This window comes from Bacillus sp. MMSF_3353, from assembly GCF_030733445.1.
GTDB lineage: Bacteria > Bacillota > Bacilli > Bacillales > Bacillaceae_G > Bacillus_A > Bacillus_A wiedmannii.
Genome location: NZ_JASHJA010000001.1, coordinates 634,387 through 865,072, shown reverse-complemented (window position 1 = coordinate 865,072; position 230,686 = coordinate 634,387). Strand labels below are relative to the sequence as shown.

General features: G+C 36.4%; 251 protein-coding genes, 3 pseudogenes and 1 other annotated feature (2 of these 255 running past the window's edge). Of the genes and pseudogenes, 33 read left to right on the top strand and 221 right to left on the bottom strand.

Going from position 1 to position 230,686, the window contains the following annotated elements; translation table 11 throughout:
* The 51 genes from pnp to RBB48_RS04470 all read right to left on the bottom strand — a co-directional run.
* Positions 1 to 1,012: the 5' end (the start) of a polyribonucleotide nucleotidyltransferase gene (gene pnp, locus RBB48_RS04720; RefSeq protein WP_046957398.1), read on the bottom strand. Its footprint begins 1,127 nt before the window's first position; the window shows 1,012 of its 2,139 coding nt (coding positions 1–1,012); its start codon is at positions 1,010 to 1,012; its stop codon lies beyond the left edge, outside the window.
* A gap of 160 nt (positions 1,013 to 1,172) precedes the next feature.
* The gene (gene rpsO / locus RBB48_RS04715; RefSeq protein WP_001229392.1) at positions 1,173 to 1,442 is read right to left on the bottom strand and encodes a 30S ribosomal protein S15; all 270 of its coding nucleotides are present in this window, start codon (positions 1,440 to 1,442) and stop codon (positions 1,173 to 1,175) included.
* A 100-nt stretch (positions 1,443 to 1,542) separates the two neighbouring features.
* Positions 1,543 to 2,514 (bottom strand): bifunctional riboflavin kinase/FAD synthetase, encoded by a 972-nt coding sequence (ribF, locus tag RBB48_RS04710; protein ID WP_098856881.1) that lies wholly within the window; start codon positions 2,512 to 2,514, stop codon positions 1,543 to 1,545.
* 43 nt (positions 2,515 to 2,557) lie between these two features.
* The gene (truB, locus tag RBB48_RS04705) at positions 2,558 to 3,481 is read right to left on the bottom strand and encodes a tRNA pseudouridine(55) synthase TruB (protein ID WP_097906548.1); all 924 of its coding nucleotides are present in this window, start codon (positions 3,479 to 3,481) and stop codon (positions 2,558 to 2,560) included.
* Between the two features lie 86 nt (positions 3,482 to 3,567).
* Positions 3,568 to 3,924 (bottom strand): 30S ribosome-binding factor RbfA, encoded by a 357-nt coding sequence (rbfA, locus tag RBB48_RS04700; RefSeq protein WP_000776445.1) that lies wholly within the window; start codon positions 3,922 to 3,924, stop codon positions 3,568 to 3,570.
* Between the two features lie 15 nt (positions 3,925 to 3,939).
* Positions 3,940 to 4,221 (bottom strand): DUF503 domain-containing protein, encoded by a 282-nt coding sequence (locus RBB48_RS04695; RefSeq protein ID WP_000582364.1) that lies wholly within the window; start codon positions 4,219 to 4,221, stop codon positions 3,940 to 3,942.
* On the bottom strand, positions 4,218 to 6,278 hold the full coding sequence (gene infB / locus RBB48_RS04690; protein ID WP_000036353.1) for a translation initiation factor IF-2: 2,061 nt from the start codon (positions 6,276 to 6,278) through the stop codon (positions 4,218 to 4,220). The genes RBB48_RS04695 and infB overlap by 4 nt, the downstream gene beginning before the upstream one ends.
* Positions 6,279 to 6,282: 4 nt before the next feature.
* A complete protein-coding gene (locus tag RBB48_RS04685; RefSeq protein ID WP_001286521.1) occupies positions 6,283 to 6,594 on the bottom strand; it encodes a YlxQ family RNA-binding protein in 312 nt (103 codons plus the stop codon).
* Positions 6,595 to 6,867, bottom strand: a complete 273-nt coding sequence (gene rnpM, locus RBB48_RS04680; protein ID WP_000071127.1) for an RNase P modulator RnpM — start codon at positions 6,865 to 6,867, stop codon at positions 6,595 to 6,597.
* An 11-nt stretch (positions 6,868 to 6,878) separates the two neighbouring features.
* Positions 6,879 to 7,985 carry a transcription termination factor NusA gene (nusA, locus tag RBB48_RS04675; protein WP_000102596.1) on the bottom strand — a complete coding sequence of 369 codons (1,107 nt, stop codon included), beginning with the start codon at positions 7,983 to 7,985 and terminating at the stop codon, positions 6,879 to 6,881.
* 17 nt (positions 7,986 to 8,002) lie between these two features.
* Positions 8,003 to 8,473 (bottom strand): ribosome maturation factor RimP, encoded by a 471-nt coding sequence (gene rimP, locus RBB48_RS04670; RefSeq protein WP_000359099.1) that lies wholly within the window; start codon positions 8,471 to 8,473, stop codon positions 8,003 to 8,005.
* Between the two features lie 333 nt (positions 8,474 to 8,806).
* Complete coding sequence (locus RBB48_RS04665) at positions 8,807 to 13,108, bottom strand: PolC-type DNA polymerase III (RefSeq protein ID WP_306007429.1); 4,302 nt, start codon at positions 13,106 to 13,108, stop codon at positions 8,807 to 8,809.
* A gap of 124 nt (positions 13,109 to 13,232) precedes the next feature.
* On the bottom strand, positions 13,233 to 14,933 hold the full coding sequence (locus tag RBB48_RS04660; RefSeq protein WP_060488432.1) for a proline--tRNA ligase: 1,701 nt from the start codon (positions 14,931 to 14,933) through the stop codon (positions 13,233 to 13,235).
* 109 nt (positions 14,934 to 15,042) lie between these two features.
* Positions 15,043 to 16,299 (bottom strand): RIP metalloprotease RseP, encoded by a 1,257-nt coding sequence (gene rseP, locus RBB48_RS04655; protein WP_060488431.1) that lies wholly within the window; start codon positions 16,297 to 16,299, stop codon positions 15,043 to 15,045.
* Between the two features lie 16 nt (positions 16,300 to 16,315).
* Positions 16,316 to 17,458 carry a 1-deoxy-D-xylulose-5-phosphate reductoisomerase gene (dxr, locus tag RBB48_RS04650; RefSeq protein ID WP_000790363.1) on the bottom strand — a complete coding sequence of 381 codons (1,143 nt, stop codon included), beginning with the start codon at positions 17,456 to 17,458 and terminating at the stop codon, positions 16,316 to 16,318.
* Between the two features lie 23 nt (positions 17,459 to 17,481).
* Positions 17,482 to 18,273: a phosphatidate cytidylyltransferase gene (cdsA, locus tag RBB48_RS04645; RefSeq protein ID WP_048545995.1), complete on the bottom strand. Its 792-nt coding sequence runs from the start codon at positions 18,271 to 18,273 to the stop codon at positions 17,482 to 17,484.
* 17 nt (positions 18,274 to 18,290) lie between these two features.
* Complete coding sequence (uppS, locus tag RBB48_RS04640; protein ID WP_000971311.1) at positions 18,291 to 19,067, bottom strand: undecaprenyl pyrophosphate synthase; 777 nt, start codon at positions 19,065 to 19,067, stop codon at positions 18,291 to 18,293.
* Between the two features lie 85 nt (positions 19,068 to 19,152).
* Entirely contained in the window at positions 19,153 to 19,710 is a 558-nt protein-coding gene (frr, locus tag RBB48_RS04635; RefSeq protein ID WP_000531506.1) for a ribosome recycling factor, read from the bottom strand.
* Positions 19,711 to 19,712: 2 nt separating this feature from the next.
* Positions 19,713 to 20,435, bottom strand: coding sequence for a UMP kinase (pyrH, locus tag RBB48_RS04630; RefSeq protein ID WP_000042666.1), 723 nt, complete (start codon positions 20,433 to 20,435; stop codon positions 19,713 to 19,715).
* Between the two features lie 66 nt (positions 20,436 to 20,501).
* A complete protein-coding gene (gene tsf / locus RBB48_RS04625; RefSeq protein WP_048545999.1) occupies positions 20,502 to 21,389 on the bottom strand; it encodes a translation elongation factor Ts in 888 nt (295 codons plus the stop codon).
* Positions 21,390 to 21,492: 103 nt separating this feature from the next.
* Positions 21,493 to 22,194 carry a 30S ribosomal protein S2 gene (rpsB, locus tag RBB48_RS04620; RefSeq protein WP_048546000.1) on the bottom strand — a complete coding sequence of 234 codons (702 nt, stop codon included), beginning with the start codon at positions 22,192 to 22,194 and terminating at the stop codon, positions 21,493 to 21,495.
* 350 nt (positions 22,195 to 22,544) lie between these two features.
* The gene (codY, locus tag RBB48_RS04615; protein WP_000421290.1) at positions 22,545 to 23,324 is read right to left on the bottom strand and encodes a GTP-sensing pleiotropic transcriptional regulator CodY; all 780 of its coding nucleotides are present in this window, start codon (positions 23,322 to 23,324) and stop codon (positions 22,545 to 22,547) included.
* Positions 23,325 to 23,401: 77 nt separating this feature from the next.
* Positions 23,402 to 24,793, bottom strand: a complete 1,392-nt coding sequence (gene hslU / locus RBB48_RS04610; protein ID WP_060488429.1) for an ATP-dependent protease ATPase subunit HslU — start codon at positions 24,791 to 24,793, stop codon at positions 23,402 to 23,404.
* A 22-nt stretch (positions 24,794 to 24,815) separates the two neighbouring features.
* Entirely contained in the window at positions 24,816 to 25,358 is a 543-nt protein-coding gene (gene hslV, locus RBB48_RS04605; RefSeq protein ID WP_000526271.1) for an ATP-dependent protease proteolytic subunit HslV, read from the bottom strand.
* 42 nt (positions 25,359 to 25,400) lie between these two features.
* Positions 25,401 to 26,300, bottom strand: a complete 900-nt coding sequence (gene xerC / locus RBB48_RS04600; RefSeq protein ID WP_001101235.1) for a tyrosine recombinase XerC — start codon at positions 26,298 to 26,300, stop codon at positions 25,401 to 25,403.
* 65 nt (positions 26,301 to 26,365) lie between these two features.
* Entirely contained in the window at positions 26,366 to 27,670 is a 1,305-nt protein-coding gene (gene trmFO / locus RBB48_RS04595; RefSeq protein ID WP_060488428.1) for an FADH(2)-oxidizing methylenetetrahydrofolate--tRNA-(uracil(54)-C(5))-methyltransferase TrmFO, read from the bottom strand.
* Between the two features lie 48 nt (positions 27,671 to 27,718).
* On the bottom strand, positions 27,719 to 29,797 hold the full coding sequence (gene topA / locus RBB48_RS04590; RefSeq protein WP_001286953.1) for a type I DNA topoisomerase: 2,079 nt from the start codon (positions 29,795 to 29,797) through the stop codon (positions 27,719 to 27,721).
* Between the two features lie 144 nt (positions 29,798 to 29,941).
* Positions 29,942 to 30,811: a DNA-processing protein DprA gene (gene dprA, locus RBB48_RS04585; RefSeq protein ID WP_088064286.1), complete on the bottom strand. Its 870-nt coding sequence runs from the start codon at positions 30,809 to 30,811 to the stop codon at positions 29,942 to 29,944.
* Positions 30,812 to 30,898: 87 nt separating this feature from the next.
* On the bottom strand, positions 30,899 to 31,801 hold the full coding sequence (gene sucD, locus RBB48_RS04580) for a succinate--CoA ligase subunit alpha (protein ID WP_000115178.1): 903 nt from the start codon (positions 31,799 to 31,801) through the stop codon (positions 30,899 to 30,901).
* Positions 31,802 to 31,820: 19 nt separating this feature from the next.
* Positions 31,821 to 32,981 carry an ADP-forming succinate--CoA ligase subunit beta gene (sucC, locus tag RBB48_RS04575; protein ID WP_098109630.1) on the bottom strand — a complete coding sequence of 387 codons (1,161 nt, stop codon included), beginning with the start codon at positions 32,979 to 32,981 and terminating at the stop codon, positions 31,821 to 31,823.
* A 194-nt stretch (positions 32,982 to 33,175) separates the two neighbouring features.
* Positions 33,176 to 33,949, bottom strand: a complete 774-nt coding sequence (locus tag RBB48_RS04570; protein ID WP_088064287.1) for a ribonuclease HII — start codon at positions 33,947 to 33,949, stop codon at positions 33,176 to 33,178.
* 52 nt (positions 33,950 to 34,001) lie between these two features.
* Positions 34,002 to 34,892 (bottom strand): ribosome biogenesis GTPase YlqF, encoded by an 891-nt coding sequence (gene ylqF, locus RBB48_RS04565; protein ID WP_048546006.1) that lies wholly within the window; start codon positions 34,890 to 34,892, stop codon positions 34,002 to 34,004.
* 20 nt (positions 34,893 to 34,912) lie between these two features.
* A complete protein-coding gene (gene lepB / locus RBB48_RS04560; RefSeq protein ID WP_087981660.1) occupies positions 34,913 to 35,464 on the bottom strand; it encodes a signal peptidase I in 552 nt (183 codons plus the stop codon).
* 101 nt (positions 35,465 to 35,565) lie between these two features.
* On the bottom strand, positions 35,566 to 35,910 hold the full coding sequence (gene rplS, locus RBB48_RS04555; protein ID WP_001186518.1) for a 50S ribosomal protein L19: 345 nt from the start codon (positions 35,908 to 35,910) through the stop codon (positions 35,566 to 35,568).
* Positions 35,911 to 36,056: 146 nt separating this feature from the next.
* Positions 36,057 to 36,791: a tRNA (guanosine(37)-N1)-methyltransferase TrmD gene (gene trmD / locus RBB48_RS04550; protein WP_097889673.1), complete on the bottom strand. Its 735-nt coding sequence runs from the start codon at positions 36,789 to 36,791 to the stop codon at positions 36,057 to 36,059.
* Entirely contained in the window at positions 36,791 to 37,306 is a 516-nt protein-coding gene (gene rimM, locus RBB48_RS04545; RefSeq protein ID WP_000170282.1) for a ribosome maturation factor RimM, read from the bottom strand. Before rimM ends, trmD begins: the two co-directional genes overlap by 1 nt.
* A gap of 121 nt (positions 37,307 to 37,427) precedes the next feature.
* The gene (locus RBB48_RS04540) at positions 37,428 to 37,655 is read right to left on the bottom strand and encodes a KH domain-containing protein (RefSeq protein ID WP_000737397.1); all 228 of its coding nucleotides are present in this window, start codon (positions 37,653 to 37,655) and stop codon (positions 37,428 to 37,430) included.
* Between the two features lie 14 nt (positions 37,656 to 37,669).
* A complete protein-coding gene (rpsP, locus tag RBB48_RS04535) occupies positions 37,670 to 37,942 on the bottom strand; it encodes a 30S ribosomal protein S16 (RefSeq protein WP_000268750.1) in 273 nt (90 codons plus the stop codon).
* A gap of 100 nt (positions 37,943 to 38,042) precedes the next feature.
* Complete coding sequence (ffh, locus tag RBB48_RS04530) at positions 38,043 to 39,392, bottom strand: signal recognition particle protein (RefSeq protein WP_000863466.1); 1,350 nt, start codon at positions 39,390 to 39,392, stop codon at positions 38,043 to 38,045.
* A gap of 12 nt (positions 39,393 to 39,404) precedes the next feature.
* Entirely contained in the window at positions 39,405 to 39,737 is a 333-nt protein-coding gene (locus RBB48_RS04525; protein WP_000891061.1) for a putative DNA-binding protein, read from the bottom strand.
* 133 nt (positions 39,738 to 39,870) lie between these two features.
* Complete coding sequence (gene ftsY / locus RBB48_RS04520; RefSeq protein WP_000007644.1) at positions 39,871 to 40,860, bottom strand: signal recognition particle-docking protein FtsY; 990 nt, start codon at positions 40,858 to 40,860, stop codon at positions 39,871 to 39,873.
* A 15-nt stretch (positions 40,861 to 40,875) separates the two neighbouring features.
* Positions 40,876 to 44,445 carry a chromosome segregation protein SMC gene (gene smc / locus RBB48_RS04515; protein ID WP_097889672.1) on the bottom strand — a complete coding sequence of 1,190 codons (3,570 nt, stop codon included), beginning with the start codon at positions 44,443 to 44,445 and terminating at the stop codon, positions 40,876 to 40,878.
* A 147-nt stretch (positions 44,446 to 44,592) separates the two neighbouring features.
* Positions 44,593 to 45,330 carry a ribonuclease III gene (gene rncS, locus RBB48_RS04510; RefSeq protein WP_001146867.1) on the bottom strand — a complete coding sequence of 246 codons (738 nt, stop codon included), beginning with the start codon at positions 45,328 to 45,330 and terminating at the stop codon, positions 44,593 to 44,595.
* Between the two features lie 58 nt (positions 45,331 to 45,388).
* The gene (acpP, locus tag RBB48_RS04505; protein ID WP_000786062.1) at positions 45,389 to 45,622 is read right to left on the bottom strand and encodes an acyl carrier protein; all 234 of its coding nucleotides are present in this window, start codon (positions 45,620 to 45,622) and stop codon (positions 45,389 to 45,391) included.
* 69 nt (positions 45,623 to 45,691) lie between these two features.
* Complete coding sequence (gene fabG, locus RBB48_RS04500) at positions 45,692 to 46,432, bottom strand: 3-oxoacyl-[acyl-carrier-protein] reductase (protein ID WP_097889671.1); 741 nt, start codon at positions 46,430 to 46,432, stop codon at positions 45,692 to 45,694.
* Entirely contained in the window at positions 46,432 to 47,376 is a 945-nt protein-coding gene (fabD, locus tag RBB48_RS04495) for an ACP S-malonyltransferase (RefSeq protein ID WP_048546019.1), read from the bottom strand. Before fabD ends, fabG begins: the two co-directional genes overlap by 1 nt.
* Positions 47,377 to 47,390: 14 nt before the next feature.
* Positions 47,391 to 48,383, bottom strand: coding sequence for a phosphate acyltransferase PlsX (plsX, locus tag RBB48_RS04490; protein ID WP_000684108.1), 993 nt, complete (start codon positions 48,381 to 48,383; stop codon positions 47,391 to 47,393).
* Positions 48,380 to 48,973: a transcription factor FapR gene (gene fapR / locus RBB48_RS04485; RefSeq protein WP_048546022.1), complete on the bottom strand. Its 594-nt coding sequence runs from the start codon at positions 48,971 to 48,973 to the stop codon at positions 48,380 to 48,382. The genes plsX and fapR overlap by 4 nt, the downstream gene beginning before the upstream one ends.
* Before the next feature lie 88 nt (positions 48,974 to 49,061).
* On the bottom strand, positions 49,062 to 51,110 hold the full coding sequence (gene recG, locus RBB48_RS04480; protein ID WP_097889670.1) for an ATP-dependent DNA helicase RecG: 2,049 nt from the start codon (positions 51,108 to 51,110) through the stop codon (positions 49,062 to 49,064).
* Positions 51,111 to 51,393: 283 nt separating this feature from the next.
* Positions 51,394 to 53,070: a DAK2 domain-containing protein gene (locus tag RBB48_RS04475; protein WP_000027123.1), complete on the bottom strand. Its 1,677-nt coding sequence runs from the start codon at positions 53,068 to 53,070 to the stop codon at positions 51,394 to 51,396.
* Between the two features lie 22 nt (positions 53,071 to 53,092).
* Positions 53,093 to 53,455, bottom strand: a complete 363-nt coding sequence (locus tag RBB48_RS04470) for an Asp23/Gls24 family envelope stress response protein (RefSeq protein ID WP_000021109.1) — start codon at positions 53,453 to 53,455, stop codon at positions 53,093 to 53,095.
* Positions 53,456 to 53,830: 375 nt separating this feature from the next.
* Between RBB48_RS04470 and rpmB the strand changes: the two genes are divergently transcribed.
* Complete coding sequence (gene rpmB / locus RBB48_RS04465) at positions 53,831 to 54,019, top strand: 50S ribosomal protein L28 (protein ID WP_000124776.1); 189 nt, start codon at positions 53,831 to 53,833, stop codon at positions 54,017 to 54,019.
* A gap of 73 nt (positions 54,020 to 54,092) precedes the next feature.
* Here the strand turns inward: rpmB and spoVM are convergent, their stop codons facing one another.
* The 17 genes from spoVM to RBB48_RS04380 all read right to left on the bottom strand — a co-directional run bounded on the left by spoVM (position 54,093) and on the right by RBB48_RS04380 (position 72,084).
* Complete coding sequence (spoVM, locus tag RBB48_RS04460) at positions 54,093 to 54,173, bottom strand: stage V sporulation protein SpoVM (protein ID WP_001213599.1); 81 nt, start codon at positions 54,171 to 54,173, stop codon at positions 54,093 to 54,095.
* Between the two features lie 66 nt (positions 54,174 to 54,239).
* Positions 54,240 to 54,920: a thiamine diphosphokinase gene (locus tag RBB48_RS04455; protein ID WP_060488423.1), complete on the bottom strand. Its 681-nt coding sequence runs from the start codon at positions 54,918 to 54,920 to the stop codon at positions 54,240 to 54,242.
* Positions 54,921 to 55,019: 99 nt separating this feature from the next.
* The gene (gene rpe, locus RBB48_RS04450; protein WP_097889669.1) at positions 55,020 to 55,664 is read right to left on the bottom strand and encodes a ribulose-phosphate 3-epimerase; all 645 of its coding nucleotides are present in this window, start codon (positions 55,662 to 55,664) and stop codon (positions 55,020 to 55,022) included.
* A gap of 2 nt (positions 55,665 to 55,666) precedes the next feature.
* A complete protein-coding gene (gene rsgA, locus RBB48_RS04445) occupies positions 55,667 to 56,548 on the bottom strand; it encodes a ribosome small subunit-dependent GTPase A (protein ID WP_001113945.1) in 882 nt (293 codons plus the stop codon).
* 268 nt (positions 56,549 to 56,816) lie between these two features.
* On the bottom strand, positions 56,817 to 58,790 hold the full coding sequence (gene prkC / locus RBB48_RS04440) for a serine/threonine protein kinase PrkC (protein WP_088064291.1): 1,974 nt from the start codon (positions 58,788 to 58,790) through the stop codon (positions 56,817 to 56,819).
* A 7-nt stretch (positions 58,791 to 58,797) separates the two neighbouring features.
* On the bottom strand, positions 58,798 to 59,550 hold the full coding sequence (locus tag RBB48_RS04435; protein ID WP_000648694.1) for a Stp1/IreP family PP2C-type Ser/Thr phosphatase: 753 nt from the start codon (positions 59,548 to 59,550) through the stop codon (positions 58,798 to 58,800).
* 4 nt (positions 59,551 to 59,554) lie between these two features.
* Positions 59,555 to 60,643: a dual-specificity RNA methyltransferase RlmN gene (rlmN, locus tag RBB48_RS04430; protein WP_000450539.1), complete on the bottom strand. Its 1,089-nt coding sequence runs from the start codon at positions 60,641 to 60,643 to the stop codon at positions 59,555 to 59,557.
* Positions 60,644 to 60,647: 4 nt separating this feature from the next.
* On the bottom strand, positions 60,648 to 61,982 hold the full coding sequence (rsmB, locus tag RBB48_RS04425; protein ID WP_001249653.1) for a 16S rRNA (cytosine(967)-C(5))-methyltransferase RsmB: 1,335 nt from the start codon (positions 61,980 to 61,982) through the stop codon (positions 60,648 to 60,650).
* Complete coding sequence (gene fmt / locus RBB48_RS04420) at positions 61,979 to 62,923, bottom strand: methionyl-tRNA formyltransferase (protein ID WP_000598793.1); 945 nt, start codon at positions 62,921 to 62,923, stop codon at positions 61,979 to 61,981. Before fmt ends, rsmB begins: the two co-directional genes overlap by 4 nt.
* A 23-nt stretch (positions 62,924 to 62,946) precedes the next feature.
* Complete coding sequence (gene def / locus RBB48_RS04415) at positions 62,947 to 63,417, bottom strand: peptide deformylase (RefSeq protein ID WP_000279468.1); 471 nt, start codon at positions 63,415 to 63,417, stop codon at positions 62,947 to 62,949.
* Positions 63,418 to 63,428: 11 nt separating this feature from the next.
* On the bottom strand, positions 63,429 to 65,834 hold the full coding sequence (gene priA / locus RBB48_RS04410) for a primosomal protein N' (RefSeq protein ID WP_088064293.1): 2,406 nt from the start codon (positions 65,832 to 65,834) through the stop codon (positions 63,429 to 63,431).
* Positions 65,831 to 67,036, bottom strand: coding sequence for a bifunctional phosphopantothenoylcysteine decarboxylase/phosphopantothenate--cysteine ligase CoaBC (coaBC, locus tag RBB48_RS04405; RefSeq protein WP_097889667.1), 1,206 nt, complete (start codon positions 67,034 to 67,036; stop codon positions 65,831 to 65,833). Before coaBC ends, priA begins: the two co-directional genes overlap by 4 nt.
* 172 nt (positions 67,037 to 67,208) lie before the next feature.
* A complete protein-coding gene (gene rpoZ, locus RBB48_RS04400) occupies positions 67,209 to 67,421 on the bottom strand; it encodes a DNA-directed RNA polymerase subunit omega (RefSeq protein WP_000933965.1) in 213 nt (70 codons plus the stop codon).
* Positions 67,422 to 67,423: 2 nt separating this feature from the next.
* Positions 67,424 to 68,041: a guanylate kinase gene (gmk, locus tag RBB48_RS04395; protein WP_001257740.1), complete on the bottom strand. Its 618-nt coding sequence runs from the start codon at positions 68,039 to 68,041 to the stop codon at positions 67,424 to 67,426.
* A gap of 13 nt (positions 68,042 to 68,054) precedes the next feature.
* A complete protein-coding gene (gene remA, locus RBB48_RS04390; protein WP_001251456.1) occupies positions 68,055 to 68,318 on the bottom strand; it encodes an extracellular matrix/biofilm regulator RemA in 264 nt (87 codons plus the stop codon).
* Positions 68,319 to 68,385: 67 nt separating this feature from the next.
* Positions 68,386 to 69,261 (bottom strand): YicC/YloC family endoribonuclease, encoded by an 876-nt coding sequence (locus tag RBB48_RS04385; RefSeq protein WP_306007428.1) that lies wholly within the window; start codon positions 69,259 to 69,261, stop codon positions 68,386 to 68,388.
* Between the two features lie 99 nt (positions 69,262 to 69,360).
* Positions 69,361 to 72,084, bottom strand: a complete 2,724-nt coding sequence (locus RBB48_RS04380) for a calcium-translocating P-type ATPase, SERCA-type (protein ID WP_097889666.1) — start codon at positions 72,082 to 72,084, stop codon at positions 69,361 to 69,363.
* 105 nt (positions 72,085 to 72,189) lie between these two features.
* On the opposite strand from RBB48_RS04380, the gene RBB48_RS04375 reads away from it, so the two are divergent.
* The gene (locus RBB48_RS04375) at positions 72,190 to 73,899 is read left to right on the top strand and encodes an Rqc2 family fibronectin-binding protein (RefSeq protein ID WP_087985060.1); all 1,710 of its coding nucleotides are present in this window, start codon (positions 72,190 to 72,192) and stop codon (positions 73,897 to 73,899) included.
* Between the two features lie 49 nt (positions 73,900 to 73,948).
* On the opposite strand, the gene RBB48_RS04370 is transcribed toward RBB48_RS04375, so the two are convergent.
* The gene (locus RBB48_RS04370) at positions 73,949 to 75,112 is read right to left on the bottom strand and encodes a lysozyme inhibitor LprI family protein (RefSeq protein WP_097889665.1); all 1,164 of its coding nucleotides are present in this window, start codon (positions 75,110 to 75,112) and stop codon (positions 73,949 to 73,951) included.
* Between the two features lie 543 nt (positions 75,113 to 75,655).
* On the opposite strand from RBB48_RS04370, the gene RBB48_RS04365 reads away from it, so the two are divergent.
* Complete coding sequence (locus RBB48_RS04365; protein WP_088064298.1) at positions 75,656 to 76,726, top strand: M24 family metallopeptidase; 1,071 nt, start codon at positions 75,656 to 75,658, stop codon at positions 76,724 to 76,726.
* Positions 76,727 to 76,768: 42 nt separating this feature from the next.
* Here the strand turns inward: RBB48_RS04365 and RBB48_RS04360 are convergent.
* Both RBB48_RS04360 and RBB48_RS04355 read right to left on the bottom strand, forming a co-directional pair.
* Positions 76,769 to 77,105: pseudogene (locus RBB48_RS04360) on the bottom strand (YoqO family protein).
* 15 nt (positions 77,106 to 77,120) lie between these two features.
* Positions 77,121 to 77,486, bottom strand: coding sequence for a YoqO family protein (locus RBB48_RS04355; protein WP_088064299.1), 366 nt, complete (start codon positions 77,484 to 77,486; stop codon positions 77,121 to 77,123).
* Positions 77,487 to 77,652: 166 nt separating this feature from the next.
* Here RBB48_RS04355 and RBB48_RS04350 point away from each other — a divergent pair, with 166 nt between their 5' ends.
* The 3 genes from RBB48_RS04350 (at position 77,653) to RBB48_RS04340 (ending at position 80,160) form a co-directional block, all read left to right on the top strand.
* Positions 77,653 to 79,038: a hypothetical protein gene (locus RBB48_RS04350; protein WP_088064300.1), complete on the top strand. Its 1,386-nt coding sequence runs from the start codon at positions 77,653 to 77,655 to the stop codon at positions 79,036 to 79,038.
* A 167-nt stretch (positions 79,039 to 79,205) separates the two neighbouring features.
* On the top strand, positions 79,206 to 79,460 hold the full coding sequence (locus tag RBB48_RS04345; protein WP_001003934.1) for a YbeF family protein: 255 nt from the start codon (positions 79,206 to 79,208) through the stop codon (positions 79,458 to 79,460).
* Between the two features lie 22 nt (positions 79,461 to 79,482).
* Positions 79,483 to 80,160 (top strand): HAD family hydrolase, encoded by a 678-nt coding sequence (locus tag RBB48_RS04340; protein ID WP_097889664.1) that lies wholly within the window; start codon positions 79,483 to 79,485, stop codon positions 80,158 to 80,160.
* A gap of 39 nt (positions 80,161 to 80,199) precedes the next feature.
* Here RBB48_RS04340 and pyrE read toward each other — a convergent pair whose 3' ends face one another.
* The 39 genes from pyrE to panE all read right to left on the bottom strand — a co-directional run bounded on the left by pyrE (position 80,200) and on the right by panE (position 123,822).
* A complete protein-coding gene (gene pyrE, locus RBB48_RS04335; RefSeq protein WP_097889663.1) occupies positions 80,200 to 80,832 on the bottom strand; it encodes an orotate phosphoribosyltransferase in 633 nt (210 codons plus the stop codon).
* Positions 80,829 to 81,545, bottom strand: coding sequence for an orotidine-5'-phosphate decarboxylase (pyrF, locus tag RBB48_RS04330; protein WP_097889662.1), 717 nt, complete (start codon positions 81,543 to 81,545; stop codon positions 80,829 to 80,831). The genes pyrE and pyrF overlap by 4 nt, the downstream gene beginning before the upstream one ends.
* Positions 81,530 to 82,459 carry a dihydroorotate oxidase B catalytic subunit gene (gene pyrD / locus RBB48_RS04325; protein ID WP_001081053.1) on the bottom strand — a complete coding sequence of 310 codons (930 nt, stop codon included), beginning with the start codon at positions 82,457 to 82,459 and terminating at the stop codon, positions 81,530 to 81,532. Before pyrD ends, pyrF begins: the two co-directional genes overlap by 16 nt.
* Positions 82,456 to 83,235: a dihydroorotate oxidase B electron transfer subunit gene (pyrK, locus tag RBB48_RS04320; protein ID WP_000983346.1), complete on the bottom strand. Its 780-nt coding sequence runs from the start codon at positions 83,233 to 83,235 to the stop codon at positions 82,456 to 82,458. Before pyrK ends, pyrD begins: the two co-directional genes overlap by 4 nt.
* The gene (gene carB / locus RBB48_RS04315) at positions 83,232 to 86,450 is read right to left on the bottom strand and encodes a carbamoyl-phosphate synthase large subunit (protein WP_097889661.1); all 3,219 of its coding nucleotides are present in this window, start codon (positions 86,448 to 86,450) and stop codon (positions 83,232 to 83,234) included. Before carB ends, pyrK begins: the two co-directional genes overlap by 4 nt.
* The gene (locus RBB48_RS04310) at positions 86,435 to 87,532 is read right to left on the bottom strand and encodes a carbamoyl phosphate synthase small subunit (RefSeq protein WP_097889660.1); all 1,098 of its coding nucleotides are present in this window, start codon (positions 87,530 to 87,532) and stop codon (positions 86,435 to 86,437) included. The genes carB and RBB48_RS04310 overlap by 16 nt, the downstream gene beginning before the upstream one ends.
* The gene (gene pyrC, locus RBB48_RS04305) at positions 87,529 to 88,815 is read right to left on the bottom strand and encodes a dihydroorotase (RefSeq protein ID WP_001108374.1); all 1,287 of its coding nucleotides are present in this window, start codon (positions 88,813 to 88,815) and stop codon (positions 87,529 to 87,531) included. Before pyrC ends, RBB48_RS04310 begins: the two co-directional genes overlap by 4 nt.
* Positions 88,799 to 89,713 (bottom strand): aspartate carbamoyltransferase, encoded by a 915-nt coding sequence (gene pyrB, locus RBB48_RS04300; protein ID WP_048546070.1) that lies wholly within the window; start codon positions 89,711 to 89,713, stop codon positions 88,799 to 88,801. Before pyrB ends, pyrC begins: the two co-directional genes overlap by 17 nt.
* 148 nt (positions 89,714 to 89,861) lie before the next feature.
* Positions 89,862 to 91,145: a uracil permease gene (gene uraA, locus RBB48_RS04295; RefSeq protein ID WP_000435919.1), complete on the bottom strand. Its 1,284-nt coding sequence runs from the start codon at positions 91,143 to 91,145 to the stop codon at positions 89,862 to 89,864.
* A gap of 146 nt (positions 91,146 to 91,291) precedes the next feature.
* Positions 91,292 to 91,834: a bifunctional pyrimidine operon transcriptional regulator/uracil phosphoribosyltransferase gene (gene pyrR / locus RBB48_RS04290; protein ID WP_001156490.1), complete on the bottom strand. Its 543-nt coding sequence runs from the start codon at positions 91,832 to 91,834 to the stop codon at positions 91,292 to 91,294.
* Positions 91,835 to 92,037: 203 nt separating this feature from the next.
* Positions 92,038 to 92,946 carry an RluA family pseudouridine synthase gene (locus tag RBB48_RS04285; protein ID WP_000005846.1) on the bottom strand — a complete coding sequence of 303 codons (909 nt, stop codon included), beginning with the start codon at positions 92,944 to 92,946 and terminating at the stop codon, positions 92,038 to 92,040.
* Between the two features lie 4 nt (positions 92,947 to 92,950).
* The gene (gene lspA, locus RBB48_RS04280; RefSeq protein WP_000642186.1) at positions 92,951 to 93,409 is read right to left on the bottom strand and encodes a lipoprotein signal peptidase LspA; all 459 of its coding nucleotides are present in this window, start codon (positions 93,407 to 93,409) and stop codon (positions 92,951 to 92,953) included.
* 124 nt (positions 93,410 to 93,533) lie between these two features.
* Entirely contained in the window at positions 93,534 to 93,863 is a 330-nt protein-coding gene (locus tag RBB48_RS04275) for a TraR/DksA C4-type zinc finger protein (protein ID WP_001004658.1), read from the bottom strand.
* Between the two features lie 157 nt (positions 93,864 to 94,020).
* Entirely contained in the window at positions 94,021 to 96,786 is a 2,766-nt protein-coding gene (gene ileS2 / locus RBB48_RS04270) for an isoleucine--tRNA ligase (protein WP_097889659.1), read from the bottom strand.
* Between the two features lie 71 nt (positions 96,787 to 96,857).
* Positions 96,858 to 97,082: a binding site (T-box leader), on the bottom strand.
* Between the two features lie 51 nt (positions 97,083 to 97,133).
* Complete coding sequence (divIVA, locus tag RBB48_RS04265) at positions 97,134 to 97,640, bottom strand: septum site-determining protein DivIVA (protein ID WP_001131609.1); 507 nt, start codon at positions 97,638 to 97,640, stop codon at positions 97,134 to 97,136.
* A gap of 89 nt (positions 97,641 to 97,729) precedes the next feature.
* The gene (locus RBB48_RS04260; protein WP_097889658.1) at positions 97,730 to 98,497 is read right to left on the bottom strand and encodes a YlmH family RNA-binding protein; all 768 of its coding nucleotides are present in this window, start codon (positions 98,495 to 98,497) and stop codon (positions 97,730 to 97,732) included.
* A gap of 15 nt (positions 98,498 to 98,512) precedes the next feature.
* Positions 98,513 to 98,776: a YggT family protein gene (locus tag RBB48_RS04255; protein WP_000259082.1), complete on the bottom strand. Its 264-nt coding sequence runs from the start codon at positions 98,774 to 98,776 to the stop codon at positions 98,513 to 98,515.
* A gap of 6 nt (positions 98,777 to 98,782) precedes the next feature.
* Positions 98,783 to 99,253 carry a cell division protein SepF gene (locus RBB48_RS04250; protein WP_000119131.1) on the bottom strand — a complete coding sequence of 157 codons (471 nt, stop codon included), beginning with the start codon at positions 99,251 to 99,253 and terminating at the stop codon, positions 98,783 to 98,785.
* 19 nt (positions 99,254 to 99,272) lie between these two features.
* Entirely contained in the window at positions 99,273 to 99,947 is a 675-nt protein-coding gene (locus tag RBB48_RS04245) for a YggS family pyridoxal phosphate-dependent enzyme (protein WP_097889657.1), read from the bottom strand.
* Positions 99,944 to 100,762 carry a peptidoglycan editing factor PgeF gene (gene pgeF / locus RBB48_RS04240; RefSeq protein ID WP_306007427.1) on the bottom strand — a complete coding sequence of 273 codons (819 nt, stop codon included), beginning with the start codon at positions 100,760 to 100,762 and terminating at the stop codon, positions 99,944 to 99,946. The genes RBB48_RS04245 and pgeF overlap by 4 nt, the downstream gene beginning before the upstream one ends.
* Before the next feature lie 117 nt (positions 100,763 to 100,879).
* Positions 100,880 to 101,158: a YlmC/YmxH family sporulation protein gene (locus tag RBB48_RS04235; protein ID WP_000619414.1), complete on the bottom strand. Its 279-nt coding sequence runs from the start codon at positions 101,156 to 101,158 to the stop codon at positions 100,880 to 100,882.
* A gap of 172 nt (positions 101,159 to 101,330) precedes the next feature.
* Positions 101,331 to 102,110, bottom strand: a complete 780-nt coding sequence (gene sigG, locus RBB48_RS04230; protein ID WP_000197753.1) for an RNA polymerase sporulation sigma factor SigG — start codon at positions 102,108 to 102,110, stop codon at positions 101,331 to 101,333.
* A 157-nt stretch (positions 102,111 to 102,267) separates the two neighbouring features.
* Positions 102,268 to 102,987: an RNA polymerase sporulation sigma factor SigE gene (gene sigE / locus RBB48_RS04225; protein ID WP_000976947.1), complete on the bottom strand. Its 720-nt coding sequence runs from the start codon at positions 102,985 to 102,987 to the stop codon at positions 102,268 to 102,270.
* Positions 102,988 to 103,006: 19 nt separating this feature from the next.
* Positions 103,007 to 103,924 carry a sigma-E processing peptidase SpoIIGA gene (gene spoIIGA, locus RBB48_RS04220; protein ID WP_000261976.1) on the bottom strand — a complete coding sequence of 306 codons (918 nt, stop codon included), beginning with the start codon at positions 103,922 to 103,924 and terminating at the stop codon, positions 103,007 to 103,009.
* 313 nt (positions 103,925 to 104,237) lie between these two features.
* Positions 104,238 to 105,392, bottom strand: a complete 1,155-nt coding sequence (gene ftsZ / locus RBB48_RS04215; RefSeq protein ID WP_306007426.1) for a cell division protein FtsZ — start codon at positions 105,390 to 105,392, stop codon at positions 104,238 to 104,240.
* Positions 105,393 to 105,431: 39 nt separating this feature from the next.
* Entirely contained in the window at positions 105,432 to 106,739 is a 1,308-nt protein-coding gene (gene ftsA / locus RBB48_RS04210) for a cell division protein FtsA (protein ID WP_048546087.1), read from the bottom strand.
* Positions 106,740 to 107,139: 400 nt separating this feature from the next.
* Complete coding sequence (gene divIB, locus RBB48_RS04205; protein ID WP_000798232.1) at positions 107,140 to 107,910, bottom strand: cell division protein DivIB; 771 nt, start codon at positions 107,908 to 107,910, stop codon at positions 107,140 to 107,142.
* Positions 107,911 to 108,008: 98 nt separating this feature from the next.
* Positions 108,009 to 108,914: a UDP-N-acetylmuramate dehydrogenase gene (gene murB / locus RBB48_RS04200; protein ID WP_088064306.1), complete on the bottom strand. Its 906-nt coding sequence runs from the start codon at positions 108,912 to 108,914 to the stop codon at positions 108,009 to 108,011.
* A gap of 61 nt (positions 108,915 to 108,975) precedes the next feature.
* A complete protein-coding gene (murG, locus tag RBB48_RS04195) occupies positions 108,976 to 110,070 on the bottom strand; it encodes an undecaprenyldiphospho-muramoylpentapeptide beta-N-acetylglucosaminyltransferase (RefSeq protein WP_001265424.1) in 1,095 nt (364 codons plus the stop codon).
* A gap of 104 nt (positions 110,071 to 110,174) precedes the next feature.
* Positions 110,175 to 111,266, bottom strand: coding sequence for a stage V sporulation protein E (spoVE, locus tag RBB48_RS04190; protein WP_000753516.1), 1,092 nt, complete (start codon positions 111,264 to 111,266; stop codon positions 110,175 to 110,177).
* Between the two features lie 90 nt (positions 111,267 to 111,356).
* The gene (gene murD, locus RBB48_RS04185; protein ID WP_097889655.1) at positions 111,357 to 112,709 is read right to left on the bottom strand and encodes a UDP-N-acetylmuramoyl-L-alanine--D-glutamate ligase; all 1,353 of its coding nucleotides are present in this window, start codon (positions 112,707 to 112,709) and stop codon (positions 111,357 to 111,359) included.
* On the bottom strand, positions 112,710 to 113,684 hold the full coding sequence (gene mraY, locus RBB48_RS04180) for a phospho-N-acetylmuramoyl-pentapeptide-transferase (RefSeq protein ID WP_088064308.1): 975 nt from the start codon (positions 113,682 to 113,684) through the stop codon (positions 112,710 to 112,712).
* 22 nt (positions 113,685 to 113,706) lie between these two features.
* Complete coding sequence (gene murE / locus RBB48_RS04175; protein WP_048546093.1) at positions 113,707 to 115,182, bottom strand: UDP-N-acetylmuramoyl-L-alanyl-D-glutamate--2,6-diaminopimelate ligase; 1,476 nt, start codon at positions 115,180 to 115,182, stop codon at positions 113,707 to 113,709.
* A 207-nt stretch (positions 115,183 to 115,389) separates the two neighbouring features.
* The gene (locus tag RBB48_RS04170) at positions 115,390 to 117,306 is read right to left on the bottom strand and encodes a stage V sporulation protein D (protein ID WP_001266227.1); all 1,917 of its coding nucleotides are present in this window, start codon (positions 117,304 to 117,306) and stop codon (positions 115,390 to 115,392) included.
* Positions 117,307 to 117,387: 81 nt separating this feature from the next.
* On the bottom strand, positions 117,388 to 119,535 hold the full coding sequence (locus RBB48_RS04165; protein WP_079998456.1) for a penicillin-binding protein: 2,148 nt from the start codon (positions 119,533 to 119,535) through the stop codon (positions 117,388 to 117,390).
* 21 nt (positions 119,536 to 119,556) lie between these two features.
* The gene (gene ftsL, locus RBB48_RS04160; protein ID WP_000067078.1) at positions 119,557 to 119,919 is read right to left on the bottom strand and encodes a cell division protein FtsL; all 363 of its coding nucleotides are present in this window, start codon (positions 119,917 to 119,919) and stop codon (positions 119,557 to 119,559) included.
* A gap of 15 nt (positions 119,920 to 119,934) precedes the next feature.
* Positions 119,935 to 120,867: a 16S rRNA (cytosine(1402)-N(4))-methyltransferase RsmH gene (rsmH, locus tag RBB48_RS04155; protein ID WP_000472512.1), complete on the bottom strand. Its 933-nt coding sequence runs from the start codon at positions 120,865 to 120,867 to the stop codon at positions 119,935 to 119,937.
* Positions 120,868 to 121,235: 368 nt separating this feature from the next.
* Positions 121,236 to 122,852, bottom strand: a complete 1,617-nt coding sequence (gene bshC / locus RBB48_RS04150; protein ID WP_088064311.1) for a bacillithiol biosynthesis cysteine-adding enzyme BshC — start codon at positions 122,850 to 122,852, stop codon at positions 121,236 to 121,238.
* Between the two features lie 79 nt (positions 122,853 to 122,931).
* On the bottom strand, positions 122,932 to 123,822 hold the full coding sequence (gene panE, locus RBB48_RS04145) for a 2-dehydropantoate 2-reductase (RefSeq protein ID WP_088064312.1): 891 nt from the start codon (positions 123,820 to 123,822) through the stop codon (positions 122,932 to 122,934).
* A 375-nt stretch (positions 123,823 to 124,197) separates the two neighbouring features.
* Here panE and RBB48_RS04140 point away from each other — a divergent pair, with 375 nt between their 5' ends.
* Entirely contained in the window at positions 124,198 to 124,671 is a 474-nt protein-coding gene (locus RBB48_RS04140; RefSeq protein WP_000506704.1) for an N-acetyltransferase, read from the top strand.
* A 34-nt stretch (positions 124,672 to 124,705) separates the two neighbouring features.
* On the opposite strand, the gene RBB48_RS04135 is transcribed toward RBB48_RS04140, so the two are convergent.
* The 7 genes from RBB48_RS04135 to RBB48_RS04105 form a co-directional block, all read right to left on the bottom strand.
* Positions 124,706 to 125,212, bottom strand: coding sequence for an RsfA family transcriptional regulator (locus RBB48_RS04135; protein WP_000246481.1), 507 nt, complete (start codon positions 125,210 to 125,212; stop codon positions 124,706 to 124,708).
* Positions 125,213 to 125,341: 129 nt separating this feature from the next.
* On the bottom strand, positions 125,342 to 125,515 hold the full coding sequence (gene rpmF / locus RBB48_RS04130; RefSeq protein ID WP_001984764.1) for a 50S ribosomal protein L32: 174 nt from the start codon (positions 125,513 to 125,515) through the stop codon (positions 125,342 to 125,344).
* Positions 125,516 to 125,576: 61 nt separating this feature from the next.
* Complete coding sequence (locus tag RBB48_RS04125; RefSeq protein WP_000872150.1) at positions 125,577 to 126,077, bottom strand: YceD family protein; 501 nt, start codon at positions 126,075 to 126,077, stop codon at positions 125,577 to 125,579.
* A gap of 284 nt (positions 126,078 to 126,361) precedes the next feature.
* Positions 126,362 to 126,979 carry a replication-relaxation family protein gene (locus tag RBB48_RS04120; protein ID WP_306007425.1) on the bottom strand — a complete coding sequence of 206 codons (618 nt, stop codon included), beginning with the start codon at positions 126,977 to 126,979 and terminating at the stop codon, positions 126,362 to 126,364.
* On the bottom strand, positions 126,921 to 128,102 hold the full coding sequence (locus tag RBB48_RS04115; RefSeq protein ID WP_306007424.1) for an FtsK/SpoIIIE domain-containing protein: 1,182 nt from the start codon (positions 128,100 to 128,102) through the stop codon (positions 126,921 to 126,923). The genes RBB48_RS04120 and RBB48_RS04115 overlap by 59 nt, the downstream gene beginning before the upstream one ends.
* A 117-nt stretch (positions 128,103 to 128,219) precedes the next feature.
* Entirely contained in the window at positions 128,220 to 128,402 is a 183-nt protein-coding gene (locus RBB48_RS04110; protein WP_306007423.1) for a hypothetical protein, read from the bottom strand.
* A gap of 2 nt (positions 128,403 to 128,404) precedes the next feature.
* Positions 128,405 to 128,707, bottom strand: coding sequence for a hypothetical protein (locus tag RBB48_RS04105; RefSeq protein WP_306007422.1), 303 nt, complete (start codon positions 128,705 to 128,707; stop codon positions 128,405 to 128,407).
* A gap of 183 nt (positions 128,708 to 128,890) precedes the next feature.
* Between RBB48_RS04105 and RBB48_RS04100 the strand changes: the two genes are divergently transcribed.
* Both RBB48_RS04100 and RBB48_RS04095 read left to right on the top strand, forming a co-directional pair.
* Positions 128,891 to 129,112, top strand: a complete 222-nt coding sequence (locus tag RBB48_RS04100) for a helix-turn-helix transcriptional regulator (protein ID WP_306007421.1) — start codon at positions 128,891 to 128,893, stop codon at positions 129,110 to 129,112.
* Positions 129,105 to 129,596 (top strand): hypothetical protein, encoded by a 492-nt coding sequence (locus RBB48_RS04095; protein WP_306007420.1) that lies wholly within the window; start codon positions 129,105 to 129,107, stop codon positions 129,594 to 129,596. Before RBB48_RS04100 ends, RBB48_RS04095 begins: the two co-directional genes overlap by 8 nt.
* Positions 129,597 to 129,650: 54 nt before the next feature.
* Here the strand turns inward: RBB48_RS04095 and RBB48_RS04090 are convergent, their stop codons facing one another.
* From RBB48_RS04090 to RBB48_RS03860, 47 genes are all read right to left on the bottom strand, one after another.
* Positions 129,651 to 130,403 (bottom strand): N-acetylmuramoyl-L-alanine amidase, encoded by a 753-nt coding sequence (locus RBB48_RS04090; protein ID WP_306007419.1) that lies wholly within the window; start codon positions 130,401 to 130,403, stop codon positions 129,651 to 129,653.
* Entirely contained in the window at positions 130,403 to 130,828 is a 426-nt protein-coding gene (locus RBB48_RS04085) for a phage holin family protein (RefSeq protein ID WP_306007418.1), read from the bottom strand. The genes RBB48_RS04090 and RBB48_RS04085 overlap by 1 nt, the downstream gene beginning before the upstream one ends.
* 14 nt (positions 130,829 to 130,842) lie before the next feature.
* On the bottom strand, positions 130,843 to 131,802 hold the full coding sequence (locus RBB48_RS04080; protein WP_306007417.1) for a tyrosine-type recombinase/integrase: 960 nt from the start codon (positions 131,800 to 131,802) through the stop codon (positions 130,843 to 130,845).
* Between the two features lie 104 nt (positions 131,803 to 131,906).
* A complete protein-coding gene (locus tag RBB48_RS04075; RefSeq protein ID WP_306007416.1) occupies positions 131,907 to 135,830 on the bottom strand; it encodes a phage tail spike protein in 3,924 nt (1,307 codons plus the stop codon).
* Positions 135,827 to 137,317 (bottom strand): distal tail protein Dit, encoded by a 1,491-nt coding sequence (locus RBB48_RS04070; protein ID WP_306007415.1) that lies wholly within the window; start codon positions 137,315 to 137,317, stop codon positions 135,827 to 135,829. The genes RBB48_RS04075 and RBB48_RS04070 overlap by 4 nt, the downstream gene beginning before the upstream one ends.
* Positions 137,318 to 137,331: 14 nt before the next feature.
* Positions 137,332 to 141,183, bottom strand: a complete 3,852-nt coding sequence (locus RBB48_RS04065) for a phage tail tape measure protein (RefSeq protein ID WP_306007414.1) — start codon at positions 141,181 to 141,183, stop codon at positions 137,332 to 137,334.
* 15 nt (positions 141,184 to 141,198) lie between these two features.
* On the bottom strand, positions 141,199 to 141,375 hold the full coding sequence (locus RBB48_RS04060) for a hypothetical protein (RefSeq protein ID WP_306007413.1): 177 nt from the start codon (positions 141,373 to 141,375) through the stop codon (positions 141,199 to 141,201).
* A 29-nt stretch (positions 141,376 to 141,404) separates the two neighbouring features.
* On the bottom strand, positions 141,405 to 141,722 hold the full coding sequence (gpG, locus tag RBB48_RS04055; protein ID WP_306007412.1) for a phage tail assembly chaperone G: 318 nt from the start codon (positions 141,720 to 141,722) through the stop codon (positions 141,405 to 141,407).
* Between the two features lie 49 nt (positions 141,723 to 141,771).
* Positions 141,772 to 142,377: a major tail protein gene (locus RBB48_RS04050; RefSeq protein ID WP_306007411.1), complete on the bottom strand. Its 606-nt coding sequence runs from the start codon at positions 142,375 to 142,377 to the stop codon at positions 141,772 to 141,774.
* Entirely contained in the window at positions 142,378 to 142,737 is a 360-nt protein-coding gene (gene gp17 / locus RBB48_RS04045; protein WP_306007410.1) for a tail completion protein gp17, read from the bottom strand. It lies immediately after the preceding gene.
* Positions 142,734 to 143,168, bottom strand: a complete 435-nt coding sequence (locus RBB48_RS04040; RefSeq protein ID WP_306007409.1) for an HK97-gp10 family putative phage morphogenesis protein — start codon at positions 143,166 to 143,168, stop codon at positions 142,734 to 142,736. The genes gp17 and RBB48_RS04040 overlap by 4 nt, the downstream gene beginning before the upstream one ends.
* Positions 143,161 to 143,484, bottom strand: coding sequence for a phage head closure protein (locus RBB48_RS04035; protein WP_306007408.1), 324 nt, complete (start codon positions 143,482 to 143,484; stop codon positions 143,161 to 143,163). Before RBB48_RS04035 ends, RBB48_RS04040 begins: the two co-directional genes overlap by 8 nt.
* Entirely contained in the window at positions 143,481 to 143,759 is a 279-nt protein-coding gene (locus RBB48_RS04030) for a head-tail connector protein (RefSeq protein WP_193672998.1), read from the bottom strand. The genes RBB48_RS04035 and RBB48_RS04030 overlap by 4 nt, the downstream gene beginning before the upstream one ends.
* Before the next feature lie 20 nt (positions 143,760 to 143,779).
* Positions 143,780 to 144,952, bottom strand: a complete 1,173-nt coding sequence (locus RBB48_RS04025) for a phage major capsid protein (RefSeq protein ID WP_306007407.1) — start codon at positions 144,950 to 144,952, stop codon at positions 143,780 to 143,782.
* A 37-nt stretch (positions 144,953 to 144,989) separates the two neighbouring features.
* Positions 144,990 to 145,709 carry a head maturation protease, ClpP-related gene (locus RBB48_RS04020; protein WP_306007406.1) on the bottom strand — a complete coding sequence of 240 codons (720 nt, stop codon included), beginning with the start codon at positions 145,707 to 145,709 and terminating at the stop codon, positions 144,990 to 144,992.
* Complete coding sequence (locus tag RBB48_RS04015) at positions 145,696 to 146,949, bottom strand: phage portal protein (RefSeq protein WP_306007405.1); 1,254 nt, start codon at positions 146,947 to 146,949, stop codon at positions 145,696 to 145,698. Before RBB48_RS04015 ends, RBB48_RS04020 begins: the two co-directional genes overlap by 14 nt.
* Positions 146,950 to 147,137: 188 nt before the next feature.
* Entirely contained in the window at positions 147,138 to 148,832 is a 1,695-nt protein-coding gene (locus RBB48_RS04010; RefSeq protein ID WP_306007404.1) for a terminase large subunit, read from the bottom strand.
* Between the two features lies 1 nt (position 148,833).
* On the bottom strand, positions 148,834 to 149,337 hold the full coding sequence (locus tag RBB48_RS04005; protein WP_080990785.1) for a phage terminase small subunit P27 family: 504 nt from the start codon (positions 149,335 to 149,337) through the stop codon (positions 148,834 to 148,836).
* A 129-nt stretch (positions 149,338 to 149,466) separates the two neighbouring features.
* Positions 149,467 to 149,844: an HNH endonuclease gene (locus RBB48_RS04000; RefSeq protein ID WP_306007403.1), complete on the bottom strand. Its 378-nt coding sequence runs from the start codon at positions 149,842 to 149,844 to the stop codon at positions 149,467 to 149,469.
* A complete protein-coding gene (locus RBB48_RS03995) occupies positions 149,834 to 150,187 on the bottom strand; it encodes a hypothetical protein (RefSeq protein WP_306007402.1) in 354 nt (117 codons plus the stop codon). The genes RBB48_RS04000 and RBB48_RS03995 overlap by 11 nt, the downstream gene beginning before the upstream one ends.
* Complete coding sequence (locus RBB48_RS03990; protein ID WP_306007401.1) at positions 150,184 to 150,438, bottom strand: hypothetical protein; 255 nt, start codon at positions 150,436 to 150,438, stop codon at positions 150,184 to 150,186. The genes RBB48_RS03995 and RBB48_RS03990 overlap by 4 nt, the downstream gene beginning before the upstream one ends.
* Positions 150,439 to 150,444: 6 nt before the next feature.
* Complete coding sequence (locus tag RBB48_RS03985; protein ID WP_306007400.1) at positions 150,445 to 150,663, bottom strand: hypothetical protein; 219 nt, start codon at positions 150,661 to 150,663, stop codon at positions 150,445 to 150,447.
* A 458-nt stretch (positions 150,664 to 151,121) separates the two neighbouring features.
* Positions 151,122 to 151,436 carry a hypothetical protein gene (locus tag RBB48_RS03980; protein WP_306007399.1) on the bottom strand — a complete coding sequence of 105 codons (315 nt, stop codon included), beginning with the start codon at positions 151,434 to 151,436 and terminating at the stop codon, positions 151,122 to 151,124.
* 1 nt (position 151,437) lies between these two features.
* The gene (locus tag RBB48_RS03975; RefSeq protein ID WP_306007398.1) at positions 151,438 to 153,312 is read right to left on the bottom strand and encodes a DEAD/DEAH box helicase; all 1,875 of its coding nucleotides are present in this window, start codon (positions 153,310 to 153,312) and stop codon (positions 151,438 to 151,440) included.
* 240 nt (positions 153,313 to 153,552) lie between these two features.
* A complete protein-coding gene (locus RBB48_RS03970; RefSeq protein WP_306007397.1) occupies positions 153,553 to 154,095 on the bottom strand; it encodes a site-specific integrase in 543 nt (180 codons plus the stop codon).
* Positions 154,095 to 154,577, bottom strand: coding sequence for an ArpU family phage packaging/lysis transcriptional regulator (locus RBB48_RS03965; RefSeq protein WP_306007396.1), 483 nt, complete (start codon positions 154,575 to 154,577; stop codon positions 154,095 to 154,097). The genes RBB48_RS03970 and RBB48_RS03965 overlap by 1 nt, the downstream gene beginning before the upstream one ends.
* A gap of 26 nt (positions 154,578 to 154,603) precedes the next feature.
* On the bottom strand, positions 154,604 to 154,774 hold the full coding sequence (locus tag RBB48_RS03960) for a hypothetical protein (protein WP_306007395.1): 171 nt from the start codon (positions 154,772 to 154,774) through the stop codon (positions 154,604 to 154,606).
* Positions 154,775 to 154,889: 115 nt separating this feature from the next.
* A complete protein-coding gene (locus tag RBB48_RS03955; RefSeq protein WP_306007394.1) occupies positions 154,890 to 155,012 on the bottom strand; it encodes a DUF3983 domain-containing protein in 123 nt (40 codons plus the stop codon).
* A gap of 27 nt (positions 155,013 to 155,039) precedes the next feature.
* The gene (locus RBB48_RS03950) at positions 155,040 to 155,435 is read right to left on the bottom strand and encodes a hypothetical protein (RefSeq protein WP_242808174.1); all 396 of its coding nucleotides are present in this window, start codon (positions 155,433 to 155,435) and stop codon (positions 155,040 to 155,042) included.
* 53 nt (positions 155,436 to 155,488) lie between these two features.
* Positions 155,489 to 155,656: a hypothetical protein gene (locus RBB48_RS03945; RefSeq protein WP_306007393.1), complete on the bottom strand. Its 168-nt coding sequence runs from the start codon at positions 155,654 to 155,656 to the stop codon at positions 155,489 to 155,491.
* Positions 155,649 to 155,804 carry a hypothetical protein gene (locus RBB48_RS03940; protein ID WP_306007392.1) on the bottom strand — a complete coding sequence of 52 codons (156 nt, stop codon included), beginning with the start codon at positions 155,802 to 155,804 and terminating at the stop codon, positions 155,649 to 155,651. Before RBB48_RS03940 ends, RBB48_RS03945 begins: the two co-directional genes overlap by 8 nt.
* 526 nt (positions 155,805 to 156,330) lie before the next feature.
* Positions 156,331 to 156,525, bottom strand: a complete 195-nt coding sequence (locus RBB48_RS03935; protein WP_306007391.1) for a hypothetical protein — start codon at positions 156,523 to 156,525, stop codon at positions 156,331 to 156,333.
* 630 nt (positions 156,526 to 157,155) lie between these two features.
* Positions 157,156 to 157,344 carry a hypothetical protein gene (locus RBB48_RS03930; protein ID WP_306007390.1) on the bottom strand — a complete coding sequence of 63 codons (189 nt, stop codon included), beginning with the start codon at positions 157,342 to 157,344 and terminating at the stop codon, positions 157,156 to 157,158.
* Positions 157,345 to 157,363: 19 nt separating this feature from the next.
* Positions 157,364 to 157,555, bottom strand: a complete 192-nt coding sequence (locus tag RBB48_RS03925) for a hypothetical protein (protein ID WP_000283199.1) — start codon at positions 157,553 to 157,555, stop codon at positions 157,364 to 157,366.
* Positions 157,556 to 157,597: 42 nt separating this feature from the next.
* Positions 157,598 to 157,858 carry a hypothetical protein gene (locus tag RBB48_RS03920; protein ID WP_306007389.1) on the bottom strand — a complete coding sequence of 87 codons (261 nt, stop codon included), beginning with the start codon at positions 157,856 to 157,858 and terminating at the stop codon, positions 157,598 to 157,600.
* A gap of 37 nt (positions 157,859 to 157,895) precedes the next feature.
* Positions 157,896 to 158,378, bottom strand: coding sequence for a nucleoside triphosphate pyrophosphohydrolase family protein (locus RBB48_RS03915; RefSeq protein WP_306007388.1), 483 nt, complete (start codon positions 158,376 to 158,378; stop codon positions 157,896 to 157,898).
* A 19-nt stretch (positions 158,379 to 158,397) separates the two neighbouring features.
* The gene (locus RBB48_RS03910) at positions 158,398 to 158,649 is read right to left on the bottom strand and encodes a helix-turn-helix domain containing protein (protein ID WP_306007387.1); all 252 of its coding nucleotides are present in this window, start codon (positions 158,647 to 158,649) and stop codon (positions 158,398 to 158,400) included.
* A gap of 25 nt (positions 158,650 to 158,674) precedes the next feature.
* Positions 158,675 to 158,839, bottom strand: coding sequence for a DUF3954 domain-containing protein (locus RBB48_RS03905; RefSeq protein WP_081085896.1), 165 nt, complete (start codon positions 158,837 to 158,839; stop codon positions 158,675 to 158,677).
* 18 nt (positions 158,840 to 158,857) lie between these two features.
* Positions 158,858 to 159,217 (bottom strand): cell division protein SepF, encoded by a 360-nt coding sequence (locus tag RBB48_RS03900; RefSeq protein WP_306007386.1) that lies wholly within the window; start codon positions 159,215 to 159,217, stop codon positions 158,858 to 158,860.
* Positions 159,210 to 159,488, bottom strand: coding sequence for an AbrB/MazE/SpoVT family DNA-binding domain-containing protein (locus RBB48_RS03895; protein ID WP_306007385.1), 279 nt, complete (start codon positions 159,486 to 159,488; stop codon positions 159,210 to 159,212). The genes RBB48_RS03900 and RBB48_RS03895 overlap by 8 nt, the downstream gene beginning before the upstream one ends.
* Positions 159,489 to 159,504: 16 nt before the next feature.
* Positions 159,505 to 159,699 carry a hypothetical protein gene (locus RBB48_RS03890; protein WP_306007384.1) on the bottom strand — a complete coding sequence of 65 codons (195 nt, stop codon included), beginning with the start codon at positions 159,697 to 159,699 and terminating at the stop codon, positions 159,505 to 159,507.
* Positions 159,700 to 159,701: 2 nt separating this feature from the next.
* Positions 159,702 to 160,565 (bottom strand): ATP-binding protein, encoded by an 864-nt coding sequence (locus RBB48_RS03885; RefSeq protein WP_306007383.1) that lies wholly within the window; start codon positions 160,563 to 160,565, stop codon positions 159,702 to 159,704.
* Positions 160,507 to 161,394 carry a phage replisome organizer N-terminal domain-containing protein gene (locus RBB48_RS03880; RefSeq protein ID WP_306007382.1) on the bottom strand — a complete coding sequence of 296 codons (888 nt, stop codon included), beginning with the start codon at positions 161,392 to 161,394 and terminating at the stop codon, positions 160,507 to 160,509. The genes RBB48_RS03885 and RBB48_RS03880 overlap by 59 nt, the downstream gene beginning before the upstream one ends.
* A gap of 5 nt (positions 161,395 to 161,399) precedes the next feature.
* Complete coding sequence (locus RBB48_RS03875; RefSeq protein WP_098082037.1) at positions 161,400 to 161,576, bottom strand: hypothetical protein; 177 nt, start codon at positions 161,574 to 161,576, stop codon at positions 161,400 to 161,402.
* Between the two features lie 29 nt (positions 161,577 to 161,605).
* On the bottom strand, positions 161,606 to 161,770 hold the full coding sequence (locus RBB48_RS03870; protein WP_098082036.1) for a hypothetical protein: 165 nt from the start codon (positions 161,768 to 161,770) through the stop codon (positions 161,606 to 161,608).
* A 56-nt stretch (positions 161,771 to 161,826) separates the two neighbouring features.
* Positions 161,827 to 162,027, bottom strand: a complete 201-nt coding sequence (locus RBB48_RS03865) for a helix-turn-helix domain-containing protein (RefSeq protein WP_023522906.1) — start codon at positions 162,025 to 162,027, stop codon at positions 161,827 to 161,829.
* 58 nt (positions 162,028 to 162,085) lie between these two features.
* Positions 162,086 to 162,307, bottom strand: a complete 222-nt coding sequence (locus tag RBB48_RS03860; RefSeq protein ID WP_306007381.1) for a helix-turn-helix transcriptional regulator — start codon at positions 162,305 to 162,307, stop codon at positions 162,086 to 162,088.
* 220 nt (positions 162,308 to 162,527) lie between these two features.
* Between RBB48_RS03860 and RBB48_RS03855 the strand changes: the two genes are divergently transcribed.
* The gene (locus RBB48_RS03855; protein ID WP_023522908.1) at positions 162,528 to 162,896 is read left to right on the top strand and encodes a helix-turn-helix domain-containing protein; all 369 of its coding nucleotides are present in this window, start codon (positions 162,528 to 162,530) and stop codon (positions 162,894 to 162,896) included.
* 15 nt (positions 162,897 to 162,911) lie between these two features.
* Here RBB48_RS03855 and RBB48_RS03850 read toward each other — a convergent pair whose 3' ends face one another.
* The 3 genes from RBB48_RS03850 to RBB48_RS03840 form a co-directional block, all read right to left on the bottom strand.
* The gene (locus tag RBB48_RS03850; protein ID WP_255300911.1) at positions 162,912 to 163,043 is read right to left on the bottom strand and encodes a hypothetical protein; all 132 of its coding nucleotides are present in this window, start codon (positions 163,041 to 163,043) and stop codon (positions 162,912 to 162,914) included.
* 120 nt (positions 163,044 to 163,163) lie between these two features.
* The gene (locus tag RBB48_RS03845; protein WP_000719898.1) at positions 163,164 to 163,313 is read right to left on the bottom strand and encodes a hypothetical protein; all 150 of its coding nucleotides are present in this window, start codon (positions 163,311 to 163,313) and stop codon (positions 163,164 to 163,166) included.
* 12 nt (positions 163,314 to 163,325) lie between these two features.
* Positions 163,326 to 164,423: an AimR family lysis-lysogeny pheromone receptor gene (locus tag RBB48_RS03840; RefSeq protein WP_306007380.1), complete on the bottom strand. Its 1,098-nt coding sequence runs from the start codon at positions 164,421 to 164,423 to the stop codon at positions 163,326 to 163,328.
* Between the two features lie 438 nt (positions 164,424 to 164,861).
* Here RBB48_RS03840 and RBB48_RS03835 point away from each other — a divergent pair, with 438 nt between their 5' ends.
* Entirely contained in the window at positions 164,862 to 165,206 is a 345-nt protein-coding gene (locus RBB48_RS03835) for a helix-turn-helix domain-containing protein (protein WP_023522912.1), read from the top strand.
* A gap of 89 nt (positions 165,207 to 165,295) precedes the next feature.
* On the opposite strand, the gene RBB48_RS03830 is transcribed toward RBB48_RS03835, so the two are convergent.
* Both RBB48_RS03830 and RBB48_RS03825 read right to left on the bottom strand, forming a co-directional pair.
* Positions 165,296 to 165,457 (bottom strand): hypothetical protein, encoded by a 162-nt coding sequence (locus RBB48_RS03830; RefSeq protein WP_306007379.1) that lies wholly within the window; start codon positions 165,455 to 165,457, stop codon positions 165,296 to 165,298.
* A gap of 95 nt (positions 165,458 to 165,552) precedes the next feature.
* Positions 165,553 to 166,113 carry a hypothetical protein gene (locus RBB48_RS03825; RefSeq protein WP_306007378.1) on the bottom strand — a complete coding sequence of 187 codons (561 nt, stop codon included), beginning with the start codon at positions 166,111 to 166,113 and terminating at the stop codon, positions 165,553 to 165,555.
* A gap of 211 nt (positions 166,114 to 166,324) precedes the next feature.
* On the opposite strand from RBB48_RS03825, the gene RBB48_RS03820 reads away from it, so the two are divergent.
* Together RBB48_RS03820 and RBB48_RS03815 are read left to right on the top strand one after the other, a co-directional pair.
* On the top strand, positions 166,325 to 167,455 hold the full coding sequence (locus RBB48_RS03820) for a site-specific integrase (RefSeq protein ID WP_306007377.1): 1,131 nt from the start codon (positions 166,325 to 166,327) through the stop codon (positions 167,453 to 167,455).
* Positions 167,456 to 167,589: 134 nt separating this feature from the next.
* Positions 167,590 to 168,831, top strand: coding sequence for a nucleotidyltransferase (locus tag RBB48_RS03815; RefSeq protein WP_176546123.1), 1,242 nt, complete (start codon positions 167,590 to 167,592; stop codon positions 168,829 to 168,831).
* 24 nt (positions 168,832 to 168,855) lie between these two features.
* On the opposite strand, the gene RBB48_RS03810 is transcribed toward RBB48_RS03815, so the two are convergent.
* On the bottom strand, positions 168,856 to 169,881 hold the full coding sequence (locus RBB48_RS03810) for a SepM family pheromone-processing serine protease (RefSeq protein ID WP_000476311.1): 1,026 nt from the start codon (positions 169,879 to 169,881) through the stop codon (positions 168,856 to 168,858).
* Positions 169,874 to 170,665, bottom strand: coding sequence for a patatin-like phospholipase family protein (locus RBB48_RS03805; RefSeq protein ID WP_000662602.1), 792 nt, complete (start codon positions 170,663 to 170,665; stop codon positions 169,874 to 169,876). Before RBB48_RS03805 ends, RBB48_RS03810 begins: the two co-directional genes overlap by 8 nt.
* A gap of 113 nt (positions 170,666 to 170,778) precedes the next feature.
* On the opposite strand from RBB48_RS03805, the gene ylbJ reads away from it, so the two are divergent.
* Positions 170,779 to 172,008 (top strand): sporulation integral membrane protein YlbJ, encoded by a 1,230-nt coding sequence (ylbJ, locus tag RBB48_RS03800; RefSeq protein WP_088064314.1) that lies wholly within the window; start codon positions 170,779 to 170,781, stop codon positions 172,006 to 172,008.
* On the opposite strand, the gene coaD is transcribed toward ylbJ, so the two are convergent.
* Together coaD and rsmD are read right to left on the bottom strand one after the other, a co-directional pair.
* Positions 172,000 to 172,491, bottom strand: coding sequence for a pantetheine-phosphate adenylyltransferase (gene coaD / locus RBB48_RS03795; RefSeq protein WP_000200598.1), 492 nt, complete (start codon positions 172,489 to 172,491; stop codon positions 172,000 to 172,002). The two genes, ylbJ and coaD, sit on opposite strands and share 9 nt — an antisense overlap.
* Positions 172,488 to 173,054: a 16S rRNA (guanine(966)-N(2))-methyltransferase RsmD gene (gene rsmD / locus RBB48_RS03790; protein ID WP_001266975.1), complete on the bottom strand. Its 567-nt coding sequence runs from the start codon at positions 173,052 to 173,054 to the stop codon at positions 172,488 to 172,490. The genes coaD and rsmD overlap by 4 nt, the downstream gene beginning before the upstream one ends.
* 530 nt (positions 173,055 to 173,584) lie before the next feature.
* On the opposite strand from rsmD, the gene RBB48_RS03785 reads away from it, so the two are divergent.
* Positions 173,585 to 173,974: a DUF7147 family protein gene (locus tag RBB48_RS03785; RefSeq protein WP_000616012.1), complete on the top strand. Its 390-nt coding sequence runs from the start codon at positions 173,585 to 173,587 to the stop codon at positions 173,972 to 173,974.
* 55 nt (positions 173,975 to 174,029) lie between these two features.
* Here RBB48_RS03785 and RBB48_RS03780 read toward each other — a convergent pair whose 3' ends face one another.
* The 6 genes from RBB48_RS03780 to RBB48_RS03755 all read right to left on the bottom strand — a co-directional run bounded on the left by RBB48_RS03780 (position 174,030) and on the right by RBB48_RS03755 (position 177,571).
* Positions 174,030 to 174,296: a YlbG family protein gene (locus RBB48_RS03780; RefSeq protein WP_002080814.1), complete on the bottom strand. Its 267-nt coding sequence runs from the start codon at positions 174,294 to 174,296 to the stop codon at positions 174,030 to 174,032.
* A gap of 126 nt (positions 174,297 to 174,422) precedes the next feature.
* Entirely contained in the window at positions 174,423 to 174,872 is a 450-nt protein-coding gene (locus RBB48_RS03775; protein WP_000634355.1) for a YlbF/YmcA family competence regulator, read from the bottom strand.
* 116 nt (positions 174,873 to 174,988) lie between these two features.
* A complete protein-coding gene (locus tag RBB48_RS03770) occupies positions 174,989 to 175,561 on the bottom strand; it encodes a histidine phosphatase family protein (protein ID WP_033657734.1) in 573 nt (190 codons plus the stop codon).
* Positions 175,562 to 175,643: 82 nt separating this feature from the next.
* Positions 175,644 to 175,889, bottom strand: a complete 246-nt coding sequence (locus RBB48_RS03765; RefSeq protein ID WP_001200991.1) for a YlbE-like family protein — start codon at positions 175,887 to 175,889, stop codon at positions 175,644 to 175,646.
* Positions 175,890 to 175,900: 11 nt separating this feature from the next.
* Complete coding sequence (gene ylbD / locus RBB48_RS03760) at positions 175,901 to 176,350, bottom strand: YlbD family protein (protein ID WP_001143337.1); 450 nt, start codon at positions 176,348 to 176,350, stop codon at positions 175,901 to 175,903.
* A gap of 186 nt (positions 176,351 to 176,536) precedes the next feature.
* Positions 176,537 to 177,571, bottom strand: a complete 1,035-nt coding sequence (locus tag RBB48_RS03755) for a CAP domain-containing protein (RefSeq protein ID WP_097889654.1) — start codon at positions 177,569 to 177,571, stop codon at positions 176,537 to 176,539.
* A gap of 206 nt (positions 177,572 to 177,777) precedes the next feature.
* Here RBB48_RS03755 and RBB48_RS03750 point away from each other — a divergent pair, with 206 nt between their 5' ends.
* Positions 177,778 to 178,143: a YugN family protein gene (locus RBB48_RS03750; protein ID WP_001160938.1), complete on the top strand. Its 366-nt coding sequence runs from the start codon at positions 177,778 to 177,780 to the stop codon at positions 178,141 to 178,143.
* Between the two features lie 46 nt (positions 178,144 to 178,189).
* On the opposite strand, the gene RBB48_RS03745 is transcribed toward RBB48_RS03750, so the two are convergent.
* The 7 genes from RBB48_RS03745 to ctaB all read right to left on the bottom strand — a co-directional run bounded on the left by RBB48_RS03745 (position 178,190) and on the right by ctaB (position 185,328).
* The gene (locus RBB48_RS03745) at positions 178,190 to 179,188 is read right to left on the bottom strand and encodes a formamidase (RefSeq protein ID WP_000535797.1); all 999 of its coding nucleotides are present in this window, start codon (positions 179,186 to 179,188) and stop codon (positions 178,190 to 178,192) included.
* 227 nt (positions 179,189 to 179,415) lie between these two features.
* Positions 179,416 to 180,321, bottom strand: coding sequence for a cytochrome c oxidase assembly factor CtaG (gene ctaG / locus RBB48_RS03740; RefSeq protein WP_000069010.1), 906 nt, complete (start codon positions 180,319 to 180,321; stop codon positions 179,416 to 179,418).
* A gap of 85 nt (positions 180,322 to 180,406) precedes the next feature.
* Positions 180,407 to 180,739 carry a cytochrome c oxidase subunit IVB gene (gene ctaF / locus RBB48_RS03735; protein WP_000985692.1) on the bottom strand — a complete coding sequence of 111 codons (333 nt, stop codon included), beginning with the start codon at positions 180,737 to 180,739 and terminating at the stop codon, positions 180,407 to 180,409.
* 3 nt (positions 180,740 to 180,742) lie between these two features.
* Positions 180,743 to 181,366, bottom strand: coding sequence for a cytochrome c oxidase subunit III (ctaE, locus tag RBB48_RS03730; protein ID WP_000557858.1), 624 nt, complete (start codon positions 181,364 to 181,366; stop codon positions 180,743 to 180,745).
* Entirely contained in the window at positions 181,366 to 183,201 is a 1,836-nt protein-coding gene (gene ctaD / locus RBB48_RS03725) for a cytochrome c oxidase subunit I (protein ID WP_170956742.1), read from the bottom strand. The genes ctaE and ctaD overlap by 1 nt, the downstream gene beginning before the upstream one ends.
* 60 nt (positions 183,202 to 183,261) lie before the next feature.
* On the bottom strand, positions 183,262 to 184,311 hold the full coding sequence (gene coxB, locus RBB48_RS03720; RefSeq protein ID WP_000745278.1) for a cytochrome c oxidase subunit II: 1,050 nt from the start codon (positions 184,309 to 184,311) through the stop codon (positions 183,262 to 183,264).
* 93 nt (positions 184,312 to 184,404) lie between these two features.
* The gene (gene ctaB / locus RBB48_RS03715) at positions 184,405 to 185,328 is read right to left on the bottom strand and encodes a protoheme IX farnesyltransferase (protein WP_000017546.1); all 924 of its coding nucleotides are present in this window, start codon (positions 185,326 to 185,328) and stop codon (positions 184,405 to 184,407) included.
* Positions 185,329 to 185,824: 496 nt separating this feature from the next.
* On the opposite strand from ctaB, the gene ctaA reads away from it, so the two are divergent.
* A complete protein-coding gene (gene ctaA, locus RBB48_RS03710; RefSeq protein WP_001188735.1) occupies positions 185,825 to 186,760 on the top strand; it encodes a heme A synthase in 936 nt (311 codons plus the stop codon).
* Between the two features lie 238 nt (positions 186,761 to 186,998).
* Here ctaA and pyc read toward each other — a convergent pair whose 3' ends face one another.
* The 3 genes from pyc to RBB48_RS03695 all read right to left on the bottom strand — a co-directional run bounded on the left by pyc (position 186,999) and on the right by RBB48_RS03695 (position 192,374).
* Complete coding sequence (gene pyc / locus RBB48_RS03705) at positions 186,999 to 190,445, bottom strand: pyruvate carboxylase (protein WP_097889653.1); 3,447 nt, start codon at positions 190,443 to 190,445, stop codon at positions 186,999 to 187,001.
* A 334-nt stretch (positions 190,446 to 190,779) separates the two neighbouring features.
* Positions 190,780 to 191,961 carry a putative lipid II flippase FtsW gene (gene ftsW, locus RBB48_RS03700; protein WP_098649124.1) on the bottom strand — a complete coding sequence of 394 codons (1,182 nt, stop codon included), beginning with the start codon at positions 191,959 to 191,961 and terminating at the stop codon, positions 190,780 to 190,782.
* A 125-nt stretch (positions 191,962 to 192,086) separates the two neighbouring features.
* On the bottom strand, positions 192,087 to 192,374 hold the full coding sequence (locus tag RBB48_RS03695) for an Fpa/YlaN family protein (protein WP_000135698.1): 288 nt from the start codon (positions 192,372 to 192,374) through the stop codon (positions 192,087 to 192,089).
* A gap of 150 nt (positions 192,375 to 192,524) precedes the next feature.
* Here RBB48_RS03695 and RBB48_RS03690 point away from each other — a divergent pair, with 150 nt between their 5' ends.
* Positions 192,525 to 193,022: a molybdopterin-binding protein gene (locus RBB48_RS03690; protein ID WP_088123318.1), complete on the top strand. Its 498-nt coding sequence runs from the start codon at positions 192,525 to 192,527 to the stop codon at positions 193,020 to 193,022.
* Positions 193,023 to 193,067: 45 nt separating this feature from the next.
* On the opposite strand, the gene RBB48_RS03685 is transcribed toward RBB48_RS03690, so the two are convergent.
* Positions 193,068 to 194,396: a PhoH family protein gene (locus tag RBB48_RS03685; RefSeq protein WP_000358079.1), complete on the bottom strand. Its 1,329-nt coding sequence runs from the start codon at positions 194,394 to 194,396 to the stop codon at positions 193,068 to 193,070.
* 246 nt (positions 194,397 to 194,642) lie between these two features.
* On the bottom strand, positions 194,643 to 195,098 hold the full coding sequence (locus RBB48_RS03680) for a PNPOx family protein (protein ID WP_000024571.1): 456 nt from the start codon (positions 195,096 to 195,098) through the stop codon (positions 194,643 to 194,645).
* 145 nt (positions 195,099 to 195,243) lie between these two features.
* On the opposite strand from RBB48_RS03680, the gene RBB48_RS03675 reads away from it, so the two are divergent.
* The gene (locus tag RBB48_RS03675) at positions 195,244 to 195,444 is read left to right on the top strand and encodes a YlaI family protein (protein WP_001995040.1); all 201 of its coding nucleotides are present in this window, start codon (positions 195,244 to 195,246) and stop codon (positions 195,442 to 195,444) included.
* 35 nt (positions 195,445 to 195,479) lie between these two features.
* On the opposite strand, the gene RBB48_RS03670 is transcribed toward RBB48_RS03675, so the two are convergent.
* From RBB48_RS03670 to typA, 3 genes are all read right to left on the bottom strand, one after another.
* The gene (locus tag RBB48_RS03670) at positions 195,480 to 195,755 is read right to left on the bottom strand and encodes a hypothetical protein (RefSeq protein ID WP_046956451.1); all 276 of its coding nucleotides are present in this window, start codon (positions 195,753 to 195,755) and stop codon (positions 195,480 to 195,482) included.
* Between the two features lie 14 nt (positions 195,756 to 195,769).
* On the bottom strand, positions 195,770 to 196,072 hold the full coding sequence (locus tag RBB48_RS03665; RefSeq protein ID WP_000893656.1) for a YlaH-like family protein: 303 nt from the start codon (positions 196,070 to 196,072) through the stop codon (positions 195,770 to 195,772).
* 155 nt (positions 196,073 to 196,227) lie between these two features.
* Positions 196,228 to 198,072 carry a translational GTPase TypA gene (gene typA / locus RBB48_RS03660; RefSeq protein WP_000914755.1) on the bottom strand — a complete coding sequence of 615 codons (1,845 nt, stop codon included), beginning with the start codon at positions 198,070 to 198,072 and terminating at the stop codon, positions 196,228 to 196,230.
* Positions 198,073 to 198,212: 140 nt separating this feature from the next.
* Here typA and RBB48_RS03655 point away from each other — a divergent pair, with 140 nt between their 5' ends.
* Positions 198,213 to 198,392, top strand: a complete 180-nt coding sequence (locus RBB48_RS03655; protein ID WP_000400128.1) for a DUF5325 family protein — start codon at positions 198,213 to 198,215, stop codon at positions 198,390 to 198,392.
* 44 nt (positions 198,393 to 198,436) lie between these two features.
* Here RBB48_RS03655 and RBB48_RS03650 read toward each other — a convergent pair whose 3' ends face one another.
* A complete protein-coding gene (locus RBB48_RS03650; protein WP_098230329.1) occupies positions 198,437 to 199,228 on the bottom strand; it encodes an inositol monophosphatase family protein in 792 nt (263 codons plus the stop codon).
* An 88-nt stretch (positions 199,229 to 199,316) separates the two neighbouring features.
* A complete protein-coding gene (locus RBB48_RS03645) occupies positions 199,317 to 199,505 on the bottom strand; it encodes a hypothetical protein (protein ID WP_001250166.1) in 189 nt (62 codons plus the stop codon).
* A gap of 206 nt (positions 199,506 to 199,711) precedes the next feature.
* Here RBB48_RS03645 and RBB48_RS03640 point away from each other — a divergent pair, with 206 nt between their 5' ends.
* The gene (locus RBB48_RS03640) at positions 199,712 to 200,338 is read left to right on the top strand and encodes a YktB family protein (protein WP_000175087.1); all 627 of its coding nucleotides are present in this window, start codon (positions 199,712 to 199,714) and stop codon (positions 200,336 to 200,338) included.
* Positions 200,339 to 200,418: 80 nt separating this feature from the next.
* Here the strand turns inward: RBB48_RS03640 and RBB48_RS03635 are convergent, their stop codons facing one another.
* A complete protein-coding gene (locus RBB48_RS03635; RefSeq protein ID WP_000456567.1) occupies positions 200,419 to 200,688 on the bottom strand; it encodes a UPF0223 family protein in 270 nt (89 codons plus the stop codon).
* Positions 200,689 to 201,055: 367 nt separating this feature from the next.
* On the opposite strand from RBB48_RS03635, the gene speA reads away from it, so the two are divergent.
* Together speA and RBB48_RS03625 are read left to right on the top strand one after the other, a co-directional pair.
* Entirely contained in the window at positions 201,056 to 202,528 is a 1,473-nt protein-coding gene (gene speA / locus RBB48_RS03630) for an arginine decarboxylase (protein ID WP_000084901.1), read from the top strand.
* 75 nt (positions 202,529 to 202,603) lie between these two features.
* Positions 202,604 to 203,434: a protein-glutamine gamma-glutamyltransferase gene (locus RBB48_RS03625; protein WP_000635322.1), complete on the top strand. Its 831-nt coding sequence runs from the start codon at positions 202,604 to 202,606 to the stop codon at positions 203,432 to 203,434.
* A gap of 35 nt (positions 203,435 to 203,469) precedes the next feature.
* On the opposite strand, the gene RBB48_RS03620 is transcribed toward RBB48_RS03625, so the two are convergent.
* The 4 genes from RBB48_RS03620 to RBB48_RS03605 all read right to left on the bottom strand — a co-directional run bounded on the left by RBB48_RS03620 (position 203,470) and on the right by RBB48_RS03605 (position 204,451).
* A complete protein-coding gene (locus RBB48_RS03620) occupies positions 203,470 to 203,598 on the bottom strand; it encodes a GapA-binding peptide SR1P (protein WP_306007376.1) in 129 nt (42 codons plus the stop codon).
* A gap of 45 nt (positions 203,599 to 203,643) precedes the next feature.
* Positions 203,644 to 203,772 (bottom strand): GapA-binding peptide SR1P, encoded by a 129-nt coding sequence (locus RBB48_RS03615; protein WP_000536801.1) that lies wholly within the window; start codon positions 203,770 to 203,772, stop codon positions 203,644 to 203,646.
* A 59-nt stretch (positions 203,773 to 203,831) separates the two neighbouring features.
* Positions 203,832 to 203,960 carry a GapA-binding peptide SR1P gene (locus RBB48_RS03610; protein WP_000536778.1) on the bottom strand — a complete coding sequence of 43 codons (129 nt, stop codon included), beginning with the start codon at positions 203,958 to 203,960 and terminating at the stop codon, positions 203,832 to 203,834.
* Between the two features lie 194 nt (positions 203,961 to 204,154).
* The gene (locus RBB48_RS03605) at positions 204,155 to 204,451 is read right to left on the bottom strand and encodes a DUF3055 domain-containing protein (RefSeq protein WP_088064496.1); all 297 of its coding nucleotides are present in this window, start codon (positions 204,449 to 204,451) and stop codon (positions 204,155 to 204,157) included.
* Between the two features lie 127 nt (positions 204,452 to 204,578).
* Between RBB48_RS03605 and RBB48_RS03600 the strand changes: the two genes are divergently transcribed.
* Complete coding sequence (locus tag RBB48_RS03600) at positions 204,579 to 204,971, top strand: DUF1885 family protein (RefSeq protein WP_001163318.1); 393 nt, start codon at positions 204,579 to 204,581, stop codon at positions 204,969 to 204,971.
* A gap of 1 nt (position 204,972) precedes the next feature.
* On the opposite strand, the gene RBB48_RS03595 is transcribed toward RBB48_RS03600, so the two are convergent.
* Entirely contained in the window at positions 204,973 to 205,200 is a 228-nt protein-coding gene (locus tag RBB48_RS03595; protein ID WP_048546134.1) for a hypothetical protein, read from the bottom strand.
* Positions 205,201 to 205,446: 246 nt separating this feature from the next.
* Here RBB48_RS03595 and RBB48_RS03590 point away from each other — a divergent pair.
* Both RBB48_RS03590 and RBB48_RS03585 read left to right on the top strand, forming a co-directional pair.
* Positions 205,447 to 206,610: pseudogene (locus RBB48_RS03590) on the top strand (MBOAT family O-acyltransferase).
* 29 nt (positions 206,611 to 206,639) lie between these two features.
* Positions 206,640 to 207,295, top strand: a pseudogene (locus tag RBB48_RS03585) (DHHW family protein); the annotation flags it as partial.
* 39 nt (positions 207,296 to 207,334) lie between these two features.
* Here RBB48_RS03585 and lpdA read toward each other — a convergent pair.
* The 4 genes from lpdA to pdhA all read right to left on the bottom strand — a co-directional run bounded on the left by lpdA (position 207,335) and on the right by pdhA (position 212,232).
* The gene (lpdA, locus tag RBB48_RS03580) at positions 207,335 to 208,747 is read right to left on the bottom strand and encodes a dihydrolipoyl dehydrogenase (RefSeq protein WP_000260106.1); all 1,413 of its coding nucleotides are present in this window, start codon (positions 208,745 to 208,747) and stop codon (positions 207,335 to 207,337) included.
* 5 nt (positions 208,748 to 208,752) lie between these two features.
* Positions 208,753 to 210,042, bottom strand: a complete 1,290-nt coding sequence (pdhC, locus tag RBB48_RS03575) for a pyruvate dehydrogenase complex dihydrolipoyllysine-residue acetyltransferase (RefSeq protein WP_000863412.1) — start codon at positions 210,040 to 210,042, stop codon at positions 208,753 to 208,755.
* Positions 210,043 to 210,135: 93 nt separating this feature from the next.
* Positions 210,136 to 211,113 (bottom strand): pyruvate dehydrogenase complex E1 component subunit beta, encoded by a 978-nt coding sequence (pdhB, locus tag RBB48_RS03570; RefSeq protein WP_000068162.1) that lies wholly within the window; start codon positions 211,111 to 211,113, stop codon positions 210,136 to 210,138.
* Between the two features lie 3 nt (positions 211,114 to 211,116).
* Positions 211,117 to 212,232 (bottom strand): pyruvate dehydrogenase E1 component subunit alpha, encoded by a 1,116-nt coding sequence (pdhA, locus tag RBB48_RS03565; RefSeq protein WP_000536893.1) that lies wholly within the window; start codon positions 212,230 to 212,232, stop codon positions 211,117 to 211,119.
* A 513-nt stretch (positions 212,233 to 212,745) separates the two neighbouring features.
* On the opposite strand from pdhA, the gene RBB48_RS03560 reads away from it, so the two are divergent.
* Both RBB48_RS03560 and def (RBB48_RS03555) read left to right on the top strand, forming a co-directional pair.
* Positions 212,746 to 212,892: a YjcZ family sporulation protein gene (locus tag RBB48_RS03560; RefSeq protein ID WP_000274561.1), complete on the top strand. Its 147-nt coding sequence runs from the start codon at positions 212,746 to 212,748 to the stop codon at positions 212,890 to 212,892.
* Positions 212,893 to 213,057: 165 nt separating this feature from the next.
* Positions 213,058 to 213,612 carry a peptide deformylase gene (def, locus tag RBB48_RS03555; RefSeq protein ID WP_076539891.1) on the top strand — a complete coding sequence of 185 codons (555 nt, stop codon included), beginning with the start codon at positions 213,058 to 213,060 and terminating at the stop codon, positions 213,610 to 213,612.
* A gap of 60 nt (positions 213,613 to 213,672) precedes the next feature.
* Here the strand turns inward: def (RBB48_RS03555) and RBB48_RS03550 are convergent, their stop codons facing one another.
* Positions 213,673 to 214,446, bottom strand: a complete 774-nt coding sequence (locus RBB48_RS03550; RefSeq protein WP_000998280.1) for a Cof-type HAD-IIB family hydrolase — start codon at positions 214,444 to 214,446, stop codon at positions 213,673 to 213,675.
* A 547-nt stretch (positions 214,447 to 214,993) separates the two neighbouring features.
* On the opposite strand from RBB48_RS03550, the gene RBB48_RS03545 reads away from it, so the two are divergent.
* Together RBB48_RS03545 and rnjA are read left to right on the top strand one after the other, a co-directional pair.
* Positions 214,994 to 215,206 carry a DNA-dependent RNA polymerase subunit epsilon gene (locus RBB48_RS03545; RefSeq protein WP_048546139.1) on the top strand — a complete coding sequence of 71 codons (213 nt, stop codon included), beginning with the start codon at positions 214,994 to 214,996 and terminating at the stop codon, positions 215,204 to 215,206.
* A gap of 4 nt (positions 215,207 to 215,210) precedes the next feature.
* Positions 215,211 to 216,878 (top strand): ribonuclease J1, encoded by a 1,668-nt coding sequence (gene rnjA, locus RBB48_RS03540; protein WP_000670370.1) that lies wholly within the window; start codon positions 215,211 to 215,213, stop codon positions 216,876 to 216,878.
* Positions 216,879 to 216,916: 38 nt separating this feature from the next.
* Here rnjA and RBB48_RS03535 read toward each other — a convergent pair whose 3' ends face one another.
* The 10 genes from RBB48_RS03535 to RBB48_RS03490 all read right to left on the bottom strand — a co-directional run bounded on the left by RBB48_RS03535 (position 216,917) and on the right by RBB48_RS03490 (position 223,899).
* Complete coding sequence (locus RBB48_RS03535; protein WP_000504032.1) at positions 216,917 to 217,582, bottom strand: potassium channel family protein; 666 nt, start codon at positions 217,580 to 217,582, stop codon at positions 216,917 to 216,919.
* Between the two features lie 83 nt (positions 217,583 to 217,665).
* Complete coding sequence (locus RBB48_RS03530; protein ID WP_046956446.1) at positions 217,666 to 218,532, bottom strand: hypothetical protein; 867 nt, start codon at positions 218,530 to 218,532, stop codon at positions 217,666 to 217,668.
* A gap of 254 nt (positions 218,533 to 218,786) precedes the next feature.
* Complete coding sequence (locus tag RBB48_RS03525; RefSeq protein ID WP_000301171.1) at positions 218,787 to 219,917, bottom strand: N-acetyldiaminopimelate deacetylase; 1,131 nt, start codon at positions 219,915 to 219,917, stop codon at positions 218,787 to 218,789.
* A 61-nt stretch (positions 219,918 to 219,978) separates the two neighbouring features.
* Positions 219,979 to 220,701 (bottom strand): 2,3,4,5-tetrahydropyridine-2,6-dicarboxylate N-acetyltransferase, encoded by a 723-nt coding sequence (gene dapD / locus RBB48_RS03520; RefSeq protein ID WP_000783245.1) that lies wholly within the window; start codon positions 220,699 to 220,701, stop codon positions 219,979 to 219,981.
* A 71-nt stretch (positions 220,702 to 220,772) separates the two neighbouring features.
* A complete protein-coding gene (locus RBB48_RS03515) occupies positions 220,773 to 221,657 on the bottom strand; it encodes a transcriptional regulator CcpC (RefSeq protein WP_002008407.1) in 885 nt (294 codons plus the stop codon).
* Positions 221,658 to 221,799: 142 nt separating this feature from the next.
* A complete protein-coding gene (cbpB, locus tag RBB48_RS03510; RefSeq protein WP_000623572.1) occupies positions 221,800 to 222,243 on the bottom strand; it encodes a cyclic-di-AMP-binding protein CbpB in 444 nt (147 codons plus the stop codon).
* Between the two features lie 161 nt (positions 222,244 to 222,404).
* Complete coding sequence (gene abbA, locus RBB48_RS03505; protein ID WP_048546142.1) at positions 222,405 to 222,596, bottom strand: antirepressor AbbA; 192 nt, start codon at positions 222,594 to 222,596, stop codon at positions 222,405 to 222,407.
* Positions 222,597 to 222,704: 108 nt separating this feature from the next.
* Entirely contained in the window at positions 222,705 to 223,223 is a 519-nt protein-coding gene (locus RBB48_RS03500) for a ribonuclease H-like YkuK family protein (RefSeq protein WP_097889651.1), read from the bottom strand.
* 74 nt (positions 223,224 to 223,297) lie between these two features.
* Complete coding sequence (locus tag RBB48_RS03495) at positions 223,298 to 223,447, bottom strand: hypothetical protein (RefSeq protein ID WP_087985092.1); 150 nt, start codon at positions 223,445 to 223,447, stop codon at positions 223,298 to 223,300.
* A 215-nt stretch (positions 223,448 to 223,662) separates the two neighbouring features.
* Entirely contained in the window at positions 223,663 to 223,899 is a 237-nt protein-coding gene (locus RBB48_RS03490) for a YkuJ family protein (RefSeq protein WP_000055151.1), read from the bottom strand.
* A 233-nt stretch (positions 223,900 to 224,132) separates the two neighbouring features.
* Here RBB48_RS03490 and RBB48_RS03485 point away from each other — a divergent pair, with 233 nt between their 5' ends.
* Entirely contained in the window at positions 224,133 to 224,369 is a 237-nt protein-coding gene (locus RBB48_RS03485) for a glutaredoxin family protein (RefSeq protein WP_001225788.1), read from the top strand.
* Positions 224,370 to 224,486: 117 nt separating this feature from the next.
* On the opposite strand, the gene RBB48_RS03480 is transcribed toward RBB48_RS03485, so the two are convergent.
* The 3 genes from RBB48_RS03480 to fadH all read right to left on the bottom strand — a co-directional run bounded on the left by RBB48_RS03480 (position 224,487) and on the right by fadH (position 227,395).
* A complete protein-coding gene (locus RBB48_RS03480; protein ID WP_001233813.1) occupies positions 224,487 to 224,975 on the bottom strand; it encodes a DUF3993 domain-containing protein in 489 nt (162 codons plus the stop codon).
* Positions 224,976 to 225,157: 182 nt separating this feature from the next.
* A complete protein-coding gene (locus RBB48_RS03475; protein ID WP_097889650.1) occupies positions 225,158 to 226,375 on the bottom strand; it encodes an EAL domain-containing protein in 1,218 nt (405 codons plus the stop codon).
* A gap of 255 nt (positions 226,376 to 226,630) precedes the next feature.
* Positions 226,631 to 227,395: a 2,4-dienoyl-CoA reductase gene (gene fadH / locus RBB48_RS03470; RefSeq protein WP_000660912.1), complete on the bottom strand. Its 765-nt coding sequence runs from the start codon at positions 227,393 to 227,395 to the stop codon at positions 226,631 to 226,633.
* Positions 227,396 to 227,639: 244 nt separating this feature from the next.
* Here fadH and RBB48_RS03465 point away from each other — a divergent pair, with 244 nt between their 5' ends.
* Together RBB48_RS03465 and RBB48_RS03460 are read left to right on the top strand one after the other, a co-directional pair.
* A complete protein-coding gene (locus RBB48_RS03465; protein ID WP_048546146.1) occupies positions 227,640 to 228,497 on the top strand; it encodes a metallophosphoesterase in 858 nt (285 codons plus the stop codon).
* 97 nt (positions 228,498 to 228,594) lie between these two features.
* Positions 228,595 to 228,831, top strand: coding sequence for a hypothetical protein (locus RBB48_RS03460; protein WP_000283744.1), 237 nt, complete (start codon positions 228,595 to 228,597; stop codon positions 228,829 to 228,831).
* 169 nt (positions 228,832 to 229,000) lie between these two features.
* Here RBB48_RS03460 and RBB48_RS03455 read toward each other — a convergent pair whose 3' ends face one another.
* Positions 229,001 to 230,686, bottom strand: the 3' portion of a protein-coding gene (locus RBB48_RS03455; protein ID WP_088064322.1) for a polyphosphate kinase. Its footprint extends 423 nt past the window's final position; the window shows 1,686 of its 2,109 coding nt (coding positions 424–2,109); the start codon falls outside the window, past its right edge; its stop codon occupies positions 229,001 to 229,003.

Below are 230,686 nucleotides of genomic sequence, written 5' to 3'. Positions count from 1 at the left end.
TACGAGATAAAATACCAACCTCTGATGCTAATGGACGGATTTCGTCACCTTTACGGCCATCTGGGCGGATTTTTTCAACTGTAATAAGACGACGTACTTCTTCTTTTACAATTTTATATAAAATCTCACTTACTTGTCCTAATGTATCAGCGTCAGCTTCCTGCGCTTCGTAATGCTCAATTACACGCTTTTTCACTTCGTTAATTGCATCTTCACGTGCATGTTTCTCATGTACTTGAATTGCAGAATGCATATCCTTCTCAGACATTTCACGTACAGCTTGATTAAGATCAGCGTCAACTTCATAAAGTTTTACTTCTGATTTCTCTTTACCTACAGCTTGTACAATCTCTTCTTGGAATGCAATTAGACGTTTAATTTCGTCATGTCCAAACATAATTGCTTCTAACATTGTTTCTTCAGGCACTTGATCTGCTCCTGCTTCAACCATGTTAATTGCATCTTTCGTACCAGCTACAACAAGGTGAATATCACTTTGTTCTTGCTGTTCTACTGTTGGATTAATAACGAATTCGCCGTTAATACGACCAACTGTTGCACCCGCGATTGGGCCTTCAAATGGAATATCTGAAATCGATAACGCTAATGAAGAACCAAGCATAGCTGCCATTTCAGAAGAACAATCTTGATCAACACTCATTACTATGCTGACAACTTGTACTTCGTTACGGAAACCATCTGCGAAAAGCGGACGAATTGGACGGTCGATTAAACGACTTGCCAAAATTGCTTTTTCACTCGGACGACCTTCACGTTTAATGAAACCGCCAGGAATTTTTCCGACTGCATATAAACGCTCTTCATAATTTACTGTAAGTGGGAAGAAATCTACATTTTTTGGTTCTTTTGATGCAGTTGCTGTAGATAGAACCGCTGTATCGCCATATCTTACTAATACTGCTCCGTTCGCTTGCTTCGCAAGCTGACTTGTTTCAACTGTTAGCTGACGACCAGCTAAATCTATCGAGAAGACTTGCTTTTCTTGACTCATTTAAGTACCCCTCTCAATTTAAAGTATTCAATTCTTCTATGTAAATGGATAGTATATCACAATATTCTACCTCTAGTATTACCGAAAATGAAGTAAGCTATAAAGGGTAGAAGATATATTTTTACCTAACAAAAAAGCGGGAATATTCCCGCTTCTTTGACTATCGACGTAAGCCAAGCTTTGTGATTAATTCACGGTAACGTGTGATATCGCTATTACGAAGGTAAGTTAGTAAGTTACGACGTTTACCAACCATCTTTAATAGACCACGACGTGAATGATGATCTTTCTTGTGAGTACGTAAGTGCTCGTTTAGAGTGTTAATTTGCTCCGTTAGGACAGCAATTTGAACCTCTGGAGAACCAGTATCAGTCTCATGAGTTCTAAATTGTGCAATGATTTCATTTTTACGCTCTTGTGTTAAAGCCATCCTATTTCACCTCCTATTAATTAAACCCCCAATTACCTAGCAAGCGTCGGTGAGTCGCAATGCCAAGCAATGGTTGTCATAAAGTACATAACATAGAATACTACTTTTCATTTGAAAAAGCAAGTATATTCTTTTCGTTCGCAAAATATTCTTGTGCTATTTTCTTATCTTTTGCAATTTGTTCAACTAACTCATCGATGCCATTGAATTTCTTTTCTTCTCTTATACGCATATGCCACTCTACTGTAACATTTTGATCATATATGTCTTTGTTAAATTCAAATAAGTGCACTTCAATAGATAATTGACGCTCATCTTCTTTAAAAGTTGGTTTATATCCAATATTACATACACCATCGTACCATTCATCTTGAACTTTTAATCTCACTGCATAAACACCTACAGGTGGTAATAGATACTCATCACTTAAACCTATATTAGCTGTGGGAAAACCAATTTGACGTCCACGCTTATCACCGTGTACAACCGTTCCCCCTACTGTATATGCTCTACCTAAAATAGATGGAATTTGTTCCATTTCGCCATTTCGAATTAACTTTCGTAATGCTGTAGAACTTACTTTCTCTTCTTGAAATTCAACTTTTTCAATCACAGTCTGTGTAAACTCCCCTCTTGCATGAAATGGTAAAGTCTCCATCTTTCCTTTTCCTAAACGTCCATATGAATAATCAAACCCTGCTACTACATGCTTTACATTCAAACCAATAATATAATCATCTACAAATTGTTGTGGCAATAAGCCTGCAAACGATTCATCAAATTTAATAACATATAATATATCGATCCCTAAGTTTTCGACTATTTTTTCTTTATCACACATTGGTGTAATATACTCCGCATGCGCTTCCTTTTTTCCTAAAACAACAGATGGGTGCGGATAAAATGTCATAACTGCACTTTTATATCCTCGTTCATCAGCTATTTGTTTCGCAGTTCGAATCACACATTGATGTCCTAAATGAATGCCATCAAAAAATCCTAATGCCATTACAGTAGGTGGTAATTCTAATTTATTTTGTTCATGTGGATGAGTTAAATGAATAAGTTTCACGCTTGAATTCACCTTTTTCTGTAATAATCCTTCCAATAATTCATTATAGCTTTAGTTCTTGATTATTCACAAGTACTTTCATCGGCTTTAGCATACCAGGGTGTTTTTGATGGTGCTCATAAATTGCAAGGCAACGATTATTTGTATCAAACACTGTTATAAATGGCGCCGTTATTTGCAATTCATTTTTTAAGAACATACCATTCTTTATTTTCTCTGCTTGCTTTTCATCTACAACCATTTTCGGAAACTTACTTAATGCTTCATCAATTGAAATGAAGATAGACTCTACTGTTCCATTTTGCACGTTTTCTTCAATTTCTTCAAATGATATGCAATCTTCTAATAAAAACTCACCAGAAGCTGTTCTTACAAGGTGAGACATATGTGATGGGAAACCAAGTTTTTCACCAATCATTACTGCTAACGTTCTTACATATGTCCCTTTACTACACGTTACACGGAAACGGAATGAAATATTTTCTCCCTCAAACACTTCACGGTCATCTAGTAATACAAATTCATGAATTGTAATTGTACGAACTGGACGTTCAACTTCTTGTCCTGCTCTTGCATATTCATATAATTTTTTTCCGTTAACTTTTACAGCTGAAAACATCGGAGGCATTTGTTCAATCGTACCTGTTAATGCAGCAAGAGCCCCTTCTACTTCCTTACGAGTAATAACACGATCTACATTTTTCCTTTCAACAACTTCACCAGAAGCATCTTCAGTTGTCGTTGAAAATCCAAGTGTTACTTCACCTTCATATGTTTTCGTCTCACTTGTTAAAAATTGTGCAATCTTCGTTGCTCGTCCTACACAAATAGGTAATACTCCTGTTACATCTGGATCTAATGTTCCTGTATGACCAATTCGTTTCTCACGCAATATCTTTCTTAATTTAAATACACAATCATGTGATGTCATGCCTTTTGGCTTATGTAATAATACTACACCTTCCATATATGTTCACCTCATCATAATTCTTTCATAGTAATTATCCAAAATTAATTTTGCATTGAAAAAATGGATAGACAAATGTCTATCCATTATTCTTCACGTTTACCGTCTTTATTAATTTGATGTAAAAGTGTATCAATTCGATGACCATATCCGATAGACTCATCAAACTCAAAGGAAATTTCCGGTGTTTTACGAAGACGAATACGCTGGCCAATTTCTGAACGAATGAAACCTTTTGCCTTCGCTAAACCTTTTAATGTACTTTCTTTCTGTTCCTCATCACCTAAAACAGAAATATATACTGTAGCAATTTGTAAATCTCCACTCACTTGTACATCTGTTACTGTAACAAATCCAACACGTGGATCTTTAATTTTACGACTGATGATGTCGCCTAATTCTTTTTTCATTTGCTCGCCTACACGGTTTGCACGTAATTTCATAACTCTTCACCTCATTCAATACCATTCCAATTGTGTTATTGTACGTTCAATTTCAGGAAATGAATCGATGTACTCGAGTACACGATTCATTTCTTTTTCACAAATAACACGATTAGAGGATACAGAAACAATTGCAATTTCTGTACGTTGCCATACATCTTGATGCCCTACTTCTGAAACAGCTACATTATAACGCTGCTTCACACGAGTTAGCACCCGTTGCAAAATTGCTCGTTTCTCTTTTAAAGAATGCACATCGTAAATCATACACTCGAATGAGAGTGAAGCGATAATCATCGCTTCACTTCTTCCATAATGTACGCTTCAATGATGTCCCCTTCTTTAAGATCATTATATCTCTCAATTGTAATACCACACTCATAGTTTTGTGCAACTTCTTTTACGTCATCTTTGAAACGTTTTAACGTATCAAGTTGTCCTTCGAAAATTACTACGCCATCACGGATAATACGCACGCCACTATCACGTGTAATTTTACCGTCAATTACGTAACAACCTGCGATTGTTCCAACTTTTGTTACTTTGAATGTTTGGCGTACTTCCGCTTGACCGATTACTTTTTCTTCGAATTCTGGATCCAGCATACCTTGCATTGCTGATTCGATTTCTTCGATTACTTTATAGATAATACGGTGTAAACGAACATCAACATTCTCTAATTCAGCTGTACGCTTCGCATTCACATCAGGGCGTACGTTAAATCCAATTACAATTGCATTAGATGCAGAAGCTAAAATAACATCAGATTCTGTAATCGCACCTACGCCTGTATGGATAATTTTAACTTTAACACCTTCAACATCAATTTTACGAAGTGACGCTGCCATTGCTTCTACAGAACCTTGTACGTCTGCTTTCACAATTAAGTTAATTTCTTTTACATCGCCTTCTTGGATTTGTTGGAATAAATCTTCAAGGCTTAATTTAGATTTTTCACCACGCTGAGCAAGTAACGCTTCTTGTGCACGTGATTCACCGATTTGACGAGCTTTCTTCTCATCAGCGAATGCCATGAAACGATCTCCCGCTTGTGGTACTTCGTTTAAACCTGTAATTTCAACAGGAGTTGATGGACCAGCAACTTTTACACGACGACCAATATCACTTACCATTGCACGAACACGTCCGAATGAAGTACCAACAACGATTGGATCTCCAACTCGAAGTGTACCGTTTTGAACAAGTAATGTCGCGATAGTTCCTTTACCTTTATCAAGCTGTGCTTCGATTACAGTACCAGTTGCATAGCGGTTTGGATTTGCTTTATATTCTTCTACTTCACTTACAAGAAGAATCATTTCTAATAAGTTGTCAATTCCTTCACCTTGAATTGCAGAAATTGGTACGAAAATTGTATCTCCGCCCCAAGCTTCTGGAACTAATTCATATTCTGTTAATTCTTGCATTACACGATCAGGATTTGCCGCTGGTTTATCCATTTTATTCACAGCTACAATAATTGGTACTCCAGCTGCTTTCGCATGGCTAATTGCTTCAACTGTTTGTGGCATAACACCGTCATCAGCTGCAACAACAAGGATTGTAATATCCGTTACTTGCGCACCACGAGCACGCATCGTTGTAAATGCCGCGTGACCAGGCGTATCTAAGAATGTAATCTTCTTGTCATTTACTTCAACTTGGTATGCACCAATATGCTGAGTAATTCCACCTGCTTCGCCTGCAGTTACTTTTGAATTACGGATAGAGTCAAGTAAAGTTGTTTTACCATGGTCAACGTGCCCCATAATTGTAACTACAGCTGGACGCTCTTTTAAGTTCTCTTCATCATCTTGCTCATCGATGAATGTTTCAAATTCAGTTTCACTTACAACTACTTCTTCTTCTACTTCAATACCATAATCAGTAGCAATTAACTCAATTGTATCTTTATCTAAGTCTTGGTTAATTGTTGCCATAATTCCAAGCATAAAGAGCTTCTTAATAATTTCAGATGGCTCTTTGCTTAATTTTTTAGCAAGCTCACCTACTGTAAGACTTCCAGAGAAAGTAACTTTATCTGGTGTTTCTACAGTTTGTGTTTGTTGTCTTCCAGCAAAGTTATCTTGACGTTTGTCTTCATTTCCTTTGCCTTTTTTCTTTTTCTTATTGCTGTTCTTTTTACTACGAACAACTTTTTCTTCTACTTCAAACTCATCTGCAACAGAAGGTTTTTCAGTTTGATACGCATTATCTAATTTATTTACTACTTCATCTTCTAACATTGTCATATGATTCGAAACCTCGATATTCATTTCTTTTAGTTTTGTCATAAGATCTTTACTTGAGATATTATGTTGTTTTGCATATTCATGCACTCGAATTTTACTCATACCTTCACCCCCGGTAATTTGTATCGAGCATGCTACGCAGCTTTTTCGCAAAGCCCTCATCTAACACAGCTACAACGACTCGCTCGTCTCTCCCAATCGCATGCCCTAATTGTTGTCGATTTTCGACCTTTCTCATTGGTACGTTGTAATACGTCGCTTTATCCGTGATACGTTTTGTAGTATTTGCTGACGCATCTTCAGATAGCAATACAAGTTTTGCTTTGCCACTTCGTACTTCTTTTAAAACAAGTTCTTCACCCGAAATAATTTTCCGAGCCCGGTTTGCTAGTCCTAAAAACGATTTCCAATCGGACACTTATTTCGACTCCTTCTCAACAAGCTCAAGAAGCTCTTCGTATAGAGAACCGTCGATTTTCGCTTTTAGATGATGTTCCAAAACATTTTTCTTTTGGGCTTGAAGAATACTTTCTTTATCTTTTGATAAATAAGCACCTCGTCCTGATTTCTTTCCAGTTAAATCAATGGACACTTCTCCCTCTTTGGAACGAACAATGCGAACGAGCTCTCGTTTTGATTTCATTTCTTGCGTTGCAACACATTTTCGTAACGGAACTTTTCGATTGCTCATACTCATCACCTCTATTCGATTTCGTCTTCAACTGAATCGAATCCGAATGCGATTACGCTATCTTCTTCTGTTACAATACCAAGTTGTTTCGCATCAGACTCACTCTTAATATCAATTTTCCAACCTGTTAATTTAGCTGCAAGACGTGCATTTTGTCCACGCTTACCAATAGCTAATGACAGTTGGTGGTCTGGAACAACAACTGTTGTTGCTTTTTCTTCTTCATCTACAAGCACTTTAACAACTTGTGATGGGCTTAAAGCATTTGCAACATATTCTACTGGATCATTTGACCAGCGAACGATGTCAATCTTTTCGCCTTTTAGTTCGTCTACAATGCGTTGTACACGTTGTCCTTTCGGTCCTACACAAGAACCTACTGGATCAACATCAATGTTCTCTGCATGTACAGAAATTTTAGAGCGATCGCCTGCTTCGCGTGCTACAGAACGAATTTCAACAGTTCCATCATAAATTTCAGGAACTTCCATTTCGAATAAACGTTTTAAAAGACCAGGATGTGTACGTGATACGTAAATTTGTGGTCCTTTCGTTGTTTTTTCTACTTTCGTAATGAATACGCGAATACGATCATGTGGTTTGTACTGTTCGTTTGGCATTTGCTCACTTACAGGTAGTAAAGCTTCTACTTTCCCTAAGCTTACATAGATGAAACGAGCATCTTGACGTTGTACGATACCCACCATGATATCTTCTTCACGGTCACTAAACTCAGAGTAAATAACACCACGCTCTGCTTCGCGCACTCGTTGTGTTACAACCTGTTTTGCAGTTTGTGCTGCAATACGACCGAAATCTTTTGGTGTTACTTCAATCTCTAGTACGTCACCATCTTGATAGTTTGGATTAATTTGTCTTGCTTCTTCAACAGAAATTTCAAGACGTGGATCAAACACATTATCAACAACGTCTTTACGTGCTAAAACTTGAATTGTTCCCACTTCTGGGTTAAAGCTCACACGAACGTTTTGTGCTTGGTTAAAATTGCGTTTATAAGCAGAGATTAACGCTGCTTCAATCGCATCAATAATAATATCTTTGCTAATTCCTTTTTCTGACTCTAATACGAGCAAGGCATCTAACAACTCAGTGCTCATGAAGATCCCCCTTCTAACTAAAACGTAACAGCAAGTCGCGCATTTGCAACTTTATCCATTGAAATTTGGATTTCTTTTTTACGTGTTTTAATTGTTAATAATAATGTAATTGTAGTACCATCGTAGGAAAGTAGCTTTCCTTCAAACATTTTTTCACCATCAATCGGCTCATATGTTTTAATTGCCACTTGTTTTCCTACCGCTTGCTGGAAGTCTTTCTCTTTCTTTAATGGGCGTTCCGCTCCAGGAGATGATACATCCAAAAAGTAAAGATGAGGAATTGGATCCTCTTTATCTAAAGCTTCGCTTAAACGTTCACTTACCGCACCGCATTCTTCAATGTCGACTCCCTTTTCAGAATCGATGAATACGCGTAAGAACCAGTCTTGTCCTTCTTGCACATACTCTACATCTACAAGTTCAAGATTTAACTCTTCAACGATTGGCTGCGCAAATGCTTCTACAACTTCTGTGACTTTCTTATCCATAAACAGCCTCCTTCCTGCCGCCATGTACCATTTACAAGAAAAGACCCCGTCCATAAAAACGGTCCATCTTATTCTTTCTCGTTAGCTAACAAAAGCCCCTGCCGTTAAGCAGGGAATATCTGTCTTAGTATTACCAAATTTAAGAAGTAAAACTTGTAACAAAATATGTATATACGACAGAAATTTCTTACCTCTCCACATCAATAAAACGTAGATAGTAACACGAAAGAGTGGGTTTCCCCACTCTTTTTTTTACACAATATACATGACATGGTTATCTCGGTTAATAGTATACCATAGCAAATGTTGATTTGCAAAGAATTTTCCTACCTATTAGAACAGTGATAACTGGTTTTGATCAGGTAGATCGCCTAAGCAACCTTGACTATCTAAATACTCAATAATTGTTTTCGAAACCTTACTGCGCTGCTGTAAATCTTCTTTTGATAAGAAATCTCCATTTTTGCGTGCTTCTACAATACTTAAAGCTGCATTTGTACCAAGTCCAGGCACTGCATTAAATGGAGGAATTAAAGTATCCCCATCAATAATAAATTCTGTTGCATGCGAACGGTATAAATCAACCTTTTGGAATGAGTATCCACGCTCACACATTTCAAGTGTCATTTCTAGTACTGTTAATAAACTTTTCTCTTTCGGCGCTGCATCCAAACCTTTTTGCGCAATTTCATCAATTCTTACACGTATAGATGCTGAACCTTTCGCCATCGCCTCTACATCAAAGTCATCTGCACGAACTGTAAAGTATGCCGCATAGAATAGAAGCGCGAAATGTACTTTAAAGTATGCAATACGTACAGCCATAAGTACGTAAGCAGCCGCATGGGCTTTAGGGAACATGTACTTTATTTTCTTACATGAATCAATATACCAACCTGGTACATTATTACTTTTCATGTCATCTTCCCATTCTTCCGGTACACCTTTACCTTTACGAACTGACTCCATGATTTTGAAGGCTAATGATGGGTCTAAACCTTGATAGATTAAATATACCATGATGTCATCACGACAACCGATAACTTCACTCAGCGTACATGTACCGTTATAAATTAACTCGTTTGCATTACCAAGCCATACGTCTGTACCATGCGATAGTCCAGAGATTTGGACTAACTCAGAGAATGTCGTAGGTTTCGTCTCTTCTAACATCTGCCTTACGAATTTCGTACCAAACTCTGGTATACCAAGTGTACCTGTTTTACAGTTAATTTGTTCTTCCGTTACCCCTAACGATTCCGGGCCTGAGAAAATTTTCATTACTTCCGGATCGTCTGTTGGGATTGTTTTCGGATCAATACCACTTAAATCTTGTAACATACGAATAACAGTAGGATCATCGTGTCCTAGTATATCAAGTTTCAATAAATTATCATGAATGGAGTGGAAATCAAAGTGTGTCGTTCTCCACTCAGCCCCTATTGAATCTGCCGGAAACTGAATTGGTGAGAAATCAAAGATATCCATGTAATCTGGCACAACGATAATACCACCTGGATGCTGTCCGGTTGTACGTTTTACGCCCGTACATCCTGCTACTAAGCGGTCAATCTCTGCATTTCGAATCGTTAAATTATGATCATTTGCATAACCTTTTACATATCCATAAGCCGTTTTTTCCGCAACTGTACCTATTGTACCCGCACGGTATACATAATCTTCACCGAACAGTACTTTCGTATAGTTATGGGCACGTGGTTGGTATTCCCCGGAGAAGTTCAGATCGATATCGGGTACCTTATCTCCTTTAAATCCAAGGAACGTTTCGAACGGAATATCATGTCCATCTTTCACGTATGGAACATTACATGCAGGACATTCTTTATCCGGCAAGTCAAAACCAGAACCTACAGAACCATCATTAAAGAATTCTGATTGCTTACACTTCGGACATACATAGTGTGGTGGTAATGGGTTTACTTCTGTAATTTCCATCATCGTTGCAACGAATGATGAACCTACCGATCCACGCGAACCTACTAAATATCCGTCTACTAACGATTTTTTCACAAGCTTATGTGAAATTAAATAAATTACGGCAAATCCATGCCCAATAATACTTTTTAATTCTTTTTCTAAACGCGCTTCTACAATTTCAGGTAACTCTTCACCATAAATGCTACGCGCCATTTTATAACTCATATCACGCGTCTCATCATCTGCACCTTCAATTTTCGGTGTATATAGATCATCTTTCACTGGATGAACATCACCAATTAATGATGCAATCTTTTGTGTATTCGTTACAACAATTTCTTTCGCTACGTCTTCACCTAAGAATGAAAAACACTCTAACATTTCATCCGTTGTACGGAAATGTACAGGTGGTAATGAATGTCGGTTTAACGGATTGGCTCCGCCCTGCGAACTGACTAAAATCTTGCGATACATTGCATCCTCTGGATCTATATAATGCACGTTTCCTGTAGCAACAACTGGTTTATCTAACGTCTCACCTAGTTTTACTAAGTTAGAAATAATTGTTTTTAATTGTCCCTCATCTCGAACAAGTTCACGCTCTACTAAATGACGTAACACCTCTGGAGGCATTACTTCAATGTAATCATAGAACTGCGCAATTTCTTCTACCTCTTCAGGAGCTTTTTGCATCATCGCCTCAAACACTTCACCTTTATCACAAGCCGTTCCTACTAAAATTCCTTCACGATATTTTTTTAATAGTGACCTTGGTACTCGTGGTACACGGTAAAAGTAATTTAGGTGAGAATAGGAAACAAGTTTATATAAATTTTTCAACCCTACATCTGATGTCGCAAGTAACGTCATATGACTTGGACGTCCACGCTTATACGCATCCCCTTGCCCCATGCTATCATTTAATTGATCGTGATATTCAAATCCCTTTTCAATCACATCTTTTAACATTTTCACAAGTAAGTACCCTGTTGCTTCTGTATCATAAATCGCACGGTGATGTTGCGTTAATTCAATATCAAGCTTTTTACACATCGTATTTAATCGATGGTTTTTCATTTCCGGGAATAAGAATCTTGCAAGTTCTAACGTATCAATAACAGGATTATTCGTTTTTTCTAGTCCAGCCTTTTTAAAACCTACGTTAATAAAGCCCATATCAAAACTTGCGTTATGAGCAACAAGTGTATGGTCGCCCATCCATTCTTCAAACTTTTTAAACACTTCGTCCACTTCTGGTGCATCCGTTAACATATCATCTGTAATACCTGTTAATTCAATAATCGTCGCAGATAATGGTTGATGTGGATTTGCGAAAGATTCAAAGCGGTCAATAATTTCGCCACCTTTTACTTTTACAGCCGCTAACTCGATAACAGTATCATATACAGCTGATAAACCTGTCGTCTCAACGTCGAAAACAACATAAGTTTCCTCTGCAAGTAAACGATGCGCTTCGTTATATGCAATCGGTACACCATCATTAACTAAATTCGCCTCTACACCATATATAACTTTAACCCCAGCCTTTTTACCCGCAGAATATGCCTCTGGGAAAGACTGCGCAACAGCATGGTCTGTAACAGCGATTGCCTCATGTCCCCATTTACCTGCTTGGGCAACAAGTCTAGAAACAGGAGTAACAGCGTCCATTTGGCTCATCGGTGTGTGAAGATGCAGCTCTACACGTTTTTCACCTTCTGGCGCTTTATCTTTACGAGACGGTCCTGTTATTTCATTTATATCATTTGCAATCATTACTAAATCTCGAACGAATGTATCATTTTGAACAGAACCACGCGCTTTCACCCACATTCCTTTTTTCAAGGATTGCAGCATTGGAATATCTTCTTTGTCACGCGAGAACATTTTGATCATAATTGAATCCGTATAGTCTGTTATTTTTAAAGTTAATAACGTACGGCCACTACGTAGCTCTTTCGTTTCTACATGGAAGACATACCCTTGAACTGTTTTTCTTCTTTCTTCATCTTGAATTTCTCGCATCGGTGTAATCTCTTCATCCGGCTTAATAAGATATCCGAGTACAACCGGTCCTTCATGCACAACGCTACTTTCTTCAGCTTGCTTCTTTGCCATCTCTTCCATAGCTTGTATAACACGTTCACGATCTTCTTGCTGCGTTTGCTCACGAAACTTTTGCATTTCTTCTGTATTTTGCTGTATATGTGTGTCTAACTGAAAACGCGGGAATCCAAAAGTTTCGTATTGATCCCCTACTGGTTTCGCAACGTTTTTCTTTAAAGCAGTAGATTCCAGCTCATTATTCACATTTATTAGCAACTTCACTCCATTCACCTGCGGAAGCTGCTTTTTTAAGTAAGCAAACATAGGTGAAAATGTAATTCGTTCCGTACAAAGTGGCCAATACGCCCTCACTTCTTCTTCTGTAAATTGTTTATTCTCTGTTTCTAATGCAAATGTTGTTCTTGCAGTATGAGAAAATGATTGCTTAAGCTTTGTTTCTAGCAATTCATATAATTCTGTAGGCAAAATTCGTGGCACTTGTAAATCAAAATGCCAACTTTTATTCGTTTTATCAATAACGAGCCTTTCAATGCCACCACCTTGTAAATATTGATTTATAAGGTCGTCTGGTATTTGCAACTGCTGGAGCAAAATTTGAAATCGCTCTTGTTGTTCATTTGTTAAAGACATAAGCACTCTCCTTCCATTTGCTATTATAAATTGAAACGTACTACAAAGAAAGATTTCTCCCTTCTTCTTTTACAAAATACGTTTACAAAGAAAGAGAAGGTACCTCATTACGAGGTACCTCTTCTTATTTTAAAATATTTGCAATATATGTTTGAAGTTCTTCTACTTTCACTTCTTCAGACTCGCCTGTAGCACGTACTTTCACTTCTACAATACCTTCGTCTGCTTTTTTACCAACTGTCACGCGAACTGGAAGGCCGAATAAATCTGCATCTGCAAATTTAACACCTGCACGTTCTGCACGATCATCTAGTAATACTTCGTACCCTTGCTCTTGTAATGAGTTGTAGATGTTTTCACCCATTTCACGTTGCGCATCAGATTTCATATTTACTGGAATTACATGCACATGGAACGGTGCAACAGCTTTTGGCCAAACTAAACCGTTCTCATCATTAAACTGCTCTGCGATTGCTGCCACTGTACGAGATACACCGATACCGTAACAACCCATAATAAGTGGTTGTGTTTTTCCGTTTTCATCTAGGAATGTTGCGTTCATTGCTTCACTATAACGAGTTCCTAATTTGAATACATGGCCAACTTCAATTCCGCGTGCGAAAAGAATTGTTCCATTTCCATCTGGAGACTGGTCTCCTTCTTGAATAAAGCGTAAATCTGTATATTGACTTACTTTAAAGTCACGTTCTGGATTTACATTTACATAATGGAACCCTTCTTCGTTCGCTCCTGAACATCCGTTAACAATTGATGCTACAGCATGGTCTGCGATAATTTCGATATCACCTGTTACACCAATCGGTCCTAAAGAACCAACTTCACAGTTTAATAACTCTTTCACTTCTTCATGAGAAGCAAGCTCAACAACTGAAGCGCCGTATACATTTTTCACTTTTACATCGTTTACTTCATGATCACCACGAACAAGTACAACTACTAATTTCTCATCTACTTTAAATACCATAGACTTAATGCACTTGTCAGCTTCAATGTTTAAGAATGCAGATACTTCTTCAATTGCTTTTTGATCTGATGTTGCTACTTTTTCAAGTGCCTTTTCTGCTTCATCACTCTTCGTATACGTAGCTACCACAGGAGCCATTTCGATGTTTGCTGCATAATTAGATGTATCAGAGTATGCAATTGTATCTTCACCAACTTCAGATAATACCATAAATTCATGCGTATCTTTTCCGCCCATTGCTCCAGAGTCAGCAATAACTGCACGGAAATTCAAGCCACAACGAGCAAAAATGTTAGAGTATGCTTTGTATAAGCGATCGTATACTTCATCTAAACTCTCTTGTGTAGCATGGAAAGAGTATGCATCTTTCATTAGAAACTCTCTTCCACGTAATAAACCGAAACGAGGTCTTTGTTCATCACGGAATTTCGTTTGAATTTGGTACAATGTTAACGGTAATTTTTTATATGATTTCACTTCATCACGTACAAGATCCGTAATTACTTCTTCATGTGTCGCTCCTAATGCGAATTCACGAGCGTTACGATCTTTCATACGCATTAATTCAGATCCGTAAGAATACCAACGGCCTGATTCTTGCCATAATTCTGCAGCTTGCATCGCTGGCATTAATAATTCTACAGCTCCTGCGCGCTCCATTTCTTCTCGAACGATACGTTCTACTTTGTGTAGTACTTTTAATCCAAATGGTAGAAAACTATAAATACCAGAAGCATTTTGACGCATAAAACCTGCACGAAGTAATAACTGATGACTCTTAATCTCCGCATCAGCTGGAACTTCACGTAATGTAGGACTGAATACCATACTTTGTTTCATTTATTCGCACCTCTTCATTTTACTCTTACACGCAGTAAAACCCCTCACCTCGAGTTAGGTGAGGGATTTTATTCTACGAGCTCTATTTCATTATAAGTTTCACTTTATTTTACAAGAAAAACTTACGAATGTCATTCCAAGTTACAACTAACATAAGTAACATTAATAATGCAAAACCAATAAAGTGAACCATTCCTTCTTTTTGGCGGTCAATTGGTTTCCCTCGTAACGCTTCAATTAAGAAGAAGAACAAACGTCCACCGTCTAAAGCAGGGACTGGTAGTAAATTAAATAAACCAAGGTTAATACTTAAAACTGCTGCTAAACTTAATACACGCGTAAATCCATAATCTACGACTTGATCTGTTAGATTATAAATTCCTACTGGACCTGACAACTCATTAATAGAGAATTGACCAGTTACTAATTTCACAAGTGAATCAAAAATTAGTTTTGTCCATTGGTATGTTTGTTCAAATCCTGATTTAATAGAACCCATTACTGTTTTCTCTACTGGAGAGTAAACACCAATTCTACCTACTTCGTCTTTTCCTTCTTTATCGAGTGTTGGCGTTACTTTTACATTAAACTGTTCATTATCACGCTTTACTTGTAACGTAATTTCTTTATTTGGGTTTCCACGTACAATGGTAACAACATCTTTCCATGTACTTGTGTTTTTCCCATCGATTGCTTGAATTGTATCATTTTCTTTTAATCCGGCTTGCTCGGCTGCACTATTCTCCATTACTTTTCCGACCATTGGCTTGTCAACAGGAACACCTTGTACAAATCCAAGAATCACAAAAATAACAAATGCTAAAATGAAGTTCATTGCAGGACCTGCAAAGATTGTTAAGGCACGTTGACCCAATTTCTTGGAGCCGAATTGCCTATTATACGGAGCAATTTGTATTTCTTCACCAGCAGTAATAATACGAGCCTTTTCATTCACTCGGAATGTTTGAAGCTCTTCCTCGTACTCTTCATAGCCCGAAATTGTTAAATTATGCTCTAAATCAGCTTGTTCGACTTCAATGACACGAACATTTGGATACTTTTCATATCCATCAAAAACTAATTTCGCAACTTCGTCTTTTTCATTTAATACAAGGCCAACCTTTTTTCCAGGCTTTAACTCAACTGTGTCTGCATCCTCGCCAGCCATTCTTACATAGCCACCAAGGGGCAGTAATCGAATCGTATACACCGTTTCATTCTTTTCAAATGAGAATATTTTCGGACCAAAACCAATCGCAAACTCACGGCATAAAATACCTGCTCTTTTTGCGAAATATAGATGCCCTAGCTCATGGAAAAATACGAGTGCACCGAAAATTAATATAAAGGCAATCGCTGTATTCAATTCCATACCACCTTTGCTAAATTTGTTCCATCACAAACCGTCTTGTGGTTGCATCAATTTCCAGAATTTCCTCTAAGCTCGGACGTGCAATGACATTGTGATGGTTCATTGCTTTTTCAATGAGGTCTTCCACTGTTAAGAAACCAATTCTCTTTTGTAAAAACGCTTCAACAGCTACTTCATTCGCTGCATTCATTACAGCTGGCATACTTCCACCTGTTTTTCCAGCTTCATACGCAAAACGCAAACAACGGAAACGTTCTTGGTTCATTTTCTCAAAATGCAATGTTCCCATTTCCCATAAATTTAACTGCTTTGTGTCTGAAAGAGGTAATCGATCAGGATATGTAAGTGCGTATTGAATTGGTACTCGCATATCAGGTGAACCAAGCTGTGCCATCACACTACGATCTTCAAATTCAACCATAGAATGAATAATACTTTCTTTATGTAAAACAACATCGATTTGCTCATAAGGGATACCAAAAAGCCAATGTGCTTCAATTACTTCTAGCCCCTTATTCATCATTGTAGCAGAATCAATTGTAATTTTCGAACCCATTGACCAGTTTGGATGTCGAAGCGCATCTTCTACGGTCACATGATGCAATTCATCTCTCGTTTTATCACGGAAACTTCCACCAGAAGCCGTAATAATTAGTCGAGAAATTCTTTTTTCATTTTCACCATTCAAGCATTGAAAAATAGCTGAATGTTCACTGTCTACTGGAAGTAACGAAACATTATGTTTTCGTGCTGCTTCCATTACAAGATGCCCTGCGGTTACTAACGTTTCTTTGTTTGCAATTCCGATTGTTTTTTTCGCCTCAATTGCACGAAGTGTTGGTAACAACCCTACGCTACCTACAACAGCATTTACTACAATCTCTGCATCTGGATGTAATGCTACTTCTAAAAGCCCTTCACTACCATATACAATTTTTGTATTACCAGAGACAGCTTGTAATTTTAAAACATCTTCCTCTCTTTGCACAGAGACAATTTGCGGAGAAAATTCTTGAATTACCTTTACTGCGTAGTCAATATTTTTCCCTACAGAAAAAGCAACGAGACGGAATTGGTCTGGGTGCGAGCGTAATACATCTAAAGTTTGTGTACCAATTGATCCGCTTGCACCTAATAAACTAATGTTTTTCATGACTCCAACCCCTCGTTCATTTATTAATTGTATTGTAATAAGAAGTAGAGAATTGGTAAAACAAATAACCAACTATCTGTTCGATCTAATATACCACCATGTCCAGGTAAAATTGTACCTGAATCTTTTACGCCATAATGACGTTTAAATGCAGATTGTACTAAATCACCAATTTGTCCAAAAATAGAAATGATAATTGTCAACACAATTAAAATCCCTACATTAGCCTCAACTGGGAAGAACATATTGTAAACAAGTGCCACAACAATCCCACAAACGATGCCGCCTAATGAACCTTCAATCGTTTTATTCGGACTAATTTCTGGCCATAATTTTCTTTTTCCTAATGCTTTCCCTACGAAATATGCGCCTGAATCGGTAGCCCATATAACAAATAATGCGCAAAACACATATTTAATTCCTAAAATTCTCGTTTCATTCAAATATAAGAATCCCATTGCAACATATGTTGTTGCCATTAGTAAAAAGGAAGCATGGTCAAAAGTAAATGTATTCTTAGAAAGGACTGTATATGATAAAAGTAATAAAACAATCACAAATGTGATTTCTAATTTACCTAATCCAATCCAAGTAAACAGTTCTGATGCACTGCTTGGAATTAAAATAACCCATAATAATACTGCAGCTAAAACTGTTGGTATTGAAATAAGCGTAAGCTTATTCATACGAATTAATTCATATAAACCTATAGAAGCAAGTGCATACACTAAAACCGTAAAAGGCACGCCACCGTAAATTACGATGGGAATGAATAGCGCGGCAGCAACCACTCCAGTAATAATTCTCTGTTTCACTACCAAACCCTCTCTTTCTACACGCCTCCGAATCTGCGCCCTCTATGTTGAAAGTCTGTAATCGCATTTAGCAAATGTTCCTCGGTAAAATCTGGCCAATACACATCTGTAAACCAAAACTCCGAATATGCAATTTGCCATAACATGAAATTACTAATACGTAGCTCTCCGCTCGTACGAATTAACAACTCTGGATCAGGTAAAGAACTCGTCATTAAGTAGGAAGAAAGCATTTCTTCACTTACATCTTCAACACGAATTTTTCCTTCCTCACTATCTTTCACCATATGTTGCACAGCAGAAACGATCTCATCTCGACTTCCATAGTTTAACGCGAAATTAAGAATTAATCCCGTATTCTCTTTCGTATCTTCCATGGCCTTTTCCATCGCTCTGCGTGTATGCGTAGGAAGACGATCTTGTTGTCCTATCACTCGGACTTGTACGTTCTCTTCAATCAATTCTGGTAAAAATGTACCTAGAAATTCTTCTGGAAGCCTCATTAAATAGTCAACTTCCTTTTTCGGTCTTTTCCAGTTCTCAGTTGAAAAAGCATAAAGAGTTAACACTTTCACATTAAGTTTGCTTGCAAATTTTGTGATTTTCTTTACAACTTGCATGCCTTCATGATGTCCCGCAATACGAGGCATCGCTCTCCTCTTTGCCCATCTTCCATTACCATCCATAATGATGGCAATATGTTCTGGGATGTATCCTTTTTTCACTTTTTCAACGAGATGATCAAACGATGCGACCTTTTTACTTTTAAAAAAAGGAAAGTTTTTAAACATCATTCATACCCTCCAGCAAGCAGACGTATGCCTAAAAGTGTAAAAAGACCCCCTTAAGAAGAGGGTCATATTTGCGAAGGTATCGCTATTACACTTCCATGATTTCTTTTTCTTTGTTTTTTGCGATTTCGTCAACTTTTGCAATATATTTATCTGTTTCTTTTTGGATATCTTCAGTATATCCTCTTAAATCATCTTCTGTAATATCGCCAGCTTTTTCAAGCTTCTTAAGATCATCGTTACTGTCACGACGTACGTTACGAACAGCAACTTTTGCTTCTTCAGCATATTTTTTCACAACTTTTACAAGATCGCGACGACGCTCTTCTGTTAATGCAGGGAATGCAATACGAATTACAGTTCCATCATTAGAAGGATTTAAGCCTAAATCTGCTTTTAAGATTGCTTTTTCAATATCACCGATAGAAGTTTTATCATAAGGTTGAATTACAAGTAAACGTGCTTCTGGAACTGTAATGTTCGCTAATTGCACAACAGGTGTTGGTGCACCATAGTAATCAACTTGTACCTTATCTAATACAGACGAGCTTGCACGACCTGCGCGAACTGTTGCCAATTCACGAGAGTAAGCAGCAACTGCTTTTTCCATTTTTTCATTTGAAGACTTCAATACTTGTTGTCCCATATTTATTTCCCCCTTACAACTGTTCCGATATTTTCGCCTAAAACGGCACGTTTAATGTTACCTTTTTCCATAACCGAGAATACAATTAATGGAATATCATTGTCCATACATAAAGAAGAAGCTGTTGAATCCATTACACCTAAACCTTCTTTTAATACATCTAAGTAAGTAAGTGTTTCGTATTTCGTAGCTGTTGGGTCAAGAGATGGATCTGCATTATATACGCCATCTACATTGTTTTTCGCCATTAAGATAACGTCTGCTTCGATTTCCGCTGCACGTAGTGCTGCCGTTGTATCTGTAGAGAAATATGGGTTACCTGTACCTGCTGCAAAGATCACAACACGTTTTTTCTCTAGATGACGAATTGCTTTACGACGAATGTAAGGCTCTGCTACTTGACGCATTTCGATTGAAGTTTGAACACGAGTTTGAATTCCAATGTTCTCTAGGCTATCTTGAAGAGCTAATGAGTTCATAACTGTTGCTAACATACCCATGTAATCTGCTCCAGCACGATCCATTCCCATTTCACTTCCGATTTTTCCACGCCAAATGTTTCCGCCACCAACAACAACAGCAACCTCTACATCAAGTTCTGCAATTTCTTTCACTTGTTCCGCAACTGATTTAATAACAGACGGGTTAATTCCAAATCCTTGTTCGCCAGCTAACGCTTCTCCGCTTAGCTTTAATACGACACGATTATATTTCGGTTTACTCATAATGAACCTCCAATTGCTTACATCTTTATTTTAAAAAAGGGAACACAATGTGTTCCCTAATCTTTATTAGTTGCTACCTTTTACTTGGTTCATTACTTCTTCAGCAAAGTTGTCTTCGCGTTTTTCGATACCTTCACCAACAGCGTAGCGAACGAATCCTTTTAATGTTCCGCCTTTAGACTCAACGAACTGGCGAACTTTCATATCAGGGTTTTTAACGAATGCTTGGTCAAGTAAGCAAATTTCTTCGAAGAATTTGCCTAGACGGCCTTCAACCATTTTTGCAACGATTTTTTCAGGCTTGCCTTCGTTTAAAGCTTGTTGTGTCAATACTTGACGCTCATGCTCAACTTCTTCAGCTGTTACAGCATCGCGGTCGATGTATTTAGGGTTAACTGCTGCGATGTGCATTGCTACATCTTTAGCAGCAGCTTCGTCAGTAGAACCTTCAAGAACTGTTAATACACCAATACGTCCACCCATGTGTAGGTAAGCGCCGAATGCATCAGCATCAGTTTTTGATACGATTTCGAAACGACGAAGTGTAAGTTTTTCACCAATTTTAGCGATTGCTTCGTTGATGTGCTCTTCTACTGTTTTGCCGCCTTCGATTGTTTGAGCCATAGCTTCTTCAATGTTAGCTGGTTTGTTAGTTAATAAGTGTGCAGCTAATTCTTTAATTAATGCTTGGAAACCTTCGTTTTTCGCAACGAAATCAGTTTCAGAGTTTAATTCTAAGATTAAACCTTCGTTACCGTTTGTTTCGATGAAAGTTAAGCCTTCAGCAGCGATGCGGTCTGCTTTTTTAGCAGCTTTTGCAATACCTTTTTCACGTAAGAAGTCAATTGCTTTCTCCATGTCGCCATTAGTCTCAGTTAAAGCTTTTTTGCAGTCCATCATACCTGCGCCTGTTTTTTCACGAAGTTCTTTTACCATTTGTGCAGTGATTGCCATATTTTTCATCCTCCTAAAATATGTATTTATACCTTTTATAAAGGTGTTTATACCTTAAAAAAGGTGATAAAAGGCCGAACCCCTTATCACCTTTCCAAATTTGTTACGCAGTAACAGTTTCTTCACCTTGTTTTGCTTCAAGGATCGCGTCTGCCATTTTAGATGTAAGAAGTTTTACAGCACGAATTGCATCATCGTTTGCTGGGATAACGTGATCGATTTCGTCTGGATCACAGTTTGTATCAACGATACCGATGATTGGAATGTGTAATTTGCGTGCTTCAGCAACTGCAATACGCTCTTTACGAGGGTCTACTATGAATAATGCACTTGGAAGACCTTTCATATCTTTAATACCGCCTAAGAATTTCTCAAGACGCTCTAACTCTTTTTTAAGTTGAACAACTTCTTTCTTAGGAAGTACTTCGAAAGTACCATCTTCTTGCATTCTTTCGATGTCTTTAAGACGCTTGATACGCTTTTGGATTGTTTGGAAGTTTGTTAAAGTTCCACCTAACCAACGTTGGTTAACGAAGTACATACCAGCACGAGTTGCTTCTTCTTTAATAGCTTCTTGTGCTTGTTTTTTAGTACCTACGAATAAAATGTCTCCACCTTCAGCAGCGATGTCGCGCATCGTTCTGTAAGCTTCCTCAACTTTTTTCACAGTTTTTTGTAAGTCGATGATGTAGATACCGTTACGCTCTGTGAAAATGTAACGCTTCATTTTTGGGTTCCAACGACGAGTTTGATGTCCGAAATGAACACCAGCTTCAAGCAATTGCTTCATAGAAATTACTGACATAATATAGTTCCTCCTAAATGGTTTTTGATATCCTCCGTTTACTTCATCTCTAAGCGAAACTACAAACGTAGCACCAACACTTAAATCAGCAAACGTGTGTACTTTGTACTGACACCACTGCTTACTATATCATACTGAAATATTACAATCAAGTCGAAAATGCGAACAATGTAAAACTTTCTTTGTTCACACTCGAATTCTAGTATTACCAACCTGCATTTCTTTTAAGCAAAAAAGTGAAATTCAACTCATAGCTTTTCCAAAGAACACGATTATGACGCTTTTTACAGACACCATTAATCTTTTACACACAAAAAACTCTCCTCAAAAAACGAGGAGAGTTTTATAAATTAGTTTGTTTTTAATTTAGCAAGTTCCTGTAGAAACTTGTCGTTTAGCACTTTAATGTATGTTCCTTTCATACCTAAAGAGCGAGACTCAATAACACCAGCACTTTCTAATTTACGTAGTGCATTTACGATTACAGAGCGAGTAATTCCTACGCGATCAGCAATTTTACTTGCAACAAGTAAACCTTCTGTTCCATTTAATTCTTCGAAGATATGCTCGATTGCTTCTAACTCACTGTAAGATAATGAGCTAATCGCCATTTGAACAACAGCTTTACTACGTGCTTCCTCTTCGATTTCTTCTGCTTTTTCACGTAAGATTTCCATACCTACTACAGTTGAACTGTATTCAGCAAGGATTAAATCATCGTCTAAGAACTCTTGACCAAGACGAGCTAACACTAATGTGCCTAGACGCTCACCACCACCAACGATTGGTACGATTGTAGTTAAACCTTGACCGAATAATTCTCTATTTTCTACTGGGAATGCTGTGTAAGCACTGTTTACATCTAAGTTTGAAGATGTTTCTGTAATGTTGAATAAGCTTTGCGTGTACTCTTCCGGGAATTGACGCTCTGCAAGCATTTGTTTCATACGCTCATTCTCAATTTGTTGGTGAATTGCATAACCTAGTAATTTACCACGACGACTTACTACGAATACGTTCGCTTCAATTACTTCACACATTGTGTCAGACATTTCTCTAAAGTTTACAGGCTTTCCTGCTGCGCTCTGTAATAACGCATTTAATTTTCTTGTTTTTGCTAATAATTCCATTTCAAAAGTTCCTCCTACATGTTACTTACATATTTTTTCATCACTTGGAAACTAGGGCGAGTCACCTGATGACACTATTACAAAATAAACTGGCTCACATCTTTATTTTTAGCAATCGTTGCTAATTTCTCCTCAACGTATTGAGGTGTTATCGTTATTTTCTCTAACGTAATTTCAGATGCTTCAAACGATAAATCTTCAAGGAGTTTCTCCATAATCGTATGAAGTCTTCTTGCTCCAATATTATCTGTATCCTGATTAACTTGATAAGCAATCTCAGCAATCTTACGAATAGCTTCGTCTGAAAATTCAATTTCTATACCTTCAGTCGCTAATAAAGCCATATATTGTTTAATTAACGCATTGTCAGGCTCGATTAATATTTTAACAAAATCATCTGTCGATAATTTTGTTAATTCTACTCGAATCGGAAATCTCCCTTGCAGTTCCGGAATTAAATCCGACGGTTTAGACATATGAAACGCTCCAGCTGCAACGAATAAAATATAATCCGTTTTTACTGATCCGTATTTTGTCGCAACATTCGATCCTTCTACAATTGGTAAAATGTCACGTTGCACACCTTCACGTGATACATCTACGCTATTCGACTGCTTACCAGCAATTTTGTCAATTTCATCGATAAAAATAATCCCGAGCTGTTCAGCACGATAAACAGCCTCTTGTGTAACTTCATCCATATCAATTAAGCGCTGTGCTTCCTCATTTGTCAAGAGTTTTCTTGCTTCTTTCACAGAAAGTTTACGTTTTTTTGTTTTTTTCGGCATAAAACTTCCTAATGCATCCTGGAAATTCATTCCCATTTGTTCCATACCAGTTCCTTGTAACATATCGAACATGGAAGACTGTTGCTCAGTCACTTCAATCGATACAATTTCATCTTCAAGAAGTCCTGCAGCAAGCTTTCTTTCCACATCTTGACGTTTCTTTTCGATTTCACCATCTTCCTGTGCATCAGATGTTTGATTCGAATTTTGAGCACCGCCAAATAGCATTTCTAATGGGTTTTTAAATCCAGATTGTTTCTCCGGACTCGGCACTAAAATTTCAACAAGACGTTGGTTCGCTTGTTCTTCTGCTTTGTCTTGTACTTTAATTACCATTTCTTCTTTCACGATACGAACTGACGTTTCCACAAGGTCACGTACCATCGATTCTACATCTCTACCTACATATCCAACTTCTGTAAACTTGGTAGCTTCAACCTTAATAAAAGGTGCTCCAACGAGTTTCGCCATTCGTCGTGCTACCTCTGTTTTACCAACACCTGTCGGTCCAATCATTAAAATATTTTTAGGCGCAATTTCATCACGTAGATTTTCAGCTAATTTACTTCGACGATATCGATTTCTTAAAGCTACAGCAACCGCTTTCTTCGCATCTTTTTGACCGATAATGTATTGATCTAATTTTTCCACAATTTGACGCGGAGTAAAATGTAAATGCATATAAAATGCCTCCCTTACGATTCTACAATTCTTCCACAATTATATTGTGGTTTGTATAAACACAAATATCGCCAGCAATGTCTAAACTCGCTTTCGCAATTTGCTTCGCTGTTAAATGTTCACTTGCATATTGCTTTAAAGCACGACCTGCAGAAAGCGCATAATTCCCACCAGATCCAATCGCTAAAATCCCATCATCTGGTTCAATCACTTCTCCTGTACCTGAAACAAGAAGCATAGTTGTTTTATCCATGACAATGAGCATCGCTTCTAGCTGACGTAACATTTTGTCGCCACGCCATTGTTTTGCCATCTCAACTGCAGCACGCTGCAAGTTCCCATTGTACTCTTCTAATTTCCCTTCAAACATTTCAAAAAGAGTAAATGCGTCAGCAACGGAACCTGCAAAGCCAGCTAAAACTTTCCCTTGGAAAAGTTTACGGACTTTACGAGCTGTATGTTTCATTACAACTGCATTTCCCATTGTCACCTGACCATCTCCAGCCATTGCACATTCTCCATTATGATGAACTGCAAATATCGTTGTAGCGTGGAAATTTCCCATAGAAAAAACTCCTTTATATGTTTTTATAGCTTTAAAAGCAATTTATGCCCGCGGGTGATGCTTCATGTAGACCGAACGCAATCTTTCTTTAGAGACATGCGTATAAATTTGTGTCGTCGACAAATTCTCATGACCGAGTAGCTCCTGTACAGTACGTAAATCTGCCCCTTCATCTAACATATGTGTAGCAAATGTATGCCTTAACATATGGGGACTTATCCGCATTGTCAGTGAAGCCTTCTTAATGAGTTCGTTTAATACATAGCGTACCCCTCGACTTGTTAGCGGCGTGCCTTTCGCATTTAAAAATACCATATGAGAGTGTTCTTCAGTTTTGTGAGCCAACTGTTTTCTCCCGTTCTCTATATAAGTAATTAAAGCATCTTGCGCATAGCTTCCGAACGGAATATACCTTTGTTTTTTTCCTTTTCCCATTACTAAAATTGTTCCCACCGCGAAGTCAATATCGGTAAGTTGTAAATTGACACATTCACTCACACGGATTCCAGTCGCATACATCAACTCTAATAAAGCTTGATTCCTTTGACCTAGCGGTGTTTCCGTATCAGCAACTTCAAATAATTCCTCTAATTCTTCAGCATATAAAAACTTTGGGATTGACAATTCTTTTTTGGGGAGTGACGCAAGTGCAAACGGATTATCTTTCCGATAACCTTCACGCATCAAAAAACGATATAAACTTCGTAAGCTTGATACTTTTCTTGCGACAGATTTACGGGCTAACTTTTCATCGTGCAACGTCGTTAAGTACAAACGAACATCCGCGTATGTAACATCTAAAAAAGAGGATATGCCTTCTCGCTCCATAAATTGCACAAAATGTTCTAAATCATTTTGATAACTTGCAATTGTATATTTTGAATAATTTCTTTCAATTTGTAAATATCCAACGAATAATTGTAACAATTTCTTCACATTCACACAATTCACCTCAATAAAGGCTACTAAATCGTATCACAACTTAGTAGCCTTTGCAAGAAATTTAACTAAATATTTACAAAATTTTGAATTGTTTCTAAAGCGCGTGTTGCATATGCTTCATTTCGTTCTGCTTTCCTCTTAATTTTCTTCTCTAACGGTGCAAACAAACCGAAGTTTGCATTCATTGGCTGGAAGTTTTTCGCGTTTGTCGCAGTAATATAATTCGCCATACTTCCCATTGCAGTTACAGGCGGTAATACAACCGGCTCTTCACCTTTCACAAGTCGAGCAGCGTTAATACCCGCTAGTAATCCTGATGCCGCCGATTCAACATATCCCTCTACTCCAGTCATTTGGCCAGCGAAGAATAAATCATCACGTTGTTTATATTGATATGTTGGACGAAGCAAGTTAGGTGAATTAATAAACGTATTACGATGCATTACACCATAACGTACAATCTCTGCATTTTCCAGTCCTGGAATCAACTGTAACACTTCTTTTTGTGGTCCCCACTTTAAATGCGTTTGGAAACCTACGATATTGTATAACGTTCCTGCTGCATCATCTTGACGTAACTGAACAACAGCATATGGCGTTTTTCCTGTTTTCGGATCTTCTAATCCAACAGGTTTCATCGGTCCAAATACTAGCGTCTGTCTTCCTCTACTTGCCATAACTTCTACCGGCATACAACCTTCAAAGAAAATTTCTTTTTCAAATTCTTTTAAAGGTACTGTTTCAGCAGCAATTAATGCCTCGTAAAAACGGTCAAATTCCTCTTCCGTCATTGGGCAGTTTAAATATGCAGCTTCCCCTTTATCGTAACGAGACTTTAAATATACTTTATTCATATCAATGCTATCTTTCTCAACAATCGGTGCTGCAGCATCATAGAAATAAAAATAATCTTCACCTGTTAATTCTTTTAATTGTGCAGCAAGATCAGGAGACGTAAGTGGACCTGTCGCGATAACAGTAGGCCCTTCTGGAATTTCAGTAATTTCTTCATTCATCACAGTTACGTTCGGATGTTTTTTCACATACTCTGTTACCTTTGCCGCAAATTCATGACGATCTACAGCTAAAGCTCCTCCTGCTGGTACAGAGCACTCATCAGCTGCACGAATAATAACAGAGTCCATTAAACGCATTTCTTCTTTAATAACACCAACAGCGTTTGTTAATGTGTTTGCGCGAAGCGAGTTACTGCATACTAACTCTGCAAATTTATCTGTGTGATGAGCTGGCGTTTGCCTTACTGGTCTCATTTCATATAATTTCACTTGGACACCACGTTTTGCAATTTGGTAAGCTGCTTCACTTCCTGCAAGACCTGCGCCAATGACGTTTACTACTTGTGTTGTCATATTTATCACCTTTCCTTTTCTTCCCGAAAAAAATGTGAGCAGTTACGCTCACATTTGTTGTTCTTCTTCATAATCACACGAAATACATTGTACTTGCACGCCTTTTTTCAACTTCTTCTCTACAAGCATACCTTCGCACTTCGGACATTTACGACCAATTGGTTTATCCCAAGATACAAAGTCACACTCTGGATACGTACCGCATCCATAGAAAAGACGTTTCTTTTTATTACTACGGCGTTCAATAATTTGACCTTTATCACACTTCGGACAAGTAACACCGATTTCTTTCACAATCGGTTTTGTATTACGACAATCTGGGAAATTCGAACAAGCCATAAATTTCCCGTATTTACCCATTTTAAAGACCATTGGGTGATCACACAATTCACAGTCTTCCCCAGCTGGTTCATCTTTAATTTCCACTTCACGCATTTCTTTTTCCGCTTTTTCTAAACGCGGTTCAAAGCCTACGTAGAAATCATCAACAATTTTTACCCAATTCGCATTTCCTTCTTCTACTTCATCAAGACTTTGCTCCATGTTAGCAGTAAATTCAATGTTAATAATTTCTGGGAAAAACTCTAAAATAAGTTCAATTACTATTTCACCAAGTTCAGTTGGAACGAAGCGTTTATTATCCAAACCTACGTATCCACGTTTTTGAATCGTTTCAAGTGTCGGTACGTAAGTCGACGGTCTTCCAATTCCAAGCTCTTCAAGTGTTCTTACTAGACGAGCCTCTGTATAGCGCGGCGGAGGTTGTGTAAAGTGTTGCTTCGGTTCTAAATCCTTCGAAAATACCGTTTCCCCTACTTCTAAAGGTGGCAACATTTTATCCTTTTCTTCAGCCCCGTCATCTTTCGACTCTACATACACTTTCATAAATCCTGGAAACTTTACAACCGATCCACTTGCACGGAACTGAACATTGTTATTAATGAGTCTAGCTGTCACAGTATCCATTATAGCAGACGCCATTTGACTTGCAACAAATCGCTCCCAAATCAGTTTATACAACCGAAGTTGATCACGACTTAAGAAACTCTTTAGTTCCTCTGGCCTTCTCATTACCGAAGTAGGACGAATTGCCTCATGCGCATCTTGCGCGTTCGACTTTTTCGTTTCTTTCTTCTTTTCTGTCCCTATGTATTCCGCACCAAACGCCTCAGTAATGTAAGTACGCGCCTCTGTTTGAGCTGTTTCTGAGATACGTGTTGAGTCAGTTCTCATATACGTAATAAGACCTACAGTCCCTTGCTTTCCAAGATCTATCCCTTCATACAATTGCTGCGCGAGCATCATTGTTTTCTTTGCTCGCATGTTTAACTTACGAGCTGCCTCTTGTTGCAAGGAAGATGTTGTAAACGGTAATGCAGGATTACGTTTTCGCTCTTTTCGCGTTACATTTTCAACTGAAAACGCATTATCTTTCATCTGTTCAATTATTTCATTCACTTGCGTTTCATTCGTTAATTGAACTTTTTCACCATCTACACCGTAAAAACTTGCTTCAAATGTGTCTTTCCCTTTCACAAATTCTGTCTTAATTGTCCAGAATTCTTCAGGCTCAAAGATTTGAATTTCTTTTTCACGTTCGATAATTAAACGAACTGCTACAGATTGTACGCGTCCTGCACTTAATCCTTTTTTTACTTTCTTCCATAATAAAGGACTAATATTGTAACCAACAAGACGATCTAGTATACGCCTTGCTTGCTGTGCATCTACTAAATCCATATTAATCGCACGAGGATGTTTAAATGATTCTTTTATTGCATCTTTTGTAATCTCATTAAACACAACTCGGCAATCTGATTCAACGTCCACATTTAACGTATTGGCTAAATGCCAAGCAATCGCTTCCCCTTCGCGGTCTGGATCGGCCGCGAGATAGACTTTCTTTGCTTTTTTGGCCGCTGATTTTAAATCTTTTAAGACGGGACCTTTACCACGAATGGTAATATACTTCGGGGTGAAGTTGTTCTTTACTTCTATCCCCATTTGGCTTTTAGGTAAATCGCGAACGTGTCCCATAGACGCGACAACTTTGTATTTTTTCCCTAAATATTTCTCAATGGTCTTCGCCTTAGAAGGCGACTCCACGATTACGAGGTAATCTGACATGCTAGTGCCTCCTTAAGAGGTGGATTCAAGTCTTCATCAATCTTATTGATTTCTCTTGTTTTTGTCAATCAAGAATGAATATACCATACAGTGCCTATCTACCATTTGTCAATAATTGTTTAATAAAAACATAAAAATATAAAGTTAATTTAAAACTTCTTCCAAGATATCTTCTGCATTTCTTACTAGTTTTGCTCCTTGTTGAATCAGATGATTCGTTCCTGATGCACTATCTATAAATATAGGTCCAGGAAGTGCAAATACCTCTCTATTTTGCTCTAAAGCAAGGTCCGCAGTAATAAGTGTTCCACTTCTTGATTTCGCTTCTACAACTAAAACACCCTTACTTATACCACTAATAATCCGGTTCCTTTTTGGAAAATACCATTTTTTCGGTGCATAGTGCGGCGGATACTCTGTTAATAACAATATATATTCATTCCACGTTTCATATAAATGTCTATTCTCTTTTGGATACATATACGATAATCCATGTCCTAGTATTGCAATAGTCGGGCAATGCCGTCTTACTGTAATTTCATGAGACATTGTATCTATCCCTCTTGCAAACCCACTGACAATAAGCCATTCCCTTTCTAATAATGGGTGTAAAATAAATTTTAAACTCTCATGTCCATATAAAGTCGGTTCTCTAGTTCCAATAACCGCCAATTTATTCGATTTATTGAGAAAATACTTCTCTCCTTTTCCATATAATACAAATGGGGGATCTTGTATTTCACGTAATAATTGTGGATAATCTTCATCCCATATAGTCATATAAAAAATTCGATTTTTCTCTAAATAAGATATATATTGCGAGAGATTTGAACTTTGAAGAAAATTTACTAATTCTGAAGATTTTTTCGAGGATATTCCAGTGTAGTATTCCATTTGTTTCGTATTAAAAGTGTATATTCCCTTCAATTCAGGATCGACATATAGTAGTCTTTCCATCGCCTTCCAATGATCTGCTAAAAAATAATGAAGATGTAATAATCGTTCTCTTTTCATCTTAATTCTCCTTACCCATAATTTTTATTATGTAAACAAGAATTGCGTAAAAAGACACCTTCAAGCAAGAAGGTGTCTTTCAACAGATTAGTAGTTTTTACAAGTCTCAAATAGCCCTTTTTCTTTTAAGACAGAGATTAGCGTTTCGCCCATAACCGCTGGAGTTTCCGCTACTTTAATACCACAAGCTTCCATCGTTTTAATCTTTTCTGCAGCAGTTCCTTTACCACCAGAAATGATTGCACCAGCATGGCCCATACGTTTGCCAGCAGGCGCTGTTTGGCCACCAATGAAGCCTACAACAGGTTTTGTCATATTAGCTTTCACCCATTCAGCCGCCTCTTCTTCCGCTGTACCACCAATTTCACCAATCATAATTACAGCATGTGTTTCTTCATCTTCATTAAATGCTTTTAACGCATCTATAAAGTCCGTACCGTTAACTGGGTCCCCGCCGATACCTACAGCAGTAGATTGGCCAATACCTTCTTGTGTTAACTGATGTACAGCCTCATACGTTAATGTACCAGAGCGAGATACGATACCTACATGGCCTTTTTTATGAATGTACCCTGGCATAATACCAATTTTACATTCATCAGGCGTAATAACACCAGGACAGTTTGGTCCAAGTAAACGTGTATGTTTACCTGCCATATATCTCTTTACATTTACCATATCTAATACAGGAATACCTTCAGTAATACATACTACTAAATCGATTTCTGCATCAACTGCTTCCATAATTGCATCAGCCGCAAAAGCGGGTGGAACGTATACAACTGAAGCGTTTGCGCCTGTTGCTTTCACTGCATCTTCTACAGTATCAAATACTGGTACACCTTCAATATCAGTGCCACCTTTACCTGGCGTTACACCACCGACAATTTTCGTACCGTATTCAATCATTTGTTTTGTGTGGAATAAACCTTGAGAACCTGTAATACCTTGAACAATAACTTTTGTATCTTTATTAACTAATACGCTCATTTTTCTCCCCCGCTTTCTATTAGCCCACTAGTGAAACAATTTTTTGTGCACCGTCTGCCATAGATTCTGCTGCAACAATATTTAAGCCAGACTCATTTAAAATTTTCTTACCTAACTCTACGTTTGTACCTTCAAGACGTACAACTAAAGGCAATTCAAGACCTACTTGTTTCGTCGCTTCAATAACACCTTCTGCGATAACATCACACTTCATAATGCCACCAAAAATGTTAACGAAGATACCTTTTACATTTTTGTCAGAAAGGATAATTTTGAATGCTTCTGTAACTTTTTCAGCTGTTGCACCGCCACCAACATCTAAGAAGTTAGCTGGATCGCCATGGTAATGTTTAATGATATCCATTGTAGCCATCGCTAAACCTGCACCATTAACCATACAACCGATATTTCCATCTAAAGGAATGTAGTTTAGGTCATATTTAGAAGCTTCAATTTCTTTTGAATCTTCTTCATCAAGATCACGAAGTTCTAAAATGTCTTTATTGCGATATAAAGCATTAGAATCAAAGTTTAATTTCGCATCTAATGCCATAACTTTACCGTCACCTGTTGTAACAAGTGGATTGATCTCCGCGATAGAGCAATCTTTTTCGATAAACGCACGGTATAAGCCCATCATAAACTTCACAGCTTGTCCTACAAGCTCTTTTGGAATATTGATGTTAAACGCGATTCGGCGCGCTTGGAAGCCTTGTAAGCCTACTGCTGGATCAATATATTCTTTAAAGATCTTTTCAGGTGTTTGCTCTGCTACTTCTTCAATTTCTGTTCCACCTTCTTCAGATGCCATTAAAACAACTTGAGAAGTTGCACGATCTAAAACTAGACCAACATAATATTCTTTTTTAATATCGCAACCTTCTTCGATAAGTAAGCGTTTTACTTCCTTACCTTCAGGACCTGTTTGATGTGTCACAAGTGTAGTTCCTAAAATGCTCTCTGCATATGTACGAACTTCTTCTAAATTTTTTGCAACTTTTACTCCGCCAGCTTTGCCGCGTCCACCAGCGTGAATTTGTGCTTTTACTACACATACATCCGTTCCTAATTCTTTCGCTGCTTCTACAGCTTCTTCTACTGTAAATGCAACCTTCCCGTTCGGAACGCTAACCCCATAGCTTTTAAGGACTGCCTTACCTTGGTACTCATGGATATTCATGGTCCCATCCTCCCCTGTTTTCCTGTTTTACTCGAAAAGTTTTTAAATGTTTAAAAAACATTACATTGCCATTGTATAAGATGATTGGCACGCTGTCTACAATAAAGTGTCAGAAAACTGAAATCGCTTTATTCTTTTTTAAAAATAATAATGTTCATATACCAAAATAAAAAAATAAGCTGCATATTCGCAGCTTATTTGTGAATCGTATCTTTAATTGGTGCAAACGATTTGCGATGTTCTTCTAATACTCCATGCGCTTCAATCGCTTCTAAATGTTGTTTTGTGCCATATCCCATATGTTGTTCAAATCCATATGCAGGATACTTTTCTCCAAGCTCTTTCATCATACGATCTCTCGTTACTTTCGCAATAATGGATGCAGCTGAAATAGAAATACTTTTCGCATCACCTTTAATAATGGATGTTTGCGGAATTGGTGTAGGAAGTTTCATCGCATCAATTAATAAATGTTCTGGTGCACAAGATAAATTCGCAACAGCATCTAACATCGCTTGTTTCGTCGCTTGATAAATATTTATCTCATCAATAACTTGTGGTGATACAATTCCAACTCCAATTGCAATTGCTTGTGCTTTAATTTCATCATAAAAACGCTCTCGCTTCGCCTCACTCAGCTTTTTCGAGTCATTTAACCCTGGAATATAAAAATCTTCCGGAAGGACAACAGCTGCCGTCACGACAGGCCCAGCTAGCGGCCCACGCCCTACTTCATCTATACCTGCAATAAATGTGAGCCCTTTTTCACGTAATGCAATCTCATACTTGGACATTTCGAAAAACTTTTCTTTTTCTTTCTGCGCTAACTCTTTTTGTTTATGCCACTTCAAAATGAGCTTTTGTACCCCTTTTCGCTCATCTTTCATTAATATTTGAAAGCGGTCGTCCTCTTCACTCATAATTTTTTGCAGTAAATGTTCCGCTTCTTGAATAGTCACTTTTTGCATTCACGCACACTCCTTTTATATACAAAAAAGAAAAGACGTACAAACGCACGTCTTATACTTCTTCTACTTTTTCAACACCTTCTACTTGCTCCGCAAACTCTTCTGGTGTTTCAAACGTCATTTTCCCAAGTTTCCCACCACGAAGCTCACGAAGTATAAGCTCAGATGTTTTATCATAATCAATCATTCCGCCGCCCATTAAACAGCCTCTATTTTTTCCAATTGCATCGAATAACTCCACAATATCTTCTGGAATTTCATTTAAATTATATCGATCTTTCAAACGTTCTGGATAATGTTTTTCCATAAAACGTAAAGCGTAAACAGCAACATCTTGTAAATTTAAAATTGAATCTTTAATTGCGCCTGTTGTCGCTAAACGAAGACCCACTAATTGATCTTCAAATTTAGGCCATAAAATACCCGGTGTATCTAACAGTTCCATTTCCTTCCCAACTTTAATCCATTGTTGAGCTGTTGTTACACCAGGACGATCTCCTGTTTTAGCAATATTTTTCTTCGCCAACTTATTAATTAACGTAGATTTACCAACATTCGGTATACCTACAATTAATGCACGAATTGCTCTCGGTCTAATACCTTTTGCAACCATTTTATCAAATTTTTCTTTCACCAACACTTTACAAGCCGCTGCAATTTCCTTCATACCTTGTCCAGCTTGTGCGTTAATTGAAATTGCCATTTGGCCTTTTTCTTTAAAATATGCAATCCACTGCTTTGTTAAACGATCATCTGCCATATCCGCTTTATTTAAAACAACAAGCCTCGGCTTATGTGTAATAATCTCATCGATCATTGGATTTCGAGAAGATAAAGGTAATCGAGCATCTACAAGCTCAATTACAACATCAATTAACTTTAATTTTTCTGTTACTTGGCGTCTAGCCTTTGCCATATGTCCCGGGAACCATTGAATTACCATGTTGCCACCTTCTTTTTCTTTTATTTCACAATACGAGCATCTTTTAACGGCCAATATAGTATATTTGCTTTTCCAATCACTTGGTCCATTGCAATTGTACCAATCGAACGGCTATCTTTACTAAAACGACGATTATCGCCTAAAACAAATAATTGACCTTCTGGAACAGTTTTCTTCCCTGTCATTTCTTCAAGAGTAAAATCATATGTAAGCGGTCCGTCAGCAATTTGTTTTTTTTGCTTGTCTAAATACGGCTCCTCATAAGCCTTTCCGTTAACATATAGTTTATCATTACGATACTCTATTTCATCGCCTGGCAGGCCGATAATGCGCTTAATATAATCTTTATCTTCCGTTGCTCGGAATACGATAATATCAAATCGTTTCGGATCTCCTATGTGATAACCAATTTTATTGACAATCATTCGATCGCGATCATGTAAAGTAGACGCCATCGATACTCCATCTACGAGAATTGGAGCAAAGAAAAACTGTCTAATAACACCCGCTAATACAACAGCAATCAAAATTGCTTTGATCCATTCCCAAAGTGAACTCTTTTCTTTTTTCATGCATTTCCCCTCCACGATTATGTAAGCTGCTCGTATTATATCAAAATTTTATATAGATTGGAAAAAGGGAGCTTGTGTATTTACAAGCTCCCATACATGTCTTATCGAATTTCTTTAATACGTGCTTTTTTACCGCGAAGGTTACGTAAGTAGTATAACTTAGCACGACGTACTTTACCACGACGAAGTACTTCAAGTTTCGCGATTCTTGGCGTGTGAACTGGGAATGTACGCTCAACACCTACACCGTAAGAAATCTTACGAACTGTGAATGTTTCACTGATTCCGCCACCACGACGTTTAATTACAACACCTTCGAAAAGCTGAATTCTTTCACGAGTTCCCTCAACTACTTTTACGTGTACACGTAAAGTGTCTCCAGGACGGAATGAAGGAAGGTCAGTTTTTAATTGGCCTTGAGTAATTTCTGCGATTAATTGTTGCATATTAAATTCTCTCCTTTAAACAGATGCTCTTATAAAGTCTTAATAAATTACAGCGGAACATCGTTAATACGGCCACTGATTTCAGTAGCACAAGTGTTATAATAGCATATTGCTAGGACTGTTGCAATAGAAAATATATCAAGCCCTTACTTGTCTTCTTTAATTTGTTCTAGCCATTTCGCTTCTTGCTTAGATAATTTTCGTTCTTCCAGTAAATCCGGTCTACGCGTGTACGTACGACGTAGTGATTCTTTGTGTCGCCATTCATCAATATTTTTATGATTTCCTGACATTAGTACATCCGGTACCTTCATACCACGAAAATCAGCTGGACGTGTATAATGAGGATGTTCTAATAAACCTGTACTAAACGAATCCTCGACTTGTGAAGCATGATTTCCTAGCACTCCTGGGAGGAGACGCACGACACTATCCGTAATAACCATAGAGGCTAACTCTCCGCCGGTTAATACGTAGTCACCGATAGAAATTTCATCCGTTACGAGATGCTCACGAATTCGTTCATCGTACCCTTCATAATGACCACACACAAAAATAACATGCTCTTCTTCAGCAAGTTCTTCTGCCTTCTTCTGCGTAAAACGCTCTCCTTGTGGACACATTAGGACAACTCTCGGTTTACGGTCTGTTTCCTTCGTTAACTCTTCCACTGCATCAAAGATAGGCTGGGGGGTTAATACCATCCCAGCGCCACCACCATACGGATAATCATCTACGCTATTATGCTTACTCGTTGTATAATCGCGGAAATTGACAACACGAAGCTCTACCGCTTCTTTTTCTTGCGCTTTCTTTAAAATTGAAGATCCAAACACACCCGTAAACATATCTGGAAACAATGTTAAAATGTCAATTTTCATTATAATAGCCCTTCCATTACATGAATGGTTACTAATTTATTCTCAATGTTAACTTGAAGTACAACATCATCAATATAAGGAATTAATAGATCTTGACCTTTTGGACGTTTAATTACCCAAACATCATTTGCACCAGGAGATAAAATTTCTTTTATTGTTCCTAACGCTTCTCCTTCTTCCGTTACAACACTGCAACCAATAATTTCATGGTAGTAGTATTCGCCTTCAGCTAGTTCACCTAACTGCTCTTCTGGTACTTTTATTAAAGAACCTTTAAACTTCTCTGCTTCATCTACATTGTTGTATCCTTCAAATGTTAATAGATCAAATGTCTTATGTTGACGATGAGAAGTTACTTTCACTGGAAGGTAGTCTGTACTTTTCTCATTACTTATGTATAACGTGTTTCCTACTTTATATCGCTCTTCTGGAAAATCAGTACGAGAAATAACACGTATTTCTCCTCTTACGCCATGAGTATTTACAATTTTCCCTACGTTAAACCATTTTGTCATAAATAGTATGTCACCCCTGGTTTCTATATAAATTAAGCATCTCCATTTCACATATGGAACATGCAACTTCTCTTTAAATGTTAAAAAAGGGAGAGGAAATAACTCCTCGCCCTTTTTACGTTTATTGAATTTCCAGTGTTACTTTTTCATCATTATGATGTCCCACTGAATACAAGAGCATTCGAATTGCTTTCGCAACTTTCCCTTGCTTTCCAATGACTTTTCCAACATCCTCAGGATGTACAGTTAATCGATACTTTATCTCTCCGTTGTAAAGTTCCTGTGTAACTTTTACATCTTCAGGATGATCGACAAGAGGCTTGACAATCGTCTCGACTAACTTCTTCATAGTCATTGCCTCAATTACTTACCTTGTTTAGATAAGTGGAATTTCTCCATGATACCTTGGTTAGAGAATAAGTTACGAACTGTATCAGATGGTTTAGCACCATTTCCTAACCATTTTAATGCTGCTTCTTCGTTGATCTTAACTTCAGCTGGTTGAGCAACCGGATTGTAAGTACCGATTTCCTCAATGAAACGTCCGTCACGAGGAGAACGAGAATCTGCAACAACTACACGATAGAAAGGAGTTTTTTTAGCTCCCATACGTTTTAAACGAATTTTAACTGCCATTTATAAAGCACCTCCGAATTTATTTCACACAGATAATTATATTAGCAAAAAGACTATTGCTTTGTAAAGTATTTTTTCTTAACAGAGCCATCTTTTTTCCTTACATGAATGGAAACTTCAATCCACCTAGTCCTTTTTTCTTACCTTTTTGCATTCCCGTCATCGTTTTCATCATCTTTTTCATATCATCAAATTGCTTGATTAAACGATTGATTTCTTGTACCGTTGTACCGCTACCTTTGGCAATGCGCTTTTTGCGACTAGCATTGATTATTTCCGGTTGTTCTCGCTCTAATTTAGTCATAGAACGAATAATTGCCTCAATATGCCCAATTTGTTTTTCATCAACTTGCGCATTTTTCAGCCCTTTAATTTTATTTGCACCAGGAAGCATTCCTAACAATTCATCAAGCGGTCCAAGTTGACGCACTTGTCCAAGTTGTTCTAGGAAATCGTCAAGCGTAAACGAAAGCGTACGCATTTTTTGCTCAAGTTCTTTTGCTTTCTCTTCATCAACTGTAGCTTGCGCTTTTTCAATTAATGTTAAGACGTCTCCCATCCCTAAAATACGGGATGCCATACGCTCTGGATGGAACGCTTCAATCGCATCTAGTTTTTCACCCATACCAGCAAATTTAATCGGTGTATTTGTTACCGCCTTAATAGATAATGCCGCACCACCGCGCGTATCACCATCTAATTTCGTTAATACAACACCTGTTAAACCTAACTGTTCATGGAAACTTTGTGCAACATTTACCGCGTCTTGTCCCGTCATCGCATCGACAACAAGGAAAATTTCATCCGGTTTCGCAACTTCTTTCACTTTCGCTAATTCATCCATTAGTTCTTCATCAATATGCAGGCGACCTGCTGTATCAATTAAAACATAATCGTGATGATCTTCTTTTGCTTTTGCAATCGCTTGTTTCGCAATTTCAACAGGACTTACTTGATCTCCTAAAGAGAATACAGGCATGTCCAATTGCTTCCCTAATGTTTCAAGCTGTTTAATCGCTGCTGGACGGTAAATATCCGCTGCAACAAGCATTGGTTTACGATTATGCTTTTTACGAAGCAAATTCGCAAGCTTACCTGTCGTCGTTGTTTTACCCGCACCTTGCAGACCAACCATCATTATAACAGTCGGTGGCCTATTAGCAACAGCAATTTTGCTTTGCTCTCCGCCCATAAGTTCTGTAAGTTCTTCCTGTACGACTTTAATTACTTGTTGTCCAGGTGTCAAACTTGTCATTACATCTTGTCCGACAGCACGTTCAGACACACGCTTTACAAAATCTTTTACTACTTTAAAGTTAACGTCCGCTTCTAAAAGAGCTAGACGAACTTCTCTCATCATTTCTTTCACATCGGCTTCAGAAACTTTTCCTTTGCCGCGGATTTTTTGCATTGTCTGTTGAAGTCGGTCGGCTAATCCTTCAAATGCCATATTGCCGCCCTCCTAATCTAATTTTTCGATAGCTTCAACAACTTGTTTCATTTCTTCATTCACATGCTCTTCTTCGCTGATTAGCTGTTTTAGCTTTGCAACAAGTCGCTGTCGCTCTTGAAACTTTTGAAGTAATACTAATTTATCTTCATATTCTTCAAGCATCGCTTCAGTCCGTTTAATGTTATCATACACGGCTTGGCGACTTACATCAAATTCTTCCGCAATTTCACCAAGAGATAAATCATCTAGATAATAAAGCGACATATAACTTCTTTGTTTTTGCGTTAACAACGATTGATAAAAATCAAATAAATAGTTCATTCTCGTTGTTTTCTCGAGCATGTTGGATCATCCTTTGTTAAGTGATTTCCCTTTACATGAATTAGTTTACATGGAGTACAAAAGAGTGTCAAGTTTTTTTCTTAACATCACATATTTTTATAGAAAAAGAAGCGGAAAATACCGCTTCTTTCACTTACACTTCTTCTGTTTCTACTAAGTTCGCAAATAAACCATACACATATTGTTCTGGATCAAACTGCTGCAAGTCATCCATTTGCTCTCCTAATCCAACGAATTTCACCGGTACATCCATTTCGTTACGAATCGCTAATACAATACCACCTTTAGCAGTTCCATCTAACTTCGTTAAAACAATACCAGTAACATTCGTTGCTTCACGGAATGTCTTCGCTTGACTTAAACCGTTTTGTCCTGTTGTTGCATCAATAACAAGTAATACTTCGTGAGGAGCCCCCGGTACTTCACGCTCAATTACACGCTTCACTTTCTCTAACTCTTTCATTAAGTTTACTTTATTTTGTAAGCGTCCTGCTGTGTCACATAGTAATACGTCTACTTTACGTGCTTTCGCGGCTTGTACAGCGTCATACATAACCGCCGCTGGATCAGATCCTGACCCTTGTTTAATCACTTCTACACCAACGCGATCGCCCCATACTTCTAATTGTTCAATCGCTCCTGCGCGGAATGTATCTCCTGCCGCCAATAGGACAGACTTACCTTCTGATTTGAATTTATGTGCTAGTTTACCAATCGTCGTCGTTTTCCCTACGCCGTTAACACCGACAAATAAAACAACTGTTAATTGATCCTCTTGCATATTAATTTCGTTACTAAACTCACTGTCGCCTTTGTAAATTCCTACTAACTTTTCTGAAATAACAGCTTGTACTTCTTTTGGATCTTGGATGTTACGACGTTGCACTTCTTCTTTCAATTGATCAATTAATTCCATTACCGTCGAAACTCCGACATCTGCACCAATTAAAATTTCTTCTAATTCCTCAAAGAAATCTTCATCTACTTTACGATAACGATAAACTAAATCATTTACTTTATCTGCAAACGAATTTCTCGTTTTTTCTAATCCATGTTTAAATTTCTCTGTTACCGTATCTGTTTGTTTTGAAATTTTTTCTTTTAATTTTTTAAAAAAACTCATACTGTCCCATCCTTCCTAATTACTTGCAACTAGTTCTTCTCCATCATCCAAACGAACCGAAACAAGTTTAGATACCCCTGACTCTTGCATTGTTACACCGTACAATACGTCAGACTCTTCCATTGTACCTTTTCTATGTGTAATAACAATAAACTGTGTCTCATCACTAAATCTCTTTAAATACTGCGCAAAACGGGCAACATTCGCCTCATCAAGAGCCGCCTCTACCTCATCTAATACACAGAATGGGACTGGGCGCACTTTTAAAATACCGAATAACAGCGCAATTGCTGTTAAAGCACGCTCCCCACCAGAAAGTAAACCTAAGTTTTGCAGTTTCTTCCCTGGCGGTTGCGCTACAATATCAATACCAGTATTTAATAAGTCCTCTGGATTCGTCATGACTAAATCCGCTCTACCGCCTCCAAATAATTCAGAGAATACCGATTGAAACTCCATTCGAATTCCTTCAAACGTAGTAGAAAAACGTTTTTTCATTTCTTCATCCATTTCGGTAATAAGTTGGTGCAATGTCGCTTTCGCTTCTTCTAGGTCATCTTTTTGCTCTAGTAAGAATGTATGACGCTCTGCTACACGCTCATACTCTTCAATTGCCCCTAAGTTCACTGTGCCTAGCTCTTCGATGGATAATTTAATTAGTTTCACCTTTTTACGTGCATCCTCTGCAGGCATCATCATTGTATACTTCAGTTTTGCTGCTTCAAATGAAATCGTATATGTTTCACGTAAATGTTGTAATCTATTTTCTAACTCTACATCAAGTCGGTTTATTTTTACTTCTTGATTTTTCAGCATCTCAAGAATGTATTTATGTTTACCTGTTGTTTCTTTCAGATTACGTTCTAAATGTTCTACTCTCTCTTGTAACGATACGCGTTGTTCACGACGAGAGCGAATTAACTCTGAAGTTTGATTACGATCATATGCTTTCTTCTCAATCATATTCGTAATCTGTTCTTCACCACTTGAATTAGATGTCATTTCTTGTTTTAAGAATGCTAAATCCTCTTTCGTTTTGACAAGCGTTGCATCCGTTTCTTCTTTTTCCTTCGTCAATCGTTCAACTTTTTCTTTTTGATTAGATAAGCGTTGTTGCTTTTCAGCCGCCAACACTTTTAACTCAGTCATTTCTTTTTGCACTTTTTCCTTCGAAGAATGCTGCTCACTTTTTTGTTTTGTTAAAGCGACAATTTTGCTATCTAATTCCGTAATCTCCGCTTGAAGCGTTGCTAAAATCTTTTCTAGCTCTTCTTTACGTCCTTGTATTTTCACTTGATCTTGTAAGAATCCTTCAATCTCTAAATCGTAAATAGATAAACGATCATTAATACGATGTTCTTCTAATTCTAAGCGACTAATTTCTTCTCTTAATTTCTGTTCATCTACACGCTCTGCTTCTACACTTTGCCTTAGTTCCCGTATTTTCACTTCTTTTTCTTGAATCTCTTGCTTTACTGCTTTAACAAAGTTTTCTAACTTTGTCGTTTTTTCTTCCATATCAGTTAACTTGTTCGTCCACTCTTCTAGCTCACGTTGACGTCCTAATAAAGAAGATTTCGCCTGTTTTACCGCTCCACCAGTCATAGAACCACCAGGGTTCACTACATCACCTTCGATTGTTACAATGCGATAACGGTATTGCAATTGTTTCGCCAACTCATTCGCCCCACGTAAATCTTTCGCAACAATAACAGTACCTAATAAATTTGAAACTACATTTTCATATTTATTGTTATATTGCACAAGTTCTGCCGCCACACCTACAAACGATGGGTGTTGATTTACAATACGTAATTGTTCAAATGATAACGATCTACTTTTAATAACAGCTTGTGGTAAAAACGTTGCTCGTCCATGTTTATTTTGTTTTAAAAACGTAATTGCATTACGAGCATGTTCTTCTTTTTGTACGACAATATGCTGCATCGCTGCACCTAGAGCAATTTCCATTGCAATTTCATATTCTTTCGGTACCGTTAGCAGTTCTGCAACAGCACCCTCGATACCTTGCAACCTATCTTCTCTAGCTTTTAATACTTCACGTACCCCTTGATAGAAACCAGAGTAATCCTCTTGCATCTCTTCTAGCATTTCTTTTCGAGAACGTGCCTGTTGTACAAATTGATACGCTTGATACAGTTTTGTTTCATTTTCACTATACTGCGTCTTGCATTTCCCAAGTGCCGCTTCTGTCTTTTGTATATTCGAAAGGATACCAGCTACTTTTTCTTTCACTTGTTCATAACTTTCCACAAGTTTCGTCTTTTTCGCTGTAATTTCCATGCGTATTTCTACATATTTCGCATTTTCTTCATCGAGGCGTTCATTTTTTGAGTTTTGTTGTTTAGATTGTTCTTCAATCATAGATAACTCATTACGATGACTAGCTTGTTGATTTAAAAGTTCAATATAGTCACCTTTTAAATTCTCAATTTGTTCCTCTAAATTGTCAGCAAAAGTTGCAAGCAGTAGCTCATTATCATGCAATTTCGTCTCCAACTCTTTTACTTGATTTACAAATTGCATCAACACTTCTGTACTGGATTCAATTTCACCATCATAACTTGTAGCTTTCTCTGTTAATTCAACAATTAACTGTTCGAGTTGTGCACAATGCGTCGTTGCATTTTGTTTTCTCTCTTTTAATAACTCACGCTGTCCTTCTAACTTTTCTAGCTCTTTACTAGAAAGAAGCAGCACTTCTTGTAAGGAATCTACAGACTCATCTACTGCTTGTAATTGTCCTCGTAATTCCTCAAGCTCTTCTTCACCTTTTTGTAAATGCGTTGACATTTTAGCTTCTTCGTTTTTATTATGCCCAAACTGATTTCGAAGCGCTTCCCATTTCTCATGTAATTCTTCAATTTCATGTACAATAAGCGCCGCTTCTACTTTCTCTAATTCTTCTTTTTTCTCGAGATAATCTTTCGCAATAGAAGCTTGTCTTTCTAAAGGTTCTACTTGACTACTTAATTCGTGAATGATATCTTGTACACGATTTAAGTTTTCTTGTGTGTCTGCTAATTTCACTTCAGCTTTCTTTTTACGAAGTTTGTATTTCAGCACTCCCGCAGCTTCTTCAAATACACCACGACGTTCTTCTGATTTACTACTTAAAATCTCTTCAACTTTCCCCTGGCTAATAATCGAAAAAGCTTCTCTTCCCATACCAGAGTCCATAAATAAATCGATAATATCTTTCAATCTACATGATTGTTTATTAATATAAAAATCACTATCACCAGAACGAGATACACGACGCGTTACACACACCTCATTATATTCAATCGGTAAACGTTGATCTTCATTATTTAAAGTTAATGTTACTTCAGCAACATTAACTGCTCTTCTCGTATCACTGCCTGCAAAAATAATATCCTCCATCTTTGCACCACGTAATGATTTTGCAGATTGTTCACCAAGTACCCAGCGAATCGCATCAGTAATATTACTTTTCCCACTTCCATTAGGTCCTACTACGGAAGTTACACCTGGGACAAAATCAACAGATACACGCTCAGCAAAAGACTTAAACCCTGCTATTTCTAATCTTTTTAAAAACACGAAAGGCCTTCCTCCTATTCTCCGTTGTTATAACTGTTGTCTATACAAAAACAAGCTATTATACGGATTTCCCTTCCCTTTATTCACAAACAAAAAGAAAGTTTCATTCTATGCATAAGGAATCCCCCTCATTCAAAGGGGGATTCCTTATAGTTGTTCTTTTAATTTTTTCAATGCTTCTGCAGCAGCTTGTTGCTCTGCTTCTTTTTTCGACTTGCCACTACCAAGACCTAAAGCCACGTTATTTAACGTAACACGTGACACAAATTCTCGATTGTGGGCCGGTCCTTTTTCCTGCAAAATTTGATACTCAATATTGCCACTACCATCACGCTGAATCAACTCTTGTAATTGACTCTTATAATCCATCACATGAGAAAAAGCACCTTCATTAATTTTAGGGTATACAATTTCTTTTAAGAAGCCCCATACTGTTTCTAACCCTTGATCAAGATAAAGGGCACCAATAAACGCTTCAAAGACATCCGCTAATAAAGCTGGTCGTTCACGTCCACCTGTCATTTCCTCACCTTTTCCTAATAAAACAAGGCTACCAAATGACAACTCGTTTGCAAAACGAACAAGAGATGGTTCACATACAATAGCTGCACGTAGTTTCGTTAACTCTCCTTCGCTCATTGTCGGATATTTTTGAAACAGATACTGTGACACAGTAAGTTCCAATACTGCATCTCCAAGGAATTCGAGACGCTCATTGTCTTCATGCGGTTTTTTTCGATGCTCATTCACATACGATGAATGCGTAAATGCTTGAATCAATAATTTTTCATCTGAAAACGTAATACCTATCTCTTCTTGAAATACTTTAAACGCTTCACGATATTTTGTTTCGTATTTTTTTTCTCTATGTTTTCGGTACGGCATAAGTCCCTCCAGATATAAGCCGAGAAGCCCCGCTAAAAAACGGGACTTCACTTAAGCATTATAGATGACTCTCTATGTAAGTCACAGCATCGCCAACAGTAGCAATCTTTTCAGCATCTTCATCAGAAATTTCCATTTCGAATTCATCTTCCAATTGCATTACAAGTTCTACTACATCTAGGGAGTCTGCGCCTAAATCTTCTTTAAAGCTCGCAGCTGGTACTACTTCAGTTTCTTCTACACCTAAACGATCAACGATGATTTTTGTTACACGCTCTAAAACATCTGCCATTCCATTCACCTCCCCTCAAATATTATATTAAATATTGGCCAAAAAAACTAGTTGAAATCAATTCTTTTATTACATTACCATTCCGCCATCAACATTTAACGTTTGCCCTGTAATATATTTGCTTTGATCAGAAGCAAAAAACGTTACAGTATTTGCGATATCTTGCGCTTCACCAAACTGAGCTGCAGGAATTAACTTTAACATTTCGGCTTTTATATTTTCATTTAATATATCCGTCATATCAGTCGCAATAAAACCTGGAGCAATTGCATTTACAGTAATATTACGGCTCGCTAATTCTTTTGCTGATGTTTTTGTTAATCCAATTACACCCGCTTTAGCAGCAACATAGTTTGCTTGTCCTGGATTACCTGTCACTCCAACAACAGAAGCGATATTAATAATACGTCCATGACGCTGGCGCATCATGTATCGAGATACTGCCTTCGTACATAAGAATACACCTTTTAGGTTTGTATTAATAACTGTATCCCATTCTTCTTCTTTCATACGCATTAATAAATTATCTTTTGTTACACCTGCATTATTTACAAGAATATCAACTTGTCCAAATGTATCTACAGTTTGTTTCACCATATTTGTAACGTCTTCAGCATTTGCAACATCTGCTCTTACTGCAATTGCATCCGAACCTAATTTCTTTATTTCATCAACTACTTCATTCGCCTTTTGCTCATTACCAGCATAATTTACTACAACATTTGCCCCTTGTTTCGCTAAATCAATCGCAATCGCACGACCAATTCCACGTGAAGCGCCAGTTACTAATGCTACTTTCCCTTTTAACATCAGTTTTCTCCTCTCAAATTTGAAATGGTATCTTTTAATGTCTCTTCATCGTATATCGCATATGCTTTTACTGATGAATCAATTGACTTCATAAGCCCAGCAAGTACTTTCCCAGGTCCAATCTCAATAAATGTATCTACCCCTTGATTCACCATGTTTTCAATGGACGGGTACCATAAGACAGGCGAATAGAGCTGTTCAATTAGCTTTTCTTGAATAAGTGCACCACTTGTAATAACGTCTGCTGTTACATTTGCGATAACAGGAATATTCGTATCTTGAATTGTAATTTCTTTTAAGACACTTTGGAACTTCTCCGCTGCTGGCTTCATAAGCGAAGAGTGGAACGGTCCACTTACCTTAAGCGGAATTGCTCTCTTTGCACCATTTTCTTTCGCTCTTTGAGAAGCAATCTCAACTCCTTGCTTTGTTCCAGAAATCACAATTTGCTTCGTACTATTCATATTAGCGATTTGCACTGCATATCCTTCACTTGTTACTTCTTCTGTAACTTGTTTCAGCATATGTGGATCAGCACCTAAAATAGCCGCCATTGCACCTTCTCCACCAGGAACAGCTTCTTCCATATATTCCCCACGTTTTCTTACAGCATATACAGCGTCTTCAAAAGTTATTGCACCCGCTGCTACAAGAGCGCTATATTCACCTAAACTATGCCCTGCAACAAAGTCTGGTGTAATATCATACTCTTTCAAAGCTGTCAAAATAGCAAAACTCGTTGTTAATAAGGCCGGCTGCGCATTTGTCGTTAACGTAAGCTTTTCCTGCGGCCCTTCAAAAATCACTTCTGAAAGTGAATCTTGCAACACCTCATCTGCTTTCGCAAACACATTTGCAACCTCTTTATTATTCTCCGCTAACTGTTTACCCATTCCAACTGCCTGTGAACCTTGGCCCGGAAAAAGAAATGCTAGTTTTCCCATTTCAAATCCTCCTCTTATTGGAGTGGCTCTTTCTCCATTACGCTTGAAATAGTAGGAATAACTTCTTTCGCTACCATTTCTCTCGTTTGACGAATCGCACTAAATATTGATTGGTCATTGGAAGAACCGTGAGCCTTAATGACTGGAGCTTTCAATCCAAATAATGCCGCTCCTCCATACTCCGAATAATCCATTTTATCTTTTAATACCATAAGTTTTGGCTTTAATACCGCTGCTGCTAATTTGCTCGTAAACGAACTCATTAACTGCTCTTTTAACATAGAAAATAACGCAAGTGCTGTTCCTTCTAATGATTTTAGCGCTACATTCCCTGTAAAACCATCACATACAACAACATCTGCTACACCTTGCAATAAATCTCTTGATTCAACGTTCCCAACGAAATTAATTGGGGCATCCTTAAGCATTGCAAAGACTTGTTTTGAAAGCTCGTTCCCTTTGCCATCCTCTGTTCCAACGTTCAAAAGTCCAACGCGAGGATTTTTAATTCCTCTTACTTTCTCAGCGTATACAGATCCCATTACTGCATATTGATATAAATGAATTGGTTTTGCATCAACGTTCGCTCCAACATCTAACATAACAAAACCTTCTCCATCAACCGTCGGCATTGTAGGGGATAAAGCTGGTCGCTCAATTCCTTCCATACGACCTACAACGAACAATCCAGCCGCCATTAAAGCTCCTGTACTACCAGCTGATATACAAGCATCCGCTACGCCGTCTTTCACTTGCTGCGCTGCTAGTACCATTGAGGCTTGTTTTTTTCGACGAACGGCTCTTACTGGTTCATCTGTCGATTCTATTTTTTCATCTGTATGAAGTATAGTAATTCGTTCTTCACTCGTTAAGTATTGACGAATTTCCTCTTCTTTCCCTACTAACGTAATATGTAAATCAGAATATTCCTTAATAGCTTTCATTGCTCCTAATACGACAGCCTTTGGAGCATGATCGCCGCCCATTGCATCTATTGCGATTTTCATAAGTTGTTACCTTCCTCACTATAATTACTAGATCGATACATTTCAAAAGTGCCTGTAAAAACAAGTTCTTCTCCAACAAAGCTACGCACTTTGACAACGGTCCGTCCTTTATCATTCTCTACATCTTCAACGCGCGCTTTTGCAACAACACGCTCTCCTAATTTTACAGGACGAATGTATCGAATGGTAGACTTTGCAGTTAAAGCTAATTCTTCATCAATAACCGCAACAGCTAGTGAGTTTGCTTGTGCAAACAAATGATGCCCACGGGCAATCTGATTTCTTTTAAATACGTGTTCTACCTTCACTTCAAAGATAGAAATCGCATGTCTATCTAATTCTATATCGATAATTTCTCCGACAACCTCTTCTAACGGTAAAGATTTCACATCTTCTTCATGTTGCTTTGTAGCTACATGTTTAATTCTTTCTCTTAATTCAGGAATAGATAATTCCATACGGTCAAGACGTACGGTTTGTATACTCACTTGAAATTTTTCTGCTAAATCTTCATCCGTAATAAAAGGATTCGTTTCTATTGTTTGTTGTAATAATTGTTGTCTTTCTTTTTTACTTCTTCTTTTTTTCATACCGCACCATCCATTTTTATGACTAGGTACTAACAGTAGTATATAATCATTAAAAGTAGAATGCAACAAAAACTTTCGTTGCCTCCCTTTAATCGAGCTTCTCTCCTTGGAACACACCTGTCCCGTCAAGATAAGTACGCAGCGAAGCATACTGATCATTATGCCAAAACGCTTCTGATTCTACTAGTAACGCCGCATCTTGTCTAGCTGTTTCTAACGCTCGATAATCATGTACCATATCAGCAACCTTGAATTCTGGTAAACCACTTTGCTTACTTCCAAAGAAATCTCCAGGACCTCTTAACTCTAAATCTTTTTCTGACAATACAAATCCATCATTCGTTTCGGTCATAATACGCATTCGCTCTTTTCCCGTTTCCGATTTTGGATCCGCGATTAATAAACAATATGATTGTTCACTACCACGCCCAACACGTCCCCTGAGCTGATGGAGCTGCGATAAACCGAAACGCTCTGCATCATAAATAACCATTACAGTCGCATTCGGTACGTTCACACCTACTTCAACAACTGTTGTCGACACAAGAATTTGCACTTTATTTTCACTAAATTGTCCCATTATGTCTTCTTTTTCTTGAGATGAGAGTCTGCCATGCATTAATCCGACTTGACATTTCCCTTGATAATGATGAGTCAGCATACTATGTAAGTCAATCGCATTTTGTACATCAAGTTTCTCAGATTCTTCAATAAGGGGACAAATAACATATGCTTGTCTTCCTTTTTTTATCTCCTTCTCCACAAAACCGAGAACTCGATCTAACATATCATGTTTTGCCCAGTATGTTTCAATTACCTTTCTACCAGCTGGCATCTCATCGATTATAGAAACATCCATCTCTCCAAATGCAGTAATTGCTAACGTACGCGGAATTGGCGTCGCCGTCATAAATAAAACATCCGGACTTTCACCTTTCTCCCTTAAAACTCGTCGCTGCGCTACACCAAATCGATGTTGTTCATCAGTAATAACGAGACCTAACCTATGAAAGATAACTTCATCTTGAATTAAAGCATGTGTTCCAACAAGGATATCTATTTCTCCTTGTTCTAATTTTGCCAAAATCTCTCGACGCCTTACACCTTTAACAGAACTGGTTAACAATTCAACATTCATACCAAAGTGCGAGAACGTCTCTGCAAGCGATTGATAATGTTGCTCTGCTAAAATTTCTGTAGGAACCATTAAAGCACCTTGATAATGTGCTAACTTCGCTGCATAAAGGCCAATCGCTGCAACGACTGTTTTCCCAGAACCTACATCACCTTGCAACAGACGATTCATCCGATAAGGAGATGTCATATCTTTCATAATTTCATCTACTACCCGACGCTGTGCACCAGTTAATGGAAACGGAAGTGCATCAATAAACTCTTGCAATTCTGCTGAAGGAATTTCTTTTTTCGTCCCTTTCGAATTTTCCCTCTCCATTTTCCGTAATGTTTGCATTTTTAGCTGAAATAAGAAAAACTCCTCATATACAAAACGGCGACGTGCTTGTTTTAAATCTTCCTGTCCTGCTGGAAAATGCAACGCCCGAAGCGCTTCATAACGCGGCAATAATTTATATCGACTTAGCAATCCATCAGGTAACACTTCAACTATAGATTCTCCATACTCCTTGAACGCTTGGGCAATAAAACGGCGCATCTGTTTTACTGTAAGTTTCCCTTTCACTGAGTATACAGGCTCTACTTCTTGTTGACGTACAACTGGTCCAAAATGAAGCTCTGATACCGCAATAGTTTGACGGTGCTGATCCCATTTACCAGTAATCGTTACTGTTTCATTTAAATTTAACTTCTGCTTATAGTACGGCCTATTAAAGCATACAGCTGTAATTAAATAACGACCGACGAGGACACGAACCGTAAGACGCGACTTCTTCTTCCCATAATATTGCAGTAAAGGAGCACTATGAACCTTTCCCTCAACTGTTACACGTTCATCGTGCTTTACTTCAGCAAGATCTTTCATCGCATAATCTTCATAACGGTACGGAAAATGTTCTAATAGATGAGAAACTGTATAAATCCCCATCTCGTGTAGTAATTCAGATGTTTCTCCTCCGATTCCCTTTACATCCGTAACAGGAACTTGTACAACTTCATTCAAGATTCTCACGCTCCGTCACATTATTTTCTTTGATTCATTCATACTATTGACATCTGTAATCGCTCTCTTTCACCCTATATATTCTATCATAGGCATTCTTAGAGAAACTACTCAAATCCCTCATAAACAATACGAAAGAAAAGAGCCTCACTATTAGCAGCAAGGCTCTTTTTTATCTTCAATATGCTAGCCTTTTGAATAAAAACTAGTAATAAACTTCATATTACTACTTCTTACCCATTAGCAAGTAAGTAATCCATTTATTTTCAAAACGAATTTCTTCTTATTCTACAGAGAAGATGAACGAATACACCGGTTGGTTTCCAGCATGTACTTCTACTTCTGCATCTTCAAAATTCTCTTCTACAAATGCAACTAACTCAGCTACTTCTTCGTCAGTTGCATCTTCACCTTGTAGAATCGTTACAATTTCAGAATCTTCATCAATAAGTGCTTCTAGTAATTGCTTTGCAGCTCCTACTTTTGCAGCATTTGTTGATACAATTTTTCCATCTGCAATACACATGAAATCATCTTTTTGAATCGCTACACCATCAATTTCCGTATCACGTACAGCATACGTAATTTGACCGGTTTTCACATGAGATAAAGCTTCTTTCATGTTTTCTTCGTTCTCTTCTAACGTTCCAACTGGATTAAATGCTAACATTGCAGCCATACCTTGAGGAACTGTTTTTGAACGAATTACAATCACTTCTTGATCCACAACTGACGCTGCTTGTTCTGCTGCCATCACGATATTTCCGTTGTTCGGTAAAATAATGATTTTTTCAGCATTCGCTTCTTCAATCGCCTTCACAATATCCTCCGTACTTGGATTCATCGTTTGGCCACCTTCGATAACTTTCGTCGCGCCAATGCTCTCAAATAAAGTTTTGATACCAGATCCCATAGCAACAGTTACGATACCGTACGGTTGTTTCTCTTTAGACTGGCTAGTTGGCTCAGGCATCATAGTAGGCTCATCTAATAAAGCAGTATGCTGTTCACGCATATTTTCTACTTTAATCTTAATTAAACTACCATAGCGTTGTCCATAATTCATAGGATCTCCAGGATGTTCCGCATGAATATGAACCTTAACAACCTCATCATCTGATACAACAAGTAGTGAATCTCCGTACACACTAATATCTTCACGGAATTTTTGTTCAGAGAAATTATGTTCTTTCATTTTTTCAGGCTCTAATTTCACCATGAATTCCGTACAATATCCATACTTAATATCTTCTGTACTCAATTGGCTTTGTACACTACGGTGATGTTCTGCGCGTACCATGTCATTCATAGATGGTTGGGCAGACACATTAGAAGAAATCGTTTCTCCTTTTAAGTCAGCTAAAAATCCTTCGTATACAACAACAAGACCTTTACCACCGCTATCTACAACGCCAACTTGTTTTAATACAGGTAATAAATCCGGCGTACGATTTAACGATGCATTCGCTTCTTTCACAACGTCTTCCATAAACAAAACAAAGTCGCGCTGTTTTTTCGCAACTGTCACTGCATATTTACCCGTTTCTCTTGCAACCGTTAAAATCGTTCCTTCAATCGGTTTCATAACCGCTTTGTAAGCCGCTTCTACCCCAGCATCTAAAGCTGCAGCAAAATCAACTGTTGTTAATTCTTCTTTTTGTTCAATGGATTTAGAGAAACCACGGAACAACTGAGATAAAATAACTCCAGAGTTACCACGTGCTCCCATTAATAATCCTTTGGCTAAACTTACGCCGACTTTACCAGCATGCTGTGAAGGATTTGCTTTCACTTCACGTGCGCCTGAAGTCATTGATAAGTTCATGTTTGTACCGGTATCGCCATCTGGAACCGGAAATACGTTTAATGCATCAACAAGCTGAACATTATTTGTTAAATTATTCGCTCCTTGCATGATCATTTGTGATAAACGTTTCCCATCAATTTTTTGAATTGACACAGATTTTCCTCCTTAATGCACATTACAAGTTTATTACTTTAACTCCTTGTACGTAGATGTTTACAGAATCTACTGCTAGTCCTACAGTTTGATCTAATGTATATTTCACTTTCGTCTGCACGTTATGTGCTACTTCTGAAATTTTCGTACCATAGCTCACAATAATATACATATCAATATGTACTTCATCTTCATCTTTACGAACAATAACACCTCTAGTGAAGTTTTCTTTTCGTAAAATGTCTGTTAAACCATCTTTTAACTGATTTTTTGATGCCATACCTACGATACCGTAGCAATCTACTGCGGCACCTCCAGCAATTGTTGCAATTACATCTGTACTAATATCAATTTGACCATACTTCGTTTTAATTTCAATTGACATCTCGTTTCCCCCTTCATAAATGGTGAAAGTGAGCTAGACTACTTTAGTTACTATCATATAATCTTTTTAAAGAAAATTCCATCGTTCTTTCTTTTCACTCTCATATTTTATGTTTTAAATCACATTTTTTATGATGAGCAAAATAGTCCATTGTTATTATACAACATGTACCACTATAATATGTCAAGCAATTTTTCTTGATTTCAACTTTTCATCATCGACATATGGTGTCAAGTAATTTTTCTTGATTTCTTTTTTCTACGGTGTTGCATTCTCTTTTTAGTTGTGTTAAATTATAGTAGTGTTTTTAGCATCGCAAAAAAGACTAACATTGAAAAATTACGTATGGTAAGGTATCAAGGGAGGGAAATATAAATGGCTCGTGTTTGTGCTATCACTGGAAGAAAAGCTCGTTCTGGTAACTCTCGTTCTCACGCAATGAACGCTACAAAACGTAAATGGGGCGCTAACCTTCAAAAAGTTCGCGTACGCATCGACGGAAAAGTTCAACGTGTTTACGTTTCTGCTAGAGCATTAAAATCTGGCAAAATCGAACGTGTTTAATAATAAAAAAAAGAGCCGCTAGGCTCTTTTTTTACTATGACATTGGAAAAAGCACCGGTAATAGGTGCTTTTTTTAATCTTTTTTGAAGGTATTTAACATGGCACGAACAATTCCACCAAGAAATTTAGGTAACTTAATTGTATAAAATCTCATGGTTTCCCTCCTAATCCCCATTACTCCACTTGTTCACTATATGATGTAAGGAGCAAAATTGTTTCTTTAATCAGTGCTTCTTATCACCATTAATATGCCAGAAGTAAATGAAAAAGTACCTTTTTCCTCAACGAGTTCATTACTAATACAAAGTGTTGATCCCCATTCTATTGTTTTATTAGTTAGAGGATACTTAAAACCAAGTAATGTAATCCCTTCTACTATTTCAGTAACCGGCACAAAAGATACATAAGGGAAATTTTTATTTTCTTCAATTATATGTGTACCCACTTTTTTCACGCTTATTTCATTTTTATTGTCTACAATACACATTTCTATCCCTACTTCTAACCCTCTTAAAAGCATCTGTATATTTGCTAAACCGTGATCCAGCCTTCCACCGGTGGCACCAAAAATACGAATCAATGTCGGATTTTGTTCTAACGCCCAGTTAATCGCAATTTCTAAATCTGTTTGATCTTTTTCACGAGGAACAATATGTAAGTCATTTGTTTGCTGGCCCATCCATACTAATTCCTCTTCAGTAACTGAATCGTAATCTCCAAATGCAACAGCTGGAGTAATCCCTCCTTTTAATAGACGATATACTCCTCTATCAACTGCCGCCCACACTACTTTCTCATTTTCATATCGAGAAAAATCTGCACAATATTCCGCAGGTCCACCCGCTAAAATATGAATAATCATGTTTCCTTCCCCTTCTATTGTAAAAAGGCAATCTGCCATTCGGTAGATTGCCTTTTTACATATTTTTTCTCTATCCTTTATAAATAGTGAAAACTTACTACACTAGCAGTTTCACTAGGATAAAGACTCGTTCATTCATTATCCACGAATGACACGAATTGCTTCACCACGGTCTTTTTGATTGTATACTGCTGATCCAGCTACAAGTACATTTGCTCCTGCTTCAGCACAAAGTCGTGCTGTTTCAGTGTTTACACCACCATCAACTTCAATTTCTACTTCTAGATTGCGCTCTTTAACCATTTCTGCCACTTGTTTAATTTTCGGTAATACAGAATGGATAAATTTCTGTCCACCAAATCCAGGGTTTACTGTCATAAGCAATACCATATCGATATCTTCTAATACATGCTCAATCGTCGAAACTGGCGTATGCGGATTTAATACAACTCCCGCTTTAATGCCATGAGACTTAATTAGCTGAATTGTACGATGCAAATGAGGGCACGCCTCTACATGAACAGTAATAATATCTGCTCCCGCTTTTGCGAAAGTCGGGATATAGTTATCAGGATTTTCAATCATTAAATGTACATCTAATGGTAAAGATGTAATTGGACGGATAGCTTCTACAATTAATGGTCCAATCGTAATATTTGGTACGAAATGTCCATCCATTACATCGACGTGAATGTAATCCGCTCCACCTTTTTCTACATCTTTAATCTCTTCCCCTAATTTTGAAAAATCTGCTGATAAGATCGATGGTGCAATTTTAATCATAACTAATACCTCGGCTTTCTCTCTCTAATTTCTTCTACGAATTGTTTGTAATTTTTATAACGATATTCTGTAATCTTCCCTTCTTCAACTGCTGTCTTCACAGCACATTTCGGTTCAGAAAGATGTGTACACCCTCTAAATTTACAGTATTGGCTCGCTTCTTTCAACTCTGGAAAACAATATGTAAGATCTTCTACCTCTATATCTATGAAATCCAGTGAACTAAAACCAGGTGTATCTGCAACTAGTCCGCTTCCAACCGCAATTAATTCCACGTGTCTTGTCGTATGTTTCCCGCGTCCTAAATGCGAGGAAATATCATTCGTTTTCAGTTCTAACTCTGGACGTAAAACGTTAAGCATAGAAGATTTCCCAACACCAGATTGCCCTGCAACGACAGAAATACACCCTTCTAAGAATGGTTTTAAAATATCAATACTTTCCGATGTATTTATAGAAGTAAATAATACATCATATCCCATCTCACGATAGTCATTTGCATAAGATTCAACAGTCTCTCTCATTTTTTCATCCACTAAATCCATCTTACTAATGCAAATAATCGGCTTAATGTTATGATATTCAATCAGCACTAAAAATCGATCTAATAGTCCCGGATTAAAATCTGGTTCTACTGCAGAGAAAACGAGAATCGCTTGATCAACATTAGCAATAGGAGGCCTAACAAGTTCATTTTTCCGATCAAATACTTCAAGCACATATCCTTCAGTTGGATTATCTGCTTGAAAGACAACTTGGTCTCCTACCAGTGGCGTAATTTTATTTTTTCTGAACACACCACGCCCACGGCATTGTGTAATCCCTTCTTCATGCTGCACATAATAAAATCCACTTAGAGCTTTTACAATTTTTCCTTCTGGCATATAATTCTCCTTTATTTTGTATAAAGTGAAGCTGTCATTAATATTAAATGGTTTAAAATTCTTTAAATACTTATTTCAAAACCCGTCATATATACAAGTTAATATATTTAATCTACCATCAAATTTAAAATATTATTTATAACAGTATCACTTTTATAGCTTTTTGAATCATATATTTTTGCCTGTTATACAGTCCACTATATGTAGACAGCATAACAGGCAAGAGTAATACATTCCATCCCCTCTAGAAAGAAAATGGAAGTCATTATTATTGAGTTGGGTATGGTACTTCTTTGTCGATAATTGTTACACCATCTCGTACAATTTTATAGTGTCCTTTTGTACCTTCTTGAATTACAAATTCTAAAGAAATAGTTGCCGACTCTGAAATTGTTCTAGTTTCAATTGGTCTATCCATTTTTTGTTGCATATCTTCTTTATAAATTTCTATTGTTTGCGGTTTTTTCTCACCAATTATAGAAGACTCATACGGAATAGAAATATTATCCACTTTCACTGTTTTCGTTACTTTCGGCTTAGGCCCCTCTGAGATGATAATCGTCACTTTATCTCCTTCTTTTAACGGCGTTCCTGGTTTTGGAGATTGCGAAATTACAAGTCCTTTATCAACAGTATCGGAATACTCTCGTTTTATATCTGGAGTTAGTTTTCTCTCATTCAAATAACCATTTACGCTATTTTCAGTCCATCCTGAAAAATCACCTGGTCTAATTTGATAAGGACCTTTACTTACCCAAATTTTCAGTTCTTGTTCCGCCTCTACTACCATTTGATCAGGCGTCGGAATTTGCTCTACGATTTCACCTTTTGGCCTATCATTTTCAATATAATTTATTGTAACTTGCTTATATTTTTCTTCTAATTCATTCCTTATACTCTCAAAATCTTTTCCTGTGAGATCACTCATCTTACTTTTCTTTTTTCCACCTGATTGATAGATAGTAATTTTAGAGTTTTCTTTCACGACTCTACCTGCCACAGGGTCTGTTTTTATCACATCACCGGTTTCAACATCATCTGTATATACAATATTAGGTTCCGTAACCTCAAAACCCTTTTCAACTAATGTATTTACTGCTGTCGTATACTTCATACCAGCCACATCAGGGACTTTTACATCTTTTGGAATAAAGAATCCCGGAATAACAGTAAGCGCTAACGTTATTCCAATTGCTAAAAGTAAAAATGTAGTAATTAAAACTTTAATCCATTTATTACTTCGTTTTTTCTTCTTATATAATTCCGTTTCTTCTTTTCTTTTCTGTTCATCCACTTTACTTCCTTTTAAAACAATTGTTTCATCAGTTACATTTTCGAATAATTGTTCTTGTTGAATAATCGGAATCGCTTTTGTCGCTTCCATATCTTCCGGTATGTAAAATGGCTGCTCATTTATCCTCTCTGGATATAGCGCAGTTTCAATATCTCGTTTCATCGCATTGGCAGATTGATATCGGTGAAACGGATCTTTCGCAGTTGCCTTTAATATAATATTTTCAACACTTTGCGGAATATTTTCATTCCATCTCTTTGGAGACGGAATTTCACTTTGTAAATGTTTTAAAGCTATAGCAACAGCAGATTCGCCTGAAAACGGTTGTCTTCCTGTTAACAACTCAAACATAACGATTCCTAGGGAATAAATATCTGATTGTTTATTTGCTATCCCGCCGCGTGCTTGTTCTGGTGATAAGTAATGTACCGAACCGAGTACCGAATTTGTATGTGTAATTGTTGTTGCACTTGTAGCTGTCGCAATTCCAAAATCTGTTACTTTTATTACTCCATCAGCTCGAATTAAAATATTGTGCGGTTTAATATCACGGTGCACAATTTCAAAATGATGGGCATGTGCCATGGCGGATGTTAACTGCTCCATAATATCAAGAGCTTCTCCTATAGGTAACATCCCTCGCTCAATTATGTATTGCTTCAATGTTTGTCCTGGTACATACTCCATTACAAGATAATATATACCATCTTCTTCTCCGACATCATACATATTCACAATATTTGGATGCGACAACGTTGTAACAGACTGCGCTTCTCGATGGAAACGTTTAATAAACTCTTCATTATTTGAATAGTCGAGTCTTAATATTTTTACCGCTACATCTCGGCCAAGTATATCATCATGAGCTAAATACACATTGGCCATTCCACCACCACCAATCATTTTCAGCAGCTTATAACGGTCATTTAAGCGTTTTCCAATCAGCACGTTGCACTCACCTACTTTCGTTTGTCGAACCCGCATAATCAATAAGAACAAGGGTGATATTATCTTCCCCGCCACGATCATTCGCCAATTGAATGAGACGTTGTCCCTTAGTTTCAAGCTGTTCATTTAACTGTAAAATTTGTTGCATATCAGCAATAGAAACTTTGTTAGATAACCCATCCGAGCAAAGAAGTAACTGATCATCTTCCTCAAGCACCAATGTTTTAACATCTAATCCGACTTTTTCTTCTGTTCCTAATGCCCTTAACAAAACATTCTTTTTCGGGTGATATTCTGCGTCTTCTTTTGAAATTTCACCATGTCTTACAAGTTCATTTACAAGTGAGTGATCTTCCGTTACAAGCGAGATTTCTCCCTCTGATACCATATAACAACGACTATCTCCTATATGACCTATTGTCACAAAGTTTGGCGTACAAATCGCTATTATAAGTGTTGTTCCCATACCATTACATTCTACATGTTGCTTAGAGTACTCATATATACGCTCATTAATAATCCCAACACTCGTATGTAACCACTCTTCTACTTTTTTTGGTTCATTCATATTATGCGTTTGCTTCCAATAATCATGAAATAATTGAATGGTCATCGAGCTAGCTACATCACCAGCTCGATGACCTCCCATTCCATCTGCTACTACCGCTAAAATATTTCCATCTAAATTGTGAAAAACTCCCGCACTATCTTCATTATGTTGACGAACTTTTCCTTTATCTGATAGAAACACGGCTTTCATCTCGTCACCTCGTCTCTTCTTTACGCTCCTTCGCACGTAACTGACCGCAGGCTGCATCAATATCATGACCTTGTTCACGGCGAATTGTTACATTCACTCCACGATCTTTTAACGTTTTTTCAAATAAGAAAATTTGTTCACGTGGCGTACGTACATAATCACGTTCAGGTACGTAGTTTACCGGAATTAAGTTTACATGACATTTTACACCTTTTAAAAGCGCAGCAAGTTCTTCAGCTTGCTCAACTTGGTCATTTTCTCCTCCAAATAAGCCATATTCAAACGTAATACGACGCCCTGTTCTATTTACATAGTATTTAACAGCTTCCATTAAGTCTGGTAGCTTATAAGCACGGTTAATCGGCATTAATTTTGAACGTAACTCTGTATTTGCAGAATGCAATGAAATCGCAAAATTAATTTGCATATCTTCTTCAGCGAACTTATAAATTTTTGGAACAATTCCACTTGTTGAAACTGTCATATGTCTTGCACCAATATGAATTCCTTTTTCATGGTTTACAATGCGTAAGAATGACATTAAGTTGTCGTAATTATCAAACGGCTCTCCAATTCCCATAACAACAAGCGAACTTACACGTTCTTCTGTTTCATCAAGTGCACGTTGCACTTCTACTACTTGCGCTACAATCTCTCCAGCCTCTAAGTTTCGTTTTAACCCACCAAGTGTAGATGCACAGAACGTACAACCAATACGGCATCCAACCTGTGTTGTTACACAAATAGAATTTCCATATTCGTGTCGCATTAACACTGTTTCAATAGAATAACCATCATATAATTGGAATAAAAATTTAATTGTTCCATCAGAAGATGTTTGTTTTACTAATGTATTTAAAGTAGTAATATCAAAGGAATTCGACAATTTATCGCGTAATCCTTTAGAAAGATTCGACATGTCGTCATAATTTTTTACACGTTTTTTATATAGCCAATCAAAGATTTGTCCTGCACGGAATTTAGGTTCTCCTTGTTCCTTTAACCAATCTTGCATTTCATGAAGTTGTAAAGAATAAATTGATGGTTTCTTCGTTTCTAGATTTTTCTTTTGTTTTCTCACAGTCGTTTCCACGATGCTACACCTTCTTCCTTAAACAAGCAATATAAAAGCCATCTGTTGCAAAATAATGCGGTAAAATTCGCACTTGACCTTCATCAATATACGGATTTAACTTTTCTGGCATGCGATCTTTTATCGTAGTATCCCATTCAAATTCAGGATGCTCTTGTAAAAATTGCTTTATTACTTGTTCATTTTCTATTTTTTCTATTGTGCACGTACTATAAACAAGGCGACCACCTTGTTTTAATAACGGTGCTATTTTTTCTAGTATTGCAAGTTGAATCGTCGATAATCTTTCACTATCGCCTTTATTTTTACCTAACTTAATATCAGGTTTACGTCTAATCACACCAAATCCAGAACATGGTGCATCTACTAATATTTTATCAAATGTTTCATTCGCAAAGTGTTCTTGCACTTTTCTAGCATCTAGTGCTTTTGTTTCGACATTTTCTAGACCAAGTCTCTCCGCTTGTTGTTTAATTAAACGTACTTTGTGTGCATGTAAATCAAGAGACATAACTTGACCTGTTCCTTTTAATCGCTCTGCAATGTGCGTTGTCTTTCCGCCCGGAGCAGCACAACTATCAAGAACTTCATCTCCCTCATTCGGTTCTAAAGCGCGTGCTACAAGCATAGAACTTTCATCTTGAATAGAAAGAAAACCTTTTTTGAACGCATCTGTATGCGCTACATTCCCTCTTTCAATTTGAATTGCATCCTCTGATAAATCGCCGCGCTTCGCTTCTATACCTTCACCAGCCAACAACTCTATTGCTTCTTCTACTGTTATTTTATCAACATTTACACGCGCTGTTGGTACCGGGGGTAACATGTTCACTTCACACATTTTCTCTGCTGTCTCTAAACCATATTCAGAAGCCCAGTCTTGCACAAGCCACATTGGATGACTTGTTGCAATTGCCAAACGTTCTATTGGATCCTTGATTTCATCTACAGAAGGTACCCCTTCTCTCTGAATCGAACGTAATACCCCGTTTACCATACCAGCAATCCCTTTATGCCCGCGACGCTTTGCAATTTCAACTGCTTCATGAATAGCCGCTCTTTCTGGCACTCGGTCTAAATAAATCATTTGATATAAAGATAAGCGAAGTAATACTCTTACCCACGCCTCAACCTTCTTTTTTAAAAAAGGCTGTAAATAATAATCTAATGTGTCACGACGTTGAATCGTTCCATATACAATTTCAGTTAACAAACCAATATCTTTTCTATCAATTGCATTTTTTTCAATTAGATTATTTAAAAGTAAGTTACTGTATGCACCACTTTTTTCTACTTGAATTAAGCCATCAAGAGCTAACTCACGAACATTTTGTCTCATGCATTTTCTCCTAACTTCGTTCCAATTTCAGGTTTTGTGCCACGTAAAAATTGCGAACAACTCATACGTTTTTTACCAGAAGGTTGCAATTCAGTGATTTTAACACCTGTCTCATTCCCTGTTGCAACAACAAATCCATCTTCTTCAAGAGCTACTATTGTACCTGGTTCAGCTTTCTCTGTAATAGAGACCTTCTCTCCCCACCATACTTTAATAACTTGTCCTGCCAAAGTCGTATAAGCGACTGGCCATGGATTCAATCCGCGAATGTGATTGTATACTTCTTCACCTGTTTTTGTCCAATCAATTTTCTCTTGCTCACGTTTTATATTATATGCAAACGTTACTTCTTCTTCGTTTTGTTTAATTGGTTCTAACTTACCTTGAATTAATAAAGGTACTGTTTTAGATAGAAGGTGTGCCCCTGCTTCACTTAACTTATCGAATAAAGAGCCTGTCGTTTCACGCTCTTCAATCTCGACTTCTACTTGTGTTAAGATATCACCAGCATCCAATTTCTCTACCATATACATAATTGTAATACCCGTTTTTTCTTTACCTTCCATAATTGCATAATGGATTGGTGCACCACCACGAAGTTCAGGTAGTAAAGACGCGTGGACGTTAATACATCCATACTTCGGTGCTTCTAAAATTTCATTTGGTACAATCTGACCGAAAGCAGCTGTTACAATTAAATCAGGCTCTAATGCCAAGACTTGTTCATATTCGTCTTTTTCACGAATTCTTAACGGTTGTAACACCGGAATACCATGTTTTTCTGCTTCAACTTTAACAGGCGTAGGTGTTAATACTTTTTTTCTACCTACCGGACGATCAGGCTGCGTCACAACACCTATTACATCATAGCCATCTTCGATAAGACGACGAAGCACCGGCACTGAAAAGTCCGGTGTTCCCATAAATACTACTTTTATCATTCAAAAACCGCTCCTTTTAATACCTATTCTAATTCGTTTTCCTCATAATATCTTGTCACTTTCGATGTAAATAACACACCGTGTAAATGATCGATTTCATGTTGAATTGCACGTGCTAAAAATCCTTCTGCTTCTAGTAAAAATACTTTACCTCGGCGATTTTGAGCACGTACTTTAATATAATCCGCACGTTCCACTTCACCATAAAGTCCCGGGAAGCTTAGACAGCCTTCGGGACCTACTTGTTCACCACGTTTTTCTAGTATCGATGGATTGATTAACTCGATTTTCCCCGTATCATCACCGATATCAACTACCGCAACTTGCAAGCTTACACCTACTTGAGGCGCAGCTAAACCGACTCCGTCCGCAATTAACATTGTTTCATGCATATCTTTCAACAATTTCACTAACTTTTTATCAAAGTTAATTACTCTTTCGCATGGTGTTTCTAACACTTCATTTGGATGCTTTACTATTTCTAAAACTGCCATATTTCCCTCCGCTACATTAACATTGTTGGATTAAAATCAATTGAGATTTGTAGCTCTTTTTGCATTTCTGCCTGATAATGTTCATTTACCATTTTGAGCACGTTCTTTAAGTTTGGTTCCCGTTTGTATTTTATCATGCATTGATAACGATATCTATCTTTTATCCTTGGAATTGCTGAAGCAACCGGTCCTAACACCATCGTTTGCTCTGTGCAGTGCGCCCGTAAATGACCGACAATTTTTTCCGTCACTTGCACTGCCTTTAATAATTCTGGATGAGATACTGTTACAAGTACAACATAGTAATAAGGTGGATATTGTCTTGTTCGTCTCATTTGCATTTCTTGATCAAAAAACACATCATATTGTTGGTTCTTTGCTAACTCTATACTATAATGTTCTGGCGTATACGTTTGAATTATAACTTCCCCTGGCAATTCATGTCTGCCTGCTCTTCCACTTACTTGCGTCAATAACTGATACGTCTTTTCACTCGCTCGAAAATCAGGCAAGTGAAGCATCGTATCTGCAGTTAAAACCCCGACAAGCGTTACTTTAGGAAAATCTAATCCTTTCGCAATCATTTGTGTTCCAAGTAGTATATCTGCTTTTTCTTCCCCGAACGCCTTTAATAATTTTTCATGCATTCCTTTGCGACTTGTCGTATCTACATCCATTCGAATAACTCGTGCCTCTGGAAATAGTTTTGTAATTTCTTCTTCTACCTTTTGTGTACCTGTACCAAAGAAACGAATATATGTACTTTGACAAGCAGGACACGCAGTCGGCATATTCTCTTCGTGACTGCAGTAATGACATTTTAAACGATGGTTCATTTTATGATATGTCAGCGAGATATCACAATGCGGACATTGTACAACATACCCACAATCACGGCACATAACAAATGTAGAATGACCTCTTCTATTTAAAAAGAGCACCATCTGTTCTTTCTTTTCTAATCGATCTGCTATTTTTTCATGCAATGCCTTCGAAAACATGGAACGATTCCCGTCACGAAGTTCCTCACGCATATCAACAATCTCTACTGTTGGTAACGCTTGTTTATTCATACGTTTTTCCATCGTTAGTAATTCATACACACCTTTTTTCGCTCTTGCAAACGATTCAAGTGTCGGTGTTGCACTACCAAGAACGATAGGACATTTATGATATTGCCCCCTCCAGACAGCTACATCCCTTGCATGATACCTCGGATTATCTTCTTGCTTATAGCTCGATTCATGCTCCTCATCAATAATAATAATCCCTAAATTTTCAAAAGGAGCAAATACAGCTGAACGTGCACCAACTACAACTTTCACTTCTTTTCTTAAAATCTTACGCCATTCATCATATTTTTCTCCAACAGACAGCGCACTATGAAGAACCGCAACTTGCGAGCCAAATCTGCCTTTAAAACGATCTACCATTTGAGGCGTTAGTGCAATTTCAGGAACAAGTACAATAGCTTCTTTCCCTTTCGCGAGCACTGCTGCTATAGATTGTAAATATACTTCTGTTTTTCCGCTTCCTGTAACACCATATAGTAAAAATGGATTGTAAGTTTCATTTGTAATTGATGATAAAATCGGTGCAATAACTTGCTTTTGTTCCTCCGTAAGTGGGAATGGTTTCGTTTGTTCAAAATCATCATCGTCATACGGATTTCGGTACACTTCCACATACTTTTCTGAAATTAGCCCCTTTTTAACAAGTGCTTTAATCGGAGCGTCTGTTATTTGCAACTCTTCTGTTATCACTTTCAACGGCACACTTTTATAATTTTCCACAAAATAATAGAGTACATCTTGTTGTTTTTTACTTTTCAGTTCAAATGCTGCTAATTCCAATTTATCTTCTGACAACTCCGGTTGAACGACTCTTTGTTTCTTCTTTTGCACTTTATCTTTTACCTGATAAACAACTTCAATCGTGCCATTTTTAATTTCTTGTTGAATCGTGCGGTATAGATGCGGCTGCGTCTCAATAGCTTCCCAATCTATCGCTTCTTTGTCCTGAAATAAAAACAGTAGTTCAGGTGCTACTACTTCTTGTTTACGAAGTTGTAGACGCTTTTTATACGTAGCTTTTATCGCCGTTGGAAGCATGACTTGAAAGGCTGAAATCATATAACATAACGTTTCGCTTGTAAGCCAATATCCAAGCTTTAATAATTCCTCGTTTAAAACTGGTGTTACATCTAATATTTCATGGATTGTCTTTAGCTTCTTACTTTCTACTTCAGCCGAATCTTTGATCCCAATAATAAAGCCTTGCAATTTCCTTGGGCCAAATGGAACTACTACACGCATGCCTGTCTGGACAATATCTTCCCACTTTTTAGGGATAATATAATCAAATGGTCGATCTGTCTGACGTGCAGGTACATCAACAATTACACTTGCAAATTTCATAGACGATCATCTTCTAACATCATTTCAATTTGCTTTAATATTTCACGAGCAACCTCTTTCTTCGTTAAAAGTGGTAACTCGATGACTTCTCCATCTTTTCTATACATTGTTACAATGTTTGTATCTGTACCAAATCCAGCTCCTTGTGCCTTTACATCGTTCGCAACAATCATATTCGCATTTTTCTCACGTAATTTTTTTGTTGCGTATTCTTCTACCTTTGTCGTTTCAGCCGCAAAACCGATAAGTAACTGTTGATCCTTCATCTCACCTAACGTTTTTAAAATATCTACTGTTCTCTCGAGTTCGATTACAGCATCTCCATTTTTCTTTTTCATTTTATTATCATGAACATATTTCGGGCGATAATCTGCAACTGCTGCTGTTTTAATGACAACATCTACGTTTTGATACTGTTGCAGAACTACTTCTAACATATCTTGTGCAGATTCCACTTGTACCGTATTTACATGTAATGGTGGGTTTAATGCTGTCGGTCCCGAAACAAGTATGACATCAGCACCTAAGTTCGCTGCCACTTCCGCAATTGCATATCCCATTTTCCCAGAAGAAAAATTGGTCATAAAACGCACTGGATCAATCTTTTCACGAGTTGGGCCAGCAGTTATTAATATTTTTTTTCCTTGCAACGGTTTTTGTTCGGAAAAAGCCTCTTCTAACCGTGCAATAATTGCTTCCGGTTCTTCTAGTCTTCCCTTCGCAACATAACCACACGCTAAAAAACCTTCTCCAGGCTCAATAAATGTATATCCTAACGTTTTCAACGTCATCATATTTTTTTGTACAATTTTGTTTTCATACATATGCACATTCATAGCAGGTGCAATCCACACTGGGGCTGTAGTAGCTAACAAAGTAGTTGTAATCATATCGTCTGCAATACCACTAGCTAACTTCCCAATACAATTGGCAGTAGCAGGTGCAACAAGTACTACATCTGCCCAATCTGCTAAATCGATATGTGCAATAACAGCCGAGTCTTTCTCATCGAATGTATCTGTATATACATCATGGCGAGAAAGTGCTTGAAATGTAAGAGGCGTAACAAACTTCATTGCCGACCCACTCATCATTACTTTTACAATAGCACCAGCTTGTGTCAATTTACTAGTTAACGCAGCCGCTTTAAAGACCGCAATGCCTCCTGTTACACATAGAAGTATCTTTTTCCCTTTTAGCATATGGCTCGTCCTCTTTCTTTTTCAAACTTATAATACTGAAACAGAATTCCCAGCTCATCAGTACCAATATTTCTTCCCTATCGTAAAAAAATAACAACCTACTTGTAAATAGGTTGTTACCGTTACATAGAAAATTATAAAGTCTATGTTTTAATTTGTCGAAAAGAATGTCTTAATCGATGATTTTGCCTTCGCTTGGTACATATTTTAATACTTCTGCATCGATTTCTTCTAATGATTTACCTACACATTTATGAGAAACAGGTTGCTCGATAACACAGTTATCAGCAAGTTGCATTTCACGCGCACGTTTTGCAGCTACTGTTACAAGTGTATATTTAGAATCGATTTTTGTTAATAATGAATCAATTGATGGATTTAACATAATTATAGACCCTCCGTCATTTCTTTATAATATTTTGCTACTCTTTCGCGGCGGCAATGTTCACCAACCACAATTGCTTTAATTCTTTCACAAGCTAATTCAACTTGATCGTTTTCTACAACATAGTCGTAAGCGTCCATCATTTCGATTTCTTCTTTCGCTACCGTTAAACGATTTTCAATAACATCTTCAGTTTCTGTACCACGGCCGACAATACGGTTCTTTAGTTCAGATAAACTTGGAGGTGCTAAGAAAATAAATACACCTTCTGGGAAAGCTTTCTTAACTTGAATTGCTCCTTGCACTTCAATTTCTAAGAATACATCTTTTCCTTCTTGTAATGTTTTTTCAACATAGTCAATCGGTGTTCCGTAATAATTACCTACAAACTCAGCCCACTCAAGTAATTTTTCATTACGAATCATTTCCTCAAATTCTTCTCTCTCTTTAAAGAAATAATCCACACCATCTACTTCACCTTCACGTGGCTTACGTGTCGTTACTGAAATGGAGTACTGAAAACGTGTATCCTCATGACTAAACAGCTCTTTTCGAACCGTTCCTTTACCAACCCCAGAAGGTCCTGAAAGAACGATGAGCAATCCTCTTCTACTTCTCATAAATATGTAAAACCTACCCTTCCTCACTTAAATCTTCTTTATTATTCAAACGATGTGCAATCGTCTCTGGCTGAATTGGACTTAATACCACATGCCCATCATCCATAACAATAACCGCCCTTGTTTTTCTCCCATACGTAGCATCAAGCAAAGCATTATGTTCGCGTGCTTCCTGTACTGTTCGTTTAATAGGAGCTGACTCCGGACTTACAATAGCAATAATTCGATGAGCAGATACAATATTTCCGTATCCAATATTTAAAAACCGCATGGCCATAGTTTGCGCCTCCTAGTAAGTCTATCCGATTTCTCCACCACGTATAACTTTATATATTTTTTGAAAGCTACTCAATATTTTGTACTTGTTCACGAATTTTTTCAAGGTTATTTTTCATTTCTACAACATATTTTGAAATTGTTAAGTCATTTGCCTTAGAACCAATCGTATTAATTTCTCTATGCATCTCTTGCACGATGAAATCCATTTTCCTTCCAACAGGCTCTTCAATCTGCAGTGTTTCACGAAATTGCTCTAAATGACTTTGCAAACGAACTAACTCTTCGTGAATATCACAACGCTCTGCAAAGATTGCGACTTCTGTTAACAATCTTTGTTCATCTAGATCTTGATTATGTAATTCTTTTAAGCGATTTTCTAATCGTTCACGATATTTTTGTGTAACAATCGGTACATGCGGAATAATTGCATTTACACAATTGTGAATCTCTTGTAAACGATACGCTATATCTTTATGTAATCGTTCTCCTTCGCCATCTCTCATCGTTTTTAACATATGAGCAGCTTGGCGAACAGCCTCATATAAACCGTCCTCAAATTGTTCATTTACATTTTCTACTTCTTCAATCGCTGTTACTTCTGGCATTTCCATTAATTGCTGAAGTGTAATAGAATCTTGTAATTGAAATTTTCCTTTTATATCTTCCATAATCGATTGGTACTGCTCAAGAAGCGACCAATTCACACTTAATTTTCTTTCAACAAGCCCTTCACCCGTTATACTAATAGACACTTCAATGCGTCCACGCCGAACTTGTTCTGCAATTATTTTACGAATTTTTTCTTCAAATATCATCATTTGCTTCGGAAGTCGAATACTCATCTCTAGGAAACGGTGGTTCACCGATTTCATTTCTACTGTAATTTGAAAAGTATCATTTTCTACTTTCGATCTTCCAAATCCTGTCATACTACAAATCATTTTTATCACATCCAAGCCATGAAATAACTCAATGAAAAAGGTAATAGAGACAAGGCTCTACTACCTTCTGTAAATTATATCACATTTTCATATCATTGACTATTTCAAGTTTAATCCCTTCTTATATAATACTGGCTTTTCCTTCTTCCCCTTTTTCCCTGTTAATAAAGAACCTACTAACAAGAAGGTCGGAATTGATGACAAACCTCCAATTAACAACCAATCTCTCGCTTGTATTGGCATTGTACTAAAGATCGGTTGTAGCGGTGGGTAATATATAACCACTAACATTAACAGTAAAGAAATAATAACCGCTCCTACTAAATACACGTTCCCAAACGGATTACGGTGGAAGATAGAATGTTCACTCCGGCAATCAAATACATGAATAAGTTGTGCAAGTACCAACGTCGCAAACGCCACAGTTTGTGCATATTTCAGTTCATTTGGATGTTGATTATATGCAATAATAAACGCCACTAACGTCACTGCTCCAATTAGAAAGCCACGGCTTATAATTTTCCAGGCAAGCCCTCTAGCAAATACCCCTTCTTTCGGATGACGCGGCGTTCTCTTCATAACGTCTCCTTCCGCCTTATCCAATCCTAATGCCATCGCCGGTAATCCGTCAGTCACTAAGTTCACCCATAAAATTTGAATGGGAACCATCGGCAGCGGTAATGCAAGTAACATTGCAAATAACATGACTAAAATTTCTCCTACGTTCGATGCTAATAAATAACGAATAAACTTACGTATATTCTCGTATATATTTCTACCTTCTTTAATTGCTGATTTAATCGTAGCAAAATTATCATCTAGCAAAACAAGAGAAGAAGCTTCTTTCGCAACATCTGTCCCTGTAATTCCCATCGCTATCCCAATATCCGCTGTTTTTATAGCCGGAGCATCGTTTACTCCATCACCTGTCATCGCTACTATATGCCCTTTATTTTGCAACGCCTTAACAATCTTCAATTTATGTTCAGGTGATACTCGAGCAAATACATACGTATCTTCTACAACACTTTCTAGTTCCTCTACATCCATATTCGCGAGTTCTACTCCTTCAACAACACGTCCACCAGGTGGTAAAACCCCTAATTGTTCCGCAATTGCCATTGCTGTCACTTTATGATCTCCTGTAATCATCACTGTTCGAATACCAGCTTCTCTGCACTCTTTTACAGCCTGTTCTACCTCTGGTCTTGGCGGATCAATCATTCCCTGTATCCCGACCAACATAAAATCTTTTTCAACGTCTCTTTCATGTTCAATAGAATCTGTTACTTTTAATGGCTTAAATGCAACTGCAATTGTTCGGAGCGCTTGACTACCTAAACTATGAATAGCCGCCTGTACTTCTTTTCTATACAACTCACTTAACGGTTGTTGCTTATCCCCCCATAAAATCGTTTGACTCATTTGCAGGAGGACATCTGGTGCTCCCTTCGTAACAAGAAACTTTTTCCCCTCTCTATCTCGCACAATAACACTCATCATTTTTCGAGTTGAATCGAATGGAAATTCACGAATAATTTCAAATTTCCCTTTCAGTGCCTCACGTGTTATCCCCGCTTTCATTGCTGCAGCTACAAGTGCTCCCTCAGTTGGATCTCCATCTAATACATACGCCTTTTTCTTTTGAATAATATTTGCGTTATTACAAAGTGAACCAAATGTTAGTAGTTGATACAGTGCTTTTGTTTTAGCTGGATCGCATTCTTTTTCACCTTTCAAAAAAGAGCCATTAGGTTCATATCCTTGACCCGTAACTTTCCATAATTCCCCACCTGACCACATATGTGTTACCATCATTTTGTTTTGCGTCATTGTTCCTGTTTTATCAGAGCATATAACAGAAGCGCATCCTAACGTTTCTACCGCTGGTAACTTCCTTACAATTGCTCTCTTTTTAATCATACGCTGTACACCAAGCGATAAAGCTACTGTAACAATTGCTGGTAATCCTTCAGGAATAGCAGCAACAGCTAGCGACACGCCTGCTAAAAACATATGATACACTTCATTCCCTTGATACACACCGGCTAATACGACAAGCGCTGTCAAAATAAGAGCCACAATAATTAATATTTTCCCGAGTTGCTCTAATCTTCTTTGCAGTGGTGTTTCCATTTGCTCTGCATTTTGTAACATATTTGCAATTTGGCCCATCGCTGTATTCATACCAGTTGCTACAACGACCCCTGTTCCAGCTCCTCGTGTAATCATCGTACCCATAAAAGCCATATTTTTTTGATCACCAATTGAAACATCTTGCCCCTGCAGAGCTTCTACCTTCTTCTGCACCGGTACTGACTCTCCTGTCAAAGCTGATTCTTCGATATATAAACTTGATGCCTCAACAAGACGTACATCCGCCCCAATACGATCACCACTAGAAAATTTAATGATATCACCTAAAACAAGTGCTTTAGACGGTGCTTTTACCCAATTTCCATTCCGCATTACAGTAACTTGCGGGGCGGCTAGCTCTTTTAAAGCTTCCAGTGACTTTTCAGCCTTTCTTTCTTGAAAAAAGCCAAGAATACCATTGATAATAACAATCGCAACAATCGCAATAGCATCAATGTATTCACCTAAAAAAGCTGAAACTATTGTTGCACCAAATAAAACAAGTACCATAAAATCTTTAAACTGCGCCAAAAATACCATCAGTGCAGAAGGCCTTTTGGCTTCATCTAATTCATTTGTACCAAATTTTTTTATTCGCCCTTCTGCTTCCTTCTCTGTAAGCCCAACCTTCACATTCGTATTCGTTCTTTCTTCCACTTCGTGTGCGCGCATTCCATACCAGTTCATCCCACTATCGACCTCCTGATTCCAGACATACTCTATTGAAAGCTTATTCAGCCTCGTCCAAAAAAATGCTATAATTAACTTTTAGTTAGAAAGGAGTGTTCATTTATGGCATTCGATGGATTATTTACAAGAGCAATTACACATGAAATTGCAAATTCTCTTTACACAGGAAGAATTTCCAAAATATATCAACCTTCAAAATACGAGATTTTATTACATATTCGAGCAAACGGAAAAAATCAAAAACTAATTCTTTCCGCTCATCCGACATATGCACGTTTACACTTAACAAATCAAAATTACGATTCACCTGCACTTCCGCCAATGTTTTGTATGCTTCTTCGTAAGCATTTAGAAGGTGGGTTCATTGAAAAAATTGAACAAATTGATTTAGAGCGCATTATTCAAATTACCGTTCGTAGCAGAAATGAAATTGGTGACGAATCGCTAAAAACATTAGTAATTGAAATAATGGGACGACATAGTAACATCATTTTAGTAGACACAAAAACAAACAATATTTTAGATAGCTTAAAACACGTTTCTTTAGCGGTAAACAGACATCGGACTGTATATGCTGGAGCGGAGTACATTGCACCACCAGCACAACATAAAATTAACCCACTCCAGATTGAAACAAATGATGAATTTATTAGACCGCTAGACTTTCTATCTGGAAATATGGATAAACAGCTTGTCGGCACCTTCACGGGAATTTCGCCGTTATTCGCAAAAGAAGTAGTGAAAAAAGCAGGTATGGTAAATGAAAAAGCATTAGCGGACGCATTTTTCTCCATACAAAAACCATTACTAACTCATACATATTCACCAACAATGACTACTTCAAATGGGAAAGAATTCTTTTATCTTTTCCCTCTTGCACACTTGCAAGGAGAAGACAAGACATTCTCATCTGTTAGTGAATTGCTAGACCGTTTCTTTTTCGGAAAAGCAGAGCGCGACCGTGTAAAACAACAAGCTTATGATTTAGAGCGCTTTATGCAAAACGAAAAAAATAAAAATGAGAAGAAACTCATTAAACTAGAAAAAACATTACAAGATGCCGGAAAAGCAGATAAATATCAACTATTCGGAGAACTACTTACAGCCAATATGTACGCTTTGAAAAAAGGTGATAAAGATATTGAAGTCGTTAACTATTACGACGAAAATGGCGGAACTGTAAAAATTACATTAGATCCTTTAAAAACACCATCTGACAATGCGCAACGCTATTTCCAAAAGTACCAAAAAGCGAAAAATTCAGTTGTTGTTGTAGAAGAACAAATCGAAAAAACAAATGAAGAAATTATTTATTTTGATAGCTTACTTCAACAAATGGAAGCTGCTTCTTCAAAAGATATTGAAGAAATTCGCGAGGAATTAGCTGAAGAAGGTTATATGCGCAATCGTAAAGCAAAAAATGCTAAGAAGAAACCAACTAAACCGGTATTAGACAAATATTTAGCTAGTGACGGAACAGAAATTTTCGTCGGTAAAAACAACAAGCAAAATGATTATTTAACAACGAAGTTTGCCCGTCGTGATGAAATTTGGTTACATACGAAAGATATCCCTGGGTCTCATGTTGTCATTCGTTCTCTTGAACCTACCGAAGAAACCGTGTTAGAAGCTGCTAAAATCGCTGCCTATTTCAGTAAAGCAAAAGATTCTAGTTCTGTTCCTGTAGATTTCACCAAAATACGCCATGTCAAAAAACCGAGTGGTGCAAAACTTGGTTTTGTTACGTACGACAATCAGCAAACCGTATATGTAACACCTGATGCTGATACTGTAATGAAATTAAAAGCGTAAATAAAAAATGCGTTGCTTATAAGCAACGCATTTTTTACATTCGTTCACACTAGTTCATATACCCATTCACTAATTCATAACATCTTTCTTTTGTCATCTTGTATTTTTCATCTGCTGCTTCAATATATTTCATCGTTCCATTATTTTCATCCATAGCAATTGCTTTAACCTTACTTTCCTTTTCTTTAACCCATGCAACTTGTTTCTTTTTCAACGACTGAAACGCATCAGCTGACATCGTATTTTTTAATGTGCTGTAAATTTCATTTAGTTTATTATCCCACAGTTGATAATTTCCTTCTATTTCATTTACTATGTCATTTGTTGACATAACATTTGTATGTTTTTCTTGGTTTTCTAGAGCTGCTAACTCATTTAAAACCTTAGTTTTCCCCACCGCTGACGAAGTTTCTTTTTTTGAACTAGTAGACGTACTAGAATCATTCCCCTTAACTGTTTCTTGCTCTTGAACAAAATCTTTTTTCGTTACCTTTTCTTGCTCTTCATCATCTACATTGTGAGTAATAACCGAGTTTTTTGCGTCGACAGCAACTACTCCGTTACTTTCTTTAAAAATATATTTTTTATTTCCACTATTCTCTTCTCTAACGAAAGAGACATTCTTGAAACCTTGTACTCTAAGAAGTTCTTTAGCTTCTTCTTTAGTTAACTTTAAATCTACTGACGTATTTGATGACCATCTATCCATTAACCATTTTCCATCGGTATACACTAAGACAAATTCCCACATCTCCGCTTCATTACCCATATCATTTGCAAGAGTAAGCGTCTCAATCTTTAAGACATCATTTTTCTGTGAATAAGTTGTCCTCACGTCCGGCTCAATATGAATCGGAAATGGTAACATATCTGTTTCCCTTGATCTATTAAATGTATCAAGCAATCCTGGAAGCTCCTTCTCCACAAACTTATCTGAAACTAGCCCCTCAACGCCTTTTTTAGCTGTAGCTAAATCTCCAGGATTATTTCGGCTCCATCCATTTTCTTTTTCCATCTCACTAAATGCATTTGCTATTGCATCTACACTCTTTCTTACAATCTTTTTCGCTTCTTTTTCTTTCACTTCTGGCGCTTCATCAAGCTGTTCAATCGTTTCATTTACTTGAACTTTGTTTTCACCTTTTTCACAACCTGTTACAACTAGCATACTAGCAGCCAAGCAAAATGATATTACTTTACTTAATTTCTTCATGTACTCACAATCCTTATTCCTTCATATTCGTTACGTTTCCCTATTTCCGAGAGAAATCCAACAATTACCTATTATATCAATAACAGTTGTTTATTTATATATTAAATTTTATATCAGAACGAAACAAAGGACATACTTTCAAAATATATACTAAAAACCTCTTATCCTTTTCTTCCATATTGTCAAAAAAATTGACAGCGCTCTTTCGAATTTGTATAAAATTTTTGACACCTTGTAAAGAAACTGAAATTGTGATCGATATTTTTCTCATTCTCCCACTGATAATTGAAATAATCTGTATTTCACGAGCAGCCCACCACCCATAAATAGCGGGATAAAGTGAAACTTTAATCAGTGGGGGTTTTCTTCATCCCCCACCTAACTCCTTTGCTTTCGCTGAATTTTGAGGTGTGGGTCTTACTGCCCATTAAAGCGGGATAAATTCCCTACCTAAAAGATATGCAATTTCTGTTATCTTTTCTCTAACAATATTTTTTGGCACGCTATTTGCTTTATTCAATACTGTGAATAGGGGGAATTAACATGACTTTAAAAATTAATAAAATCCAAAATCAACTACAAAATTATGAAATTGACGGATTGCTTATTACAAAAAAAGAAAATCGCCAATATGCAACAGGCTTTACAGGTAGTGCTGGCGTCGTCTTAATCTCTGCGGATAAAGCTGTTTTTATAACTGATTTTCGCTATGTAGATCAAGCAAAATCACAAATAAAAGATGCTGAAATTATTATGCATAAAGGAAATTTAGAAAAAGAAATTGCAAATCAAGTATCAAAATTAAACATTCAAAAACTCGGAATTGAAGAGAACAACATGACATTGCAACAATATAAAAACTTACAAAAATACGTACATGTAGAAATGGTTCAAGTGTGCGAAATCATCGAAAATATTCGTATTATTAAAGACATGCCTGAAATAGAAACAATGAAAATCGCAGCTAATATTGCTGACGAAGCATTTCACCACATCCTTACGTTTCTAAAACCAGGAATAAGTGAAAATGATGTACGAGATGAGTTAGAATTTTTCATGAGAAAAAAAGGAGCTACATCCTCTTCATTCCAAATCATTGTAGCTTCTGGCGTTCGTTCTTCACTTCCTCATGGAGTTGCATCAAATAAAATAATCGAACGAGGCGACGTTGTTACATTAGATTTCGGTGCACTTTACGATGGATATTGTTCCGATATAACTCGTACTGTAGCAATCGGAGAACCATCCGAAGAATTCAAAAAGATATACAATGTTGTACGAGAAGCGTTAAAACGTGGGACTGAAGCAATTAAGCCTGGAGAAACTGCGAAAAGTATCGATGATATAACGAGAGATTACATTACAGAACATGGATACGGTCAATATTTTGGACACTCTACTGGTCATGGTCTTGGATTAGAAATACATGAACCTCTTCGTCTATCCCAAGAAAGTAAGGCTACTTTAGAAGAAGGTATGGTTGTTACCGTTGAACCTGGTATTTACATACCAAACTGGGGCGGTTGTAGAATTGAAGATGATATTGTCATCACAAAAGACGGATATGAAGTTATTACAAAATCAAATCGGGAACTAATTGTTATCCCTTGTTGAAATCATAGAAAAAAATGCCACCGAATAAGGTGGCATTTTCTTTTATTCATTAGCGAATAGCTTTTCATTTACTTTTTTAGCGACTACCGCTACCAACATTAAAATGCATATTAAATATATCGATTTCGCAATAAATAACCAGCCTTGAAACATTACAATTCCATCTATTATCTCATTTCCTTTCAATAACAAAAATGGAATCGTGCTTATTACAATGACAAACTCGATGCTGAAAACAATTTTCTTTTTTCGGCTATATGCCTTCCATTCTTTCCAGCGATACATAGGTGCAAAAATCAATACTCCTATACATATGCCCTGAAACAACTGATAATAGTAAACAAACGAGCACACCATAATAACCTATTTTCTCTCTCATTCGTACTCCCCCATTCTACTTCTCCTTTAATATGTAACTTACTACGCTTATAACAATTCTTAGAAAAACAACAACGACAATTACAAGATAAAGACCTTTTGCAGAAGACATCCATTCTTGAAAAATAGACATTTTCTCCATTTGCTTCTGCCCTTCTATTAAAATAAACCCTACGAAAAATGAGCAAATAACAATGATACCTATCATCATTCCGATACTTTTCTTACTATATTGTTTCATATCTTCCCAGTTATATAAAAGTATAAATACAAACCCGAAAACAGGTATAATACTGATCCATTCATTACTTGTAAACAGATTCAAAATGATTAATAGACTACAAGAAAGGATGAATCCCCAAAACCCAATTTTTTTGCGCATAAACCCTCCTTAAATTCCATTTTTAGGATTAATTGTATTGTAACATCCATTTCTACTTCTTACCATTACAGTACATGAAATTTCACTTTTTTCTTTTTCCTATACTCACATACTTTTACTGCTTTCATACAATAAACTACACGAATGCCTAAAGGATGTGAATGTTATGGGAGTTGAATTAACGCTGTTGCATGCTCTCTATATTCTTTGTTTACTCACTATTATTACTTTTTTTATTCTCCGGAAAGATACGACGATTATTTGTATCGTTTTTATCTTTTTATTAGCATTAACCGCTACAAGTTCTATCCCTCTTGCCGTTAGCGGTATTTTTCAAAGTTTCATTTACGCTATTACTGAACTATTACCAACTATATTAATCATCTCCATTATCGTATCAATGAGCAATCTACTCGTTCATACTGGCATAAATGATACGATGATTTCACCATTTACAAAGATGATTCGTACCCCTACCCTCGCCTACTGGATTATCGGCCTTTTAATGATGACAATTTCTTTCTTCTTTTGGCCTTCTCCAGCTGTCGCTTTAATGGGAGCTATTTTATTACCCGTCGCTGTACGCGTCGGCCTTCCACCAATTGGAGTTGCCATTGCTATGAACTTGTTCGGACACGGCATCGCCTTATCTGGTGACTTCGTTATTCAAGGTGCACCGAAATTAACAGCGGATGCTGCTGGTTTTCCTGTTTCCAGCGTTGTTTCTGCCAGTGTTCCCCTCGTTATCGTTATGGGTATTGTGACAACTTCCGTCGCATTTTTCTTCTTACGAAAAGAATTCCATACAGGCTTATCTATACAAGAATCTATCCCATCAACTGAGTCTTCTAAAACGCTCACTTCATTATCTCCTCGGACAAAAAAATGGCTCGCTATTTGTATTCCGATCGTATATGCCATCGATATCCTTTGCATGATTCAATTTAAACTACAAGGAAGCGACGCAACTGCACTTATCGGCGGGACGACTGTTATTATGATTATCATTATTTCCCTCATCGCTTACAAAGGAAATGGACTGAATAAAACGACCGATTATTTTATAGAAGGGCTCCAATTTGGATTTAAAATTTTCGGCCCAGTTATTCCAATTGCTGCACTCTTTTATTTAGGAGATAGCGGTTTTGTAAAAATTATCGGAGACTATTTACCGAAAGGTTCACATGGAATCATTAACGACTTAGGGATCGCCTTATCTCAAACTGTTCCTTTAAACCAATATGTATCGGCGGGAACATTAACTATCGTTGGTGTCATAACAGGCTTAGATGGGTCTGGTTTTTCCGGTATATCACTTGCTGGTTCAATTGCCAATCTTTTCGGAACAGCACTTGGGCATGGAACAGCTACATTAACAGCACTCGGGCAAATTGCTGCAATCTGGACCGGAGGCGGGACTTTAATTCCTTGGGCGCTTATTCCTGCCGCTGCCATTTGTAAAGTGGATCCATTTGAACTTGCAAGACGAAATTTTTTACCGGTTGTGATTGGCTTAATTGTCACCACAATCGTTGCGATGTTTATCCTATAACATAAGCAAGTGTTCTCTTGCTTATGTTTTTTTATTGTAAAATTCATCATGAATTACTGGCTTTCAAAAGGAGTTATGTATATGTTAGCGAAATTATATTAAGAGAGTATTTATTCCAAAACGTTTACGAGAAACAGATTACTTCCATTAGAAAAGGGGACATAACTATGAATGAATTGATTTTCGTCTTATTAATTTGTCCATTACTTATCTTTATCGTTTCTGTTATTGGAACGCGCAAGACGAAAACGTATTACGTAATGCCGATTGTAACGTTTGCTAGTTTTTTAATAATAGGTGTTATCGCCTTTACTCCAAAATTTTTCTTTTGGGTTGGCATGTATAGCATTTTCTCATTTATTGTTTCTTATATGACGCTATTGTTTGTAAGAGGATATGAAGTTGCGGAAAATGCTAAATAGTTGTTAGCAAGGAGACAGGAATATGGTTTTCTTTGATATTGATGGAACTTTACTTGATTATGAGGCCGCTGAAAGAAATGGTATTATAGATTTTTTTCAAATATATAATACTATTTTTTCAGGCAATGAATTAGAGGCAACGAAAGTCTGGCATGAATTATCAGAAGAATATTTCAACAAATTTTTATCCAAAGAATTATCTTTTCAAGAACAACAAAGTATGCGAATGTATCATTTATTTAAAGCATATGGAGTAAACTTATCTCCCGAGGAATCTCAGCATAAATTCAATCAATATATAGAACTATATAAGAACAACTGGACCGCGTTTGAAGATGTAAACTATACATTACAGACCTTGCAGGAAAAAGGGCACTCATTAGGTATCATTAGTAATGGTGAATATGAGCAACAAGTCGAAAAGTTAACTACTCTAAACATTCTACAATATTTCAAATACATATTTACTTCTAGTGAAATTGGGATATCGAAACCAGACCCTAAAATTTTTCAAAGAACTGTATTACAATCAAATCTTGAAATGAAAGATTGCTATTATATTGGCGATCGATTAGAAACAGATGCAATTAGTAGTACAGCAGCTGGAATGCATGGGATATGGTTAAATCGGGATAACTTGCAACTCAAGTTTGATGTTCCTACTATCTGTTCTTTACATGAAGTTTTAACAATAATATAAAAAGACGACCGCGTTCCCCCGCGGTCGTCTTTTTTCGTGTTACGCTGTGATCCAAGCTTCATTAGCTGGATTTTTACGCCACTCTTGTAATTTTTTCGTTTCAGCTTGTCCGATCATACCTTTTTCTGCTGCAACTTCAGTTAATGCACTGTAATCACTTAAAGAATATGATGCTACGTTTGCTACTTCTAGTTTCTCTTTTCCTGACTCAAGCTCGTATGTGAAGATTGATACGATTCCTAATACTTCACAGCCAGCTTCGCGAAGTGCTTCTACACATGTAATTGCACTACCGCCAGTTGAAATTAAGTCTTCTACTACTACTACTTTTTGACCTTTTTCAGCTTTTCCTTCGATTTGGTTCCCTTTACCGTGACCTTTTGCTTTACTACGCACGTAGCACATTGGTAAATCCATACGATCGCTTACCCATGCAGCGTGCGCAATACCAGCAGTTGCTGTTCCTGCAATAACTTCTACAGTTGGGAAGTGCTCTTTAATTAACTCTTCTAATCCAGCTGCAATCGCTTGACGTACTTTTGGATAAGATAAAGTTAAACGATTATCACAATAAATTGGTGATTTCATACCTGAAGACCAAGTGAATGGATCATTCGGTTGTAAAAATACTGCTCCAATTTCTAATAAATGCGATGCGATTTCTTTTTTCATACTGTTACACCTTCCCACTGTTGTTTTACTGTTTTATACGCTTCAAGCGGATTTCCCGCTTTTGTAATACTACGTCCAACTACGATGTAGCTTGAGCCAAGTTCCCTCGCACGTTTCGGTGTTGCTACGCGCACCTGGTCATTTACATCATCGCTTGCAAGACGAATCCCCGGTGTTACTGTTACAAATTCATTTCCGCATACTTCACGTAATTTCGGAACTTCAAGTGTTGAACAAACAACACCATCAAGTCCACTTTCTTTCGTTAGTTTTGCATAATGAGCAACCGCTTCTTCTAACGTTTTCTCAATGCCAATCTCTTTTTTCATCATAGCTTCCGAAGTGCTTGTTAGTTGTGTAACTGCAATACAAATCGGTCTCTCTTTTCCTTCTTGCTTACCTTCCTCTAATCCCTCAATCGCAGCTTTCATCATACTGCTTCCCCCAGCAGCATGAACATTTACCATATCAACATCTAGACTAGCTAGGCTACGCATAGCGCTTTTTACTGTATTCGGAATATCATGAAGTTTTAAATCTAGGAAGATCTTATGCCCTTTTTCTTTTAAGTACGTAATAATCGCAGGGCCTTCTTTGTAAAATAACTCCATACCCACTTTGACAAATAACTCTTCCCCTTCAAAGTGGTGTAAGAATTGTTCTACATCTTGTTTCCCTGGAAAATCTAGTGCAACGATTAACGACTGTGACATGTTTGTTTCCAGCTCCTTCCTTGACATTCCGAAATATGATCAAATCCTAATTCATCTAGTAATGCTGGTAATTCTTCAATAATTGTCGGACATACGAACGGATCGATAAAGTTCGCTGTTCCAACTGCAACCGCGCTTGCGCCAGCATAGAAGAATTCAATTACATCTTCCGCAGTTTCAATACCACCCATTCCGATAATCGGAATGTTAACCGCTTGACTTACTTCATGTACCATACGAATTGCTACTGGCTTAATCGCAGGACCTGATAATCCGCCTGTACGGTTTGCTAAAATTGGTTTAGCTGTTTTTAAATCTAGACGCATACCAAGCAATGTATTAATCATCGTTAAACCGTCCGCACCCGCATTTTCAATTGCTTTTGCAATCTCCACAATGTTTGCCACGTTCGGTGACAATTTCACATATACCGGTACTTCAGAAACCTCTTTTACTCGCTTCGTTAAATCAGCAGCAATTTCAGGATTCGTACCAAAAGCGATACCACCCGTTTTTACGTTTGGACAAGAAATATTTAATTCTAGCGCATGAACATTAGGTGCCTTTGAAATTTCTTTCGCAACTGCTACATAATCCTCAGCTTGTGAGCCAGCAACATTCGCAATAATCGGAAGATCAAATTGCTCGAGAAAAGGTAATTCAGAATTCATTACCTTTTCTAATCCAGGATTTTGAAGCCCGATTGCATTTAGCATTCCGCCTGGTGTTTCCGCAACACGAGGCGTTGGGTTTCCGTAACGAGGCTGTTCTGTTGTCGCTTTAATCATAATTGATCCAAGTACACTTAAATCATAGAACTGTGCATACTCACGACCAAATCCGAAGCAACCAGATGCTGGGATGATTGGATTTTTTAATGATAACCCTGGTAATTCAACTTGCAATCTGTTCATAGTACAACCTCCCCGATTGGAAATACTGGTCCGTCGCTACACACCTTCTTGTAAGAATGTCCACTCGGATCTGCTTGTAAATGGCATACACATGCGAAACATGCTCCAATGCCACAGCCCATACGCTCTTCTAATGAAATGTAGGCTTTTCTCTCTTTATAGCGTCCTTCTAATGCACGAAGCATCGCTAAAGGTCCACATGAGTATAGAATGTCAAAGTCGATTCCATAGCTATCAATTACATCTGTTACAAAGCCTTCTGTACCATGCGTACCATCAACTGTTGCAACATACGTATCACCAAGCTCTGCGAATTTCTCTTCATAGAAGACAACATCTTTCGTTTGGAAACCTAAGATGTGAATAACGCGTACTCCCTTTGCTACAAGACGCTGTGACAATTCATATAGTGGTGGTACACCAATTCCCCCTCCAACTAATAGAGCCGTTTGTCCAGCTTCCGCTTCTTCTACAGGAAAACCATGTCCAAGTGGTCCTAACACATCTACAAGTTCGCCTTGTTTTCTTTTCGCTAATGTTTTTGTTCCTTGTCCTTCCGCACGATATAGCATTGTAAATTCGTTCTTGTCTTGATCGACATTACAAATACTAATTGGGCGGCGCAGAAGGGGCGTAATGCCCTCTGCTACCTTAATGTGTACAAACTGCCCTGGATCGTTCATTTGCTGCACTAGATCCCCTTGAAGCACTAATTCGTAAATGTTTTTTGCGATTTCTTTTTGGTTAACGACGATCATATTTTGCTTTTGCATCATGCATGTACCACCTCGTGACGCTTCGTTTGCGTAATTTCTTTCATTGAATGAGCTGAGAATGTCATAGATTCTAGTACTCGTAAGATTGCTCTCGTTGTATCAAGTGATGTTAAGCAAGCCACACCATTTTCTACTGATTCACGGCGAATGCGGAAACCATCACGCGCTGGTTGTTTGCCTTTTGTTAATGTATTGATTACAAACTGTGCTTTTCCTTGACGGATAATATCAAGTAAGTTGTATTCTTCAGAATCAATTTTATTTACAACTTGCACTGGAATGTTTTGCTCTGCTAACGATTGTGCTGTTCCAGCTGTTGCTAATAAGTTATAGCCGATTTCGTGGAAACGTTTTGCAATTTCCATTGCTTCTTCTTTATCTTTATCCGCTACAGTGATGATTACTGATCCGTGCGTTGGGATGTTAATTCCTGAAGCAACTAACCCTTTGTATAATGCTTTTTCAAGTGTTAAGTCTTTACCCATTACTTCCCCTGTTGATTTCATTTCAGGTCCTAATGTTGTATCAACTGAACGTAGCTTCGCAAATGAGAATACCGGTGCTTTTACATACACTTCTTTCTCTTCTGGGTGATAACCAGTTCCATATCCTTGTTCTACAAGATCTTGACCTAAAATAACTTTCGTTGCAACATTCGCCATCGGTACGCCTGTAATTTTACTTAAGAATGGTACTGTACGACTCGCACGTGGATTTACTTCAATTACATACACTTCATCTTTGAATACTACAAACTGAATGTTTAGTAATCCAACAATGTTTAAACCTTTTCCAAGTGCAATTGTATGTTCAATAATTTGTTCTTTCAGTTTTGCAGATAAGCTTTGCGGTGGATATACTCCGATTGAGTCACCAGAGTGAACTCCAGCGCGTTCAATATGTTCCATAATACCTGGAATGAATACATTCTCACCGTCTGAAATTGCATCTACTTCAATTTCTTTACCAACCATGTAACGATCGATTAATACTGGGTGATCTGCGTGAACTTTAACCGCATTTTTCATGTAGTGCAGCAGTTCTTCTTGACGATATACGATTTCCATCGCGCGTCCACCTAGTACGTAAGATGGTCTTACTAATACTGGGTAACCAATTTTTTCAGCGATTGCTACCGCTTGCTCTACAGTCGTTGCTGTTTTACCAACTGGTTGCGGAATACCAAGTTGTGTTAGAGCTGCTTCAAACTTATCACGATCTTCTGCACGGTCTAAATCTTCAAGTGATGTTCCTAAGATTTTCACACCGTGAGCCTCTAATTTAGCAGCTAAGTTAATTGCCGTTTGTCCACCGAATTGGACGATAACACCTTCTGGTTTTTCTAAATCGATAATGTGCATTACATCTTCGATTGTTAATGGTTCAAAGTATAATTTGTCAGAAATACTGAAGTCTGTTGAAACTGTTTCTGGATTGTTATTAACAATGATTGCCTCATATCCCGCTTCTTTAATTGCCCATACAGAGTGAACTGTTGCATAGTCAAACTCAACACCTTGACCGATACGGATTGGACCAGATCCTAGAACTACTACACTCTTACGATCTGTTCTAACTGATTCATTCTCGTCACCATATGTGCTGTAGTAGTATGGTGTTGCAGATTCAAACTCTGCCGCACAAGTATCTACCATTTTATAAACAGGAGTTATGTTGCTTTCTTTACGCATATCGTAAATTTCACGCTCTGTTTTGTTCCAAGCATTGGCGATGTAATGGTCACTGAAGCCCATTTCCTTCGCTGATTGTAATACTTCCATATTTCCTACATTTGCTTTTACTTCGCGTTCCATGTTTACGATATTTTCAACTTTTTGTAAGAAGAAGAAGTCCATTTCACACCAATTGTTGATTTCTTCTTTCGTTACACCTTGACGAATTGCTTCTGCTACAATAAACAGTCGCTCATCATCAGCTTTTATAATGCGTTTTTTCATTGTCTCTTTATCAAGCTCTTTTAAATGCTCTAACTCTAAGTGATAAACACCAAGTTCTAAAGAACGAATCGCTTTTAATAATGATTGCTCTAAGTTACGTCCGATTGACATAACTTCACCAGTTGCCTTCATTTGTGTACCCAGTGTTCTGTTTGCTGATTCAAACTTATCAAATGGCCAGCGTGGAATTTTTGAAACAACATAGTCTAATGCTGGTTCGAAACAAGCATATGTTTTTTGTGTTACTGGATTTATAATTTCATCTAATGTTAAACCGACTGCAATTTTTGCCGCTAGCTTCGCAATTGGATATCCAGTTGCTTTAGATGCTAGTGCAGATGAACGACTTACACGCGGGTTTACTTCGATTACATAATATTGGAAGCTATGTGGATCAAGTGCAAGCTGAACGTTACATCCACCTTCAATTCCTAATGCACGAATAATTCGTAATGAAGTGTTTCGTAACATTTGATATTCACGGTCACTTAATGTTTGGCTCGGTGCTACAACGATAGAATCACCTGTGTGAACCCCAACTGGATCGATATTTTCCATGTTACATACTACAATCGCGTTATCATTTGAATCACGCATTACTTCATATTCAATTTCCTTACAACCAGCAATGCTCTTTTCTAATAAACATTGTGTTACCGGACTATGTTTTAATCCACCTGATACGATTTCAATTAGTTCTTCTTCATTACTACAGATTCCGCCACCTGTTCCCCCCATTGTAAATGCTGGGCGAACAATAACTGGATATCCAATTTCTTTTACAAATTCATGTGCTTCTTCTAGCGTATGAATAATGGTACTAGATGGAATTGGTTCATTTAATTCCTGCATTAAGGTACGGAATAAATCACGATCCTCCGCTTGCTCGATTGCTGATAATTTTGTTCCTAAAATTTCAACTCCGCACTCTTCAAGTATGCCTGATTTCGCAAGTTCAACAGCCATATTCAGGCCTGTTTGACCACCTAATGTTGGTAAGATTGCATCTGGACGTTCTTTACGAATGATACGGCTTACGAATTCTAGTGTTAATGGTTCTATATATACTTTATCTGCCGTTGCAGTATCTGTCATAATTGTTGCTGGGTTAGAGTTAACAAGGATTACTTTGTAACCTTCTTCTCTAAGAGATTGACAAGCTTGTGTACCAGAGTAGTCAAACTCTGCTGCTTGCCCAATTACAATTGGTCCTGATCCGATTACTAAAATTGTGTTAATGTCTAGGCGTTTTGGCATAACTCTTCCCCTTCTTTCTTGAAGTTTTCAATCATTGCTAAGAAATCTTCGAACAAATCGTTTGCATCTTCTGGTCCTGCAGAAGCTTCTGGATGGTATTGTACTGTAAATGCTGGGAACTTCGTATGACGAAGACCTTCTACTGTTCCATCATTTAAAGCAACATGTGTAATTTCAAGTTCTGTATTTTTAACTGATTCATCTTCTACTGCGTAACCATGATTTTGAGATGTAATTGCTACTTTTCCAGTTGCAAGATGTTTTACCGGATGGTTTAAACCACGGTGACCGAATTTTAACTTACTTGTATTCGCACCAGATGCTAGAGCGAATAGTTGATGTCCTAAGCAAATTCCGAATAAAGGAACTTTACCGATAATGTCTTTTAACATTTCAATTGCTTCTGGTACATCTTTTGGATCTCCAGGTCCGTTACTTAACATAATTCCATCTGGGCTAAGACGTAAAATTTCTTCTGCTGTTGTATTGTAAGGTACTACAATTACATCACAGTCACGTTTATTTAATTCTCGTAAAATACCATGTTTCATTCCGAAGTCTACAAGTACAACTCGGTGTCCACGGCCTGGGCTTGGGTATGGATCTTTCGTTGATACGCGTTTCACGTGATCTGTAAAGACTGTCGCTTTTAATTGGCTCACGATGTATTCCACATCTGCATCCATGTTACATAGACGTCCACGTAATGTACCGTATTGACGAATTTTTCTCGTTAATTTTCTTGTATCAATTCCTGCTAACCCTGGGATATTTCTTTCTTTTAAGTAATCATTTAACGAAATTTCATTACGGAAGTTTGATGGATGATCACAAATTTCGTTTACGATTAAACCATTTACAGATGGGTGAATTGATTCAAAATCGTCACGGTTGATGCCGTAGTTTCCGATTAATGGGTACGTGAATGTTACGATTTGACCGCAATATGATGGATCAGATAATGTTTCTTGATATCCAGTCATTCCTGTTGTAAATACAACCTCACCTGACTTTTCGATTTCTCCTCCGAAACCTTTTCCAATTAATACTGTTCCATCTTCTAAGATAAGTTGTCTTTTCATACTAATGCACTCTCCTTTTGCCATGCGATCTTACCACCAACGATTGTCATTACCGGCCATCCTTGGCATTTCCAACCTGCGAATGGTGTATTTTTTCCTTTTGATAAGAATGTTGTTGGGTCAATCTCTTCTTCTTGTTCTAAATCAATGATTGTAATATCAGCTGTTCTACCTTCTTTCAGGCGACCTGCTTCTAAGCCGAATGTATCAGCTGGTTTTTCTGTTAAGAATTGAATTAACTGCTCTAATGTAATAATTCCTTTTTTCACAAGGTTTGTGTATAGAAGTGGGAATGCTGTTTCAAAACCAGTAATTCCGAATGGTGCTCTTTCAATTCCTTGCGCTTTCTCTTCCGCTGTATGCGGTGCATGATCAGTTGCGATCATATCAATTGTTCCATCTAATAAACCTTCAATTAGTGCTGCGTGATCTTCTTTTCCACGAAGCGGCGGGTTCATTTTAAAGTTAGGATCAGCTGATGGGATATCATCTTCACATAACACTAAGTGATGAGGTGTTACTTCTGCTGTTACTTTAATTCCAGCGCGTTTCGCATCTCGAATTACGCGTACTGAACCTTTCGTACTTACGTGACATACGTGATAGTGACAATCTGCCGCTTCAGCAAGCAGTATATCCCTTGCAATATGTACAGATTCACATACTGATGGGATACCGTTTAATCCGTGTTTCTCAGAAAACTTCCCTTCATGTACACAACCTTTATTAATAAGAGTATTCTCTTCACAATGCGCAACTACTGCCATATTTAATTTCGCTGCACGCTTCATAGCAGCTAACATCATGCTAGCATCTTGTACGCCTACACCGTCATCAGTGAAAGCAAATGCTCCAAGTTCTTTTAATGTTTCGAAATCTGTCATTTCAGAACCAGCTTGGCGTACTGTAATTGCTCCGTATGGTAGTACGTTGACATGCGCTTTTTCTTTAATACGATTTTGCAAGTCTTCCATATGTTCTCTGCAATCTGGTACTGGGCGTGTATTTGGCATTGCACAAATTGTAGTGAATCCACCTTTTGCCGCTGCTAGTGTACCTGTTTCAATTGTTTCTTTATGTTCACCACCTGGTTCACGAAGGTGTACGTGTACATCTACTAATCCAGGTGCGATTAACTTTCCGTTCACATCGATTACTTCAGCATTATCTGCCGTAATATTTTCTGCTACCTTAGCGATTTTACCGTCTTGTACGAGAAGATCTGTTGCTACGATTTTTCCTTCTTCATTCATATAACGACCATTTTTAAACAAGTAATTCATGTTTCATTCCTCCTAATACATTTGGTAAGGCGCGTTTTAGTACAGCCATTCTTACGTAAACTCCATTTTCCATTTGTTTAAATATGCGTGAACGCTCACACTCAACAAGTTCACTTGCAATTTCAACATCACGGTTTACAGGAGCTGGATGCATAATAATGCTTCCTTCTTTCATACGCTTTTCTCTTTCCACTGTTAATCCGTGTTTCTCATGATACTCTTTCATAATGTCTGTTTCATAATGATCATGACGCTCATGTTGTACACGAAGTAACATCATTACATCCACTTCTGGAACAAGTTCATCTAATGGTTTGTATGTTCCAAACGTGCTGTCTTCATCTTTCCACTCTTCTGGACTTGCAAAGTAAATTGTTGCACCCAGTTTCGTTAATGCTTCTGCATTAGAACGTGCTACTCGGCTATGACGAATATCTCCTACTATCGCAATCTTTAATCCTTCAAATCTTCCAAACTCTTGTTTAATTGTAAGAAGATCGAGTAGGCACTGCGTTGGATGGTTTCCACATCCATCTCCAGCGTTTAAGATTGGGATATTTACCTGTTCTTTTAGTTCATCGAAGTAGCGATCTTGCTCATGGCGGACGATCACCGCTTTTGTTCCGATTGATTCCAGTGTTCTTATCGTATCGTATAAAGTTTCTCCTTTTTGTACGCTTGATGCATCCGCTGAAAAGTTTAAAACTTCAAGTCCTAATCTCTTCTCAGCAACTTCAAAGCTAAATCTCGTTCTCGTACTATTCTCAAAGAACAAGTTCGCAACAAAAGTTTGCTCTGTCGTTTTGCTCTCTTTTCCATTCGCGAAATCTTCTGCGTCTTTTAGGATTTCTGAAATTTCTACTTCCGATAATTCACTCATCGTTAACAAATGGCTCATCGTCATCCCTCATCTTTCTGATTTTTATGTTACCACTTTTGTATTTTTATAACAACTTTTGTATAAAAATACCCTAGTCATTTGAGACTAGGGTGCAAGGAAGAAGCCACCCTTTCCGGTCTCACAGGACTGAATTAAAAGGTTATTATTATGAAGCAATCTGCTTAGATTGTTTTATTTGTTTCGTTTCTGGTAGTAGTAGATTTAATAGTACACCCACAATTGCTGCTAGTGCCATTCCTTCTACTTGGAACGATTCTCCTACGTGGAGTACCGCTCCACCAATACCGATTACTAGTATTACTGATGCAATCATTAAGTTTCGTTTGTCACTTAGGTCTGTTTTATCATCTACCATCATGCGTAATCCGCTTGATGCAATTACACCGAATAGTAAGATTGATACACCACCCATAACTGGTGTTGGGATCGAATGAATCAGTGCAGAAATCTTACCGATAAATCCGAACATGATTGCAAACACTGCTGAGCCGATGAATAAGTATACACTGTATGCTCTCGTAATTGCTAACACACCGATGTTTTCACCATACGTTGTATTCGGTGGTCCACCTATTAGTGATGCAATCAATGTTGCTATTCCATCACCGAAGATTGAGCGATGTAAACCTGGTTTTTCAATTAAATCTCTTTTAATAACATTTCCTAGTACAATTTGATGTCCGATATGTTCTGAAATTGTTACTAATGCTACTGGTACCATCAAGAGTACAATCTTCCACGAAAACTCCGGAGTATATGTTACAAATGGTACTGTGAAATCTGGTACAACAAACCATTTTGCCTCAGCTACCGGCTTTAAGTTTACTAGCCCTTGGAAGTAAGCAAAGATATATCCGCCGATAATGCCCAGTAACACTGGTATGATACTGAAAAACCCTCTTCCGAATATAGAGCAGATAATTGTAATTGCTAATGTTACTAATGCTACTGAAAAGTGTGTAAAGCTATATTTGCCATCCGCACCGTTCATCGCCATGTTAACTGCTGTATGTGCTAAAGCTAGACCGATTACCATTACGACTGGACCAACTACGATTGGCGGAAGTAATTTCATAATCCACTCTGATCCTGACTTCTTAATTCCGAGTGAGATTAAGATGTACACAAGTCCTGCAAACAAACCACCAAGCATTGCTGCTCCAGGTCCACCTGCTGTTTTCGCTGTTATAATCGGTGCGATAAAGGCGAATGATGATCCTAGATAGGCAGGTACTTGACCTTTCGTTATAAGAAGAAACGCTAGCGTTCCTAATCCACTTGATATTAATGCTACTGACGGATTCAATCCTGTTAAAAACGGAACAAGCACTGTTGATCCAAACATCGCGAACAAATGTTGTATACTTAAAAATAACCATTTTCCCGGTTTCGGTACTTCATTAACGTCTAACACTGGCTTTTGTTCCATTGTTACATCCTCCTTCAGTTTAAATCTTTGCAATAAAAAAACTCTTTGTGCCTGTGCACAAAGAGTCCTACACTTTCGTATGCCAAATTTGACATATGAAAGCCAAGACCCTTTGGCAGCCTCACAGGACTACATTTAAAAGGGCTTTACTTATCGTATATGCTTACTCGATCTTGTTGATCTGTCTCTTGCAAATCAACTTCGATACGCTCTTCACTTGATGTTGGAATGTTCTTTCCTACATAATCAGCGCGAATTGGTAGTTCACGATGACCTCTATCAACAAGAACCGCCAGTTGGATTTGTGATGGTCTACCTAAATCCATAAGAGCATCCATTGCTGCTCGAACTGTTCTTCCTGTATATAATACATCATCCACAAGGATAACTTTTTTCTTCGTAATATCTACAGGGATATCAGAACCTTTTACAAGTGGTTCTTCATTTTTCGATTGTAGTGTTAGATCATCACGATATAACGTAATATCTAGCTCTCCAACTTCCATTTCTTTTCCTTCAATTTGACCAATTCGTTCTGCCAAACGTTGTGCAATAAAAATTCCACGAGTTTTAATTCCGACAAGAACACAATTATCGACACCTTTATTTCGTTCCACGATTTCATGACTAATTCGTGTTAAAGCGCGGCGAATCATTTGGTCATCTAAAACGACAGCTTTCTCTTGCATGCTCTACACCTCCAAGCTTTTTTCTTGCGTGAGAGTAATGGTATAAAAAAAGTCCTCTCAGCGTGTGCGAGAGGACTTTTGAAAAAAGGGTACAGCATACCCTATATATTTCAAACCGTTACCTTCTCAACCTCACGGGGCTGTGTTAAAGGATCATTATTTAACTGTTGTCAGTATCTCAGTTTTCTTATGATTTGTCAATACTATTTCCGTAAAATATTTAATGCGTCTTCAAACACTTCTGGAATCGGTGCCTCAAACTGAATATATTCACCAGTACGAGGATGGTCAAACCCTAAAATACCTGCGTGAAGTGCTTGTCCATTCATGTCTAATGTTTTCTTCGGACCATACTTCGGATCTCCTGCAAGTGGATAGCCAATATATTTCATATGAACACGAATTTGGTGCGTACGTCCCGTTTCTAAGCGACATTCTACAAGTGTAAAATCTTTAAAGCGTTCTAACACCTGGAAGTGTGTAACAGCATTCTTACCATTTTCATCAACTGTCATGCTTTGACGTTCTTTCTTATCGCGACCAATTGGCGCATCGATCGTTCCTTTATCATGCGGAATCACACCGTGTACAATCGCTTTGTAACGTCTTGTTACTGTTTTTGCTACAAGTTGATTTACAAGTGACTCATGCGCCACATCATTTTTAGCAACCATTAATAGTCCAGATGTATCTTTATCAATACGATGCACAATACCAGGACGCATTACACCGTTAATACCTGACAGGTCTGTACAATGGTGCATAAGTCCGTTTACAAGCGTACCGCTTGTATGCCCTGGAGCTGGATGTACAACCATACCACGTGGCTTATTTACAACGAGTACATCTGCATCTTCATAATAAATTTCTAAGCCCATATCTTCTGCTTGGATATCTAACTCTTCTGGATCAGGAATCGTTACTGTAATTTCATCGTTTTCTTTAACTTTATAATTCACTTTTACCGATTTTCCATTAACTGTAACGACATCATCTTTAATCCATTGTTGTACTTGTGAACGTGACCATTCACTGTTTATTTCTGCAACGAATTTATCAATTCGCTCACTTTTTTGTTCTTCTGCAACTGTTACTTGTACTACTTCACTCATTCAATTACTCCTTCGTTTTCTTGCCTTCTAATAATGTTTGAATAATAATTAATACAACACCAATACATAATGCTGAATCAGCTATATTGAATACTGGATAGTTGTACGAGAAAATATACACGTGAATGAAATCCACTACTTCTTGTCTAAATACACGATCAATGAAATTACCAATTGCTCCGCCTAATATTAGACCTAATGAAATCCCTAGAAGTTTGTCTGTTTTCGCATATTTTTGCATATAAATTACGATAAATACTACAAAAACGACTGTAATAATGTAGAAAAACCACATTTTATTTTCTAAAATCCCCCAGGCAGCTCCTCTATTTCGATGTGATGTTATGTATAATACATTATCGATAATCGGAATGCTCGTACCCAATTCCATGTTCTTTACAATTAGCCATTTCGATATTTGATCGATGGCAATGACAAATAACGCTATTACATAATATATCATTTTCATTTCCCCCACAAAGACAGTGTACCTCAAAATTTTAGCATAGCTGCAACCTTTTCACAATGAACCTTTATAGAAGAATAAAATAAATTAAAAAAAGGTAATATAATATCGTTGTGCGCATTCATACATTTACTTTTTCATAGAAAAATTCATGAATGGTACGGGCAGTCGGCATCGTCTTCATTTGTTTTACCGAAATGGCTCTCCCCGTTTCTTCACAAATACCATACATATCTATTTCCATTTTAAATAATGCACGTTCTACATCTTTTAAGTCCTCTTTTATATCATGTAATAGGAGTTTTTTCTTTATCTCTTCCTTAATTTCATATCCAAGCTCTTCGCTAAACTCTGTATCATATTTGTGCATGACCTCTTTAGCTAGCCTCTCTTGTAACTCTTTTCGCATCAATTGCAATTCTTCTTTGATTTCCATATACATTTCATTCACGTGTACATTCCTCCCAGCTGCAATGTACGATTAGTGTGTCCGAAATTTCTATGCTTACCTCACACACATTTTTCCTTCATAGGAAAGAGAGTGAAAGTTATTTTAATATATCATCAACAAAAAAACTGACTGTACTTACGCACAGTCAGTTTTTTTATTATTTTACATAGTTTTCTTTAACAACTGTTGCACAACGCTCACATAACGTTTCATGTTCAGCGTCTTTACCAATTGTTTCTGAAACTACCCAACAACGTTCACATGTTTCACCAGTTGCTTGAGCAACAACAACCGCTGTATGCTCATACTTCGGCGCATCTGCTGGCGCTTCTTCCATCATACCACCAAGTTTATACTCAGAAACGATGAATAATTGCTTTAAGTCTTCGCTAATAGACTCTAACATAGTTTTCATTTCTACAGTCGGATATAGCGTAATACTTGCATTTAATGACTTACCGATTACTTTCTCATTACGTGCTACTTCTAACGCTTTTAATACGTCATCACGCAGCGTCATAAATGCATCCCATTTTGTTTTTAATGCTTCCGCACCATCTAATTGTACAGCTTCTGGCATATTAGTTAATTGTACACTTTCTTCTGTTACACCCGGAATGTATGGCCATACTTCATCAGCTGTATGCGGTAAGATTGGTGTTACAAGTTTCGTCAATGCAACAAGAACATCATATAATACAGTTTGAATTGCACGACGATCTTCATGGTTTGCACCTTCAATGTATAAAATGTCTTTTGCAAAGTCTAAGTAGAATGAACTTAAATCAATTGTACAGAAGTTATGAATTGCATGATACACAGCAGCGAAGTCGTATGTTTCATATGCTTCTTTTACTTTTGTAATTAAGTCATTTAATTTCACTAACATGTAACGATCTACTTCACGAAGTTCAGCTACAGCTACTGTATTTTCACTTGGCTTAAAGTCATCTAAGTTTCCTAATAAGAAACGGAATGTGTTACGGATTTTACGATACACTTCTGCTACTTGTTTTAAAATATCATCTGAAATACGTACATCAGATTGATAGTCAACAGAAGATACCCATAAGCGTAAAATATCTCCACCTAATTGATCCATAATTTTCTTCGGTACGACGATGTTTCCAATCGACTTACTCATTTTACGACCTTCACCATCTAATACGAAACCATGGCTTAGTACGCCTTTATATGGAGCTTTACCTGTTACAGCAACTGCTGTTGATAATGAAGAGTTAAACCAACCACGATACTGGTCAGATCCTTCTAAATATAAATCAGCTGGACGTTGTAAGTCTTCGCGCTCTTCTAATACTGCTTGGTGAGAAGAACCTGAATCGAACCATACATCCATGATGTCTGTTTCTTTACGGAATTCACCATTTGGGCTACCTGTATGTGTAAATCCTTCTGGTAATAGATCTTTCGCTTCACGCTCAAACCATACGTTAGAACCGTGCTCACGGAATAAATCTGCTACATGGTTAATTGTTTCATCTGTAATAATTGGATCACCATTCTCTGCATAGAATACAGGGATTGGCACACCCCATGCACGCTGACGAGAAATACACCAGTCACCACGGTCACGAACCATATTATGAAGACGAGTTTCTCCCCATGCTGGTACCCATTTTGTTTCCGCAACAGCTTCTAATAATTCTTTACGGAACGCTTCAATAGATGCAAACCACTGTGCTGTCGCACGGAAAATAATTGGTTTTTTCGTTCTCCAATCATGTGGGTATGAATGCGTAATGAATGTTAGCTTCAGTAACGCGCCTACTTCTTCTAATTTTTCTGTAATTGGCTTGTTAGCTTTATCATAGAATAAGCCTTCAAATCCAGGTGCTTCATTTGTTAATACACCTTTATCATCAACTGGGCAAAGTACTTCTAATCCATACTTTTTACCAACAACGAAGTCATCTTCCCCGTGTCCTGGTGCTGTATGAACACAACCTGTACCTGCATCTGTTGTTACGTGATCTCCTAGCATAACTAATGAATCACGATCGTAGAATGGATGTTTTGCAACTGTATACTCAAGTTCGCTACCTTTTACCGTTTTCACAACTTCAGCATTTTCCCACTCTAACGTTTTTGCAACTGTCTCAAATAGTTCAGAAGCAATAATATATTTTTCAGCATTTAATTTTACAATAGCGTATTCAAGTTCTGGGTGAACAGAAATACCTAAGTTTGCAGGTAACGTCCAAGGTGTTGTTGTCCAGATAATGAATTTCTCATCACCTTCTAATACGTTCTTTCCGTCTTTTACAGGGAATGCTACGTAAATAGATGCTGATTTTTTATCTTGGTATTCAATTTCAGCTTCTGCTAAAGCTGATTCACTCGTTGGAGACCAGTAAACTGGTTTCTGCCCTTTATAGATATAACCTTTTTTCGCCATATCACCGAACACTTTAATTTGTTGCGCTTCATAAGCCGGCTCTAAAGTAATATATGGGTTATCCCAATCTGCACGTACACCTAAACGCTTAAATTGTTCACGTTGACGTTCTACTTGTTCATATGCATACTCTGCACATAACTTACGAAACTCAGCAACTGTCATTTCTTTACGCTTTACACCTTTATTTGTTAAAGCTTGCTCAATTGGTAAACCGTGTGTATCCCAACCCGGTACATATGGTGCGCAGTAACCAGTCATTGATTTATAACGAACAATAAAGTCTTTTAACACTTTATTTAATGCATGTCCCATATGAATGTCACCATTCGCATATGGAGGTCCATCATGCAGTACAAATAAAGGACGACCTTTCGTATGTTCTTGTACCTTTTCATAAATATTCATTTCAGCCCACTGTTCTTGCATTGCAGGCTCACGTTTTGGTAAATTCCCACGCATTGGGAACTCTGTTTTTGGCATTAGTAATGTATTTTTGTACTCCATGCTCAATTCCTCCTTACATGTATAAAAGAAACACTTAAAAAACGGAATAAAAAAGAGACCTTCTCATCCCAAAAAGGGACGAGAAAGTCTCCCGCGGTACCACCCTAGTAGATCCTATACGTATGTATACAATCCTCTTTATATTCTTAACGCGAATATACGCCTACGCTTACTCTATTTGTTCAGCGCGGAACTCCAGGGTGATATTCCCATTATCTCCTTATCCTGAGCTTACACCATCCTCAGTTCGCTATATAAGGTATGAAAAAGGTACTTATCCCTATCTTCGTTTTTCTTAATAAATATGTTGTTTAAAATTATATGTAATAATGAGAAAAACGTCAAGCTTACACTGTTTCTTCTTTTTTCAACAGTTCATCTACTTCGTCTTCTAACTCAATTAGTTTATCCCAATCATCGTTGTTTAACATTTCAAGCTGTGTTTCTAATAACATACGGAAACGAGTGCGGAATACTTTCGCTTGTTTCTTTAGCTCTTCAATATCAAAGGCAACTTTTCTTGATTTTACTAACGCTTCGTTAATAATACGGTCTGCATTCTTTTCAGCTTCACGTACGATTAATTTTGCTTCTTTTTGCGCATTACGTTTTACTTCTTCCGCTGCTTCTTGTGCAACGATGATAGATTTGTTTAACGTATCTTCAATATTAGAGAAATGATCTAACTTCCCTTCTAATTGCGCAACTTTTTCTTCTAGAGCTTTTTTCTCACGAATGACTAATTCATAATCTTTGATAATTTGATCAAGAAACTCATTTACTTGATCTTCATCATAGCCACGGAATCCGCGACCAAATTCTTTGTTATGAATATCTAATGGTGTTAACGGCACAACGCCACCTCCAAGTAGTTATCTAAATTTCCTATTTCAATTATATCTTTTCTTCGACAAAATAGGAGGATTTCCTTCTAAAAAACCAATCATTTTAGTATACCATACAAAATTCTCCATTTGTCGCGCTTTGTTCTACCTTCTACAGAAAACAATTTACTTCGTCCATATCCTCTCACTGAAAAAACATCTCCTGGATAACATTCATAAGAAGTTTGCTCCACTGTTTTCCAATTAACTTTTACTAAACCATTTTTTATGAAAGGTTGTACTTTTTGTCTGGATATATGTAACATTTCAGCTAACATAACATCTAAACGAAGTGAAGAAACCGTTCCAGATTTCTCTCCCCACGTTTCTTGCATCTGTAGAATTTTTTCTCCTTGCACTGGTGATAAGGAGACTTTCACTTTCCCTATAGATTGTAAGTTCATCTCAATATAAGATACAACTTCTTTCGCGACTACAATTTGGGCACGATCTTCTTGAAGCAAAATATCACCACATTTTTCTCTCGTTAAACCAAGAGACATAAATGTACCTAATATTTGCCTATGTTCTAGCGTATAAAACTTGGAAGGGTAGTCAATTTCCAATACTTCTACTTGAAATTCCTCTTCATTCACTACTAGATAGTCCGGATAAATGAGTGCTCTCTTACGCTCTGCATGAGGCATTGCACCATCAAACTGTACAGCAACATCCCCTTGTCCTATTACCATAGTGACAATTTGTTGTTGTCTTGGATCAAGGAAGTCTGTTAACTTCACTTGATGGTACTCCGCTGCTCGCTTCCACTCTAACACCTTATCCACAAAGACCTCTTCATCGGGTCTGAAATGTTCATAGATGCTCATGTATTTAACCTCTTACTATAAGAAATAGTTGAATATACTTATTAAACCATTCGTAGCAAGCTTTAACGTGAAAATCGCAACGAGTGGAGAGATATCAATCATACCAAGCGGCGGAATAAATCTGCGAAATGGTTCTAAATACGGTTCACAAATACGCGCAAGAATTTCTCCAAAAGTTGATTCCTTTGCACCAGGGAACCATGATAGAAGAATGTAAATAATAAGTGCCCACGAGTAGATCTCGATAGCAGTAATTAAAACGTTTAAAACTGTTACCATGGCGTATTACCACCTCTTTATATTTGTGTCTTCTTCTTCACCGAATAACTCTGAAATTGCACCAACAATATCTACATTTTCAGGGGTACACATAAATGTTTTCGGTCCTATTTTTTGAATGTCCCCGCCTATAGCGTATACAGTACCACTTAAAAAGTCAACGATACGTACAGCTTGATCAGTAGACATTCGTTGTAAATTAATCACAACAGCTCGTCTACCTTTTAAATGGTCCGAAATCCCTTGTGCTTCCGAATATGTGCGTGGTTCTAATAAAACAACTTTTGAAGATTGCTTTGCCGTTTCAATGCTCACAACATTTTGTTTCGGTTGCGCTTTTGGAAACGCAACATCTTGTTGTTCTGGCGGATCTTGCTGCTTCTTCATGTCTGTTTGCTCCTTTTCATAACTATATTGAGCTGCTTCTTTTTCTTCCGGTGTATCAAAAAAGAAGTATTTTACTTTTGACCAACTCATAATAAGATTCTCCTTCCTTTTACGCTTTTCCTACTAAAATCGTCCCCAAACGAATATATGTAGCACCTTCTTCAATTGCAATCGTGTAATCATTAGACATTCCCATTGATAATTCTTTACATGGCGCATGTAATAATTCTAGCTCCTGCACCTCTGTTTGTAGCATACACAACTCCTTAAAACAGCGTCTGATTTCTTCCTCTTCTTCTGTAAACGGAGCCATTGTCATTAGTCCCACCACTTCAATCTTATCCAATTCTTGCAAACTTTGAATAAAAGAAACGGTTTCTTCTATTGCCAATCCTTGCTTTGATTCTTCAGATGATGTTTTCACTTGAATAAAACATTTCACTTTCTTATCAGCACGTTTTTGAATTTCTTTTGCAAGTGAAAGACGATCTAACGAATGTAAATAATCAATTTCATTAATGATTTCTTTTACTTTTCTCGTTTGTAATGATCCAATAAAATGCCAATTCACTTTTGAACCGAAATGTTCGTACTTCTGTAAGAAACTTCCATTTCTATTTTCACCTAAATCGATAATTCCAGCTTCAATTACTTCGTTTGTTTTTTCAATTCCTACCGTTTTTGTAACCGCAACGAGTTTAATATCTTGCAACGAACGTCCCGCTCGTACGCAAGATTGTTTAATTGCTTCATTTACAGTTGTTAAATTTTTTTGTACTGTCACTTGTTTTCTTCCTCCTTAAAACCTATGAAACTCAACATTCTTCCTGTCTTACCTTGATCACGACGATGAGAGAAAAATAGTTGTTCTTCACAGCTTGTACAAAGAGATGACATTACAATATTCTCTTCTTTTATGCCTGATTGTACACATAATATACGATTAATTTCTTTTAAATTAATTGCGTACTGCCCATCAGAAATTTTTTTATAAGGGACAGAGCCGTTTACTACTTGCTCTGCTGCTGTTAACACTCGATCATCAACAACGTAACAACAAGATCCAATTGCTGGTCCAATTGCAACATGAATTTCATCACTTGAAATCCCTTCTGCATTCCATTTTTGAATCATTTCCTTTGCAATCTCTTTTACAGTCCCTTTCCATCCAGCATGCGCAAGTCCTATCATACCATGTGATGGTGCATAAAAATAGAGTGGAACACAATCCGCGTAACATGATGTTAGAAGAACATCATTATTAGTCGTATAAATGCCATCTGTTTTTGAAATGCCGTCTTCATATGAATAGACGCCACTTCCTTTTTCCTGTTGTCCTACTTTTTCAACATGATGATCATGAACTTGTTCAGAGCAAATCCAGTTTTCTAATGGTTTTTGTAACTTATTTGCTAAAATGCGTCTGTTTTCATGAACGTTCTCCACGATATCATTCACATGTAATCCTAAATTCATCGCATGAAAGGAGCCCGTACTTACCCCACCATCTTTTGTCGTAAATCCAGCAGTAATGTTTCCAAGTTCTTTCCACGCTTGTAAATACAGTATACCGTCCACATATTTAAATGGTTGTCTCATAAAGTGACTCCTTTTAATTAAAATAACATAAAAAAGCATGGTACTTCCTGTCTATTTTACCATACTTTTATTTTTTCATAATGCCAACAGAAAAAAAAGAGGAATTTGTAATATTCTTTATGAAATTGTCGGTGTTTGTATTGATTCTGTTACAGAATTAACAGGATTTACTCTAACAAGTATGACATCTTCCCCAATTTTCATAATTTCCTCCCAAGGAATTACAATTTCTACATCCTTCCCAAAGATCCCTAACATACGTGCCTGTTTGGAAATAATAATAGACCCGATCTTCCCTGTGTTCATATCAATTTCAATATCTCCAATATTCCCAAGCCTTTTTCCATCTGAAACATTTATTATCTCTTTCATCTGCAACTCCGAAATTCTTATCATTTTCATCCTCTCCCTTATATATGACGAATTGAAAAAACACTGTTTCTCAAATTAACAGGAAGCACCCTCTACTAATCCCATATTATTTTCATTATATGAACACAGCTTCCCTACTATGAGCGAAGACAAACTATATTACATATAAAAAGGTTTCACCATAAATGGTGAAACCTTATCCTTGAATCGTCTTATTCATTTGTTTAATAGCTGATTTCTCTAAACGTGACACTTGTGCTTGAGAAATCCCAATTTCTTCTGCAACTTCCATTTGTGTCTTTCCTTGAAAGAAACGTTTTCGAATAATCATTTTCTCACGATCATTTAAACGCTTCATCCCTTCTTTCAGTGCTAACTCTTCAACCCACTGCTCGTCCTTTTGTTTTTCATCACTTAACTGATCCATAACAAAGATAGGATCTCCCCCATCGTTATAAATCGGTTCAAATAATGAAACTGGATCTTGAATCGCATCTAATGCAAAAACAATTTCTTCATGAGTCACTTCAAGCACTTTTGCAATATCCATTGCTGTCGGTTCTTTTGAATTTTCTGCAATCAATTTCTCTCTTACTTGTAACGCTTTATACGCAATATCTCGTAATGATCGAGATACGCGAATCGGATTATTATCACGCAAATATCTGCGTATTTCCCCAATAATCATCGGCACAGCATACGTTGAAAATTTTACATTTTGGCCTAAATCAAAGTTATCAATGGATTTCATAAGTCCGATGCAACCAACTTGAAATAAATCGTCAACATATTCTCCTCTGTTATTAAATCTTTGGATGACGCTCAGTACAAGACGTAAGTTTCCATTCACTAATTTCTCTCTTGCGCTTATCTCTCCACTTTGCATTTCACGAAATAATTTACGCATTTCATCATTTTTTAGTACGGGAAGTTTAGCTGTATCAACACCGCAAATTTCTACTTTGTTTCTCGTCAAAGTGTTCCCTCCTATCGGGAGTTGCTGTACAGTGTAAAGTATTTCCTTTGAAGGGGATTTTATGCATGCGGTTTTCTCTTCATTTTTCATTTTCGTTGTCTCTTCTCATACAACGAAAGAGAATAAGACCAGCCTAGATAACGGCTGGTCTTATTCTTTACACCATTTTATTAAATTCTTTTCGTAATCTTTTTATGATTCTTTTTTCTAAACGCGAAATGTATGACTGTGAAATCCCAAGCATATCCGCCACATCTTTTTGCGTCTTTTCCTCTTCTCCAGCAAGCCCAAACCGAAGTTCCATAATTTGTTTTTCACGATCATTTAATTGATGCAATGCTTTCATTAGAAGATGACGATCTACAGTAGCTTCTAAATCTTTTGTAATAATATCATCATCTGTACCTAATACATCTGATAACAAAAGTTCATTCCCATCCCAATCGATGTTAAGCGGTTCGTCAAAAGAAACTTCTGAACGATTTTTATTATTCCGACGCAAATGCATTAAAATTTCATTTTCTATACAACGTGAGGCATATGTCGCTAATTTTATTTTCTTTTCCGGATTAAATGTATTCACTGCTTTAATAAGGCCGATTGTTCCTATACTAATCAAATCTTCAATATTTATCCCTGTATTTTCAAACTTTCTTGCTATATATACAACTAACCGTAAGTTGCGTTCAATCAGTAACGATCTTGCTGCCTGATCTCCTTTTGGCAATTTATTCAAAAGAACTTCCTCTTCTTCTTTCGTTAACGGTGGTGGCAACGCTTCACTTCCACCGATATAATAAATTTCATCGGTCTTAATTCCTAATTTCAACAATACTTTATACCAAAGGTATACTAAATAAAATTTTAATTTCATCATATTATCCCGCCTCCCATTATTAAGCAATTACCATTTTTTGCGAAATTAACATTTTCGGATGCACAATACATTGATACTCTCCATTGGTTGACAACTGTTGTGTATTTAATCCAATCAATACTTTGCTGACTACAATAGAACTACCTTCATGATAAATTTGCACACTGTCTGGCTTAATTGCCCATAAAAATTGATTCTCTACTCCTACTGCTCTGAAAGGAATTAAGCGTAATTTTGTCGCCCAGCCAGAATCATTTTCTGGTATTTGAGGAATCTCTGTTTTGGAATAAATTTGTTCTGTTAACCAAGCTGGCAAGCAATGCTCTAATGATGAAATATGCATAATCATAACGGGTGTTTTTGTTAACGGGTCGTAAAGTTGGTTCCCACTATCAATTAAACCTGCGAGTTCTAGTTCCTCTTCAGCTAATTGAATTTTCAATTTCACAATTTGGTCATAGTGTATTTTTGTAACCTCTACGCTTTCAATACGCTTTTTAGAAAAATAATAAATTACTGGAAAACCAAAAACAACAAACAGCCAGCTAATTGGATCACCGTAAGAAATTGATTGAGATTGAACCAATCCATTTACCATTTCATTCGTTTGCAAAAAGAAATGAGTCCCAATTAACCCTCCGCCAACCATAAAGGTTACAAAGTAAAAAGTAAAAACAGTTTGTGCATAGTTTCTAAACGTTGTAAACCCAAATGCTGTATACACAATAAGTAACGAGTACAGTAGTTTCATAATTGGATGTGTCATCATAGAAGCAAAAGGAGTAAAGGCAAAAATAACAATGGTTGAACCTATAAATGCCCCTAACACAAGCCTCCATCTTTTGATCTTCTTTTTTAACACGGTTGCTGTTAATAAAAGTAAAAGAAAATCAATGCAGGCGTTTAACAACCAAACAACGTCGGCGTAAACAACCAAACAATTCACCTCTTTTTTTAAGTTGAGACTAGTATAATGCATATCCAATAGGAAAGTGTGTCAATTTGCGGAGGTGTTTTTTTGTTATTTTGTGCTTTCTAGACAAAATCTGTCGGTAAAAAATAAAAGTATATGTTTCATAGAATACTATATCTTTTTACTTATATATTAAGTGAAACTTTAATCACCCCGCACCAATCAGGCTGCCCAGCAAATAGCGGGCTAAATCGAAATATATAAAATAAAAAAAGACCTGCTTAGCAGATCTTTTCCCTGTATAAAACAAAAAAGGAGCATAAAAGCTCCTTTTCTTTTATCGTCTACGACGGTTACGTAAGAATGCTGGAATATCGATGTCATCTGAATCTGTATGACGCTCATGCACAACCGGCTCTTCACGTTTCATTTCACGCTTAACTTCACGTTGTTTTGAAGGTTGAGCTACTTGCTGTTGCTGTTGTTGCGTGTGATTCGCAGTCGGACGGATAATTGGTTTTGGTGGCTGCGTCGAAGCACTATCATCAAAACCAGTTGCAATTACAGTTACAACGATATCATCTTTTAATCCTTCATTAATAACAGAACCGAAGATCATATTTACTTCTGGATCTGAAGCTGAAGCTACAATGTCTGCCGCTTCTTGTACTTCATATAAGCTTAAGTTAGCTCCACCCGTAATGTTCATGATAACACCTTGAGCTCCATCAATAGATGTTTCTAATAATGGACTAGAAATCGCTTTTTTCGCAGCTTCAGCAGCACGATTTTCTCCATTACCAGAACCAATACCCATTAAAGCAGAACCTCTATTAGACATAATTGTCTTTACGTCTGCGAAGTCTAAGTTAATTAAACCTGGTGTTGCAATTAAATCAGAAATACCTTGAACACCTTGACGTAATACGTTATCTGCTTCACGGAATGCTTCTAACATCGGCGTATTTTTATCAACAATCTCTAATAAGCGATCGTTTGGAATTACAATAAGTGTATCTACATTTTCTTTAAATGACGCAATACCAGATGCTGCTTGCGTTGCACGTTTACGTCCTTCAAATGTAAATGGACGTGTCACAACACCAACTGTTAATGCACCTAATTCTTTTGCAACTTGAGCAACAACTGGAGCTGCACCAGTTCCAGTTCCGCCGCCCATACCAGCAGTTACGAAGACCATATCCGCACCACGAAGTGCTTCTTGGATCTGTTCTTTACTTTCTTCTGCAGCTTTTTTCCCTACTTCAGGGTTTGCACCTGCACCAAGTCCACGTGTTAATTTTCCACCAATTTGCATTTTTGTTTCAGCTTTTGATAGATTTAATGCTTGTGCATCAGTATTCACAGCGATAAAGTCTACACCTTGTACACCGTGTTCAATCATACGGTTTACAGCATTGTTTCCGCCACCGCCGACACCGATAACTTTTATATTTGCTAATTGATCTTGAGTAGTATCAAACTCTAACATGTCGAAATCCCCCTAGAACCTCATTTTTCGTGTCCAATTTTAATCCCATAAATAACGGAATACACGTTTTACTTTTGACATCATACGTTCATCATTTTGATTATTATTGTTTTGATTACGAGTTTTTTGTTTCGCAGGTTGCTGTTGTACCGGCGTTGGTGCTGGTGCTGGTACTGGTTCAAAATGTTCTTGCTTTTCCTGCACATTTTTTCCACGTAATTTAGCTTTTTGATAAGAATGTTTAATTAATCCTACTCCACTTGTATATTGGGGCTCACGCACACCAATATAATCAGGAGTCGCTATACGAACATTTTCATGTAAAATATCATATGCAAGATCAAGAACACCCGGCATAGAAGCAATTCCACCAGTTAGTACATAGCCAGAAGCTACTTGCTTTACTCCTAACTTACGCACTTCATCTTGAACAAACATTAAAATTTCCTCTACACGAGCCTCTATTATATCCGATAATTCCAACTGAGAATATTGTTCTGTTTGATCGCTTCCCATAATAGGAACCGTAAACATCTCTTCTTCAGATGCTGTATCATAAAAAGCATGTCCATATTTCAACTTTATTTGATCTGCATTGTCTGTTGAAGTTTTCAACCCAATCGCAATATCCTTCGTTATATGGTCTCCACCTAACGGTAATACGCTCGTCGCTTGTAACTCTCCATCTTTAAAAATAGATAAAGTTGTAGATCCTCCCCCCATATCAACAAGGGCTACTCCTCTATTTTTTTCATCTGAAGATATAGCAACTGTTGCAGCCGCTAAAGGTTGAAGACAAATATCAACTATTTCAAGACCTGCTTTTTCTACACAACGAAGTAGGTTATGTAGTAAAGTCCTCGAGCCTGTTATAAGTGTACCTTCCATTTCTAATCTTACACCGATCATCCCGCGTGGATCGTTAATCTCGTCAAGACCGTCTACGATGAACTGTCGAGGTACCACATCAATAAACTCACGCTCTGGAGCAATTGACACAACTTGTGCTGCATCTAGAACGCGTAAGACATCTTCATTCCCGATTTCACGATCTTCATTTGAAACAGCGACTACTCCGTGACAAGGAAGTAGCTGTACCTGGTTTGCATTGACACCTACTACAACTTGCTCAATGTGGATTCCCACCATGCGCTCAGCTTGTTCAATTGCTTTTTTAATTGATCGAACAGTCTCGTCTATATCAACTATCGATCCCTTCTTTAAACCATTTGATTTTACATTTCCAACACCAATAATGTTTAAGCTGTCATTAACCATTTCACCAATGATGACTTTAACATTGGATGTACCGATGTCAAGACTAACATATATTTCATTGCTGTTCATTCTTTGGCACCTCCTTCTTTATTTATACCATACAACTCAATATATGGAACAACAATCGCAACTTTACTATTTATAAGAAAAATATTCAACGTCTTTATACGTTTCCCTTTTTTAACCCTATATTTTTCTTATTTTTATTTAACATTCATTTAAGAATATCGCAGTAAACTTTGAATAACTGCTTATCTTGAAATAATTCTATTTCAAGTGTAAAGATTACCGCCAAGTATAAGTCTACACTAAGATGTACTCATAGAAAAGTGAAACTTGTACCAATCCTAGTATGAATCTAAGAATTTTTACATCTTTTTCATCAAATGAACCATTCTTGTAAATTCAGATGCATTCAATAGAACGTTCGTTTCGTTTTTTCTACAGGAACGTAGTAAAAACTATCGTTCTATTCTTTTTTTTCTTCCGCTCCTAATTCTTTCGTATATGCCCCTACTTCTAAATCAATTAATACCTTTTTACCCGGCTCAATTGTTTTTAAGATAAGCGGATAAGCTTCCATACGCTTTGCGAAATTTTGAATCGTAGTGCTCACTTCGTACCCTTCGTTCATATATAAAGTAAGATGATCTTCATTCGCATTCGTCGGTGAATAACGAATTTCAGAAATAGACCTTAAAATAGTTGGTGTTAATTTTTCAAGCTCAGCAATTAACTCCTTCATTTTTTCCTCTTTAAAAGGTTCAAAAATTGGTGCTGCAACAGGAAGTTTTCCGTTCGGAAGTACATCAAGTGTTTTCCCGTTCTCTAGTAACGGTTGTAATTTCCCATCTTTGTTTATATAACCAATCGTTAAATATTCTTCAATATGAACATCAATTTTATTTGGAAAACGTTTTTTTACATTTACTGCTTTAATTTCTTTTCGTTTCGTTAGGTTTTCTTCTGCTTTATGTGCTGTCACTCGGAAATAACTTGTATCATACGTCACACCTGATTCCTTCATCACTTGTTCATCTGTCATATAATGATTTCCAAACACACTTATCTTTTTGATATTGCTTAGCGGAGACCGAAAATAAATTAAAAAGAGCACTAATAAAAATAAAATTGATATGTATAAAATCAACCGATGATTAACATTTTTCTTGTTTTTCTTCTGTTGATTTTTTAACTTTGGTACACGATCCTGTAGTTTAATCACTTTACTATTTTTCATGTACGATCCCCCTACGTAACATAAAAAACGGCATGTTCCTCATGCCGTTCTTATCTTCTTATTATAACATAAATGATAATGAGCGGAACGAATAACCGTTATCTTCCAATGATTTCTACTTCTGTATGCATTTCTACGCCAAATTTATCCTCGATTGTTTGTTTTATTAATGCAATTAAAGATAAGACATCTTGCGCACTGGCTCCCCCAGTGTTAATAATAAAATTCCCATGCATTTCAGAAATTTGAGCTCCGCCTATTTGATAACCACGAAGCCCCGCCTTTTCTATTAAGTCTCCTGCAAAGTATGGGATTGGATTCCGAAATATGCTTCCTGCACAAGGATGATTCCACGGCTGTGTTTCACGACGGTAGTCTTTATTCTTTTGCATGACGCTTACGATTCCCTCACGCTCCCCTACCTGCAATTGAAACTCAGCTTCCAAAACAATACCAGGACGTTTCGTTTGCAATACAGAAGTACGATAGGAAAACTCCATTTCTTCATGTGTTAACCAATCAATTGTTCCGTTTTCAAACAAAATAAGAGCTTTTGATAATATGTTTGATATATCCGATTTATGTGCTCCTGCATTCATATACACTGCACCACCAACACTTCCTGGAATACCACTGGCAAATTCCAGGCCAGATAACCCTTGACGACTAAGTAAAGTTGATAATTTAATAAGGGGATACCCACCACCAACTCTTACTCTATGTTTTTCGACTTCTAAGTGGTCTAATCCTTCTCCTAAACGAATAACGACACCTTCTATACCTAGATCAGATACAAGAAGGTTCGAACCTCGACCAATTACAGTCCACTTTGTTTTATATTTTTTTACTAACTGCAACGTTTTTTCAATACTGGCAACATGCTTTGGCACAATTAAAATATCAGCTGGTCCACCTATTTTCATAGTGGTATAACACGCTAACGCTTCATTCACTAACACGCGACCAACATTTGCTTCTATAAGCTCATTTACTAATTGCTCCATAAACAATCTCCCCCATACTAAGTATCCTTATTACAGTAGTATGCAGGGCGTTCACCTAACGTTATTTTTTTACAAGCTTATTCATTACTTCATACAGCTTATTTGCTGCATCTGGAATACCTAATTGCCCCGCAGCCAGCTTCATATTTTGTAATGTTTGTGCATCCAATAAAATCTCATCAATATCACGAATAAGCGTTTCTGCTGTTAAATCTTTTTCAAGCAACATTTTTGCTGCTCCTTTATCGACAACGGAACGTGCATTCTTTTCCTGATGGTTATTTGTTACGTAAGGACTCGGTATTAACACACTTGGCTTACCTAACGCGGTTAATTCTGCAAGTGTTGTTGCCCCCGCTCTTGAAACAACAAGATCTACACCTGTAAGTACCTCTGGCATATTATGAATGAAAGGTTTAATAATAACATTATTCGGATTCCCTTTTTGCTTCACTGCTTCCATCACTTTGTCATAATGAACTTCACCTGTTACATACAATATTTCGTAACTTTTATTTCCAAACTGTTCAATTGCCTCTACGAAAGCATCGTTAATCGGTCTAGCCCCACGACTTCCACCAAAAATAAGTACCGATTTTTTAGGAAGAGATAAACCTACTGAACGTTTTCCTTTCATTCCATTCTGATCCATTACTTCTGATGCTCTTGGATTTCCTGTCATCACCACTTTTGACTGTGGAAAATGTTCTGCAGCCGCTTCAAAACAAACCGCAACTTTATCAACATAGCGGCTTAAAAATTTATTCGTTACACCAGGTACACTATTTTGTTCATGTACAATGGTTGGAATACCTAATTTTGCTGCAGCATATACAACTGGTCCACATACATATCCACCCGTTCCAATCACAATATCTGGATTAAAACGACGAATATATCGTTTACTATCTTGTACACCCTTTAGGAAACGCATCACCGTTTTCACGTTATCTAACGATATTTTACGCTTAAATCCACTTATAACAATAGATTGAAACGGTATGCCTGCTTTTGGAACGATCGTGCTCTCTAATCCACTCTCCGTACCAATATATAAAAACCTTGCTTCCGGATTTAATTTTTTTATTTCTCTTATTAGAGCAAGAGCCGGATAAATATGACCTCCAGTGCCCCCACCACTTACTAATACACGCACTACTAACTCCTCCGCTTCTCTTTTCTTATTTCAGTCGTATTTATTTCTATATACATCATGTTTCTTCGCGCACATACGAAAAACCCTGTCTTATAAAACAGGGTTTAGTAGCGAGAATGGCGACTTATATTTAATAATACACCTACTGCCATTAACATTAATGTCAAACTTGATCCACCATAACTTAAAAACGGCAAAGTAATACCTGTAACAGGCATCAATCCTGTTACAACACCAACATTAATCATTACTTGAATCGCAATCATCGCCACAATACCTACTGCTAAAAACGTACCATATAAATCTGGCGCTCCTAAAGCTATACGAATCCCACGCCATAATAATAGACTAAATAATAATAACACAAATGAACCACCAATAAAACCTAATTCCTCCGATAAGATCGCAAATATAAAGTCTGTTTGCGGTTCAGGTAAATAAAGAAACTTTTGTCTACTTTGTCCAAGTCCAAGCCCGAATAATCCACCAGGTCCAATTGCGAGTAACGATTGAATAATTTGAAATCCACTTCCAAGCGGATCTGACCACGGATCTAAATATGATGTAATACGTTTCATTCGATACGGTGCTGATGCAATTAGCCCTACAAATCCTGCTACACCAAGCAAACCAAACATTGCAAAGTGAAATACCCTTGCTCCCGAGATAAATATCATAATAATACATGTTCCAACCATTACAGTTCCTGTGCCAAGATCTGGCTGTAACATAATCATCCCAAAAGCAAGAAATACAAAACTAAGAGCTGGTAGTAAACCACGTTTAAAAGAGGTAATTAATTTTTGTCGTTCCGCTAAAAATTTTGCTAAGAAAATAATCATCGCAAACTTCATAAATTCTGACGGTTGAATGGAAAATGCCCCGATTCCAATCCAACTTCGCGCACCTCCTCGAACAAGTCCTACCCCAGGAATAAGAACAAGAATAAGAAGAATGAAGCAAACTAGCAAAATTACTTTTGAATACGTACGCCACACCCAATAATCAATTTTCATAATTAAAAACATAGCCACTACACCAATACTTGCAAATAGCAATTGCCTTTTTGCAAAAAAGAATGAGTCCCCCATTTTATAAGAGGCCCAAACCGCACTCGCACTATACACCATAACCATTCCGATTGTTAACAACGCAAGTGTAACGATGATGAGAATAAAATCAGGCGTTTTCTTCATTACCCATAAACACCACCTCTTTAGGCAGAAACTTTTGCCCTATGTAACAAAACATCAGTAGGTGTTAGCCTACTGATGTTTTGATTTACTTTATATAAGTTTATGCACAGCTTGTATAAAAATGTCTCCTCTTTCTTCAAATGTTTTAAATTGATCCCAGCTTGCACATGCTGGAGAAAGAAGAATTACATCGCCATCTGTAGAATGAGCATAAGCTTTCACTACCGCTTCATCTAAAGTATCGACACTTTCAATTGTATCTAATCCCGCTTTTTCTGCAGCTCTTACTAGTTTTGGAGCTGTTTGTCCAAATGTTACAATTGCTTTTACATTTTTGAAATATGGAATTAAATCATCGAATTCATTTCCACGATCAAGCCCACCTGCTAATAACACAATCGGTTGTGTAAACGCAGATAAAGCTTTCTCAGTCGCTAACATATTCGTTGCTTTTGAGTCATTATAAACCTTACGATTGTTAATAGTTGTTACATATTCTAAACGATGTTTTACACCTGTAAAACGTTTTAATACCACCGTAATCGCTTCATTAGAAACACCCAATAATTTTCCGATACTCATCGCTGCTAAAATATTTTCTAAATTATGTTGACCAGGTAAAACGATATCGCCTACTTCAACAACTTTTTCACCTTTAAAACAAAGAGCATTCTCTTTTATACACGCACCATCTTCAATTTCTTTCTTTGTCGAGAATAGTACTTTTTGCCCTTTACTATAAGCAGATAAAGCCATCACATCTGCATCATCTGCATTTATTACACTATAATCATTTTCTGTTTGGTTTTTAAAAATATTTGCTTTTGCTAAACCATATTCCTTCTTCGTCCCGTGATAATCTAAGTGGGCCTCAAATAAATTTAAAAACGCAGCAATTTTAGGTTGGAACAATTCTACTCCCATCAGTTGGAACGATGAAAGCTCTGTAACTACAACTTCATTTTCTTTTGCATCCTGTGCTACTTCACACGCTACAGTTCCTATGTTCCCTGCAATTATAGGATGCTTTTGTCCTTCTTTTAGCATTTCAAATGCAAGCATTGTCGTCGTCGTTTTACCGTTAGACCCCGTAATCCCAACAAATGGCGCTTCTGAAATACGATATGCTAATTCAACTTCCGTAACAATTGGGATTTGCTTTTCTTTCGCAGCAACTAATATTGGATTAGAATACGGGATTCCTGGATTTTTTACTACAAGAGAAATATTTCTCTCTAACAATTCTAAAGGATGACCACCGCATACAACGTCCATTCCTTTTGCTTGTAATTCTGCAGCAAGTACATTATCTGCTAAAGGCTTTCCGTCATTTACAATAACATTTGCCCCTAATTTTTGTAACAACGTAGCTGCTGCATAACCACTTTTTGCAATGCCTAATACAAGAATATTTTTATTTTGAAATTCAGTTACAGTTTTCAATTACATCCACACCCCGATATAAATTCCTAACACAGCTAATAAAAATCCTACAGACCAAAATGTCACAACAACACGCCACTCTGACCAACCACATAATTCATAATGATGGTGTAATGGACTCATTTTAAAGACACGTTTTCCTGTTGTTTTAAAAGAAATGACCTGAATAATAACAGATAAAGTTTCCATTACGAATACTCCACCAATGATTACAAGTAGTAATTCTTGTTTTAATAAAATCGCTACAGCTGCAATGGCTCCACCTAAAGCTAAGGAACCTGTATCTCCCATAAACACTTTCGCTGGATTTGCATTGAATACTAAAAATCCAAGTACAGCTCCTACAACTGCCATACAGAATATCGCTACTCCAAATTGCTCTTGCGCTACTGCAATAATACTAAAAGCTCCAAATGCAATAGCAGCTGTTCCTGATAATAAACCATCTAAACCGTCAGTTAAGTTAACTGCATTTGATCCACCAATAAGCATAAATAATACAAGTACAAAATACGCCCAACCTAGTTCAAACTTAACATCTGTTCCCGGAATCATGATGTATGTGTGGAGCGCTTGCCCTTTTCCAATTAAAAAGAACGCAATAGCAATAACAAGCTGACCTACTAATTTTTGTTTTGATGTTAAACCAAGATTTCTCTTCTTAACTACCTTTATGTAGTCATCTAAAAATCCAATTAATCCGTAGCCAAATGTCACTAATAATAATAACGAAACCTCTGCACCTAAATGATTAAACTTAATCGCCATAATAAGTGAAGTTACCATCATAGATACATATATGACAATACCACCCATTGTAGGTGTCCCTGATTTTTTTTGATGTGACTTTGGTCCCTCATCACGAATACTCTGTCCGAACTTTAATTTCCTTAAAAATGGAATAAACAATGGCGAAAGGGCAACAGAAATTAAGAATGCTACCCCAGCCGTTACTAATAAACCTTGCTCAAGCACATGTAGTCCTCCTCTCATGTTGTTACTCTTCGTTGTTTAAACGCTCTGTAATTGCTTCTTTAGCGACTTCACGATCGTCAAAATGATGAACGTCTTTACCAATAATTTGATACGTTTCATGACCCTTACCAGCAATAATGATGATATCTTCAGCTTTCGCGTTAGCAATTGCATGGTATATCGCTTCTTTTCTATCAATAATTACTTCATAATTATTCCCATTTGCACCCTGCACCATATCATCTAAAATAGCCCCTGGCTCTTCACTTCTTGGATTATCTGAAGTGTAAATTGCATGAGTTGCATATTTTGTTGCAACACTTGCCATGATTGGTCTCTTTGTTCGATCTCTATCTCCACCACAACCGACGATGCAATATACATCGCCTTTTGCAAACTGTTTTGCTGTTTTTAATACATTCTCTAAGCTATCTGGTGTATGTGCATAATCAACAATAACTGTATAATTTTGTCCACCATCAACTACTTCAAAACGTCCTGGAACTCCAGCTAGTTGCTTTATTACATCAATAACCGTTTCTAAACTTACACCAGAAACAAGTCCTGCCGCTGTTGCCGCTAGTACGTTATATACATTAAATTTCCCAATCAATTTCATCGTAACATTTACACTTTCATACGGTGTTACAAGCGTAAATGTAGTTCCAGCACTCGTCATAACGATATCTTTGGCCATAATATCACTTGTTGTATCAATTCCATACGTTACAACAGTTGCCGCAGTACTTCTCATATATTCCGCAGTTACAGCATCATCGTTATTCAGTACCGCGTACTTTTCACGATCATGGTTATAACTATTGCCAAGTTGTGCAAATAGCAACCCTTTTGCATGTTTATATTCTTCCATCGTTTTATGATAGTCTAAATGATCTTGTGTTAAATTTGTAAACACTGCTACATCGTAATCACATCCGTGTACACGACCAAGATCTAAAGCATGTGACGAAACTTCCATTACTGTACTATCTACACCGTGCTCAACCATTTTTAAAAATGTCTGTTGAAGTGTTAGTGCATCTGGTGTTGTATTTTTCACCTCAAATGTTTCATCACCGATTTTCATATTAATCGTTCCAATTAGCCCCGTTTTATGACCATGTGCGCGCATAATCTCATCCATAATATGCGATGTTGTTGTCTTTCCATTTGTACCTGTAATTCCGATTAAATGTAACTTGTGTGTTGGTTGACCATAAAAATAATCAGCTAAAACCGCTAACGAACGAAAAGTGTTTTTCACAAGTACAACTGGAACGTCAACATCAATTGGTCTTTCCGCAACAATAGCAGCCGCTCCTTGTGCCGCTGCTTGCTTAGCAAAATCATGGCTATCAACCGTATATCCTTTCATACATACAAATAAGCTTCCCTCTTTCACTTTACGTGAATCAGCTTCTATAGATGTGATTTCTGGATTTTCTTTTGGAACAACTGGAAAATCATGCAAACATGATAAAAGTGTATGCAACTTCATTTCACTAAACCCTCTCTACATTGTGTATTTATCTCTTTTTTAATAAGCAACACGTTACCTCCTAAATATGTAAAATAGGAGGTAAGTGCTACTGTGTCTAATAAATAGACTTATTTATAATTGGGGCTCTTACAGCCTCAAATTAAGTAACTCTTCTATAAAGAACTCACTTCCACCAATTGTACCATAAAACGTACTAGGTTACCTTTAATTCCCGAAGTAAATTCTAATTTTTGAGCCTTCTTTCACTTTAGCTCCTGCTTCTGGGGATTGTTTAATTACTTTCTCTCCGTCTCCACTTATATCAAGCTTCAAATCGACGAGTTGTGTCTGTAAGTCTTTCTTTTTCATACCAATTAAATTCGGAACTTCCACAGTTGGTGTATCGCCCCATTTATATTCTCTCTCAACTTGTTCTTTTCTCGGTTTCACTCCCATAACAGGAAGTGCATCCCGAAGAATATTCCCAACAATTGGAGCTGCTACTACTCCACCAAATTGCGTTACACCTTTCGGATTATCAACAGCAACATAGACAACAATTTCCGGATCATCCGCTGGAGCAAAACCGATAAAAGATACTATATAATTATTCTCTAAATATTTACCATCTTTCACCTTTTGAGCCGTACCTGTTTTTCCACCTACACGATACCCATCAATGAAAGCACCTTTACCAGATCCCTTTGCTACAACATTCTCTAATGCATACCGAACTTTTTCTGAAGTTTCCTTGGAAATAACTTTTCTTTTTTCCACAGGTGTCTTTTTACTTACAACTTGATTATTTTTCGGATCAATAAATTCCTTAGCTATATACGGTTGATACAATGTCCCACCATTTACAGCCGCTGCTACTGCTGCTACTTGTTGAATTGGTGTTACAGAAACTCCTTGACCAAATGAAGTAGTTGCTTGCTCGACTGGACCGACTTTATCTAAATTAAATAAAATCCCACTACCTTCACCTTGCAAATCAATTCCGGTTTTCTGTCCAAAGCCAAAATTACGAATGTATTTAAACAATCGGTCTTTACCAAGACGATCACCAAGTTCAATAAATCCTGGGTTACATGAGTTTTGAACTACTTCTAAAAACGTTTGGCTACCATGGCCTCCCGCTTTCCAGCATTTCAATCTAGCTCCACCCACTTCAGCTGCTCCATCATCATAAAACGTATCTTTCTCTAAGTCTACTAAATTTTCATTCAAGGCTGCTGCTAACGTAATGATCTTAAATGTTGAACCAGGCTCATACGTACTCCATACTGGTAAATTTCTATTATACACTTCTGGAGAAACACTTTGAAAATCTGCTGGATCAAAACTCGGCCGACTCGACATACCTAAAATTTCACCATTTTTCGGATTCATTGCAATCGCAATCATACCATCTGGATTATATGTCGACTCTGCAATATTCATTTCTCTTTCCATAATTCTATTAATACGTGCATCAATTGTTAAACCTAAATTCAAACCAGCTTCTGGTTTTTTGAAATCATCGCCAACATTAGGCATCCTTTGTCCTTTTGCATCTGCAAAAAAACGCACATGACCTTCATCACCATTTAGCTCTTTATCATAATATTTTTCCAGTCCCATAAGACCTTGGTTATCACTACCTGCAAACCCTAATACGTGTGATAAAAAGTTGCCAAATGGATAGTACCGGATAGAGTCCTCTGCGATATAAACACCTTTCAAACTTAATCCTCGTACCTCTTTCGCTTTATCATGTGATATTTTCCTTCCGCCTTTATCTAACCTTACAATTGATTCTTTTTTTGTAATTCTCTTATAAATCTCATCTTTTTCCACACCTAATACTGCAGCTAACTTCTCTGCAGTCTCTGCTGGTTTTTCAATTTGCCTCGGTACAACAAAGACAGTTGGGGCACTTTTATTCGTAGCAAGTTCCACACCATTCCGGTCTAAAATTTTCCCACGTTCAGGTTCAAAAGTAATATTTCGACTCCATGAATCCTTCGCACGATCCGTTAACATATTGCCAAGAAAAAATTGCACATATCCAAGACGAATATCGATGATAGTGAAAATAAGTATACCTGATATGAGTATAAAAATAAGTCGTTTTCTAACCGTTACATTTGATACACGCATATTGGAACAAGCCTCCCTTACGCCTAGCTTGTTCCAATATATGCTTGTACTTATTTAATTAGAACTTCTTCTCTTTTACCATTACTGTTCTTCTGCTTCTTGTTGTGGTTCAAGTGGCGGTACAAGCGTTACACCTAACTCTGTACCAGGTTGTAACAATGTTCCTTCTGCCACACTTTGTTCGGTTACGTATCCGGTACCAGTAGGTTTTAGGTTAAGCTTTAATGTTTTTGCTAAATTCATAACATCACGAAGCGCCCAGCCTTGTATATTTGGCATTGTAGGTTTATCTCCCACTAAGAAGACTCGGTCACCCTTCAATGTTTGTTCAGTCGCTTTCGGTACTTGCTGCTGTACTTTCCCTTCACCTAATACGATTGGACGAAGTTTTGCTTTATCAATAGCTTTTTTCGCTTCTTCCATCGTTTTTCCGGTTACATCTGGAACAGCAGTTTGCTGCTCTTTCACATATTTCTTCGGATCTTTCACTTCATTAGGCTTAATCTTTAAATACTCTAAACTATTCTTCGTTACATATTTAAAAATATCAGCTAAAGGTTGTGCGCCACTCTCATCATCTTTCAATTTCGGTTGTTTAACAGCTACATATACAACAAGTTGCGGATCATCCATAGGTGCCATACCTAAGAACGAGAATATATAATTCTCTCTCCCTGTCATATAGCCACCTTTTCCATCCGGAATTTGGGCTGTTCCTGTTTTACCACCAACTGAATAACCATCGACTTTATAAGCGGTTCCTGTTCCTTTCGGCGATGTAACAACACGTTCTAATAACTGTCTTACTTGCGCTGCTGTTTCTTTTGTAACAGGTTTTCCCACTTCTTCTGGCTTATGTTCTAATTTTACTTCCCCTGTTATTGGATTTACAATTTTATCAACTGTATAAGGCTTCATCATTTTTCCGTCATTTGCAATAGCAGTTGCAGCTTGCACAAGCTGAATTGGTGTTACAGTAGAACCTTGTCCAAAAGCTGTTGTTACTTGCTGTATTTGCTGATCGAATATAATTGTATTTGAACCTTCACCAGGTAAATCAATCTTCGTTTTTTCATCTAATCCAAAACTATGAATATATTTTCGGAATCGTTCTGGTCCAAGTTTTTGATCCCCTAAAATTGCAAACGCTACGTTGGAAGAGCGCTCTACCCCTTCATCAAATGTGATAGATCCCCATCCAGCGCCACCGTTATGATCTTTTATTTTTCGGTTTCCGACTTGATATGTACCAGACTGATAATAATCTTGTCCTTTGTACACACCTTCATTAATAGCTGCTGCTAGCGTGAAAATTTTCATTGTTGATCCAGGTTCAAATGCATTTGCAATTGCGTCATTATAAAAATATTTAATATCCTCTCGGTTCGGATCATAACTAGGTTTAGTAGACATTCCTAATATTTTCCCTGTTTTTGGATCCGCAACAATCCCTATTAAGCTTTCTGGTTCATAATGTTTACTCGCTTCTTTCATTGCGTCTTCTAAAAAACTTTGAATACGCTGGTCAAGCGTTAAATATACATTATCTCCATTTTTAGGTGCCTTTACATTCACTTTTCCGCCGTCAAGAGATACGCCTCTACGATCGCCTGTATAAGCTACTTCTCCGTTAGAAGCTCCTAAATACTTATCCAAACTCTTTTCTAAACCAAATTGTCCTATAGCAATCCCCTTATCATCAGGTCTCGCATGACCTACGACATAAGATGCGAAATCACCGTTTGGATATACTCTGGCATTTTCAGTAATAAAAGATATACCTGGCAATTTTAATGCTTCTATTTGATCTTTCTGTTCTTTCGTCAAGCCCTTACCTAATTTCCCGAATTCCACTTGACTTTTATCTTTATTTAACGCAGCTAAAATATCCTCTTCGCCTTTTCCAAGTACTCCTGCAATTTTCTTTGCAGTGTCCTCTTTATTCTCAACCGGCTTCGCACCTTTTAATTCCGCTACAAGTTTATAAGAGTTTGCATCTTGCGCTAATACATGACCATTTTGGTCATAAATCGTTCCTCGATTTGCTTCGAGAACTCCTGCTTTACTATGTTTTTGCTGAGCGAGTTTATCCAAATCTTGATTATGCACTGTTCCTGTTGCTTGTATGTAAAAAAATCGGGCTAATAATAGCAAAAAGAGCAGGAGGAATAAAATCATAAAATACCCTGCTCCCTTATTGGTATGAAATTTAGTCATATTTCTCTTCATTTTCCCTTCACACCTATTGCCTTATTTGAGGCCCTTCACATTATTCGCATTAATTTCTAGCCCGTGTTTTTTTGCAACTTCAGCGATTCGTTCATAGCGACTTAACTTCTCTACTTCAGCCTGTAACTCTTGATTTTCTTTTTGCTTCTGTACAATTTTTTGTTCTATCGTCGCTGCTTCTACATTAACTTGATAAAGGCCTGCTTTATTTCCAATAAACGCTACACAGGCATACAATAAAAAGCCAATAAATGCTACATACAACAGTTTTTCGATTCTTGTAATCTTCGCTTTAGCTTTTGGCTGAACCATCTGCTGTGGGGGCGTTTGAATCTGTATCTCTTCTTGCGCTTGTTGTTTGTACTTTACAGCTAAGTTACTCATACCTCTCTCCCCTTTTTATCGTTTTTCAGCGATTCTCAATTTCGCAGAACGCGCTCGATTATTTTCTTCTAACTCTATATCAGAAGGTAAAATCGGTTTTCTCGTAATAAGCTTTAATTTTGGCTTAAATTCATCAGGAATAATCGGTAATCCTGGTGGCAATTGTGGCGTTGTGCTATTTCGTTTAAACGTCGTTTTACAAATACGGTCTTCTAAAGAATGGAATGTTATAACACTAACTCTTCCGCCCGGCTTGACCATCTCAATTGCAGATTCCAACGCTTCTTCAAATACTTTCAATTCATCATTTACCGCAATACGGATTGCTTGGAACACTCGCTTCGCAGGGTGTCCACCCGTTCTACGAGCAGGAGCTGGAATACCCTCTTTAATTAGTTCTACTAATTCTCCTGTCGTTTCAATAGCTTTATTCTCACGATACGCTTCAATTTTCCTTACTATTTGTTTTGAAAATTTCTCTTCACCATACTGGAAGAAAATTCTTACAAGTTGCTCATATGACCAGCTATTTACAACATCATATGCTGTTAATGGGGCATCTTGATCCATCCGCATATCTAACGGTGCATCATGATGATAACTAAAGCCACGCTCTGGTGTATCTAATTGTGGGGATGAAACACCTAAATCAAATAAAATACCATCTACTTCTGTTATACCTAATTCCTGTAGTTTTTCAGATAAATAACGGAAATTACTCTTTACTGTTATGAACTGCTCACCGTATGAAGAGAATCTTTCTTTCGCATTTTGAATCGCTATCTCATCTTGATCAAACGCGATTAATCTTCCACCTTCAGTTAATTGGGATAATAAATAAGAACTATGTCCTCCTCCCCCCAGTGTACAATCTACATATGTACCACCTGGCTTTATATCTAAGCCGTCTACTGTTTCCTTCAAAAGCACTGTTACGTGTTTAAACATTGTTGCACCTACTCTTTTTCCAATTAATTATGTTGAATGCATCTCCTCCTCCAAACGCATATTTCACGATTAGAGAACGAAATACTATGAAAGAACGACTCATTTAACTTGCCTACAAAAGCAGCATACTATACAAATCGCTATTTTCTTTTATTATATACTAAATTTTATCATCTTTTGCGGGAATTTAAATAAAAAACTGTCGAAAAAGATGATAATACGTTTACATTTTGTGCTATTTTGTCATATATTTAAGTATCCTGCATAATTACGATATTCACTTTTTTAAAATTGATAATTCAGAAAAATTTCACTTCACAGTAAATTCAACAAGACAAAAATAAAATCCTGCTCCTAAGAGCAAGATTCTATAGTTTTATAACATGATGTTTTCCGTCCCAAGAAAACGATTTTTCCATTACACGATCAACGAAATCCAAACCAAACTGATTTAAATAGTAACATACATTCCACACACGCTCTTGCGGCGCCCCTAATGGACGAAGTGCAAATTGTATACGACGGAATTTATTTAGCTGTACTTCATGTTTTTTCTCAACATTTCTTTTCAACATTCTTTCCAACAGTTCAATTTGTTCATTAATTTTGAATTCATTTTTCCCTGCAAACGCACTTAATCCAGGATCTATTTTCTTCACAAACTGTTGTAATGACGTATGGATATCAATTATTTCTTTTTTCGCCTCTACAAATCGATCATCTATCGGTTCCTCTATTTGATTAGATAACCAGTTTTCACGCAACTTATCTACGTTATTTAAAAAAGGATCACTGTCTTGCAATTGCAAATCGTATAAATCTGTCGCTATATCCCTCTCTACATAAGTGATTGTAATACGCGGAACGACAGGCGGCATTTGGAAACCAATCGTATGGAAAACTTGTTGCAATTCACTCCAGTAAGCTAATTCCCCTGGTCCTCCAATAAACGCGAGCGTAGGAAATAGATACTCTTGCATAAGAGGGCGCGTTACAACATTATTACTAAAGCGTTCCGGACTTCTTTCCATCTCTTCCATCAATTCCTCATATGAAAAGGAATACGCTCCATCCTTCCCTACAAACTTCCCTTGATCGTCTTCAAGTAATACTCGCTCATTATCAATTTCCATGAATATATGTACTGCATTATACTTTGTTTCAATAATCGGTTTATATCCTAATTCTTTAATTATTTCCTGTTGGTTATGAAGCCCCTCTTGCACTTCTTTATACTTACCTATAATTTGCTTAAAAAACGGCACTTCTAATTTTCTTAATTCAGGATGATGCGAATCAACAAGAATTAAACCAGAATTAACGAACATTTTCATAATAAGATGGGCAAAGAAATCTACATACGTATTCGATTTCCCCAAAGAATCATCAATAAATTGCAGTACATCCTTTGTAAAATTCGTTTCAGGGTATGTTTTGAAAATTTCTTCAATCCACTTTCTACAGTCTTCCAAAGAAAGCTCGGACTCTGAAGCACTCGCCACTTTCGGATTACGGTCATGAAAAATAGTCTTTTTTATTTTTTTATTCTTCGTTACAAAAGTATGATTAATTTCATCCATATCATGGTCTTCACCAGCAATCCAGAAAACAGGAACGACTTTAACACCTAAACTTTCTTCCTTTTCCCTCGCAAGCTGTAAAACTGAAATAATTTTATGAATTGTATAAAGTGGTCCAGTTAATAACCCAGCTTGTTGTCCAGCTATAACAACATATGTATTTTCATCTCCAAGCGCTTTTACATTTTGAATCGTAGCTTCTCCCGCTTGTAATTTTGTATTATATTCTAATAAATGCGCTACTAAACCTTGGCGGAAAAACTCCCTCTCACGCAAATCATGTACACGCTGTTTAAAAGCATCTTCTGTTAACATATAGTCAAAACACGACTGTATCTCTTTTTTACCGTTCATATAGTCCGCTACAACACCTTGTTGCGGAACAGAGATTTCTTTTATCTCCATATAATTCTTCCTTTCGTATCCTGTTCTCTCACCAATCCACATTGTAGTCAATGTTGCACGTAAAAGCAAAGAATTACACTTATTCTTTTACTTCTAATCCTTTTATTGCATCGAACAAAAATTGCAGTGTCGGAACAGATCGTTGCTGTTTCTTAGCTTCTTCTAATACATATCCAACAATCGCACCGATTTCCGTTTGTCTATTTGCCCTTACATCTGCCAGCATAGATGATGTATTACGAGACGTTCTTTCACATACGTGACGTACCATTTTCCATACCATTTCTTTTTCTTCTTTAACAAGAAAAACGACTTCCTGAAAAACTTGCTCCATCAATCGATAAAAAAACGGGTTCGTAATCAACTCTCCGTTCTGGACTTGTAATAATGCTGTCAATGGATTGATACATACATTAACTACTAATTTTTTGTGCATGACATCCTTCCAATCATCTTCTATTTGAATCGGAAAATGAGGAAATGGAAAGCAATTAAATATTTTTTCAAAATGTATAGACTGGCCGTGCACGATTCCAAACTTCGTTACACCTATCCCCGTATGATAAACGATATGTCTTTCTTCTTTTTTTGCACCATGCTCTACAATCCCAACCGCAATATTTTCATTCCTTATTTGCTGCATAGCATGAAGGTGCGACATTCCGTTTTGCAAAAAGATTAATGAGGATTCCCCTCGCACAAAAGGTAGTATGTCAGTTATATGATATTGCTTAACAGCAATAAATATATAGTCTAGCTTCTGGTCTAGCATACTTTCTATTGGTAAAGCAGGTGGGAATACGGTTTCACGTTTTTCCTCCCTCATACAAGTTACACCCGTTCTATTCAATTCCTCAGCCTGTTTAGCTGTCCTTGTAAACAACGTAACATCTTGATTACTTTTTTGTAAATAAAATGCATATAACAGACCGATAGCTCCTGGTCCCACAACTCCGATTTTCATTTTCACACAAGGAACTCATATAAATACGTTACACAAGTCCCTTTTCCCTCCCCCTTTTTATCCCGCAAACGCCTGATTGGTGCGGAATCATAATTAACTAAAGGTGAACAAATCCCACTGATTACAGTTTCACTTTACCTTTCTCAATTCCATGAACATAGTTTACAATTTCATTACTCTTTAACAAACAAATGCAACCTCTACTTTCAATATGTATATACTACCTATTAATATGTTTCTACTCTTAGTTTAGCAAATCCTCAAAAAAATAATAAAAGAAATATACTATCTTCTTCATAAAAATAAAAAAATGAGTTATAATATTATTGTAAATATTTTTACTTTTCTGCATTCAACGAGACAAGAAAAGGATGTGATGTTATGGGATTCCCAAAAGTTGAGCGCTTGCTCATCAATTATAAAACATTAGACGAATTTAAAAAATTTAAAGGTTGCGGAGCTCAAGAACTATCCATGTTAGAAGAATTACAGGCAAACATTATTGAAAACGATAGTGAATCTCCATTTTACGGTATTTATTATGGCGGATCACTAATTGCACGTATGAGTCTATATATGAAAAGGAACGGCGGAGAACCATTCGAAATTACAGGTACTTACCTAGAACTCTATAAACTTGAAGTGTTACCAACTTTCCAAAAACAAGGATTCGGAGAAATGCTTGTAAATTATGCGAAGGGGCTACAGTTCCCAATTAAAACGATCGCACGTATCCATTCAGCTGGTTTTTGGGATAAATTAAATTTCCAGCCTGTATCAGTACCTGATGGTGATTTTTATGTTTGGAACCCAGAAACAAATTTGAATACGGTTACAAACGAAGAGTCTGCATAAGAAATAAAAAAACAGCTACATAGCAGCTGTTTTTTTATTTCTTTAACTTTTCTAATTTCCCATTCGAACGAGCGCTATTTCTTTCCGCTACCATTACACTTCTTTTTTGATCGATATAATCAAGCAATGTTCTATACTCTTCCTCATATACTGATAATCGCTCCAAAAGACTCTCTCTCTCTGTTTGTAACGATTCAATTTGCTGTTGCAACACCATTAAAGAGTTTTCATCTTTATAATTTTGCAAGAAATCAATAACATCATTCAATGTAATTGACGTAGGCTCTACTACCTTTGTCTCTTTTACTTCATAATTTTCTACTTTACGTAGTTGCTTCGCTTCTTCAATACGTTCTTTGTATTGCTTTCTAACGTAAGAATTCCATCTAAAGCCACATGCTGCTGGTGTACGAGATAAATGTCTTCCCACTTCTTTAAAGGCAGATAATTGCGTTCCACCTTCTCGAATATGCCGGAGTACTACTTCTGCCAGAAGCAAATCTTCATCATCAGTCCAAGCATCTTGTCTTGTTGTCGCCATCTCTCTAGTCCTCCCTATGCATTTTTTATTAAGCATATGCAGTTACTAGAAAAGATAGAATACAACAAATAAAGAATAAGACAAAAAAAATAAACGCAGAAGATATCTTCTACGTTTATTTTCCCGCAATTACTTGCTGATTACTTCTTTACCTTTGTAAGTACCGCATGCTTTACATACACGGTGAGCTAATTTCGCTTCACCACAGCTTGGGCACTCTACCATACCAGGTACTGATAATTTGAAATGCGTACGACGCTTTCTTTTTACTGTTTTAGAAGTTCTTCTAAAAGGTACAGCCATTCTTCCCACCTCCTTAAAAGAAATAGTTATTTTCATATGAAGGCCTAAACCAGTCTTCCGATTATTTGTCAAAAAACTTTGCAAGTCCTGCTAATCGTGGATCAACAGTCTTTTCTTTGTTTTCTTCCGAAATCACTTGCCAGTCTTGACCTTGCATCGGTGCTCCACCAGAAACATCATCACTGAAAATTTGCATTGGAATCTCCAAAAGTATATTTTCCTTGATTACGGGCAGTAAGTCAAGTACTTCTCCTTCTAAACAATGAATTTCAGCTTCAGTTTCAAATTCTTCTTGTGAAGTTTGGAACACCTCAGTTGTTTTAATGTCAAATGGTAATGTCACATCTACTAAAGAGCGAGAACATGGTAAAACCATGCTTCCAGTTATATGTAGATGGAACGTAAACTTACCGGAGCCAAAATCAACTCTTCCTGTTACATGAGCAGGATTAATTTCACGAATATCTTTCTCGACCTCTTGTAGCTCACTTACATCTACCATCTCATCCAATGTCAATCCTTTATTTCTCAATTTATTCAATTGATGGATGGACCATTTCATATCATATCACCTCAAGGCAACAAACAAAATTATAGCTAGCCATTTTATATTTGTCAATGTTTTTTCTTTACACCTCTAAAGATGCATTGTGTCCATTATGTGATAAAACGTGTATTCTTGTCCAGCTATATTTTCTATTTTAGACAAAATGGACATAAAGTAAATAATAAATGTGGTACAGGTTGTGGTCAATGTGGTCTGCGTGGTCAAAAGAGAGTGGTCGTTTGCGATCACTCTCTTCTTATATATATTCCCATTTACTATCTCCGTTAACTCCTACAGAATTAAATTTCTTGAATTACATATACTTTTACAAACACATCATATTTTGCTACCAGTTGTTCCAATTTCTTTTCTCTATATTTGGTTATGGTAAAGAAATGGATAACTGGCACTTTTCCGTTATATTTTTGTTTATATATTTTAGTAAGCTCCTCGTAACATTTTAATTTCTCGTCATTGACCACCATCTTTTGGGTACGATCTATTTCTACAGCATGAAGTATTCTGTCCTCGTCACGAAATTTCACATCAGGAATTATCTTCTTCTTTTTATTATCTTTTATATATCTAATTTCTGTTTCTACTTGCCAGTCATCTGGGCAAAACAAATGTAGCCAAGCTTCATTGCGCAATATAGCATGTGACATTTTACTATGATGAACCACTTTACCTTCGCCAAACAACTTATGTCCTGATTGATTTAAATAATAAACATACTCTTTGTTGTGAATCACTTTACTTGTGTAAGTAGATAAATCATTCATAATCCTATTTGCGTTCCTTATCCCTCCCATTTCATGAACACACATTAAATGCCTTCTTGTTGCAAATTGTAATTTTCTAATCGTCGCAAGTATCGCCATTTGACGATTGATTTTCATGTGTGTTTGCATCCTCATGTTTTTTCACCTCATATTGTTTTAAATGGTTCCACATTATTTCATTACTAATGTAAGGCACTTGAATTTCAGTTAACCTGTCTGTTTTAAAAATTGCACGTCCAGGAATACTTTTTATCGATTCTAATCCTGATTCATCTATCACAACACCAGAAGCTGTTTGAGTCGGTAATCTGAAGCCCAATTTCGCATCACTATTCTGTTTTACTTGTCGTGGCAATGTATCTCCTGTCGGATACTGTGTACAGAAAATCAATCTAAACCCTAACGCTCCACCTATACGAGCAATATGAGAGAGCATTTGCTGACACGCTCCTAATAGTTTTTGCTGTTCTTTTTTCATACTTTTATCAGGGCAAAGTTCCGCACCTTCGTCTACTATGATGAAATATCGCTCTTTCATATTCGTTTCTACAACATTTGTATAATGTCTGGCTTTCATATACAGCATTGTCTCTTCCATCTTCCTAAGAATATTGTTTAATACCATAAAAGCTTCTATAGGCTTCTCTGCAACGGAATCCACTTGTTTTAAATTCTTATATGGCCCGAACTCTAAACCACCTTTTAAATCAATAATGTATAAGCGAATATGCTCTGGTTGCGCTAAAGTAAGCGAAGTAAATACATTCTTTAAAAATACTGTTTTACCCATTCGCGTAAGTCCGCCTAATGCCATATGTGGTGTTTTATCAAAGTCATGATATATTAATCTTTCTAAACTTTGTCCCATAGGAACCTGCCATTTTCCTTTCTTTATCAAACCAACTTCCCAGTCCCATTTATCTGGAACATCTTTATAAAACACACGAATATTCAATTTGTAATTATCATATTGGATTCGTACAGGCTTATTTAATCCTTCACTTACAACATCCTCTACCTTTTGAATGATTTTTGACGGCATCCCTACTGGCAATCGATACACATAAGTCGTACTACGATCATCATCTTTTTGCTCAATAAAAACTGGATACTGTAATTTTTCATTACTCCTAATTGCAATTCCACTTACTTCAAAAAATACTTGTATCTTTTTCCGGTCATCCTCTTTATTTTTGAGCTTATCACCGAATATAGCGAAAATTATTGCCGCCAACGGTACCGATAATAATTCCAACATAAAACCACTCCCTATATCCCTCTTATAGAGGGTATATATCCCTGTTTCAAGGAATACGAACGTACAAGCTAAAAACCTTAGGTTCTGCACGATGATTAAATTCCACTTGGTATTCTCTCATAGAAACAAAATGAGAACATAACCTAGAAGATATAAGAACGAGCCTGTGAGCGTTGTGTACAAGGTTATTCGTGGAAGCCAATGAGGAACACTCTTCCCCATTTTTTCTGCTGCCCTCATTGCAACTACTGACAAACCTGTTGCCGTCCAAATTATTATTGCTTCCCCTGCTAGTGTCATGATTATTCCTCCTCTTCCTTTTCACGAAATGAAATACCTTTTCTCGTAAGGATGACATCATAACAATCCATTAAAATTCCCCAGTCTAAAACATCTTCTTCCTCTCCATATAGATCTTCTTCTAATACCTGTGACAAGCTGAAATACCTCTTATATTCTTTTCGATCATAAACTTCATGATTTTTCATGTGATTTAGAATAGATTCGGTTTCTGCTCTTGATCTTGATTCATTGTACATATCTCTTAATTCTTTTGAAGGATGTAAATATTGAGTTGTGTTCAAGTGATTATACTGCCAACGCATGTAACCATCTCCTCTCACGATGTCTTTAGTTCCACTTGGTGTTCCTCGTGGTCTTGATATAGGTATATGACTTAGAAGGAGCTATATTGCCTGTCCATTTAAACTTTTCTAAATGTTCGTTGATTAAATTAAAGGAGGACACATTTCCATATGCGAATTGTATATAATTAAAGAGGTGATATTGTGCGATTAAAATGTAAACTTCGTATTATTTTTGCTGAAAGAGAAATACGTCAAAAGGAATTTTCAAAACTTATTGGAATTAGTCAAACTACAATGAGCTCACTTGTTAATAACACGACGCTCCCTAGTTTTCTTACAGCTTACAAAATTGCAAAAGAATTAAAATTGCACATGGAAGAAATTTGGATAGAGGATATAGAGGAGGATAATGAAAATGTATAAAAAACTTATAAGTCTTTGCGTCGGAAGTACCCTATTGTTAGGTCTAACAGCTTGTGATTCTTCCAAACAAAATGAATCAAGCGAAAAAACAAACATCACATCTCAACAAGAAATTAAAAAAGATTTAACATCTCAGGATGAATTAAATAAGAAGATAAAGCAAGATGCTGAAGAAGTTAGTTTTGTTAAAGCAAATGGAGATCAATACGAAAAAGGAAAAAGGCTTAAAGCTACAGGAACGGTAGATTTATTACTTAAATCTTCAGTGTTACCTTCTTTTGTCATAAGTACAAATGAAAATGACGGAAAAGGTATGTACACTATTCAAATTGCACAAAGTGGTGTGCAATCAAACGAAAATGAAATAACACTCAAAAGCGGACTAAAAATATCTAAAGGTGCAACAGTAACGATTTATGGCGCCTACGATGAAAAAGATAAAACAGGAATGCCTAAAATTAGTGCAACAGTAATTGAGCAATAAAAAAGAGCCGTCAAACGACGGCTCTTTTTTTGCTCATCAAACTATTCTTTTGTTTTATTTCACTTCATACCACCAACCTTTTTTATCTAGCCATTCAGTGAACGCCTTACGTTGAACGTTAGAAGTACCATCCGTTACAATGTAAACTAACCCAGAAGATTCTAGAATAAACTTACCTGTCATTTTTAAAGAAGTTAAAGCTAACGATGCATCAGTTGCTTCGTAAGGGCTAAATGCTCCTGTTTGAACCGAATTAGTTTTTGGTGTTTCAGTAATACTACCACTTGAATTGCTAGCGATTTGTCCAGTTAAAGCATATACAATTGAGTTAGCAATATTATCTACATGCCATTTAGCCATGTCTGCTTCATTGTCAATAAATCCAAGTTCGATTAGAATTGCTGGCGCTTTTGTGTCATTCAACACATAAAGGTCAGTACGTTGCTTCGCTCCACGATTTGACCAACCAATATCTTTTGAAAGTTGCGCTGATACTTTAGCTGCTAAAGCTTGCTGATCATAATAGCAAACTTCCACACCGTTAGCTAATCCGTTATAAGCATTTAAATGAAACGAGATAACAAGGTCTACATAATGTGAATTACAGTTACGAACAATATTTGATAGGTTTTGTGCTTGTGTTTTCCCTACCTCATCAGTGTCATCGTATACCGTATGACCTAGCTCGCGTAATTTAGCTGCAACCGCATTTTTAACCTGTCGATCCATGACATGTTCTTTTCTATTTCCCCAGTTAGCCCCTTGTACAAATTCAGTATGACCACCATGTAAACTATATCTAGCCATTATTCAACATCTCCCTTTTTAATTTCTTGTTTTTGTTTGCCGCCTAAAATTTCCACTGCATTCGTTAATGCTGAAGGTAAAGTAATCCCCATACGTCCTGCGTTTTCTAAAAGAGACAACAACTCATTTCCAATGAATAAAAAGATTGTCGCTTCACGAACTGCACTATTTGTCCCCATAATCACATCAACTTGAGTGGCTGCTGCAACCAAAAGAAAAAGCACCACCTTTTTGGCGATGCCTTTAAAACCTACTTTACTTTTTAATTCTCCATTGAATCCTGCTGCAATCACCCCCGTTAGGTAGTCAATGATTGCCATTGTAACTAAAACCTTCAATGTTGCATCCCATCCTCCCAAGAAGTACCCACAAAAGCCACCGAAGGTGGCAATAAAACCTTTTAATAATACATCAATACGATCCATCTTTTCATCTCCTTTTAAGCTGCAAAACAACTTGGATCCATTCCAAAGATGTCTGCAATATCTTCTTCACTTCTATCCTTTAAATAAGATTGTGTTGTTGATATATCCGAATGATTCGCAAGCGATTTTAATTTTTCTAGTGGTACACCTTGCACTTTTAAATTATCTAATCTGCTATGACGGAAACAGTGCGGATTAATTTTGAAATCCTTACTTTCCTTTTCGTTCAACATCTTAGAAAATATCTTACACCAGTAGTTAAACACGCTTTTATTTAACGTTTTTCGCTCACCATTCTTATATACTCTTACAAACAAATCTGGAATAGTATCTTTACCTCGTTGATTTATATATAAACGAATGCATTTCTGCACTCGGGGATTGTAATATAATCTAAACTTCTTACCGCGTTTCCCTCGAACCACATTTGTATAATATTGTTCTGTCAGTCCTTCTTTTTGAACTTGGTAAACTTCATTTTTTCTAGCGGCACTGTAATAAGAAAGTGCTAAATATGTAGCTAACATATATTTTTCTTGTGCTATTAGCTCATCGATTAACCACTCAATTTGTTCTTCTGTTATAAAAGTAATTTCTCTAACTGGATTCTTAGGTAAACCACGAACCCGTGAACCTACATTAAATTCATATTCATAGTCGTCATCCTCCGCACAAAATTCTAATGCGGACCTTAATGCACTCATTAATCCGTTGACACGAGCATTAGACATTTCCATCTCTTGAAAGATAATAGATAAATTTCGAATGTCTTTACGTGTTAGTTCAATAAGATTTTTATTTTCGAAGTGTTCATGTATTAGAAACAAAATAATTCGTAAATCCCAATGATATTGCTGTAAAGTGCTTGCCGCTTTTCCTTGTGCTTTCTTTTCGATTAGAAAATCTTTGACTAGGTTTTTATTTTCTTGGCTAACATGCTTTTCATAAATTACTTGGTCTACTATTCGTTTCACACTGATCATCTCCTCAAAATAAAAAGAGAAGCGAAATCACTCCTCTTGATCTATGAATTGAATTTACTCAAAGCCATATTTTGTGCAAAATAAAAAAGACCAGCTTATGGCTGCTCTGGTTTCTTATCAATTAATTGTTGTAATAACTCTTCTAATTGGACTATCCGATTTTCTTGACTAGCTACTTGTGATTTTATATTTGTTATTTCTACCTTCTGTTCCTGTACTGTTACATCAACTTCCTGTAAAGCTTTGATTGTAAGTGACGCATATGAATACAAGTGAATTCCTTTCCCGCTTTCATCCACAAACGCTTCATCACATTCATCTACAATTGCTCCGTAGTATGTTTTAATATCTTCTGTTGTCAATGGTGGATCATTAGGATCTTTCTCTGCTCTCATTTTGTAAAGCTCGTTTATCGCATTCTTATAGTTAAATTGTCTCACTCGTACATCCCTGATTTTTTCTAAGGCGGAAAAAGAAACATCACGAATGTTAGATTTATATTCCCGTAGTGAAGGACTCATGAAATTACCTTGAACAGATCCCCATCCATTCTGAGTAACAGGTGACTTGACTTGGATGATACCTGTATATCCTGCTGCACGGCTATTACGTAAAGTGATATTAGGTAGTCTTAAATCAGAATCTGTACTATTATCTTCAACGACTAACGAAGTTTGATATAATCCAGTTTTTCCTCTTCTGAAATACCAACTTCCATTCCCAGCATAAAAAACATGGTAATCATTCGCATTTAGAACACTTAATCCGTTTCTTTGTAACTCCCAATACACAGATTTTTGGACTGCGCCATCAACTATGCCATCGCTAATACCAATGCTCGCATAAGCCCCTGACCATCCTGCGCCTGCTTGAGACATAAATAAAGCGCCTGCTGGAGCACTAGTCTTTTCATCTGATCCTAAAATAAAAGTTGGTTGTACTGAACCATCTGTTCTTCTGTAATGTCCTAGAAATGATCTAGCAACCCCTTTTTCGTAGAGACGTATAAATTGGTCATCTAAGCTTACGTAGTTATCTGTATTTGATGTTCGAATTTGGCAACCACTTAGCATTCCCGCTTTAATCCACTCAGCATTAACTTTACCAATTAAATCTATTCGTGCAGCATTTAACTTAATGTTTTCTTTACTCATGTTAATGGCTGCTATCACATCATTTTCTTTTACAGATATGCTAACGCCCTTTTCTGTTATCTGAAGGCGCGACTCCATATCTCTTACATAAGAATCTGTAGCAAATTGTCCATCTGCTTGCGTCCTCGTATATACCTCTGTCTTTTTTGCCGCTGCATTAATCCCCTGTTCATTGATAGTAAAGCGGTTATCGATTAGAGTCATTTTTTGATTAAATTGCTCAGTTGCAAGTTTATTAGCTAATTCGCCCAATAAATCTTGTTTATTTTTATCAACTGTTTGTTTCAACTCAGGTATCTTAAACCCAGCAACATAATCCTCTACTTGTTTAAGTTCAACTTTTGCTCCGATTGCCGTTGCCTGTTGTTCGAGTTTTGTATTTGCTTCAGTAAGCTTCTTTCCTTGATCTGATACTACATTGTTTAAATTACTAACTGTGGAGGACAATCCGCTTGCCGTTTGTTCAAATGTAGTCATGCGCTTTTCAAATCCAGCTTGATTGTTTTGAACATTTGTTACAGTAGTTTTTACGCCATCCACACTTTGCTCCAGCTCATATGTTGATTTGCTAAAGTCTGTTGGAACAGAACCTTTTTCCAGTTTAGCTTTCTTGAAACGGAATTTCTTACTCTTTGAATTTTCATTTCTTTCAAATCTTAATCGCAATCCCCATCCAGTTGCTCGCAAATCAATCTTAAATGTAAATGATCTTCTAGACCAATTAGCGACAGGGAACCTACTGTATAAATTTTCTGTCCATACTCCATTAATAAACTGGAATACAATTAGATCAATAGGAACGTCGTTTTGCAAATCAATACTGAATGTCATATCTTTCCCTTTTTCATAATCTCCCATTTTCGTATTATCTAAATGGAATTGATAAAAAGAGTCGGTTTGATCTGTACACTCTACAATTAAATAATCCTCACTAAACGCACTACCCGCTTTATTAACCACGGCGCCGCCAGTCATACCTATTGTTTTAGGTCTTTGATTCTTTCCAGTGTCAATAATCCAGTTTTCACCGCCTACAGTACGAGCATCCACCTGTTCTAACTTTGTTGAGATTTTCCCAGCTTCCTCTTTAATTTCAGTTGTTGTTTGCTTAAGCTCACTAGCTGTTTGCTGTACATCGGAAATTGTCTTTTTTGTACCTTCCACAGTTGATTCAACCGTATTTAATTTATTACTAATCTCACCATCTTTTTTCGTTAACGATTCAATAGAAGTTTTAAATCCACTAGAATCTTGTTCAAATTTAGTTACTTTCTTATCAATTTCACCTTGTTTATTTTCGATATTAGAAATTGTACGGCTGACACCTTGTAAACCTTCCTGTACTTCGTTGAATTGTCCTGTTGCTTGATTTTGCGCTTCTTGAACTTTCTTATTCAACTCTGTTTTTGTGGACTCGATATCTTTATTAACCTGCTCTAACGTTTCTTGTTTAACGGACTCTACATCGGGTACAACCGATTCCCAAGCTGTACCTGTCCATATTTTTAATATGCCGGGCTTTCCGTTACTAATATCACGCCAGAGCGTTTTATAAGGTTTAAGTCCTGTTGTTGGTGGATTCTTGGATTCTATAATTTCAACGGTATTATTTTTAATATTCTCTTGTACTTTTTCAGCTAGTGCTTTTGCTGCTTCTGACTCCTTCTTTGCATTACTAGCGGTTTCGTTAGCTTCGTTCACTAGTTTATCTAGCTGATCTATCATTTCTTGTTTATTACCAAGTGAACTAAGGATACGGTTGTAAATCTTTCTTAATTCCTCATTTTGATTAACTATCTCACGATAATCTCCGAATTCATATTTATCTTGCGTTGGATCTGTAAAAGATTCATCTCCAGCTATTACTCGCGCTTCAAGATATAATGCTGGTATAAACCCTGTATCTTTAATTTTGATCGTGTCGCCTTCGTTAATTAATTCATGTTCTAGGCCGAAAATACGACCAATCGATTGTGCTTCCACTTCATAAGAGGTTGAGGAATTGACACGCTTTTTCAATTCTATTTCCATAAGCGTCAATAAACGTTTTGGGGTCATGTCTAATTCTTCTGTTTCTGGTGTATAAAAACCGAATTTATGTTGCCCGTGTTCATTCCATCTTTGAAACGCATCAGCATCTACGATATAGGGTAGACCTTTATTAATGCTTTCAATAGTGATTACTTTGTCACCTTCACCTTTTACAAATCCAACTAAAGCAGTGCAAATATTACGTGTATGTTCAATACGCGTAACACCGACTAAATCTTTTCCTAATTCTATTTCTTTGCCTGTATCATGCCCACTTTTTTGAATCATATCTACATACCAACCGATGATTCTTGAACCTTTAATCTCAACACGATATCGAATTTCCAGTTTAAATAAAGATGCAATCTTCTTTAAAAAAGTGAGTGGGTCAATATATTCATCGATGGTCATTGTATGAAATCCAGCATATTCAGTAATTCCGCGTTGCCACTTCATACCTAAGAGTGCTAAATCCATAAACTCATTAACCGTCTTACTCTCTATCCGTTGTGGTTTTATAATCCCTGATTTAGCAATTTGAATCCAAGCTCCTGAAGCATATGTGGTAATAGATCGTGTATCGGAATTTTTTTCAGTCTCTGTAATAACATATGGTACGATTCTTCCATCGCGAACTTCTTTCAAAACAAGATTCTGTTGTTGTAACGTAACTGCATGGTCTGTTCCATCAAAAGCGGTGAAATCCAACATGTCAACATTATTTTTAAGTTCCCAATGCCGTTTGTCATCCCAATAGTCCTCTGGCTGGATAGCTGCGACGATTTGATCCGTTTTAAAATCCACAACATGCAAAATCCCGCTTGGTGTTCTCATCTATATCTCTCCCTATAACTGATTGTTGCGTTTACATCTGGCGGCATAATATCGATACGATTGTCACCACGTATTATGACAGGAAAATTACTAAAGATTTCTTTTATATTGATTGCATTCTTCCCGTTGATTGTGACAAGACTTTTCTCAGTATCGATAACAATTTTATCTCCAGTATCAAAGATATATGGTTGTGCATTAGATGGAACTTTGTTTACCTTCCAAAATTTTAAATCATCAATTTGTATTTCGTTAACAGGCTGGTGATTATCCCACTTGCAAATCGCAATCATAACTTGTGCAATTTTACGTTCTGTCATTGGATTTCCCGTTTCATCAATCCAACGTTCTACAAGCGAAGCACCATCTTTTTCTGTACCATCTATAAACTTAGCCACATATACAGACCACACATTCCCCCGCCTAGCGATACGCAAACGCCCTCGAAATTGGTTAAATGTAGTCGAATAATACCCACTTGTATCAACTAATTTTCGAAAACTATTCGGTGTTCCGCTATTTCCAATTTTCATATGTGCCCTTGTAATTTCGGCAGTCGCATATAGATCATTCATATTGATGCGGGCTACCACATTACTAGCCTCATCTAGAAGAAGAACTTCAACACGCCCCATTTCACCTATATTTTTGGACTTTAAAGTCATCCATGCCTCCATTTCAAAGTCTTGTAATGGGCCGCCCGGAATGTTTTTCTTGGCTATAGCACCGTAGAATCCTACCTCTTTTCCGTAATCTTCGCAATATAGTGCATAACCACCCCGCGATTTAAAACTACCTGTCCCTTTCATATCATCGAATTGTCCAGTAACAGGTGTCCAACCTATAGGAGTAGCCATTTCATCCCACATGACTCTTTCTCGTTCTTGTACCGTGGTTTCTTCCACAGTCAGAGGGTAGCCTATTCTGAAATAATCACGATTATGCGGATACTCTCCAAACCATACATCTAAAAAAGTACTTGGTTTTTTTACAGTCATTTCAATTAATGCTGGAGCTTCTACACTTCCTTTATTAGTAAAATAAGAAGTTGTTTCTGTAGACCACTCTTGCGTAAATTTGTGAATATTTGTTTTCCCTAATTTATACGGCATTGGACAAACAAAAGTAATAACACCCCTGCCTCTATTGACTATTTCGTCCAAATCGACAGAACCATCAATTAATGCTAAATAAGTCCTGTCTAACTCATCATCAAAAATAAGTTCAGCGGGTTGCTCTGTATATAACCAATCCGCTAAATCTTCTTTTAACTTTTGTAAATCCGCCATATCTTTTTTCGCTTTAATAACAAGCGGAACGTCAATACGACGTTCCTCCGTTTCTGTATTAAGTAAAAAAGCCCCTGCGCGATGAGGGACTCTTACTAATCTTCTTTTTACTGGAGCCCATGAAGGACGTTTTCTTCCAACGAGCATTTGAATATAATCTTTTCTAATATTATTAAAAGTAAAACTAAGTTTCCCCAACGTGCTCACCACCCTTAAAATTCCATTCTTCTTTTTTGTTCACGATCTTGAAGCTTTGTAGTATAGGTGTAACTTCCGTTTGCAAGCTCTTTTCCATCTAAAACATTGGTCATGTTTACGGTTAAATTCAGTTCTTGTTCTCCGCCTGGTCTATTTGGGAATATTGTTTTTGCCGTAGGTGAATTGTTATTAGATAATTGCGGTTGCGCATATCCGTTGAAATCGCCCAATGTACTACGTGGGATACTATATTGATTCGTTTGGAATCCGAAATCAAAAACAGACGGCATGTTCCCCATTTGTTTCTTAACAGTTCCAACTACATTTTTTGCTGCATCCACAACAAACCGTTTTCCCTTATCCATCCCAACGCCAACACCTTCTGGAACTGCGCTACCTATAGGAATCATGACCTTCGACGGGCTATTTACTTCAAGTGCTCCAGAGATAGTCTTTTTAATATCGTTTGCAATACCTGCCGCTTTACTAAATAAACCTCCTGAGGCATCATCTATCCCTTTGCCAAGACCTTCTATAATCGATTTTCCAATTGAACGTAAATTTATGGTACTGAAGAATTTTTCAACTGTGTTCCACTTCTCTTCGATATCACTTTTTATCTCGTTCATTTTATCTTTAACAGCTTTTTTCTGCTCTTCAAATTTCCTTGAAACTGTATTTTTTATTTCTTCTACTTTATTGCTGGCTGCATTTTTCATTTCGTCATATTTGTTGGAAATATCCGAACCCATTTCTTTCATTTTTCGAACAACATCATCTTTCATGGTTTGATATTTTGACTTTACCTGACCAGTTTCCCAATCTACCTGATTTGCATGTTCTCCCGCTTGCGCTTTTGCTTCGCTTACGATTTCCCGATGCTTATCTTTTGCTGTTGAAACTGTGCTATCATACTGACGTTTTGCTTCAGCTATAATTGCGTTGGCTTCTTCACCATTAATAGTTTTATTCTCGTCTCTTTGTCGAATCGCTTCTGCAATTTTATCATCACGAGTTTTCTTGGCATCTGCTATAACCTTATCTCTAGTATCAGCACTATTCTTAACAACTTCTGCTGCTTGTCTAGCTGAAATTTCACTAGCCTGCACACGCATATTTTCAAGAATCACCTTTTGTTCCATTTGGTTTTTAGACATATGTTCAACTGCAACTCTGTCCATTTCATCTTGTAATGCTTGCAAAGAGATACGCTCGGATGTTGTTAATTCTCTGTTTTCCCTAGCTGCTGTTTGTAAGATTTCTTTAATCTTATTTTCCTTTTCTTGCGTTTTTAACTTTTCCTGTTCATAGTGCTGATTCATTTGTTCTATTCGCTTATTTTCTTCTTCCGCGGTTAACACATATGAATCTGCAAAGAACTTTTTAAGTCCCTCAACTTCTTTTTGTTGTCTTGCATTTGTTTTTTCTATAATCGTGTTACCTAACTTGTCATATTGACCAATTAACTTCTGTGACTGTTCTTCTGTTATTACTTCATGATTCAATCTAATCTCAGTTAACTTTTGTCTAATACCATCAGACAGTTTGAAATACTCACTAAGAACTTTCTTTGTGGAGGAACTCACTTTCCCTTCTGTATTTGTAGCAAAACGATCTACTGAAGCGATACTGTCTTCAGTTGCTTTTTGATATGCTTTATATGCAACAACTCCAGTTCCAATAAGTGCTGCTGCTACTAGACCAACAGGACCTGTCAAAACAGCCAGGGCACTCCCCAAGAAGCCAACTGCTCCAGCTGCCGCTCCAGCTATCCCACCAATCGGCGCCAATGCTAAAGATAAAGCGCCGATTCCTGAAACAACCATTCCAACTGCTCCAAGAAATATTCCTATAGCTGTTACAATAGCCGTTATAGCAAGAACGATACCACCTGTAATTGCAATTGCCTTTTGTACTGGACCAGGTAACGCATTAAAGCCATCCACAAGTTTCTGTAATCCAGCAACAAAAGCACTAACCACAGGGGCGAGTGCGTCACCAATTGTCTTTTTCATTGTATCGAATGCTCCACTCAATTGTTCAATACGACCTTTCAAAGTGTTCATTTTTGTATTAGCGGTCTCTAAAGCAGTTACTTTAGACATCTCACTATACATTTTATTTACACCTTGTGCGCTTTCATTAAACAAAATTGTCGCACCGCGAACTGCATCCGAACCGAATAACGTTTCTAAAGCCATGCTTCGTTGTTGATCTGTTAAATCTTTCATGGATTCATGAAGAATTCCTGATATATTCTCTAAACTTTGGATTTTCCCTTGTTGATCGTAAAATTTTGATGATAAGAAAGCTGAACTAGTTGCTAACTCACGGAATGTAGTATCACATTTATCATTCCATTTCGTTACACCTTCTGTTTTCATTACATATTTTTCTAAAGCAACTTCTATATCCCCTACATTTCTGGAAGCTGGTTGGATGCCGTTTTTAACCAAGAAATCAAAACCAGCTTGTGCATTGTATGTAATTAAACCCAAATCCTTCATTTTGTTGTATGCTTCCTTAGTTGATGGATTTAACCTCATAAGCATAGTTTTCAAAGAAGTGCCTGCATCCGAACCTTTTAAACCATTTTGAGCGAATACTGCCAAAGCTGTTGATGTATCTTTAAATGTCATGCCTGCTCCAGCCGCGACCGCTGCGGAAGCTGATAGACCATATTTTAATTCATGTACATCAGTCGCTGATGCATTAGCTGCACCTGCAAGTAAATTAGCGGCATCTGTAACACTTAAATTATCCTTTTTAAACGCATTTAAGGCGGTCGAAGCGATTTCTGCTGCTTCACCCAACTCTAATTCTCCAGCGGCCGCTAGGTTTAGCGCTCCTTCTAATCCACCATTGATAATATCAGTTAAACCAACACCGGCTTTTATTAGTTCTTCAATCCCTTTTCCGGCTTCTACAGAAGAATATTTCGTATCTTCCCCGTACTTAACAGCTAATTCGGATAATTTACTCATTTCTTGTCCTGTTGCACCAGATACCGCTTTTATGTTAGCCATCTGTTGTTCAAAGTTCATGGATTCTTCCACAGCTGATTTTAGACCACGACCAATTGCATAAGTCATCCCACCAAATACCATGCCAATCTGCATTCCGGCATTTTGCAAATGATTTCCTAAGCTTTCCATACGATTACCAAAGTTCAATAGACGATTACCTTGCTGCTCTAATTCTCGGTTTGACTGTTGTAATCCAGTTTCAAAGCGATTAAGTTCAGCTGTTGCTCGATGAATTTGTTCAGCGTATCGTTGTGCTGATTGACTCGCTTCGCCTTCTTCTGTTTTGGCGCGATTATACGCTTGTTGAAGTTCCCTGATTTTCTCTTTTTGTTTATCCACCATGCGAGTGAGAACATCAATTTTCGCTCGGGTTTGTTCTGTTGCATTAGAAAAACCACCCATACCAGATGTAATGGACTGGAATTCAGCTTGTAGAGACTTTAAAGAATTGTTTAACTTATCAATTCCCTTTTGTTCAGCTTGTTTATTTACTTGTTTTAATTCATTTTCAAATCTATTTAAATCAGCAACTGCTTTATTAACTTGTGAAGCGTATCGTTGGGTTGCTGCATCATTTTCACCTAATTTAGCCTTATTCTGATCATAAGCTTGCCGTAACGCTTTAACTTTCTCTTTTTGCGCGTCAATGAGCCTGCTTAGAGTATCCATTTTTGCTTGTGTTTGTTGGCTAGCGCTAGCGAAACCGCCCATACCTGTACTTACAGATTTCAATTCATTCTGCAATGTCCTTACTGCACGCCCGGAATTCGCAATACCTTGACGAAAGTTAACATTATCAAGCGAAAGTCTAACTACTAAATTATTCATTTCATTCGCCAATGTCTCACCCCCTTGCTAGATAATATTTTCTGCTGGCACTTCAATCTCGTTTGAATTTTGCCTTCCATCATTTGAATTACCTTGTTCACGACTTTTCTGATTCAACCTTAAATAATGCCAAATATCCATTTCGTTATCGATATGATGGTGTTTATATCCCTGACGTAATAAAGAGAGGTAAAGCTCGTCCATAAATTCACTGAACGTCAGCCCTCCTCCCTCTACGCGTTTGGGTTTTCTTCTTCTCCAGATCCAGGATTACCACCAGCTGCTTCTACAGTTTCATTAATAATTGCATTGATTACATCTGAAGTTGTAGATAAGAACTTACGGGCATCCACACCATCCCAATACTGATCTAATGTAAATTGACCGTCATACACTTTCACTACGAATTGAACCATTTTATCCATATCTTCTGGACCAGGATTGTTCGGGATTTCAGCAAGCTCAGGCGCTTGACGGATTAAACGAGCTGGAATGAAGTCCGGTAAATTAAAAGTTTTATTTTCTTTATTGATTTTCAATGTTAATTTCATAGTTTTTTCCTCCTAAATTTAATAAAAAAGAGAGAGCTTTTGCTCCCTCTTACTTTCCTGCTAGTGGTGTCGCTGTTTTTTCATATACTTTATTAAACCAAGTATCTCCTACCGTTTTTGTAAATGTAGGTTCATCAGCATCAGCTGTAAATTTTGGTCTATCATCAAAATCACGTTCAATGAATGAACCTTTAAGTTTTGTAGTTTGGAAGTTCGGCTTGTCTTTTTTCGTTTCAGCCTCTTCTTCTTCTTGAGAAAGCTTTCCTTTGAGTAACCAAACATAACGATATTTACCGTTAGCTTTTAAAAAGCGATATCCAATTGCTAAATATGGCTTTTCTCCCTCACGTTTCTCATCTAATACACCGTCTTTAACTTCTGGATATCCTTCAATGTCTGCTTTCGTAGATAATGAAAGGCCTCGAACTTCAATTTCAACTTCAACTTCACCATCAGACTCAGCGATTTCCGATTTCTTGTTATCGCTCCACATAATCTCAGAAGCTACTTTTTTAGATGTTTTAACCTTTACAGCACCTTCCATTTTCTTTACTTCTGAATATGAAACCCCAGCCGCATCGTCTTTCACTAGCTTTGCATAAACAAGACTATCTACACCGACAGTCGAACTAATTGTAATGATTTCTCCAGCCATCTATAATTCCACTCCTTTCGCGAATCGCATCGCGTAATGAAAAATTTTTGTATCATCTTCATATAAATCAGCAACCTTATAACGTGAGAAGCCAATACTTTTCATGATTTCATTCACTTTTTTATGAATTGCTGTTGTACTACCTTTTGACCAAATATCGATTTGGAATGTGATTTCACTTTCGCTTTCATCATTATCTGAAAATCCATCTGGCCTATTGTCTAATTCGAAAAACGTAATACGCGGAAACTCTTCAGCGTTTTTGGCTTTACGATAATAAACGCGTTTTCCACCTAATAAAGAAACAAGCTCCTGGTTATTTTCAAGAGCTTGTACAATTTCAGGGCGTAAATTTATCATAAATTCAGCCTCATTTCATTCTTTAAAATGTCCGTCATAGCGCGGATTGCTGCTTGTTTTGAAGAATTAAATCCTGGTTCTATAAAAGGTTGAGCTGGCATTTTAGAGGTTCCCCATTCTACGAACTTCCCATAGAAATATGGGGAACGATCCGCTTTATCTATACCGATTTTGATAGTTTTTATGCCGCCCTCCATTTTCGCTTTTGTCACACGGATATTATCGGCTAAATGTTGTCCTGTGCGCCATGGTTCACTTTTTGTTGCTTTTTTAGGGCTATCACTTCTTGGGGCTATTTCAGAAATAGCTTTTCGAATAGGTTCTCCGCCTGCCGCAAGAGCTCTATCTTCAATCTTTTCCCCACGTAGTCCCATTTGCTCTAATTCAGAAATTAAACGATCAAAACCTAATAAATCTAAACCATCAGCCATTCATTCCACCACGCTTCCACATGATTGATAACGTGTGTTTTTCAGTTGGAATAACCGAAACAATGTCATAAATCGTATTCTTATACTTAATTTTCATGTCAGCATTCACATCTGTGCGAAATCGGATTTCTGTTTCCCCCTGAACTTCACTATTAGCTGCGGCTGCTTCAAAATATTTCCTTCCTTTTAAAAAAATAAAAGAGCCCCATATAGTAAAAGAATCTTTATATCCTTCTATCGGATCACCGTCTGGACTCTTTGCATCCTCGTCTATTACTTGAAACGTAAGACGTTTATCTAATTTACCTGGATTCATGTGGAATCACCTACACAATATTGCAATTGAACTAGTATCGACTGTAAACTAAATGCTAATTGTTCAGCTTTCCCAACTGCTTCACGGTTTTCATACCAATGAGCAATTAAAATACGAGCTGCTAATTTAGCAAGCTCGCTTTTTAAATCTACAGTTTTACTTGTTGCATTTTTAATATATATTTCACTTGCTGTTATGAAAGATGCAATGAGATCGTCCTCCTCATCACCATCCACACGAAGATACTTTTTTGCTTCCTCTAATGTTAGTACCAAGAAGGACACCTCCTACCTTATTAAGCTCCAGCTTTAGGTACAACTGTAATTTGTCCATATACAACTGCTTCTGAATCCCATAACGTAACGTCTTCACGCTCAATAGCTCGAAACTCAGTTGTATTACTTCTCCAAGCGTTTCCACCCTCTTTAGTCATATCAATAGACAATTGTTGTCTATCCCAAAGTACAATCGCTTCTTTTAAATCACCAACAATGAATGGTGCTTTCCCCGCGCCATCTGTTGCGACTGTTTTATTTGATAAGACAACAACAGGCTTACCTGCGAATAATTTGCGAGTTGGGTTTGTTGGATCCGGTTGTAGAAGCGGACGACCATTTTTATCTTCTAGTTGATCTAAGTAATTGAATCCATCTTGGTTTGTAATAATGTTAGCTGATGCTGCAAAGATTGGATCAAGTGTAACGTTTAGTGTTGTTTTTAACCCGTTATAATCCTTTAAGTCAACCTTTGTAAGTTTGTTGATTTCTTGTAAAATTAGATAATTTCGAGTTGCAACAGACTTTTTAGCAATCCATTGACGTAAATAATTTTCTAAAGCTTGATCTGTATCGCTTAATAAATCATTTGGTACAGGTAAGAATCCAGCGTAATCATCAATTGCATAAGGTATACGGTCAAATTGTGGAGAAGCAATTTCTTTCATCGCATTTGGGTTTCCATACTCAGATAATGGAGCAAATGGTGTAGATGCTGCACGTTTTTCTAATGTACGAGCGCCTTTATTTGTTGAAACTGGTTGTACATTTACATATTGTTCTAAGCTATCAGTTGTTAGTTTTAACTGATTAATTGTAGTTGTGATATCTTCTGGAACAATGTATCCGCCATCTTCACCTTTATTTTCTGATAGTGCTGCTTTATATTCTTGCATGATACTTGCTTCTTCATGAGTTAAGTTTTGACCACGGATAGCTTTCATAAATACTTCTTTATATGAAGCATCTTCATTTTTAATTGAGTCTGGAACTAATGCACCCGTTTGCGAGTTTACAGGTTCAGGAACTTGAATTTGCTTCATCGCTAGATAGTTATCTAGTTCATTTTTTGCATTTTTCGCTTCCTCGATTTTTGCCTTTGCATCTTCATATTTACCACTGTTATTAAATTCCTCTGCCTTAGCTTTTAAGTCGGCAACTTTTTGACGTAACTCTTGTTCATGCTTATCCATTCAATATTTCCCCCTTGTTTTGGCACAAAAAATAGACCTATAGTTCTAACAGGTCTAGTGCATTTTGAATTTTTATTTGTTCATTATTATCCTTATCATCTTTTTTCAGAATAGAAGGAGCTTTTGCTACTACTTTATTAGGTGTTTTTTGATATTTATCAAAGTAATCACTGCTACACGCTGCAACTTCTTTTGCTTCCACAACTTCTATATTGAAGTATTTTTCAGCTTCTTCACCACTTAACCAAGTCTCAGCATCTACTAATTGTTGAATTTCTTCAATTTCAACGCCCTCTTTTAAGTTCTCTTTGTATACGTTCATGATTCCTGATTCGATGTTATCAAGGTCTTCTGCTGCTTTTCGGAAATCAATTGCATTTCCAGCTGCATATGTCCAAGGCTTATGAATCATTAAGAATGCATTAGAAGGAACAACAACACGATCACCAGCTAGGGCGATTACAGAAGCAATAGAAGCTGCAACACCATCCACATAAACAGTTTTTTGTGCTTTATTGCGCTTTAGCATGTTATAAATGGCTAAACCAGCAAATACAGAACCACCACCACTATTTACATAGATATTTAAGTTACTTTTATCATCCAACTGACCTAGAATATTTTTCACATCATCAGGCATAACATCAGAATCGTCCCATTTCCATCCGGTATTATTTATGATGTCGCCATAAATGAATAGATCAGCTGAAGAATCTGTTTGATTTTTAATAGTAAACACGTCTTTAATTGTCCTCACCCCCTTTCCGCGGTAAATTCCCATTAGCTTTTGCTAATTGGTATTCGTCTGCAATTTCAATGGATACATGGTTTAAATCTACACGATGTTTGTCACCGTGTTCTCCGATTCCATCCATATCTTCTAGTTCTAGTACTTTATTAATTGAGAAAGCACCAGCGTCCAACATAATTTTATAGAATTCCGCTCTTGATTTAGAATCAGCGCGGAGTAAACTTGTTAGATTAAACTTTAAGTAATATCGTTTTTGCTCATTAAATGAAAATGCTTTATAAGAAAACTCTTCTTCATACTGAATAAGAATTGGACTCAATGTATTTTGAATAAAATCCAACGCTTGTTGCTCAATATTGGAGAAAGTAGCACGATCCAGCTCATTAATCATGTGCAACGGAATATTAAAGATATTTGCAATCTCGCCTTTATCAAATTTCATACCTTCAATAAATTGAGCGTCTTTCAAAGGCATTCCAACCTTTTCAAACTCTAAACCAGCATCTAAAATTGCAATCCTTTGAGCGTTATTTAACCCTGTATTCGCCTCTTCCCAAGCATCACGAAGTACATCCTTTGCTTCTTTTCCAAGGGCTTGTTGAGTTTTCAATATCCCACTATGCGCTGCACCATTCGTAAAGAATTTACCTTTAAATTTTTGTGCCGCCTGCGAGCTACCTATAGACTCTCTTGCGATCTGAATAGGTGGTTTCCCTTTCAAACCATCAGTGGACAATGTAGTAAGATGAATTATGTCATCATCAGGTATTTTTACAGGTGTACCATCTGGTAAACTCGTAAAATACCATAATTTATTTGTCTTTAAGTCCACCGTGGGGGTTGTAACAGCCGGATTTAATACCCATAACTCTTTTGGTCTTCCATCCACACCCCAATGGATATTGATATATGCATTCCCCCATGTATTACGGTGGGTTTCGATTAAATGTTTGAATTTAAATGGACTTTGATATGGATTTGGTCTTCTTTCTAAAACAAAGGACACTTGATGTGCCTTATCGCGTTCTCTTCCCTTTGCTGTCTTTTTAAATGTTTGAAAAGGGAGCATGGCAACACTATTGGCTAGGATATTAATACATCGATAAACTGTTGGAACACCTAAAGATGATTCAACTGTTACCTTTTCACCGCTTGCGGCTTGATATCCAAATAAACTTTTAAACCAAGGTGAAGGGTTTTTTAAATCTGTCGCATCCTGATTTCTAAATAATTGCCGAAAAATCAAATGTTTCACCTCCTTTCTATCTTCTTATCATGATCACCCCCAGCATTGTGAGAATAATCCCTAACAGATACCATCCATAAATCGGATTAACAAAAAAAGTCGTCCCTACAATAATGGACAACCCTGAAATGAATAGAAGATCTTCTAAAATACTTATAAAAAATAATAAGAATCGCATGTGATTCCTCCTAAAATGAGAAATCTTGACTTAAAATATAGGAATTTAAGTCCATCTCACCAGAATTGAGCATGCATCGAACATGTGAGTTAATAACAGCCGCTATCGGATCAATTCTTTCTGTTGTTTTTGACTTGTCCAACATGATGTTTTCGTTAGCATCCTGTTTTGTTATAGCATTACTTACAGCCCAATTTAATACAGGATTGTTATTATGAATGACTTTTTTCTGATAAACTTGTTCACGAAAATCCTTTGTAGGGCCTGATAAAGTCGCCATTCCTTGACGTATTTCCACCATTGTATACCCTTCCGCTTCCATGTCTTGCATAAATTGCGTTGCATTCCAAGGGTCAGCACATATCTCTTTTATTTTAAATTTATTCTCTTTTTCCATAGTTTTAATATGTTTTTTAATATATTCATAATCAACTACCGCACCAGGTGTTGTTGTAATCCACCCTTGCTGTATCCAAAGATCATACGGAACTTTATCTGTCTTTCTTTTCTCATGCAAGGTATCTTCCGGCATAAAACTATGACTAATTACGATATACGTATCATCCTTTTTAAATTCAAAATCTACACTTGTTAAGTCAATTTTTGCTGATAAATCGACACCTACTGTGCATTCCAACCCTTTTAATTCGGATAATTCCACAGTTTCTTTGCAATCTTTCCATTTTTGCATATCCATGTAGCCATTTTCTTTCATATCCACCCATCTATTCATGTTTTTCGTGAGATAATTACGCATTTTCTCAGGTACATCAAGGGCTGATTGAAGTTCTCCTTTTAAGAAAGTACGTCCTTCTTCATAACTACATAAGATTGGATTTGCTTTCTCCCACACTTCTGTATTCGTAATTTCATCATCTTTATCTAATTCATTAACCATGACAAAATATTCTTCGTTTTCAATATCAATATTCGGGTCCAAAATCTTAGAAACATATTGATACTCCACACGATAACAAGGATGACTCAAATTAAAACCAGCTGTCGTTATAATCATCATAAGTGGATTTGGACGCGCACCCGAACCTGAAACCAGAACATCATAAATTTCAGAAGTAGGATGAGCATGATATTCATCAATAATTCCACACTGAACATTCAATCCATCACCAGATTTCCCAGCATCTTTTGATAGCGCTGAAATAAAAGAATCGGTTTTAAGGTGTTCAATTTTTCCATACGCAATATTGAACTTTCCTTTTAAATCATCACACCCATTCATTTGTGCTTTGATTTCATTCCAAACAATTTTACTTTGTTCCGTTTTCGTAGCTCCAATGTATACTTCTGACATATTTTCACCAAATGCCATTGCTTCATAAGAGCCTACACACGCTAAAGACTGGGACTTTGCGTTTTTACGTCCAACTTGCCAATATGCCTTTTTAAATCGCCTTAATCCCGTATTACGATGAACCCATCCGTAAATATTGCTAAATACAAAAATTTGTATCGAATGCGGTTCAATTCTCTGACCCGCTAACTTTCCTTTTGTATGTTTAAAAAGAGACATCCATTTTAAGAAACGAAGTGCTTTTTCTTCCTTAAAAACATATGGAAAATCTTCAGAACCTTCGCGCTCAATATCTTTTAAAAATCGTTTGCAAGCCTGTTTATGCTTCTGACAAGCAACAACTTCATCATTTAGTACATCATCACAGTAGTCCAACATCCATTGTCTGATCATGTTACACGTCAAACTCCTTTTCTACATTTGTTTTCGGACCTTGTTTTATATTTGGAATAACAATTTTCGCTCTTGCACTTGGTGTAAGGCCAAACTCAACAGCCAAAGCCTTCATTTGTTCATGCAACTGTTTCTTCTTTGTAAGTAGCGGATGTGGAACTTTATTAGTTTCAGCTGCTTTATTGGTATATTCAACAAGGAGTCCTTCTTCTCGGATAATTTTGGTGCATTCAACATAGTCAGAATAAGCATCGCAATACGTTGCTAATGCATTCACATCTATGTTTGTAATAACATCTAGCTCCAGTAATTCACCAGCAATTCTCCTAAATTCTTTCTTTGCAACTGAATCTAACCACGTTGGTGGCTTTACCTTGTCCTTTTTTGCTTGTAACTGTTTTTCGGCTTTTAATCGCTGCTCAATTTCATCTTTTGTCAATCGATTTGTATTACCTTCTAATAAATGCAAATGAATTGGCTTCGCTTTCCTTCCTATGCGAACCACCTCCCTCGGCTGAACCCCCTTTTATGGAATAAAACGAACTTTTTACACGGAAAGCTAGGCGGCGGTCTCCAGGGATTCGCCTTTTGCTTTTTCATGGCGGGGGGTTGTTTTTGGATTTTTTCTTTCCAATCATTTTCTGTTTTTCTTCTCGTCTTCTTTTGTTTTCTTGTTATGGCAAGCATGACAGAGTGTTTGTAAGTTAGTTGGTTCTAATCGTTTTGACCAATCTATTCGAATAGGTATGATGTGATCCACTACATCACCTATCTTAATGATGTCCTTACTTCTACATTGAACACATAGACCATGATCTCTACGATAAATAAGCTCACGCATATCCTTCCACAGTCTTGAGTTGTAGAATGAACGTGAGTTTTTGTTTCGAATATGTTTGTCGTAATATCTTACGGTTTCTTTTTCCTTTTCAATATGCTTAGCGCAATACTTATCCCGTGTCAGTTCATTGCAACCTAACGACTTACAAGGCTTGAATGGTTTACTTGGCATGTGTACTACCTGACACTTTAGGTATTGTTATACCATTGCATTTAGAACAACGTTTACCAGCACCTGTTACTATATCTATTGTTGATTTATAACCGCAATTAAAACATTCACACTTCATTTGGTTTCTATTCTTCCATTTATAAAACAACTTCGCTACATTAAACCCAACAAGAATAATCCAGAAAGGAGCGAGACAAATAGCAAATACAATAGAAATAATAAATGTACTTACTATATATACACCATCATGTTTCTTTCGTTGTCCAACGTCCCTCGCAACTGGATACATTGTAATGGAACTATAAAGTAAACCAATAATAAGATAGGCTAATATCATCATCATTTACTTCCCTCCACTCTCTTCCTCAACCGTTTCATCTCATCCTCGATAGCAAGATTCTTTTTATTAATCCGTTCATGATACTTAGCTATATCCGCTTGATGCTTACGAATCTTATCGTTCACATATGCAGCAACATGTTCATGGCCACAATGAGGACAGATAAAGTAACACTTCTCAATACGATTAGGAAGCTGTACAACTTGTGGTTGCATGTCGTAATCTTTATTACAGCTAGAACAATAGACTTGCATCTATCCTCACTCCTTACTCTTAATAAATTCATCTATAGTTTTATTTAACAAACTAACCATCGCTTCTCTCTTTTGCTTTGGTGTTGTGTTATCTTCTAACTCATTGAAGATTGGAATTGCACTTTCTAATTTCTGTTTATCAATACGCTCATTTACAAGGTCCTGTCCTAACATTGAAATGAATGTACCAATTACAACCGCTTGTTCTTGTTTGTTTAGTTTCATTTATTTTCACTCCTCAAAAATAAAAAGCACCCGAATGGATGCTTTGAAATTGGTTATTTATTTATACTTTAATTACGGTACGTGAAGTTTTATTCTTATTCCAATCACCTAATGATGAACCGCTGATACGCATCAACAATATTAAGTAACTGGAAGAAGAGCAAAAGCTCTTCCCCGTCTACACAACAGATTTTGACTTTGGAATTGAAAACAAGAAACAACATCTCATTCAATCCTCAACCATCACCCATAGCCTAACGATCCATTTGAATTATAAAGGAACGTGAAAAATGTTTTCCGCCACTTCTCACAATACAAATATAACACGTGTATTCCAAAATAACCGGCACATTTCCTGCCAAAAAGCGGTCACGACTCTGCCACCTTTTTGAATTAATTCATAATTTATAAAACAAAAAAGGTTTACTGATTATTTCCCTCAGCAAACCTTTTTTGTTTTAAGATGCAGCTAGACTTTGACTTGGTATTTTCCTTAATAAATTATCGAGCTCTTTATATTTGTCAAAGACCACTTTCACCTTTTTATTAATTTGTATTTCCTGTTTGATTAACTCTTTATCCTTATTAAAAGTATATATATCAGTAACATTTGTATCGAATGCAGTTACAAATTTAATTTTAAGTATAGTTATGTTTTCTTTAGTATCAATTTCTACTTCTTTATTTTCCATAACTGCCTCTGCTATAAGTTCATGTATTGCTGGTCCTTTATACATTATTAACTTTGCCGCTTGCTCAATAATTCTTTTCATATTACTCCAGCCCTTCTATTTTTTCTTTTAATCTGTCCAAAAGAGTAGGTATTATAGTTTCAGCTAATTCAAAATCATATGTTTCCCATTCATCAATACCTCGCTTGAGTTTCTGTTTTAAATTTGAGTTAATGTACTTTATACAATAAGCACTGTTTGAACCTGAATTCTTTAGAAACGCACTTGAAGTATTACTAGGTAATTCTGTACCATCATCATTTAATCCTGTTTCACTTAATAATATCTCAACACCGTCAACTACTCGTTTTTTATGAGCATCATGTAACTCTTCACGAAGTAAATCTTCTCTTAATTTTTGTCGCTTTTTAGTAACACTTGCTTCTAATTCACGATTTCTATTTGAAATAAACTCATCAATATATTCCTTCGGAATATTTGCTTTTTCCATTTTAGAAATGGTCTCTTGCATTTCTTTTTTATAAGTATCTATACTAGCTTGTATCTCATCCTTATACTGACTACCAATTCCATCTGTTAAAAATTCTTTTGTAGTTTGTATTAGGTGACCTTCAGCCCTAACTTCTCCAATATCAAGATTCTTTTCAATAGGGCCATCATTAGTATAATTAAGTTCAATTCTTTTTCTTCTCTCGGCTTTTTCTTTTTCACCAGTATAATAATCCCATAATTCATCAAGATCTAATTCTTTATGATAAACAACATGAGCCACATTATCAATGGCATCAATTGGATTATCTTCTTGTATTTTCCTTAATGCCCTACCGATAAATTGAGCATAAGGAGCTAAGGAACGGAAAGGTCTAAATATTGCAGCTACACTAATATTAGTATGATCAAATCCTTCTCCAAGCATGTTTACGTTTACCAATACATCTATTTGACCTTTTTTATACTCTACAATCGCTTTCTCAGATTCATCCGGACGATCACTAGTTACGAAATCTGCAGTCAGACCAGCGTCCTCATATAATTTTTTTATTTCTCTTGCATGATCTATGCTACACGCTACAGCGATAATCTGATGATGTGCATTTCCATGACTTCTTTTCTCATAAAGTCTTTTGATACTCATATCCACAATCATCTTACTACAATCTTGAGAATATGCTACTGATCTAGTAACCCAATTTGAGTCCATCTGCTCAAGTGCTTCTTCTTTAGAAACAGTTTTTCCATCTACTACAAATTCTAACTTTTGATTAGTATAGTCCTCTGCAACAACATTTTTCACATACCCATCTTTTATTGCATCGGCAAGAGAGAATTCAAATACAATCTCGCCATCTAATTCTTTATTATCTGCTCGAAAGGGCGTCGCCGTTAGCTTTATTATCTTACTAGCATCAAAATGTTCCAAAGTTCTCTGCCATGAGTCTGCGGCAGAATGGTGTGCTTCATCTATAATAATCATATCAAAAAAATCAGATGGTAATATATTAACCAACGCTTTTTTAGACTTTGTATTATACACCTTATGAATATTTGCAATTATTACATTTGATTCATCTAATAGATTAAGAATCCTTTTTTTATCCGCACCCGTGTTGTATCCTGCGTATCTGTATACTTTCGGCAAGTGGTTATCATCTAAAATAACATTTCTCTTTGTCCAAAAATTAAATTGACTTCTAGTATCAAAATCATCAGAGATGCCTTCTCTAATAATTAAACTTGGTGTAATGACAAGTACTCTCCCTTTACTTATTCTGTATGGAGAAAGTCCAATTACACCAGTTTTACCTGTACCAGTTGGTAGAACAATCATTTTATGTACTTCTGGTTTATTTTCAAATTCTTGCTGTAATTTCATATGTGCCCTTCTTTGCGGGACTCTCAGAGCCGTATTCCCTTCAATAAATGCTTCAGTATCTAAAAAATATTGATCAATTTGCAAAAAAAAGCGCCTCCCCTTCATTATAAAAAACGAATATCACTATATTGTGAATTTCTCTTTCTTTACTCTACTAAAAAAGCCCATTGATTACTAGTAAGACTTACCCATATCTTATATTGTGTGTAACTGACCCCTTCGCCAAATCCCTTGATATCACTGACTTAATTAAACTTTCCCTTTTGAGTTACACAGTACGAAATTTATGAGTAACTGTATGGTTTTAAAAAGAAAAAGCAATGCTTAGATTTTAAACCTAGTCATTGCTTTATCCATTGCATCTTGATTTACCCCTATATAACGTAATGTGACCTTCTCTGACGAGTGATTGAATATCTCCATGAGTAATGCTATGTTTTTAGTTTGCATGTACATATGATACCCGTACGTCTTTCTAAGCGTATGTGTGCCTATTTCATCTAATCCGAACTCTTCCGCTGCACCACTTAATATCTTATATGCCATGCTACGACCAATCGGACGATTCCTACCTTGTCTACTTTGTAATAAATACTCATTGTCTTCTCTTTCTTCAATAAACCATTTAAGTTCTCTTTTCAGTGCTGCAGTAATTTGTATTCGTTTCTGTTTCCCTGTTTTCTTTTCCCTCATAGATATATGACTGCCTTTGACATCCACTACCTTCAATTTCAAAATGTCCGAGATTCTCAGGCCTGTATTGATTCCCATAATGAAGAGAATGTAATTACGTAAGCTCTTTTCCTTAAAATAATCTTTTAGCTGTTGTATTTGCTCTGGATCACGTATCGGCTGAACAAAATTCATTATTCATTACCTCCAGTTTCTTCTGTCTCATAAACTTCTAATCTAAGAGCAAAAGCTAAATTATAAAATGCTCTGGACTTCCAGCGACGATACGTACGTTCAGTCATTCCAATCTCGTTATAAATCATATAGTCACATACGTCTTCTTCTTCTAAATAACGTTTACTAATAATATCCCTCTGAATTCTTCCTGCATTGCCATTACCTAAACGACTCAAAAACTGATCAATACGGAATGACATTAACTTCAGCCACTTTTCATGTTCACTTTGCTGTATATTAGCCATCGCTACATCTTCTAATGGATTTCCTACATCATTTGTAGGCCCATGATATCTAATTTCATAAGAAGGAGTGACTTTCATTTCTTCACGCATCATTCCAAACTGTCTATATAAACGTACTTTTTCGAGAACACCTTCTAATTTTTTCTGCGTTGCTGATCTATCGATTTTTGGTAAAAATGATAATTGTTCAGTCATGTAAGACCACTCCTTTTTATTTTTAATTACTTTTGTCTTATTGCTCCACGTCTTCGTTCATAGCAAGGTCTATGCATCCCCATTAAATCCTCAATTTCACGAGTACTTAATTTCTCTTTTGATTTTTTCTTATTTTTCTTCTTTCCTTGCTTGGATTGCTTTTTCCATTCACGTAGCTGATCCTTTAACACCTTCATTTCCCCATCTCCCTTTTCAAAATAAAAAGGACACCTATTCGTAAAACAGCCTTAATTGCTGCTTTAATGAATTGGTGTCCTCTAGTTTTCTAGCCGGACTGTATTCTGTTTGCATTCACTTTAAAATACCAGCTTGTACAAAAATATTTCTCCAAGCTTTATTGATTTGATACTTCTCCACATCTTTTGCACGACGAGCAATCGCTTTTCTAATTTTTCTTTTCTTCAAACCTTTCATTCTCCCAACCTCGCTTCAAAAAATATTTTAATGAATATCAGTTGACACAATTACAGACGGCTCTACGTTGATTTTTATTAGTTTTCTATAATACACTTCACCATTAATAACAATAGATGTTTTTCTTGACCCTTTATAAAGTGGATTCCATTTTTTAAATTCATCCTCAGATATTAGTTTCCAAACTTTTATATCATTCATTGAATTTGTTAAATCATCAGTATCATAACGCAACCATTCCCAAAACACTTTTTCTAACCATTCGTCCAATTCGTTATGTTGTACGAAAACGTAAGATATATTACCACCGTCACATTCTTCAAATACAAAGTAATACTTAGTTAAATAATCTTTTTGTTTATTCTCCACAAATTCTTTAAATGCTCTCCAATTACTTTTTAATCCCATATCGAATGTTTCCACTTCAATCTCTCCTTATCTACAAAAGGATTATTTTGTTTAGTTTTATTTCAGGATCATTCGAAGAAAGGATAACTCTCAACTGTATACCACCAGTAATCATTTTCTGGTAATGCGATTAACTCTTTGCCTTTCTCAATTGCTTCCTCTTCATTTACGAATACACCATATATCCCACTTTCGTTTTCATGTTCAAGTAATTCAAGAACAAATAATCTATCCATTTCCCTCTACCTCCATATTTTTCTCAATATATCCTAACAACATATCTTCCAATTCCATTACACATGAATTGAATTGTTCTGGGTCATCACTATTCATGCTTTTCACCCATTTAATTATTTCTTTTTTTAACATTTGTTCTTTACTCATTTCCCTCTTCCTCCCTTGAATAAAACCAAATATTTCGTCAATACTGTATACACATGGTTATCTTTCTCCGTTTTCCTTACATGAGCAGTTAGCTTTTGCTAGCTGCTCTTTTAATTACACATTTTTGTCTTAGCACTCATATAATACTGAGAATTAAAAAATCATTTCATGTTTAAAGGAAAAGTATTCTTTTTCATTACTCCACTCCCTCTTTAAAGGGCATCGTTTGAAGAAGGTCTTTAGAGAGGGAATACATTTAATAATCTTGGTTACACTGTAAACCGGATCGCGAATAGCCAATTTTACTAATACCCACTCTATGTCTATTACCTTGGGCCGAGCAGTTAGCAAAAGCTAATCGCTCTTTTATATTGAGTTAATAATAAAATTTAGGTCTTATTCCTTTTCTACATCATATACTTTTAACCTAACTATCCAGCTCAAAGTGTTACCTCCTATTTTAAAGAGCACTGATGCATGGTGCTCTTTTTTAGTTTCCTTATTTCTACAAAATGAAATTTTTATACTAATCTTCCTCAAGTTCCGTAACGGTTATATAGTTCCTAGCTCTCTTCCGCTTCGCTAACCTTTTTTGATAAGTTGGCGTTGTATAGTAACGAACCGTTGCAGGAAGTACGCCCATATAATCAGCGCATTCCTGTATAGTTCCGATACATAGCAATGATTCACCTTTATAAACGACGTACTCCTTTAAGTTCATTTCTCAGTCTCCTTTTTCTACAAAATGAAGTTTTTATATAAAGTTTTCTCAACATCCACGAACTGGAAATCAATTCCCTTTTATGGTAACGCATTGGTAATCCCGTAAAGTTCTATTGTTCCATTAAAAGGACCCGCACCCCTAATCGGGTCCTTTTTAATGTTTTCTACTAAAATAGCGTTTTTGTTGAAAATGATGCCCTTACCCATTTGGACGCATTTACCAGTATTTTTACCAAAAAATTCATGATATGGTTATTTAGTCGAGTACGTCATTACTTGACGATTACCCTTAGAAGCCCCGCAGACAATCGGGGTTTCTTTTATTTAAATAACGAATTTGTTCACTTTTTTGATACATTTATGAAACATTCATATGTTATCCTCAGTATGTTCTATTCTTTTTGAAGAACCATGTGAGAATACCAAAACAAGAAGCCCTAGAGCCCTAACTCTAGGTTTTTTTGTTTTTAAATAAGGATTTTATACTTTTACTCATTTAGCTTCAATATTATATATACGTAATATATTAATATATGTTATAATCTCTTTGTGAAACATCACGTGTTTCAAATACAACATTTTCTTGATGACCTCTTATCTTTCCGTAAGAGGTCTTTTTTTAAACTAACTATTTTGTTTGGTTTCTTTCCGAACGTGGTATGTACATTAAAACAGGTTCGATTTTGCCTGGTGTGTACATCGTTTCATCACCACAGTAAGGACAATTGTTGTATCCTTCTGAATCCAACTCTTGCAAACTAATTTTTCCACATTCATCATCTATGCACTTCATTTCATATAAAAGCATTTCAGCCATTTCTCATTCCCCTTTTCGATTAATCTTTATAAGGTTGCCAATTCATACCGTCCAAATTAATAGTTTCTTTCCCGTAAACTTTGCGCCCACGCCCTTGCTCAACTTTGGTTATTTCGTACCACTTACCAGTATCATCATCTTTTACAACACCTTTACTTGGCTTGTAGGAGAATGAAAACACCTTTTCACCATCTACATAAAACGGATACATTGTAATCCCCCTTTTCTATTCAAATAACGCTTTTGTTCAAATTCATTTGTTTTTATTTGCAAAATATAAGAACACTTCTTCCATTTCCTTAATGTTATCTTCTATGTTACCTTCAGCATTATTTATATAAGCTAAAGCTTCTGTTTGTGGTTCTGTTCCATCTCCCATTGCTACAAGATTGTCATAAGGAACTTCGTATTCATCCATCATCGCTATTATTTCAAGATGTAAATCTTTCGCCTTGCTATTATACTTATCAAACTGTCTTAATTTTTGTTTAAGTGCGTAAGGTATAGTCTTCATCTTTTCACCTACTTTTCTACAAAATTCAAATTTGGTCTTACTTTACATCGACACGTGCTTGACTTGCTTCTCGACTAAATCCATCCGGATATCTTTTAGCTAATTTTGCGATATTCATTTCAGCAATATCTTGTAACGTATAACCCAGTTCATGCGCCATAATCGATAAGTAATACAGAATATCTCCAAGCTCTAAAGCTAATTTATAAGTATTTCCGTCCTCTTCTCCTGGACAATGAGATGGTTGGAAACCATGTCCATGATAAATTGCTTTTTTAACAATATCAGCAACTTCACCAGCTTCGCCTGTAAGCCCTAAAGCTGCATTTGAAACACGTCCTCCAAAATCAGTTTTGTTATTCCAAGTACGTAATGTCGCTTCTTGATAATCGTTTAATTCATCGATTGATAAAATGCTTGCAATCTGTAAAACCGTAGATTCTTTTATAGCCTGTTCACCTTTTCTTACTTCACTAATTAATTTAGTTGCTTCCAATACACCATTTTCCATAACGTTCATCTTGTTTTCCCCTTCCTATTTAGCAAATTCCTAATCCTATCGGACGATTTTCAATCAAATACTTATCAGCCTGATCTATTACAAGGAGCGCAACCTCCGCTTGGTGTCTCCTTAGTTCTTCTGCCATCTCTGGTAAACTCATACCTTGATTCCACATTTCACGAAAACGAATTACATCTCTTTCATCCCAAATGAAGTTAGCTTCTTCTAAAGCGATGTATATTTTTAAACGTGACTCCTTCATCGCCTCGTGATTTCTTGCTACACTCATAAGCGAACCTACTTTCTAAAAAATATTATTTTATCTTTTCAGTAAACTTAGTATCCACGCGATCAACTTTCCCATTAACCCAAACCGCAACTTGTTCACCGAATCCGCTCACTGGTGGATTAACCGCTATCACATTTCCATCCTTAACTACATAGAGCTTATTGCTTGTTACATCGATTTCTATTTTCATATTTCCATCTCCCTTTTCTTACCTCATGTACTCGACAACATCAGGTTTAAAGCCACTTCCTAAATAAACCCTTATCGGAATAGCTTCTTTTTTATCCCTTGCTGCCTTACACAATTCTTCCGCTGTTTCCCAGTTGAAAAGATTATCTACAGCTCTTTGAAATCTCCAAATTGCCATTACATATTGTTCAAAGATGTCATAACGATCATCTTGTTTAGTTGTGCGTGGTAACTCATCCGTACCCTTTGCATTTCTTGGAACTTGGACACGTACATCAGCATATGTAACGCGTCCAGTTCCTTTCTTCACATTTGCTTTCATTACATCAAACTCACAAATGGCTGGCTCTACATCGAAAATATTTAATTGCTTAGGCATGTGCCATACCACTCTTTTCAAGAAGGTCCAGTAACTCACTTGCCCCTTCTTTACTCAAAAACATTCGACCACCAAGCAATTCCATGTTTGAGTCAGAAACTTCACCCGTTACAAAACATGACTTTTCTTGTTTTCTTAAAACGATGTTTTCCCCATCAACATGAAAGTCTAGTGCCGTTCCTTCAGCAATCCCCAAAGTTCTGCGTAACTCTACTGGAATTACTACACGCCCTAGCTCGTCCACTTTTCTTGCGACACCTGTATTTTTCATATCTTTCTCCCCCTTGTTAACTAACTTTTTGTTGTTTATTACGTTGTAACTCTTGTTTCATTGATTCAAATTTTATTAACCATGCTTGCCAACGCTTATCGTTTTCTTTTTGCTGCTGTATTGCCACTTCACAATTACAACCGTTCGTTTCAATTACACCTGGATAAGTTTCTTTACGAATAATTCCTGTATTACGGCATAATACACACATGCTTATTCCTCCTTTTTAAAATTTCGTAATCTATAATTATCCCCATACATTTCTAACATTTCAGCGTTTTCCATCATCCGACTAAAATCACGTTCTCCATACATTTCTGCTAATTCATCGACCGTAAAATTAGTAGTAAATAATGTACTTTTACCTATACGGCTATCTACAATTTCATTTGTTTTCGTTTGCTTCCAAGTGACGCCTTCTTTATCTTTCTCCGTGAATTCCGCTCCAAAGTCATCGATAATTAAGACATCAACTTTTGCTAGAAGAGACATAAGCTTGTCCTCTGTCATTTCACTGTTTTTATTCCAAGTTGATTTAATTTTGGTAAATAGCTTATTCATTTGAATAAACATTGCACTGTGACCCTTTTTCATAAGTTCTTTAGTAGCTGCCACACACAAATGACTTTTCCCTACTCCATAATTACCCGTTATTATCATGCTTGTTGGTTCTTCTCTATTGAATGAAGTAACGAAATCCATAATCGTTTCTTTCGCATCAGCCAATTCTTTGTTAGTTGGTATATAATTTTCAAATGTAGCTTTTTTGAGTTTGTCATTTATTAAGCTGTTATCAGCAAATGAATCATATAAATGAATGATTTCATTTTTCTTTTTTATAGCTAGTGTCTCTATAGCTAATTTTTGATCTTCTTTTTCTACCGATCTGCATTGAGGACAAAATTCCTCGTTTGTTTCTGTATCTATCAACATGCGTTTACTGCAAACATCTTTAAAATTTTCTTTTCCTACTAAAAATACATTTTTGCATCTATTAGGTGAAAGTACATATCTTTGACTAGCGTTTCTTGAAGTCGTATTTTTCAATGAAGCTGCTATCTTTTTGATTGCTTGCATTAGTTGGACCTCCTTTAAAAACTCCTTTTCGTTGTACAGGTTTTTCATTTAAATAACTTTCAAATTTAGTTCCAAATAAAGTGATAGGTCTCAAGTAGCCACTCATTTCCGTATTATCAATCCATTGCGAGGTCTTGATGTCAATTACCTGTTGAAAATGCGTTAATCCGAACCCCTCTTTCCATCTTGCTTTAATCAAATCCTGTGTTTTTTTCGATGTATATTTATAATTGGTTTTCGCTTTCATGTTGAGATAATCAACAATTTCTTGATATGGAATAGATTGAGCGTTGTCCTGAATTATTTCAGGACTATGTTTTTCTTTTAAATCTTTATCTAAATCTTTATCTAAATCTTTATCTAAATCTTTATCTAAATCTTTATCTATGTCCGTTACTTCTTCGTTACATGTAACGTTACAAGTAAGTGTTTGTTGTTTTTTTCTTTCTCGATGTGCCGCTACGCGTTTTCTAGTGTCTTCCTTAATCTTTTCTAAACGGTCTAGATTCTGATGGTTTCCCCAGTTAACAACATTGATGTAATGATTATCGTCAATATCAATCATTCCGAATTTCTTAAATACACTTAGTGCCATTCGAACTGTATTTAAAGGTCGATTAAAAAGAGTTGCTAGCATATCTTCCGTATATGGGATATTCTCGTTCAGAAAAATATACCCACTTGCATTTGTCTTACCAGCTTGAGCCAACAACTTAATCCAAATGATTAACAATGTATCAGCTTCAGGCATGCTCTCTATTAAACGTATTTTTTCATCCTCAAACATCGTTGTCGAAAGTTTAATCCACTTCACTTTTACTTCAGACATATTCCTTACCTCCTTACGCAAACCGCTATATATGCTTGTCCACTTTGGATAATTCGTTGAATTTCATAATGCGGATAACCAATCTTTAAATACTGCTCAATCATTTGTTTTAATTCATCCTTGCTCTCTGCTAAGCTCCAGAACTTATTAGGTAATAGCACTTGATATTCAGTTAAACGCATGTACTATTTCCCTACTTTCCGTGATATACTTATAACAAGTGTTTTTTCTTAAAGGACCCATTGCAGTGGGTCTTTTTATTTGGTTTCACGTCACTCCAAGCCCATCGTTTTATCGGTTCGTAAGTAATGTAAAGCAACAATACACTGCATGCGATAAATATTGCGAATACTACTAACGATGTTGTATCTTCCACTAAATCACCTCCTTATTTATCAAACGGTAATTTTGTTGAAAATCCGAGACTTAATTTTAACTAGCATTTACTCCAACCTTTTGTGCTTCCACCCATTTAAGAAAATCTTCAGCTTTAACACGTTTGCTTTTCCCGATTACAATTAACGGAAAATCTTCTCTCTTCATAAGTGCATACGCGGCTGATCGAGAAATGTTTAGAAATTCCTGTATATCCTCTGCTTTTAGTGCGAATGGAAGTTGTTTTATTTGGTACATGTTTTATAGCTCCTCTTCATTTTTTATATAAGTCATAATACAATTGAACTTTCCGAAATTAAGTTTGAGTTTCTTGAACTCCAACACCTGAAAAAAGGCTATATATATCTTCTTCTAATATTTGTGCTATTTGCATTGCATCATCTAATGCTGGAGTTGCGTAGCCAGTTTCCCAATTACTTATTACCGTTTTCTGTTTATTTATCAACGCTCCTAGTTGTTCCTGGGTAAAATTTTTACGCTTACGAGCTTTAATTAAATTATGTCGTTTCTTTCCCATGATGACACCTCCTAAAATCCAACTTTCTTGAACTTGTTACACTTATTATATATCCAATATTTTTGTACTGTCAATAATAATATTTGAGTTTTTTGGATTTTTAAACAAAATTTTAAAAAACTAATGCAAAACTCTTACAAACCAAGTACAATTTAGTTGTACTTTTAAATTCAAAATACAGTGTACAGTTTTGGATATAATATATATATGGGGTGAGTTTGTGACTATTTTAGGGCAGAGGATAAAACTTTCTAGAAAACAACGTGGATTAACACAAGATGCATTAGCATTAAAAATAAAAGAAAAGATGGATACGGAAACTAAAGTAACAAAGACTACAATTTCTAACTATGAAACGGGCTATAGTTCGCCATCTAATGAAACTTTAGTTATCATTTCAGATGTATTAAATGTATCTGTTGATTATTTATTAGGCCGATCTGATGATCCAGAATTAAATGCGGTTCAGTTCACTGAAATAAGAAAAGAATTTAATGAGCTAATTGACATGTTAGAAAAAATGCCAAAAGAAAAACAAGATATGTTATTAGATATGATGAAGGCTGCTGTAGGCCATAACAAAAAATGATTGTCAGCAATTAGGCTAACAATCATTTTTTTCTTTTCTAACTATATTTTTAATACTTTCTACCAATTTTTTTTCATTATCATCTGTAGTTAATACTTCTAATTTTAACATTTCCCATAATGTGTTCTCTAGTACATTTTCCATCATTGCTTCCTTCCCCCATCATCCTTAATTATTCAAAAATATCAAAATGAAAAAAATGAATAACCCCTTAAACGTACGAAATGCCATCGCATCCTAAGATGCAATGGCATTTTAATTTATTTATTATCCTAAAGTACCTGGATCCATTTTCATTAGCTGTACTTCTTTTACTTTTCCTGTTGCTTGATTATCTTTAGTTGGTACCGAACTAATCGATAACACTGATAATGCGAGCGTACATGCAATAACTACACTAGCGATTATTTTTTTCATTCTCACTGTCCCTCACTTTAAGATATCAAAAATTTTTATGTAGAATAAGTTTCCGTCCTTTAAGAACCGATGATATGCTTTTCTTCTCAATCCTTCATCATTCGTTGCAATCGATAAATAAAAATCTTGAGTTGCGGTTCGATTACTGATTTGATTTAAAATTTTGCAAGCTTCACTATTCTTATTTTGACGAATACACTGTAACGCAATTTCAGCGTCATCATGTATATATTCTAATTTTACAGGAATATTATGAATAATACAACAAAAAGCAGCTGTATTTTCCACTAATTTTCTTTTAAGTAATGATTTGTTATTCTTTAACTTCCTTAATTCTGAAAGTGAGAGCTCAAAAAAATGCGATGCTTTATCAGGCTCACAGAAAATATAACTTTCAGCGAATATACTAAGTGCTGTAGCTTTCAATAAACGAGGAATTTCTTGTTTTTCTAGTACTTTCTGCAATAATTCTCTAGCCATTTTCACTTCATCTTGCATTAAATATGCATATGCACAGATTATATTTAATTCCGATTCGTTTAATGTCTTCTCCAATCCCCTTGGCATTTCATTAATTTTTTCTTGTATCATTCCTTGGAAAACTGTCAAAACATTATATGCACCTAAATCGAAATACCCATATATACTTAAGGTATTTATAAGTATGTTCACACCTGTTTTGTTTAAATTCACCTGTGTGCGTAAATTTTCTATTTCTTTAAGAAATGCACCTGATCTTAATGAATGAGTTTGTCTATCTAAACATACACGGAATATATCCCTGTAATTATTAGTTACTGATTGTTTGTATTCTTTCTCAACAAGACCGTGAAGCAATTCTGTGTAGCCTGAAAGATATAAATAATACATTGCAATTCTTATATCTGCTTCTTTATCTGTATATTTTAAGAATTCTTGAACTACTTCCATTTTTTGCTCTTCAGAATTGAGTCCACTTAATATTTTAACTAACTTTGCAAAAGTCATAGGCACTTTTCCATTCAGTGTCTTCCACAAATTTGACTGCGATAAATTTGTTATTCTTGAAAGCTTTACTGAATTTAGCTCATCACCTGAAACAATATCACCTAAACTAGCTACTTTATTCATAATGAAGCCTCCTTTGAACGCGAGACACCTTCCCTGAATTTTCTCAATAGAAAAACTATACCATCTAAGTTTTTTTAGATTTAATATGTTATACTTGTGCTGACTCATGGCAAGTGTTTTCCCTACCGTATTAGGGGAACAGCATAAGTGTGGCTGCACACTACTTTTGCTGCGCTATGGGTCTTTTTTGTTCTTAATTTTTATCTTTAAAATCAGTTTATCACAAGATTAAGAATCTTCATTCCATTTATAGTCAAATCATGTTGAGAAAGTTTTTTTCAAAAAGTCCATTTTTTCGCTAAGAATATTTTACCACCAAAAGAACACTTGTTCTAGTTTATTTTTGGTTTCTAACCAAATAATTAAGCTAATATACCATTTAAGCCAAATTATTTGGTATATATAGTTTAAAAATAATGCCTTATTTATAATAAAGGCATGAATACATTTGGAGAAAATTTAAAAAAGTTTAGAAATACCCGTTCTTTAACGCAAGCTGAATTAGGCGATAAAGTTCAATTAAGCCGTAGTCAGATTAGTAATCTGGAAACCAACTTCAATGAGCCCGATTTAGATTCGTTAGATCGTATCGCGTCATTCTTTGATATCTCTGTCGATACACTAATGGGGCGAAAGTTCACGACCAGTGAAAAGAATTTAGAAAATGTTCTCGATGAAATTCAAACGGTTTTCGCAGGCCTGGATGAATCCCAACGAGAACAGTTCTGTAAACAACTCAAATTTTACACGCAGTTCTTAAACGAAAAAAAAGAGTTGTTATGAGTCGATTGTAGTAGAAATCTTTTCCAATCGCAACGGTAAAAATTAACATATTTTTGCCAAATAAAAAAGAGAGCATTGGCTCTCTTTTTTTATATTCCTGTTCCTGGATCATAAGATAACGGACTTCCACCTCCGCCACCTGAATCAGAAATTACTTTCCATCCTGTACCTGGCTCTTGATTATGTCTCAAGCCACCACCGCCTGGCTCAATCACTCTGTGACCACCAGGATCTTTTGTGAATTCTCCCATGTTCTCCCCTCCTTTATTAAATATACAGATATTGTAACCGATTTCCTTTATATCTGTATATTTATAAAGACAAAACAAATCTTAAATAATTTTACTTATTCTTCGTCGAAGGCCCATCCAGCTATTCCGAAATGAAGTCCGTGAAATCTAATATCAGCTCCACCTAACGGCATTACCCTTGATTCAATATCCATTCCAGGTCTAATCGGTATCTCTACACCCTTTTCCAACGCCACAACAAAACCAGTAATGTCACATGGTAAATCGCTAACGTTGAAAGTAGTCGCTGGTATCAGTGGATTTCCTCGATCCACTACATCTATTGAGAACATTGGATCATTTGAGTTACCTATCCCAATAACTTCAAGATAGAATTCCATCACTGTAATTGTAGCTATACGTGAAGGTTTAAGATAGGGACCATAAGAAAGATATCCTGGGACACGATGTATTCGTAACCATTCTCTAAAATTAGGAGGTTCTACATACCCCAGTGGTAATTGACCACTTTCGCTAGGTGTTGCTTTCTTATGAGTATATATTTGATCTTGATTTAGACTTCCAGTCCAATCAAAAGGTGTCGTCCCCATTTTAGTTTTATGATTTAATGTATTTGATGTTTTAATAACAAACGAAGCTTGACTATTATGTTCCATTTTTCCATTCCCTTCTACAAATTCGCATTCAAATAATATCCTCCCCATAAATTAATTAATTTAAAAGAGTTAGCTTATACATTTTACCTTTCTTATTTTCTGGCTTTAATTTTCCTTTTACAGAAATTAGGATTACATGCTATCATTTCTTATACCACTTACCACATATCACAACTTGTATCTAGAAAACGATTATGACGAGGTGAAAATCATGGCATACTTTCGTAAACGTGGTGAGAAGTGGTCTTTTACTATGGATGTCGGCAAAGACCCACTCACAGGGAAACGAAAACAAATCACTAAAGGTGGTTTTAAAACAAAGAAAGCCGCCCAGGAGGAAGCAGCAAAAGTAACAAATGATTTAGCAAATGGAGATTATGAGAATAGTGAGATTCGCTTTTCTCAACTCGTAGAAATCTGGATGCAAGAGAAAGAAACATCATGTAGACCATCAACATTGTATCAATACAAACGCATTCTACGCTCACGCGTTATGCCTGAATTTGCCGATAAGAGGTTATCAGATATAAAACCCCTTACAGTGCATAATTTTCACCAGAAGCTGCTTAAAGAGGGGCTAACTACAAAATACATTTCATCGGTTGATGTTATGTTAAAACAAATCCTTGATAAAGGTGTAGAGTTAGAAATGATTAACTCTAATCCTGCCAAAAAAGCAAAGCGGCCAAAAGTGAAAAAGAAAGCGCAAGCTAGTTGGACAATTGAACAAGCTATGAAGTTTATGGAGTATGCAAAAATAAAAGGCAGTTACTATATTGCATTTGTTTTGGCATTGCATACAGGCATGCGTATTGGTGAGGTATTAGCTTTACAGTGGGATGACATTAATTTCGATAATAAAGCAATTCATGTACAACGAACGTTAACACTCGTGGATGGTAAATATGAATTAGGCGAGACAAAAACAGAAGCATCTAATCGTGTGATCCCGATGACGGAAGAATTAATGGAAGAATTGTTGGAGTATCAAAAGCATAAAAAAGAGAATTCATTTGATTTATTGATTTGCACGAGAAATAAAAAAATCGTGCATCCATATACGATACGTTACCAAATGAAAGCTTTGTGCGAAGCAATAGACGTACCGTATATTAGATTCCACGATATCCGAAGAACGTTTACAACTATTTTAATCGATTCTGGAGCAAATGCAAAGGTTGTTGCAAAATTACTTGGTCATACAAATGTTTCCACGACTTTAAATATTTATACGGATACGTATGAAGAACGTCAAATTGAAGCGACTGAAAAGCTCGGAAATGTACTAAAAAGTGATCGAAGTGGTCAAAATGTGGTCAACGGTGAAAATCATGAGGGGTAAACCCCGTGGTATAAGTGATATAATGCATTTATAGTGTAAGTTTTTTCTTTACACTATAATGAAGTCATCATAGTAAATAATATATAGAGTATCACGTTTTTGAAAAAGATGCTACATCGAAAGGAGAGATTACCATAAAAGCCAGTGGTATTGTTGTTGAATATAACCCTTTTCATAACGGTCATGATTATCATGTGCAACAAACAAAAAAGTTAACACACGCCGATATTACAATCGCTGTTATGAGTGGCCCTTTTTTACAGCGTGGTGAGCCAGCACTCATATCCAAATGGTATCGTACCAAAATGGCCTTATCATGCGGTGTAGACCTTGTTGTAGAGCTTCCATACGCCTTCTCAACACAAAAGGCTGAAACCTTTGCAAATGGCGCTATTTCTATTTTAAACGCCCTGCGTGTTTCTGAAATTTGTTTCGGTAGTGAAGATGGGCAGATTGAAAATTTTCATAACACCATCTCTGTGCAAAAAAATGAAGAAGATACTTTTAATCGTCTTGTAAAGCAATTTATGAATGCAGGTAACAGTTACGCAAAAGCTACATCTGAAGCCTTCCTACACATTTTACCATCCGAAAAAAACATAGACATGTCACAACCGAATAACATATTAGGATTCCAATACATGAAATCAATTTTCTTACAAAATAGTTCTATGCAAGCACAAACGATAAAAAGATTCGCATCTCATTATCATGATGAAACATTTAGCGACCAACATATTGCAAGCGCAACTAGTATTCGTAAAAAACTTTTTAGCGAAAATAGTTCTTTTACAGAAATTGAGCCTTTTATCCCAAAAGCGACTGCTTCTCTTTTAGCAAGTTACAAACAAAACTACGGGATATTACATAATTGGGAACAATACTTTTCATTTTTCAAATACAAACTCATGACGATGTCTCCAGAAGACTTACGACATATATATGAAATAGAAGAAGGTTTAGAGCATCGTATTTTATCAAAAATACAAAACAGTTCCTCCTTCCATTCATTCATGGAAGCATTAAAAACGAAGCGTTATACATGGACTAGATTACAAAGAGCTTGTACACACATTTTAACAAATACAACAAAACAAGAAATACATAGCGCAAATATAGAGCAGCATGCACCGTACATTCGTCTACTAGGCATGTCACAAAAAGGACAAACTTACCTTTCAAAAAACAAGAAAAAAATAGAGCTTCCCATCCTTACCCATACAAAAACATTTGACCATCCTACTTTACATATAGAGCGAAAAGCCAATTCTGTATATTTCTCCATCATGCAAGAACCATTACGAACACAACTACTAAAACAAGATGCAACACACCATCCAATTCGTTATGATGAAACAACTGCAAAATTTCTATAAAAAACCTCTCTTTTTCAGAGAGGTTTATTTTTTCTCGCCCATTTTTTCCAAATACAGCAATGCATCATCCAGCGTATCAACTGGTACAACTTTCATTTTTGTTTTAATATCTTTCGCAGCCTCAAGCGCATCTTTATAATTCGATTTCTCCGCACCTTTTTCATTTGGCGCAAAGAACACTTCAGCACCAGCATCACTTGCAGCAACCACTTTTTGCTGAATACCACCAATCGGACCAATTTCTCCCTTTTCATTTATCGTCCCTGTTCCAGCTATTTCATGCCCTCTTGTTAAATCATCTTCCACAAGTTGATTATATATTTCTAATGTAAACATTAGGCCTGCCGATGGTCCGCCTATTTCATGAGAATCAATTTTCACTTTCGGATCTACCATTAATTCTCTTTCAGTAACGATAGAAACCCCTATACCAACACGCCCATTTCCATTCGGAATGGTCTTTACATTTAAATTTTCTTTTAACTGTTTTCCATTTCTCTTGTACTCAATATTTACTGCTTCCCCTTCTTTTTTCCCTGTCATATATTCAATAAATTGCTCCGTCTTTTCAAATGTTTTTCCGTCGACAGCTATGATGACATCTCCAAGCTTAAGCTTTCCTTCTGACGGCATCCCTTTCGCTACTCCTGCAACCAATACACCTTTATTTTCAAAAGAAACAGTACGGTTTGCACGTTTATACGCATTATAGATTGCTGCATTTTGCGAATCTTTCATCGCATAATTTTGGCGAAATTGATATTCTTCATCACTCTCACCTTTTTGCAATATTTCTTCCGCTTTCGAAATATGTGTATATTTATTAAACTGTGCCGCTATTAAATTCACCACATTTGCTGGTCCCATTGAAACCGTAACAAGCATAAAATCACCGGATTCTTTCGTTCCACCCTCAACTTGAACGTAAGGCTCTAATTTGGCCGCCATTCCTGGTTTTGTTACATAATACGGTAAACGTACGTAAACAAGTAACATCGCCAATATAACCCCTATTAAAATTGCATATATAAACCGAAAACGCTTAAACATTATGTTTCTCCTTCCACTGCTCAATTAATAAATAAATATTTGCAACATGTTTTTCCGCCTCTACTTCTCCAACTCGAATAATGTCTTCAATGTTTGTAAAAGCACGTGAACTAAATTGTTCTACAGCTGGTCGCATCATTAAATCCGATGCAATTTGTCGATTCATCACCAGCTCATGTTGCATAATTTCAATACTCTGCATAATTACATCATAAATAGACGTAACCTCTCCATTCACTTTAATCGGCGATACATCAACAGCAATAACAATATCGGCACCTAACTCTTTCACAACCGATACTGGAATGCGATCAATCACTCCGCCATCCACCAATAATCGTCCATCTATCTTTTCTGGTACAAACACTCCAGGTACAGATATGCTAGCTCTCACAGCCTCTGCAACAGGACCACTTGTAAAAACTACTTTTTCCCCCTTCAAGATGTCAGTAGCCACAACAGCCGTCGGGATATCTAACTCTTCTAAATTTTTATTATATGTAAACATTTTAATCATATCTTTGACACGTTTTCCAGCAATAAATCCCATTTTCGGAACTGTAAAATCTAAATAATATTTCCTCTTAAAAACATTTGCCAGTTTATACAACCTTTCAACGTTTGAGCTAGCTGCATAAAACGTACCTACTAAAGCCCCCATACTACTTCCTGCAATCATATGAATCGGTATACCATTTTCTCTTAAAACTTTTATAACACCAATATGCGCAAACCCTTTTGCGCCCCCAGATCCAAGAGCTAAACCAATTTTCGGTTCTTTCATTTTTCTCACCCTTTAATTTTTTTCATTCCTTTTTCATACTTATGGTCTAAATGCACTACGTATCCACGTATACTGAAATGAACGTTTTTTGGGACAAAGGGGGATTTACTTACATGTATGAAAAATGGAAAACGGCTTTTCTTACCCTATCAACACTATTTTTAACCTTTTCTCTTGTACTTCACCCCCAAGCTGCTTTGCAAGCTTCCATTCGAGGGTTAAATATATGGTGGGAAGTTGTATTCCCTTCACTTTTACCGTTTTTCATCATTGCGGAACTTCTAATTAGTATTGGTGTTGTAAAATTTATAGGTGTTATATTAGAACCACTCATGCGACCACTTTTTCGCGTTCCAGGGATAGGCGGATTTGTTTGGGCAATGGGAATGGCTTCTGGATTCCCTGCTGGCGCCAAATTAAGCGCTAGACTACGTAAAAGTAATCAGCTAACACAAATCGAAGCAGAACGCCTCGTATCTTTTACAAACTCATCTAATCCACTTTTTATTTTTGGAGCTGTTTCTATCGGTTTTTTCAATAATCCGAAATTAGGAATCGTATTAGCTGCTGCACATTATTTAAGTAACTTTGCCGTCGGGTTATTGATGCGTTTTTACGGCAATAACAATATTTCCACGAAGGATCAACATCCTACTAAAAAACGTCCTTTTCAAAACCCTTTTTCAGTCCTACACGAGACGCGCATGCAAGAAAAAAGACCATTAGGAAAATTACTTGGGGACGCTATCGTTTCTTCTATTCAAACGTTACTTATGATTGGTGGATTTATTATTTTATTCTCTGTTTTAAATAAAATGATTACTGTATTTCATATTACAGCAGCACTTTCTTTTATTATGCAACATATTTTATCATTCTTCCAACTAACTACAGAATTTAGTATTCCAATCTTATCAGGCATTTTTGAAATGACACTCGGTAGCCAAATGATTAGTCAAATAAATGAAACACCCCTCCTGCAGCAAGCTATGGTAACAAGCTTTATTTTAGCGTTTAGCGGCCTTTCTATTCAGGCACAAGTTGCTAGCATATTAGCTGAAACAGACATCCGATTTAAGCCCTATTTTTTCGCACGAATTATCCAAAGTATTCTGGCTCCTATTTTTACTTTTATATTTTGGAAACCATTTTATGAAAAAGTAAGCTCTTTTTCACCTATGCAAAAAGATATCCCCGTATTTTTATCGAATCATTCTTCTATACTGCAAGAAATTTGGACATCTTTTGTACACTATGGACCGATCTTTACTTTATTTTGTTTATATGTATATGTTATCTTATTATTTTTTCGTAGCAACAAAGAAAAACCCCGTTCACTTTAACGGGGTTTGAAACTTTTCTTTTAAAGCACGTTCTACAACAGGAGGTACAAGATCTACTACGCTTCCTCCATATCTCGCAACTTCTTTTACAATGCTCGAGCTTAAAAATGAATATTGGTTATTTGTCATAATAAAAAAGGTTTCAATATTTTCATCTAATTTTCGATTCATAGAAGTAATTTGCATCTCATATTCAAAATCAGAAACCGCTCGTAACCCACGCAAAATCGCATTTGCATTACGCATTTTCGCATACTCCACTAGTAGTCCACTATGTGAATCTACTTTTACATTCGGGATATCCTTTGTTGCTTCTCGAATTAAATCTAAGCGCTCTTCAACTGAAAAGAACGGTTTTTTTGACGAGTTGTTTAAAACTACTACGTATACCTCATCAAATACTTTTGCTCCCCTTTTAATAATATCCAGATGCCCAAGGGTAATTGGATCAAAACTTCCCGAAGAAATAGCTATACTAGTCATTCCGTCCCCTCACCTTCATACTTATAAATCGATATTGCTGTAATCCCATAATTTTCAGCTCTTACTTTTACAAGACTCCCTATAGAATCAGGTAAAACCACATCATTACCATGCTCTGACATAATTAATCCATCTCTATGTAGCAATCCATGTTGATCCATCACACTAATTAAAGATACAATTTTTTGATCTTTATATGGAGGATCAATTAATATAAGATCGAATGATATTTCACGTTTTATAAGAGCCTTTACCGCACGTTCTGCATCATTTCGATATACTTCAGCTTGTTCCTGTATTCGACAACTTTCTAAATTTTGATGGATTACTTTTATCGCTTTATTATCTCGATCAACAAAAATTGCTTTATCAATCCCTCTACTTATAGCCTCGATTCCAAGACCACCACTACCGCCAAATAAATCAAGAGCGATACCACCATCAAAATAAGGACCTATCATATTAAAGATTGATTCTTTTACTTTATCTGTCGTTGGACGTGTTGTATTACCTGGCACCGCTTTTAGTGGATGCCCTTTACATTTTCCTGAAACTACTCTCATCTGTTGTCACTACCTTTATTTCAATCTATCGAGCAATTATAGAAAACCTTTCTCCATTCGGTAACCGCTACCAAACTATACTATTCCATGAAATTTTCCATTCATTTCTCAACGAACAATAGGAGAACTTTGGCTTAAAATAACCGCTCTGCATTTTTATGTATTCATCTCACCATGCGCTAACACGAACCCAATATGTATATTCGTTTCACTTTATCTTTTTTATCCTATCATAAAATAAAAAAAAGAAAAATAAAAAGCCAAACATAAAATTTAATTTCATGATGTATATCTTCATTTAGATTGGACATAAATAATTATAACAACATCACCTTCGATGTTGTTGCCAACCGCGGAGAAGACTTACGTTTCCCCATAAGTTCTTCCTCCGGTTTCTCCTCTCCCTTTGCCTTCTTACTAGTACATGCTAGTATAAGAAGGGCCCTGCTTTGCAGGGTTTTTTTTCTTTGTCTACTTTTCATTTAAAAAGTGAGATGGTACAGTAAGTAAAAGAAAGAGGAGGAAAAAATATGATTCAACGCTTTATAGAACTCGGAGAAGGCTACTCTGATTTATATGAATTACTTGAAATTGCCAAAGCAAATCAAGAACGTATAACACATATGTTACAATTTGAAACGATTAAAAATGAAAAAAAAGTGTGCTCACTTGTTGTAATATTAAAACCAACTACTACTGGTGATTTCCAACCATTATACATATGTCGTGAAGGCATTCCTGTACTTGAAAATAAAAAAAGTAAACGCGTCATTTTATTTGAAGAAACGGCAGAACAACTAGGAAGAAAAGTGACTACCTTTACGGTAAAACCATCCACAACTTTCCCAGAAAAAGAACTGTTTTTCAATCATTTAATTGGTATTTTACGAATGAATAATTTCATTCCTCCAATGAAATAAAGTGTTATTTCAAGTAAAAAAATCCCCTACTAAAATTAGCAGGGGATTTTTTCTATTAACTATAATCGTATTCTTTTGCCCGATCAGGACGTGAATTTTCAAATTCCGTTTTTAAATACGGGCGGTACGACTGTTCTATCTTCTTCACAAAAGGAAGTTTGTTCAACTTTTGCATCATATGCTCAATTTGTTCCATATCACAATATACTACTGCGTATTTTAAGCGTTTTGATATGTAATGTATGTTACCATATTTCCTTAAAATCTTGGCATGTTTCAATGAATGTAAATAAACAATCATACTTTGTCGTTGCCCGAACATAATCTTCTCCATCTTCTCCTTTTAAAAACATATATTTTATATTTTATGAAAACCAATCAGAAATTTATGACATTACAGGACAAACTCTGTATACGTTTTCTTCTATCTTCTAAAAAACGGGGTAATTTACCCCGTTTTACAGCCACAACCTCCGCCGGTACCACAACCGCCACCACAGCCACCAGCATCAAAAAATGGATTTCCTGTTGGAACTTTGATGGAAGAAGACACCTCAGAACCGATTGCTACACTAACTTCATCTAACAACTTTTGCAAAGCTGTTTCTACTCGTTTAAAAGCTGCAACCTTATCATGTAAGTCTACAGAACGCTTTAACTCCCTCATTTTCGTCGAAACGAAAGTATAATCAGGATGGTATTTACCGAAACGTTGCACTTCTTCATATCGTTCTTTCATCGCTGTAAATTGCTGAATTAACGTCTGAACTTCCATATCTTCATGCAATTCTTTATAACACTTACGATAGTCTTCTGCTATATCTGAACAGATAATCGCTTTTGCAAGCTGCTCTGCCTTATCTAATATCAATACGCTTTCCAGCGTCGCTACAATCATGAGAGACACCTCCGAGTATTCATCATACCACATTTAGAATAGAACTACTAATTGAAGTGTCTCACTAAACAGAAAGATATCACTCTAACTATTTTCCGTATAATCCCAGCACATACTTATACATTAATATGTTCCGCAATATTATATTTCAGAACATCCCATTTCCCACTATTTTCTTTCACATAACTAATACATGCATTTTTTAATGGTGTCTTAAACGAAATATCTTCCGGTGCAATTGCATGTAAAATTGCTTTTATCGCATGTGAATGAGCTACAATGATAATACGTTTGCCAGAATGGGTTTCTGCAACATCTTTTATAGCAGCAAAGCAACGGGTTACAATCTCTTCATCTTGCTCCATACCTTCTACTTTACCTTCTGCAATTAGCTCCCTAACAGTCGCAACCGGCTTCCCAGAAGCTTCACCAAAATTACGTTCAACAAATCGCTCATCTAATAAAATCGATTGCAATCCTGCAGCCCCTGCAATTTCCTTAGCTGTTTCGTGCGCTCTAATTAATGGGCTACTTATAATTACATCCCATGCTTCCGCTTGCAAAGCAACTGCACTTTGACTTGCTTGCTTCTTTCCCACTTCATTAAGTGGAATATCTTCACGTCCCTGAATAATCTCTTGAAAATTCCAATCAGTTTGTCCATGTCGTACTAAACAAATTTCCGTCATGCTCATGCTGCAACTCCTTTTTAAATAATCCGCTTCTATTGTATCAAAAGTTCTGCATGACGGACATAGTTTTCCCTTCCAATTATGTTGTATTTTGCTGCTTCATATACTGAAACATATCGATCATAATGGAGGCAACTGCCAATTGGTTTTGAAATTTCTCAACTTTATCTGGTATCGTTTTTTTGAAATGCTGCATAGCCGCTAACTCAAATGCCTCTTTTTCTTCAGGGTTTCGCGTTAGTTTTCTATACCAGTACGGTTGCTCCCTAATATAGCGAGATAAATCCTCATCAGCCTTTATAAACTCCATAATTTCTGCTCTCATCCGCTTTCCCCCTAATCCTTCTGAAAGAAAAATGGATTATTTTCGGAAGTACTTTCTTCTTGCCGCGCGGGCTTCCCTTGAAATTGTTGAAAAACTTGTTGCACACTACCAATAGCACTCGTCACATTAGCTAAATGGTGTTGCATCTGTTCCACATCTAGCTTTTTAAAGAAAGAAAGCATTTGTCCCATCACATCAGCAGTTTTTTCCTCTTCAGTTCGATTATCTTTTTCTTTTTCTTTTTCTTGTTTATTTTCTTTTACCGAAGAAAAAGCTGGCGCTCCATCAGGCCTAAAAGTTGCCCATATCGGATCTTCTTCACCAAGTAAGTACCATTCTTCATAAAACTGTTGCCAAGTTTTGTGACCACTTCTAACCTCATGAACCATTTTAGGGTGATGGTTTACAAACTCTTTAAACTGTTGAACCGATGGATGTAACGGTCCTTTTGTTGTTGGCATAATCCTCACCTCTTCATGTATATCTACTATATAGTAAGAAAAAAAAGGCACATGGTTCGCCTATTTTTAGACGATTCATGCACCTTTTTATCCTGCTATTTGCATACGGTAAGATTCCGACCTACACTTCAGTGAATACGAAGTACTTAAACGTGAGGTTTCCCCTACACAACTTAAAATTTCACTTTATTTTCGAATAAAGTTTTGTGTATAAAACTTATCGTATACCCCAACACCTAATCCTGTAAATTGTTCATTTAATACATTCTTTCTATGCCCTTCACTATTTAACCAACCTTGCACCGCCGCAATTCCATCACTATGTTTCGCCGCTATGTTCTCACCAGCAAGTTGAAACCCTACTTTCCCGCGCTGTAAACGATCTCCTAACGTACCTAGTGTAGGTGAATCGTGTGAAAAGTAATTATTATCCTTCATATCTTTACTATGCCCTATAGCCACCTCTGCTGTTTGTTGATCCCAAGCTAACAGCGGTAACTTATGGCGACTTCGAATAATATTTGTTAAATCAAAAATTTGTTGCATATTCCCATTCTCTATTTGTTTCATTTTATCTGGAGTCAATGGTTGTTCAGCTAGTAATTCACCCGAATAAACAAGCTGATACGGTCTTTGGCGTAATAACGTTTCATCATCCATATAACGAACACCAACAAGCTCATGTGTAAAATGATCAAAATATAATTGTGCCCAGCCATCTTCTACAGGTATTAATGGTTGTTCCATCACTTCCGTGTCAGATAACTCAAATTGATAACTATTTTTCCCTCTTTTTAACGAAATCTCATGCGAGAGTGGATTCTTTTTATACACTTCTTCATACTTTTCATTTATATAATAAGGCGGCACCTTAACCTGCTCACCAGCAACATACGCCGTTACAACTTTTCGTTCTGCAACTCCAAATTGAACATACTTAGTTAAATCTTGATTATATACCCACCATTCATATCCGTAAGCAGATGGCTCTATTCGAGATGGTTCGCCCCATTTTGCTAATAAATTTTCAGAGTCCCCACCAATCATATTTAAAACAGTATCGGAAGAGTCTTCATTTACTTGTTTTTTCTTTTTCACAATTTTATTTTCTTGCTTTGATTGAGATGGGGTTAATATATATTGTGAAACGAGTAATTTCCCGTATAAATCAACAGCTAAAATTAAAAATGTAATCATTACGATACGCAATAATTTCTTCAATCGATATACCTCCTGCACAAAACATAAAATTGAGATATACACAAATCCTTTTCTTTCCTTTTTTGTGTGTACCGTACTCTTTTCACTATATCATATTTTCGCAAAAAAAGTCTGGATTCTACCTTTTCTCTCAATATGAATTGCACTTTCTTATTATTCATACTATTATAAAAATAATGATGTAACATGAAAAGAGGAGGTATTATATGCAATTTACAAATACGAAATTTAATGGGGCAGTCGTTGATTTAACACTATTAACAGAGATTATGGAAAAGAACCATTTTGTACTTGCTGGACAGTGGGATTATGAACGAGTTACATACGATTATAAATTTGAAATATTAAATGATATTTATTATTTGCGCGTACAAGGTTTGGCTGTTGAAGGTGATGTTGGTAGCAGACACGCTGAAATAAAGCTACTTCCTCCCTTATTAGGAAAACATTATTATCCTCACGGCGTTGAATATGGTGATGGTGAAACTTTCCCAACGAATGTACTTCAAAAAAGCGAACAACTCCTACAAAATATCGAAAAAGAGTTAAAAGAGTTCCAAATCATTGAGTAAATAGAAAAAGCGCATCATATTGATGCGCTTTTTCTATTTATCTTACTTAAGAATGAATCGTCTTTTTGACTGGATACCCATAAATAGTTCCATCCTTTACTTTAATCTCATCTTCCCAAGGAACCTTATATTTACCTTCAGCTAAATCTTTTACAAACGTATACGGGTTTTCTTTCACCCCTCCAGGAGTCGCTACATATCCCCTTGAACCTAAATTATATATATTATTTTCGAGACCCCATCCTAATCTAGCCTGATCTGCTAGCTCTGGATATACTTCGGCAGTAACAATCTCCCAAGGATTTCGGTGTCCCTGCACTAAAGTAGTCCCATCAAAATTACAAACTTGTCCTTCACCAAAGTAATAAAATACCCCATCATAACCCGCTAAGTTCACTGACAATGTATACATTAAGTTTTGCCATGCATTCGAACGATTAGTTAACATCCATTGTTCACTAACTTGTGTGCTATATCCAGAAATACGAATCAAGACATTTGCACCTTTATAAGCTGCTTCACGAGCTACTTCAGGAAACATACCATCATGACAAATACAAACAGCTAATTTACTTCCTCCAGGTCCATCACAAACAGGTAAGCCTAAATCTCCAGCTTTCCAAGGTTCGACTGGCACCCAAGGATTTAGCTTACGATACTTCAAAATCATTTCACCTTGTGGATCAATAATTATTGCTGTATTATACGGTTCTCCACCATCAGGGTTTCTTTCCATTATAGAAAAAACACCATATACCTCAGACTCTTTACATGCCTCAGCAAACAAGTCTGTTTCTGGCCCAGGAACTGTACATAAAAACTCTTCTGTAGTCCATTTTTTTGTATTAAGCCCTTGTGTACTATATTCTGGAAATACTATCAATTCCAATCCAGGATACCCTGATTTAGTTGAATGAATTGTTTTTATGATCTGTTTAATTTGTTTATCAATGTCTGCACGTGACTCTACTACCGGTACTGGATATTGTATTAATGCTGTTAAAAAACCACTAATTGGCTTTACCATACTTCCACTACTACCCATTTAAATTCCCCCTTAAAATAGTTCTTGTTTATTAAAGATAACAATATAAATTTGTAACTCTCTAAAAAACTTGCACTACACATGGAATTATTACGTATTAAAGCTAGTAGTAAATCTTATATCCACTTTTAGTACATGCCTACACTAACTTAACATGAATAAATTGAAAATTCAATCTTTTATAGTTTACTAAAACTATAAAAGTGTATGGAAACCCATACACTTTTTTACTTAGTCTGTAAATATGGCGGTAATTGTTGCAACTGCTCTTTATCTTTTTCACGCTCTCTACGTGCCCACCTAAAAAATACATAACCAATAATCGTACCGTACACTATTTCCTGGACAATTTTCATAATGATGCCACCTGTTTGTTGATCTTGTACGACTGGCATCCAGTGTAAAAATTCTGGTCCAGTTATATTTAAATCAGATAAAGTTCCCGCTGGTACACATAGTTCCATCGCCTTCATCCAAGCAGCCGGATCCGTATACGTTGCAAATAATGGCGCCGTCGCAAAAATGATTAACGCGCAAGCTGGCGTTAATAATATACCGTTAGCAAACATATAACCCAGTTTCTTTATATCACTTAACGTTTGATATTCTGGTAATGGATTTAGCATCGGCCACCACATCATGATTGCCGTAAAGAACAATATAGCGAGACAAATAGGATGAGCAATTTGACTTTGTTTTACTGTATCAAAAACAACTGGTAAATGATAAAAAGAAAACAGGCCATTAAATACAAACAATGCAATAAGTGGCTTAGCAAATATCTTCAATATAATTTGAACGAACTTAAAAGAAGTAATATAACGATATAACCAAACTGGTATACCAAGCAACAATAACGGTGGAACTGCAATATACATAACTGCCATTTCAAACATATGTGCACTAAATATAATATGACCAATTAAATCAATAGGCCCTCCCTTTACAAAATACAAAAGAACAATCCCGGTCGTAAAATAAAAAACTTGCTTCTTACTTACCTTTTTCGCATGTTCAAATCGCATTCTATATGGCCCAATAATTAAAAAGTACCCGATAAGGATCGAAAGCATAAATAGTAAAAAGATTGGACTCCATAGAGCTTGAAAACCAAATATCCACAAGTTACTCATTGTCACACCTACCTTCTTAAGGTTATCCTTTCACATAACATGAAGAGGGAGCTGTGACGACACAAGCTCCCTTATTCTTCACTTTTCAAATCCACACAATTGTCATAAAAGCTAAAATTGTAATTAACCCGATCAACAGACCAGAATAAAGAAAGAAACTTGCCGCTTCATGTCCTTTATGACTCATATGCATAAAATAATACAATTGAAAAATTACTTGTACCACTGCTAATAGTAAAATAAATGGTACTGAGAAAGTCGGACTAAAAGTTTTCGGATATGCGACTGCTGCAAATGCAACTAATGTTAAAAAAATCATTAATGCAAATGTAATAACTTGATGCTTCATTTCCTCCGCACTTTTTCTCTTCCGATAAACAAGATCAACTTTAGGATTATTCATTTGCTTTATCGCCATTGTTTATCCCACCATTCCCATCAAATATACTACAGTGAAAATAAACACCCAAACTACGTCAATAAAGTGCCAATAAATCGATGCAACATAAAACTTCGGTGCATTGTATAAATTTAGACCTCTCTTCGCATTTCTAAAGATTAATGTTAAAATCCAACATAATCCAAACAATACGTGGAGACCATGTGTACCAACAAGAGCATAAAACGCGGAACCAAATGCACTACTTCTCATAGTATGCTTAAATTCATGCGTATAATGATAAAACTCATATATCTCAAATGCTAAAAACCCTAAACCTAGCAACACTGTTACTAATAGCCAAAGTTGCATTTTCTTAAAGTTAAAGTTTTTCATATGATACATCGCATATACGCTCGTTAAGCTACTCGTTAATAAAAGCATCGTCATAATGAAAACGAGTGGCATTTGGAACATCTCTTGAGATGTTGGTCCACCATTTGTAGAATTCTTTAACGCTAAATATGTGCCAAACAAGGAAGCGAACAATACTGTTTCGCCTCCAAGAAATAACCAAAAACCGACAAACTTATTTTTTCCCTCAAGGGTTGCTTTTTCAGGCTCTGCTGGAAATGTTTCATTCGTTAATTTTTCATCTACATGCATTATGCCTTGCCCCCCTTATCTTCTAAATCTTCCTTATGAATATGATATCCATGATCATCGATTACTGAACGTAGGAACATTGTACCAAATGTAATGATTAAACCGATAATTGCTACTAATAACCAAAACTTATCTTTTCCACCCTGCATATACATTGCACCGAATGCCGCTATAAACAATCCTAAAGAAATGATAAATGGTGAAAACGATGGATTTGGCATATGAATATCACCAATTGGTTCCGCCGCTGTCATCTCTTTATTCCCTTCACGTTTTTCAATCCAAAACGGATCTAACCCGCGAACAAATGGTAATTGTTTAAAGTTATATTCTGGTGTTGGTGCTGGCATTGTCCATTCTAATGTACGTGCATCCCATGGATCACGACCAGCCTTTTCTTTTGAAACTGTCGTTTTAATTACATTGAATAGAAGAACAATCGTTCCAAGAGCCATAAATACCGCTCCAATAGAACTAATCATATTCCCCATTTCCAGCCCTTGGCCTTCAAGATATGTGTAGTAACGACGTGGCATACCAATTAAACCAAGGAAATGCTGTATGAAGAACGTTAAATGGAAACCGATAAAGAATAGCCAAAATGTTATCTTTCCTAACGTTTCATTCAATACTTTATTAAACATCAGTGGCCAATAATAATGAGCTCCTGCAAGTAAACCAAATACAACACCGCCGACAATTACATAATGAAAGTGAGCTACTACGAAATAGTTATCATGAAATTGATAATCCGCTGGTGCAGATGCTAGCATAACACCTGTAACTCCACCCATTACGAATGATGGAATGAAAGCTACTGCCCACATCATCGGTGTCGTAAAACGAATACTTCCTCCCCACATCGTAAAGAGCCAGTTGAATATTTTAATACCGGTCGGTACTGCAATCGCCATTGTTGCAACTGAGAAAATAGCATTTGCAACTGGACCAAGTCCAACAGTAAACATATGATGCGCCCATACCATAAATCCTAAGAATCCAATTAATACTGTCGCGAACACCATCGACGAATAACCAAATAATCGTTTTTTCGAAAATGTCGCGAAGATTTCTGAGAATATTCCGAAAGCTGGGAGTATAAGAATGTATACTTCTGGATGACCGAAAATCCAGAATAAATGCTCCCATATAATTGTATTCCCGCCCAATGCTGGATTAAAGAAACTTGTTCCAAATAAACGATCTAACATTAAAAGTCCTAATCCTACAGTTAACGGTGGAAAAGCGAATAATATTAGAGAAGATGTTACAAATGTCGTCCATGTAAACATCGGCATACGCATATACGTCATTCCTGGCGCACGCATATTAATAATGGTTACAAGGAAGTTAATACCTCCAATTAATGTACCAATACCGGAAATTTGCAAGCCGAGTACATAAAAATCAACACCATGGCCTTTAGAGGCTAAAGCTAAAGATGCATAAGATGTCCAGCCTGCATCAGGTGCTCCACCTAAAAACCAACTTAAATTTAAAAATACTCCACCAAAGAAAAATAACCAAAATCCGAGTGAATTCAAAAACGGGAACGCTACATCACGTGCACCAATTTGAAGTGGTACAGCGGCGTTCATAAATGCAAACACGAGTGGCATAGCTGCGAGGAAAATCATTGTTGTACCGTGCATCGTTAATACTTGATTATAAGCATCCCCAACAAGAAAAGCGTTGTTAGGAATCGCTAATTGAAGGCGAATAAATAGAGCTTCTATTCCGCCTATTATAAAAAACAATCCACCTGCAATTAAATAGAGAATGGCAATCTTTTTATGGTCTACTGTCGTTAAATAATCCCATATGACAGCACCCATCCCCTGTTTTTTTGCTACAGAACTCACGTTTTCAACCTCCCCTTCGCGAATAATCCCTCTTTACTTTTCAACTTTTAACGTTTGTAAGTATGCATTTAATGCATCAATTTGATCATCCGTTAAGTTGCCATATTTACCAGTCATTTTATTTCCTGGTTTCATATTTTCAGGATCTTTCAGCCATTTTTTTAAGTTTTCTTCATTGTTTTCGGCAATACCGGCAACCATATCGCGATCCGCAAAGTTTGCTAAGTTTGGTGCGATACGAGCGGAAGGTGGTCTACTATCATTAGATCCAACTGCGTGACAACCAATACAGCTTTTATTAAATATTTCTTGGCCCTCTTGCGCCTTTGTTGAAGCTACTTCTTTCTTCCCATCAATCTTCTTCATATCAGCAAGCCACTTTTTGTACTCGCTTTCATCTAAAGCTTTCACTTTGAATTGCATTAAAGAATGTGATGGGCCGCAAAATTCTGTACAAAAACCATTATAAGTGCCCGATTTATCTGCCTTTAACCACATTTTGTTCACATTGTCTGTATTTGTATCCATTTTCCCAGCTAAAGATGGAACCCAAAACGAATGTTTAATATCGGCACCCTTCAAATTCAAATACACTTTCTTACCTGTGGGGATGACTAAATCTTGAGAAGTCACTATTTTTTCTGATTTATAAGAAAATTCCCACCAATAAAGATTCGCTGTTACATCAACAACGATAGTATCTTTATCAATATTCTTTTTCTCCATCGCACTTACATCAGCAAGTTTGAATGTATATGTAACCGTCGGAACAGCTAAGATTAACAAAAGAATAATCGGAATAACTGTCCAAATAATTTCTAGTTTGTGATTCCCTTCAACTTGCTCTGGAATATAATCTTCCTGACCTTTCTTTTGTCGGAAACGCACAATTACATATAAGAAAATAATAGTAACTACTAGTACTACTCCTACCATAATCGCAGTTGCTAGTAAGAGCAAATCATATTGCATTTTTGCTACTTCTCCTTGCGGAATTAAAGTAGATTGAAAGGCTTTACCGCATCCCCCTAACAGTAAAGCCAGCAGTGAAACGAACGAAAGCAGTCGCCACTGTTTCTTCATACAAACAACCCCCACTTTCCTTGTGAATTAGATTGTACTTTATAGTTAAGTAAAGTAAATCTCAACGTAAAGAAATCCAATTATGTCGTTGTCTTAGAAGAATGTAACTACAATCATTGATACAAATAAGATTGTTAAATAATTTAGGGAATAAACAAACATTTGTACGGACCATTTGATGTCATCTTGCTTACGGAAGCCATAAAATCCTAAAACGATCCATCCGATGTTTAACAATGTTGCAATTACCATAAATGTTATCCCTAGTCCACTCATATAAAATGGTAGTGGTAATAAACATACTGTCCAAATCATAATTTGGCGTTTCGTAATTTCAAATCCATGAACTACAGGAAGCATTGGAATTCCTGCATTTCGATATTCATCAACACGTTTCATCGCTAATGCGAGGAAATGTGGGATTTGCCAAATAAACATAATTAAAAATAACATCCAAGCAATTGGATGGCCTAAAGATGGATCGATTGCTGCCCATCCAATTAAAGGTGGAACTGCTCCAGATATACTACCTACAACAGTATTTAGTGTATACTTTCTCTTTGTCCATAACGTATATAAGACAACATATGTGAAAGCACCAATAAATCCCATTAATACTGCCATTGGTGTTGTTAATAATAAAAATACAAATCCAAGAAGTAATATAACTAGTCCAAATGTAAGTGCAAATCCCGGTTTATACTTCCCAGTAACTGTTGGACGGGTTTTTGTTCTTTCCATTAACGGGTCGATGTCTCGATCAATGTAGTTATTTAAACAACATACCCCTGCCATAATTAATCCAGAACCAACGATTGTAAAGAATAACTTATCCAGATTGTCCATCACACTTAATCCATTAAAATGTAATGCCAACCAAAATCCTGTAAATACAGTAAGTGTATTTGAGTTTACAATCCCCATTTTAACGAGCGCTGATAAATCTTGTAGCCGAGTTGTTTCCGGTACACTTGTAACAGCTGACTCATCATGCAGCTCACTTGTTGCATGGCTCATCACTTTAACCCCCTCTTAAAACTTTCATCTTTCTTTTTGCGCCTATTTCGAATGAAATATTTCGCTTCTATATAGCAATATTATTACAGTAGAAATATTGTTAATCCATTCTACTACTAATCTACGCCCATACTCCAATATATTAAATCATATTTCCCGAACATTTTGTGAAGAAAACATGAACTTTTTGTGTCGAATATAAAAACTTAATTCTTACTTGTCCTTATCATAACATGATGTTACCTTCTATAATAAACTTTTTTGTCATATTTAACACGTATTCTCCCCATATCTTTTCAAAATAGCCTGTTTTCCACCTAAAAATTCCCTTATATATCCTATTTCCACACCCATTTTCTCTCCCCTGTCTGCCCCCGCCATTTCTTTGCTATTTTATTATTTTTTATATATCATAGGAACTAGCGCTTTTTATTCTATACATAATGGAATGAAAATATTTCGCAATAACTTCATAGCAGAAAGATGGTGAAATAGATTGCAACGCTTTATTAAATGGTTAGCAGTCATTACGAGTCTTGATTTATTAATAGTTTTACTAGGAGGCGCCTTAGTTACAAAAACAGGTTCTGGCCAAGGGTGCGGTAAATCATGGCCACTTTGTAACGGTGAATTTGTTCCATCTAATTTATCAATGGAAACTATTATTGAACTAAGTCACCGCCTTACATCAGGATCAGCAGGAATTCTTGTCACTCTCCTTTGTATTTTGTCCTGGAAATATTATAAACATGTGCGCGAAACAAAAACGTTAGCAATTTTATCCTTCGTATTTTTAGTTGCGCAAGCATTAATGGGAGCGGCAGCAGTTGTTTGGGGACAAATGCCAGCTGTACTTGCTATCCATTTCGGTATTTCCTTAATTTCATTTGCTTCTGTCATTTTATTAACGTGTCTTATCTTTGAAATTGATCAGAAATTTGATGCACGTTCACTTATTATGGACAAAAAAATGAAATTTCATATTTATGGTGTAACAATTTACAGTTATATTGTCGTCTACACAGGTGCTTTAGTACGTCACGAACGAGCTAGCTTAGCCTGTCCAGACTTTCCTTTATGTAGCAAAAATAGACCTATGCCAACTCAACTACATGAATGGGTTCAAATGGGACATAGAGTTGCAGCGATGTTAATTTTCGCTTGGATACTATACGCGATGATTCTCGCTATTCGCCATTACAAGCAGCAGCCTGTCGTATACTGGGGATGGATCATTTCATTTATCCTTGTTACACTTCAAGCTATCGTAGGAATTTTAGTCGTATTTACAAATGCTAATTTAGTAATGGCATTATTACATTCACTATTCATTTCTTGCTTGTTTGCTGTACTATGCTATTTAGTTATGTTAGGTACACGAAGTAAAGTGAATGCAAAAGAAGCTGAATCAACTTCTAAACAAACAAAATAAATTTAAATTAAAATACCTTGCTGAATTGGCAAGGTATTTTTTGCAATAAAGTGAAACTTTAATCAGTGGGGGTCTTCATCCCCCACTGATTATTAGCCCGCACCAATCAGGCTTTTATGGGCAGTTGATCCCCCATCTAACTTCTTTGTTTTCGCTGAATTTTGAGGCGGGTGTCTTACTGCCCGGCGAATAGCGGGATAAAGAAAAAGAGCTGCATTTACACAGCTCTTTTTCTTTTTTAGTGATCTAATTCAATCAGTAAGTCACCCGTTTGAATTGCATCTCCATCGTTAACATATACTTTTTTCACTTTACCATTGAACGGCGCTTGAACTGTCGTTTCCATTTTCATCGCTTCTGTAATTGCCATAGAATCGCCTTTTTTCACTTCATCGCCTTCTTTAACAACTACTTTAATAACCGTTCCTGGCATTGTTGCACTAATGTGGTTTGGGTTTTCACGGTTTCCTTTCACACGTTGTGCCACTGTTGCTTTCACACTTTCGTCTTTCACAACTATCTCACGTGGTTGACCGTTAAACTCCAAGTAAAGAACACGATTTCCATCTGGCTGAGGCTCTCCGATTGATACTAGTTTAACCATCAATGTTTTACCTTGTTCGATTTCCACATTGATTTCTTCACCAAGTCTCATACCATAGAAGAATGTCGGTGTATCAAGCACAGATACACTTCCATAAAGCTCAGCAACTTTTTCGTAATCCATAAATACTTTTGGATATAATGCATATGCAACTACATCAAAAATCGTCACTTCGCGTCCAAGCTTATGGAATAGCTCTTCTTTTAACGCGTCGAAATCTACTGGCTCTAATAATTCACCCGGTCTTACTGTTAATGGCTCTTTCCCTTTTAAAATAATTTCTTGCAACTTTTTCGGGAAACCACCATATGGCTGTCCTAAATCTCCTGAGAACATTTCAACAACAGATCCTGGGAAGTCCATAGAATGCCCACGCTCTAAAACATCTTGTTCTGTTAAGTGATTTTGAACCATAAATAATGCCATATCACCGACAACTTTAGATGATGGCGTTACTTTAACAATATCGCCAAACATGTCATTCACACGGCGGTACATTACTTTCACTTCATCGAAGCGATCTCCTAAACCAACCGCTTTCGCTTGTTGTTGTAGATTACTATACTGTCCGCCTGGCATTTCGTGCATATATACCTCTGTATGAGGTGCATTCATACCACTTTCAAACGGTGCGTAGTATTTACGTACATCTTCCCAATAATGAGATAGTTTTTCTAATGAATCTATATTAACGTCTGGCTGTCTTTCGTTTCCACCTAATGCATAGTATAGCGTGTTCGCACTTGGTTGTGACGTTTGACCAGCCATAGAACTTACTGCTACATCGACAATGTCAACACCTGCTTCAATTGCCTTTGTATACGTTAATATACCATTTCCACTCGTATCGTGTGTATGCAAGTGAATCGGAATCGATACCGTCTCTTTTAATGCAGAAACTAAATCATATGCCGCATTAGGTTTTAATAAGCCTGCCATATCTTTAATTCCTAATATATGTGCTCCTGATGCTTCTAACTCTTTTGCTAAGTTTTTATAGTAATTTAAATCATATTTACTACGTAACGGATCATGAATATCTCCTGTGTAGCACATTGTTGCTTCTGCAATTTTACCAGTATCTCGTACAGCATCAATCGCAACTCTCATACCTTCTACCCAGTTTAAGCTATCAAAAATACGGAACACATCAATTCCAGCTTGAGCAGAACATTCCACAAATTTTTGAATTAAATTATCCGGATAGTTTTTGTAACCAACTGCGTTTGAAGAGCGAAGTAACATTTGGAATAAAACGTTTGGCATTTTTTCACGAAGATCTAGTAATCGTTCCCATGGATCTTCCTTTAAGAAACGATATGCAACATCAAACGTTGCACCACCCCACATTTCCGCTGAGAATAGGTTCGGTAACATTCTCGCTGTCGGCTCTGCAATTTGATGTAAATCTTTTGTACGAATACGCGTCGCCAGTAATGACTGATGCGCATCACGGAATGTTGTATCCGTTAAAAGTACACGCTTTTGATCTTGTACCCATTTTACTAATCCGTCCGCTCCACGCTCATCCAAAATTTGTTTTGTTCCATTTTGAACCGGCTCTGAGTGTAATACATTCGGTATACGAGCATCCGGGAAAATTGGTTTCTCTTTTTTCCCTACTCCTGGGAAGCCATTTACTGTTACTGACCCAATGTAATTTAACATTTTTGTTCCGCGGTCTTTACGTTTCGGGAACAGGAATAGTTCAGGTGACGCATCAATAAATGAAGTGTCATATTCTCCTGATAAGAAGTTTTTATGTTTTACTACATTCTCTAGGAATGGAATATTTGTTTTAATACCACGAATACGGAATTCTTTTAAGTTACGTTCCATTTTCGCAGCAGCTTGTTCAAAAGTAAGTGCCCATGTTGTAACTTTTACAAGTAAAGAATCATAGTACGGTGTAATAACAGCACCTTGGAAACTATTACCTGTATCAAGACGAACACCGAAACCACCGCCTGATCGGTATGCCATAATTTTCCCTGTATCCGGCATGAAATTATTTAGTGGGTCCTCAGTCGTTACACGAGATTGGATCGCAAATCCATGAACAACTACTTCCTCTTGCTTCGGAACACCTACCATTTTACTATGTAATGCATGTCCATCAGCTATTAAAATTTGCGATTGAACGATATCTACCCCTGTGATCATTTCTGTAATTGTATGTTCAACTTGAACACGCGGATTTACTTCAATAAAGTAAAACTCATCACCTTTTACAAGAAATTCTACTGTTCCTGCGTTTAAATAATTTACATTTTTCGTTAATTTCACAGCAGCATCACAAATACGCTGACGCAAATCATCTGAAAGCGACACACTAGGTGCGATTTCTACCACTTTTTGGTGACGACGTTGTACAGAACAGTCACGCTCGTATAAATGAATAACATTGCCCTCTTCATCTGCTAAAATTTGAACTTCTATATGTTTAGGTTTTTCAACGAATTTTTCAACGTATACTTCATCATTACCAAAGGCTGCTTTCGCTTCTGACTTCGCTCGATTATACGATTCTCTTAATTCTTCACTACTACGTACAATACGCATACCACGACCGCCACCGCCAAGGGAAGCTTTAATAATAATCGGGTAATCATACTTTTCAGCAAATTCTCCAACTTCTTCTACTGAATTTACCGGCCCATCACTACCAGGAATAACTGGAATTTGTGCTAGCTGCGCTTGTGTTCTTGCTTTCACTTTATCTCCAAACATATCTAAATGCTTACTCTTTGGACCAATAAAGATAATCCCTTCTTCTTCACAACGTTTTGCGAATTGAATATTTTCTGACAAGAAACCATATCCAGGGTGGATTGCATCTACATGATTACTTTTCGCAATCTCAATAATGCCCTCAATATCTAGATAAGCATCAATTGGCTTTTTCCCTTCCCCAACTAAATAGGACTCATCGGCTTTATAACGATGATAAGAACCACTATCCTCTTTAGAATAGATTGCAACTGTTTTTAATCCAAGTTCCGAACAAGCTCGAAACACACGAATTGCAATCTCTCCACGGTTAGCTACCAATACTTTTTGAATACGTTGCAGCTTTGTCATGATTTTCCCCCTCTACTTTCCTACCACTCTAGAGATAAAATATATACACACCCTAAAGAGCGTGAAGTTCTTCACTTTCTACATTATATTATACTTAGAAAGCTTCACTTTATTTTTATCCATCATACCTTATTTTTTAACAAATGATAAGTTTTCTGATCAATTTGTTTCACAAAAATAGTATAGCATACCTCTTCCTTTTCTAACAACTTAATTGTATATCACATTTGATTTAATGTGATATATTTTTTAGTGTATATACCAATTAATGCATCCTATTTAATGTTTCTTGCACATAAAAAAACACATCGCGCTCTAAAGCACAATGTGTTTTTTATTTTACTACAACAAGACGCGGTCCATCTTGCTCACTTTCTTTCATTATCTCATTTTGTTGTTTCTCTTGTCGTTTTACGTGACTAGCAACATTTAATAATATACCCATCGCAATTAGATTAGCCAATAAAGAACTACCACCATAACTAATAAACGGTAAAGGTACTCCTGTAAGTGGTATTAATCCAGACATACCACCAACATTAACAAAAGTTTGTATCCCAATTAAACTTGCAATTCCGATTGCAATTAAACTTCCAAATGGATCTTTACACTTCTGTGCTACTCTAAACGAACGAATGATAATAAGTAGTAAACAGATTAAAATGATAGCTACACCTATAAAACCTAGTTCTTCAGATATAATCGCCATAATAAAATCCGTTTGCGGCTCTGGTAAGTAGCCATACTTTTGTATACTATTTCCTAGTCCTCTACCATTTAACCCACCTGAAGCTATTCCAATAAAGGAATTAACTAATTGAAATCCATCATTTTGAGGATCACTAAATGGATCAAGAAAAACTGAAAATCGAGCTTTTTGGTATTTACTTAATTTATAGTCCCCAATAAAATACAACGCCGGTATCCACACGACAGATGTTAATAAAAATCTTTTTATCCACAAGTTAACATTAACTCCTGAACAGAAGAACATAATTAACACTGTTCCACCTATTAATATATCAGTTCCTAAGTCATTTTGTAATAAAATTAACACCATCGATCCACCGACAACAAATAAGGGAGGTATTATCCCTTGGAAAAAAGGGGTTTGCCTCTCTTGTTTCTTAGCAAAAAAACTTGCTAACGTAATAATAACTGCTATTTTTACAAACTCAGCTGGTTGTATACCTAGTATCCATCCTTTTGCACCATTGATTACCTTACCGAAAAGGAAAGCTGCTGTTAGTAATCCAATACTCCCTAACCCCATCGCTGCAAGAACTATTTTTTTCCTCCACAATTTGTAAGGGATTATAACGGCAATCACAAGTATTACCGTTCCAATAGCAAGAGCAACTAATTGTTTTTTAAAAAAGTGATCTGCTGGCCAGTTATATTTCGACGAAATCGCGACAATGGAACTAGAACTATATACCATTATAACTCCCAACACACATAATATAACAAGAGGAAGTAATAATGAATAATCCATTGATTTCCATACTCTTTTCATTTCATTTCCTCTTTCTGTTTCAATTTAATTATTGTTGTATTCCATATGTACATTGATTCTTCCTGCTTTATTATACAAATAAAAAGCCCAAACTATTTCAGTTTGAGCCCCCCTATTTGAACCCGTTATTGTTGTTTGTTTGTAAATGCTTCATGAAGTGCAGATAACTCACGTTCAAGCTCTCCTAACATTGCTTTCCCTTGTTCTTCTGCAATAAGACCAAGGCGAACTGCAAAATCGACCTCGCGGGATAGTCCAAACATTTGTGTGTCTAACACTTCTTCATATAATGGACATTGCGGCATTGTAAGATTGTCCATTTGTACCTTAATAAGTCTTAAAATCTTCTCCGCATCCGCTTGTAGAAGGGCTAGTGCCTTTTCCTGATGATTTGATACTGTCTCAGACGCCAAATTGATTCCCTCCGTTTCCGTCCTACTCTCTCCTATCTATTAATATTAGCGATAGTTTTAGTAAATTGCAATAGAAACATTTTTTGTGACAACCGTGTCTAATGCTATTATACTGAAAAGTGGGAGTATAACACAAATGGGGGAACAACAATGAGCGAAATTTTATTTATTAATGGAAAAGTTCGTTTTCCAATCACTATCGATCCAACTGTTTGGATCTTTGATGATCGAAAAGTAGATTTGACAACTTACTTTGATGAAACAAGAGAAAACACTTCAGAACTAGAAGCTTATTTAAAAAACACTTCAGAGCATTGGGATCGCGAAATCCGTGATGGTGCTGCGTTTCCACCGATACAACAAAGTGTAAAGAAATATAAAAAAGAACAACTAATTACCGGAACGTTCGGTATACCATTTCATCCATTTCTTGCTAACGCCGAAATTTCAGAGGACGCTACGCAAGTCGAAATTGAAACAGTAGATCAAACAATAATACTTCCATTAGAAACTGTAGAAAATGCTATTCTTGGTTTTTCAAAAGAAGGAAAGCCATTAAAAGAGGATGGACCTGTTCATCTATATTACAATGATGGATCTAATAGACAAAATCCAATCCGTAACATCCGTAAATTTACAATTATTTAAAGTGTATACTTGGAAGAAAAAGGAGTGAGCCTCAGCTCACTCCTTTTATAATAAATCCGCTGCAAGTTGAGCTAAATTAGACCGCTCCCCTTTAACAAACTTTACATGACCACTAATACGTTGCTCTTTAAACTTCTCTACAACATATGTTAAACCATTATTATATTCATCCAAATACGGGTGATCAATTTGCTGAGGATCTCCCATTAATACAATTTTACTTTTTTCTCCTACCCTTGTTAATATCGTTTTCACTTCATGCTTCGTTAAATTTTGTGCTTCATCAATTATAATGAACTGATCTGGAATACTTCTCCCACGTATATAGGTAAGGGCCTCTACTTCAATCGAACCCATTCCAGCTAAAATAGCATCTAACTCTCCTGGCTTTTTCGTATTAAATAAGTACTCTAGATTATCAAAAATCGGTTGCATCCATGGTCTTAACTTTTCTTCTTTTTCTCCTGGTAAATAACCGATATCTTTTCCGACTGGAACAATTGGCCTTGCAACGAGTAGTTTTTTATATAGTCCTAAATCTTCCGTTTGCATGAGTCCTGAAGCCAACGCGAGTAATGTTTTTCCTGTACCAGCTTTCCCCGTTAACGTTACTAGCGGAATATCTTCACGAAGCAACAATTCTAACCCCATAATTTGCTGCACATTTCGTGGTCGTATCCCCCATACTTGTTCATTGTGAAAAATAAGTTTCTTTACCTTCTTACCTAAATGATCCACAATGCCAAGTGCTGAACTAGATCCCCCTAATGCATCTTTCATTACTACAAACTGATTTGGATAAAAAGGGTGATTTGCAATTTCGGATAAAGGCAATTCACCTTTTTCATAAAAATAATCTAATTGCTCTTTTGATATATACCCTTCTAAAAATCCTGAATATATATTATCTACTTCAATTACACGATCACTTAAATAATCTTCCGCCTTCAAACCAATTGCATCAGCTTTTACCCTTACGAGCACGTCTTTACTTACTAAAATAACAGACTTCCCGTCCTCTTTTTCTTGTTCTTCTAAAGATAGATTTTTTGCTACAGCTAAAATTCGATTATCATTTGTTTTTTCTACAAAAATATCTTGTAGTTGAACAAATGAACGATGATTTAATTCAATACGAAATGTACCGCCGTTTTCTAACGGAATACTTTCATGCAGCTTTCCTATTTCACGAAATTTGTCTATTAACTTAGATACATAACGAGCGTTTCGTCCTACTTCATCCATATAACGTTTTTTCGAATCAACCTCTTCTAATACAACTGCTGGAATCACTACTTCATTTGTTTCAAATGAAAAAATAGATAAAGGATCCTGCAAAAGTACATTCGTATCTAACACATAAATTTTATCCAACCTGTTACCCCCTGACTCCACTTTTAAATTTGTAGAACAAGGGTTTCATCCATAAAATATGGACGAACCATTGTTATAATTATATGTACCGTATAAACGAGGTAGAATCGAAATTCATAACCATGAAACCTTTTATTTATTTTTTATTCATTTCTATTCAATATATTACTTTTAATTATAATTATTAACATAAAATCACAATAACTGATTACAAAAGTTAATAACTTATTTTCTTATTTATCACATTTATAATTCTTTTATTCCTACTAACACTTGGTTATCCAGCTTTTTCGCTGCGCGAATATCATATGTTTTTTCATAGGTTGGCTCAGTTGCAAGCTTCGCTCCATAAAACATAACATCACGTACTTCTTGTACATTTACTTCTATTACAGTTAATTTTAGAGGAATGCCTTCCATTCTATCAGTCAAAATTTCACCTGCACCACTTATGGAAAATACGGATTCATTCGCCATTATAGTCAATACTAGCCCAGTACTATGCCGTATATTTTCCACAATACGTGAACGTTGATCTACTGCAAATCGAATACTAGTTTTACTCACTGCATACACCCAAGAAATAGCACTTACGTTAGGAACTTGTTTTTCGAAGTCTGTTGTTGCTACCATAACAATACATTCTTTACGTAACGTTTGTACTAAATCATCTGTTAATGTAGGATCTACTACATTCGCCATATTTCCACCTCCAAATATACTTACTATATCCTTATCATAACTTATTTTTTGAATTGCGAAAATATTATTTTTTCCCGCTATTATTCAAAAATATTACACTTCCATGATATACTTATACTGATAGAATTCGTATTGAGGTGACGAAATGAGAGTCAAGTGTATGATTTGTGATAAAAAAGATATGTTAGATGATGAAAATCCTATGGCAAAAAAACTACGTAACCGCCCTATTCATACATATATGTGCATGGAATGTTCGGAACGAATTGCAGAACGTACGATGGAACGTCATGCAAGTGGTAATTTCCGATTATACCGTGATAAAAAAGTCGAAGACGATTGGTAAAATGTAAATAAGTCCTTAATCATATAGATAAGGACTTATTTATATTTTTCAGGTTCACGATTCATTTGATCCAAAAAACAATCAATAGCTTCTAACGGAAACCTTGCAGATTTTCTTTCTCCATTCATTTCATATGTAATCAAATACATTTCTTCATTCTTTTTAACTTCCACATTCTTTAATTTATGTTCTTCATATATCATATTTTCAAATAACAAATACGTTTCTTGTGCAGCACGATCATCTGGACGTGCTTCGGCAACTGTTTTAATTGTTAACCAATTATATAACGCATCTTGTACTGAACGCATAAAAATTTGCCCCCTCACCCTGCTTTTTGTTGTCTCGCTTGACGTAAACGCAACCTATAAATCCCAAGTACAATTGCCGCTACAACAAGGCCCTCTCCAACAGGTAAAAAAACTGCAAAGAAAGTTAAAACTGTACATCCAATCGCTAACGATATATATATCACTATATTTTTTATTATTGATAGTTTTCTTGCAAAACCTAAATTATACACAAGTGCACTTAATATAATAATGATGCCATACAGCAACCACATCCCTAGTTCCGGATTTTCATCAACTTTACATAATTTCGCAAAAAACGACATTCTTTCTAACATCATTCATCCCCCTTTCTCACAAGAAACAAATTTTATTTATGTACTTAATACAAGAGTAACCCGCAAAAAAAATACTGTCCACAAAAAAGAGTAAATATTCCAAAAATAAATACAATAAAAAACAGCCACCCCTCAAAGGTAGCTGTTCTATTATTTTACGCTTCTACAGATTTCTTTTTCTTAGCAGCTCTTTCGCGCTCGCTCTTATCAAGAATCTTTTTACGTAGACGAATTGATTCTGGAGTTACTTCACAGAACTCGTCATCGTTTAAGTACTCTAATGACTCTTCTAAAGTCATTAAGCGTGGTTTTTTCATTGTTGAAGTTTGATCTTTCGTCGCAGAACGAATATTAGTTTGTTGTTTCATTTTTACAACGTTAACTGTTAAGTCATTCTCACGAGTATGTTCTCCAACAATCATACCAGCATATACTTCTGTACCTGGTTCAACGAAGATTACACCACGGTCTTCAACTTGCATAATACCGTATTGTGATGCTTTTCCTGTTTCAAGTGAAACTAGAACACCTTGGCGACGTCCACCAACTTGTCCAGCGTGTACTGGTTGGTAGCAATCGAATGTATGGTTTAAAATACCGTAACCACGAGTTAATGTTAAGAATTCTGTTGTGTAACCAATTAAACCACGTGCTGGAACCATGAAAGTAAGGCGAACTTGACCGTTTCCGTTATTCACCATATCTAACATTTCACCTTTACGTGCACCCATAGATTCCATAATAGAACCAGTGTATTCTTCAGGTACATCGATTTGCACGCGCTCTACAGGCTCACATCTTACGCCATCAACTTCTTTAATAATTACTTCAGGCTTAGATACTTGTAGTTCATAACCTTCACGACGCATGTTTTCAATTAGGATAGATAAATGTAATTCCCCGCGTCCAGATACGATCCACGCATCAGGAGAATCTGTATTATCTACACGTAAACTTACATCTGTTTCTAATTGTGAACGAAGACGCTCTTCAATTTTACGAGATGTAATGAATTTACCTTCACGACCTGCAAATGGGCTGTTATTTACAAGGAATGTCATTTGTAGTGTTGGCTCATCAATACGTAATAATGGTAAAGCCTCTTCATGCTCAACCGGACATACCGTTTCACCTACGTTAATGTCTTCCATACCCGAAACAGCTACTAAATCTCCAGCTTTTGCTTCTTCAATTTCTTGACGTTTTAATCCAATGTAACCAAATAATTTCGTTACACGGAATTGTTTTACAGTTCCATCAACTTTCATTAATGCAACTTGTTGTCCTACTTTCATTGTACCACGGAATACGCGTCCAACCCCGATACGACCAACATAGTCATTGTAATCAAGAAGTGCTACTTGGAATTGAAGTGGCTCTTCGCTGTTATCAACTGGTGCTGGAATATGTTCAATAATTGTGTCAAACAATGATTTCATATTCTCTTCTTGATTTGCTGGATTTGAATCTAAGCTTGCTGTTCCGTTCATTGCTGATGCAAATACAACTGGGAACTCTAATTGATCTTCGTTTGCACCAAGTTCGATGAATAAGTCAACTACTTCATCAACTACTTCATCAGGGCGAGCGAAGTCACGGTCAATTTTGTTTACAACAACGATTGGAGTTAAGTTTTGCTCAAGAGCTTTCTTTAAAACAAATCGTGTTTGTGGCATACAACCTTCATATGCATCAACAACAAGTAGAACACCATCAACCATTTTCATGATACGTTCTACTTCTCCACCGAAGTCAGCGTGACCAGGTGTATCTAAAATGTTAATTCTTTTATCTTCATAGTGAATCGCAGTATTCTTCGCTAAAATTGTAATACCACGTTCTCTTTCTAGATCGTTTGAGTCCATTGCGCGTTCTTCAATATGTTCATTCGCACGGAACGTCCCCGCTTGACGTAATAACTGGTCAACAAGTGTTGTTTTACCATGGTCAACGTGGGCAATAATTGCTATATTTCGTAAATCTTGTCGTTTTTTCAACATGTCCAACTCCTAATGTCTTTTTAATCCTTCTCTATTATAAGAGCGAAGGGGATACAATGGCAATCAAAATAAAATCAAGAATGAAAATATAGTTGTATTCTTACTTTTGTGAAAGTAAAATGAGATTGGAGGGTGAAGAAATGGAACACATTCAATATCGCTTTTTATTAACTGCAATTATCGGTGTTATTTTCTTAATCGGTATCGGCATTATGGTTGCTGAAAATAGTCCCATCGGTATTATTATTTGCATTATCGGCACATTTGTTACAGTTGGATACGGTTTTGTAACAAAAAGAAAAATGCGTAAATCGAAATAACGTCAAAAAGTAAGAAGCGCTTATACAGCCTCTTACTTTTTTTGTTACTCCGCTATAAATCGTAACAACTCTTCATACACTCCTGGTTTTGCAACTAATACGCTGCTCTTCTCTACGATAGAAAGCGGGGATCCAGAAAAAGTTGTCACCTTGCCTCCAACTTCCTCTACAATTATCTGTCCCCCACCAAAATCCCATGGTGATAATCTCGGCGTTACATATGCATCTATTCTTCCTGTTGCAACGTATACCATCTCTAACGCTGCACAGCCATATGATCTCGTGCCTCTTGCTTTCTTAACCAGCGCCATCATACTTTCCTTATTAAGCATTGGATTGTCGGTAAGCCATATCGCATTTAAAGCTACAATACCTTGCTCTACAGTTCCTTTTTCCAATAAAGGTATTGGTACTTCATTACAAAATGCTCCAGCTCCCTTTACCGAATGGTATAATTCATCATGAACTGGATCATAAATGAGTCCAACCTTTCCGATACCGTTCTCATAAATTCCAATTGAAATTGCGAAATTTCTTTTTTGATGAACAAAGTTCATCGTGCCATCAATTGGATCAATTAACCAAACAACCCCATCAGAAGAAGTTACCTCATCTCCATAACCTTCTTCTCCTAAAATATTATGGTTCGGGAATGTTTCTTTAATTTTCCCAATTAAAAACTGTTCTATTTCTCGGTCCATATTTGTTACTAAATCAGCTGCATTGGATTTCGTTTCTATAATAAGTGCTTTTTCCATTGATGCCTTTAAAAACTCTCCTGCATCTCGAATCCACTGTTTGGCGTGTGCATCGATGTCTTTCCATACTTCTTGCATGTTTAAACACTCCGATCTATACTGTTCACAGAAAAAACGAACCCTTTATAAGGTTCGCACCAACTAATTTTTTATACATATACTATTATTACGCTTCTAAACGAATCATTTCAAGTCTTAACACTTCTAACTTTTGTACACACTCTTCTTTTTTCAGTTTATCATTTTCCATCATCGCATCATATAAAGTTGCTAATTCATAATCTAGCTCCAAACGTAGCACCGGTATTCTCTTTTCAGCATCTGTTCTCTTTAACGCATTAATCACCTGTCTCATATTATTTGCCTCCTCCCAATATTCGTCTGCCCTCGGACTGGAATTGATTCAATTTTCTGATTTTTTGTTTTATACTATACTATGTTGGATAAATCATCTATGCAACAAAATTATATTTTTTTATTTAAATTTTTTTGTGCTGTTTTTTTTATGAATAGTACAAGCTATGCTAAAATAAAAGCAAAATAGGAGTTGGAGGAACAATCATGACACTACAAACATTCAAGTCAACTGATTTTGAGGTCTTTACAGTTGATGGTCTCGAAGAACGAATGAGTGCAATTAAAACGAACATTCATCCTAAGCTTGAAGCTTTAGGGGAACAGTTTGCAACGTATTTATCCAAACAAACTGATGAGAACTTTTTTTATCATGTAGCAAAACATGCACGCCGCAAAGTCAATCCACCAAACGATACTTGGGTTGCTTTTTCAACAAATAAACGCGGTTATAAAATGCTGCCACATTTCCAAATTGGATTATGGGGTACTCATGCCTTCATATACTTTGGTTTAATCTATGAGTGTCCACAAAAAGTGGAGACGGCTCACGCCTTCTTAGAACATTTAAATGATTTAAAAACAAATATTCCAAATGACTTCGTTTGGTCCATTGACCATACTAAACCAAGTGTAAAATTACATAAAACACTTGAAACAGAAGACTTACAAAAGATGATTGAACGTCTAGCTACTGTGAAAAAAGCAGAATTATTAGTTGGTATTCATATATCACCAGAGGAGTTTTCAGCAATGACCAACGAACAATTCCTTGCTAAGATTGAATCTACGATGCAATCACTCCTTCCTTTATATGCACTTTGTAATCGATAGTAGAAAACGGACAATTTATATTGTCCGTTTTTAGTTGTTATCACATTATATCACTTCAGTTTTCATTTTTCAAAATTTTTTTACATTTTCACAAGCTTTTGTTCTTCAGTTTCTTTCGCCCTTTGAATCGCACGGTATATAGAATATCCACTTACTTCTTGAAACTCTTTATCAATTTTCTTCTCTTCTGCTTTAGATGGAACAATCTCTTTAAAACGACGATATAATCCCATTAATTCTTCTCTTATAATTCCTTTTTCATATGCTTTCTCAATTGCTTCATAAAACTTCACAATTACAACCATTTCCTCATTTGACCAATTATAATCTAACGGATATTGATATTCCATTTCGCACCTCATTTATCATTTCTTCTTATTTCAATATGCTATCTTAAAGGGATTTTTTTCTTCTTCACTATAGCCACTTTGCATTATACACTATTTATTCATTGTGATGGAATTGTCTTCCTCTATAAGTTAATTGGAAATAACTATTTAACATACTCACTGTAAAAATATTTTTTTCTATACATCTATAATTATTGGTGATATAATGCTTTTGTTTTATAGAAAATAAAGTGAACCTACCATCTCAAAAATGCTTTTGTGATTGGCAGAAAAACAAGTCTCATTCTAAAAAGCACTTAACTTTTTTAGAACAAGATTATATAAAACAAACTCTAATAAATATTATGAAAAAGAAGGGGTGTATAGATTGTCCCAATACGAAACACCATTGTTTACCGCTTTAGTTGAGCACAGTAAGCGAAATCCAATTCAATTCCATATTCCTGGTCACAAAAAAGGACAGGGCATGGATCCTACATTTCGCGAATTTATTGGGCATAATGCATTAGCAATTGATTTAATTAATATTGCGCCGCTCGATGATTTACATCATCCAAAAGGTATGATTAAAGAAGCACAAGATTTAGCAGCCGCTGCATTTGGTGCAGATCATACTTTCTTTTCTATTCAAGGTACAAGTGGTGCAATAATGACAATGGTGATGAGCGTGTGCGGTCCTGGTGACAAAATCCTAGTGCCACGAAACGTGCATAAATCAGTAATGTCAGCTATTATTTTCTCAGGTGCAAAACCGATTTTCATGCATCCTGAAATCGATCCAAAACTTGGTATTTCACACGGAATCACAATTCAATCTGTCAAAAAGGCACTTGAAGAGCATTCAGATGCGAAAGGCTTACTTGTTATTAATCCAACATACTTTGGCTTTGCTGCGGACTTAGAACAGATTGTCCAATTAGCCCATTCTTATGATATCCCTGTACTAGTTGATGAGGCTCATGGTGTTCATATTCATTTTCACGATGAATTGCCGATGTCAGCGATGCAAGCCGGTGCAGATATGGCAGCAACAAGTGTTCACAAATTAGGAGGATCTTTAACGCAAAGTTCTATTCTTAACGTGAAGGAAGGCCTTGTGAACGTTAAACATGTTCAATCTATTATTAGCATGCTTACGACTACATCAACTTCTTACATCTTGTTAGCATCCCTAGATGTTGCTAGAAAACGTCTTGCTACAGAAGGAACAGCACTCATAGAACAAACAATTCAATTAGCGGAACAAGTTCGTGATGCTATTAATGCTGTTGAGGATCTTTACTGTCCTGGGAAAGAAATGCTAGGTACAGATGCTACTTTTAACTACGATCCTACAAAGATAATTGTATCTGTAAAAGATTTAGGTATTACAGGCCATCAGGCTGAAGTATGGCTTAGAGAGCAATATAACATTGAAGTAGAACTCTCGGATTTATACAACATACTATGTCTTGTCACTTTTGGGGATACAGAAAGTGAGACAAATACACTTATTGCAGCATTACAAGATTTAGCAGCAACATTTAGAAATAAAGCCGATAAAGGTGTTCAAATACAAGTAGAAATTCCAGAAATACCAGTGCTAGCACTTTCTCCTCGAGATGCTTTTTATTCGGAAACAGAAGTCATTCCGTTTGAAAATGCAGCAGGTCGTATTATAGCTGATTTCGTTATGGTTTATCCGCCAGGGATTCCAATCTTTACTCCGGGGGAAATTATTACACAAGATAACTTAGAGTATATTCGTAAAAACTTAGAAGCGGGTTTACCTGTACAAGGTCCTGAAGATATGACATTACAAACATTACGTGTGATTAAAGAGTACAAGCCTATCAGTTGATAGGCTTTTCTTTCACCTTTTTTCTCTTTTCCCATACGATATTAAGTAATGTAACGTATAGGTGGGGATACTATTATGATTGTAATAGGCCGTTCTATTGTACATCCTTATATCACAAATGAATATGAGCCATTTGCAGCTGAGAAACAACAAATTTTATCGATAATGGCAGGAAATCAAGAAATTTATTCCTTCCGAACATCTGATGAACTCAGCTTTGATCTAAATTTGCGAGTGAATATTATTACTTCTGCATTAGAACTTTTTCAAAGTGGATTTCAGTTTCGCACATTTCAACAATCCTTTTGCAACCCCCAGTATTGGAAAAGAACACCACTTGGAGGATTCGAGCTACTACCAAACATACCCCCTTCCATTGCCATACAAGATATTTTCAAAAACGGAAAACTATATGGAACTGAATGCGCCACCGCTATGATCATTATTTTTTACAAAGCTTTACTATCATTATATGAGGAAGAAACTTTCAACCGTCTCTTTGCAAACCTTTTACTTTATACGTGGGACTACGATCAAGATTTAAAGCTCATAACAAAAACGGGTGGCGATCTTGTTCCAGGTGATCTCGTTTATTTTAAAAATCCACAAGTGAATCCAGCTACGATCGAGTGGCAAGGAGAAAATACAATCTATCTAGGAAATTTCTTTTTTTACGGACATGGCGTAGGTGTAAAAACAAAAGAGGAAATTATATACTCATTAAATGAACGACGAGTCCCTTACGCTTTTATTTCAGCTTTCTTGACCGATACTATTACCCGTATTGATAGCCGTCTCATGAGCCACTACGCCTCTCCTAGCACTCCACAGACATCGATAGGATTTATTCCGATTAGAGATGATGCAATCGTTGCAACAGTTGGCCATACAACTACAATTTATTAAAAAAAGCGCCTACATATGTAGGCGCTTCTTCTTATTTAAGCTTTTGTATGTTCTTTATGGTCACATTCGCAATGAGATCCACATTTTCCGTATAGTACTGTTGATTTTTTATCTTCAAAATGTCCGATTGTTCCTTCACATACTTGGCATACGATTGTTCCCACTTTTCATTTCCCCCTGAGTTTTAATAATAATCTACTTATTTATAATTAAGCTTTCGCCTTGTCTCTATTAGCACAGTCACAATTTGTACCACATTTTCCGTAAAGCACTGTCGTTTTTTCATCTTCAAAATGTCCGATTGTTCCTTCACATACTTGGCATACGATTGTTCCCATTTTTCATTTCCCCCTAAGTTTATGGTCCTAAAAACTTTTAGCTGTCCATTTCCTATCAATTATTGGGCTTTTGTATGCTCTGTGTGATCACATCCGCAAGATCCACATTTCCCGTAAAGTACCGTTACTTTCTCATCCTCGAAGTGTGCAATTGTACCTTCACAATCTTGACATACGATCGTTCCCATTTTTCATTTCCCCCTAAGTTTATAATCCCAAAAACTTTTGTAACCGCTTAACTTTCTGTCTTTATTTTAATATGTTATACTTTTTACGTCAATAGGTTTTTAGTATAACACATTAAATATTTTTAATTTAAATTAGTATGCGATATTCGAACAAAAAAACAGCCATATTTATACGTACGACTGTTTTACATTAATTATTCTTCATATTCCGCATGCAAAGAAGTAGATGGGACTAAAAATTTAAAAAACTGAGCTAACTCTGCTGCTTCCTCTTCTGACCCTAATTTAAAAACTTCCTGTATATGTTGCACATTCTCTACATCATCTCTTCCAAGTAAAGTAGACCTTCCTGTTTGCATACAAACAATGAGCAGCTTTCCAAAAAACATATTTGTATAAATAACACCAAAATCATAACGAGTATCATGTGTCATAAACCCCAAAAATCGTACCTTCACACTTTCATGCTCATCATACAATTTTTCAAACATCGGTTTCCACCTTTCTACATCACCTTTCATTAGTATATTAAACAAAAAAAGGAATACTCCTTTTAATTGTCAAAAAATTCAGTAGGATGTAGAATGATAGTATTCTACTAAGTTAGGAGGAACTTATATGCAACATGCCTTTATTACGCTTGTACCTAAATCCAATCAACAAACTGTTTCAACAGATGATATAAAACAACTTTTTCAGTACTATAAAACAGTTACTTCCAAAACTGGTGTTCAAATTAATTACGCTTATACAAATACCGCTTTTCCTTATGAAATTTTAGATACATCAGCAACAACATTAAAACTACAAGCTACTCACGATCGATATGACTCCATATATGTTGGTGTTGGTATAGAAAAGGAACAATCTTTTATTCAGATTTCTTTACCACCTAATGCAACATTCGGTGATAAAGGAAAAGCAAATGAATTTTGCCGTTTTCTAGCGAAGAAATTAGAAGGAGAATTACAATTATTTAATGGAAGAACAATGTATTTCTATAAGCGTTAATTTAAAAACAAAAATAAATGATTAGAAAGATCATACTATTTGTGCAAGTAAGAAGCATCGCTTTTCTCCTTGCACTTAGTATGACATACGCTATTACATACGCTAAGTACAAAAATATAAGAAAAAGAAAAATTTTATAATGAAGTTTATCACGACTTGACAATAATAACACTACTGAAAATCCACTCCATAAAACTAGATGAAAAAATGAAGCTAGTGTAATTTTCATAGCGTTACCTCCTTTTTCTTCCTATTATATGCTTCAGCTCTTCCCTCTTAACATTTTGAAGGTAGACTTTTCCAAATCCCACCTAATTCATCGTTGTATTTTTCTTTTTCAAATTCTCCAACTATTCTAATGCGAATATTCCTCGTTTTTAACAATACATTCTCTCATATCTCCTATAAGATAGATTATTCATTCATCGCATGGCATACTCCTTAAAGAGAAAAGATAGAAAGGATTTAATGATACATGGTATTTAGCAATTTGTTTTTCTTATGCTTTTTTTACCTGCAATTCTTTTCGTGTACTACTCAGTACGGAAAGAATTACAAAACATAGTTCTTCTATTATTTAGTTTATTATTTTATGCTTGGGGAGAACCAATATATGTCTTCCTAATGCTTTTTTCTATTTTCATCAACTATTGGTTCGAAATATGGCTTAATAAAGACCGACTGTCTAGTACAAATAGAAAAGTTATTCTGACTATAGCAATCGTTGTCAATACTGCTATACGCGGATATTTTAAATACGCTAATTTCTTAGTAAATAATATAAATGGCATTTTTCATACAAACATTGTACTAGAAAAAATCCCCTTACAATTGGGATTTCATTTTTCACTTTCCATGCAATGAGTTATATTATTGACATTTATAAGAAAAAAGTAGAAGCTCAGCGAAATCTATTTGACCTTGCACTATACTTTACTATTTTCCCACAATTAATAGCAGGACCCATTGTTCGATATAATACAATCGCTTTTCAATTACATGTTAGAACAGTTACTGCTGATAAGTTTTCAGAAGGAATTCGTCATTTTATCATTGGATTAGGAAAGAAGGTTTTAATTGCGAATCAATTAGGAGCTATTGCCGATGAAATATTTGCGATGGATCCAGCAACAATGAGCGTATCCACTTGGAAAATCTATCGTAATCTCTTCATTGTATGGGCGTTAACCGGATTTTGGCATGGAGCTAGTTGGACATTTATGATTTTGGGGTATTTATTACGGATGTTTAATCGCTTTAGAAAAGGCTGGTTTCGAAAAATTATTACAAAAATTATGTTGGCCGATTCAACACGTATACGTTATGTTTTTAGTGATTATTGGTTGGGTGTTCTTCCGCGCTGATAATTTTAGCTACTGTTCTAAATTTTCACAAGCAATGTTCGGATTAAATAGATCGTTGACTGACATTACGAGTTATTTCTATGTGATGAATTATTGGTTAATCTTTAATACTTGCTATTATTACATCCGCTCCATTTTTCTCTTGGATCAAGAATCAATTAGCAAATAAAAAGGTAGTCATTTTATCTCCACTTTATTACTTGAGTGTCTTAATCATAACTATGATGTATTTAACGAATGCAACTTACAATCCATTTATTTACTTCCGCTTCTAAAGGAGGGCTAACTATGAAAAATTTCACTAAAGGAATTTACTCATGAACAATTAGAAGATCTATACTTTAAGACCGATCATCATTGGAATATGAAAGGTGCATTTTATGCATACGAGCAAACAATGAAGCACATTGCTAATGAATCTAAAACATTTAAAGGTAATGCTGTTAATCGAGATGATTATAAAATAACTATAGAAAAACCGAATGGACACTTTATCGGTAGTTGGAATAAACAACTGTATAATTTAATAGAAACACCTGAAACAATCCCATATGTACAATTAAAGCAAAACCCAAATATGTGGGATAATTACACTGTATATCTCGGTCCAAAATCAGAAGAATCGATGAAAATGCCGATGAAGGAATTCTTTGCAGTGGACAAAAATAAGCTTTCACCAGACTATAGTTTCGTTTACAAAACAGACTATGCACAGATAAATATTTTAAATCCAGATGCAAAAACCAAACTACATGCTGTCATTATTAAAGATTCTTATGCAGATGCAACTTATCCTTTATTTGCACAAGAGTTTGAACAAACAACATTTATTGATCCACGATTTGCGGCAAGCAAAAATGTAAAACAAGAACTCGAAAAACTAAATGCTGATATCGTGTTATTCCTTTATAATGACACTAGTACAAATAAAAAATGTATCAATTTGAAAATAAAGAATAAAAAAAACGTCTTCTAAATTTAGAAGACGTTTTTTTATAATTATTTTACAATGTGAATTGGCATTCCAAGAGCAACTTCAGCTGCTTCCATTGTGATCTCACCTAATGTTGGGTGAGCGTGGATTGTTTGAGCGATATCTTCTGCTGTCATTCCAGCTTCGATAGCTAAACCAATCTCAGAGATAATATCAGAAGCGCCTGCACCTGCAACTTGAGCACCTACAAGAAGACCATCTTCTTTACGTGTTACAAGTTGTAGGAAACCGTCAGTGCTGTTTAATGATAATGCACGACCGTTAGCAGCGAATGGGAACTTAGATACAGCTACTGTCATTCCTGCTTCTTCAGCTTGTTTCTTAGTGTAACCAACAGATGCTAATTCAGGATCAGTGAAGCATACTGCAGGAATTCCGATATAATCGATTGCTGATGCATGGCCACTAATTGCTTCAACAGCTACTTTACCTTCGTAAGAAGCTTTGTGAGCTAATGGTGGTCCAGGAACGATATCACCGATTGCATAGATGTTTGATACGTTTGTACGACATTGCTCATCGATTTCGATGATGCCGCGGTCAGTCATTTTAACTCCAACTTGCTCAAGACCAATTTCTTGAGTGTTTGGACGACGACCTACAGTTACTAATACGTAATCTGCTTCTACAGTTTGGATTTCACCTTTAACTTCAAAGCTAACTTTTACGCCAGTTTCTGTTTCTTCAACGCCTTTAGCCATAGCTTTTGTATGGATATTTACGTTACCTTTCTTTTGAAGAGCACGTTTAACAACAGAGCTCATAGCTTTTTCGAAACCAGCTAAGATTTCGTCGCCAGCTTCTACTACAGTAACTTCTGTACCGAAGTTAGCATATGCAGTTCCTAATTCCATACCGATGTAACCGCCGCCGATTACAACAAGTTTTTTAGGAATTTCAGGTAAGCTTAAAGCACCTGTAGAGTTGATAACACGTTTAGAGTATTTGAATCCTGGAATTTCGATTGGTGTAGAACCAGTTGCAAGAACAGCATTTTTAAACGTATACGTTTGTGCTGCATCTTCAGTCATTACGCGTAATGTGTTAGCATCTACGAAGTAAGCTTCACCGCGAATGATTTCAACTTTGTTACCTTTAAGAAGGCCTTCAACACCGCCAGTTAATTTCTTAACTACGCCGTTTTTCCATTCTTGAACTTTTGTAAAGTCAACTTTTACGTTCTCTGCAGTGATACCCATGTCATCAGAATGCATTGCATTCTCATAACGATGACCTGCATTGATTAACGCTTTTGAAGGAATACATCCAACGTTTAAGCATACGCCACCAAGGTTAGCTTTTTCGATAATTGCTACCTTTTGACCTAATTGTGCTGCACGAATTGCCGCAACGTATCCACCAGGACCTGCACCAACAACGACTGTATCTAATTCAATTGGGAAATCTCCTACTACCATTGTTATTACGCCTCCATTACTAATAATTGTGGGTCATTCAATAGACGTTTAATTTGGTTTAATGCTTTTTGAGCAGTTGCGCCGTCAATTAAACGATGGTCAAAGCTTAGAGATAATGCTAATACTGGAGCTGCAACGATTTCACCGTTTTTCACAACTGGCTTCTCAGCGATACGGCCGATACCAAGGATTGCTACTTCTGGGTGATTGATAACTGGAGTGAACCATTGTCCACCTGCAGAACCAATGTTTGTGATTGTGCAAGAAGCACCTTTCATTTCAGCCGGAGCTAAACGACCATCACGTGCTTTACCAGCAAGATCATTGATCTCGTTAGAAATAGTGAAGATAGACTTGCGATCTGTATCTTTAACAACTGGTACTAATAGACCTTTGTCTGTATCAGCTGCGATACCGATGTTGAAGTAATGTTTATGAACTACTTCTTGAGAAGCATCATCTAAAGAAGTGTTTAACATTGGGTATTCACGTAATGCAGATGTTAAAGCTTTAACAACGTATGGAAGGTAAGTTAATTTAATACCTTTGTCAGCTGCAACAGCTTTGAACTTCTTACGGTGAGCAACAAGTTCTGTTACATCTACTTCATCCATTAATGTTACGTGAGGAGCTGTATGCTTAGAGTTAACCATTGCTTTAGCAATCGCTTTACGGATACCACTCATTTTCTCACGAGTTTCTGGATATTCACCAGCTGGGATTGGTTGTGCTTTTGGTGCTTCTTCTTTCGCTGCTGCTGGAGTAGCTTCTACTGCTGCTGGAGCCTCAGTTGCTGCTACTGCTTGTCCACCATTTGCAAATGCATCGATGTCAGCTTTTACGATACGGCCGTTCTTACCAGAACCAGCTACTTTATGAATGTCTACGCCGTTCTCACGAGCATATTTACGAACAGATGGCATAGCGATTACGCGCTCATTTACTACTTCTGCAGTTGCTGCTGGAGTAGCTTCCGCTGCTGGAGCTTCTACTGCTGCTTCTTCAGCTTTTGGAGCTGCATCATGATCGTCACCTTTAAATTTAAGGTTTTCGTATCCAGGAGCATCAAATTTAATTAATGTATCTCCTACAATTGCAACTGTTCCTTCTTCTACAAGTACTTCAAGTACTTTACCTTTAACAGGAGAAGGGATTTCTACTACTGCTTTATCATTTTGTACTTCAAGAAGTACATCGTCTTCGTTTACTTCATCGCCTGGTTTAATAAACCATTTTACGATTTCACCTTCGTGGATACCTTCACCGATATCTGGTAGTTTAAATTCAAATGCCACGGAATTCAGCCCCCTGATTCATTTCATTATTATGGAATATGTACAAAAGAAACCAGCATGTGCTGATTTCTTTTGCACATGAAAAGCTAAAAATTAGAAGTTCATTACTTTGTTAACAGCTTCAACAATATCTTTATGGTTTGGTAACCATACGCTCTCAGCTTGAGAGAATGGGAATACTGTATCAGCAGCTGCAACACGTACAACTGGAGCTTCTAAGTTTAAGATTGCACGGTCGTTAATTTCCGCTACAACGTTAGCTGCAATACCAGCTTGTTTTTGTGCTTCTTGAACTACAACTACGCGGCCTGTTTTTTCAACAGAAGCGATGATTGTTTCGATATCTAATGGTTGAACTGTACGTAAGTCAACTACCTCTAAAGAGATACCTTCTTTTTCAAGTTCTTCAGCAGCTTTTAATGCAGCATGAACCATAGCACCGTAAGCGATAACAGATACATCTGTACCTTCACGTTTGATATCAGCTTTACCTAAATCAATTGTGTAATCGCCTTCTGGTACATCTTGACGGAATGAACGGTACAATTTCATATGCTCTAAGTAGATAACTGGATCGTTGTCACGAATCGCAGAGATTAAAAGACCTTTTGCATCGTATGGAGTAGATGGAATAACAACTTTTAGACCAGGTTGTTGAGCCACTAATCCTTCTAAGCTATCAGCATGTAGTTCAGGAGTATGAACACCGCCACCGAATGGAGAACGAATTGTTACTGGAGCAGTCCAACGTCCACCAGAACGGTAACGCATACGAGCTAATTGACCAGAAACTGAATCCATTACTTCATAAATGAAACCGAAGAATTGGATTTCTGGAACTGGACGGAAGCCTTCTAATGCAAGTCCAACTGCAAGTCCACCAATACCAGACTCTGCAAGTGGAGTATCCATTACACGATCTTCACCGAATTCAGCTTGTAAACCTTCAGTAGCACGGAATACACCGCCGTTTACACCAACGTCTTCACCAAACACAAGTACGTTAGGGTCATTTTTCATTTCAACGCGTAAAGCATCAGTGATTGCTTGAATCATTGTCATTTGAGCCATGGCTTACTTCGACTCCTTTTCTTTGTAAATTTCATATTGTTCAGCTAAGTTGTAAGGCATTTTTTCGTACATGATTTCCATTAAATCAGTAACTTTTTGTTTTGGAGCTTGGTCAGCCTTAGCAATTGCTTGTTTGATATCTTCTTTTGCTTCTTCGATTACTTTCTCTTCAACTTCTTGAGACCATAGGCCTTTGTTTTCTAAGAATGCACGGAAGCGTACGATTGGATCTTTTTGTTCCCATTCGTTCTCGATATCTTTTGTACGGTAACGAGTTGGGTCATCACCAGCCATTGTATGTGGACCGTAACGGAATGTTAAAGTCTCGATTAAAGTAGGGCCTTCTCCGTTTACTGCACGCTCACGAGCGAAAGCAGTTGCTGCGTATACAGCTAATGGATCCATACCGTCTACTTGAATTCCGTAAATACCTGCTGCTACTGCTTTTTGTGCTACAGTTTTAGCTGCAGATTGCTTTTCTACTGGAGTAGAGATTGCATAACGGTTGTTTTGTACAACGAAGATTGCTGGAGCTTTGAATGCACCCGCAAAGTTCATACCTTCGTAGAAGTCACCTTGTGAAGCACCACCGTCACCAGTGTAAGTAATTGCAACAGATTTTTTCCCACGTAGTTTCATACCTAACGCAACACCAGCAGTTTGGATGATTTGCGCACCGATAATGATTTGTGGAGCAAGTGCATTTACATTCTCAGGCATTTGGTTACCCATGAAATGTCCACGAGAGAATAAGAATGCTTGGTATAATGGTAAACCGTGCCATACTAATTGTGGCACATCACGATATCCTGGTAAGATGAAATCTTCTGCTTCAAGTGCGAAATGACTTGCTAATTGAGAAGCCTCTTGTCCAGCTGTTGGTGCGTAGAAACCTAAACGTCCTTGACGGTTTAAAGAAATAGAACGTTGATCTAGTACGCGAGTATACACCATACGGCGCATTAATTCTTTTAATTGATCATCAGATAATTCAGGCATAGCCGCTTCATTCACAACTTCGCCTTTTTCATTTAAAATTTGTAATGTCTCAAATTGAGCTGCGATAGCTTTCATTTGCTCATCAACATTAAATAGGGTCTTTTTTGTTTTAGTACCCATTCCGTTCACCTCTTCCTCTCTTGAACCATATTCTGAAACGCTTTCACTATCTATTAGCTAGACTGAAAACGCAACAATGTAAACCAACAAATTTATCTGTCGGTTGAGAATAATTTTGTGTACCTAACAATCTGTACTAATGTTTTTTCAGAAACATATTAATACAATCTTGATCACGTTTTTTAGTTTACAACTATTCTAATTACGATGTCAATTACTTTGGATACGTTTTTTTATAAATAATCTGCAGGTTTCTTCTACACAAACGTGTTTTTATTTTTCACATCTGTATTAGTAAGCATTAACCTACTGTTATATTATTCCCTTTTCAACTTATTTTTTCTCTTAGAATAATATGTAAACGATTTAATTCTCTTTAGTTTTTCTCTCTTCTTAGCAAAAATATACAAACTCTTCTTCCTTTTATAGGTAATTACCCATACATTTCTATCCTTCCCTCCATACATTATAGTAACCGCAGTGTTAGCGGGAAATGATAAAGGAGGTCATCTCATGTACGGATACTCATATTGCTATCCAACTTGTTCAAATCCATCCTACGGTTATGGCGGTTCTTGTGGCGGGTCTGGACGCGGCTTCGCCTTAATCGTTGTGTTGTTTATTCTTTTAATTATCGTTGGTGCTGCTTGCATTCGCTAATGTAAAATGAAACAACTATGGAAAGAAACAGACGGCTTTGCCGTCTTTTCTTTTTATTACATACATAAATATTCTATAGTAAAACACTTTCCAAAGTGCTTCCCTACTTGTCGATGACTTTTTCCACCTCCTTTGGTAGACTAAAGAAGAAAGGAGAGATTACATATGCTTACAATGAAAGATGTAATTCGCGAAGGAGATTCTATTTTGCGAAACGTTGCAGAAGAGGTATCAATGCCGGCGAGCGAAGAAGATACAACTACCCTTAAAGAAATGATTGAATTTGTAATAAATAGCCAAGATCCTGAAATGGCTGAAAAATATAGTTTGCGCCCTGGAATCGGATTAGCGGCTCCACAAATCGGTATTTCGAAGAAAATGATTGCGGTTCATGTAACTGATACGGACGGTACGTTATATAGTCATGCATTATTCAACCCAAAAATCATTAGTCATTCTGTTGAACGTACATATTTACAAAGTGGAGAAGGCTGTCTATCAGTAGACCGCGAAGTACCTGGTTATGTCCCTCGTTACACAAGAATTACAGTGAAAGCAACATCTATCAACGGCGAAGAAGTAAAATTACGTTTAAAAGGTTTACCAGCAATCGTATTTCAGCATGAGATTGACCATTTAAATGGTGTTATGTTCTATGATCACATTAATAAAGAAAATCCATTTGCTGCTCCTGACGATTCAAAACCTTTAGAGCGATAATAAAAAAAGGCGGAAGTTAATCTTCCGCCTTTTTTTATATGAAATGGGTTCCATATTCACTTATAGCAATCCAGCCCATTTTAATCCATGATATATGCCGTCTTCACTAACATCCTTTGTCACGTGATTTGCAAGTTTTTTCAAGTCTTCATGACCATTACCCATCACAATACCTGTCCCAACTGCTTCGATCATTTCTAAATCATTTAAACCATCTCCAAATGCATACACTTGTTCACGGTTAAATCCTAATTTTTCAATGAATTTCTCAATTCCTTTTGCCTTCGAACCACCATTCGGAATAATATCCATTGAATATGCATGCCAGCGAATAAAATGAAAGTCTGGATAATGATTAATAAACTTTTCTTCTTCATTCACTTCACAGAAAAGAAGTGTTTGATAAATATTACGTTTCTCATAGAAATCAGGTTCATATGCCGGATGCTCAAAATTTAAGCTTCCAAAACCTTCCTTCACATAATCATGATATTCCACCGATGCTCTCATTTCTTGATGATCAAGATATACAAGTGGATATCCTTCTTGTTTTGCAAACTGAGTAAACTTATGTAAGGCAGCTGGATGTAACGGGTTATTAAATATTACCTCATCTTCAAATACAACGTACTGTCCATTAAAGCTAACATAATTATGTATATTGAGTTCCTCACGAATATCTTCAAACATAAATGGCGCACGTCCTGTCGCAATTGCTACATGCACACCTTTCTCTTGTAAATGTCTTACTGCATCTCGTGTAGATTGCGGAATCTTCTTATCATGATCTAATAATGTTCCATCAATATCAAAAAAGACAATTTTATCATTCATTTGTCAAAATCCTTTCTGTTACTCTATATTCCTATTTTGATTATCGCTTTTCAAATTCTAAAAAAAAGTATAACATATTAAACATCTGTGAAGAAAGCGTTCACTTTCTGACCTTATTTATGAAACCTGCATATATATATTAGTAAAAAATGTGGATACTTGTTCGTATGAATTTTCTTTTCTATTCTTTCTCATACTATACCTATAACTAACGGCTACTAATCGTTACTATAGAATAACTTTCCCTGTATGAGAAAGGACAAGATTCAACATTCACTTTTGTCTTCTTTCTTATATCAGAGACGGAGTTTTCACTAGTAATATGCATGTTTTAAATAAGGAAAGGAAGGAGTAATCATGCTGAAGAAGCTGAAGAAAAAGCTCAAGCGTTATTTAAAAGATCTAGTCCGTAAAAAGACAATCGCTTAAATTGTGCCCATTTCGGGCTTTTTCTTCATTCTCATTCGAAAAAACATGAAAATCGTGACTGTTTGCTTTATAATAAGTAACAGATAATGCAAAACATAGACAAGGAGAGGTTTTCCAAATGATTTTTAAAGTATTTTATCAAGTAAAATTGACTGAGGTTCCAGTACGTGAAAATACAAAAGTTTTATATTTAGAGGCTACGTCTGAAAAGGATGTTCGTAAGAAATTAAATAAGTTCGCATATAATATCGAGTTCGTTCAGTCTGTTACTGGTGCTCATCTTGAATATGAAAAAGAAAACGCTGATTTAATATTAGCGGAAATCGTATAGTCATATGAAATTTCTAAAGAATGATCAAGCTGCCGTTTTTGCTTTAGGTGGACTTGGTGAAATCGGTAAAAATACATATGCTGTTCAATTTCAAGATGAAATTATTATTATTGATGCTGGAATTAAATTTCCAGAAGACGAACTCCTCGGAATCGATTATGTAATACCAGATTACACTTATTTTGTGCGAAACGAAGATAAAATTAAAGGATTATTCATTACACATGGTCACGAAGATCATATCGGTGGAATTCCTTACTTATTACGTCAAGTAAACATCCCGATTTATGGCGGAAAATTAGCAATTGCACTAATCAAAAACAAATTAGAAGAGCACGGATTACTTCGTAAAGCAAAACTTTATGAAATTCAAGAAGATGATGTTATTAAATTTAAAAAGACATCTGTTTCCTTCTTCCGTACAACTCACAGTATCCCAGATTCATACGGAGTTGTTGTGAAAACACCTCAAGGACAAGTTGTTCATACTGGCGATTTCAAATTTGATTTCACACCAGTCGGTGAACCAGCGGACTTAACAAAAATGGCTGAAATCGGAAAAGACGGCGTACTTTGTCTCTTATCTGACAGTACAAACAGTGAAGTTCCAAACTTTACAATGTCTGAGCGCCGTGTTGGTGATAGTATTCAAGATATTTTCCGCAAAGTAGAAGGTCGTATTATCTTTGCAACCTTTGCATCAAATATCCATCGTCTACAACAAGTTGTTGAAGCGGCTGTTGAAAACAATCGTAAAGTGGCTGTGTTCGGTCGCAGTATGGAAGCGGCGATTGAAATCGGACAAAACCTTGGTTATATTCGCTGTCCGAAGGATACATTCATAGATACAGCTCAACTAAACCGCCTACCGGCTAATAAAGTTGTTATTTTATGTACAGGTAGTCAAGGTGAGCCAATGGCAGCACTTTCACGTATTGCTAATGGTACTCATCGTCAAATTCAAATCATTCCTGGCGACACAGTTGTTTTCTCTTCTTCACCAATCCCTGGTAATACAATTAGTGTAAGCCGTACAATTAACATGTTGTATCGTGCTGGTGCTGATGTAATCCACGGAAAACTGTCAAACATTCATACGAGTGGACACGGTGGACAAGAAGAACAAAAACTAATGCTTCGTCTAATTAAACCGAAGTATTTCATGCCAATTCATGGTGAATACCGCATGCAACGTATGCATATGAAGTTAGCAAACGATTGTGGTATTCCAGAAGAAAACTGTTTCATCATGGATAATGGAGATGTTCTTGCTCTTCGTTCTGATGAAGCAAGCGTAGCTGGTAAAATACCATCTGGATCTGTCTATATTGACGGAAATGGTATTGGAGATATCGGTAATATCGTGTTACGCGATCGTCGTATTCTTTCTGAAGAAGGACTTGTTATTGTAGTTGTAAGCATTGATATGAAAGAGTTTAAAGTTGCAGCAGGACCTGATATTATCTCACGTGGTTTTGTGTATATGCGCGAAAGTAGTGATTTAATTAATGATGCTCAAACATTAATTACAACTCATTTAGAAAAAGTAATGGAGCGTAAAACAACACAATGGTCTGAAATTAAAAATGAAATTACAGATACATTAGCACCATTCCTATATGAGAAAACGAAACGTCGCCCAATGATTTTACCAATCATTATGGAAATATAAGAAAAAGGACAATACCTTCATGGTATTGTCCTTTTCTCTTATCTTAAAAAGTGTTTAAAACGATCTACTTCATCGTCATGACCAATTACAATTAATATATCTCCCGCTTGAATATTTTCCGTAGCTCGAGGAGATACAATAACTTCTTTACCACGTTTAATCGCTACAATATTCAATCCAAACTTCGCACGAATATCTAATTCGATTAAAGAATGACCATCAATTTTTTTATTTGCAATAATCTCTACAATACTATGCTCATCTGAAAGCTCAAGATAGTCTAATACATTACTTGATGCAATATTATTAGCAATCCTTTTTCCCATATCACGCTCGGGGTGCACAATGTGATCTGCCCCTATTTTACTTAACACTTTTTCATGGTAATCATTTTGAGCTTTTACAGTAATATTTTTTACACCTAACTCTTTTAAAATTAATGTTGTTAAAATACTTGAATTTAAATTGTCTCCAATAGCAACGACTACATGATCAAAATTACGAATACCAAGACTTTTTAATACCATCTCATCTGTTGAATCTGCAATTACAGCATGTGAAGCTATATTTGCAAACTCATTAATTTTATCTTCATCTGAATCAATTGCCATTACTTCCATACCTAATTGAGCGAGTTCTCGGCAAATGCTTCCACCAAAACGTCCAAGGCCAATGACAGCAAATTCTTTCTCTTTTTCACCCACAGGAATTCCTCCAATAACATCGAATACTATGTATTTTTATTGTAACATACTTTAGATTTGCTACAAAAACCTGTATATCATTCTTATTTTTGTTTTTGCATATAAAAATACTGTTGTAAATAAAATGCGATACTGAAAATTAACATACCAAATACAAATATATTTCCAAATGAACTAAATGTTTCAAAAACGAATAATAACGTTTCTTGTCCGAAGAAAGCAAATAATAGTTGTGTAAATGCGAATAGCAATGCCAATATATAATGATGTTGATGGAATAAATAATGTGTTGCACCTAAAAAAGCGATAAACGAAATAATGAAAATCCACCAATTTTCTAAAAACAGTTGCCAATTAGTAAATTGATATCCATTTACTAATATCGCAATAATTCCTATAACAGCCATCGTTGGCACACTCCAAAATAATGCTCGCCCTCTAAAGAAGCGTGTTCCTTTAACATCACCTTTTTCATGTGCAATGTATGTGAGTACTACCGTACTTATGTACAAAACTGAAAGAATTGTTAAAACGATAATAAGCCAAAAATGTAATTGATAATACTCATGCTCTATGTTTGTCACGATAGCCGCTAACATACACGGGATTAACATTCCAGTCCAACCATCTACTTTTCTTTCATTCCAAAACACTGTGTTACCAATCCGTATCCCTAACAACATAAAAATAATGATACCTAGTACAAATAATGTCGTTTTATTCCCTACTAAACTCGTCGAGAAAGCAATTAATCCAATAAATAAAAAGAGCACAAACCCATTCATAATTTCTAATACAGGTGATAAATATCTTTTCACCCATTTATATGTTTCGTCATATTCGTGATTATCTACTAAACGGTAGGCATAAAAACTTATCCCAAAATACACCGCCGCAATAATAACATACGCATATAAGACGAAACACAACATTGCACTGCTAATTTGCACGTAATTCCCCACCCTTTTTTCTATGTTTCACCTTGATTTTACACACTTTCTACACGAAATGTAAACATATATAAGCTAGTTAACTAATCATCTTCTCAATAAGCGATAATGAATAATGAGCAGCGGCTCAAAACCGCTGCTCATTACTTTATCCATTTGTATGCCCATGTGTATCCAAAACAAATATGAAAGATGTTTTCGTCTTGGAACTAACAAGTACCCACTGTAAGTTTTTTCAAAGTTGGCGAGCGAGTTTACTTTCTAGTTCCTTTCCACTTTACATATTGATCTAAAAATGCGATAGCTTTCTCAATAACCTCTTCATCTGGTTTTAATTTTGCATGATGTAAACCATATTCTGAATTTACCCCAAGCCAAAACATAAATCCAGGAATCTCTTGAAGCATATAACCAAAATCTTCCCCTGTCATTGCCTCAGTACATGTAATTACATTCATATCAGTTTGTTCACTTACAAACTGCATAAACTCTCTCGTTAATACTTCATGGTTATATACTTGATGATACATCGCTCCATAGTCAATAACAGCTTCACATTGGAAGGAAGCTTCTATACCTGCAACAATTGCCTCAATCCTACTTTTAACACGCCTCATTGATTCCACTGATAAAGTTCGAATCGTTCCTTCTAACCGAGACTTTTCTGCTATGATATTTTGAACTGTACCACCTGTTATTTTTCCGATTGTAATCACTGCACTATCAAGAGGATTCACATTACGACTAATAACGGATTGAAGTTGTGTAACAAGGTGACTTGCCGCTACAATCATATCATTTGCAGTATGCGGGTAGGCTGCATGTCCACCTTTCCCTTTCAAATCAACATATAACTCTGATGTATTTGCAAATAATAGCCCCTCTTTTGTGGCAATTGTTCCTACAGCGTATTCAGGTGCAATATGAAGACCAAGAATTATATTCGGCTTCCATTCTTTTAACTCTTCACTCTCTAACATAGGAAGAGCCCCTCCTGGCCCTTCTTCAGCTGGTTGGAATAGAAACACAAGGTCATCATCTATTCTTTCTGTTACAGCTGCTGTTAGAAGGCCTAAACCGATTGTTGTATGCAAATCGTGTCCACATGCATGCATCATTCCTTCATGAATAGAAGCAAACTCATATCCAGTTTCTTCGGTAATTGGTAAACCGTCTATATCTGCGCGATAACCGATAATTTTTTCTGGATTTTTTCCATTTACTTTAACAATGACACCCGTTTTCCATACTTTCACTTCCACATATTCATTCGAAAGCGTTCCTATGTAATCTAAAATATACTGTTGTGTTTTCCACTCTTTAAATCCAATTTCCGGTATTTTGTGTAAGTCTCTACGAATTTGAACGAATTTGCTTACTGCCATTTTTGCACCTCTATCTATAAAAAGCGCAAGAGCCTGTTATGCTCTTACGCTTTTTTTGTGTTTATTTCTCTGGGTTTAATTGACGAAGCTCTTGTTTAATTTCAGTTTTTGCTTTTGTCTTCTCATCAATCTCTTTAATTACACGTGCTGGAGTACCGGCAACAACTGTATATGGAGGTACATCTTCTGTTACAACAGCTCCTGCTGCTACAACTGCACCCTTACCTACTGTAACTCCCTCTAACACAACTACGTTTGCACCAATTACAACATCATCTTCAACGATAACTGGTTTTGCTGAAGGCGGCTCAATAACACCTGCAAGTACTGCACCTGCACCTACGTGACAGTTCTTACCAACAGTTGCACGTCCACCAAGTACCGCGTTCATGTCAATCATAGTACCTTCACCAATTACAGCACCGATATTAATTGTTGCATTCATCATAATAACAGCGTTGTCGCCGATTTCAACGTGATCACGAATAATCGCGCCTGGCTCAATACGAGCTTTAATACCTTTTAAATCAAGCATTGGAATTGCAGAATTACGACGGTCATTTTCAACAACGTAATCAACGATGTGCTTGCTATTTTCATCAAGAATTGTCTTAATTTCAGACCATTCTCCAAATAATACACCAGACTTTTTATTTACAAATGCTTGTACCGTTTCAGGGAATGTTACTTCTTTTAAATCCCCTTTTATGTATACCTTTACAGGAGTTTTCTTTTCACTTTTTTGAATAAACGAAATAATTTCGTTAGCGTCCATCATTTTCATTCTTGTTGCCTCCTAAATCCATTTATAATGTTACTCTACCAAACGATAGAGCGAGTAGCAAGATAATAATCCTATTTTTCCATTTGAATTTCTTCTATAATTTCTAAAAATGCCCTTACTTGCTTCAATTGTCTGGCCGATTCACTCGTCAATAACCATGTTTCTCTCGTTAATTGAACAGGTGTTTTATACATATTTTCCTGTACTTCTTTTAAAACAGTAGAAGGTAAAAGAGCATAACCTATACCATTTAAAACGAGTTGCTTGCAAGTCTCAATTTGATCAACCACAATTGTTCTCTTAGGTGGATTAGAAAATAAACCATACCACCAATTTTGTATTTGTCCATAATAAGTCGAATCACTTTTAAATTGAATAAATGGTCTATTTGTTTCTTTTAACATCGTAATATCTTTTATTTCTTTATCCACTAAATAAAGTTCATCTTCAAATAATTGTTGCTTCTGACCTTTATATTCTTGTGTTCCTCTCAATATAGCAACATGAACGTCCCCTTCATAAAATTGCTTTTGTACTTCACTACTCCAGCCAGTAAACAGCGATATTTTCACAGAAGGGTATTTATGTACAAACTTCTTCAAAACAGGAGGAAGCCAATATTGACCAATAACTGATGCAACAGCTATTTTTAACGTTCCGTGAGTTTCTGTTCTAAAAACAGCTAGCTCACTTTTAATATCCTCTTCCTTTTGCAGCATTTCTTTTGCATAATTTGCGACTTTTTCCCCTTCAGGTGTAATTGTCAATCCTTTTTGTGAGCGAATAAAAAACTTCATTCCCCATTGTTTCTCCATAGATTGTAATCGTTGACTAAGCGCAGGTTGTGAAACAAATAAACGTTCCGCCGCTTTTCTCATATTTGATTCCTGAGCTAACACAACCATCATTTGAAAATCATCAATTTGCAACTTTCTCCCTCTTTCCTTAGCTTCCATACACCTTATCTCAATAAGCTTTTCATCCTTAATTTAACTATATACTCTTATATTTTTTATCTTTTTAAATATAATACATACACAACTGATATGCACGAAAAAAAAGTGACTTCTCCGCTTCTATGAAGTCACTTTTCTCACATTATCGATTATGTTGCCTTACTTTTTTATTCAACAATTTTAAAATAGCCCGACGTGTTAAAATCCCCTCAAAATACCCATCTTCATTGACAGCGCAAATAAAAGGATGATCAATTGTCATTTCTAAAGCTTTTGCAAACGAATCTTCTAACTTAAGAACCGGAATGTCTTCCTTCATCACCTGTTCTACTTTCATTTCGTCAAGTCTTTCAAACTCAATACGTTCTAACCCTAACATACCATCTAAAATCATAGCAGTACTAATTAACCCATGCAATTTATACATCGGGTCCAAAACAGGTATCGCCGAATATCCAGATTTCACAAGAACGAGTAAAGCATGCTCTAAACCATTCCCCATTTGGACATGTGCTACTTTTTCTGATGAAATCATTAAATCTTTCACAAAAATTTGTTGAAACTCGTCTTTCGGAATACTAATCATATTACATCCCCCATTTTCCTACTTTTAATCACCGAATCTATTCATATTTTATGACAGCGTTTTCATATTATTATTTTGTCCTTACTTTATTTCAATAAAAACAAAATTACACAGCTATTTTAGCATACAACACAAAAAAAAGACTACCATCCCGGTAGCGCTTAATACCCCTTATTTTTTAATCTGTAAAATAACCTTGTGATTTTTTTATATTGTGTCACATCTGTCTGTTTTAAACCATTCTCAATATCTGTAATTTCCACAGCTAAAATTTCACTCGCATAATTTTGCTGAAATAGAATATCTAGTAACAAACTCTCTTCTTCTTCTGTTAAAACAAATTCCCTTTTCATATACCCCTCTCCTTATACTCGCATCGTTACTCTTATTATATATAATTTCCAACCTATTTAATAGATGTAATATTCAGTTTTTAGCAAAGGATATATAAAAATTGTTTTTTATTTCGTATATCGATTTGCATAACTAAACGCCGCATAAGCATCTGGCTTAATTTTTGCAGTTAATCCCATCGCTTGAATTTTCGCTGTCATATCTAGAATAAATTCTTTTGTTAAACCATCATTTCCGATATCCAAGTGAATTTCCATTATAAATCCAGCTCCCTCTTGAGCATATGGATGCAATAAATCCCATATTGTTTGTATATGATTTGGAGTAAATAGGCATGCGATCTCTTGGCTAAACTGCGTTTCTAAATATATTTTCTCACGTAAATTTGCTGGCTTATCTTTCACTGATTTATGGTGTAAACACCCCCAGGCACCTTTTCCAACGCGATGAATATGAATTGCCGTAATAAACCTCGTATCCTTTTGATGTGCTTGTGAGTCTGTCCCAATGGATAAGCGATATAAATTTCGTGGATCCTTTTCAATGAAACTACAAATACGGCTAAAGACCATATCAAAATTTAAATGTCTCTCTGAAACATTATAAAATGTATGTTCACCGGCCACATAGTCACGTCCTTTCAATTAGACAGACTTTTCGTATTCTCATTGTATGGGACAAAAATAAAAATTATAACTTCCTATCCTTTATTCGTTTCAATATTTCGAATTACATAATGGCAAACTTGGCACGTATAAATTACATTTTGATTCGATTGAGCTGTTAATACATGAATAATCTCAGCAGAATTGTGACATTTAGGACAAAGCACAACTGGTAAACGTTCCATACAACACACCTCCTCGTTATTTTTATCTCGCTTTTGCTATCTGTAAACAACCAATTGGTGATGACTAATATTCAGTATAGGACGAAGAAGCCCCACTGATTACAATTTCACTTTATTACCATTGTAGGAAAAATGAAAACTCCCTATACATATATGCTAAAAAGTAATAGAACTAAAAAAGGTGTTGCCATATGGCAACACCTTTTTTATATGTATCAAGAAATGATATCGTAAATCTCAATTGCAACCATATCGATATTATCGAATTGATACACTTGAGGTTTTTCACCTTGTTGATACACTTCTAACTCATACATTTCACTTTTATCGAAAAATTTCACGCTACATTTGCGCTCACCGTTCACTTCAAAATAGCGTTGTGCTACTTCACCGCTTTCAGCTTGTTCTTGTAGACTAACAAGTCGAGTTAAAATTCCTTGGAGTAGAGACATGAAATCTCTCCTTTCTCTGATCTTCCTACCAATAGGTTTTACAGCTATACTCATTCTATCCGTCATAACAGAAAAAATGTTCCACAGTCTAGGATAAAGGTTATTGGCCAGAAACTCAACTAAAAATTTGTCGAAATGCGAAGGAAAAAACAGAAAGAATATCTTTTCCCTTCTTTATTGCGATTTTTATACTGGAAGAATATAATAAAAAACAGAAAAAAGGAGGAATTACAATGAGAAAAATTGAGGTTTACACACAACCTGATTGTCCGCCATGTGTCATTGTGAAAGAATTTTTAAAGCATAATAACGTTGTATATGAAGAATTTGACGTAAAAAAAGACGCTGCTGCACGCAATCGTCTTTTATACGACTATGATTCGTATTCAACTCCAACAGTTGTAATTGATGGAGAAGTTGTTGCTGGTTTTCAAATTGAAAAATTACAACAGCTACTCAATATTGAATAAGAATAGGTAAAGACCTATTCTTATTTTTATCCCACTATTTGTGGGCAGTAATAGCCCGATTGGTGCGAGCTATTAATCAGTGAGAGATAAACATCCCCCACCAATTACAGTTTCACTTTATAATTGTTGTAATCGTTTTATTTCAGTTAAAAGTTCTTGGCTTTCATGATATCCGGCCAATTTCCATTTCCCTTGATCTCTTTGCAATGTTACAATTTGATATTGTCCACTTTTCGCCCGCTCATATACATATAAAATTTTATGCTCTTCATCATATGACATTTTCGTTTCTGAATGAAAAGAAAACGGCGCTTCTTTTGCTGGAAGTAAATATTCACCACTTTGTTTATCACTTCTACTATTTTCATCTGTAAATACTTGAAGGAAATTCTCTGTAAAATATGGTGATAACGTTTCTATCATCTTATTCATCGGCAAATGCTTCCCACGAATTGAAAATTGGGTTTCATAGCCCTTTTGTATCGTTGTAAACACTTCTTCCCGATCGACTTTCACTTCCTCTTTTCCTAAAACAGTTGTGACACTATAACCAACTAGAAAGGCAACGCATACAAATAGAACTAACCATATTCCATATTTCCTCATTTTTTCACCTTCCTTTTAAGAAAACTTGTCTTTGTAGTATTCATTGTAACAATGATTATGCAAAGACAGGGGTGGTTTCGTTCGTAAAATCTTTACAACGATAGACAGCATTTTCATCACCATTTTCACTATTACCAATTTATGATAAAAACAAACAAAAAATGCACGAATCTCTTCGTGCATTAAAATAAAACATCTTCTTCATATAAATATTCATACGATAAATCTATAAATAAAAAGTTTTCATCATCAATTGGGAAGGAAAATGTTCGTACCATCTCACCGGTTTCAATATCAGCATATAAATCTGAAAGTCTTGCCTTATTCTCAAAACGCATTTTCATAATATTTTCTAGAAAATACGGACGCCAACTCCAGTTCTTCATATAATACTCAGGCATCACAATCCATTCCCCATCTTTTTTTATAACGTTTCCTGATTGTTGGAAACCATCTTCGTTACAAATAAATATGCGGAAACTACACTGTGATACACTTTGGCTAAATTGTAATAACCAATCATTTATATCTTCATTCTTTTTCTGTTTGGCTAGAACATCACCAATTCGATCACGTAACATTTCTGTTAAATTATAAATTTTTTGTAATTTCTTCTTCTCATGTTGAATAAATTGATGACACTCATTACCAAGTCGTTCTTTCAAAACATTCGTTTCAATAAAATCAGGTAAGCACTCTTTCAAATAATTCCCTTGATAATATCTACCACCGTTTTTCCAAGCATATTGTAGTTGATAAAAAGCATCTATTTCTTCATATAACAATGTTGCACCAATTCTTCTAGCAAGTAATGATAAAGAATATAAAATATCTTGATAAGATTGTAAAAGTGCAGTTTGCCTTAAGTTTGTTAAATCTACTTTTAAAATATCCGGTGCTAACACGCTAATACGTTCTAAATTACTTGTACCCGTTCCGACTTTATTAATCGAAATTTGAATACCATATGTACGATAATACATAAGCAAATGATTAAATTGCTCTATATCTTCTTTACATTCATGTTCTGTAATTTCTAAAACAATGTGTTTCAAATTTAAACCTTGCTCTTCATACATCAATAAAAGTTGAAGTAAACTTTCATCATCATCGTTCATTAATACGTTAGCATTCCGATGTATGAATAATAATAGTTTTTGATCACTTTCTAAATAACGATTTAAAGCTTTTTCTACTATAATGTTATCCGCTTCCAGTTGAAACTCACTCGGAATAGAATCATCATGAAAGAAAGAAGCTAAACTTTGTATGCCCTCTTCTGTTTGAATACGTCCTACTACCTCATATCCAATTACAGTATGCTCATCAGCACTAAAAATAGCTTGATAATAAGGAAGGACTTTATCCAAGTTACTCATTACATCTAATGCATCTATCAATGTACTTCCCTCCCTTTACTTTTCAAAAATTATAACATGATATTTACGGAAAAATAATAAAAAATCCCTTCAGTTTTCCTGAAGGGATTAGAGGGGTAAAATGCTAAGGGGAATTAGCAATTCTACTATGAAGAAAAAAGAGGTCTTAAATATAACGTATATATGACCTCTTGTAAACACTTTTCTTTCACATGTCACAATTCCGTCACATTTAACCGTGAGAATATGAATCAAACATTCATTTTCTTATCCCTTTTAAAATGGATATTGATGTAAATGTTGTCCTCCATCCATTGTCATGCAAGTTCCATTTATGTACGCAGCTTCATCTGAACATAAATAATAAGCTAGACCTGCAATTTCTTCTGGCGTGCCCAGTCTTCCAAGCGGAACACTTTGTATCGTACGCTTAGCCATTTCTTCTGAAATCCATAATTTATCAGCACCGCCCGTACGTTCAATTGGTCCTGGCGCGATAGCATTAACTCGTATTCCATATTTACGGCCCCACTCAACAGCGAGTGTCTTCGTCATTGCTAATACTCCAGCCTTCGCAGCAGCCGAATGAATAACTCCCGGACCTGCATCCCATGCATATGTTGCTACCATGTTAATGATATTCCCTTTTATGCCTTTTTCAATCCAATATTTTCCGACAGCATGGCTGCAGTAAAATGTACCGTTTAATACAATATTAATGACTGAATTCCAGCCATTCACGGATAAATCTTCTGCTGGACAAATAAAGTTTCCAGCTGCATTGTTTATTAAAACATCAATTCGACCAAACTTCTCATCAATCTCTTCAATCATTTTCTGAATGTCATCAGTATTTCTTACATCCATTTGTACGGGTAATACTTGCCCCGGAAATTGTTCAATTTCCAACTTTGTTTCCTCTAGTTTTTCCTTTGTACGTCCTGTAATAACAACTCGTGCCCCTTCTTTTGCAAAACGGGTCGCCATTCCTTTTCCCATTCCGCTCGATCCACCTGTTATAATAACTACCTTTTCTTTCACATACATCCCCTCCCAAAAATGAATACACATTCATTTTATCATTTTATTTAATAGAAATCTTTATATTTTTAAACTTTTCTGATATTTTAACGTAAAGAGGTTTCTTTTTATTCGTTTTTTTCGTAATCTATACTACTTTTTTATTATTTAAAATATATTTTAAATAAACTGAAAGGAGATTTGAGTAACCTATAAATGTAACGAAAACATGTGATATAAGTTAAATAGGTATACTCATATTTTTATGAAGAAAATTACAAGAAGAGATTTTTTTAAAGCTGGAATGCGCACTTGTCTATATTCATTTATAACCACTAGCATCGGATACTATTACGCTAAATATATTGAGCCTCATTTACTCTCTTTTACAGAGCATACACTTAAATCACAACTCATACCCAAAAGTTTTCATGGTATGAAGATTCTTCAATTTAGCGATTTACATCTCGGATACTATTTCTCTCTCCAACATTTATCTCAAATCGTTTCTAAAATTAATGCTGTAAAACCTGACATTGTTCTTTTCACTGGTGATCTCATTGATAATTATCAAACATATACTGACACTCCTTTCGTTCCATCTATTTTAAAAAATATACAAGCACCCTTCGGTAAATTTTCTATTTATGGTAACCATGATCACGGCGGATATGGAACGGAATACTACGAGCACATCATGCGTGAATCTGGATTTGAACTACTACTAAATAGCGAAAAGAGAATTCGTCTACTGGATAATAGTGAAATTTCAATTTTCGGTCTTGATGATATACTACTAGGCAAACCCAAAATAGAGAAAACACTACAGCACGCGAGGCAAAACACTTATAACATTGTTCTTGTTCACGAGCCAGATATTGCACCACAAATCGCTAAATATCCAGTTAACTTACAACTTTCTGGTCATAGCCATGGCGGACAAGTACAAATTCCCTTTTTAGGTGCTATTATTACCCCATCACTTGCTAAAAACTATGTTGAAGGTTTCTATACGATTCAAGATTTAGCTCTCTATGTCAATCGAGGTCTTGGCAGAACACGCGTCCCATTCCGATTTATGGCAAAACCTGAAATTACAATTTTTACGCTCCAACATTCGTAATAATTCGCCTATTTTCTTACATATCCTTTCTTGTACGCGCTCATCCACGTTTCATTTACCATATGATAAAAATGAGTCCAATAAAGGAGGTTTGTTCATGTATCCATATTATCAACCAATCCCAGTCCGTTCAGCACCTATTGGTCCAGTAGGCGACTCACGCTTCTTTCCGTTTTTTGGTGTTCCATTTCTAGCTGGGATTGCTGGTGGACTGCTCGGTGGAGCATTAGCTTTCGGTCCTAGACCGTATTACCCACCATATCCACCACCTTTCCCACCGCCAACACCTTATCCTTGTTATGGCGGACCTTGTCAACAACCATTCTATTATTAATGTACTCCAACAATTCTACCAATGTTATTCCCTCTCTTAACTGATCCATTAACATGCTTACAATAAAAACTATTCTCTCTACGCATCCTTCTATTTAGAGAATGTATAATAAGTAGAGAACAAAGTAAAAAAACCTCTTAAAAAAAGAGGTTTTTTTACTTTGTTCTCATTATTCAGCATCCGTGTTTTGATACGCCATCTTAAACAACTTCACTTGGCTATCAATTTCTTCTGTACTACTATTAATAACATAGTAGTACTCACCAGATTTATTCTGTTCACGTGTTTTCACATTATCAGCTAATATAAGTTGTAAAATCGCCTTAATTCTCGCCTTCATTTCAATATCTAATATCGGGAAAGATATTTCTACTCTCTTCTCCATATTCCGCGTCATCCAGTCAGCTGAAGATAAGTATATTTTCTCTTCTCCATTATGATGGAAATAATAAATTCGGCTATGTTCTAAATATCTCCCGACAACACTAACTACCCGAATATTTTCACTTACATTTGGAATACCAGGCCTTAAACAACAAGTTCCTCGAACGATGAGCTCTACCTTTACTCCAGCTTGTGATGCTTCATACATTTTTTTGATTAATGGTTTATCTGTTAATGAATTCATCTTAGCGATAATATATCCATTTCCATATTGCCTATGATAACGGATTTCTTCATCTATTAAATCCATAAATTGCTCTCTTATATCAAATGGTGCAACCGATAAATGATGAAAATGTGGCTTGGTTGTATAACCACTCAAATAATTAAAGAAATTTGTTGCATCGACCCCAAAGTCTTTTCGTGATGTAATATACCCAAAATCAGTATATAACTTTGCTGTTGCGTCATTATAATTTCCAGTCCCGAGATGTACGAACCTTTCGATTTTTCCGTTTTTTCTTCTTACAACTAGCGTAATTTTACTATGTGTTTTCAAATGACTTACACCGTAAATAACGTGACAGCCTGCCTTTTCTAATTCTTTAGCCCAATGCACATTATTTTCTTCATCAAATCTTGCCTTCAATTCAACTAATACCGTAACTTGCTTCCCTTTTTCAGCTGCTACCTTTAGCGCCTGAATAATCGGTGAATCCCCACTTACTCGATATAATGTTTGTTTGATTGCAAGTACATTCGGATCGTCTGCCGCATCACGGACAAAATCAACTACTGGCTGAAATGATTCAAAAGGATGATGTAATAAAATATCATGCTCAATTGCTTTTTCGAATACATCTTCCGCATCCCCCAAGTCTTGAGGCCGTTGCGGAATAAGAGCCGGATATACTAGATGTTCATATAAAGGAGCTAGTTTTTTATATAAAGAAAATAGACATGTTAAATCTAATGGTCCATCCATTATATACACATCTTCATCTTTTACTTCCAACACCTCATATAATAATGCTAATACTCTTTCATCAATATGCTCTTTGCCAACTTCTAAACGTACAGCAGCTCCCCACTTACGCTTTTTTAATTCTTTTTCAATTACCTTTAATAAATCCCTCGCACCTTCTTCATGAATCGTTAAATCCGCATTGCGTGTAATACGGAAACGAGTAACAGACGATACTTTATATCCTGTAAATAATTTATGAGTAAAACCACTAATTACATCTTCTAATAAAATAAATTTATGCTTTTGCCCCTCACTCGGTAAAAATATGAAACGTTCAAGTAATGAAGGAACTTGTACAATTCCTAACTTCGTGCGGTTTTCTTCCTCCACTTGTTTCTCATCATATAAAAGAGTAGCTAAATTCAAACTTTTATTTAATAACATCGGAAATGGACGATATGCATCAATAGCTACAGGTGTTAAGACTGGAAAAATCTGCTCATC

Excerpts from the sequence above, each read along its gene's own strand:
- rpsO (WP_001229392.1), bottom strand. The coding sequence starts at position 1,442 with ATGGCTTTAACACAAGAGCGTAAAAATGAAATCATTGCACAATTTAGA.
- truB (WP_097906548.1), bottom strand. The coding sequence starts at position 3,481 with ATGGAAGGTGTAGTATTATTACATAAGCCAAAAGGCATGACATCACAT.
- rbfA (WP_000776445.1), bottom strand. The coding sequence starts at position 3,924 with ATGAAATTACGTGCAAACCGTGTAGGCGAGCAAATGAAAAAAGAATTA.
- RBB48_RS04695 (WP_000582364.1), bottom strand. The coding sequence starts at position 4,221 with ATGATTATCGCTTCACTCTCATTCGAGTGTATGATTTACGATGTGCAT.
- infB (WP_000036353.1), bottom strand. The coding sequence starts at position 6,278 with ATGAGTAAAATTCGAGTGCATGAATATGCAAAACAACATAATATCTCA.
- rnpM (WP_000071127.1), bottom strand. The coding sequence starts at position 6,867 with ATGAGCAATCGAAAAGTTCCGTTACGAAAATGTGTTGCAACGCAAGAA.
- nusA (WP_000102596.1), bottom strand. The coding sequence starts at position 7,985 with ATGAGCACTGAGTTGTTAGATGCCTTGCTCGTATTAGAGTCAGAAAAA.
- rimP (WP_000359099.1), bottom strand. The coding sequence starts at position 8,473 with ATGGATAAGAAAGTCACAGAAGTTGTAGAAGCATTTGCGCAGCCAATC.
- RBB48_RS04665 (WP_306007429.1), bottom strand. The coding sequence starts at position 13,108 with ATGTCTTTAACAAATGAACAACAAGAGCGATTTCAAATTTTGCTCCAG.
- RBB48_RS04660 (WP_060488432.1), bottom strand. The coding sequence starts at position 14,933 with ATGAAACAAAGTATGGTATTCAGTCCTACATTACGTGAAGTTCCAGCT.
- dxr (WP_000790363.1), bottom strand. The coding sequence starts at position 17,458 with ATGAAAAACATTAGTTTATTAGGTGCAAGCGGATCAATTGGTACACAA.
- uppS (WP_000971311.1), bottom strand. The coding sequence starts at position 19,067 with ATGATGTTTAAAAACTTTCCTTTTTTTAAAAGTAAAAAGGTCGCATCG.
- frr (WP_000531506.1), bottom strand. The coding sequence starts at position 19,710 with ATGGGACAACAAGTATTGAAGTCTTCAAATGAAAAAATGGAAAAAGCA.
- pyrH (WP_000042666.1), bottom strand. The coding sequence starts at position 20,435 with ATGAGTAAACCGAAATATAATCGTGTCGTATTAAAGCTAAGCGGAGAA.
- tsf (WP_048545999.1), bottom strand. The coding sequence starts at position 21,389 with ATGGCAATCACTGCACAAATGGTAAAAGAACTTCGTGAAAAAACAGGC.
- rpsB (WP_048546000.1), bottom strand. The coding sequence starts at position 22,194 with ATGTCAGTAATTTCTATGAAGCAATTGCTTGAAGCTGGTGTTCATTTC.
- codY (WP_000421290.1), bottom strand. The coding sequence starts at position 23,324 with ATGGAATTATTAGCAAAAACAAGAAAATTAAATGCGTTATTACAGAGC.
- hslU (WP_060488429.1), bottom strand. The coding sequence starts at position 24,793 with ATGCATTTACATTTTACTCCGCGTCAAATTGTGGAAAAATTAGATCAA.
- hslV (WP_000526271.1), bottom strand. The coding sequence starts at position 25,358 with ATGGGAAATTTCCACGCTACAACGATATTTGCAGTTCATCATAATGGA.
- trmFO (WP_060488428.1), bottom strand. The coding sequence starts at position 27,670 with ATGACAACACAAGTAGTAAACGTCATTGGCGCAGGTCTTGCAGGAAGT.
- topA (WP_001286953.1), bottom strand. The coding sequence starts at position 29,797 with ATGTCAGATTACCTCGTAATCGTGGAGTCGCCTTCTAAGGCGAAGACC.
- dprA (WP_088064286.1), bottom strand. The coding sequence starts at position 30,811 with ATGAAAAGAGAACGATTATTACATCTTCATTATTTTTTAGCAGATCAT.
- sucD (WP_000115178.1), bottom strand. The coding sequence starts at position 31,801 with ATGAGCGTATTAGTTAATAAAGATACAAAAGTTATTGTTCAAGGTATT.
- sucC (WP_098109630.1), bottom strand. The coding sequence starts at position 32,981 with ATGAATATCCATGAGTACCAAGGTAAGGCAGTCCTTAAAAGCTATGGG.
- RBB48_RS04570 (WP_088064287.1), bottom strand. The coding sequence starts at position 33,949 with ATGCAAAAAGTGACTATTCAAGAAGCGGAACATTTACTGCAAAAAATT.
- ylqF (WP_048546006.1), bottom strand. The coding sequence starts at position 34,892 with ATGGTAATTCAATGGTTCCCGGGACATATGGCAAAGGCTAGACGCCAA.
- lepB (WP_087981660.1), bottom strand. The coding sequence starts at position 35,464 with ATGAAAAAAGAAAAGAGTTCACTTTGGGAATGGATCAAAGCAATTTTG.
- rplS (WP_001186518.1), bottom strand. The coding sequence starts at position 35,910 with ATGCAACAATTAATCGCAGAAATTACTCAAGGCCAATTAAAAACTGAC.
- trmD (WP_097889673.1), bottom strand. The coding sequence starts at position 36,791 with ATGAAAATTGACATTTTAACATTGTTTCCAGATATGTTTACGGGTGTG.
- rimM (WP_000170282.1), bottom strand. The coding sequence starts at position 37,306 with ATGACAAAATGGTTTAACGTAGGGAAAATTGTAAATACTCATGGCGTA.
- RBB48_RS04540 (WP_000737397.1), bottom strand. The coding sequence starts at position 37,655 with ATGAAGAAGTTAGTCGAGACGATTGTCAAGCCTCTTGTCGATCATCCT.
- rpsP (WP_000268750.1), bottom strand. The coding sequence starts at position 37,942 with ATGGCAGTTAAAATTCGTTTAAAACGTATGGGAGCTAAAAAAACTCCT.
- ffh (WP_000863466.1), bottom strand. The coding sequence starts at position 39,392 with ATGGCATTTGAAGGATTAGCCGACCGACTTCAACAGACAATGCAAAAA.
- RBB48_RS04525 (WP_000891061.1), bottom strand. The coding sequence starts at position 39,737 with ATGCTCGAGAAAACAACGAGAATGAACTATTTATTTGATTTTTATCAA.
- ftsY (WP_000007644.1), bottom strand. The coding sequence starts at position 40,860 with ATGAGTTTTTTTAAAAAATTAAAAGAAAAAATTTCAAAACAAACAGAT.
- rncS (WP_001146867.1), bottom strand. The coding sequence starts at position 45,330 with ATGCCGTACCGAAAACATAGAGAAAAAAAATACGAAACAAAATATCGT.
- acpP (WP_000786062.1), bottom strand. The coding sequence starts at position 45,622 with ATGGCAGATGTTTTAGAGCGTGTAACAAAAATCATCGTTGATCGTTTA.
- fabG (WP_097889671.1), bottom strand. The coding sequence starts at position 46,432 with ATGTTAAAAGGGAAAGTAGCATTAGTAACTGGCGCTTCACGTGGAATT.
- fabD (WP_048546019.1), bottom strand. The coding sequence starts at position 47,376 with ATGGGAAAACTAGCATTTCTTTTTCCGGGCCAAGGTTCACAGGCAGTT.
- plsX (WP_000684108.1), bottom strand. The coding sequence starts at position 48,383 with ATGAAAATCGCAATAGATGCAATGGGCGGCGATCATGCTCCAAAGGCT.
- fapR (WP_048546022.1), bottom strand. The coding sequence starts at position 48,973 with ATGAAAAAAAGAAGAAGTAAAAAAGAAAGACAACAATTATTACAACAA.
- RBB48_RS04470 (WP_000021109.1), bottom strand. The coding sequence starts at position 53,455 with ATGTCAATTGAAATTAAAACGAAGTATGGTCAAATTGATATTAGTACA.
- rpmB (WP_000124776.1), top strand. The coding sequence starts at position 53,831 with ATGGCTCGTGTTTGTGCTATCACTGGAAGAAAAGCTCGTTCTGGTAAC.
- spoVM (WP_001213599.1), bottom strand. The coding sequence starts at position 54,173 with ATGAGATTTTATACAATTAAGTTACCTAAATTTCTTGGTGGAATTGTT.
- RBB48_RS04455 (WP_060488423.1), bottom strand. The coding sequence starts at position 54,920 with ATGGCAGATTGCCTTTTTACAATAGAAGGGGAAGGAAACATGATTATT.
- rpe (WP_097889669.1), bottom strand. The coding sequence starts at position 55,664 with ATGATTAAAATTGCACCATCGATCTTATCAGCAGATTTTTCAAAATTA.
- rsgA (WP_001113945.1), bottom strand. The coding sequence starts at position 56,548 with ATGCCAGAAGGAAAAATTGTAAAAGCTCTAAGTGGATTTTATTATGTG.
- RBB48_RS04435 (WP_000648694.1), bottom strand. The coding sequence starts at position 59,550 with ATGAAAGCCGTGTTTCTATCAGATAAAGGAAAAGTTCGTCAACATAAT.
- rsmB (WP_001249653.1), bottom strand. The coding sequence starts at position 61,982 with ATGAGACAAAATGTTCGTGAGTTAGCTCTTGATGGCTTAATTCAAGTA.
- fmt (WP_000598793.1), bottom strand. The coding sequence starts at position 62,923 with ATGATAAAAGTAGTATTTATGGGAACACCGGACTTTTCAGTGCCGGTG.
- def (WP_000279468.1), bottom strand. The coding sequence starts at position 63,417 with ATGGCAGTTTTAGAAATAGTAAAGCATCCAAATGAAGTGTTAGAAACA.
- priA (WP_088064293.1), bottom strand. The coding sequence starts at position 65,834 with ATGAAATTTGCAAGTGTAATTGTTGATGTACCTGCACGTCAGACAGAT.
- coaBC (WP_097889667.1), bottom strand. The coding sequence starts at position 67,036 with ATGCTAAAAGGGAAAAAGATACTTCTATGTGTAACAGGAGGCATTGCG.
- rpoZ (WP_000933965.1), bottom strand. The coding sequence starts at position 67,421 with ATGTTAAATCCATCAATTGATTCATTATTAACAAAAATCGATTCTAAA.
- gmk (WP_001257740.1), bottom strand. The coding sequence starts at position 68,041 with ATGAGAAGTAGAAGAGGATTGCTCATCGTTCTTTCAGGACCTTCTGGG.
- remA (WP_001251456.1), bottom strand. The coding sequence starts at position 68,318 with ATGGCCATGCGGTTTTTAAATATTGGATACGGAAATATTGTATCTGCT.
- RBB48_RS04385 (WP_306007428.1), bottom strand. The coding sequence starts at position 69,261 with ATGATTTGTAGTATGACAGGATTTGGAAGATCGAAAGTAGAAAATGAT.
- RBB48_RS04380 (WP_097889666.1), bottom strand. The coding sequence starts at position 72,084 with ATGAACTGGTATGGAATGCGCGCACACGAAGTGGAAGAAAGAACGAAT.
- RBB48_RS04375 (WP_087985060.1), top strand. The coding sequence starts at position 72,190 with ATGGCATTCGATGGATTATTTACAAGAGCAATTACACATGAAATTGCA.
- RBB48_RS04370 (WP_097889665.1), bottom strand. The coding sequence starts at position 75,112 with ATGAAGAAATTAAGTAAAGTAATATCATTTTGCTTGGCTGCTAGTATG.
- RBB48_RS04365 (WP_088064298.1), top strand. The coding sequence starts at position 75,656 with ATGACTTTAAAAATTAATAAAATCCAAAATCAACTACAAAATTATGAA.
- RBB48_RS04355 (WP_088064299.1), bottom strand. The coding sequence starts at position 77,486 with ATGCGCAAAAAAATTGGGTTTTGGGGATTCATCCTTTCTTGTAGTCTA.
- RBB48_RS04350 (WP_088064300.1), top strand. The coding sequence starts at position 77,653 with ATGGGAGTTGAATTAACGCTGTTGCATGCTCTCTATATTCTTTGTTTA.
- RBB48_RS04345 (WP_001003934.1), top strand. The coding sequence starts at position 79,206 with ATGAATGAATTGATTTTCGTCTTATTAATTTGTCCATTACTTATCTTT.
- RBB48_RS04340 (WP_097889664.1), top strand. The coding sequence starts at position 79,483 with ATGGTTTTCTTTGATATTGATGGAACTTTACTTGATTATGAGGCCGCT.
- pyrE (WP_097889663.1), bottom strand. The coding sequence starts at position 80,832 with ATGAAAAAAGAAATCGCATCGCATTTATTAGAAATTGGAGCAGTATTT.
- pyrF (WP_097889662.1), bottom strand. The coding sequence starts at position 81,545 with ATGTCACAGTCGTTAATCGTTGCACTAGATTTTCCAGGGAAACAAGAT.
- pyrD (WP_001081053.1), bottom strand. The coding sequence starts at position 82,459 with ATGAACAGATTGCAAGTTGAATTACCAGGGTTATCATTAAAAAATCCA.
- pyrK (WP_000983346.1), bottom strand. The coding sequence starts at position 83,235 with ATGATGCAAAAGCAAAATATGATCGTCGTTAACCAAAAAGAAATCGCA.
- carB (WP_097889661.1), bottom strand. The coding sequence starts at position 86,450 with ATGCCAAAACGCCTAGACATTAACACAATTTTAGTAATCGGATCAGGA.
- RBB48_RS04310 (WP_097889660.1), bottom strand. The coding sequence starts at position 87,532 with ATGAAAAGACAACTTATCTTAGAAGATGGAACAGTATTAATTGGAAAA.
- pyrC (WP_001108374.1), bottom strand. The coding sequence starts at position 88,815 with ATGAATTACTTGTTTAAAAATGGTCGTTATATGAATGAAGAAGGAAAA.
- pyrB (WP_048546070.1), bottom strand. The coding sequence starts at position 89,713 with ATGAGCCATTTGTTAACGATGAGTGAATTATCGGAAGTAGAAATTTCA.
- uraA (WP_000435919.1), bottom strand. The coding sequence starts at position 91,145 with ATGGAACAAAAGCCAGTGTTAGACGTTAATGAAGTACCGAAACCGGGA.
- pyrR (WP_001156490.1), bottom strand. The coding sequence starts at position 91,834 with ATGCAAGAGAAAGCTGTCGTTTTAGATGACCAAATGATTCGCCGCGCT.
- RBB48_RS04285 (WP_000005846.1), bottom strand. The coding sequence starts at position 92,946 with ATGAGTGAAGTAGTACAAGTAACAGTTGCAGAAGAACAAAAAAGTGAG.
- lspA (WP_000642186.1), bottom strand. The coding sequence starts at position 93,409 with ATGATATATTATGTAATAGCGTTATTTGTCATTGCCATCGATCAAATA.
- ileS2 (WP_097889659.1), bottom strand. The coding sequence starts at position 96,786 with ATGGAGTACAAAAATACATTACTAATGCCAAAAACAGAGTTCCCAATG.
- RBB48_RS04260 (WP_097889658.1), bottom strand. The coding sequence starts at position 98,497 with ATGAGCATCTATGAACATTTCAGACCCGATGAAGAGGTCTTTGTGGAT.
- RBB48_RS04255 (WP_000259082.1), bottom strand. The coding sequence starts at position 98,776 with ATGGTAACAGTTTTAAACGTTTTAATTACTGCTATCGAGATCTACTCG.
- RBB48_RS04250 (WP_000119131.1), bottom strand. The coding sequence starts at position 99,253 with ATGAGTTGGTCAAAAGTAAAATACTTCTTTTTTGATACACCGGAAGAA.
- pgeF (WP_306007427.1), bottom strand. The coding sequence starts at position 100,762 with ATGAGACAACCATTTAAATATGTGGACGGTATACTGTATTTACAAGCG.
- RBB48_RS04235 (WP_000619414.1), bottom strand. The coding sequence starts at position 101,158 with ATGATAAGAATTTCGGAGTTGCAGATGAAAGAGATAATAAATGTTTCA.
- sigE (WP_000976947.1), bottom strand. The coding sequence starts at position 102,987 with ATGATGAAATTAAAATTTTATTTAGTATACCTTTGGTATAAAGTATTG.
- ftsZ (WP_306007426.1), bottom strand. The coding sequence starts at position 105,392 with ATGTTAGAGTTTGATACTACTCAAGATCAATTAGCAAATATAAAAGTT.
- ftsA (WP_048546087.1), bottom strand. The coding sequence starts at position 106,739 with ATGAACAGCAATGAAATATATGTTAGTCTTGACATCGGTACATCCAAT.
- divIB (WP_000798232.1), bottom strand. The coding sequence starts at position 107,910 with ATGAAAAATAGTAAAGTGATTAAACTACAGGATCGTGTACCAAAGTTA.
- murB (WP_088064306.1), bottom strand. The coding sequence starts at position 108,914 with ATGGAGCAATTAGTAAATGAGCTTATAGAAGCAAATGTTGGTCGCGTG.
- spoVE (WP_000753516.1), bottom strand. The coding sequence starts at position 111,266 with ATGAAGAAAACGCCTGATTTTATTCTCATCATCGTTACACTTGCGTTG.
- murE (WP_048546093.1), bottom strand. The coding sequence starts at position 115,182 with ATGAAGTTGCATACACTTTTATCATGTTTGCATGATTTTCCAGTTGTT.
- RBB48_RS04170 (WP_001266227.1), bottom strand. The coding sequence starts at position 117,306 with ATGCGTGTATCAAATGTAACGGTTAGAAAACGACTTATTTTTATACTC.
- RBB48_RS04165 (WP_079998456.1), bottom strand. The coding sequence starts at position 119,535 with ATGAAGAGAAATATGACTAAATTTCATACCAATAAGGGAGCAGGGTAT.
- ftsL (WP_000067078.1), bottom strand. The coding sequence starts at position 119,919 with ATGAGTAACTTAGCTGTAAAGTACAAACAACAAGCGCAAGAAGAGATA.
- rsmH (WP_000472512.1), bottom strand. The coding sequence starts at position 120,867 with ATGTTTAAACACGTAACAGTGCTTTTGAAGGAAACAGTAGACGGCTTA.
- bshC (WP_088064311.1), bottom strand. The coding sequence starts at position 122,852 with ATGGAGATAAAAGAAATCTCTGTTCCGCAACAAGGTGTTGTAGCGGAC.
- RBB48_RS04140 (WP_000506704.1), top strand. The coding sequence starts at position 124,198 with ATGGGATTCCCAAAAGTTGAGCGCTTGCTCATCAATTATAAAACATTA.
- RBB48_RS04135 (WP_000246481.1), bottom strand. The coding sequence starts at position 125,212 with ATGGCGACAACAAGACAAGATGCTTGGACTGATGATGAAGATTTGCTT.
- rpmF (WP_001984764.1), bottom strand. The coding sequence starts at position 125,515 with ATGGCTGTACCTTTTAGAAGAACTTCTAAAACAGTAAAAAGAAAGCGT.
- RBB48_RS04125 (WP_000872150.1), bottom strand. The coding sequence starts at position 126,077 with ATGAAATGGTCCATCCATCAATTGAATAAATTGAGAAATAAAGGATTG.
- RBB48_RS04120 (WP_306007425.1), bottom strand. The coding sequence starts at position 126,979 with ATGAGGATGCAAACACACATGAAAATCAATCGTCAAATGGCGATACTT.
- RBB48_RS04115 (WP_306007424.1), bottom strand. The coding sequence starts at position 128,102 with ATGTTGGAATTATTATCGGTACCGTTGGCGGCAATAATTTTCGCTATA.
- RBB48_RS04110 (WP_306007423.1), bottom strand. The coding sequence starts at position 128,402 with ATGACACTAGCAGGGGAAGCAATAATAATTTGGACGGCAACAGGTTTG.
- RBB48_RS04105 (WP_306007422.1), bottom strand. The coding sequence starts at position 128,707 with ATGCGTTGGCAGTATAATCACTTGAACACAACTCAATATTTACATCCT.
- RBB48_RS04095 (WP_306007420.1), top strand. The coding sequence starts at position 129,105 with ATGTATAAAAAACTTATAAGTCTTTGCGTCGGAAGTACCCTATTGTTA.
- RBB48_RS04090 (WP_306007419.1), bottom strand. The coding sequence starts at position 130,403 with ATGGCTAGATATAGTTTACATGGTGGTCATACTGAATTTGTACAAGGG.
- RBB48_RS04085 (WP_306007418.1), bottom strand. The coding sequence starts at position 130,828 with ATGGATCGTATTGATGTATTATTAAAAGGTTTTATTGCCACCTTCGGT.
- RBB48_RS04075 (WP_306007416.1), bottom strand. The coding sequence starts at position 135,830 with ATGAGAACACCAAGCGGGATTTTGCATGTTGTGGATTTTAAAACGGAT.
- RBB48_RS04060 (WP_306007413.1), bottom strand. The coding sequence starts at position 141,375 with ATGGACGAGCTTTACCTCTCTTTATTACGTCAGGGATATAAACACCAT.
- gpG (WP_306007412.1), bottom strand. The coding sequence starts at position 141,722 with ATGAAATTAACATTGAAAATCAATAAAGAAAATAAAACTTTTAATTTA.
- RBB48_RS04050 (WP_306007411.1), bottom strand. The coding sequence starts at position 142,377 with ATGGCTGGAGAAATCATTACAATTAGTTCGACTGTCGGTGTAGATAGT.
- gp17 (WP_306007410.1), bottom strand. The coding sequence starts at position 142,737 with ATGATAAATTTACGCCCTGAAATTGTACAAGCTCTTGAAAATAACCAG.
- RBB48_RS04040 (WP_306007409.1), bottom strand. The coding sequence starts at position 143,168 with ATGGCTGATGGTTTAGATTTATTAGGTTTTGATCGTTTAATTTCTGAA.
- RBB48_RS04035 (WP_306007408.1), bottom strand. The coding sequence starts at position 143,484 with ATGAATCCAGGTAAATTAGATAAACGTCTTACGTTTCAAGTAATAGAC.
- RBB48_RS04025 (WP_306007407.1), bottom strand. The coding sequence starts at position 144,952 with ATGGATAAGCATGAACAAGAGTTACGTCAAAAAGTTGCCGACTTAAAA.
- RBB48_RS04010 (WP_306007404.1), bottom strand. The coding sequence starts at position 148,832 with ATGATCAGACAATGGATGTTGGACTACTGTGATGATGTACTAAATGAT.
- RBB48_RS04000 (WP_306007403.1), bottom strand. The coding sequence starts at position 149,844 with ATGCCAAGTAAACCATTCAAGCCTTGTAAGTCGTTAGGTTGCAATGAA.
- RBB48_RS03995 (WP_306007402.1), bottom strand. The coding sequence starts at position 150,187 with ATGATGATGATATTAGCCTATCTTATTATTGGTTTACTTTATAGTTCC.
- RBB48_RS03990 (WP_306007401.1), bottom strand. The coding sequence starts at position 150,438 with ATGCAAGTCTATTGTTCTAGCTGTAATAAAGATTACGACATGCAACCA.
- RBB48_RS03985 (WP_306007400.1), bottom strand. The coding sequence starts at position 150,663 with ATGAAACTAAACAAACAAGAACAAGCGGTTGTAATTGGTACATTCATT.
- RBB48_RS03980 (WP_306007399.1), bottom strand. The coding sequence starts at position 151,436 with ATGAAAAGAATTATTGAGCAAGCGGCAAAGTTAATAATGTATAAAGGA.
- RBB48_RS03970 (WP_306007397.1), bottom strand. The coding sequence starts at position 154,095 with ATGAATTTTGTTCAGCCGATACGTGATCCAGAGCAAATACAACAGCTA.
- RBB48_RS03965 (WP_306007396.1), bottom strand. The coding sequence starts at position 154,577 with ATGACTGAACAATTATCATTTTTACCAAAAATCGATAGATCAGCAACG.
- RBB48_RS03960 (WP_306007395.1), bottom strand. The coding sequence starts at position 154,774 with ATGAAGGTGTTAAAGGATCAGCTACGTGAATGGAAAAAGCAATCCAAG.
- RBB48_RS03955 (WP_306007394.1), bottom strand. The coding sequence starts at position 155,012 with ATGAAAGGTTTGAAGAAAAGAAAAATTAGAAAAGCGATTGCTCGTCGT.
- RBB48_RS03945 (WP_306007393.1), bottom strand. The coding sequence starts at position 155,656 with ATGGATAGATTATTTGTTCTTGAATTACTTGAACATGAAAACGAAAGT.
- RBB48_RS03940 (WP_306007392.1), bottom strand. The coding sequence starts at position 155,804 with ATGAGTAAAGAACAAATGTTAAAAAAAGAAATAATTAAATGGGTGAAA.
- RBB48_RS03935 (WP_306007391.1), bottom strand. The coding sequence starts at position 156,525 with ATGAACTTAAAGGAGTACGTCGTTTATAAAGGTGAATCATTGCTATGT.
- RBB48_RS03930 (WP_306007390.1), bottom strand. The coding sequence starts at position 157,344 with ATGGCTGAAATGCTTTTATATGAAATGAAGTGCATAGATGATGAATGT.
- RBB48_RS03925 (WP_000283199.1), bottom strand. The coding sequence starts at position 157,555 with ATGTATCCGTTTTATGTAGATGGTGAAAAGGTGTTTTCATTCTCCTAC.
- RBB48_RS03920 (WP_306007389.1), bottom strand. The coding sequence starts at position 157,858 with ATGAAGACTATACCTTACGCACTTAAACAAAAATTAAGACAGTTTGAT.
- RBB48_RS03915 (WP_306007388.1), bottom strand. The coding sequence starts at position 158,378 with ATGAACGTTATGGAAAATGGTGTATTGGAAGCAACTAAATTAATTAGT.
- RBB48_RS03910 (WP_306007387.1), bottom strand. The coding sequence starts at position 158,649 with ATGAGTGTAGCAAGAAATCACGAGGCGATGAAGGAGTCACGTTTAAAA.
- RBB48_RS03905 (WP_081085896.1), bottom strand. The coding sequence starts at position 158,839 with ATGAAAATAGAAATCGATGTAACAAGCAATAAGCTCTATGTAGTTAAG.
- RBB48_RS03900 (WP_306007386.1), bottom strand. The coding sequence starts at position 159,217 with ATGCCTAAGCAATTAAATATTTTCGATGTAGAGCCAGCCATTTGTGAG.
- RBB48_RS03895 (WP_306007385.1), bottom strand. The coding sequence starts at position 159,488 with ATGAAAAATACAGGTGTCGCAAGAAAAGTGGACGAGCTAGGGCGTGTA.
- RBB48_RS03890 (WP_306007384.1), bottom strand. The coding sequence starts at position 159,699 with ATGTGTGTATTATGCCGTAATACAGGAATTATTCGTAAAGAAACTTAT.
- RBB48_RS03885 (WP_306007383.1), bottom strand. The coding sequence starts at position 160,565 with ATGCAAGCAATCAAAAAGATAGCAGCTTCATTGAAAAATACGACTTCA.
- RBB48_RS03880 (WP_306007382.1), bottom strand. The coding sequence starts at position 161,394 with ATGTCTGAAGTAAAAGTGAAGTGGATTAAACTTTCGACAACGATGTTT.
- RBB48_RS03875 (WP_098082037.1), bottom strand. The coding sequence starts at position 161,576 with ATGCGTTTAACTGAATATCAAGTGCTATTACCTAATAAGTTCTGGAGC.
- RBB48_RS03865 (WP_023522906.1), bottom strand. The coding sequence starts at position 162,027 with ATGTACCAAATAAAACAACTTCCATTCGCACTAAAAGCAGAGGATATA.
- RBB48_RS03860 (WP_306007381.1), bottom strand. The coding sequence starts at position 162,307 with ATGGGAAAGAAACGACATAATTTAATTAAAGCTCGTAAGCGTAAAAAT.
- RBB48_RS03850 (WP_255300911.1), bottom strand. The coding sequence starts at position 163,043 with ATGATGGAAAATGTACTAGAGAACACATTATGGGAAATGTTAAAATTA.
- RBB48_RS03845 (WP_000719898.1), bottom strand. The coding sequence starts at position 163,313 with ATGAAAAAAATAATCGCTAGTGTAGTTATTGCATGTACGCTCGCATTA.
- RBB48_RS03840 (WP_306007380.1), bottom strand. The coding sequence starts at position 164,423 with ATGAATAAAGTAGCTAGTTTAGGTGATATTGTTTCAGGTGATGAGCTA.
- RBB48_RS03835 (WP_023522912.1), top strand. The coding sequence starts at position 164,862 with ATGAATACATTTGGAGAAAATTTAAAAAAGTTTAGAAATACCCGTTCT.
- RBB48_RS03830 (WP_306007379.1), bottom strand. The coding sequence starts at position 165,457 with ATGGGAGAATTCACAAAAGATCCTGGTGGTCACAGAGTGATTGAGCCA.
- RBB48_RS03825 (WP_306007378.1), bottom strand. The coding sequence starts at position 166,113 with ATGGAACATAATAGTCAAGCTTCGTTTGTTATTAAAACATCAAATACA.
- RBB48_RS03820 (WP_306007377.1), top strand. The coding sequence starts at position 166,325 with ATGGCATACTTTCGTAAACGTGGTGAGAAGTGGTCTTTTACTATGGAT.
- RBB48_RS03810 (WP_000476311.1), bottom strand. The coding sequence starts at position 169,881 with ATGTTTAAGCGTTTTCGGTTTATATATGCAATTTTAATAGGGGTTATA.
- RBB48_RS03805 (WP_000662602.1), bottom strand. The coding sequence starts at position 170,665 with ATGAAAGAACCGAAAATTGGTTTAGCTCTTGGATCTGGGGGCGCAAAA.
- ylbJ (WP_088064314.1), top strand. The coding sequence starts at position 170,779 with ATGTATGAAAAATGGAAAACGGCTTTTCTTACCCTATCAACACTATTT.
- coaD (WP_000200598.1), bottom strand. The coding sequence starts at position 172,491 with ATGACTAGTATAGCTATTTCTTCGGGAAGTTTTGATCCAATTACCCTT.
- rsmD (WP_001266975.1), bottom strand. The coding sequence starts at position 173,054 with ATGAGAGTAGTTTCAGGAAAATGTAAAGGGCATCCACTAAAAGCGGTG.
- RBB48_RS03785 (WP_000616012.1), top strand. The coding sequence starts at position 173,585 with ATGATTCAACGCTTTATAGAACTCGGAGAAGGCTACTCTGATTTATAT.
- RBB48_RS03780 (WP_002080814.1), bottom strand. The coding sequence starts at position 174,296 with ATGTTCGGGCAACGACAAAGTATGATTGTTTATTTACATTCATTGAAA.
- RBB48_RS03775 (WP_000634355.1), bottom strand. The coding sequence starts at position 174,872 with ATGATTGTAGCGACGCTGGAAAGCGTATTGATATTAGATAAGGCAGAG.
- RBB48_RS03770 (WP_033657734.1), bottom strand. The coding sequence starts at position 175,561 with ATGACGGAAATTTGTTTAGTACGACATGGACAAACTGATTGGAATTTT.
- RBB48_RS03765 (WP_001200991.1), bottom strand. The coding sequence starts at position 175,889 with ATGAGAGCAGAAATTATGGAGTTTATAAAGGCTGATGAGGATTTATCT.
- ylbD (WP_001143337.1), bottom strand. The coding sequence starts at position 176,350 with ATGCCAACAACAAAAGGACCGTTACATCCATCGGTTCAACAGTTTAAA.
- RBB48_RS03750 (WP_001160938.1), top strand. The coding sequence starts at position 177,778 with ATGCAATTTACAAATACGAAATTTAATGGGGCAGTCGTTGATTTAACA.
- RBB48_RS03745 (WP_000535797.1), bottom strand. The coding sequence starts at position 179,188 with ATGGGTAGTAGTGGAAGTATGGTAAAGCCAATTAGTGGTTTTTTAACA.
- ctaG (WP_000069010.1), bottom strand. The coding sequence starts at position 180,321 with ATGAGTAACTTGTGGATATTTGGTTTTCAAGCTCTATGGAGTCCAATC.
- ctaF (WP_000985692.1), bottom strand. The coding sequence starts at position 180,739 with ATGGCGATAAAGCAAATGAATAATCCTAAAGTTGATCTTGTTTATCGG.
- ctaE (WP_000557858.1), bottom strand. The coding sequence starts at position 181,366 with ATGCATGTAGATGAAAAATTAACGAATGAAACATTTCCAGCAGAGCCT.
- ctaD (WP_170956742.1), bottom strand. The coding sequence starts at position 183,201 with ATGGGTGCTGTCATATGGGATTATTTAACGACAGTAGACCATAAAAAG.
- coxB (WP_000745278.1), bottom strand. The coding sequence starts at position 184,311 with ATGAAGAAACAGTGGCGACTGCTTTCGTTCGTTTCACTGCTGGCTTTA.
- ctaB (WP_000017546.1), bottom strand. The coding sequence starts at position 185,328 with ATGAGCCATGCAACAAGTGAGCTGCATGATGAGTCAGCTGTTACAAGT.
- pyc (WP_097889653.1), bottom strand. The coding sequence starts at position 190,445 with ATGACAAAGCTGCAACGTATTCAAAAAGTATTGGTAGCTAACCGTGGA.
- ftsW (WP_098649124.1), bottom strand. The coding sequence starts at position 191,961 with ATGAAAAGAGTATGGAAATCAATGGATTATTCATTATTACTTCCTCTT.
- RBB48_RS03690 (WP_088123318.1), top strand. The coding sequence starts at position 192,525 with ATGAGCGAAATTTTATTTATTAATGGAAAAGTTCGTTTTCCAATCACT.
- RBB48_RS03680 (WP_000024571.1), bottom strand. The coding sequence starts at position 195,098 with ATGGCGAATGTAGTAGATCCTACATTAACAGATGATTTAGTACAAACG.
- RBB48_RS03675 (WP_001995040.1), top strand. The coding sequence starts at position 195,244 with ATGAGAGTCAAGTGTATGATTTGTGATAAAAAAGATATGTTAGATGAT.
- RBB48_RS03670 (WP_046956451.1), bottom strand. The coding sequence starts at position 195,755 with ATGCGTTCAGTACAAGATGCGTTATATAATTGGTTAACAATTAAAACA.
- RBB48_RS03665 (WP_000893656.1), bottom strand. The coding sequence starts at position 196,072 with ATGTTAGAAAGAATGTCGTTTTTTGCGAAATTATGTAAAGTTGATGAA.
- typA (WP_000914755.1), bottom strand. The coding sequence starts at position 198,072 with ATGTTGAAAAAACGACAAGATTTACGAAATATAGCAATTATTGCCCAC.
- RBB48_RS03655 (WP_000400128.1), top strand. The coding sequence starts at position 198,213 with ATGGAACACATTCAATATCGCTTTTTATTAACTGCAATTATCGGTGTT.
- RBB48_RS03650 (WP_098230329.1), bottom strand. The coding sequence starts at position 199,228 with ATGCAAGAAGTATGGAAAGACATCGATGCACACGCCAAACAGTGGATT.
- RBB48_RS03645 (WP_001250166.1), bottom strand. The coding sequence starts at position 199,505 with ATGAGACAGGTGATTAATGCGTTAAAGAGAACAGATGCTGAAAAGAGA.
- RBB48_RS03640 (WP_000175087.1), top strand. The coding sequence starts at position 199,712 with ATGACACTACAAACATTCAAGTCAACTGATTTTGAGGTCTTTACAGTT.
- RBB48_RS03635 (WP_000456567.1), bottom strand. The coding sequence starts at position 200,688 with ATGGAATATCAATATCCGTTAGATTATAATTGGTCAAATGAGGAAATG.
- RBB48_RS03625 (WP_000635322.1), top strand. The coding sequence starts at position 202,604 with ATGATTGTAATAGGCCGTTCTATTGTACATCCTTATATCACAAATGAA.
- RBB48_RS03615 (WP_000536801.1), bottom strand. The coding sequence starts at position 203,772 with ATGGGAACAATCGTATGCCAAGTATGTGAAGGAACAATCGGACATTTT.
- RBB48_RS03610 (WP_000536778.1), bottom strand. The coding sequence starts at position 203,960 with ATGGGAACGATCGTATGTCAAGATTGTGAAGGTACAATTGCACACTTC.
- RBB48_RS03605 (WP_088064496.1), bottom strand. The coding sequence starts at position 204,451 with ATGTTTGAAAAATTGTATGATGAGCATGAAAGTGTGAAGGTACGATTT.
- RBB48_RS03600 (WP_001163318.1), top strand. The coding sequence starts at position 204,579 with ATGCAACATGCCTTTATTACGCTTGTACCTAAATCCAATCAACAAACT.
- RBB48_RS03595 (WP_048546134.1), bottom strand. The coding sequence starts at position 205,200 with ATGAAAATTACACTAGCTTCATTTTTTCATCTAGTTTTATGGAGTGGA.
- lpdA (WP_000260106.1), bottom strand. The coding sequence starts at position 208,747 with ATGGTAGTAGGAGATTTCCCAATTGAATTAGATACAGTCGTTGTTGGT.
- pdhB (WP_000068162.1), bottom strand. The coding sequence starts at position 211,113 with ATGGCTCAAATGACAATGATTCAAGCAATCACTGATGCTTTACGCGTT.
- pdhA (WP_000536893.1), bottom strand. The coding sequence starts at position 212,232 with ATGGGTACTAAAACAAAAAAGACCCTATTTAATGTTGATGAGCAAATG.
- RBB48_RS03560 (WP_000274561.1), top strand. The coding sequence starts at position 212,746 with ATGTACGGATACTCATATTGCTATCCAACTTGTTCAAATCCATCCTAC.
- def (WP_076539891.1), top strand. The coding sequence starts at position 213,058 with ATGCTTACAATGAAAGATGTAATTCGCGAAGGAGATTCTATTTTGCGA.
- RBB48_RS03550 (WP_000998280.1), bottom strand. The coding sequence starts at position 214,446 with ATGAATGATAAAATTGTCTTTTTTGATATTGATGGAACATTATTAGAT.
- RBB48_RS03545 (WP_048546139.1), top strand. The coding sequence starts at position 214,994 with ATGATTTTTAAAGTATTTTATCAAGTAAAATTGACTGAGGTTCCAGTA.
- rnjA (WP_000670370.1), top strand. The coding sequence starts at position 215,211 with ATGAAATTTCTAAAGAATGATCAAGCTGCCGTTTTTGCTTTAGGTGGA.
- RBB48_RS03525 (WP_000301171.1), bottom strand. The coding sequence starts at position 219,917 with ATGGCAGTAAGCAAATTCGTTCAAATTCGTAGAGACTTACACAAAATA.
- dapD (WP_000783245.1), bottom strand. The coding sequence starts at position 220,701 with ATGAAAATGATGGACGCTAACGAAATTATTTCGTTTATTCAAAAAAGT.
- RBB48_RS03515 (WP_002008407.1), bottom strand. The coding sequence starts at position 221,657 with ATGGAAGCTAAGGAAAGAGGGAGAAAGTTGCAAATTGATGATTTTCAA.
- cbpB (WP_000623572.1), bottom strand. The coding sequence starts at position 222,243 with ATGATTAGTATTCCGAAAGACGAGTTTCAACAAATTTTTGTGAAAGAT.
- abbA (WP_048546142.1), bottom strand. The coding sequence starts at position 222,596 with ATGAAAAGGGAATTTGTTTTAACAGAAGAAGAAGAGAGTTTGTTACTA.
- RBB48_RS03495 (WP_087985092.1), bottom strand. The coding sequence starts at position 223,447 with ATGGAACGTTTACCAGTTGTGCTTTGTCCTAAATGTCACAATTCTGCT.
- RBB48_RS03490 (WP_000055151.1), bottom strand. The coding sequence starts at position 223,899 with ATGTCTCTACTCCAAGGAATTTTAACTCGACTTGTTAGTCTACAAGAA.
- RBB48_RS03485 (WP_001225788.1), top strand. The coding sequence starts at position 224,133 with ATGAGAAAAATTGAGGTTTACACACAACCTGATTGTCCGCCATGTGTC.
- RBB48_RS03480 (WP_001233813.1), bottom strand. The coding sequence starts at position 224,975 with ATGAGGAAATATGGAATATGGTTAGTTCTATTTGTATGCGTTGCCTTT.
- RBB48_RS03465 (WP_048546146.1), top strand. The coding sequence starts at position 227,640 with ATGAAGAAAATTACAAGAAGAGATTTTTTTAAAGCTGGAATGCGCACT.
- RBB48_RS03460 (WP_000283744.1), top strand. The coding sequence starts at position 228,595 with ATGTATCCATATTATCAACCAATCCCAGTCCGTTCAGCACCTATTGGT.